The following is a 230686-nucleotide window of genomic DNA, read 5'->3' as shown; positions in this document are numbered from 1 at the left end:
CAGGTCGGCGAAGGTGCGAAAGTTCTGTACGCCACGGCGGATATCAAGCGCACGTGCCTGATGTTCAGGTCGCCCGGTATCGGCGACTTCGGCGGCGACGAATGCATCGAAGCGCTTTTCGATGCCGTCGGCGATCGCATGCAGTACCTTGGCGCGCTCCGTGGCAGAGGTGTTGCCCCAGGGGCCATGCATGGCGGCTCTGGCGGCGCTCACGGCGCGATCGACGAGACTGGCATCGGCTTCGCACACAGTGCCGATGACGGCGCCATTGACGGGCGACACATTAGGGAAACGGCGGGCGGATTCGACGAACTGGCCGTCCACGTAGTTCCGGTACAGAGTGGGACATGACGACACGACAGACTCCTATGGCGGGTTGGGAGTCAGTGTATTGAGATCGCCTATTCCTGAAAAATGAATAATTAGTCTTCCTGTATTCCGACGAAGAATACCTGCGCATGACGATGCAGGCATCCAGGGCCGGGGCTTGTGGGGTTGCCATCGATATGGAATCCTGCGTGATCCTTTCGCGCTGAAACACCTTACGCCCCATGTCCGTTCACAATCTCGCCGGTCCCACCTCACTTTGCCGAAAACTGCGCTTCGCGCAGATCGTCGTATTCGAGCAGGTCCTGCGCAGCGGCTCGATCGTGCGCGCCGCACGAGCGCTCAACATGACGCAGTCTGCTGTCACGAAAGTGATCCAGGAACTGGAAAGCAATATCGGCGGGGCGCTGCTCGTGCGCAGCAACCGTGGCGTAACCGCGACCGAGTTCGGGAAGCTCGTTGCGAGGCGCGCCAAGGCGCTGCTTGGCGAGATGCGACACCTGACCGACGAGATCAACGCCTTTCACAGCGGCACCTCCGGTCAGGTGCTGGTCGGCACGTTGATATCGGCTTCGGCGGTACTGCTGCCGCGCGCCATCCAGCTGCTGAAGGAAAAAGCGCCCGAAGTGATCGTGACCCTGCGCATCGCGCAGATGGATCAGCTGTTGCAGGCGCTGGTGGTCGGGGATCTCGATGTGGTGGTCGGCCGGGTTCCAGAAGATGGAAGCTGGCGCACGGCCGCTCCGCAACTTGAGACAGAAATCCTGCATCGGGAACAGCTTTGCATCGTCGCCGGGGTGCATCATCCGCTCGCATCATGCGCCTGCAGTACGTTGCCGGAATTGACCGCATTTCCGTGGATCCTCCCGACCCGCGATTCCTCACTGCGTCAGACGACGGATCGCCTGTTCTACGACGCAGGCCTGCCTGTACCGACGAATATTGTTGAATCGCTTTCCGTACTGACCAACGTCGCCCTGATGTTCGACCAGAAGACGATCGGGCTGATGCCGCGCTCGGCCGCCGAGCAGTTCGTCGGTCGAGGAAGTCTTGCCATCATTCCGCTCGACCCTATGCCGGCGTTCGGAGATGTGGGTGTCTTCACGGTCGCTGACGCATTGACGGTGCGAGCCGTTGAACTGTTCAAGGACTGTTTGCGCGCGGCAGTGTTGGAAATCTGACGTCGCGCGCTGCGTGTTTGGCTTTTGTGTGCTTCTCCAGTGCGGCGATGGCCGGACTTTCAAAGGCTGAGCCATCCGCGAGCGGGACACCTGACGGACGACGGACTCAGGGTGCTCGAGCGGGTGGGGCCAAGCGCTCACGCGGACAAGTTCCCGGGTCAGCTTTCGGGTGGCGTGCGGCCACTCATTTGGCTCAGGCCATGGCGCGACTCCAACGACGAGATTTTGCGGCGCCTTGGATACGTTTGGCATCGATCGCTGGCGTGCAACGGGTAATAAACGACATTATAAATGTAATGTCGTTTGTAAAAACAAAATAGTAAAATATCTACCGTTTTACGTAGTAAAATTGTCATCAACAAATCACGGATTTCCCCATGGACGCCGACCTTTCCCCTGATGCCGCCCTGGCTGCCGACATTGAGCGCGTAAAGCTCTCGCACCCGAAAACGCGCGAGTTATACCGCGAGGTGTGTGCGCTGCTGTTCTTCCGCTACGGCATCACGCCCACTGCGAACCGGCTGTACCAGCTGGTCCGGCGGGGCAGCATGGGCACGCCGACCCAGGTGCTCGGCGAGTTCTGGACGGAGTTGCGCGAAAAGAGCCGTGTGCGTATCGAACACCCGGACCTGCCGGCTGATCTCGGTGCGGCAGCAGGCGAACTGGTGGCGACCCTCTGGACGCGCGCGACTGCGTCGGCCGCGACCGCGCTGGACGCGCTGCGCGATGAAGTAGAGAGCGCGAGAGCGGACGCGCAGCTATCAGTGGCGGCAGCCCGCGATGAACTCGGCCGGGTCGAGACCGCGCTCGAGCAGCGCACCGCGGCGCTGCTCGCCGCCCAGGTCGAAGTACGGGAACTGGAGAAGGCGCAGGCCGAAGGCCACGCTCAACGTCAGGCGCTCGAGGCCGAACTGGAACGCAGCCGCGCGGCACTCACCGCACGCGATCGCGAACTGGTTGAGGTGAGGGAAGGTTTTTCGCGCGATCTCGACAAGCTGCGCGAAGCGGCGGAGCGTGCTGAGGAACGGTTGCGCGCATCGGAAAAGCGTGCGCTGCTGGAGATCGATCGTGAGCGCAGCGCTGCGGCGAAACTGCAGAAAGAACTCGATGAGACGACGCGTCGCGTGGAGCAGAAAGAGGCCGATCATCGTCGTGCGTCGGAAATCATGCAGACGCAACTGGGCGAAACACGTCACCAGGCAGGTGTACTGCAGGGGCGGCTCGATGCTGTTCAGGCAGAGAACACGCGGTTGCAGTCAGAGATCATCGCCCTGCGGGAAAAGCAGGCGAGTGCGCGCGAAATCAGTGAACGGGCGGCCCCTGCAGCGGACCGTCGAACGCCGCGTGCGACGCGTCCGGCGCGCAGTGTGCCGGCCAAACCGCTCACGCGTCGCAGAAAGACGATATAGGACGGGACGAACTGAGCTATGCGGATAGGCCCGACGCGGCAATCCGCAGACTTTGGAGATCGGCTCGACCCCAAAGGTATCGCCATGCTGATCGATGGAGGCCTTCCGGATTTCAGGGGACGGTCGAGCTCCGCCTGGGCGAAAAAACCACTCACGAGTTTCGGAGTCTCATTGGCAGCGGAGCTGCGCCTTAACCTCGCGCTCCGGTGCTTTAAGACATCGATCCTCTACCAAACCCCGGGCGGTTCGGGCTCACCGTACCCTCGAAGATCATCGAGGGCTACTCACGCGATATCAGCCACCATAGCTGCCTTCGACGCTCTTACGCAGCACGTTCGGCAAGTGAGCCACGCTTTAATCGCCGGCCCTATTCCGCCTGAACGCATCCGTGTCGTTCTCGAAGTCGAGCGCCAGCTCCTGCGCGACGATGCGCAAGCGTGGCGATAGATAGCGGTCGTCGCGATAGGCCGCGTGGGCCCAGCAGCGGCGTCTGCAACGTCCCCGCAACCGTCCCCTCGCGCGCGACATAGCGTGGCAGATGCGCGATGCCGATGTCTTCGATCGCCGCATTGAGCAGCGCGACGCTATCGTTCGAGCGCAGCACGCAGCTCACGCGCTTGGCGGCGCGGCGCACCGCTCAGCGCGAATCAATCGGTCAAGCACGAACTCGCCGATCTCATCCCCGAACTGTGGTTGCTGCGGAGTTTCGGATACCCGCTGGCCCTGCAACACGCGGGCGGCAAAGTCGGCAGCGGCGACGCGTCAATTCTGAAACTGCCCAGCACCGAGCTTGCCAGGCGCGCAGCAAATCTTTGCGCGCAGTTTCACGGTGCGCGCGGCTACCTGTCCGAATCCGAAGCCGAAGTAGCACGGTTCTATCGCGATGCCACCGCTGGTACCATCGCGGCCGGCGCGAGCGAACTCGTCCGCGAAATCATCTTCGATAGTGTCGACCCGGAAGCGCTGCTCGACCAGGCGCGCTGATCACGCTGTCTTTTGTTGCAATCCCTCAAAGCAATTTTTCTTTTCTTCCGCACGGAGCATGCAATGTGGTTGATTCAAGTGGCTGTCGTCATTCTGGTCTGCAACGGCTGTGGTGCGATTGCCGTGCGTCTGGGGCAATGCAAGGTCATCGGCGAGATTACCGGTGGTATTTTGCTCGGGCCGCTCGCGCTGGGTGTCGTTACGCCGTCGCTCTATAACGAACTTTTCTCGCCGGGCGCGACTTCGGCAATCGGCCAGTTCGGAGAGGTCGGCCTTGTTCTGTTGATGTTCGAAATCGGCCTCGATGTGCGTTTGCCGCAGCAACGCGCGTTGCTCGGCCCGGTACTGATTGCGTTGGCGGGTATGTTGCTGCCGTTCGGCGGCGGCGTCGCGATTGGCTGGTTTGCGCACGACACGCTCGCGCCGCAGCAGGCGTTCTGGCCGTTCGTGCTGTTTTGCGGCGTGGCGTTGTCGGTGTCGGCGGTGCCGGTGATGGCGCGCATCGTCGCCGATCTGAATCTCACGCGGCACCCGGCAGCCTCGTCGGCGCTTTCGGCGGCAATGGTCGGCGATCTGCTCGGCTGGTGTGTGCTTTCGCTGATTATCTGTTTCTCGCGCCACGACGCGGGATGGCGCACGCTGGGCGTGAACCTCGCGTCGCTCGCGGTGTATGTGGCGGTGCTCGTGATCGCGTCGAAGTGGTTCCTGCGACGCGCGGTCGAACGCTCGCTGGCGCAAGGCTGGTCGCGCGACACGGTGGTGATTCTGGCCGCCTTCGTGCTGATCTCGGGATGGCTCACGTCGCGCTTCGGCTTTCATAGCGCGTTCGGCGCACTGCTACCGGGCATGCTGCTGCGTCAGGTGCCCGGGTTGCGCGAGCATTTCAACCGTCTGCTGGGTGGCTTCCTGCATAGCATCCTGATGCCGATTTTCTTCGCGTATGCGGGGCTGAATCTGCAGATGTTCGATGTTACTGCGCATGCGCAGTGGTTCTGGCTGCTGGCGTTTATCGCTGTCGGATTTTCGGGGAAGTATGTGGGCGTGTTCGTTGGATCGCGCGCGGTTGGACACGCGCGAGGCGACGCGACGGTGATCGCCACGCTGATGAATGCACGCGGTTTGATGGAGCTGATTTTCCTGTCGATCGGATTGCAATTGCGGATATTGCCGCCGAACGTCTACACGATGCTCGTGATTTTCGCGTTGTTCACCACCGGGGTCACGGCGCCGCTGTTGCGCCGTTCTATGCGTCCGACGGCGGCGGTCGCGACGGAGTCGATCTAGTACGGAGCGATGGGCGGAACGTCTTGGCGTTTCGTCCATTTTTGTTTATGCGGATGCCAGGAATACGAGACAGTCGTCGGGCTAGACTCCAGCGAACGAGCGGATAGATACGGCAATGCCGTCTTCCATATAAGCCGTTCTTTCGCGACATGAATAATCATGTAATCACGGCGATGTTTTTCCGCGTTCGTTCGCGCGTCCATTTGCCATCTCCTCCGACGATATAGCCTCGAATTGCTGCCACGCGATGTCCCGCCGACGCGTCGATTGAGCGGCTTGCGCATCGATGCGCAAGCATTTACACTGCGGCCCAGACAAGCGGCTCACAGCTTCTTGCGTAAGCGTTAACGTGAACCAACGCACATCACTGCATCACCTGCAATGGGTTGGTGCGAGTGCGACTGGTTCATTGAATGAAATCGAACGCTGCTTCTTTCGCGTCTTCGCGACGTACCGCTTTCCTGTTCTCCGTTGGCATCGTTCTGATAGCGGCTAACCTTCGGGCGCCTATAACAAGTCTCGGCCCTGTACTCGGCGATGTGCAGCGCGAGCTCGGGTTGAATGACGCCGCCGGCGGCTTGTTGAGCGCACTTCCCCTTGCCGTCTTTGCGATCGTATCGCTCGTTGCGCCAGCTTCTGGCAGAAAGCTCGGAGCAGAGCGGGCACTGGGTGCCGCATTGGTCGCGATCCTGACGGGCACGTTGTTCCGGTCGCTTGCCATTCACTCTGCCGTTTGGGTCGGCACTCTGGTTATCAGCGCGGGTATTGCGGTAGCCAATGTCTTGTTACCGGGCCTGGTGAAACGCCGATCTCCGAAGCACGCTGCATCGCTCATCGGGATCTATGCGGCGGCAATGGCCTTATTTGCCGGACTAGGCGCCGGACTCGCGGTCCCGATTGCGCACATCCCCGGTTCAAGTTGGCGTGTGTCGCTTGGCGTGTGGTCCGTGTGCGCGGCGATCGCGCTGCTGGCGTGGCTTCCGCAGATGCGTAGCGGCCATCGTGAAGTTCGTTCCCCTGCGTCCGCCGCACTGGCGACGAACAGGTCGCCGTGGACGCAGGCGATCGGCTGGCAAGTATCCGCGTTTTTCGCATTTCAGTCGATCGTGTTCTATTCCATCGTGAGTTGGTATGCGACGATCGCCGCGTCGCGAGGAGTCTCCCCGGCATCGGCCGGTGTAGATCTGCTGCTTTTTCAGATTGTCGCGATAGCGACCAACCTGGGCGCCGCGCCGATCATCAAGCGAGCGAAAGACCAGCGGTTCATCGGCGCGGGATGCGGACTTCTTTACCTCGCGGGATCTGTCGGCATGATGCTGGATTTGCCGTTCTCGACTCTATGGTTGCTGGTGGCAGGTCTGGGTGCGGGCCTTTCGTTGACGACGAGTCTTTCGCTCTTCGCGCTCCGCTCTGCGAGCCACGAGCAGGCGGCCGAACTTTCGGGTATGGCGCAGTTCGTCGGATATGGCGGTGGTGCGCTAGGTCCGATTGTTTTTGGCGTGCTCCATGAGATGACCTCGAACTGGACCTATTCGCTCGCGATTCTGGTTGCAGCTAGCATGCTTGTTACGCTGTTTGCCTATCAGGCGGGTAGGGACCGGACGATGGTTTAAGCGTGAAGAGTGGTGGTTCAATCGCCTACGGCGCTTCCATGACAACGATCTCGAAGTCCGAGGCGAAGTGTGTCAAAGTAACCACTCATACTCGCGAGCGTCCCTAAATGACCACGTTACCAATTGCCCAGCGGTGGTTTGAACTCCAACGCGTCAGCGATGACATCACCCTGCTTTGGGAACCCCACGTCGTGCCGCTGATGCGCTGCAATATCTGGCATGTGCGCGGCCGCGACCGAGACCTGATGATCGACACGGGGATGGGTATCGGCAGCCTGCGCGATGCGGCCAGGCACCTGTTGCAGAAGGACGTCACCGCCGTTGCGACGCACACGCACTCGGATCACGTCGGCGGACATTACGAGTTCGAACACACACTGGTTCACGAGTTGGAGGCAGATAACCTGCGCTCGCCGCGCGAGCGTGGCACCCTCCTGGCATCGGTGTTGGGCGACAAGGCAATTCGCCGGTATCGCGAAGCAGGGTATTCGATCGACGGTGATCTGATTACGGCGCTTCCCGACGCTGATTACTCGATGTCTGACTATCGCGTGCGGGCCGCGACGGTGACGGAAATCGTCAAGGAAGGGAACGTCGTCGATCTCGGTAACCGGAGTTTTGAAGTCCTGCATCTGCCCGGCCATTCACCGGGCAGCATTGGCCTGTGGGAAGCGGCTTCCGGCACTCTGTTCTCCGGCGATGCGATCTACGATGGCCCGCTACTGGACGAGATAGGCGGCGCCGATATTCCGACTTATGTGCGAACGATGAAGCGCTTGCGTGAACTACCCGTGCAAGTGGTTCACGCTGGGCACGATGGGAGCTTCGGGCGCGAAAGACTGATCGAGTTGGTCGATGCCTATCTGGCCAAACGCACCTGATCGCTGGCTGGCTCGGCGGTTGGGTGATCTGGCTGTTGGAATCCGGTCACTCGACTTGGGACGGGTAAAACGGATAGTCAGTGTAACCGTTGGCAACCGTGCCATTCACACCGTATAAGGTGGCACGATCCGCGTCAGCAATGGGCCAGTCGTGCTTCATCCGCTCGACCAGATCCGGGTTCGAAATGAACGGCCGTCCGAACGCGATCAGGTCGAGTTCGCCGCGAGCGAGGGCCGCCTCGGCGGTGGCGCGGGTGAACCCACCTGCCGCCATCAACGTGCCCTGATACGCCTCGCGGAATCGGGCAGCGAAGCCATCAGGGATCGACTCCGCGCCGATGGTCAACTGATCGCTCAAATGGACATAGGAGAGACGCATTTCATTCAGCACATCAGCCGCGTACAGCCACGTTTGTGCTTCATCCTCGTAAGGCCGCATGTCGAACAGGCGGCCAAAGGGTGATAGCCGCACAGCAACCCGCGTATTGCCGATTTCATAGGCGAGCGCATCGAGCGTTTCCCGCATAAACCGCAGGCGGTTCTCGATAGACCCCCCGTAGATATCGGTACGCGTGTTCAGCGCCCCATTCAGAAACTGTTCGAACAGGTAGCCGTTTGCACCATGCAGTTCGACGCCATCGAAACCGGCATCAATTGCCCTGCGCGCGGCCTGTACAAAGTCGACGGTGATTCGCTTAACTTCCTTTTCGCTTAACGCTCTAGGATGACTTGCCTGAATGGGCCCAGCTTGACCAGGTGCGATCCACGCAAAAGCGTTCGACTTCTCGGCCAGTTGCGAAACCGAGGACACGGGTGCTAATCCGTCGGGCTGGATGGATACGTGCGACATACGTCCTACGTGCCACAATTGGGCGAAAATTTTCCCGCCTTTTGCGTGCACTGCATCTGTGACTTGACGCCAGGCGTCGGTCTGTTCATCCATATAAAGCCCCGGATTGAACAGATATCCGCAGCCTTCGCGCGAAATGGGCACACCCTCACTGACAATCAGGCCCGCAGTCGCCCTTTGCGAATAGTAGAGAACAGTGTGCTCATCGGGGATGTCATTGAGTGCTCGCGCGCGCGTCATGGGAGCCATGACTACGCGATTCGAAAGCGGCGTACCGGCCAGATCATAGGGTTCAAATAACATGTTCGTTGAAGTCTGAAAAAGAGTTGAAGAATGCGGGTGCGACCAGGGTACTTAACTGGGCAGGATCAGACCGTTTCCCGGGTCGCCGCCACCGCCGTTGGACTCCGGCCAGACGGCGTCGAGGCGGGTACGGCTGATAAGCCAATGATCGTCGACGAGTCGATATTCGTCGGCGTAAAGGCCAAGCAACAGAAACGGACTTTCTGATGCAGGCCGTGTCGTCACCAGGTCGATCAGGTAGCAACGTCCCTCAGCGCGATCCTCGTCAAGGAGTTCGATCCATTGGTTGGTGATCGCATGCAGAAATGGGTAGCGCCCACGGCTTTGAGTATCGAAAGCTGCGAAGGCTTGGGAGAGCCCCTCACGGATCGCATCCCGTCCACGCCACACGCCGCGATCGACTTCGCAGATCGCGTCCGTGGTGAATAGCTGGGCAAGCGCATCCATCCGGTTCGCATCCAGGTAGTGGCAATAGCGCTTGCGGACGTTCTTGATGGCTTCAATCGCGAGTAACTTCGAGATGTCGGTAGACACAGATTCCTCGGTCGGAAATAGGTGTTGCCAGCTTAACCCCGCGCATTTACTCGATAAATCCCTCAAAAATCCATTCACTTTATCCTGCCAGGATAAAGTAAAGCATTTCTCGGGATACTTATGGCTTATCAGCGATTCGATGGAATTACCGAATTCGTACTGGCGGCGCAGCTTCAAAGCTTTACGGCTGCGGCATTGCAACTCGGTGTCACCAGTTCCGCGGTCGGCAAGGGAGTGTCCCGGCTCGAGCGTCGTCTCGGTGTAAAGCTTCTTCATCGAACTACGCGCCGGCTCTCCTTGACCAGCGAAGGAGAGATCTATCTGACCAGTTGCTTACGTGTGATCGGGGATCTGGACGACACCGAGGATTGCCTCTCCACGGGACAACCTGAGCCGCGGGGGCAACTACGAATCGAATTGCCCGGCGCGTTCGGGCGCACGCATATCGCACCGGCGTTGATAGCGCTGGCGAGACAGTACCCGCAACTAGACCTGACGATTACTTTTGGTGACCGCACGGTCGACATGATTAGCGAAGGTATTGATCTTGCGGTACGTATCGGCGATCTGAAGGATGATCCAGAACTCGTTGCCCGACCGCTCGGTGAACAGCATCTGGTCATTTGCGCCTCGCCTGACTATTTGCGAAAGCGCGGTCAGGTGGCCGGCAAGGCGGCCCTGCTTGAGCATGACTGCATCATTGGATGGCGCAGGGGCATACGTGCTACCTGGTTACTCTCCGGCCCGGACGGCTCGGTCGACGAGCAGGAAATTCACGTTCGTCACGAACTGGGCGACGGAGAGATGATGGTGCGAGGTGTCCTTGAGGGCTGCGGCTTGTCCCAGTTGCCGACCTGGCTGGTGCATGAGCATTTGAAGTCGGGCGATCTGGTGACGGTTCTGGATGAGTTCTCGGGGGTGAGAATGCCCATCCACGTTATCTGGCCTCGAACTCGCTATGTCCAACCAAAGGTGCGTGTCGTCAGCGACGCTTTGCTGGCATTGGCGGAAGGGCGCCCAGAGGTTTTCGCGTGCGGTCCGGCCTGATTTTTTTTGCGCTCGGGCGGCTATGTGCCATTGACGGAAGTCGGATCCGCGTCGACCGGTCAATCGCCGCGACGACTGTTGTCCCCCGGCAAACGGCCATTCAATCAGCGAATGTGGGACGGCGGCTCACGATCAAAAACACACATCCGCCGATCCCACATCCGCCACCTCATTGACTCCGGTTTTGCGCGACGACCGGAGCTGCCCGTCTTGCCTCATCTTGCGTAGTAAACGCCCACGCAATATCAAAAGGCGCGACCTTACCCAATTGCGTGACGTGCCCAAGCGCGTGAACGGTATAACGCGTACCCGTGCGAAGCGGCTCATACGGCGTACAAACCGCGGTGTTGCGCGCAGTATCGGCAGCGGTGAGCGGCGCAATTCTGCACGGCACTTTTTTCCCACGCTGATTCCGCAATTCGACGCTTAACAATTCAATGTGCGCGCTGGGCCCGCCCGACAGGGTAATTGGATAGCCCAATGCCTGTCCTCGATAGCGACCGTCTGCACCCATTGGATCGGGTTGCTCGTTGTTCACCCATGTCGTGGGCACATCCCGTTGACCATCGTATGGCCAGGCGACCAATTCGGTATCCGTGAGCGCGGGCGCGATGTCTGCGAAGTCAACCACCGTTACGGAACTGAACCCGACAACCGACGCTTCGCCCGCGCGTGCCCAATCGAACAGGATTGCACCCCGGTGATACGGGGACGCAAAAATATCCTCAATAGGTCTGTCGACAGGACGTGGACCGCCGAACACGGCAAGCACCTCGCTCGCGCCATAGGCGGGCGCGTGGAGCCTGACGCGTGTGATGACATCGATGCCTGTAAAGCCCGGCTTTCCTTCGGTTTCTTCGTGGGTTCCGACGCGATTCAGATCCAGATACCGCGCGTGATCCGCCGCCGCAGCAGCAATGTCATCATCGGCCGCGATGAGTGGCAAGCCGGCTTCCTGACGACGAGCGTTCACATAGTCGAGTGCGGTTGCCGTGCCGACGACGATCGTAGGCGAAGGCCCCGGCGCGTGGTGCAAGCGCACGGGCGGTCCGTCGTAATGCAGGTCCGACTGTTGAACCACTGCGACTTTCGTTGCACATCCTGCGAGCAGACTGACCGCGACGATGCACGCACCAACTGTTGTTTTATCCGTCATGTATCGAGCGCCGCTCTTTACCAGGACAAAGGCTTGAGCAGCGCGGGTTCGCCAAACTCGACGAGTTGAGCGTTCGAACGGGAAAAATAGCCGTCCCAGAACTGCTTCAGATCCATCAGGGTCTTCGGATCGCGATAGCCGTTGCGCTGGGCAGCCGATCCATCGGCGGCAGCCTGCATCACACCGGCGCCGAGTACATAGACGCGCGCCGAGCCGAAGTCGCCGAAGAGATTGTTGTCGTGTGCCTTTTTCAGTTCGGCGGCGGGGTCGATATGACGGACGGCATTGCGCGCATAAAAACTCGTCACGCTGGAGTTCTCCAGTCCGTCCGTCACGACGAAAACCAGCTTGTGGGCGGCTTTATCCTGGGCGACAGCAGGCGCCACGGTCTTCAACGCCATCATGATGTCCGACTGATCGAGATTCGATGTTCCCGATTTCAGCACCTGCGCCGTGGTCGCAAGCGCGAGTTTCTGGCCGTAGACGAGCTGCTGCTGCATGCAGGTGCGAAAGTCCCGAAGCCGGCTCATGACGACGTTGCCTTCCTCGCTTGCAGGAATCGGGCGCTCGACGACACCCGTATGCAGGACATTCAGATAATGTCCCTGTGAAAACGCGGAGAACTCTGCGATGACGAACTTGGTACCGGGCATCATCATCGACTGGACGTTATCGAGGACAGACCTCTGCAATGTCGGATCGAGCGACACTGTCTGATCGATGAGCACGTAAATCAGTTGATCATAAGCAACAGGCGGCGCGTCGATGCGGTTCGCGGCGTAGCAACTGGGCACGTCGTTCGTGAGCCCCGCTTGTGCGGGAAGGGCCGCAGCCAGCGCAAGGCAGCTGCCGAATGCGAAATCACGCAATGCGCGCAATGCGCGAACAGGGCGGCGCATTAGAGATCTCCGAGAATGTCGTCTTCCATACGCGCCTGCTCGGCTGCCTGCTTGCGCCGCGCCTTCAGCGCCTGTACAGCAGTGAGAATCGAATTGCGTCGCTCGACCGAACCTTCCGCGGCAATTTCGAGAATCACCTTGCGGCGTTCCTGCTCGGGTTCGTCGACGATCCGTTCAGCAATACGCGCGTAGTCGTTGAAGAGGGGGAGCGTCTCCGCACTCTGCGCAAGATGTTCAGATGGCGGCGTATTGACCTGCCCGGCGCTGCGTGTGGAAGCCGGCGCTTGCTCGGTGATCACCGGCTGCCGCATTTCCTCCGCGAGCTTGCGATTGTAGTAATCCAGGCAGCTTATGTTCGAGACGTTTTCGCGGTATTTCGGCACTTCACGTCCGAGATGGGCGCGCAGTTCAGTTAGGCGCATGTTGCCGCGATCGAGCGCGGGCTTGATGTGTCGCGCGAAGTAGCTTTGAAAGCTCGTATGGCCGAGTGTCTGGCGATAGGCGTTTTTGCCGTCGCCGATAAAGGAACTGCCGAACGCCTGGAAAAACCCCAGTGCCTGGGTGATGACGTAAATAATCGCGAGAACGATTGCACCAGCGATGCCCTGACTGAACATTTCGCTATTCAGTTCATGATCGACATTCTGCTGTGCGGCGTGCGACGCATCGGCGACATCGGTAGGCATGGGCGTCGACGCGTCGAGTCCCGGCACTGCAGGGAATGGGTTGCTGCCACCGCCCGCCAGTTGTCCGTGGTCGGCAACATGGTTGGTCATCTCGATCTGCAGACCCTTGATCCGCATCCACGTAATACCGATCAGCAGAACCGCCAGCAGCGACACCGCGACGACCGGCACAACGAGGCTGCCGCGGTCATGCGCGCCTTCCAGCACACGGCTTCCGAAGCGCACCTTGGGCGATGCGTCCTTGTCTTGCTGCTGATCGTCGCCGCTACTGATCTTGTGACCTGTATAGCCCTCGACCGTGGCATTCACCGAGCCGAGCGCTTTACTGATCGCCGATCGTTTGTACATTGCAGCGCCTGCCGCGTGGGTCAGGCCGAGCAGACCGACGGCCATCACAGTCGCGATGACGTAGCCGATCCACACCATCTGGTTACCCGTGATTTCGCTTGCAACGAACGGTGCGATCAGCATCCCCGTTCCCGCAGCTTCTGCAATCGTGAGCAGAATGAGCGCGATGAACATGACGGGAGAGATCAGCGAGCGTCCGTTCTGGTGGGTGACCTTCAGATATTCGCTGGCGTTCGTGAATACATCGCGGTCGACCTTGGGCAACTTGTCGATGTACGTCGAGCACAGGGATTCTTCTGGTGGCGGCAGACCCGCTTCTTTCCACATGGACGGGTTCTCGATTCCGTGCGTCTGCTTTTTCCAGCGCCCCATCTTGCCGACTAGCGGAACGCAGACCCAGAAATCAGCCCACCAGAGGTCGTCGGTGTAACGCTTCCATACGAAGAAAAGCGTCAGGACAGCCGCAATCAGAAGCGGCAACGACCACACAATGGTGGCGACAAAGGCATGAATGAAATCGGTAAGCACGATTGACCCTCGGATTATTAATTAGATTAGTGGAGCGCGAAATCGCCGGATGCGGTGTAGTCGACCGAGCGGTTGGTGTAGTAGACGTTGCCTGTCGCACGAGGCGTGCTGGTCGGCACGACGAGGTCCATGCACTGCATCGGTCCGCCGACAAACACGCGATAAAGCGTGGCATCGCTTCCGCGATACACATTGACCGGCACGTGCGCGGAGTAGGACGGCTTCTGCTTTGCATTGCCCGCATAGTCCTTGTAGATCTTCAACTCGGGCTGCGGAACCGGGCTGCCTGCATCACTCGGCACGCGTACGTTGAGCAACGCGACGAGATTGCCGCCCAATCCCGCTGCCCACGGTGCGCCATAGAATCCCGGCAGATAGTCGCGTACGTTCAATGCCTGGTCGGTCGCGAGGTTGCGCACTGCCGACGCGTTGTGCGGGCGGTCGCCCAGGCACGAGTTGAGAGTCATGGGCGCGCCCGCGTTCGCGTTGCTGACCAGGCTGAACGACGATTTGGCCGGCGCAGAACCCAGCCGCACAGGAATGCCCGAGCCTGTCGTCGGCGTGCCGCCGAAGTTGTACCCGAAGCCAGGAGCGTTGGCTGTTGCGGTGGTCCGGGCCGGAGCGGACGCGTTCGGTCCGGCGCTCGCCGTGTTTGCGCCAGAGTCGCTCTTGCTGCCACTCGCGTTCGCGGTTTTGTCGGTGGTGTCCGTCGCCGGCGCCGGACGTGTCCTGGGCTTCGTCGCGTGTGCCGTCGGTGCTGCTGATGTATCTTTCGCTGCGACCTGGGCCGGGTCTTTGTTTATGTTCGAGTTAGCGCGATCGGCCGGAGTAGCGATTTCACTGGCAAACCGGTAGTTCGCCGGGTCGGCTCTGCGCTCCGACAGGAACCGTTGCAGATCCGCTTCCGTGGGAACGTCGACGATCTGGACTCGCTGGTTTTCCTCGCGGCCCTGAACCGTTGCATTGGATGCAATCGGCAAAGCGTCTCCCGCGCCCTGATAAAAAATATTCTGCACGGGAACGCCTTCATCGACGAATATCCTGGCTACGGCTTTTGCGCGCTGCTGCGAGAGCGTGGCAGGATCGGCACCGAGTGACGCGTCGCTTTCATCGGTGTGGCCGACGATCAAAACTTTACGTGCGCCCGCCTGCGCGCGCTGCTCTGCTGTAGCGTTCGACGGAAGACCAGCCAGCAGCGTTTTCGGCGCGTACTCGTTCGCGATCTGCGCCAGGTACTTGCGGGCCTGCGGTGTCAGTTCCGCCGTACCCGAAACAAACTCGTCCGATTTGTTCTCGAGTTGGACATCGAGTCCAACGGTCGTTTGTTTGTCCGCCGTGCTCGCCCCCGAAGGTTGCTCTTGCGTGATGGGCGCAGACTCCAGCTTCAATCCGTTAGCCTGTGCAATCCTGTAGAGATTGCAGCGACGCGAGTCCAGCACGTGACCGACCAGGAAGCCGCCACCCGCTCCCAGCACCGCACCGGCAGCAGCGCCTTTTGCGCCATGGGCCAAATAGCCAATTACCCCTCCGGCGACTACGCCAACGGCAATGCCGATATTGCGATCATTGTTAGAGCAGGGGTCGGCATTATTAAAAACGCTATTGAATTGGGTCTTAACAGGCGCGGCGATTTCGGGTTGACCGGTTTGGGGATTAATGGCGCAACCAGATACACAAAGTGCTACCCCCAGTACGATTGGGCTGCGAATCGTCATTCAAGTCCTTATTGGATTCGACGGCCAGCTTGTCTGCTTGACCGAACAACTTGCTGAATACCGGAGCGTCGGTTTGCAGCAGGCGAGATCGGGTTAACGGCAAGAATATGTGCGTCTTTAGTGAAATGGCGGCCTAAAGTAGTCGAGATTGTTTGATCTGAGTTGTGCTGGGGGTGATTCATGCGTTTCTGATATTCATCTTTGTCGATTTTCGATTGATGCATGTGGACGGACAGATTTGGCTAAAACTGCATTAGAGTGCATTGTGAAACGTTAAAATCATTCGTTTTATGGTGAAAGAGAACGAATAACGTAAAGTTCTCTTTCCCACGAAACGCCTGAGTGCCGGATGGGAGAGGCCCCTTCCAATTTAAGCGTGCAGGGTGATGAAGATGCTGACGATCGTTGCTCTGACGCCTGCAATCGGGGCGGCGTTCGATGATTGCTCGTTGAAAGAAAACGCCAGCACAATAGTCGATCACACCCGTTCGGGAGCGTATCCATGGCAGATAGCAAGTTTGTCTCCTCAAAGCCACTTCGCGCTGTGTATTCAACAATCGACGGAAGCGACCTCCGCGATTTCATCGCTTCGGCCTATCCGTTTGACTCACCGTTCGAATGTAGCTTGCTGAGAAGAGGATTCAACGATGTCTATCTTCTTCGCTTTTCCGATGGCAGCAGCAAGATAGCTCGCCTCAGTTCACGTCGAGCGAGAGGGGAGTCAAACGTCGCTTACGAAACCTCACTGCTTTGCCATTTGAAGGCAGCAGGTGGCGATGTGGCTGCACCGCTTGCTACCCACGCGGGCGCGCTGAGTATCGAAGCCGACGTAGCAGAAGGCAACCGTTCGCTCGTCGTATTTGAGTTCCTGGCTGGGGATCCTCCCGGTACGGACTTACAGGACACGAAGACGATGGCGGCCAGCCTTGCTACTCTGCATCGATTGGCGCGAAGTTATAGCGGGCCGGCGAGTCGTTACGTTCTGGATTTACAGCATCTTGTCCATCGACCGTTACAGCGGCTATTGAATCATGCATCGATGGACGAGGGTCTTTCGGAACGCCTGAAAGAAATAGCCTCGAATCTGATCGCAAAAATCGAAGCAACGACGCAACTGACAACGGTCTTTTGCCATGGCGACTGCCACGGTGGAAACACGTTCATGACGAGTTCTTCGGACGGTCGCCGCGTTGGTTCGTTTTTTGACTTCGATGACGGCGGCCCAGGCTATCTTGCATACGATCTCGCGGTCTACCTATGGGCAATCTTGTTGAGCAATACGGAACAGGATCTAAGCACCGGGCAGAGTGAACGATGGAAGTACTTCGTCGATGGCTATCGAGAGGTGTCGCCCCTCTCTACGAGTGATTATGCGGCGATAGCGCTATTCGTTTCCGCGCGACATTTCTGGTTTCTGGGCGAGTATGCGAGCCGTAGCGATGAATGGGGCTCCGCCGTGCTTCCGCGAATATGGCTGCAAAAACAGGCGGACAAGCTTGAGCAGTGGAGCGCACTTGAAACCCCTTCACTTTGAAAACTAAACTCGAACGCCACAGCGCCCGACGGCCGCTAAAGGGATTTTTGAAAGAACGTCCACGGGCCGACTTCGGCTGTCGCAATCCCTGAGTTTTCCGACAACAGACCAAGGACAACGCCGGGAGATCTCAGGCATTTGACTTCACCAGCAGCCGGATCTTTTCACTACAACGTTCGACGCCATTACACACTTTATTGAAAGCAATTGGAAAGGTCGATGACCCGTCCTGAGGTAACTGCGCACATAGCGTCACGCTCGACCTATGTCTGACTCTCTGCTCACCTCACTGCAATCTGGCACCCAACCCATCTAATTTATTTATCAGCACTCTCGCATCAAACCGCCGCGAAGACTGCTTCCCATCTGCTGAAGAAATAACTCGAAGTCGTCGCGGCCGGGGCTCCTCGCGAATTTCCAGCGCTCCAGATACATAGACGGAAAAGAGCGGAAGCACGATGTGATCTGCATAGCCTGTGGTTAACCCGATGTTCTTCACCGGGCCGCGCTTCGCTAACGTGCGTACCAGGCGGTGGCTCGACATATCTTCTTCTACGCAGTTTGTCCGGGCCATTTTCGCGCATACGGCAAGACGCCGGGTTCCAGCAGAAGCTCCGGTCGACGCGCATCAGACCGTTCGATGTGCAGGCATAAGCCATGCTGAATTTACCGGCTATCCCGCCACGTACTCGCCCACGCCATTCGCGCGATCAACGGCAAACTGCCCCAAAGCATCAAGCTGCACCTTCACCATATTCACCGTATTGAGAGGAAAAAAATGCGTCTGGGTTGGTACTCTGATCTCACGCCTGTCGAGCGGCGCACCTACTGGGCGTGTTTCGCCGGGCTTGGCCTCGATTCGATGGATGCCACCATCTTCTCGCTAGTGATTCCGGCCCTGATTGCGACGCTCGGACTGACTCATCCGCAAGTGGGTTATCTGGCGACGGCGGCGCTGCTGGGGGTGGCTATCGGAGGATGGGGCGCGGGCATTCTCGCCGACAGAATCGGACGCGTCCGCGTGTTGCAGTTCACGATCCTGTGGGTGGGCGTCTTCACGGTCGCCGCAGCTTTCGCCAATTCGTTTCCCGTGCTGTTCGGCATCCGCGTGATGCAAGGTCTGGGTTACGGTGGCGAAGCAGCCGTGGGCGGCGTGCTCATCAGCGAGGTTATCCGGCCTGCGCTGCGTGGCCGGGTCGCCGCATCTGTCCAGAGTGGCTATGCACTCGGCTATGCGCTGTCGGTTGCGCTACTGCCGGTCATTGCCTCGCTATTCCCCGAGCAGATCGGCTGGCGCGTATTTTTCGCGATCGGCATCTTGCCGGCGGGCCTGATTCTGTTTATCCGCCGACTGGTGCCGGAGTCGGGCGCCTACGCCGACGCGAAGGCGGCACGCGACAACGGCGTCACGCCGACGCCGTTCTGGGAGATCTTCGCGCGTGCTCACCTGCGTCGCACGTTGGCCGCAGTGATCATGGCGACGGGAATCTACGGCGGCGCGTATGTGATGATCACCTGGCTGCCGACCTATTTGCGCACCGCATTGCACCTGTCGGTTGCGACGAGCGCGGGCTATCTCGCGTTCAATATCGTCGGCTCTCTCGTCGGGCCGTTCTTCTACGGATGGATGTCGGACCGCGTGGGTCGGCGGCCGGCGTTCATGACTTTCCTGGTGCTGCAGGCGGCCAACGTCGCCGTCTATTTGCTCGCTCCGATCGGGGCCACCGTTACCATCGCGCTGAGTTTCTTTCTGGGCGCCTTTCAGGCTGCTTTGGCTTCGGGCATGTTGCCGACCTTCGCTGAGTTGTTCCCGACCAACATCCGGGCCAGCGGCCAGGGCTTTTGCCTCGGCGGTGGACGCGGCTTCGGCTCCGTCGTTCCGGCGACGGTGGGCCTCCTTGCCGCGTCTTTGCCACTCGGTACGGCGATGGGCGCGTGCGCGCTGTGCGCGTACGCGATTGCATTCTGTGCGGCTATTTTCCTGCCTGAAACCAGCGGGATGGACCTGCACAAGGCATCGACCGAATCCGTGGAGCAGGGCGAGGGCGATGCCGGGCGTCCGCGCGTGGAGAGTGTGCTGCGCACTTGATGTGCAGATGCGTGGCTCGGCGAGGGTCGTTTGTAACGGTCCTTCGCCGATATGACGCGTGTGTATCCGACGCTATCTTTGAGGGCGTCGGAAAAACGACAGGCGCGTGGATCAGCGCCACCGCTTCGAACTGTTCATCACAAGCCCGAACGTGCATCTCGAAGCAGACGTGCAACTACATGTCCAAAGCATCCGATAGCGCGTCGCGGTCACACCATCCCAAGCCAGATCGTTTTCAATTCGCCGGGCGGGATGCCGAAGAAGCCGATCCCGCCAACGTATCCGCCGGATTCGAATGACGCGAGCGCACTTGCGGCAAACGGGTGACCAGCCAAATTCCGCTGCATACCAGAACGAGCGCCACGAGGTTCTTCCACTCCATGATGTTCTCGTTCAGACAGATCGCCGACAGCGCCGTGCCAAACACGGGCACGAGGAAATTGAAAATGGTCACTTTGCCGACGGGGTTGTACTTCAGAAGCAAACTCCACAAAGTGAACGCGACGGCAGAGAGAATCGCCAGATATCCCAGCAATGCCGCCGATGCGGGCGTGAATTCGCGCAGCGTTCCGCCTGCAGCGTAACCGGCTGTCAACAGAACCAGGCCGCCGAATCCCAACTGGTAGCCGGTCATGACCATCACGTCCATCTGTTGCGAAACGCGCTTGCCGTAAATCGAAGCGGCGGAAAGGACAAACGCGGCAATCACGATGAAACCTTCTCCGCGCAACGTAAATGAAAAGTCGTATAAACCATCGCCGAAATTGACGACCATGACGCCCGCGAATCCCAACAGGCATCCGGCCGCTTTGCGAGGCGAAATCTTGTCGTTCCGGTAAATAAAATGGGCGAGTAATACGCTAAAGAAGGTCGTCGTCGAATTCAATATCGAACTGCGCACGCCCGTCGTGTAAGCGAGGCCGATATAGAAGAAAACATATTGAATGGCGGTCTGCGTGAAACCTAAAAGCATCAACTGTCCGGCATTTCTCCGCGTTAAATTGAGCAAGGGCTTTTTCGATAACGCGGCAAGTATCAGCAGCGCCAGTCCTGCTATTGCGAACCTGTAGCCGGCAAAAATCAGTTTCGATGGAATGTCATTCGGCGTAATGCCCAGCAGCGCATATCCAATCTTGATGGCGGGATACGAACTGCCCCACAGCGCGCAGCACAAGGTCGCCAGCGTGATCAGCAATTTGGGTTGCGAAAAGAATTGTGCGGAAACGCGTGGTTCCGTCGTTTTTATAGAAGTGCTCATGTCTCGAATGATGTTGTCGGCGCGCATGGGGTGGACTGGCCACTGCAGCAGGTCGCCGTTATTGCTTTGCCGTTGTACCGGTTGATGACGGGAAATCAGAACTTATCTGACTAATTTTTCTTGTACGTCATCATACAACATAGATTGAAAGGTTCGGTGGTTGCCGAACCGGTTTCAAGCTTTTGAATTGTCCAGGCGGATGAGGGGCAACGTTGCCCCCCGGAAGAGGCCCGGCCCCGCGCCCGAGTAGGCGCAAAGCCGGGTTAAGTGCGCAACCCCTCGCGGCGCGTTATGCAAGTTTCTTCACGATCGCGTGGCCGGCTTCGGTAGCGATCGCATTGCCGCCGGGATCGCCGGTATGCGGTCCTTCAATCACTGTTGTCCCGTCACCGAACCTCGCCGCCCGATTACGCGGACGCGTTGCGATTCGCTTCGATCACCGTCAGCGCCGCCATGTTGACGATCCGCCGCACCGTCGAACTCGACGTGAGGATGTTGACCGGCGCGTTGACGCCGAGCAGGAAAGGTCCGACCGCGACATTGCTGCCCGCTTCGGTCTTGAGCAGGTTGTAGGCAATGTTGCCCGCATCCACGTTCGGGCAGACGAGGAGATTGGCAGGCCCCTTAAGCGGCGAGTTAGGCAGAAGGCGCAACCGCAATGCTTCATCGAGCGCGCAGTCACCGTGCATCTCGCCGTCCGCCTCGATGTCGGGAGCCTGCTGCCGGACGATCTCCAGCGCGCGGCGCATCTTCACGCCCGAAGCCGCGCTGCCCGAACCGAAATTCGAACGCGACAGCAGGGCGGCCTTCGGCGTCAGGTTCAGCCACTCCATCTGACGAGCGGCGGCAATCGTGAATTCCGCAATCTGCTCCGCGTTGGGATCGTCGTTGATGTGCGTGTCCACCAGTGCCACCGTCCGCTGATCGAGCAACAGAATATTCATGGCCGCGTACGTGGATGCCCCCGGCTTCCTGCCGATCACCTGATCGACAAAGCGCAAATGATCGTGGTATGCGCCAACGGTCCCGCAAATCATGCCGTCCGCGTCGCCGAGCTTCACCATCATTGCGCCGATCAGCGTCAGGCGACGTCGCATCTCGACCCGCGCCATCTCCTTCGAAATGCCGTCGCGGCACATCAGTTCCCAATACGTCGTCCAGTATTGCGGGAAACGCTCGTCGTATTCCGGGTTTGTCACTTCGACATCCTGGCCGAGTCGAAGCCGCAAACCAAATCGCTCGATGCGTGCCAGCAGCACCTCGGGACGTCCGACCAGGATCGGCCGCGCGAGCTTCTCGTCGACGATCACCTGCACGGCGCGAAGCACGCGCTCGTCTTCGCCCTCGGTGAAGACGATCCGCGCATTGCCGCCGTCGCGCACGACCTGACGTGCGGTCGCGAACAGCGGCTTCATGAATGCGCCGGAGTGGTAGACGAATTGCTGCAGCTGTTCGACATACGCGTCCAGATCCGCCAGCGGACGCGTGGCGACGCCGCTTTCCATCGCCGCCTTCGCCACGGCCGGCGCAATACGGGCGATCAGACGCGGGTCGAACGGCGTGGGGATCAGATATTGCGGACCGAAGGCCACATCGGATGCGCCATAGGCTGCCGCGACGACTTCGTTTTGCTCCTCTTCCGCGAGACCTGCGATCGCGTGAACCGCGGCAATCTCCATTTCACGGGTGATCGTCGTTGCGCCGACATCCAGCGCGCCGCGGAAGATGTACGGGAAACAGAGGACGTTATTGACCTGGTTCGGATAGTCGGAGCGGCCCGTCGCGATAACGACATCGTCGCGCGTCGCATACGCGAGTTCCGGGAAGATTTCGGGCGTGGGGTTGGCAAGCGCGAGAATCAGCGGACGCGCGGCCATTTGCTTGAGCATCTCCGCGCTCAGGATTCCGCCAACCGAGAGACCCAGAAATACGTCCGCGCCGCCGATGACTTCGGCCAGCGTGCGGGCCTTCGTCTCCTGCGCGAAGCGCTCCTTGGCCGGGTCCATCAGCGTGGTACGGCCGCGATACACGACACCTTCGATATCCGTCGCCCAGATGTTTTCGAGCGGAAGCCCGAGTTCGACCAGCAGGTCCAGACAGGCCAGCGCTGCCGCACCGGCTCCCGACGTCACGACCTTCACTTCTGAAATCGACTTGCCGACGACCTTCAGCCCGTTGAGGAAAGCTGCGGACACGGTGATGGCGGTGCCATGCTGATCGTCGTGGAAGACCGGAATCTTCATGCGCTCGCGCAGTTTGCGCTCCACGGTGAAGCATTCCGGCGCCTTGATGTCCTCGAGATTGATGCCGCCGAACGTGGGTTCGAGACCCGCGATGATGTCGACCAGCTTGTCCGGATCGGTCTCGTTGATCTCGATGTCGAAGACGTCGATTCCCGCGAACTTCTTGAAGAGGACGGCCTTGCCCTCCATGACCGGCTTGGATGCCAGTGCGCCGATGTTGCCGAGGCCGAGCACGGCTGTGCCGTTCGTGATCACGCCCACCAGATTGCCGCGGCTCGTGAAACGGTGCGCCTTCAGCGGATCGGCGGCGATGGACTCGCACACGGCGGCCACGCCGGGCGTGTAGGCCAACGCGAGATCGCGCTGGGTCACGAGCGGTTTGCTGGCGACCACGGAGATCTTTCCGGGGGTCGGAAACTCGTGATAGTCGAACGCGGCCTGCTGTTGTGTCTCTGTCTGTTTCATGTTTTCGGTCTGAGCGCGTGCGCTGGGCCAGTCCCGGCGCGATCCGTTGAGACGATTCTAGAGATCTGCCATAAGGAGATGATTCTGTTTTAATATCGACCCATCATTTTTTCGTGATGGGTGGTCGGCTAGCCAATGACATTCGAGTCCAACGACGTAGTCCGGCGGCTTGGCGCGCGTCTGAAGATGCGGCACCTCGTGCTGTTGCTGCAAATCCAGCAGCACGGCTCGCTGACGCGTGTCGCGGAGCACATGGCCAGTAGCCAGCCCGCCGTGACAAACGCGCTGTCGGAACTGGAGAGCATGTTCGGCACGCCGCTGTTCGAGCGCTCGTCGCGCGGCATGCTGCCCACCGCGCTGGGGGCTGTCGTGCTCGAGCGGGCGCGGGCGATGGTCAACGATCTCGACCACCTCGCCCGCGAAATGGAGGCGGTCGCCGCCGGGCATGCGGCTCACCTGCATATTGGCGTGATCCCGTTTATCTCCGGGCAGATGCTGTCGGCGGCGCTCAAGCGGCTGCAATCGCGGATGAAGCAGCGCGTAACCGTGACGATCCACGAAGGAACCAGCGATCAGCTTCTGCTTCAACTCAACGATCACATCGTCGATATCGTGATCGGGCGAGCGTCGTCCGCGGTCGATCTGAACCACATTTCCTTTGAAGTGCTGTACCGGCAGCAGCCCCGGATGATCGCGAGCCGGCGTCTCGCGGCAAAACTGGCGCGCACGAAGCTGGACTGGAACAAGCTGGTTGCGCTGGACTGGATTCTCGGCGCACCGCATACGCCGATGCGGGAACAGGTGGCCGACCTGTTTCTCGCCGAGGGCATTTCGCCGCCCGTTCCGGTCATTGAAAGCTACTCGTCCAAGCTGATCGGGGAAATGATTGCGTCGAGCGACGAAGCGGTATCGATCGTGCCCGCCGATATCGCGGAGGAACTGGTGCGCATTGCCGGAGTGGCAATCGTGCCTTACTCATTTACATGGACGTTGCCGCCCATCGCATTGTTCACGCGTTCCGCAGGGGCGAACTCATCGGCGCGGAGTCTGTTCGCCGAGGCGCTGCACGAGATATGCAGCGAGACCTATGCCGAAGTGCCCCGGCAAGGGTTGACGGGGTAATGACGCCCTTGCGATAGGGCGGCCTGATTTCTAGCTGCATGGCCTGCAGATGAAACGCGCCGGCACGAACGTCCCGATACAGCCGCTCCAGTTCCGCGTGTCTCGCCAACGCACCCGCACCCGCACCGGCGATTTTCATCGCGCGGCTTTTCCTCCGGCTGAGAATCCAAAGATCGATTTGTTGGTTTGCCTTGTGCGCGCGCCTTTGTAAGCTGCGGAGTTCAAACGCTTGTCCAGACCGGACGATTGGCGCTGAAAGCGGGCGTCGACTCCGGGTGCTCCGGCAGCGCGGCACGCGACGCGTCATTGCATCTTTGCACTTTCGCGCAGCATCGGCGCAATCTGCATCGCCCTGATACGGCTAACGAGGAACCCCGACTGATGACACAGACTGTCCATCCCGATGACGAAGCCCGCCGCACGCTCGAACTGCTCGGACCCGCGCCCGAGAACTGGGTGCCGGACCGGCCGGGTATCGACCACAACGTGTTGATTGTCGGCGGCGGGCAGAGCGGTTGTGCGTTCGCTTTTGCGTTGCGTCGCGCGGGCATTGGGCGCGTCAGCGTGATCGATGCAGCCGACGATGCGTCGCAGGCCGGCGTCTGGCTCACCCGCGCGCGGATGAACCGGCTGCGCACGCCGAAGTCACTGGTAGGGCCCGAAGGCGGGCTACCCGGACTCGGTTTTCAGGCGTGGTACGAGGCGCGTTTTGGTGCGGCGGCGTATCGCGAGATCGAGCGGGCTCCGCGTGAACAATGGGCAGACTATCTCGCGTGGTATCGCGAATTTTTGCAGATCCCGATCCGTTACGGAACCCGGCTGCTCAAGATTGAGCCGCTCGGCACGCACTTTCGTTTGCATCTCGATGTGAACGGCGTCGCGCGGGTCGAATCGGCGCGCAAGGTGCTGCTGTGCAATGGCGTCGCGGGCAACGGCGGCGCTTTTGTGCCGCACGTCTTGCAGCAGTTGCCGCCGTCGCTTGTCGCGCATACGTCGCACGCCATCGATTTCGACGCATTGCGTGGCAAGTCGGTTGCCGTGCTCGGCGGCGCGGCTTCTGCATTCGATGCCGCGGCTACCGCGCTCGAAGCGGGCGCGGCGGAGGTCCATCTGTTTGCGCGGCGCGCGACGCTGGCGGCGGTGCCGGTCTCGCGTTCGCGTGGCTATCCCGGTGCTTACGACAACTACTTCGATCTGCCCGACGCGTTGCGCTGGTTCCAGGCGCTGCGCTTCCGGCGCTCTGGTTCGACCGCGCCGCTCGACGCAATCCAGCGCGCGACGCGATTCGCGAACTTCCATCTGCATCCAGGAACGGAGTGGGAAGCCGCGAGTGAATCGTCAGGGCGCATGACGGCGCAGGTTTCAGGCGAGACGTTTCAATTCGACTTCGCGATTGCGGGAACCGGCTATTTCATCGATCCGTCGGCGCGACCGGAACTCGCGGCGTTCGCATCGCAGATTCGCTTGTGGCGCGATCAGTACACGCCTCCCGCGAGCGATGCCGACGACGCGCTCGGCGCGCATCCGTATCTCGGCGCGGCGTTGGAGTACCTGGAAAAGTCCACTGGACAGGCGCCGTTCCTGAAGGATATTCACGTCTACAATCCGGCCGGATTCGTCAGCGCGGGCGTGCCAGTCGGTGACGTGCCGAGTATGAAGCGCGATATTCCTGCCGTAGTCCGGCGCATTAGCCGCGACCTTTTTCTCGCCGACCTTGACTCGCATGCGGTGCGACTTTCAGCAGACATCCCTGCTGATTTCGACGATTCGGCGTATGCGTCGAGTATCTGGCAACGCGAAGCCTCGAACGTCTGACTCAAAGGATAAGAGAGGTATCCACGGCCATTGACGGTCGTCGGATACCCGTCTCTTCGCCGCGCATGTCGCCGTTCTGCTGACATGCAAAACATAAATATTGAATAAATATAAACATATCGAAAGAGAATAATTCTCTCGCCGGTATTTCGTCGCTACGCTGTGCTGATTATTTCCGGCGAGGACCTATGACCGATTCCGCTCCAACGTCTTTTTTCACACGACGACAACTGTTGCGCACGCTGGCTGCTGTACCGCTTGCCGCAGCCGGACTGCGCGGCGCGAATGCCGCGACCGCTGCAACTACCGCAATCACGAACGCTACTGCAAGCACGAGCGGCGTCACGCTGGTACTAGGCGATCAGGCCGGCGGCACGCGCGCGCTCGTCGAAGCGGCGAAGGTGCTCGACGGTGTGCCTTACGCGTACCGCTGGGCCAACTTTCAGGGAGCGGCGCCGCTATTCGAAGCGCAACGCGCGGGCGCCGTCGATCTCGCTCCGGCGGGCGACCTGCCGGTTCTCGCCGCAGCAGTCGGCGATCCGTCTCTGAAAATCGTGGCGACGCGAGTGGGATCGGGCGCGCAACTCGGCATTCTTGTCGGCCCGCATTCGACCATTCGCAACGTCGCTGAACTGAAAGGGCGCACGGTGTTCGTTTCGTCGGCGCGCGGCAGCATTTCGCAGTTCCAGCTTTATGGCGCACTGGCCGAGGCCGGGTTGTCGAAAGAAGACGTGACTGTGCGTTTCATTCTGCCCGTCGATGCATTCGCGGCTTTCGCGTCCGGTTCGATCGAGGTATGGGCGACGTTCGACCCGTACTACGGCATCGCCGTGCAGCGCGGCGGTCGCATTTTGCGCGACGGCAGTGGCATTAACAGTGGACTCGGCTTTATCACCGCTTCGGGGGATTCGCTGAGCGATCCGCGCAAACGTGCGGCGATTGCGGATGTATTGGCGCGCTATCAACGCGCGGGCGATTGGGCCGTGGCGAACCCCGATGCTTATGCACAGATCTACGCGTCCCTCACGCGTTCGCCGCTCGACGCCGCCCGGCAGATCACGCAGCGCGCGTCGTTGAAGCAGCACTTTGTCAACGACACGGATATCGACGCGCTGCAAAAAGTCGCCGACCGCGCGAACCGGGACGCGATTCTGCCACGTCGTATCGATGTCCGTGCGATCTCGGAGACCCATCTTGCCGCCGCATGACCTCGCATTGACGGAGCGCGACATGTCCACACAAACGCAAACTCACACTCTAGATCTGGCCGATGTTCCGGCCAGGGACGCCACTACTTCGCGTGACGATCGCAAGCTGATCGTGGCGGGGTTCGCCGCACTCGCATGGTTTGCAGGTGCGGCTATCACGCAGTGGTGGCCCGCACTCGACGACTGGCCGTACACGCGCGAATTGCTCATCCTCAAGCTGGTCTTCGCGGTGTTATCGGTGGCGATCGGCGTAGCCGGATGGCACGTGAGTGCAGCGGCGAAAACGGGCAGCGCGCAGTCGAACCGCTTGCGCGTGCGAACCTGGCTCAACGCGACGCCCTGGCTGCTGGCGCTGGCCATCGCGCTGACGCTGTGGGAAATCGTCACCGCTCAACTCGAATGGCTGCCACGGCCATTCTTCGCGCCGCCGCAGGCATTGATCGGCGTCTTTGCAGACGATCTGCCGAGGCTCTCTGCGAGCGTCGGCCATTCGTTCGTGCTGCTCGCTTACGGCTATGTTTGCGGCGCGCTCGCGGGCTTCGTGATCGGCGTCAGTATTGGCTGGTCGAAAGCGGTCGGCTACTGGCTGCATCCGGTCTTGCGCCTGGTCGGCCCGCTGCCCGCCACCGCGTGGTTACCGCTGGCGTTTTTCTTCTTCCCGTCGAGCTTCAGCGCGAGCGTGTTTCTGATCGCGCTGGCAACGCTGTTCCCCGTCGCGGTGCTCACGTGGTCCGGTGTCGCGAGCGTCAGTTCGGCTTACTACGACGTCGCCCGCACGCTCGGCGCGCGGCCATCTTTCCTGATTCTTCGCGTCGCTATTCCCGCAGCGCTGCCTTCCGTTTTCGTCGGCCTTTTCATGGGGTTGGGTGCATCGTTCGCCGTGCTGATCGTCGCCGAGATGATGGGCGTGAAGGCAGGGCTCGGCTGGTATCTGCAATGGGCGCAGGGCTGGGCCGCGTATTCCAACATGTATGCCGCGCTGCTCGTGATGGCGCTGATGTGCTCCGGGCTCATCACGTTGCTGTTCCGTGTACGCGACCGTCTGCTCGCCTGGCAAAAAGGATTGCTCAAATGGTAGCCGTTGCTTCTTCCAATTCGTCGCCGCATGCCGCGACGACTGTACAAACTCGCCGGGGCACGCGCGTGGACGTGCGTGGCGTCAGCCACCGCTTCACGCTGCGCGGCGAAGCGCTGCCGGTGCTCGACGATATCAACCTGACGGTCGAGCCCGGCGAATTCGTCGCATTGCTGGGCGCGAGCGGCTGCGGGAAATCGACCTTGCTGCGGCTCGTCGCCGGTCTCGATGCACCCGCGCGCGGCGCGATTCACGCGGATGGCGAAGTGGTGGCGGGTCCCGATCCGTCGCGCGTGGTCGTCTTTCAGGACCCGACGCTGTTTCCGTGGCGCACCGTGCGCGATAACGTCGGACTCGGTCCTCAAGCTCAAGGCAAGACGCGTGGTGCTGCTGCGAAACGCGATGCCGCTGAACGTATCGATGCCGCGCTGGATCTCGTCGGCCTCGCGGCTTTCGCGAACGCCTTTCCGCATCAACTGTCGGGCGGTATGGCGCAGCGTGCTGCACTGGCGCGCGCGCTCGTCAACAATCCGCGGCTGCTGGTGCTCGATGAACCATTCGGCAAGCTCGATTCGCTGACGCGTATCCGCATGCAAGGCGAACTCGTGCGGCTGTGGCAGGCGCAGGGTTTTTCGGTACTGCTCGTCACGCATGACGTCGAAGAGGCGCTGTATGTCGCCAATCGCGTGATCGTGTTGAGCGAGCGTCCCGCGCGGATCGTCGCCGAGGTTCGCAACGACGCGCCGTATCCGCGCCATCGCGACGATCCCGCGCTGGTGTCGTTGCGGCGCGAAGTTCTCGGGCTACTGGGGCTCGACACGTAATTGCGTAATCGCGCGAAGACGCGATCACAGACCATCCACTCAAGTACAGGGAAGCACTGCAATGAACCATACGGACGACAATCAGCCCGTCAACGCCGCGCGCCGCCTGTGGTTGCGTAACACCGCGTGGGCGGCTGGAGCGGCGGCGCTGGGCGGCGCGGCATTCGGCCTGCCGGGCACGCGCGCAGCAGCCGACGAAGCACTCAAGCCGATCAAACTCTCGTGGAATGCCGGGGCGATCTGCACGGCGCCCGTCCCCGTGGCGGAGAAGCAGGGCTTCTTTCGCAAGCATGGCTTGCAGGTCGAGCTGATCAACTACTCGGGTTCCACCGACCAGCTGCTCGAAGCGATCGCCACCGGCAAATCGGACGCGGGCGTCGGCATGGCGCTGCGCTGGATCAAGCCGCTGGAGCAGGGCTTCGACGTCAAGCTGACGGCGGGCATCCACGGCGGCTGCATGCGGCTGCTGGCGACGAAGGCGTCGGGCATCGTCGATCTGCAAGGACTCAAGGGACGCACCGTGGGCGTGAGCGACATGGCGAGTCCCGCGAAAAATTTCTTCGCGATCACGTTGAAGAAGATCGGCGTCGATCCCGACAACGATGTGCGCTGGCGGCAATACCCAGCACCGCTGCTGGGCGAAGCGCTGAAAAAAGGCGAAGTACAGGCGATCGCAGATGGCGATCCGACCATCTGGACGATTCGCGAGGGCGATCATCTGCAGGAAGTGTCGAACAACCTGTGCGGCGAGTATGAGAACCGCGTGTGCTGCGTGCTGGGCGTGCGCGGCTCGCTGATCCGCAAGGACCGTGCGACCGCGCAGGCACTGACTCAGGCACTACTCGAAGCCACCGAGTGGACCGCGAACAATCCGGCTCAGGCTGCGGCGATTTTCGCGCCGAATGCGCCGGGCGCGAATGTCGAGCAATTGACCGCGATGCTCAAGAGCCATACGGATCATCATCATCCGATTGGCGATGCGTTCAAGAAAGAGATCTCGCTCTATGCGGATGATCTGAAGTCGGTTGGCGTGTTGAATGCCGGCACGAACTCGGATCGTTTCGCGACGCGAGTGTTTTCGGATGTGTTGGCTTGAGGAGGGGCGCGACGGGAGTTCGATTTTTTGAAATCGCTGGTGGGGATCGTGGATTGTGGGGAGCTTCGTCGACAGCGCGAAATGTTTGTTCGGTGAATCTGCTAGTTGCTTTTGCGCCGTCATCGATGAATAGCGGGTGGATTCGCATGGGTCGGCCATTTCGCGGACGCACTGTGAGCATTACCGGAACGGCTCTTTCAGTGGATGACACCGCAATGGGCTAAACATTAAATTTTATGCGATATGGTTGAGTGGAGGAGGTCGGACGGCCAGTTTCAGACGTTCGACCCCTGTGAGTAGATTGATAACTGTTCCGGGAGGCATTGAAGAAATCTTCTCAAGATTTTCTGAACATTGCCGTATAGACAGGTTGGATTTGCGCATCTTCTGGTGCGCTTATATTTGATCCATGCTTTGTCTCGGAACTTAAATAAAAAATGAAACGTAGCGGAATACCTATGTTGGTCGCGGGCGTGTTGTCGATTGCCGGTTGCGCAACGACTTATCAGGAACCGACGCAAAGCGACGCATCCACCCTTGTTTTTCGCAAAGCCGCTGATTTCACTGCGCAGGCCATGATCTATGGCGGTGCAGCGGAGTGCACGGAACGACATCTTCTGCCAGTGATGAACACAGACAAGGAACTGGCGCGCAAAGTGATTCCCGGCGCACCACTTTCCTTTTCAATGTTCTATACGAAGAATCTGTTGGTGGCAGGCAGGTTCTGCGTCGACACGTTGACATTCACGCCGGCTGCCGACCACACCTATGTTGCCACGCTGTCCGTGAACGACGGTCAATGCCATATCGATCTGAAAGACAGAGGCGCAGCGGCCGCGCCGCTTGCGACGCCAGAGCCGGTGATTAGTAAAGAGCACAACTGGAAACGCGCGATGACGGAACAAGGTCCATTTTGCGGGTCGTGATGGGATAAGGGATTATGGCTTTTGCACTGGATATAGTTGCAGGGGATGTGCGAAAGTCTGTATGCCGCGAATTTGGAGGGCGGATATTGGTGGCGCGGGGAAGGTTGCGAGACAAGTCTATTAATCTGGCATTGAATGGTGCGGTTTTACGGGTTCCGGCAATTAGCGGCGTTCGACATCGTAGACAAAATCGTCGACAATCGCTGCCGCCATTACCTTTTAGTCTCGCCCGGATTCATGCGCAACATTACCTATCTGATTCTTTCGATTGTGCTCGCCTCTCCGATCCCGGCAGTGGCATTCGGGCCCAACAATTCAGACTACGACCAGTGCATATTGCTTTCACTGAGAAACAGTGAAAGCAGGCAGGCCGCAACCTCAATTAGAGATGCATGCGACGCGCTTTATAGAAACGGCGAGTTGCTCTTGCCTCGCGAAAAGTCGTATCACGTCTGTGTGCTGCAGAATGTGCAGGGCGTGAGAGACGCATTTGCCGTTAATGAGATCTTGCACGCTTGCCGCCGTCAGAATCGGATGTGACTGTCCGCTGATGAATGCGGCCGCTGTTCTGTGTGGGCCGGGCGTGGAAGTTTGCAATTCGATGCGATTTGTCTGGGATCGGTTGGAGTGAAGTTCTGGGGTAGGCCAGCAGCAGACCTTCGTCTGACGTCGTTGCGTGACCGCTTGCAGAACTCGGACGGTCATCCAAAGCGTGCCACGTCGCCCGGGTGCAACTCGAGATCCAACTGCGTTCCGTGGAGTACAAGCAGTCGACAACGCTGCGAGGTAATATCGCGCTTTGCCTGTCGGGCCGGTTCGCTTAAGCAAATAAGGAAACTCGCTAACGCGGCTTAAGCCTCTCTTGTTTCTACCGATAAACCATTGGGCAGTAAAACGTGATCTGGGCCGAAGTCATCACAACGGCGTAGTGAACGGGCGAGCAATGTAAAAATCAAAAATTTGACAAATTTAATCTTATGGCCGATCTCCTTGTAAAGCATCTAAAATCGAGAGCCGAATCACATTCGGCCCTTCGTTCTTTGTATAGTCAATGGGACTTTGACGAGAAATTGATTCCCAAGGCGCTGCAAACCTTGGGCAGTTTGTTCCCTCATTACAGTCGCCACGATGAATCACACAGCAAACAGATACTGGTCAATATCGAGCGACTTCTGGGCAATAACATAAATCTGCTTACCGCAACTGATACTTGGATGCTGCTCGAATCGGCCTACTGGCACGACATAGGAATGGTCGTTCCATATGCCGATTTACAGGCTGCGATCGATGATCCACAGTTTCAAGAGTTCATCGATGCCATCTGCGCTCAGCCGCATCACGAACTGCACTCCTTTGCTTGCACGTTCAAACGCAACGCCGACCCGACGCTAATTTTTCAAGGCAGCGCCCCGTTGGAAACGTTGTCAAAATTTCGCGAATTTATGGCGGAATGGTTCCGACGAAAGCATCCAGCGCGAGCAGAGCAGATCGTGCGTTCACCAATGAGCACAGTGGGAATCAATTCCCCTAGGACAGAGCTTATTCCCGCCCGGCTTTTCCGGCTCCTCGGACGGATTTGCCAAATGCACGGCGCCCCTTTCGAAGACCTAGTCTCGGAGAATGGTTTGCCGTTTCGCGAGGCCGGATTGGCACAAGACGACTGTCACCCAAGGTTCGTTGCCTGCTTACTCCGCATGGGTGATTTACTCGACCTTGACGACAATAGGTTTTGCCCAGTGATGCAGCGTATCGCAGGCGAGGAAAGATCAAAACTCAGTAAGGCTCACGAAGACAAGCATGCTGGAATGCGCCACTTGCGCGTCGATCAAGAGAAAATCGAAGTCATTGCCGAATGCGACACGGTCGAGGGCTATCTCGAAGCATTTCGCTGGTTCGATTGGTTGAAGCTAGAAATTCAAAATCAAATGATGCATTGGCGCGAAATTGTCCCGAGCCGAGAGTTGGGTTTGCTGCCGATGCTCGGACCCATTTCCGTCCGCTTAGGCGGGAATCTGCAAATACTGAGAGACGGCGAGCGACCCGCTTTTACCGTTGACACCAATAAGACGATCGAGCTACTTCAAGGAAATAATCTATACGAGAGTAAATTTGCTTGTGTACGCGAGCTTCTACAGAACGCTGTGGACGCAACACTGCTCCGAATCTGGCTCACCAACAGGAAGCAAGCCAACGCAGACATCTGGGCCACTCCTGACAATCTGGAGATTAAAGCTCTTTTTGCCCATGCGTCGATCTCTGTAGAGCTAGTGGAGTCGAAGCTTGAGCAAGATGGAGCCGAAGAGAAGTCTATTTGGTCGCTTACGATTCGCGATTGTGGAACAGGAATTAGTCGAAACGACCTGGAATATATGCTTAGGATTGGTGGCTCCCAAAGCAATGCGGTTCGTCAACGAGAAATAAATCAGATGCCAGAGTGGATGAAGCCATCAGGCGCATTCGGCATCGGCCTTCAGAGCGTCTTCATGCTGTGTAATGAAGTCTCACTGCGAACGAAAAGTATCTTTTCGAACGAAATATTTGACGTAACCATGTACAGCCCAACTGGGCCCGAAGATGGCCTCGTAGTTCTACGAAAACTGGACGACGATATATCATTCTCTCATGGCACGACCATCACTCTCAAATTCGAACTTGATGCCTTCACAAAGTCGTGGTCGGTCTCGAACCACGAAAACGAATCGATCGCTTATAAGCTCGTCACTGCGCTCGACCCTGTTCTCGATGAAAGATTTCCGTACGAAGCAGCGCTCCTTGCTGATCAGGTCAAAACGTTTGGCAAACATTCCCTCATTCGCGTCCATGGGGAGCTTGCCACGGTCAATCGTCGTTTCGAGATAAATGGCGAAAATTTTGATTCGGACGAGGGGGCTGACGGTACCGGCTGGAAATTTATTAAAAGTGCTCAGTCTGAAGTTAAGTTCTTCTATCAACCATCTCTCGGGGCTCATCCCGCTCTCTCGCTGCTCACTCTATATCGAGGACAGAAGTTCGAGACCAAAAATCTTTTCGTTCCAAATGTGATCATCGGAATTGATCTGATGTCTGGTAAAGCGGGCAGCTGGCTCAACTTCAATCGTGACAAAATCTCTTCAAGAGCGCACGACTTGCTCGAGAAAACAGTGCTAGCGTCCCTCGAGCAGGTGGTCGAGAATGATCTAAGTGCGTCCGATGGTTGCTCGCTGCTGGTTGGCGAAAATCGCGCGGTCTATTCGTTCTTTCTTAAGGGAATGGCCCTCAGTTTCGGTGGGAAATGGACCGATCTCGCAAATCAGCTAAATGATGCATGGCTTGACATTGTCTTAACGCAAAAGGGACAGAGGCTTCGAAGTTTTTTCACCCGACAAGACTGGACCATTGGCGTCAAGCAGTCCGCGCACGAACCGCAGCTGACGGACTGTGATTTGCTCGTCGACTTCTCTCCGGCCGATCTGACGTTGAGGATCATATTGACTGAGTGGGCAAAGCTTCCCAGCAGAACAATCCAAGCTATTGGACCGCAACGAATATACGATCATTCATCGATATTCGTCGGCCCCGAAACGATGGTCGCGAAGCATCAACGGGCGCTAAACGAGCAAGCGCTGTTACGAAATCGCTACAGGCTAGGGAACGAACCTCAAGATTGTTACGATAACTGTGCCTTGGCAACAGCCCTTTGGCAAGCATACTCAACCGCGCATGGCAACCGACGGTATCTACTTCACGTCAACAATTCATTCGAGTGTCTGGCTCTCAGACCTGAAACCAAGCTCCCTGCATGGCAGCTTTTTCCATTTGTGCCTGCTGGCAAAAAATGCGTTCTACTGCCGTTTCTTTTCCTTGGTGCTGCAACGCCTAACGGAATTCAAATAGAAACGACGGCGGACCAAATCGATGCATTGAGCCGCTGGACCCAAAGCCGCCTGCGCGAAACGGCAGCGCTAGATGAGGTTCGTCGCTGGTATGGCGAACTGGCGAAATATATCGACTATGAGATTATGAAACCCACGATCTTCTGGCGCCGTTGGAAGCGCGCGCGTGGCCTAACCGATGAAAAAGCTTCGCGGTGAAGGGGGATCGCCGATAGCCAGTTAGTCAAAGCTCGGCAAAGGCGATCAGAGACTGGCGCGGCCTAGCTCGAACAATGGAAGTAACTAGGACGCATCTGTTCGTCCAGTTCTCCCCGTTCAGGAACGGGGAGACTCAACATTAACGGAAAATCGAGAAGCGTTGGTGTCCCACACACCCTAAAACGTGTGCTCGGCAGGCTTCAAGTAAAGCCCTAATCTGGTTGCTACGCCGCCCCTTAGGTGTCCCATTACTACTCCAGAGATGACGGCCACCATGTCGACAAGCCCGGTCATAATATCAAGGTGGCCATTTGATTCCTGTGTCAGTTTTCCTTTGCGGGCATTTTCCGGCACCAGTGACACCGCTCAACCTGTAGGCGTAGCCGTATCCGATGGCGAACGGGCTTGGTCTCGACTTTGTAACCCAACGTCCGGAGTCAAACGATCAAGAGCCATTCGATGCGAGTATGTCGGTCGTCTGAAACGGATCGCCTCCTGCCCTTCGGAGCAAGCAATGATCAGCCAGAAACCGGCGATCAACAACGCCATCCGGACATCCGCCTCACACCTTCGCTAGCGACTCGTAAGCTCTCTCCGGTATCTCAGCCAGCCTGGACGTATGCACCTGTCCGCTAAGCCCAAAGAACTTCTGGAAGCTCATAATCAACGGCGACCACTTATCCGGATCGATCCGATTGGCGTGACCTTCCATCAGCAGATCGGGATGGACGTGAACGCGCTGGATCCGCACCTCTATCAAACTGATAAAGCCGCGCAGTTGATCACTGTCTTCGCCGATGCCGTGAGTTGCCGCAACGACAGCTTCGAGCTGGATCGGACATTCGAGCGCGCGTGGCGCGCTGACGGTATCGGATGCCACTCTCGTCATTCCCGCGCGGCCGAATTTGTCGGGTTCATAGACGTAGCCCAACGCCTGCCTGAATTCAGAAACAGGATACGTACCCGTGGTTCGTGCAATGCGGTCGACAGCGCCCACCTCGTTGACTGACGGAAGGTTCAGCACACATTCTCCGGTGCGGAGCAGATTGCGTGTGGTCTGCGATGCTGACGCGATACCCAGCACGCCTCGCCAGCCCAGCCAGAACGCCGACGACATGGGTGCGAGATTGTGCGTCCCGTCTTCGTTGACGGTGCTAATCAGAACAACGGGCGTTCCAAGATACAGGATGTGGGGTTCGGCGACTACGTGAGGCGTATTCATGAGTTACTCGCTACGTGAGGGGAGGATTCCATGATGCGACCAGTTCACACTCGATACACCCCGATTCTTGCTTCGTTATTCGTCGCCGCGTTAGTCTCGCGATTGGGAGCCGGCTCAGGGCTGATTGAAGTCGACTACTTGCGTATCTGGTGAATATCAGGCGCCCCATGATTCTGATCGTGTCTGCATCCACGTAACTGCGCAAATGATTCCGGATCATCGATCTCATCAACAGAAACAAAAAGCCGCCCGCGCGGCATCACACCAGGCAGGCGGCATCGGGGCCACTTTGCAATAACTTCACCGACGCCTTCCAGCGCCAGAAATTCAAGCGGCCTTCTTAATGGCCCTAACGGCCTTAATGGTCGAGCGGCGGCCTGATGTCAGGATCGCTCTCGACCACTTCCTGCGTTGCAAGCCAGTACGGCTGACGGTCGTAATAGCTATGCATCGTCGTGCCCCATTTTGAATCGGCCATTGTCGGCCAGTGGTCCTTGTCGAAGCCAGGATCGTCCTTCAGACGCTGCGCGGTGATATCGACGTGAAAGCATTTTTCATCAGTGTCGAGCGTCAGCGCGCTCCACGGGATGGCGTGCAATGTCGCGCCCATGCCCAGGAAGCCGCCTTCGGACAGAACGGCATAGGCGATTCGTCCGCCGCGTACGTCCAGCATGATGTCGGAGATTTTGCCCACATGCTCGCCATCCGACGACATGACCTTGGTGCCGTCGAGCGTCGCCGACGCCATCACGTCCGGCCCCGGACCTTCGCCGATACCGCTGCCAATCACGTTGGCGCCGCCACGCGTATCACCTTGAGGATTGATTGAGCCCATTTGTGCCTCCTGAAAGAATGGTGCATCGAGTAAGCCGCAAGGGCCATACCTGACGTATCCACCGAGCGGTGGCCGTTTCTTCCAATGGTCTGCACAAAGCGGGATGCGTTTGAACGCTTGCCCTACGCGATAGCGGCGCATGCGCAACGTTTAATAAACCGCCTCATTCAGAGCGCAGCAAAGCCAGCAAATGCGGCGCGCCCCACATTACCCAGCACCGTGTCGTTTTGCGGCGTATGAATCCGCGCGCACAACACGTCGCGATAGTGACGCTCCAGCGGATTATTGCGGCTAAGTCCCGGATTGCTACTCGCCTCCAGCGCGAGTTCCACTGCTTCGATCGCCTGCCGGCTGACCAGATATTTGATCGACGGCGCCTCCGCTGCGCTCACCTGGCCAGCCGCGCCCGCATCCAGCAGGATGCGGTTATTGAACAGCAACGTATCGATGCGGCCCACTGTCTGCTGGAAACTGTCGAGACTCGACAGCGGCGCCTTCAGTCCAGACGGGATGCGCGAAGCGGCCCATTGCACGAACCAGTCACGCGCGGCGCGCGCGACACCGTCGTAGATTGAGGGGAGCAATACGTTCATCCAGATGCCCGTGATCGGGTCCATGCCGCTCGCCGATTCGGGAGCCTGAAGATCGACCGCATAGTCGAGCGGCACACGCACGTTCTCGAAGATGACCTCATGACTACCCGTCGCGCGCATGCCGAGATGGTTCCACGGTTCGCCGAACCGGATGCCCGGCGTATCGCGATGAACGAGCCAGGTCCCCACGCGCGGCGATGCTTCATCCGTGCGGCCCCAGACGGCGAACCAGGTGAGGCCAGGACTTCCCGTCGAATAAAGCTTGCGGCCGCTCAGTAGCCAATGATCGCCGTGACGTTGCCCAACCGTCGCAGGCAGGCCGCCACGGGACGGCGAGCCGAGTTCCGGTTCGACACGCAGCGAATTGATCAGCCCGCCGCGCTCGACCGCATCGCGCGCAATCCGCTCTTTCAATTCGACGGGCCAGTTCGGATTTGCCTGAAGGCGCAAATGATAGAGGCACTGCATGACGAAGATCAGCGCCGTCGAAGGCTCGCCGCGTGCGATTGCACGGACCACCTTCAGCGTTTGTGCCAGCGTCGCTTCGTGGCCGCCGAGCGCACGCGGCACGGTCAGCGATAGCAGGACCGCGCGCCGCAAACGCGCGAGGTTGTGATGCGGAAATTCGGGACCGCTGTCGAGCGCGGCTGCGCCTGCGGCGAATTCGCCGGTTAAGGCATTGAGCCATTCGTCTGCTTGCGGGCCGTCGAGGTCGGCGAGCGCGTGCAGTGCAACGGCGTCGCGCTCCACGTCGTCAAAGGAGGTAGCGGGGTGGCGGCTGGTCATAAGCGTGACTCGGAGAGACTGGAGCAGACGTGTGCCGACCTTATTGCCCGGCAAGCGGGAATTGCCGATCGAAACTCGGCGTCACGTCCAGATGCGTTTTGATGACATCCGCGCGTTCGTACAGATTGGCGGTCTTCTGCTGCTCGGCAATCAAACCGTCGTCGATGGCGACAGGATGTAGTTGCGCGCGCTGATACATGGTCTTCAACACGTCAGGCGGCAAGCCGGTGACCTTCGACTGCATCGCCGCCACTTCGTCGGGATGCGATAACGCCCAACGCTGTCCTGCCGCGACGCGCTTCAGGAAGTCGGCGATCTCGCTTTGCTTTGCCTTGATCGACGCTTCGGTGGCCGCCTGGAAGCTAAGGCCCGACGACAGGTTGACGCCGTTCGCAATGCTGCGGTCGTGATCGCGCTGCTCGGCCAGCGCGACATACGGGTCCCACGTGGACCATGCATCGACATTGCCCGACGCGAGCGCGGCTTTGGCGTCGGCGGGCTGCATGAAGCGCAGCGACACGTCCGACTGTTTGATGCCTGCGCGCTCCAGCGTTGCAATCGCCAGATAGTGACCAATCGAGCCGCGCGTCGTGGCGATGCGCTTGCCCTTCAGATCGGCGGCGGACCGGATCGGCGAGCCGTCGGGCACGATGATCGCGAGATCGACCGGAGCAGAGCGCGTCGCGGCCACCGCGCGCACTCTCGCGCCCGCCGCATAGGCGAAGATCAAAGGCGCGTCGCCAAGGCCGCCGACGTCGATTGCGCCTGCGTTGAGTGCTTCGCCAAGCGGCTGCGCAGCGGGGAAGTTGAACCACTCGATCTGGTAAGGCACATTCTTCAATTGCCCGGAGGCTTCCAGAACGCCGCGCGTCTGCAATTGCTGATCGCCTACCTTCAATGTCGTGCCGGCGAGCGCGGCCTGAGCCGCGCCAACGGTCAGCGCGGCGAACATCAGGCCGGAGAGAAGCCGGTGCGTGAAACGAAGGGCAGGATAGGTCATGAGATGTCGGTATGTAGAAAGCGCAGCAATGCAAAAGCACACAATACGTACGCGTCTTTTATAAGGCAAACGCATTGTTCTGCTTTCTTAAGATGCAAGTTAGAAAAGCACGGCGCGCTTGAACAGAAGCACGACAACACGCTAAGCTCGCGTCAGTGCCGTGTCGTCGCGGTCATTTCACACTCCACGCTCAACTCCACGCAAAAGCCAATCAATGAAACTCGATGACATCGAGGCCTTCGTCGCCGTCGTGCGCAGTCAGTCGCTCAGTCAGGCAGCCGACTCTCTTGCGCTGACCCAGCCGGCCGTCACGCGCCGCATCCAAAACTTCGAAGAAGCGCTCGGCGTCGAACTGCTCGACCGCAATACCAAGCCGCTGAAAACCACTGCAATGGGTCGCGCGGTCTACGATCAGTGTCGCGCGATCGTGCGTGAAGTGGACGCGCTCAGACACCTCGTTACCGACGATTCGCCGCTCGCAGGCGTGTTGCGGCTCGGCGTCGCGCAAACCGTCGCCGATGTCGCGATGCTCAAGGCACTGCACGCGCTGCGTGGCGCGCATCCTGAGTTGCAGGCGCGGGTCTCGACGGGGTGGGGCAATCCACTGCTGCAAAGAGTGGAAGACGGCGAACTGGATGCCGCGATTGTTCTACTGCCCGCCAATCGCGTATTGCCGGAAGCGCTGTCGGGCAAGATGCTGGGCGAGTTGAAAATGGCCGTGGTCGCGCGCAAGGGCACACTGAAAAAGCGTGCACATACGCTGGCCGAGTGCCAGTCGTACGGATGGGTGTTGAACCCGGACGGCTGCGGTTTTCGCGCGGGTTTGCAGCAGACGCTCGCAGCGCAGGGGCATACGCTGAAACTCAATCTGGAAACACTGGGCACGGAGTTGCAACTCGGTCTGGTGGCCGATGGTGTCGGCCTCGGGTTGGTGCCGCAGCCGCTGCTGCGCATCAGCACTCACGCCGCGCAACTCGATGTGATTCAGGTCAGCGATTTCAAGCCCGAAATCGCGGTGTGGATCGTGCGATCACGCGCACTCGGCAAGTTCGAGTCGGCGCTGCAGGTGCTTGCGGAAAGCGTCGAGCAGCGCTTCAAGGCGGCGCATCTGTCGCGAGCAGCCTGAGTGCTTGAAGCGCGAGCGGCTTCGGTGGACCGCTCGCGTTGCCCGCTGCGTCGTTAGATCACAAAGAACCCGTGCGTGCCGTCACGATCGAGTTGCGCGACGAGACCGTACTCCCACTCCAGATACGCGTTCATCGCTTCGCGTGCATTGTCGGTGCCTTCATACGGACGACGGTATCGATCGATGCGCGGCGATGCCAGGCGGTGATCGCCCGTTTCGGTGGGCAGGCCCGCTGCAATCCACGCGGTCGTGCCGCCGTCGAGCACATGCACCGGCTTGCCCGTCAACGCGGCGATTTCCGGCGCGACGTACGGTGCTAGCGCGTTGGTGCCGCACGTGACCACATAGCGCTTTGCATCGGGCAACGCGCGCAGGTCGTCGGCACCATTCGACAGGCGTGAGCGCACGAGCCAATACGCGCCGGGAACGTGCGCCTTCACATGATTCGCACTCGACGTGACGTCGATCACCAGCGTCCCGCTCGATGCGTCCGCGAGCAATACAGCGAGTTCGTCGGCACGTAGAGCCGGTGTCGCCGCTGTGGGTTCGGGCTTTAAGCCACGCCATGCGCCGCTATCGGTGAGGTCGTCAGCCGACGCTTCGTCGACGACATACACGTCGACGTTCATCTGCGCGATCCAGGATGCGGTCATATTCGCGCGCACGCCGTCGTCGTCGAACAGCACGACGCGTGCGCCGCGCACCGGCGCGAACATCTCCGTCTCCTGGACAAGCTGGCCACCTTGAGCGCCCTGAAAACCCGGCGCATGAGCGCGCTCGTATTCGGCAGGCGTGCGTACGTCGAAGCGATACGTGGTGCGTGCGGAATCCGCTGCCCATCGGGCCGCTTCGGCAAGCGTCGTGCGATGAACCCCGGCGCGGTCGGCCAGCGCCCGCGAAGCGGTGCGCGACGCGTCGAGATGAGTGTCGGCGAGACCGGCCTGCGGATCGAAACGACGCTGGCTACCGTGCTCGAGCGTTTGCCCCGCGAGCGTCCAGCCGATCGTGCCGTTGCGCAGCGCGGCGACCGGATTCGGCAAGCCCGCATTAACCAGCGACTGCGCGCCGATGATGCTGCGCGTGCGCCCCGCGCAATTGACGATCACACGCGTTGCCGGATCTGGCGCGAGCGCGCGCGCACGCAGCACCAGTTCCGCACCGGGCACGCTGACGCTGCCGGGAATGTTCATCGTCTGATATTCGTCGAAGCGACGCGCATCCAGCACCACCACGTCGTCGTCGTTCGCAAGCAGAGTGTTGACCGCCTCTGCCGACAACGACGGCGTATGCCGTTGCGCTTCGACGAATTCACCGAATGCCTTGCTCGGCACGTTCACATCGCGGAACACTTCGCCGCCCGCGCGAATCCAGCCGTCGAGTCCGCCTGCGAGTAACGCGACCTGCGTGTAGCCGAGCGACGTCAGCACGTCGGCGGCTCGCTGCGCGAAGCCTTCGCCGGCATCGAACAGAACGATCGGCACGTCGCGCCGGGGCAGTCGCGTGTACGCATCCAGTTCGATTTTCGAAAGCGGAAAATTGGCGGCGAACAGCGGATGACACTGCGCGTGTGGATCTTCTTCGCGCGTATCGAGCAGCGCGATTTCACGGCGCGCCAGCAGTGTTTGTCGCACGTCTTCGTAAGTGCGGGTCGGGTATGACGTCATGAACGGGGTTGTTCCTTGCTGAGGTCCCACAGGTTGGGGAGTGTCGGATTCGAGTAGCCGGAAATAAAGGGCTTGGGCACGCCCTCCGGTGAATAGGTCGCGCGGCGCACCGCGCCGATGTTCGCGCCATATACGTGGATGCTGATCGATGTGCGATCGTCGTAGGCATTGCGTACGCGATGGATATCGCCGATAACGGGCGACACCGCTTCGACATCGCCCGCGTCGAGACGCAGTTCGGCGCCGCTCTGCTGTAGCGAGCCGTCGGCATGACGCGTATACGGCGCGGCCAGTTCGGCGCCGCGCAGCACGCCGATGAGACCCCACACCGTATGGTCGTGAATCGGCGTCTGCTGGCCCGGTCCCCACACGAAACTCACCACGCTGAAACGCTGACGCGCATCGGCGTAAAGCAGGTATTGCTGATAGCGCTCGGGCGACGGTTGCGCGTATGCATGGGGAAGCCAGTCGTCGGTGCGGATCAACCCGTGCAACGAGGCCTTGCCGTGTTCGAGCAGCGCGCTTTCCCCGACATTCGAATCGACCAACTCCGCGATGTCGCCGATAAAGCTTCGCAGTTTATGAATGGACATCAGTCGAGAAAATCCCTTTCGGTTTCCAGCAAGCCTTCATACAGGCTGTCGAATGAATGCCGTGCGCCGTTGGCGCGGCCTATCTGCTGATGGGTCAGATCGGCCATCTCGTGCGGTATTGGCTGTGGCGTGCCTGCGGCTTCGGCAAGCAGTTGCGTGTGGCAGGCGTTCTCTAACGCGATGTACCACCACGCCGCCGCTTCCACCGACGGACCCGCCGTCAGGATGCCGTGGTTCTTCAGGATCACCGCCTTGCGTGAGCCGAGCGTGTCGGCAATCCGCGCACCCTCGCTGGTGTCGAGCACCACGCCGCGAAAATCGTCGAACAGTTCATGGTCTTCGTAGAACACGCACGAATCCTGAGTCAGCGGATCAAGCTTGCGGCCGAGCGTGGACCACGCCTTGCCGTAAAGCGAATGCGTATGCGCGGCCGCCACGATCCCGGGATGCGCTTCGTGAATCGCCGCATGAATCGCAAACGCCGCCTGATTCAGCGGACCATCGCCGATCACGATTTCACCGTGCTGATTGACGAGCAGAAGATCCGAAACCCGTATGCGGCCAAAATGCCGCCCCAGCGGATTGACCCAGAAATGATCGGTCCATTCGGGATCGCGCGCGGTAATGTGTCCAGCGAGACCTTGTGCAAAACCGTTGTGCGCAAACAGGCGAAATGCGCCTGCAAGTCGCTGCCGACGGTGAAGACGTTCCTGTTCGAGCGAACGTTGCGGCACGTTGTCGTCATCGAACCAGAACTTGCGTACGGGCGTTTCGCGAAACGTGAGGGAAGTGTGGTCGGCGGTCGGGGTGCTCATGGGGTTCTCTCGGGTCCGGTCATGCAGCGCGACGCACGCGAGAGGTCAACTCGCGGGTGGCGGGGATCAGTTCGCGGCCATAGTCGATTGCGTCGTCGAGCGGATCGAAGCCTCGAATCAGGAAAGTGGTGACGCCCAGTTCGTAGTATTCGCCGAGTGTCTGCGCGACCTGTTCGGGCGTGCCGACCAGCGCGGTCGAATTCGAGCGGCCGCCGATTTCCTTGGCCACTGCCGTCCACAGACGGTCATCCGCGCGCACGCCATCGCCCGACGCGGCGAGCAGACGCCGCGCGCCTTCGCTTTGCTGCGGAGCGCCTGTCGGCAAACCTTTCTTGGCGCGCAAACGGCGCGTCTCGTCGAGAATGTGTTCGGCGCGTTCCCAAGCGGCTTTTTCCGTCGACGCGAGGATCGGCCGGAACGACACCGAGAAGCGCACGGTGCGGCCGTGCTTGGCGGCTTCGGCGCGTACGCGGGTGACCTGCTCGAGCACCTGCTGTTTCGATTCGCCCCATAGCGCGTACACGTCGGCATGCTTGCCTGCGACTGCGAGCGCAGGTTCCGATGCACCGCCGAAATATATCGGCAGATAGGGCGTCTGTTTCGGCTTGACTTCGGAGAACGCGCGCTCGAAGCGATAGAAGCGACCCTCGTGATCGAACGGTTCTTCCTCTGTCCACACGCGACGCAGCACTTCAAGGTACTCGTCAGTGCGTGCATAGCGTTCGTCGTGACTCAGGAAGTCGCCGTCGCGCCGTTGATCCTCGTCGCTGCCTCCGGAAATAAAGTGCACCGCGAGCCGCCCGCCGGAGAAGTGATCGAGCGTGGCAAGCTGCCTGGCTGCGAGCGTCGGCGCGACAAAGCCCGGTCGATGCGCCAGCATGAAATGAACCCGTGACGTAACGCTCGCGGCATAGGCAATCGTGATCGTCGCGTCGGGGCTGGTCGAACTGTGCGGCACGAGAATGCGATCGAAGCCCGCATTCTCGTGTGCCTGGGCGAAGGCGCGCACGTAATCGGTGTCGATAGCGGGACCTTGCGGAAGATGCGTTTCCGACGTCACACGTTGCTGAATCATGCCGATGAATTCGACGCTCACGTTAGCTCCTTGCGGAAATCCGTTGGGGTGGATAGAAGAATGCTTTAGCAGATAAGCCGGAGAGTGGCCCATCAACCTGTCGCATTCAGGCTAACATCGCGTTATGCAAGGGCTAAATAGTATATTCAGCTAAAGATATCGAATGTGCATGTTAATGGAGGTGCAAGCTAGTAGCCGCGTTACACGTCCACGCGCCTGAGCTTGGTGCCTGCGCGTCACGCAACCCACACATATGACGTCGTTGGGTGCTGTCGTCGCGTTCGCTGTTTATGCATTGTCGAAGAGTCAGCGACCGCAAGCAGACGAAGCGAAGCGCAAATATACTTGCACGACCGTATCCGCGATGGAGATCAACCGATGTCCCGTCAGCTTCGCCTCGGCGCTTTCATGCGCCCCACCACGATTCACACCGGCGCATGGCGCTACCCCGGCGCCTATCCCGACGCCAACTTCAACTTCACGCACCTGAAGCGTTTCGCGCAGACGCTCGAACGTGGCCGCTTCGACGCGTTCTTCATGGCGGACCATCTCGCGGTACTCAACATGCCGCTCGACGCGCTCAGGCACAGCCACACGGTCACGTCGTTCGAGCCGCTGACCTTGCTGCCGGCACTGGCCGCAGTCACCGAACGGCTCGGGCTGGTCGCGACCGCATCGACCACGTTCGACGCGCCGTATCACGTGGCACGCCGCTTCGCGTCGCTCGATCACATTAGCGGCGGCCGGGCAGGGTGGAATCTGGTTACCACGTCGAACCCGGACGCCGCGCTCAATTTCGGCCTCGACGAGCATGTGGAACACGACGAACGTTATCGACGCGCGCGCGAGTTCTTCGACGTAGTCACCGGACTGTGGGATAGCTGGGCCGACGACGCTTTTATCCGCGACACCGCGAGTGGCGACTACTTTGATCCCGCGAAACTGCATGTGCTGAACTATAAAAGCGAGAACTTCTCGGTGCGTGGACCGTTGAATATCGCGCGGCCCGTGCAGGGCTGGCCGGTGATCGTGCAGGCAGGTTCATCGGAAGCAGGGCGGCAGATTGCGGCCGAAACTGCGGAAGTGGTGTTCACCGCCCAAAGTAATCTTGCCGACGGCCAACGCTTTTACGCCGATGTTAAAGGGCGAATGGAAAAACTCGGCCGACAGCGCGATCACATGAAGATCCTGCCGGCTGCATTCGTCGTAGTGGGCGACACGCTGGAACAGGCTCAGGAAACGCGAGCGCGGCTCGACACATATGTTCACTATGAAAGCGGCATTGCGTCGTTATCGATTGCATTGGGTCACGACGTCTCCCGTTTCGATCCGGATGGACCGTTGCCCGAGATTCCCGAAACCAACGCGAGTCGCACGGCGCGTCAACGGGTGCTCGAATGGGCGCAGCAAGACGGTCTGACGATTCGCCAGCTTGCGCAGCGCATTGGCGGTTACTCGGGGCTGGAAATGGTCGGCACGCCGGCATCGATCGCGGACCAGATGGAACAGTGGCTCGTGGGAGAAGGCTCGGATGGCTTTAACGTCATGTTCTCCCACCTTCCGGCCGGACTCGACGACTTTGTCGATAAGGTCGTGCCGGAGTTGCAGAGACGCGGCCTGTTCCGCCGCGAATATGAAGGGGCGACGCTGCGCGAGAACCTTGGCTTACCGCGGCCGGAGAACCGATTCTTTCGCCGGTAAAACACCATGACGCGGCCGTCGGAAAAAAGGTAGAGCGAAATCCCGGTCCATTGACGGACCGGGATCTTCTGCTTTAGAACAGATGCTTGATACCAGCCGATACCGCGACCTGTTTGCTGGTCGCAGACGGTGTGAGATAGCCAATCGCAGCCACGGCCGGACGTCCGAGCGAGTCGGTGCCGCTCGCATGCTGGAATGCACCGGTCACATACAGGTCCGTCGCTTTCGACAGCGAATACGCGGCGCCCAGGTTGACCTGCTCGTACTTCGCGCCTTCCTTGCCGCTCGTGCTGCCGCCTTCCGTATAGTCGAACGATGTGCCGAAGCGCAGGAACGGTGTGGCCTGATAACGCAGGCTTGCGCCCACCGTATTCAGACTCGTCGAACCGTGATATCCCAACGTATTCAACGCTGCGGTCGTCCCGAGACCACGGAACTGCGTATTCGAATAAGACACGCCGAAGATCGCGCCTCCTGCTGCATAGGTTGTCGCGACGGAAACCGTCTGCTGCGAATTGGCCGACGCAAAGCCCGCGATAGCCGGATTGGATTCGGCGGTCGTGGCCGAGCCTGCGGAGCCGAGGTTATTTCCCGTCGTGGTCGCATTCGGGTTGGTGCCGTATAGCGACACGTTCGGATTGCGCGCATTGAAGATCGACGCGCCGATCGCGAACGCTCCGCCCGTATAGTTCGCACCCAGCGACCAGTACTGGTTCTGCGTAGCATTGCCGGCCACACCGCCGAGGCTGTACAAGCCGCCGAAACGGAAGCCTCTATAAGTGTCCGACAGATACTTGAGCGTATTGTTGATACGGTGCGTGAAGTTAAGATTGTCATAGTCGGCGGGATGAATCGCGAGGTTACCCCAATACCATCCATAAATGAGCGGCGAAACGAATTCGACCGACGCGTCACCCTGGCGACCCAGCGTGAACGTACCGTATTGCGGAGCGGAGAGTCCCACATAAGCCTGCCGGCCGAATATCGCTCCGCCTTGCCCTAGCGCGCCATTGTTCACGCTGAAGCCACCCTCGATCTGGAAGATGGATTTCAGTCCACCACCCAGATCTTCAACGCCTTTCAGGCCCCAGCGGCTCGATGCCAGCCCGGACGAGCCGCTGTCGAATTGCGCAACCTGTGTGCCGCCTTTTGGCCGTCCCGAAGCGGAAGTCGCTGCAGTTTGCGCGTTGTTCACGTAAGTAACGTTGCCGGTCACGATACCGTATAGCGTGACGCTGCTTTGTGCGTTTGCAGTGCTGGCCAGCAGAGAAGAAATACTGAATGCGAAAAGTAGTTTTTTCATATTGTTTGAATCGATGTCGAGGGGCGCGTCGCGGAAGTGACTAAATGAAGAACATCTGACGATGCCGGGAGAACGATAAGCAAAAGCAATCGACGGAACAAACAATAAAAGTCGATATGGATATCGGTCATTTGTTTCCGGGAGGCGCTACAGCTTCAATAAATTGGCGATGGCATCGGACATCGACACTTATTAGTATTCCTTGGGTAATTCGCTGTCGGTTGATTGAACAGATTCGCGTGATACAGCGGCAGAAAATAGCTTTGGAAGAGGGTATGACGAAGAAGATTGGTAAGGAGAAAGCGTATGAAACTGGACGAATGTCGCGTGCTCACGACACTTTTTTGGGGGCGAGTGTTGTCAAAGAACGAGCAGGTTATCGAGAGCGTAAAAAAAAGCGACGTCGTTGCCGACACGAATATGCGGGCAACGACGTCGGCTATCTGGTGTTAGGTGACGCAATAGAGCGGCACGTATCGAGGAGTAGAAAAGCTGTTTAACGGGTAGCGCGTGTATTGCCCGCTTCATAACCCGGCGGCACGAGAAATCCGCCATAAACCTCTTCCAGCAGGGCCGCAAATGCAATCGGCGTGCGGTCTTCGAGCCACGGCCCCACGGCTTGCGCGCTGACCGGCAAGCCGTCATCGTCCAGACCGAGAGGGAAACTGGTGGCCGGCAATCCGGGCAGCACAGGCAACCCCGCCCAGTAGAAGAAGTCGAGGAAGCGCACTTCGCGCACGCCGTCTTCGAACGCTACAGGATAGGTGCGCGCGTCTTTCGGCTGCTGCTGGTTGTGGCGGAAGGCAGGTACCGGCGCGACCGGCGTCACGACTACATCGAACGATTCGAAAAGCCGTTCCCACTGATGACGCAATGCATGTCGTTGTTCATCGGCCCTGAGCCAGTCGCGATGGGCGAGCGTGGGGGCGCGCAGCCAGGCGGCGTCGGCGCTGTCGTCGTCGGGGGCGAGTGCGGCGAGGCGCTCGCGGGCCGCCTCGCTCAATGCGGGCGGCTCGGCCAGCGACGAACCCAGCAAGGTCCGGTACAGCGCATGACTGCGGGTGAGATCGGGCAACAGACCGCCGGGAAGATCGGCAGGGCGGCTCACCTGCACGCCCTGTGTGCGCAATCGCTCGACCACGCGTTCGGACACGAGGCGCTCCGATACACTTCTTTCGGTGCCAGGCCACGTATCGATCATCAGCACACGGAATCCGGCGAGGTGCGCATGACGCGCGGGCGGCAACGTTACATGCCACGCTCTATTCGTCAACGGATCGCGGTTGAGCAGCAGATCGAGTGCGAGTTCGAGGTCGCCTGCACTGCGCGCGAGCGGCCCGGCGACACTCAGATCGCGCGCGGAAAAGCGACCGCGCGGTGCACCTGCGCCGAGCAGGGATACGAGACCGTAGCTCGGTTTATGGCCATAAACGCCGGTGAAATGCGCGGGAATGCGGATCGAACCGCCGATATCGGAGCCGAGTTCCAGCGCGACATAACCCGCCGCGAGCGCCGCCGACGATCCGCCGGACGATCCACCGGGTGTGCGCTCATGATCCCAGGGATTGCGCGTCAATCCATAGACTTCGTTGTAGCTTTGCAGGTCGGAAAGCGCGAGCGGCACATTGGTTTTGCCGATGATCAACGCACCCGCGTCACGCAGAGCGCCAACCGAGAGCGAATCGCGCTCTGCGACGTTGTCAGCGAAAGCCGGATTGCCGACGCTGGTCACGAGTCCCGCCACATCGAATGATTCCTTTACCGTAATCGGCACGCCAAGTAATGGGCGTCGGTCGCCACGCGCCAATGCCGCGTCGGCATCACGGGCGGCAGCTCGCGCGGTGTCGAAATCACGCGCGACCACGGCGTTCAATTCGCCGTCGAAGCGTGTAATGCGGGCAATCGTATGTTCCAGTAATTCGACCGCTGACACGCGGCCTTCGGCCAATGCTGCGGCCTGCTCCCGCGCACTGGCAAAGGTCAGTGCATCGAGTACGGCGGACTTCGGGTCATCCAGTTCAGGTGCGCTCATGGTAGCTAGATCTCAGGTCGATGGTCAGGCTTTCGGTTCGATCCACGCGTCGGAGAAATCGCCCGCCGTCAGATCGATGCTGTTGTTCAGGTTGTGAACCCGCGAGTGATACACCTGCAACGCCGACGGCACCGTCACCAGCGGCAGCACCGGCAGGTCACGGCCGACGATCTGCTGAATCTGCCGGAACGCGGACGCGCGGCGGCCCTCGTCGGTTTCGACGGCGGCCGCTCGAAACAGGTCGTCGACTTGCTGGTTCTGATAGTGCGAAGCGTTGATCCAGATGAGCGGATGCCTGACACCGTCCGACCAGTAAATGCGCTGCACGCCAACCGTCGGATCGTAAAGACGGCCGAGGCCGTTCAGATTCAGATCGAACTCGCGAGCCGTATAGGCGCGACGCAAATAGGTCGGCAGATCGCCGTCGAGAATGCTCGCCTTGATATCGATGCGCGCGAGCGCAGCGCGCAGATAATCCGCCGCGCGCCGGAAATCCGATCCGCTGATGTAGTTGATCTTCAGCGCGAAACGCTGGCCGTCGGCCTGTTTCGGATAACCTGCCGCATCAAGCAAACGATTCGCTTCGTTCACGTCGAACGGATAGCGAAAGGTGCTGTCGTCGTAATAGCTCGACAACACGGCGGGCACTGGCGAATCGACCACGCTCGAACGTTGGTAGAAGACGTTGTCCTTGATGAAGTTGCGATCTATCGCGTGTGCAATAGCCTTGCGCACCTCGGGCTTTGCAAGCACTGGATTGTCCAGGTTGAATTCGAGGAAAGCCGCGTTGTTCAGATACGCATCGTAGCTGTCGTCGATTTTCAGATTCGGCAACTTTGCAAGACGGCTCAGATCGGCGAGGCCGACGTTGGTTGCGGCATCGACCTCACCGGTTTCGAGCGCGGCGGAAATGGACGCCTGATCGGGCACGATACGGTAGATCACATGGTCCAGATTCGGTGCGCCCGGCCGCCAGTAGTTCGGATTCCTGCGAAGGCTGACGTGACTGCCGCGCACCCATTGGTCGAAGACGAACGGGCCGGTGCCGATTGGCGCGGTGAGATTCGGGCTTGTCAGAGGATCGCTGTCGCCGTAGCGGTGTTGCGGCACGATGGGCAATTCCGCGGACGAAAGAGCCTTGATCAGATAGGGCGTCGGCTTGCCGAGCACCACGATGGCCGTCAACGGATCGGGCGTTTCGACCCGCTCGACATTGGCGAGCGTGATGCGTCCGCGCGGGCCGAGGCGTTTTTGCGTGAGGATCGAGTAGCTGACGTCGGCGGACGTGAAGCTCTCGCCATCGTGCCACTTCACGTTGGGCCGCAGTTTGAACGTGTATCGCAGACCGTCGTCACTGGTGCTCCAGGCAATGGCTAGGAGCGGTTGCGGTTTGAACTGCGCGTCGTAGCGCAACAGCCCTTCAGTAATTTTTGCGCTGATGTTACGGATCACCGTATTGGTGTCGAGCAGCGAAACCAGCGACGGCGGCTCCTGCTGGACCGCGTAGGTGAGCGTGCCGCCCTTCGCGGGCGTGGTCGCTTGCGTGCTGGCGGCTGCCGCAGTCGGGAGGTCAGCCCATGTGCCGAGTGCACCGGCGGAGAGAGCGGCCAGCGATGTCTGCATGAAACGCCGACGATCTACAGTCATGGTTAGCCTTTTAGCGCGTTTGCCGTTGTGTGTTCAGTTGCCCCGTGACGCGCAATCCGACCGAAGAACGGATGCCCCGGATCGTTGAAGCCAGGCGTTGACGGATGGCCGCTCGTCACCAGCGAATCGACGAATGCTTCGTCGTCGGCATTCAATTGATAGCGCAGCGCGGGCAGATAGTCCTGCCATTGCGCCTCGGTGCGCGGACCGGCAATCGTCGAACTGATATAGCGGCTGTTGAGCACCCACGCCAATGCGAATTGGCCCGCCGACAAACCGCGCGCCTCGGCATGTTCCCGCACGCGCCGCGCGAGTTCGATCGACTCGGGACGCCATTCGGTCTGCTGCAAGCGGCGGTCGCTACGGCCCGCGCGCGTATCGGCACCGGGTGTCGCGCCGGGTTCGTATTTGCCGGTCAGTACGCCGCGCGCGAGCGGGCTATACGAGATCACGCCGAGCCCATAGCGGTGCGCGGCAGTCAATTGCTCAGCCTCGGCCTGACGATTGGCGATGTTGTAAAGCGGCTGGCTTGCGATAGGCGCAGCGAGTCCAAGCGCCTGCGCCGTGTGGCTGAACTCCGCAATCTTCCACGCGCGATGATTCGACAGCCCGTAGTAACGCAGCTTGCCTGCGCGGATCAGATCGTCGAGTGCGCGCACCGTTTCTTCAACCGGCGTTTCGTGATCTTCGCGATGGATGTAGAGCAGGTCGATATAGTCGGTGCCGAGCCGTTTCAGGCTGGCATCGACGGCGCGCTCGATGTATTTGCGCGACGCACCTTGCGCGTTCACGTCGCCGCTTTGCAGCGGGTTCGCAAATTTTGTCGCCAGTACCCAGCGTTCGCGCTGTGCCGCGATTGCGCGGCCAACCACGCGTTCCGACTCGCCCTTGCCGTAGACGTCGGCGGTATCGATCGAATTCACGCCCTGTTCCTGCGCCTGATCGATGATGCGGGCTGCGGTCGCTTCGTCGGTGGGGCCGCCGAACATCATTGTGCCGAGCGTCAATGTCGAGACCTTGATGCCGCTGCGGCCGAGTTGTCTGTATTCCATGTCAGTCTGATTCCGTGAGATTACGAGTCGAAAAGAAAGGCTTTAGCGTTGCAACCACGTATCGGCGAAACTGCCCGATACGCCGTCGGGTCCCGTCGTATGGTCGTGTACCGCGCGCGAATAAACGGTGAGGTATTGCGGTGAAACGAGATTGATGTCGGGCAGGTCGCGCTCGATAATCCGTTGAATCTCCGAGAAGAGTTGCTTGCGTTTCGCCTCGTCGGTTTCTTCGGCGACTTGCGCGAACAGTTGATCGATCTGCGGATTGCTGTAATGCGAGCCGTTCGTGAAAGGCACGCCGCGCCGGAAATTATTGGTCGTATAAAGCCGCGCTACGCCGACCACCGGGTCGAACAGATTGCTCATGCCGTTGACCGAGAAATCGAAATCGCGGTCGGTGTAGATCCGCTTCAGATAAGCGGGCAGATCCTGGCTCCGAACAGTCACGGTAATGCCGAGCCGCGCGAGTGCCGACTTCACATAAGCAGCAGTGCGCGCCGGCAGATCACCAATCGGCAACGGGTCGAGCGTCAGCGCAAAGCGCGTGCCGTCGCTCTTACGCGGATATCCCGCTTCGTCGAGCAGCGCGTTGGCGCGCTCCACGTTGAAGGGATACGGCGTTGGCGCGGGATCGTAGTAAGGGCTTGACGGAATGATCGGGCTGGCAAGCGGCGTCGCGTAACCGTAGAAGATCACCTTGCGAATGACCTCACGGTCTAGCGCCGATGCAATCGCCTGACGCACCTTCAGATTCTTTAAAACCGGGTTGTCGAGATTGAATTCAATACGCGATACGCCGGCCTGAAATTCGTAACCGCGTGTGTCGAGTCCGAGCTTCGGATTGCCTTTCAGGCGAGCGAGGTCGGAGAGCGGTACTGGGGTGTCGCCGCTCAGATCGGCGGAGCCGTCTTCGAATGCAACGGTCCGCGCGGCCGGATCGGTGATCACCTTTACGACGATGCGGTCGAGTAGCGGCTTGCCTTTGTCCCAGTAGTCGTCGTTGCGCACATATTCGATGTAGCTGCCGCGTACCCATTTGACGAAGCGAAACGGACCGGTGCCGATCGGCGCATTGTTGGCGGGATTGGTGAGCGGGTCAGTGCCTTCGTAGATATGCTTCGGCAGAATAGGCGTTTCCGACGACGAGAACGCCTTGATCAGATACGGCGCGGGCTTCGACAGCGTGATAACGACGGTGTACGGGTCCGGGGTCGCGACCTCGGTGACGTTGGCAAAGGTCGTTTTGGCGCGCGGATGAACCTGCCTGAGCGTCTCGATCGAGTAAGCGACGTCGGCGGAAGTGAACGGCTGACCGTCCTGCCACTTCACGCCGTGGCGCAGATGAAAGACGTATTTTCGGCTGTCGTCGCTGACTTCGAACGAGGTGGCGAGCGAAGGCTTCGGCTGAAACTTGAAGTCGTATTCGAGTAGTCCTTCGACCACTTTCGGACTGACCTTCAGCACGTTGGTCGCGGTAGTCGCGAGATCGACCAGCGCGGTCGGTTCCGGCGTGACGATGAAATTGAGCGTTCCGCCGCGCGTTTGCGCCTGCGCATGCGATGCGCCGAGTGCGGCGACCAGCGAGAGCGACAAGACAAGCGCGCGATGAAAGACGCGCGCGCGGCGGCGCAGCGCCGCCTGCGTTGTGACATAAGCCATCGTAGGATTGTGTGTAAAGAAAGGGGAGATTTCAGCCGGTTCAGAGCGTGGCGGTTGCGGCGGCCTGCTGCCGTCTTGCGAGCGCGGCACGCAAGGGCGCGGGATCGACCCACGCGTCAACATCGAAATCGGAGGGAATGAAGCCCCATGTGAACAGAAAATGCTTGAAGTCAGCGAGCGCGGCGAGTGCTCGCGGATCGAGCCCGAGTGTCAATTGACGATGCAATCCGCCGGGATATGCGTGGCCTACCCAGTGCTCTGCGCTGCGTGTTTCGCGGGCAACGTAGTGCGCGACATCGCCCGGATGAGCTTGCGCCCAATCAGCGGCGTCCAGCGTGCGGGCCACGACCCGTTCAACCAGGTCGGGGCGCTCGCGCAGCAATTGCGCATCGACCGTGAGCGGACGCGGCGTGCCGTTATTTGCATGCAGCACGCGGTTGGGCTGCGCGCCGATTTCAACCAGAATCTTCGCATTGAGCAGATTCGCGATGTCGAGACCTGTCGCGCCTTTGACGAACACAACGTCGGCTTCGCCCCGCAGCAAAGCTTCTGCTTCGCGTGCGAATTCGTGCGAGCGTTGCGCGTCGAGCCAGTCCGCGAGTGATGCATCCACGGAAGGTTTGGCATCTTCCAGGCCGCGCGGTGTATGCGGCAAATCGACGAGATCGATGTCTTCGAGTTGAACGCCAATCGCGCCGAGCAGTGACGAGAAGCCCCGCAAGGCGGTCGCGCGATGAAAATCGACCACGCTTGCCCGGGTGTTCAGCGGGAAGCCGAAGCGCCGCCCCTGTAGCGCCTCTGGAGACGCATCCAGCTGACGGTCAAGGGTGATCAATGCCTGGAACTCATCGACCCAGCTCAGGCCGATCAGACGCGTTTCGCTGCCTTGGGCGCGCGCCCACAGCGCGGGGATATTGCCGCCCTGTCGAAACGACCACGGCTGCGTGTGCGTGAAATGCGAGCGGCGAATTTTCACGTCGTCGGCATCCTGCAGCGCTTTGACGTCGATGCCGTCGGCGGCGAATTCCTGTTGCAGCCAGCCCTTCTGCGCGGCAATGCCGAACGGAGTGGGAGCAGGGCAGCGCGTGTACCAGAGTCGGCTCATTGAATCACCTTGAAGTTGGAGGGTGTCGGACCCATACGGCGGCGGCTAGCGACGCCGCCATTTCGCGCATTGGCGAAACGCTCAGAAGCGCAGTCCGGCTTCGCGTAACAGCGGCAAAACGCGTTCGCCGAAGAATTCGAGGTCCGGTTGAAAATCGAAGAAGCTCAATTGCACACCGTCGATGCCCGCCTGATGCAGACGCACGATGTAATCGGCAACCTGCTGTGGCGAGCCAACTATCGAGATGTTGCCGCCCACCGCACGCGCGGCGGCCTGGTTGCGTTGCGGAGCGTTGCCGCGCCACGCATGCGCATCGCTCTCGAAGCGGTGGAAGCTACCTTCGTCACCATGCGCAACGATTGCATCGCGATAGGCGTGTGCTTCTGCTTCGGTCTCGCGGCACACCACCATCGGATTGATGAGCGTGCGGATCTGGCGCCCATGCTTCGCGGCAGCGGCTTTCACGCGTGCCGTGTGGGCGGGCAACGCGGCCAGCGCAGCTTCGATTTCGGAACCAGCGGGACTTGTGATGAACACAATGTCCGAATAACGTGCGGCGAAGTCGATACCGGCGTCCGAACCGGTTGCATTCACGAGCAGCGGACGGCCGTAATTCGGCTTCGGCGTAACGAAAGCCTTGTCGAGTTTCCAGCTTGAGAGCGGAGGTGCGAAGCTGAAGTTATCCGGCTGCGACCAGAGTTGCTGAACGGCGTCGAGAAACTCGGCCGCCAGTTCGTAGCGTCGATCGTGTTCGATGCGATGCCAGCCGAACATTTCATGCTCGACTGCACGATGACCGGTCACGACGTTGATACCCCAGCGTCCTTTCGAAATATGATCGAGCGTCGCGGTGAATTTGGCGAAGTGCAGCGGATGCCACGGTCCATAAAGCACATGACTGGTGGCGACCAGAATGATGCGCTCGGTGCGCGCCGTCATCGCAGCGAGCGACATGAATGAGTCGAGCGCCTCGCCGTTGAATACGCCGCCATAGCCGCCTTTTGGCAGCCACTGCGACAGCGCGAATACCAGATCGAAACCGAGTGCTTCCGCTTTTTGCACGAGCGCGAGGTTGTAGTCGAAGCTCCAGTCGGTGGAACGCGGCAGCGTCGAGGCGCTCCAGCCGCCCGCCTGAATCGGCAGGAACAGGCCGAGCAGAAGCGGTTGTTCGAATGCGCGCGACACGGGGCTGTCGGCGAACGTGGCAGGCGAACGAACCGGCACGAATGAAGATGCGGCCTGTGGTTGAGCGTCCAGAAGAGAGTGAGTCACAGTGAAAGTCCGTGCCGGTTAGAGTTGTCTCAGCAAGCCGACTCGACTCGCATCGACGCAGTAGATCATGTGAGTTCTGGAATGCAAACCAATCAATTCTGCTTTTCTTTTGATGCCTTCCAACACTGTATGGCCGCTGCTGTTGCAGCAACGATTTAGCGTCAATCGAAGCACTTCAGGTGTTCGATTTCCAGACGATGTCGCGCACATTCACCTTCTTCGGAATCAGGCCGAGTGCATACAGGCGGTCGGCGGTGTTCTGCTGTGCATCGAGTAGCGGCGTGCTTAGCGCGGTTACATCGAAGCTGGCGTTCTGGGTGACGAGAGCCATTACGTCGGCGGGTATGCCGGTAGCGGCGGAAAGCGCGCTGGTCACTTCGGCGGGATGCGACTTCGCCCACGCTGCGGCTTCTTTCGAGCCGTCGATATATTCACGGACCAGTTCAGGATACGCGGCAGCAAAGCCGCTATTCGCCAGCAGAAATCCCGAACTCGGCTTGATGTCTCCGGTGTAGGCGAGAACTCGCGAAGGCGTGCGCTTTTGCGCAATCGTAAAGTATGGGTCCCAGATAACCCATGCGTCGGTATCACCGCTGTCGTATGCAAAGGCAGCATCGGCCGCGCCTAGCGAAATGGAGTCAATATCGGCGAGCTTCACGCCGGCTTTTTCCAGAGCCGCCGCAATCAGATCATGCGAACTCGAGCCTTTTGCATAGCCGACTTTCTTGCCGCGCAAATCGGCGAGCGTGCGGATGCTGGAAGTGGCCTTCACCAGAATGCCTTCGCTCTTGGGCCCCGAAGGCTGCGCGGCGATGTAATCGATATGTCCGCCTGCCGCCTGTTGAAAAATGCAGCCCACGTTGCCGGAATTGCCGAACGAGATCTGACCGATGTCGAGTGCCTGCAACAGCGTGAGCCCGGATGGAAACTCCACCCAATTTACTTTTATCCCACGCGGCTCGAAGCGCTTTTCGAATACCTTGAGTTGTCTCGCCACGAGCGGAATGCCGGTTTTCTGAAAGCCGAAGCTGATCGTATCGGGCGTCGCGGCAAGAGCTTTAGATAGCGGCGCAATAAAAGTCGCGGCGGCGAGCGCGCTGCCTGCGGCGAGAAACTGACGACGTCCCGGCATGCGAGGATCTCCTGAAGAATGAGGTGAATACGTAAGCGGCGAGCGTGTAATGCAGCGCCGCTCTTAAGTTTGTCCGGTAGGCGAAGGGCGCACGCCGTTCAGATAGAAGTTGCCGACTGCCGCGTATTTCCAGCGGACCGGATCGTGCACGGTATGAACCCGTGCATTGCGCCAATGCCGGTCGAGATTGAATGAGGGATGCGTTGAGCGGGTACCCGCCAGTTCGAACAGTTTGCTGCTTGCGTCGATGGCGATTTCGGTGGTCAACGCTTTTGCTTCGGCCACCGCGATCGATGCCGCGGCAATCGTGTCCGGGCCGGGGTCGGCGAGACAATGGTCGATTTCGCGGCCTGCACGTTCCATCATCGCTTCGGACGCGTGTAGACGCGTGGTCAACTCGCCGAGTTGATGGATCACGTACGGGTCGGCTCCGATTGCCGGAATCGTGCTCGCAGACGAAGCCGCGTCGCGCTCGCGGATGAACGCGATCGTCGCGTCGAGCGCAGCCCGTGCAATGCCCGCGTCGATGCCGACGTGGCTGATCTGCGTGACCGCGTTTTGTGGCCAGTGTGCGTAGCTTTCGTGAATCGGCAGCACGTTCAAAGCGGGCACCCACACGTCATCGAAAATCACGGTGCCGCTGGCGGTGGTTTTCTGGCCGAAGCTTTGCCAATCGTCGACGATCTTCATGCCTGGATGGCCTGCGGGCACGATGGCGACCGTGCGGCGTCCCGCCTGATCCTGGCCGATGGTGGACACGTAGTCGGCGAATAGTGCGCCGGTCGAATACAGCTTGGTGCCGGACAGGCGGAAGCCTTCGCCGTCGGGTGTGATAGTCATCGCCGAGCCGCTGGGCTGTCGTCCGCCCACGTCGACATTCGCATTGCCAAAGCGGGCGCCGCGCAGAATTTCGCCGAGAAAGAAGGCTCGTTGCCGTTCGTCGCCGGTCTTCCAGATCCAGAAAACCGCGCTGTTGTGGTTTTGCTGAATTTGCGAAATGGAGGGGTCGGCCGCGGCGAGCAACGCGAATACCCGGCCGACCGTCGCGTACGACACCTGTGCGCCGCCGTATTCTTTCGGCACGGTCATCGCCCACAGTCCCGCGCTCGAACAGGCATTCAATTCGTCAAAGGGAAGAATGCGTTCGCTGTCGCGGCGCGCGGCGTCGGTGGCAAAGTTCTGCGCGAGATCACGCGCGATCCGCAACGCTTCATCGTCTGACGCAATGATGTGGGCTGGTGCATAGACCCGTGGTGTCGTTCGGGCGGTCGCCGCGAACGCGAGGTTTGAAACTTGGGCGGTCATCGACGGCTCCGGGGCAGTCCATTGAGGACCGGGGGATAAGCGGGACACTTCGTTCATCAGAAGTGGGAGACGGTGCTGATTTCGATTTCGGACGCAGCCGGAGCTGGCGTGTGCTTCGGCGCTGGCAAAGGCACGCCGAGCTCCGTGAGCAGCAAATGGCGCAACTCCTTCAGCTTCGGATGACCCGGCTCGCGAGGATGATCCAGATCGAGCGGAATATCGAGCGAAATACGACCCTTCGATAGCACGAGGACACGATCGGCGAGTAGCAGCGCTTCGTCCACATCGTGAGTGACAAGGAGGACAGCGGGGCGGCGGCGTTGCCACAGGTCGAGAACCAGTTGCTGCATTTTTAGCCGCGTCAACGCGTCCAGCGCGGCGAATGGTTCGTCGAGCAGCAGCAGTTGCGGGTCCTGTACCAGCGCGCGAGCCAGCGCCGCCCGTTGCGCCTCGCCACCGGAGAGCGTGAGCGGCCACGCATCGAGCCGGTGCGAAAGACCCACGTCGGCTAGCGCCGCCACTGCTTTATCGCGTGCATTAGCGCTACGCAAACCGAGTGTGATGTTATTGACGAGCCGCTTCCACAGCACGAGCCGGGGCTCCTGAAACACTACTGCCCGTTGAGTGGGGACCGTGACGGCTCCGTGTGACGCGGTATCGAGTCCCGCGAGAGTGCGCAACAAGGTGGATTTGCCCGATCCGCTATGGCCGAGCAGAGCCGTAAAACTGCCGCGTTCGATGTCAACGTTCAGTGAGTCGAGCACCACCTGTTGATCGAATGCGCGAGTAAGGCCGCGCAGACGAACCACGGGTTCTGACGCGGGTAAAGGCGGGGTCACTGTCACGGCGTGGCTCATTTTTTTTGCGCCGTTGGACGCCACACAAGCGCGGCGCTTTCAAGCTTTCTCACCAATGCATCGGCGGCAAGACCGAGCAGCGAGTAGACGATCAGGCCGACGAAAATGATGTCGGTTCGCACGAACTCGCGTGCGTTCATGACGAGATAGCCGACTCCGCTCGATGCATTCACCTGCTCGCCAACCACCAGGCTCAGCCACGCTACACCGATTGCGTATCGCAAGCCCACCAGTGCCGAAGGCAGCGCCCCGGGCAAGATGATGTGCCAGATCATTTCTGCGCGAGTCAGCCCGATCGTGGTCATTGCCTCGATAACTTTGGGATCGACATGGCGAATGCCCGCATACAGGTTCAGATAAATCGGGAAAGCAGAGCCCAATGCAACCAGCGCAATCTTCGGCGCTTCACCGATGCCGAACCACAGAATGAACAGCGGCACCAACGCAAGGTGGGGCATCGTGCGCAGCATTTGCATCGGCGGGTCGATCGCGTCTTCGCCTTTGGAAGAAAGCCCCGCAACGAGCGCAGCCACTACGCCAATCGTGGCGCCAATCGCTAGCCCGCTCGCGGATCGGCCGAGTGAAACGAGAAGATTGCGCGCGAGTTCGCCGGAGACGGTCATCGCCCAGAACGTCTGGGCGATCGTGACCGGCGCGGGAATGAAGCGCGTCGATACCCAGCCGTTCCAGCAGGCAATCTGCCAGGCGAACAATAATGCAATCGGTGATACCGCGCGACGCCATCGAATAGAGGGAAGACGGCGTTGCGTCGATTCGTTAAAGGCGTGTGGCGTCAGGAATTCGGTTTTTGCAGACATGTCCGTTGCTTTGACCAACAAAATTTACCGCGCAGCAGCGAGTCTCGCGTCAATGCGCCGGGCATGAGAAATCTATCGGAGAGAAGACGCCATGGACAACGAACAATAATTTCTATTCTTATCTGATTCGTTGCGCGAGAGCGTGGAGAAATGATCGATTGACTTAAGCAAAGCAGAATCGCTTGGTTCGTTCGAATGGAGCGGGTAGTTATTCTTCGATGCAAAGCCGAAGCATGCGGGCGCGTGTGCCTTTGCTATTCATCGCGTTTTTTTTATCGAACCTTCGAAATAGAACTATCGACTCATGACGACGCTCAACGAGTACCTTGTCCAGAAGCGCGCGGCGTGGCTCGCCAAACGTGAAGCGGCGCGCAACGATCCCAATATTGCAGCGAACCGACTGAAAGCCAACGTGCGTGCATTAGGCCGCAGTGGCGTGCGGGAAATCCGTATCCGCGATTTCCAGGTGATTAGCGATAGCCCGGCAGACTTCGCGGGATACAACCTCGGGCCCGCGTCGCCGGAATTGCAACTCGGCGTGCTGGGAAGCTGCATTACACACATCACGCTGATACAGGCCGCCGAGCGGCAGCTCAGGATCGATTCGATCGAGGTGGAAGTAACCGGTGAGCAGCATCCGCTTGCACAACAACCGGGCTTCGAAAATGTGCCGATCTATCCGCATAATATTCGCTATACGCTGGATATCGTGTCGCCTGAGTCACCCGAAGCGATTCGCGCGTTGCATGAAGCGGTGGAAGCGGTGTGCCCGATTTTCAATCTGCTGAAGAATCCGCAGATGATTGTCGGCGAATTGCGGCACGTGAGCGTGGCGGTTTAAGTCGCTGCTAGTTACCGCGCGAGTGGTTGCGGTGAGCTTCTCGCAGCGAGATTGCACGGGGCGCGATTTGCGGCTTCGCGCGCGTTGAACGCGCGAAGCGTATGCATCTCGCGTGGCGATTAGAGCGCGAGTCGTCCTTCGAACGCGATCTCGGCTAGCGGCTTGCGCTGGCTTTGCACTTCCCGGGCCTGCAGCGTTTCGGACAACGTGGCCTTGTCACCCGCGCGACCTATCGCAATACCCGCTTCAATCGAATAACCGTCGGGAACCGCGAGTTGCTGGCGAATCTTGTCGCGCTCGATGCCGGCGAGACCATGTGCATGCCAGCCGGACAGCGTGGCTTGCAACGCGAGGTAGGCCCACGCGGCGCCGGTATCGAACGAATGCGTCGGTGCAGGTACTTCCGCTGCCGCGCCGGGAGGCGTGAAGGTGTTCTTCGACAGCACGATCACGATAGCGGCCGCGTGCTTTGCCCAGCTCTGATTGAACTCATTGAGAAAGCCGACGAATTGCTCCCAATGCGGCGTGCCGCGCCGTGCATAAGCGAAACGCCACGGCTGCGAGTTATACGAGGACGGCGCCCAGCGAGCCGCTTCGAGGAGCGTCAACAGCGTAGCTTCGGGGATCGTGTCGGCACTGAAAGCGCGCGGCGACCAGCGGTCGAGAAATTGCCGGTCGATCGCGTGTTCGGCCGTACGTGAGTTCGATTCAGTTGTCATGGATTACTCCGGGGAAAAAGAGGTGAGTGCCCGAGTTCTGAAAGCAGATGGATCTGGGGCGACGCCGGCCATTTTATCTGCACGCATTGCGCGACTGAACTGAATTCTTCTCGCACACTTATCACTCGCGGAGTGGCTTACTTGTGATGAAAGCCAATTCGAATAAAGTTCTTTTCTTCCGTTTCAAGACAACAGGACTGGATGAAAAATCAGCGGCGCGACTCTGCGTGGCATACCGAGCCGGTAGTGACACAACGAGATAACCATCGAAGATTTGCTTGGTTTGGCGCAGCCCTGAATTCATTTATTGTGAAGGTCGCGTCACTTGGATCAACCATCCCCGGCGCAACCTGGATCCGGCAGCAACGGAGCGCCTTGGGCGCGCAACGCCTTCGCCGTGGTCCAGCCCAACAACCAGCAAGGAAGAAGCTTCATGGCGACAGGTACGGTCAAGTGGTTCAACGACGCGAAAGGTTTTGGCTTCATCACGCCGGATGACGGTGGCGATGATCTTTTTGCGCATTTCTCGGAAGTGCGCGCGGAAGGTTTCAAGTCGCTGCAGGAAAATCAGAAGGTGAGTTTCGACGTCAAGCAAGGGCCGAAAGGCAAGCAGGCCGCGGATATTCGTCCGCTGTAATTGCGAGCATTTTTAGCTCTTCGAGACGCGCATCGCGTTCGGCTGCGCAGAGAGACGACGCGCTGCCGCCCTATCTGGGCCGGTGGCGCGTTGTGCTTTTAGCTGTGTGCTGTCGTTCAAGGCTTGCAATGTTCTGACTCTCGTCAGGATCTGAACTTACGCTTACTCGATGACAGATAGTGTGCAATTCACTTCTGGCAGGGTCCGCTGCGACCATCAAAACGAAATCCTTCCCGCCTGCCTAAAAACCTCCTGCGAAAGGATGACTGGCCGATGAGGTTTCCCCGGTCTTTCGTTGTTAAAGCCAGCCACTTTCTCGTCCCCTGCCATTTAGAAGCGATACCAACCCGACGCGTAAAAATTACGGATCGCCATCCTGTAGCAGCGCTTTTCGTTCTTAATAAAATTGATCGCTGTTATCTCGCTCTATTCGAAGCTGAAACAGATTGTCCGATGCATAGCATTGCACTTTTCCGATCACATTCTGAAAAAGCGAACCGGACAATAATAAGTTTTCAAATCGATGTTAATTTCCGGCATTCCATTGACTAGACTAAGCTTATCAGCCGGATAGAGGATTGCTTATCGCGGCTGAATCCATAGTCTTCAGAGGTGAGCCATGATGAAATCGCTGATTTGCGTAGCTATAGCCGCGGCCTGTTCCGCCGCGCCGATCGTTGTTTTCGCCCAATCCAGCAGTTCAGTCACGCGAGAGCAGGTGCGAGCCGAGGTCATCGATCTTCAGAAAGTGGGATATAGCCCCGGTACGGCGAGCGATTACGATTTCCCCGGCAATATCCAGGCGGCCGAAGCACGCCTTGCCGCGCAACGGGCTGGTGCGCAAAAATCTTCGTCAGGTGGCTATGGACCGTCCATCGGCGGATCAGGGCAATCCGGCGCGCGGAGCGTGCGGGTAGTGCCATGACACGCGGCTTTCAATGTGAGTAAGTTCGCAGTCGAACCCTCGGTTCTGCCAGCGCGCATTGACCAGGCGCGCGCTGGCAGACCAGTCGCACCACACTGACTTCGCCAGAGAAGAGTCGCGAACTCGCGTTTATTCGCAAAAAGACAAACCAACGCGCCCAGGTCACGCGAAGTCTTTGCAGAAAATCGCACACGTCTTCGCATTCGATCCTCTCGTAGCATTAAGACTCGCGTTACGCTCACTCCCGCTTCAAACGCCGGTGAGCAAACGCATCGCTTCCATTCCTGTCGATCTGACCAGTACCCAGTTCCGCAGCAATCCCTATCCCGCATACGAACGCTGATCCAGGATTGATCCGAACCACCGCGCCCCGCGCCGGCAAGGCGTCGGGGCGCGTTATGCGGCAGCCGCATAGCGCAATGCCACACCCGCATCACCGATATTTTTTTCCCCCTTAGCATTTGCCGAACCTCCCGTGAGTCGCTGGGAGCCCGATCTGCAACCAGTCATATTCATCGACGCCCGCGCCGCTTACGAGCCGCGTGGGCGTCGAATCAACCCGAAGGGATCGATACATGAAAAACCGCCTCACGCTATATATCGCCGCCGGCATGGTGCTCGGCGTCATCGCAGGCTATGTGTGTCACGCCGGGGCGGCCGATGCGGCGACCACCAAGGCGATCGCCGGTTACTTTTCGATCATCACCGATATCTTCTTGCGGCTGATCAAGATGATCATCGCGCCGCTGGTGTTCGCGACGCTCGTGTCGGGGCTTGCCGGCATGGAGAGCGGCTCGGACGTGGGCCGCATCGGCTTGCGCACGGTCGGCTGGTTCGTGCTGGCGTCGCTGGTCTCGCTGGCGCTCGGGCTGGCGCTCGCCAACCTGCTGCAACCGGGCGCTGCGCTGCATCTGACGCCGCCCGCCGGTGAGGTCACCACCGGACTCGACACCGACGGCCTGAACGTCAAGAACATCCTGACGCACGCGTTCCCGACCAGTCTGCTCGACGCGATGGCGCGCAACGACATCCTGCAGATCCTCGTGTTCTCGCTGTTCTTCGGTATCGGCCTTGGCGCGCTCAAGCAAGATCCGCGCGTGAAGGTCGTGGTGGATGCCATCGACGGCATGGTGCCGGTGATGCTGCGGCTCACCAACTACGTGATGCGCGCCGCGCCGTTTGGCGTGTTCGGGGCGATTGCGTCGGCGGTCACGGTGCGCGGACTCGGTGTCCTCCTGACATACGGCAAGCTGATCGGCTCGTTCTATCTGGGGCTGGTGCTGCTGTGGGCGATTCTGATCGGCGTCGGTTATCTGTTCCTCGGCAAGCGCGTCGGCACTTTGCTCAAGCTGGTGCGTGAGCCGGCTCTGCTGGCGTTCTCGACGGCCAGCAGCGAAGCGGCTTATCCGCGTCTGACCGAAAAGCTCGAAGAGTTCGGCGTCGACAAGAAAGTGGTCGGCTTCACGCTGCCGCTCGGCTATGTGTTCAATCTCGACGGCTCGATGATGTATCAGTCGTTTGCCGCGATCTTCATCGCGCAGGCGTTCGGTATCGACATGCCGTTGTCGCAGCAGATCATCATGTTGCTGGTGTTGATGCTGAGCAGCAAGGGCATGGCGAGCGTGCCGCGCGGGTCGGTGGTGGTGGTCGCGGCGGTCGCGCCGATGTTCCATCTGCCCACCGCCGGTGTCGTGCTGGTGCTCGCAATCGACCAGATTCTCGACATGGGCCGCACGATGACCAACGTGATCGGCAATAGCATCGCGACCGCCGTGATCGCCAGGTGGGAAGCGCGACGCTCGGCGGCTCCGGCGCAGGCGCAGCACTTCGATCAACTGCAAGGCGAAATTCGATGATGGAACCGTTAGCCCGGCCCCGGCGGTCTCTCGGCATCATCGGCGGTCTTGGGCCGCTGGCGAGCGCCGATGTGTTCTACAAGCTGGTCAAGGCCACCCCGGCGAGCAACGATGCCGAGCATTTCGATCTGGTGTTCGAGCAGCATCCGTATCGCAATGCGGGGCGCTCGCGGGAGGCGACTGTCGAACGCATGCTGTATATCTTCGACACCATTCGCGAATTCGAGAAGCGCGGCATTGCCTCCGTGGTGTTGCCGTGCTTCCTGAGCCACACGTTTATTGACCAGTTGCAGGAGAATTCGCCGCTGCCTATCGTCGATATGCTCGAAGGGATTCGCGCTCATGTGCGGCGGCGTTTTCCTTCCGCGCGGCGCATCGGCGTGCTCACGTCGGACTATGTGCGTGATGCAGGGCTTTTCGAGCGTTACTTCACGCAGCCCGAGTTCGAAGTGATTCATCCGCGACCTTTCGAGGCGGACGGTCTCGATCCGGTGACGAGCGCCGTGTACGGAGAAAACGGCATAAAAAGCGGCACACTCAGCGGATTGCCGGTGGAGTTGCTGCGCGCGGCCTGCGAAGATCTGGCCGCGCAGCGCGTGGACGTGATCGTGCCGGGCCTCACCGAGATCGGCCTCGTTGCGGACCAGCTCGACCGTTCGTCCGTACCTTTGCTGGATTCGAACCTCGTGTATGCACAGTATGTCGTGAGTGGCGAGTACGGTCATCCAGGACGTGTTTTCAAGGTCGGCGTGGTAGGCGGCGTGGGACCTGCGGCGACGATCGATTTCATGCAGAAAGTCGTGCGCAACACACCGGCTTCGCGCGATCAGGATCACATCAAACTGCTGGTCGAGCAGAACCCGCAGATTCCCGACCGCACCGAGAATCTGATCGGCGACGGACCCGACCCCACGGTCTCGCTTTACGCGACGTGCAAGAAACTCGAAGCGGGTGACGCCGACATCATCGCGATTCCGTGTAACACCGCGCATGCGTACGTCGAACGGATTCAGCCTTATTTGAAGGTGCCGATCGTCAACATGCTGACTGTGACGGTCGCGTATCTGCGCGAGTCGTTTCCGGCGTTACGGGAGGTCGGTCTGCTTGCGACATCGGGCACGATTGTCAGCGGCGTTTATCAGAAGGCGCTGGAAGCGCACGGTCTCACGCAGGTCGTGCCGGGACCTGCGCTGCAGGCTCGCGTGATGAACGCTATCTACGGGCCGCGTGGCGTGAAGGCGGGCTATACCACCGGCGAATGCGTGGATGAAATCACGCAGGCAGTCGACGATCTGATCGGGCGCGGTATCGAAGTCATCATTCTTGGCTGCACCGAATTGCCGTTGCTGCTGCAGCAAGGCGAGATACGCGGGTCGAGCGGACGCATTGCAATGCTCGCCGATCCGACCGACATTCTCGCGCGGCGTTGCGTCGCGTATGCGCGCGGCGACATGCAGGCGGAAGTTGTCGGGTTAGCCTCGCTGAGTTCCGCTTAGGTATCTCGGCGAATCGTGGGACCGGACCGTCTATGCCGCCGGGCGGGATTGAAGGTAGTCCCAGAGATCGTTGATCAACGGCATGTCGTTGTTCCGGTCGCGATAGAGGCGCAGTTCGAGATCGAGTTGCCATGTCTTGTCGCCTGCCGGCACGAGCGAGCCATCATTGAGTTCCGATTCGATCAGACTCTTTGGCAGCCACGCGATACCTTCGCCATTGAGAACCAGACGTTTGAGTACATCCGCCATATCGGATTCGAAATGCGGATTAAGGATCGGTTTCTTACTCGCGCGATGCAGTAACAGGTCGAAGCATCGGCCGAAATAGGTCGTCGCGCTATAGGCGATAAGCGGAATAGGGCGCGCGAGCGTGCCAGGAAGTCTGAATGCGCGAGTCAGGCGCGGGTCTGACGAACACACCGGCAGGAATACATCGCGGCCGACAGTGAGATACGGATAGCGTGTCGAGTCGAGATGCAGCGGCAGTTCGGGATGCTCGTAGGCGAGCATCAGTTCACAGTTGGAGTTCACGAGCATCAGAATCGAGTCGTGAACATTGGTCGGTATGATCCGCACTCGCTGCACATTAAAGCGGCTCTGCAGCGATTGAAGCCAGTCCGGTACAAAGCCCACGGAGATTGCATGCCCAGCCGCTATTTGCAGCGCAGTGCCCGGCATGCGTTGCTCGCTGCGAATGATTGCACGCGTGTCGAGCAACTTGCCGATGACGTCTTCGGCGGCTTCGCGAAAAAGCCTGCCAGCGGCAGTAAGAGTAGGGGGGAAGCTGCTGCGGTCGATCAGTTCCGCGCCGATCCACTGTTCCAGAGCCTGAATGCGGCGACTCAGGCCCGACTGAGTCACATTTCTAAGTTCTGCCGCGCGCGAAAAACTTTGGTGCTGTGCGAGTGCGATGAAATCCTCAATCCATTTGACTTCCACTTTGACTCCTTGACGGCATCCAGACTTATCGGCCTTACGATTAATTGGCGCCTCATTCTAAACGCGCCAATTATGTGGCGCATTCAACGTATGAGGAATTGGGCATTGGCGATATGTTGGGGAAGGGCAGGCACGGCTCGGGAAAATCGTCACCAGAACAACCTGCCACGCGCTTCGATCTCCGTTCACATTCCCATTACGCATAGGTAGAAACTATGCAAAGCATCGTAAAACAGTGTTGGTCAACGAAATTTGGCGTCAGTAAATTCGGACGCATCGTGGGTTGGGGGACATTTCACTAATCGAAGTCCCAGCCCGGTTGATCAATTTTCGTCTCGTACGCGATACGACGGAGACACTGGAGAGACGTATGGCTCAAGACCGCATGACGGTTCCCCTGATCGAGAAACACACGATCGGTTACGTGCCGCAAAACGAGCGGCACGGCAAGGTTCGCGATCTCTTCACGCTCTGGTTTGGCGGCAATATCGCGCCGTTGCCGATCGTGACCGGCGCGCTCGGCGTGCAGATCTATCACCTCAATCTCTTTTGGGGCATCGTCGCGATCATAGTCGGGCAGGCGCTGGGCGGCATCCTGATGGCGCTGCATTCGGCGCAGGGCCCGCAGATGGGTATTCCGCAGATGATCCAGAGCCGCGCGCAGTTCGGCTCATGGGGCGCGCTACTCGTGACGGTGATCGCCGGCATCATGTATGTGGGCTTTTTCGCGTCGAACATCGTGCTGGCGGGTAAATCACTGCACGGCATCGAATCGTCGATTCCGGTGAGCGTCGGCATCGTGATCGGCGCAGTGGGTTCGGGGCTGATCGGCATCATCGGATACCGATTCATACACATGCTGAACCGGATCGGCACATGGGTGCTCGGAATCGGTATCGTGGTGGGATTCGGCTACATCGTGACGCACGTGCAGTCGGACGATTTCCTGACTCGCGGTGGTTTCAGCATCGCCGGCTGGCTCGCTACAGTGTCGCTGTCCGCGCTCTGGCAGATCGCTTTTGCGCCGTACGTGTCCGACTATTCACGCTATCTGCCCAAGGATGTGGGCGTCGCGTCGACGTTCTGGGCGACCTATCTCGGCTGCTCGCTGGGCTCGACGCTCGCGTTCGTATTCGGCGCCGTGGCCGTGCTCGCGGTGCCGGCCGGTGCCGACACGATGGACGCCGTCAGGACATCGACCGGCGCGATCGGCCCGATCATGCTGGTGCTGTTCCTGCTGAGCGTGATCAGCCACAACGCGCTGAATCTGTACGGCGCGGTACTGTCGGTCATTACGTCTCTGCAGACGTTCGCGTACCGGTGGATTCCGACGGCGCGAGCGCGTGCGGTGCTGTCCATCGTCATTCTCGTGGCGTGCTGTTTTGCTGCGGTCGGTGCGTCGAAGGACTTTATCGGTCACTTCGTCGATCTCGTGCTCGCGCTGCTGGTCGTGCTGGTACCGTGGACGGCGATCAACCTGATCGACTTCTACGTGATCCACAAAGGCCAGTACGAAATCGAATCGATCTTCCGCGTGGACGGCGGCATCTACGGACGCTTCAATCCGCAGGCGCTGATCGCTTACGCAATCGGTATCGTGGTGCAGATTCCGTTCATGAATACGCCGATCTACGTGGGTTCGTTCTCGTCGCATCTGGATGGCGCGGACCTGTCGTGGCTGGTGGGCATCGTCGTGACGACGCCGCTGTACCTGTGGCTCGCTACACGCGACACCGCGTATCGCCGTCGCCAGAATCAACCGGTGGCTTCGGCGCGATAATCAGTGCGGCGCGCCTTGCGCGTTGTGACATTCGTCTGATGTTCAAACAGAAAAGCCCGTCGGCAACCTGCGTTGCCGACGGGCTTTTTGCCATCCGCCTCGAACTTATCCCTGGCCGATGTGCAGGCGCCGGATATAGCTCTCACAGAAAGCTGAGAATCGCCTGACCACCTCGCGCGGCTTCATCGAATTCGACATGGCGATGCCGAGCGTCGTCGCGTTCACGCTCTCCTTGAACTGCTTGATCACGAAGCCTTCGCCGTCGACGGTGCGGTTCGACTTCAGCGGGAAGTTGAGAATGCTGTAACCGAGCCCGTTCGCGACCATGCCTCGCACCACTTCCGGCTGCGACGACCGGAACGCCGGCATGGGCCGGCCGCCCACCGCGTCGAACAGCGACGAGAAATACTCGCGGCTGTGCGGCAGATCGAGCATCACGTACGGCTCGGAAAGCAGATCCTGCAACGACACCTTGCGCGCACGCGCGAGGCGGTGCGTGCCCGGCAGGATCGCGTAAGGGGGCAGTGTCAGCAGCGGATTGAACGTGACGCCGTCGGCGAGATCGAGGCTGTAGGTCAGCGCGATATCCAGCGAGCCGTCCAGCAGACCGCTCAGCAACGTGTCCTGATGCGCCTCCGTGGTGCGGAACGTGATGCCCGGATGATCCTGAACGAAGCGGCTGATGATGCCCGGCAACAGCGGCGGCGCCAGCGACACCATGCAGCCGAGCGCGATGGACCCGGACATGCCGCCGTCCAGTTCCTGCGCGGTGAGTTGCAGTTCTTCGGCGTTTTTCAGCAGATTGCGCGCGTGGCCGAGCAGATCGCGGCCCGGCTGCGTGAGCGACAGTCCGCTCGCGTGATGGCGGATAAAGAGCTGCACGCCGAACAGTTCTTCGAGATCGGCGAGCGCCGTGGAAATGGACGGCTGCGAAATATGCAGACGCTTCGCAGCGGCAGTGAACGACAGTGTTTCTGCGGTCACGACGAAGTAGCGCAGTTGACGCAGCGAATAACGTACCGGATAGCCTTCCATCCAGATCTCCAGTGAAGACGTGCAGAGCGTCATTATCCGCCGTCGCGCGGCAGCTTGCATAGGTAAAAACAATGCATGGCATTTTTTGAATGTATTTTAGTTTGAGGTCCGTGCCGCGTAGAGTCTGTCGCTATGTCGTCGTCGGAAGAGGGTTGCGCAGCGCACCCCGACCATAACGGATCAAGTCGTTTTTCATAGGAGGCAGCCATGACGGCTGAAAAACTGTCCATCGACACCGTGATCGTAGGTGCCGGTCAGGCCGGCGTAGCAGCGAGCGAGCACCTGAGCAGGCAAGGTGTTCCGCACCTCGTGCTGGAGCGCGACCGGATCGCCGAACGGTGGCGCACGGGCCGCTGGGATTCGCTGGTCGCAAACGGTCCCGCCTGGCATGACCGGTTCCCCGGCATGGAGTTCGAAGCACTTGACCCGGACGCGTTCCCGGGCAAGGAGCAGGTCGCGGATTACTTCGTCGCCTACGCGAAAAAATTCAATGCGCCGGTACGTACCGGTGTCGACGTGAAGCGTGTCGAGCGTCAGCAGGGGCGTCCAGGCTTCATCGTCGAAACGAGTGAAGGCACGATCGAAGCGAAGCGTGTCGTGGTGGCGACCGGGCCGTTCCAGCGCCCCGTGATTCCGCCGATCGCGCCGCAGGACGCAAACCTCACGCAAATCCATTCGGCCGACTATCGTAACCCCGCGCAATTGCCCGCAGGGGCGGTGCTGGTGATCGGCGCGGGTTCCTCGGGCACGCAGATCGCCGACGAACTGAATCGCGCGGGCCGCGACGTGTACCTGTCGGTCGGCGCACACGACCGTCCGCCGCGCGCGTATCGCAATCGCGATTTCTGCTGGTGGCTCGGCGTGCTCGGCGAGTGGGACAAGGAAGAGGCCGGCCCCGGCCGCGAACACGTGACGATCGCCGTCAGCGGCGCGTACGGCGGTCAGACCATCGACTTCCGCCGCCTCGCGCATGAAGGCATCACGCTCGTCGGCCTGACGAAATCGTTCGACGACGGTGCCGTGCAATTCGAGCAGGATCTCGCCGACAACATCCGGCGCGGCGACGAGAATCTGTTCGCGTTGCTCGACGCCGCCGACGCCTATATCGAACGCAACGGTATCGATCTGCCCGCTGATCCGCTGGCGCGCGTGATTCCGTCCGACCCCGCATGCGTGACGAACCCGCTGCGCGAACTGGATCTCGCGAAGGCAGGCATCCGCACGATTATCTGGGCGACGGGTTATGCGACCGATTACAGCTGGCTGCACGTCGACGCCTTCGACGAGAACGGCAAGCCGAAACATCAGCGCGGTGTATCGAAGGAGCCAGGCGTGTACTTCCTCGGTTTGCCATGGCTGTCACGACGCGGCTCGTCATTCATCTGGGGCGTGTGGCACGACGCGAAGCATGTCGCCGATCACATCGCGACGCAGCGCAAATACGCCGAATATCGCGACGCGGACCAACGTCGAGCCGACACGGATCGCACAGCGAAAGCTGAATCCGCGCGGAACGACACGCAAACCACCAACACGACCGAACTGGGAGTCAACTGATGCCGACCCATACCCGCATCCGTATGTTCAACACGAAAGACACGTATCCGAATCAGACGCTCGACAACGACCTGTGCCAGGCCGTGCGCGCCGGCAACACGGTGTATGTGCGCGGCCAGATCGGCACCGATTTCGACGGCAACCTGGTCGGTCTGGGCGATCCGCGCGCACAGGCCGAACAGGCGATGAAGAACGTCAGGCAACTGCTCGAAGAAGCGGGCAGCGACATGTCGCACATCGTCAAGACGACGACGTACATCATCGATCCGCGTTACCGTGAGCCGGTTTATCAGGAAGTCGGCAAGTGGCTGAAGGGCGTTTTTCCGATCTCCACGGGTCTGTGCGTGAGCGCGCTCGGGCAGCCGCAATGGCTGATGGAAATCGACGTAATCGCCGTGATTCCCGATAACTGGACGCCGTCGCAAAGCTAAGGAGCAACGCATGACATTCTCGATCGTCGGACGTTGCCGTGAGACGGGTCAACTCGGCATCGCCATCAGTTCGTCGAGTATTTCGGTTGGCGCGCGCTGTCCGTGGGTGCGCGCGGGCGTCGGCGCAGTGGCGACGCAAAATGTCACGCTGCCCGCGCTCGGTCCGTTGATTCTCGATCTGATCGAGCGTGAGCAACTGAGCCCCGAGGCCGCACTCGAGCGGGCGTTGAGCGAGCAGGCGTGGAGCGAATATCGTCAGGTGACGGTGGTCGATTCGCAAGGCCGCACGGCGGTATTCACCGGCCAGCAAGCGCTCGGCGTGCATCATGCGGTGGCGGGCGAGCAGTGCGTCGCGGCGGGCAACATGCTGGCCGGCCCGCATGTGATCGACGCGATGACGACAGCGTTCGAAGCGGCGCAGGGCATGCTCGCCGACCGTCTGCTCGCGGCGTTGCACGCGGCGATGAAAGCAGGCGGGGAAGCAGGCCCGGTACATTCGGCCGCGTTGAAGATCGCCGATACGCAAGTGTGGCCGGTGGTCGATCTGCGGGTAGATTGGGCCGACCACGATCCGATCGGCCAACTCGATTCACTGTGGCAAGCGTATCGCCCGCAGATGAACGACTACGTGACGCGCGCACTCGATCCGACCACGGCGCCGAGCTATGGAGTGCCCGGCGATGAGTGAGCTATCGAGCCGCGCGGTGCTGGAGCGTCTTGTCAGTTTTGCGACTGTCAGCCGCGATCCGAATCTCGAACTGATCGCGTTCGTTCAGCAATATCTGGCCGATCACGGCGTCGAATCCGAGCTGTTTCATAACGACGAGCGCACCAAGGCGAATCTCTACGCGACGATCGGACCGCGCGACAAGGGCGGCATCGTGCTCTCCGGTCATACGGACGTGGTGCCGACCGACGGCCAGGCTTGGAGCGTCGATCCGTTCCGTGTCACCGAAAAGAACGGCCGTCTGCATGGACGCGGCACGGCGGACATGAAGGGCTATCTCGCGGCGGTGCTCGCCGCGGTGCCGATGCTGGTCGCGCGCAAGCTCGACATGCCGGTGCATCTGGCGTTCTCGTACGACGAGGAAGTAGGCTGTCTCGGGGTTCGCTCGATGCTCGCGGATATTCAGGAGCGTGCGCACAAGCCGCGTGTTTGCCTGATCGGCGAGCCGACCGGAATGAAGCCGGTGCTCGGTCACAAAGGCAAGCTCGCGATGCGCTGTCACGTGAAAGGCGCGGCGTGCCATTCGGCGTATGCACCCTATGGCGTCAACGCGATCCAGTACGCGGCGCGGCTCATCAACCGGCTCGAAGCAATCGGCGACGAACTCACGCAGTCGCAGTATTGCGACGAGCGTTTCGATCCGCCGTTTTCGACGGTGCAGACGGGTGTCATCAAAGGCGGACGCGCGCTGAACATTGTGCCCGCCGAATGCGCATTCGATTTCGAAGTGCGTTCGGTGCCGGGCTTCGACGCGAACACGGTCGCCGAGCGTCTTCAGGCCTATGCGCAAACCGAATTGCTACCGAAAATGCGCAAGGTGCAGGCCGATACCGATATCCGTCTGGAACCGCTCAATGCGTATCCTGGACTCGCCACATCGCCCGACAGCGACGCAGCGCGTCTGCTCGCCCATCTAAGCGGATCGGATGACTTCGGCACCGTGGCGTTCGGCACCGAGGGCGGGCTGTTCACGAACGCGGGTATTCCGACCGTGGTGTGCGGGCCGGGCAGCATGGACCAGGGCCACAAGCCGGACGAGTTCATCACGGTTGAGCAGTTGCAGCAATGCGATGCAATGCTTGCGCGGCTCGCGCAACACCTGAGCGAAGGCGCGAGTCGCTGAACGGAGAGAGCGAGTGAGGTAGCCGCACTTTCACTATCGAGTCTGTCGGCGGCAGACCTGAAAACCGGTAGCGCGGCCGCGCAGGCACGGTCACGATGCAGCGCTTATTTCTGTCGATTTTCCTCGTGGAATTCGACGTCCTCGATCACATCGCCGATATCCATACGCTGGCCCGCGCGCTCGCGTACTTCCTGTTCGTGCGTCTGCTTGGCGCGTATTGCCTGCTCACGAAGCTGTTTGCGCAGATCGCGCGTCTTCCACCAGATGATGCCGCCAATCACGATGGCAGCCCCAAGTAGCACTGCCAACATCACGAGCGAAACGGCGAACCCCACGACGAGCAATGCAGCGCCGATTACTACGGCCAGCACCTTCGTCAATAAGCCCGGCGGTCGAGAACGCAGGGTTGCACCGTTCTGTCCGAGCCTTTCCTGCTGCCTGTCGAATTGCATTACATCTCCAATCGCCGTTATCCCGACGCGGTTTCAAGGGTGAACGCAAAAGCGAGCTCAAATTTGATGGTTTGAGGTTGAATTGCTGATGCGAGGGTCGCCCCTTTAGAACAAAGATTTACGCGGTGGAACTTCGAGTGCTTTGTCCTGTGCGGATCCACGTTGCATACCGTGTGCATTATCATGCGCAAGCTCGGCGGGTCGCAAGCGGGTCGGCCGGAGGCCGCTGGGGCGGCATTGGGAAAGTAATCACGCGCGGTCAGTTGAGGGCGGCGCTGATTTTCTGCGGTGTTTGGCTAGCAAGATGGTCTTTTACATTCGGTTCAATTTGACATAACGTAAATTATCAACAGAAAATCTGTAGCGGCAATATGAGAATGTCATGTTTCAGCAAGATACAGATGTCGGGTTTTGCTGCTGGTGCGATGCTGGGTGCTTCCGGTCGGATTCCGGGAGGCTGGCATGCGTCAAGCCGAACTGGTGACACTGAACATGCGCGAACTCGACCGGTTGAAGATGGTCCAGCCGTATTCCGCCGAGCATCTTCCGCTCATTCATCCGCAAACCCAATCAGTGTATTTGTTCATCGCATGGATGCCGCGCCGTCACTTGACGAGAATATGACGTAATCGGCTCTGGTGCCTCCGTAGTAATTGCGGCGCCCAGCTCACCGTCCATTATTCAAATCAGGAGACACCATGGCAGAGCAGAACAGCCGGACCCGGGTCGACAAGGCCAGACAGGCGCGGCGCGCACTGATTTCCAGTTGCGTCGGGACATCGGTGGAATGGTATGAATACTTCATCTACGGCACCGCAGCCGCACTGTATTTCGGACCGCTGTTCTTCCCGAACAAAGATCCCGCGATCGCACGGCTGATCGCCTTCGCGTCGTTCGGTGTGGCCTTCCTCGCCCGTCCACTCGGCGCGTTCGTGTTTGGCCACCTCGGCGATCGCATCGGCCGCAAGTCGACGATGATCTTCACGCTCATGCTGATGGGCACGGCCACCGGCGCGATCGGAATACTCCCGACTTACCAGCAGATCGGCGTACTCGCCCCGGTTCTGCTGGTCACGCTGCGTCTGCTGCAAGGTCTCGCGGTTGGCGGAGAATGGGGCGGCGCCGTGCTGGTGGCAGTCGAAAATGCGCCACGGCACAAGGTTCGGCTCTACGGCGCGGCGCCGCAAATGGGCAGCGGCTTCGGGCTGTTCCTGTCGACGGGAGCCATGGCGCTCGTCGGCCTGTTGCCCCCTGACGCGCGCCTCGCATGGGGCTGGCGTGTGCCCTTCATTGCGGGCTTCGCGCTCGTGCTGATCGGCCTTTTCATCCGGCTCGGCGTCGCGGAATCCGAAGACTTCAAACGCATGAAGGCGGCCGGCCGTCGCGTGAAGCTGCCGATCGCGGACGTGCTGCGCCACGCGAAGCTGCCCACGCTGGTGGCCACCGCGATGTCCGCGTCGTTTGCGGTCGTGTTCTACATGGTAGCCACCTACTTCGTGTCGTACGCAACGTTCCATCTGAAGATGCCGCAGGCTACCACCTTCAGACTCGTGATGATTGCCTCGCTGATCGATCTGATCGCCTTTCCGATCATCTGCTCCTACGCGGACCGGATCGGCGCACATCGGGTATTTTTCTTCGGCACGCTGTTTGCCGTGCTGTGCAGTGTTCCCCTATTCCTGACGCTCAATACGGCCAGTCCGGTGCTGGTCGGTCTTGCACTCTCGTTGACGATGGTTTGCGGACAGGTCACCACCTATGGCGTGGTCGGCAGCATGAGCGCCGAACTGTTCCCCGCCGAGTACCGCTATACCGGCGTCGCGGTGTCGGGAGCGATCGCGTCGATTCTGTTCAGCGCCCCCACTCCGCTCCTCGCCGAATGGCTAATGCACAAGACGGGTTCGTGGGTGTATCTGGCGGGCATGGTGTCGGTCGCCGGGTTCATCGCGACGCTGGGCGGCATCGGCTACATGAAGCTGCGTCGTCAGGTGCATCCGGTGGGCTACGTGGGCGAGTCCAGCCACGCCGTCAGCGACGCCGCCAGTCCTGCTGCGACCGTAATCGGCAGTAGCCCTATGTGATGGGCTGACGCCTCTTCCTGCCGCGCTTCCAGATCACGCCACCGTTCAATCGCGGTGGCGTGATCGTTTGTTCAGTACGCTGGGGAAATCGAAATCGGAAGGCAACGCGATGTCATGCAGCCGAGCGACCGGCGTCCAGCGGCACCGCGCCGGCATCCGGAATCAACGACTCGAATTGCTGATGCAGATGCTCGCGAAAGCTCGTGATCGCCGCAGTCGGCAACGCCTTGCGCGTCACGATGCTGCCGTAAGACCGCGTGGCGTGAAAGTCCGTTAGTTCGAGCGTGGCGCGATTGCGCCGCGCATTCGACTCCGCGAGCGATCGTGGCATGAAGGTCAGAAAGCCTCCCGTGTCGATCATGCCGAGCAGCGTCGGCAACGTCGCCGCCGTCGTCGCATCGAACACAGCGCCGCGTTCGCCGAAGGCCATCGCCAGCCGCTGACGCAGGTCGCTGTAACGCGCCAGCAGAATCAGCCGATAAGGCAACAGCATGTCGATCGTCACCTCTTTCGCTTGCGTAATCGGATGAGCGGACGGCGCCATCAACACGACCGGCTCCTCCGCCAGCGGACGAAACAGCAGGTTGTCGTGGTCACCGTCGACCGCCGCGACGCCGAGATCGGCCGTGCCGTCGGCGATCGCCTTGAGCACGTTTTCATACGGCATGTCCTTGAGCTGGACACTCACGTCCGGAAAGCGCTCGCAATACGAATGAATGATCTGCGGCATGAAGGTTGCCGCGATCATCGGCGTCGCGGCAACGACGACACGATTGCGCGCGGCGTCGGAGCGGTCGCGGAACTGACGCAAAATGTCATACAGACCGCCGAGCGCGTCGATCGCCGCAGCTTGCAGCAAGCGGCCTTCTTCGGTGGGTTCGACGCGCCGGGTCGTGCGCACCAGAAGCTGCACCCGTAGTACGGATCCCAGCTTTTTGACCCGACTCGACGCGGTGGGCTGCGAGATGCAGAGACGCTCAGCCGCTTTGCTGAACTGCCCTTCTTCGAGGACTACCAGAAATGTTTCCAGCTCGGGCAGGTGAAAGCGAAACGAGGGATTGTCCATGAGGTCGGCAAGGATCGAGAAGTACGAACGCTCGAACGCGAGAGGTATACGGCATCGTTGATGTGCTGGCGATGGTAGCACGCAGCGTAAGCTGTAGATTGATGTCGCGGATGCGTGCTCGACCAGGGAAAACGCGTAGGTTTGCAACCAGCCGTGGCCGTTTCGCCTTCGCATGCGCGAGCGCCGGCATCCATCCCGGAGCCGGCGCATGTCGAGATGAATCAGCCAGCTTCGGCTTACGCTTCGGCGAGATCGTGGAGCAGACGGGTCAGGTATTTGCCGTCACGAAACGCAAGCGGCGGGCGGTCGCCGCGAAACACGTTCTCGACCAGGCCGAGAAACACCACGTGATCGCCGCCGGGGTACGTCGCCATCTTCCGGCACTCGAGGAACGCAGACGCGCCGCGAATGATCGGCAAACCGGCGACACCTTCGTCGATTTCGACGCCGTCGAACTTGTCGTCGCCGGACTTGGCGAAGCGATCCGACACGTGAATCTGATCGACGGCGAGGATGTTGACCACGAACCGTTCTGTGTCGCGGAAAGCAGGATGACTGCGTGACGTAGTCGACTGGCTCCAGAGAACGAGAGGTGGCGCGAGCGAGACGGAACTGAACGAATTGGCGGTGACGCCGTAACGCCGTCCGTCGGCGCCCAGCGTAGTGATGACCGTCACGCCTGTGGTGAATGCGCCAAGCGTGTTGCGCAAAATTTTGCTGTCGATGGCGTTCATGGTTTTTCCCCAAAAAATCAGGCTGTTTCTAACGCCGCGCAATACGCGGCCATTTGTTCAATCGATACGAGCACGATCCGATGCGCGACCGCAAAGCGCACCAGATCGGCTCGCCGCGCCATCGTTCCGTCTTCGTTGACCAGTTCGCAAAGCACACCGGCGTAGCCGCGCCCCGCCAGCCGCACAAGGTCGTAAGCGGCCTCGGTGTGACCGGGGCGCTCCACCACACCGCCCTCGCGGGCGCGCAGCGGAAACACGTGACCGGGACGCACGAAGTCGGCAGCCACCGATTTCGTCGACGCGAGCGCATTAATCGTTGCGGCGCGGTCGGCCGCCGAAATGCCCGTGGTGACGCCGTGGCGAAGATCCACGCTGACGGTGAACGCCGTGCGAAAGGACTCGTCGTTCTCCTGCACCATCGGCGGCAATTGAAGGCGATCGAGCACGCGGCCCGGCATCGAGATACAAATCAGACCGCTGGTGTGCCGCACCATGAACGCGAGAGCTTCGGGCGTCATCGCGTCGGCGGCGATGATCAGATCACCTTCGTCCTCGCGATCCTCGTCGTCGACCACGATGACGAACTCGCCACGCTCGATCGCCCGTATCGCGGCCGGCACACTGTCGAACGCGGCCGTCGGATCGGCACGGCGTCGAAGCGATGCAGCGCGCGTCAACGGGTCGGTCAATGGGCTACCCTGGCGGCTTCGTTCGTCGGCCGGCTCGATAAAAAAGCTGCTGCGCTTGCAGACCTCGCCTGCGTCGTACGATGCGTCGTCTGCGCGTGCATCGAGCGTGGAATTAGCGTCTTGCATATTGATTACCCTTGCGTCCATTTGCGTCAAACAGAAAGTCAGCGAGGCGCTCGTTACAGCGGCACTTCGATATCGAGCAAAGGCGCATGCTGCTGCGCGCCGTAAATGTCCGTGTCGCCGATCGCACCCGAGGCGACCCGGCGCGGCAGCGTCGCTTTCCACGCGAGCGCGGGCGGATACTCGGTGAATCTGACTTGCCCGACCTCGACCTGATAGAGCGCCGCAATTCGCTCCGCCGTGATGACGCCCGACTCGCGGACCTTCTCGAACAGCGAACGGTCGTCGAACATGATGTCGAGCGTGATATGGAACGGTCCCGCGTTCTTGCTCTTGCAGGCCTTCGCAATGTCTTTGAGACGGACCATCGTCACACCTCCTCGTAATCGATCGGGAACATTTCCAGCGGATCGTCGGGCAACACGACGTGCTGCAGAATGAATTCGTAGACTTCGCCGCGCTCGATATCCGACGGCGAGAATGGAAACGCCATGTTGCCTTCCCGGCACATCCGGCCGGCGAAGTCGGAATGCAGCAAGGTCACTCGCGCCAGCGACAGCGCCGCGTTGGCGATCTCCTGCGTTTTGCCCACGACCTCCGCAATGATCGCCATCTCGATCGGTACGACGCCCGTCGCCGGCTCCCAAGCGCCCATCACGCCGTTGCGGCCGTATGTGCGCAGCACAAGCTGATAATCGTCGGCGTTGATGCCGAGTGCGGACACTTTCGTGCGCGTCGATTCGCGCACGAAATCGAGAAACGGTTCGATTTGCGCGATCAGCCCGGGGTCCCGGGTCGCGGCAAACGTCACGGTACTGAAGCCGACGCTGCGCACACCCTCGAGCTTGATCGAGTAAGGCTGCGGCTGCCAGCGCATGCCCGACACGCGCACGACGCGATCGGTGACGGCGTCGATCCGGCAATCGGTGGTGTCCATGAGGCCACCAGGCTCATGACGGATCACCGGACTCGACGTCTCGTGCAATGCCTGCACGGCCACCGACAACGGCGTGCAGCGCAACTCGGGATTCATCGGTTCCGCTTCAACATAGTCTTCGCCGACCGTCACGAGCAGGCAGTCATGCTTCTTCGGAATAGCGGCGTTGCACGCGCACTCCAGCATTTTTCCCGCGTACCACGACGAGGCAGCCGGCATGCCGTGATGCATCGCGAGCGCGACCCACGGCGACGGATCAGTGCCGCGTCCGCCGAGAATCACCTGCGCGCCCGCTTCCAGTGCGGCGCGATAAGGCTCCGGACCCATCATGCCGACAATCCGTTTCGCGCCGTCCAGCACCTGCTCGTCGAGGTGCGGCGCGTCGTCGAGCGCTCTGATACGGCCTTCGCCAAGCCGCTGTTTGATATAGGCCGCCGGTTGCTCCGCGTGGATCAGCGCCATTCTGAAATGCAGATCATGCTCACGGGCGATTTCGCGCACGATCTCCGCGCAGACCTGAAGATGCGGCTCACCGCCTGCGCCACCCGCGGTGCCGACCATCATCGGCACGCCTGAGGCGATCGCCGCGCGCAGCAGCAGCGAAAGATCACGCTTCATCGCAAGCCGCGAGTTCAGCGTTTTGCCGGAGCCGAGGTAAAACGGACCGGGGTCTGAGCTGCCGCCGTCGACACCGAACATGTGCGGCTTGCGCTCCATCGCCGCTCGAATCGATGCCTCGGGAAAGCCATACCCGAGGATGCCGCTCGCCGACATCATGCGTACAGTCTTGCTGGTCATTGTGACGGGTTCTCCTGGCTAGATGCTCGACTCACGCTCACGACGGCTTGCGCCAGTCGCCCGCCAACGGTTTGCGCAGACCCAGATGACTGCGCAGCGTGTCGTCCTCGTATTCCTTGCGGAACACGCCGCGCTTCTGCAATTCGGGGATCACCAGACGCACGATGTCCTCGTAGGTCCCCGGCACATAGGTCGCCGACAACACAAAACCATCGCACGCCTTGTCGAACCATTCGATCATCTGCTCCGCGACCTGCGCGCCTGTGCCGACAAAGCACGGTCCGTCGCGCAGCGTGCCGCGACCGGACGCCTCGACGAAGTCCTTCACCGACGGATTCTTTTTGCCGCTGACCTGCACCACCTTGTCGCGCAGGCTTTGCCATGACACGGCGGCGAGTTCCTCGTCGGTGAACGGCTGATCGTAGGGGCGGCCCGCGAAGTCGATATTCAACGTTTCGCCGATCATCGTGAGACCGTCGATGGGCCGCGACAGCGCCGCGATCACATCGTGCTTCTCGCGCGCCTCGGCTTCCGTTGCGCCCACGATGATCTTCACTTCCGCGCAAATCCTGAGCGAGTCAGGATCGCGCCCTGCCGCTGCCGCGCCCGCCTTCAGCGCCTGGTACTGTTTGATGCCGTTCTCGAGCGTGGGATATTTGGCGAACACCACTTCGGCCCAGCGGGCGGCAAACGCAAGGCCGCGACCGCTCTGCCCCGCCTGCAGGATCACCGGATGCCCCTGCGATGAACGCGGTACGGTCAACGGTCCGCGTGAATTGAAGAAGCGCCCGTTGTGATCGAGGCGCGTCACCTTCGACGGATCGGCGAAATAGCTTTCCTGCTTGTCGGCCACGATCGCGCCTTCGCGCCACGTGTCCCAGTGGCCCATCACCACTTCCATGAATTCGTCGGCGCGGTCGTAGCGGGCGTCGTGTTCGAGATGTTCGTCGGCACCGAAGTTGGCGGCCTCCGAGTCGTTCATCGACGTCACCACGTTCCAGGCCACGCGCCCTTTCGTCATCAGATCGAGCGTGGCGAACAGACGCGCCACGTGATACGGCTCGTAGTAAGTCGTCGAATACGTCGCACCGAGACCGAGACGGGAGGTGACCATGCCCATCGCCATCAGCACCGAGGTCGGTTCGAGCTTGATCGCACGCACGCCGTAGCGGACCGTTTCGCGATGGCTATTGCCGTAGATATCGGGCATCGCAAGACGGTCATCGAAGAACGCCATGTCGAACTTGCCTTCTTCCAGGGTACGTGCCACGCGCTGGTAGTACTCGGGAGTCAGATAGTCCGTCATGCTCGACGGATGCCGCCACGAGCCCGCGTAGTTGCTGCAGTTCTGCGCCTGAAGGAAAGCGACCAGCGCCATTTGTCGAGGCTTGTTGGAACTCATGATGTGATTGTCCTTGTGATGGTTCTGGCAACGGTGTGCACGGAAGCAAAGGTATTCCCACGAGGCCACCTGGGACAATTTGCACAGTTCGATAGATCTATAGGCATATCGAATGAATCACGCTATTCGGGCCGCACATCGATCCGGTTATGCTTGTCGCCAGGCCTGAATCGCAATGCTTTCACGGCCTCGGACAAATGAATGCGAGCATCGGTCATGCATTCATCCGTTTGACGAATAGACCCGAAGAACCGCAATGGGCGTCGAACAGATTCATTGCGAGGTCCGGGCAATTTACCTGGAGGAGACGTTTCGTGAACCTGTCAACGCAGCCCACGCCGGGCGCCGTCCACAACAACCCGCCGCTTCTGCAAACCCATTCCCCAAGTGCCGCATGGCTCGGCAGCGCTCAGGAGCCCGCGCTGGACCCGCAGCGACGGATCATCGATCCGCATCATCACTTCTCGCATCACTGGGGAGGCTACGGACTCGACGACCTGCTGCGCGATACCGGCGCCGGTCACCGGATCGAAAGCACGGTCTACGTGCAATGCGGCTGGGAATACCGTCAGTCGGGCGACGAAATGATGAAACCCGTGGGCGAAACCGACGCCGTGGTGCGGCTCGCCGAAGCGGCCAAAGCGCGCGGCGCGAATACCGATGTTGCAGCCGGGATCGTCGGCTTCGCCGATCTGCTACTCGGGGATGCGGTCGAGCCGGTGCTGGGTGCACAGATCGACGCGGGCAAAGGACGTTTTCGCGGTATCCGCTTTGCCGCCTCGCGGCACGAATCGTTTCAGCATGGCGTGCTGCCGCGACCGCCCGTCGGGCTCTATGCGAATAATGCGTTTCGCGCGGGCGTCCGGCAGCTCGCCCGACTCGGACTGACGTTCGACGCCTGGGTGTATCACACGCAACTTCAGGATGTGATCGAGCTGGCGCGCAGCGTGCCGGAATCGACGATCGTGGTCGATCACATCGGCGGCCTGCTTGGGGTTGGACCTTACGCGGAGCGCCAGAAGGCAGCGTTCGACGAATGGTTGCCGCTGCTCGCGCCGCTCGCAGCCTGCCCCAATATCGTGATGAAGATCGGCGGCTATGGGACTACGGTGTTCGGCTACGACTTCATCAGTCAGCCGAACCCGCCATCGTCGGCCACGCTTGCCGATGCCTGGCGGCCCACGGTGACCGAGGTGATCGAAACCTTCGGTGCGAGCCGCTGCATGTTCGAGAGCAATTTCCCGGTCGACCGGGCGTCCGCGAGCTATGCCACGGTGTGGAACGCCTTCAAGAGACTCGCCGTTGACGCCAGCGAGTCGGAAAAACAAGACCTTTTCTATAACACCGCAGCGCGAACGTATCGGATCGGCGACGCCGGTCGCTAACGTTGACCGAGCTCGCGCTGACTATTGCGTCGCAACGCTTTCTGACCCTCGCACGCAAGTGCCGGGACCCTATTCCGCCATGCCTGATCCTGGAGACACCATGCATAGCACCTCCGTATTACGCCAGCCGTCAGGCAATCTCGCGCAATCCCTCGCGCGCTTCACGCTCGATCTGCAGCTCGCGGCCATTCCAGATACGGTCTGGAACAAGTCGGTCCATCACATCGTCGATGCGATCGGACTGGCGTTTGCGTCGCACAATTTCCCCTTCGCGAAGGCGGGTCTCGCGGGCATTCGTGCCGCGGGTGCCGCCGGCGACTCAACGGTGATCGGCGGCGGCGACAAGCTGTCGCCTCGCGACGCCGCGTTCGCCAATGGCTACCTGATGCACGGCCTCGATTTCGACGACACGCATCCGGCCAGCATCGTGCATCCGACCGTGGCTTGCCTGCCTGCGGCACTGGCCATCGCCGAAGCACGCGACATGAGTTGGGGCGAGCTCATCACCGCCTACGCGGCGGGAATGGAGACCGCCATCCGGCTGGGCCGGGCGGTCAAAGGCGGCTTCCATCATGTCGGCTTCCACGCAACCGGCATCGTCTCGCACTTTAGTGCGGCGATCGTCGCCGGTAAGCTGCTCGAGCTGAGCCTCGATCAACTCGTGTCCGCGCAGGGCATTGCCGGGAGCACGACGTCCGGCATCCAGGTGTTCCTGGAAAACGGCGCGTGGACCAAGCGCATGCATCCGGGCTGGGGCGCGCTGTCGGGTATCACGGCGGCGCACATGGCGCAAGCCGGATTCGCCGGACCGGATCGGCCGTACGAAGGTAAATTCGGACTCTTCGATACACACCTGCAAGCGCTTGCCGGTGAAGTCGACGCCGATTCCATCGCCGAAGGTCTGGGTCGACAGTGGACCCTGCTCGATACGTCGATCAAGCCATATCCGGTTTGCCATTTCATTCACGGATGCGCCGAAGCGGCATTGCAATTGCGCGAACAGACAGGTTCGATCGATCGCATAGCAGGTATCACCTGCGAGTTGCCCGCCGCCACCCTCGCGATCGTCGCGGAGCCTGCTGCCGCCAAACGCGTGCCGAAAAGCGATTACGAGGCCAAGTTCAGTGCGCAATTCGTCATCGCGGCCTGTCTGCTGCGCGGTCGCTTCACGTTGGCGGAACTCAGCGACGAGAGCTTGCGGGACCCCGACATCCTGATGCTCGCGGCGAAGGTCGACTGTGTCGCGGAAACGGAGTCGCAATTCCCGAAGTACTTCTCCGGTGCGGTATCGGTGCGGCTTGTCGACGGCGGCACACTGCGCGTCAAGGTGCCGATCAATCTCGGAAGCGGCGAGCGCGCGTTGAGTCTCACGGAGATCGTCGCCAAGTTTCGCGGCAACGCGAGCATCGGCTTGCCCGCCAGCCGGGTCGATGCCGCGCTCGATACCCTGCTGGGCGCTTCCCGGGACACCCCCGTGCGAAGCATCACGCGGGCGCTCGCCTGATCCGTGCCGCAGTGCCTGCTAGAATCGGCGCTCAGTAGCCACGACTGGCCGGGGCCGCCGCCCATCCGGGCGGCGCATCGCCGATCGGCCGGCATCGACTCCTTCCGCTGATTCTAAAAGGCTCCGTGCTATGGACATGAGGCACCTTCGCTCCTTCGTCGCAGTTGCTGAAGAACTGAGTTTCAGCCGGGCCGCGGAGCGGCTGCACATGTCCCAGCCTCCTCTCTCACAACACATCAAATCGCTCGAAGAGGAGATGGGGGTGACGCTGCTGGCGCGTACCCGTCGCGAGGTCCGGTTGACGGACGCGGGCGCGGTCTTTCTCCAGGAGAGCCGGGTTCTGCTCGGCCAGTTGCGCGTCGCTATCAATGCCACTGTCCGAACCGCACAATCCGATGCGGGTGTATTGCGGCTGGGGGTCGCCACGTCGGCATTGTTCGGCGTGATGCCGCGATTTCTGGACCTGATGCGCACGACTTTCCCGCACGTCGATGTGTCGGTCAGCGATATGCAGTCGAAAGATCAGGTCATTGCCGTCGCGCAGGGGACGCTCGACATCGGCATCGTTCACGTTCAGCCCGACCGGATGAAACTGCATCACATGCCGATCTTTAGCGAACCTCTTGCAGCCGTGCTCCCCGAAGGCCATCGACTGGCCGATTCCACCGACTTCTCTCTGTCCGACCTCGCGATTGAGCCGATGATCGCACTCTCGCGCGAACACGGGCCGGCGGTGTTCGATGCGGTCGTCGCGTCGTGCATCGATGCGGGTTTCAGTCCCGAGTTCAAGCACATGGCGCGCAATCCGCTGATCATCTTTCAGATGGTGCGGTTGGGTTTCGGGGTGTCCGTGGTGCCGCTCTCCTATGCGCACAGTGCTTTCCCGGGACTCTGTTTCCGCGAACTGCGACCAACCGAAGGTCGCGTACGAATGGAAGCCATCTGGAGCGACAAACGGGCGTCGGCGCTGACGCTGCAGGTGACGAAGCGAATCCTGCCGCAACTGACTGAGTCGTTGCAGCAGGCGGTGGCCCCGTAGCTCGCAGGCAAACATTGCGCCGACATGCGGCATGTAGACAGTCATCGCCCACGCGCAGTTCAGGCTTCCCCTTTCACCAGCTCCGGCGTCGCCCGAACAACAGGCCTCACCACCGACGACGCCACCACCACCGTCAACGCGATAAATATCGCCAATGCGAGCAGCCCGCTCGAAAACGTACCCGTCATCTGCTTGAGTACGCCCACCGCAAACGGCGCGAAAAATCCCGCTACATTACCGATCGAACTCAGCACGGCGAAGCCCGCAGGTGCTTCCGTTTCAGACAGCATCGCCGCGGGAATTGTCCAGAAAACCGAGATGCTGGCGAACGCGCCGAAGCCTGCTACCGTGAGTGCGCCGAGGCGGAGCACGGGTTGTTCGGTCAGCGCCGCCGCACTCAATGCGAGCACCGCGACGATACCGGGGATCATCAGATGCCAGCGCCGTTCACGCTTACGATCTGAACGCGCGCCCCACCAGATCAATCCCGCTGCGCCAGCCACGAACGGCAGCGCTGACATCAGTCCCACCTGGCTCACGCTCACGCCGAACGCCTGCACGATCTGCGGCAGAAAAAAGCTGACTCCATAATTTGCCGCGACGATGCCGCAATAGATGAAACCCAGCAGCCACACCCGCGAATTGCACAGCGCATGCCACGCGCCGTGTGAACTCGAGGGCGGCAACGCGCGGCGCTCGACGGCCAGTGTCTGCTCCAGCCACGCGCGCTCCTGCGGTTCGAGCCAACGCGCGTTGGCCGGAGAATCGGCCAGCACGCGCAGCACCACTATGCCAAGCACGAGCGAAGGCAGCGCTTCAAGCAGGAACAACCACTGCCAGCCATGCAGTCCCAGCGCACCATGCAGATTGAGAATCCATCCCGAGATCGGCGCGCCGAGCGCCGCAGACATCGGCAGCGCGACAGCGAACCACGCGACCATGCGCCCGCGATAAGCGGAGGGCAGCCAGTCCGTCAGAAACAGCATCACGCCTGGGAAGAAGCCGGCTTCGGCGGCACCGAGCAGGAATCGCAAACCAAGAAAACCGGCGGTGTTGTGAACGAACGCGAACAGCAGCGATATCACGCCCCACGACAGCATGATCCGCGCGAACCAGCGACGTGCGCCGAAGCGCCGCAACATCAGGTTGCTCGGTACCTCGAACAGCACGTAGCCGAGAAAGAAGATGCCGGCCCCCGCGCCGAATATCGCCGGCGACAGGCCGAGATCATGATTCATCGAGAGTGCGGCGAAACTCAGGTTGACGCGATCCAGATAGGCCGCGAAGTAACAGACCATCAGCAGCAGAACAATGTGCAGGCGAACCTTGCGGATAGTACTGGCTTCGATGCTTGTCATGGATTCGTCTCCTTTATTCGGCATCGGATGCAGTCACACGCGCTGTGCTGAAGATCAGCGATCTGTCCCGTGCCGTTTCGTTATTCGTCTGGCCTTTCAGAAAAACGGGACGACGATTACTTCGCCGTCCATCAACCGGCAGTCGTTCAATCGCTGGATGCGGTGATGCGCCCATCCACCATTTGCACAATGGCCGGGTGATAGTTCTGTCCAAAACCCGCATCGCGCGTCCGGCACATCAGGTCATAGGTGTATTGCGCAATGTGCGGCGCGAATTCGCCTTGCCTGGCGAGGTTGAGTGCCAACGCGGCATCCTTGATCGCATACACCAGCGGAAAAACCTTCTCCGGAAACTTGTCCAGCATCAGCGACTTCATGCCGTGATTGCGCAGCACGAAACTGTCGGCCGAGCCTTTCGACAGCAGGTTGAACAGCACCTCGCCGTCGAGCCCCGCGCGCCTGCCGATCGTTAGGACTTCAGACAACGCGTTGACGGTCATGAAAACCATCATGTTGTTCAGGATCTTCACCGTCTGACCGCTGCCGATATCACCGCAATGAAGCACGTCCGAACCCATGCATTCGAGCAAAGGCCGCAGCATGCTCACGTGCTTCTCAGTGCCGCCGACGGTGATGAACAACGTACCCTGTACCGCCGCTTCGCGCGTGCGGGCAACCGGTGCATCGACGAAATCGATGCCCTTCGCCGCGAGCGTGGCGGCCAGTTCACGCGTGCCGGCTACATCGCTAGTGCTCATATCCACGATCATCTTCGCCCGGCCGTGCGACGCCACCAGCGCCGCGCACACCTCTTTCACCTGCTCGATGGAAGGCAGCGAGAGAAACACAATATCTGCCTGCTGCGCAAGCGCTTCGATCGAATCCGCCGCCAACGCGCCGTGCTCGACCACCCGGGCGACGGCTTCTGCTGACATGTCGAACACATGCACCGGCAACGACGACTTGCGCACGAGGTTCGTGCTCATCGGTTCGCCCATTACGCCCAGCCCGACAAATCCGAGGCTCCATTCCTGATTCATGACTGCTCCACAAGATTAGAAAGTACGCACACTGGCTGGGTTGCTGTCATGTCCGGATCGCAAACGGATCGCGCACGGAATCCGAGAAATCGATCATGACGTTTTTAGTGGTGAGATATTCGCGCAGCCCAGCGTCGCCGCGCTCGCGACCGATACCCGATTCCTTGAAGCCGCCAAACGGCGCCTGAGCAGCCAACGCCCGGTAGGTGTTGACCCACACAGTGCCGCATTGCAACGCTTTGGAGACACGCATGACGTGGGAAATATCGCGCGACCAGATGCCGGCGGCGAGGCCGTATCGACTGTCGTTGGCCATTGCGATGGCTTCAGCTTCGGTGTCGAAGGGAATGATGGCGAGCACCGGTCCGAACACCTCCTCCTGTGCGAGTGCGCTGCGATTGTCGACGTCGCTAAAGATGGTCGGCTCGATGAAATAGCCCTGTTCGAGGCCCGGTCCCCGCGCGCGCCGTCCACCTGTGACCAGACGCGCGCCCGCGCTTTGCGCTTCGTCGATGATCGACAGGATGCGGCGATATTGCGGCTCATTGGCCACCGTGCCCATCTCCGTGCGCGGGTCGGTCGGATCACCCATGCGGATCGCCTGGGCTCGCTCGACGAGGCGATCCACCACCTCGTCATAGACGCCGCGTTGCACCAGCAGGCGCGAGCCCGCGACACAGGTTTGTCCGGTCGCACCGAAAATACCTGCGAGCGCACCGACGACCGCGTGATCGAGGCTCGCATCGTCGAAGATGATGTTGGGTGACTTGCCGCCGAGTTCGAGTTTGACCGGTACGAGACGCCGCCCCGCTGCAGCTGCAATGTGGCGGCCCACTTGCGGACTGCCCGTAAAGCTGATCAGTGCCACACCCGGATCTTCGACCAGCGCGCGGCCCGTCTCCGCGCCACCCGTGACCACGTTGAACACGCCCGGAGGAAAACCCGCCTCTTCGACCAGCGACGCGAACTCGAGTGTCGAAGCGGAAGCATGTTCCGACGGCTTCACGACGACGCAGTTACCAGCCGCGAGAGCAGGCGCGAGTTTGTTCGCTAGCAATGCCAATGGCGAGTTCCAGGCAGTGATCAGGCCGACCACTCCATATGGCTCCATCGACACATAGTCGAGCGTATCCGGCTGATCGATGGGGACATGCTGACCGAACAACTTGTCGGCGTAGCCCGCGAAATAACGCAGTTGCCGCCCGACCCACAACATTTGCGGACGGGTCTCGCGCACGAGCTTGCCGTTGTCGGCGGTTTCGATCAGCGACATGCGATCGGCAGCGCCTTCGATCAGTGTCGCCAGCCGATGCATCAGCGCGGCTCGCGACACGCCCGAACTGTTACGCCAGCCTTGTGTGAATGCGCGATTGGCGGCAGCGACTGCACTGGCGACATCGGCTGCGCTGGCATCGGGAATTTCGGCCCACACTTCTGCGGTGTAGGGATTGATGCTTTGCAACATACGGCGGTCCGTCGCATCCACGCGGCGGCCGTCGATATAAAGTTGATATTGGGTTATCACCGTCACTCCTCCTCGTAGTCTGTCCTCCTGGCAGCGAACTATACGAAGTACGGAGCAACGTCGTCCAATACGGAATTCGACGTTCAGTTATTTCAAAGCACAACGCTTCACTGAACGCCTTGGATTGCCAACCGGCTGGCTCGACGTTCCGCGGCTGGTCACGGATGTTCCCGAATCGGTCTCGGCTCTGCTCGATCCGCCATCGGGTCGGCTTGCATCCAGTCAGCAGGAACCGCTTGCAGCGATAACACCGGAGAAGGCGGTGGCAGGAAAGTCCGGAAACAGGAAGGCGACGACCACGAGCGATCGGCGCGCTCTATCGTCTGAGGCGAAGCAGGACAAAGTTACCACCGTGACGGAGCAAGTCGTGGAGCAGCAGAACCAAGCCCGCGCGGCTCGCTCTGATCTGGCAATCCCGCAACCTGCTGACAACGATGCGCCCACGCCCGCTTCTCAACCGCAGCCCGCACCAGCCTCTTTCACCGAGATCGTCGCGGAGCCGCGTCGTTCTGCGCCTGTCACCAGCCTGGACGATCTGGTCGGTATCGCGCCGATCGCAGAGGCGCTCATCAAGACGCTCGCGGGCAAAGCGCGGACTGGCCGTCTTGACGAAGTGAAAGCGCTGGCACTGTTACAGCAGATCGTCACGCTCTGACCTGAATCGGCTGTTGAACGGGATATCGCGACTCCTGGTTCGCGGGAATGGATGGTCCGTTCTGTAAAGACCATTCCGCGATCCAGCCGTGTCAGATCATCCAGCGCCGCGCAGCGCCGCAACCGGATGACCGCGCCCGCCCCCTTATTCCCCGTTCGGAATCCCTTCAATAGGACACTCCGGCGTGCCCGGTGTGGCACGCGTAAGCGCTTCGACGCGACGGCGCGTGCCCTCGGGGTCTTCAATCCAGTCACGATAGAATCCAAACGGACAGGCCGCCACGCCGTTCGCGCCGTCGCCCGAATTGATCGTGCCCGTGTACCCACGGTGCAGAAGTTTGTACAGATGGTTCTGTGACTGCATATTACGCCGCGCGTCGCGGATCATGCCCAGCGATAGCTCCGCGTACTGCACGCCCATCTCCTCCTCGCCGCACTCGCCGAGCGTGCGTCCGTCGAAGCCCACGATCGCCGAGTGGCCGAAGTACGAATACACGCCGTCCCAGCCCGTCGCATTCGCCACGGCGACATAGGTGTTGTTCATCCAAGCCATCGCCTTAGCCACCATCACCTGCTGCTCCTTCGCGGGATACATGTAGCCCTGGCAGCGCACGATCAGTTCGGCGCCGTTCATCGCGCAGTCGCGCCAGATCTCGGGATAGTTGCCGTCATCGCAGATGATCAGGCTGATCTTCATCCCCTTCGGCCCATCGGTCACGTAGGTACGATCGCCGGGATACCAGCCTTCAATCGGGGTCCACGGCATGATCTTGCGATATTTCTGCACGATCTCGCCGTGATTGTCGATCAGCACGAGCGTGTTGTACGGCACCTTGCGCGGATGCTCTTCGTGACGTTCTCCGGTGATCGAGAACACCCCCCAAACATTGGCCTGACGACATGCCGCCGAGAAAATTTCCGTTTCCTCGCCCGGCACCGTCGACGCCGTATCGAACATCTCCTGCCGGTCGTACATGATGCCGTGCGTCGAATACTCGGGAAATACCACGAGATCCATGCCGGGCAGTCCCTGCTTCATGCCGACCACCATACCGGCGATGCGGCGCGCGTTGTCGAGCACCTCCGCCTTCGTATGCAGACGCGGCATCTTGTAGTTGACCACCGCAACGCCCACGCAATCCTTACTGCTCGAAATATCGCCATGTCGCATGACAAATTCCTCCTTTAATACGCTTTGACCGCGGGCGGCATTCCGGCCGCCCGCGCCGCTTCAGCACCATCGCCCTAGTGGCTGATCATCCAGGGTCGTCCTGCCGGTCGTTTGAGTCCGTCCGAAGCCGTCCCGGCGAGCTTCGCGCCGCCACCCGAGCAGCAACTGCATCCCGCACGATGACGCAACGGCGGACCGTCACCGGACTGTCGCGGCGCATGCGACGCACGCTCGTTCGTCGCGTGTGCCGAGCGGCGCGCGTGCGTCATCAGAGCCAGCGAAGGCGCACTGATCACCCGGCCGCTCTCGCCTCCGCAATCGGGACATCGGCAGGGTTTTTCACGGTCCGCCATGCGCCGCATGACAGAAAACGGGCCACAACTCGCACATTCGAAGTCGTAGATCGGCATGACAAGTTCTCCTGGTCGCGTTGGCTCAGACGGTCGCCAGATCCGGCGAGCACGGCAAATCCACGCCGCCCTTGATGTGCTGGATCGGGCCATCGGCATTCGGGCGAATGTCGAAGTCGAATATTTGCGTCGGCAGCCACAAGGTCGCGCATGCGTTGGGAATATCGACCACGCCGCTGATATGCCCTTGCACCGGCGCGCAACCGAGCAACGAATACGCCTGCGCGCCCGAGTAACCGAACTTCTTCAGATATTCGATCGCATTCAGACACGCCTGCCGGTAAGCAACCGTCACGTCGAGATAATGCTGACCACCGTGCTCGTCGACAGAAATGCCTTCAAAAATGAGGTAATCGTTGTAATTCGGCGTGATGGGGCTCGGCTGGAAGACCGGATTGCGAATGCCGTATTTCGCCATGCCGCCTTTGATCAGGTTCACGCGCATGTGCACCCAGCCCGCCATTTCGATCGCGCCGCAAAACGTGATTTCGCCGTCGCCCTGGCTGAAGTGCAGATCGCCGACGGAGAGTCCCGCGCCATCGACATAGACAGGGAAAAACACTTTCGAGCCGCGCGACAGATCCTTGATGTCGCAATTGCCGCCGTGCTCGCGCGGCGGCACGGTGCGCGCCCCTTGCGCCGCCGCTTTGTCGCGCGCGTCGCCGGTGAGCTGCCCCATATGCGCGGTCGCCGCGAACGGCGGATTCGCCAGCGGCGGCACGCGCTCCGGCGCCGTCGCGATCAGGCCGGTTTCGCGTGCGTTCCATGTTTCGAGCAGCTTCGGATCGGGCAGGCAGCCGATCAGGCCCGGGTGAATCAGACCCGCGAAATTCACACCTGGAATGTGGCGCGAGTTGGTGTAGAGGCCGTGAAAATCCCAGATCGATTTCTGCGCGCTAGGGAATTGATCGGTGAGAAAACCGCCGCCATTCGACTTCGAGAAAAACCCGTTGAAGCCCCACTGGCTATCGGATTTGGCGCCGATATCCAGCAGGTCCACCACCAGCAGGTCACCCGGTTCCGCACCGTGTACGCCGACCGGGCCGGACAAAAAATGGACGATCGACAAGTCGATGTCGCGCACGTCGTCGGCGCTGTCGTCGTTCTTGATGAAGCCGCCGGTCCAGTCGTAGGTTTCGAGGACGAAGTCATCGCCTGGCTTGACCCAGCAAGCCATCGGAATATCCGGGTGCCAGCGGTTGTGCACCTGCGTGTTTTCGTAGGCCGACTGGTTCAGGTCTACCTTGATGAGAGTGTCGGGCATTGCGTTCGCTCCTTGGTTCGAGGGTCGGTAAATGCGGTGCGGTGAGCCGCACTCATACGGAGAGGTATTCGCGGATGCGGTCGGTGTCGCCCGCATCGCGTGTGCTTTGATGCACGAAGCGGCCGCCTTCGATCACGAAGAGCCGGTCGGCGACGTCGAGTGCAAAACTCAACACCTGCTCGGACACCACGATCGCGATGTTGCGGCTCGTGCGAATCTCGTTGAGCGCCTTCGCGATGTCCTTGATGACGGATGGCTGAATGCCCTCCGTGGGCTCGTCGAGCAACAGCACTTTCGGGTCGGTGGCGAGCGCGCGGGCAATCGCAAGCTGCTGTTGCTGACCGCCCGACAGGTTGCCGCCCTTGCGCCGACGCATGTCGAACAGCACGGGAAAGAGCGCGTAGAGATCGTCGGGAACGAGTGTCGTCGCGGCGTTTTCGAGACCTGTCTGGATGTTTTCCTCCACGGTCAACGACGCGAAGATCTGCCGGCCTTGCGGTACATAGCCGATGCCTTTCGCGACGCGCCGGTAGCTTTCGTCTTTCGATACGTCGGCGCCGCCCACGCGCACCGTGCCGCGATTGGCAGGCAGCATGCCGATCAGCGCCTTGAAAAGCGTCGTCTTGCCCATGCCGTTGCGGCCCATCACCGCGACGCTTTCGCCGTTCGCCACGGAAAATCCGATGCCGTGCAGCACTTCGCTCTGGCCGTAGCTGACCACGAGGTCGTCGACTTCCAGCATGATGTGTTCTCCGTATAGATTCAGTGGCCGAGATAGACGTCGATCACGCGCGGGTCGGACTGCACCTGCGCCATCGGCCCTTCCGCGAGGATCTTGCCCTGATGCATGACCGTGACCTTGTGTGCGATCCGCTCGACGAAGGCCATGTCGTGTTCGATCACGATCATCGAGCGATTGCGGCAGATGCGATCGAGCAGTTCCGCGGTGACTTCGCGCTCGCGCACGCTCATGCCCGCAATCGGTTCGTCCAGCATCAGAAGTTCGGGGTCCTGCATCAGCAACATGCCGATTTCGAGCCACTGTTTCTGACCGTGCGACAGCAGCCCGGCTTCGAGATCGAGTGAAGCGGCAAGACCGATCTCGTCGGCGACCGCACGCACCCGGTCGGCCACCTCGGCATCCTGGCGATAGGCGAGCGCGCCGAACACGCTGCGGCCGCGCGGAAACGACACTTCGAGGTTTTGCGCGACGCTCAGGTTTTCGTAGATCGACGGCGTCTGGAATTTGCGGCCGATGCCTTTGCGCACACGACGGAACTCGGCGAGATTGGTGATTTCCTCGTTGCGAAACTTGATGCTGCCGGCGGTTTCCTTCGTCTTGCCGCAAATCAGATCGAGCAGCGTCGTCTTGCCCGCGCCGTTCGGCCCGATCACGACGCGCAATTCACCGCGCTCCAGATAGAGATTCAGCGAATCAATCGCCTTGAAGCCGTCGAACGACACACTCAGGTCTTCGACCGCGAGCAGAAAGTCAGTGTTGCTCATGCGTCATGCTCCCTTGTTCGCTGCGCCGAGCCAGCGCCGGATACGCGGCCGGGCATGTTCTTCGTAGAGACCCGCGAGCCCGTTCGGGAACGCCATCACGACACCGATGAACATCGCTGCCATCAGGTAGAGCCAAAGATTCGGCAGGCTCTCCGAGAACCAGCTTTTGCCGAGGTTGACGAGAATCGCGCCGTACACCGCACCGACCAGCGACATACGCCCGCCGATCGCCGCATAGATCACCATCTCGATCGACGGCACGATGCCGACGAACGACGGCGACATGAAACCCACCTGCAACGTGAACATCGCGCCGCCGACAGCCGCCAGCATCCCCGCGAGACAGAACGCGACCACCTTGAACATCGCGACGTCGTAGCCGGAGAAGCGCACGCGGTCCTCCTTGTCGCGCATCGCGAGCAGCAGCGTGCCGAGCTTGCTGCGCTGGACCCAGCGACAGGCGAGCAGCGCGCCGATCAGCAGCACCGCGTTGACGAAGTAAAGAACCAGTTTCGCGTGATCGGTGCGGATGTCCCAGCCGAGCAGCGTACGCAGATCGGTAATGCCGTTCACGCCGCCCGTATAACCTTGCTGGCCGATGATCAGCACCGAGAGAATCAGCGCGACCGCCTGTGTGATGATCGCGAAATACACACCGCCCACGCGCCGCTTGAACATCGCATAGCCGATGACGAACGCGAGAGCCGTCGGTACGACGAGCACCGCAAGGATCGAAAACGGCAGGTAGTGAAACGGTCTCCACCATGTCGGCAACGCGGTGATCTGATTCCAGTCCATGAAATCGGGAATGCCGGGCGTGGTCTGCGTATGCGTGGCAACCGGATCGGACGCTTCGAGCTTGAGGAACATCGCCATCGCGTAACCTCCAAGGCCGAAAAACACACCTTGTCCGAGGCTGAGCACGCCGCCGTATCCCCACGCGATCACGAGACCTAGTGCCACGAAAGCGTAGGTCAGGTACTTGCCCATCAGGTTCAGGCGAAACGTATCCAGCGCGAGTGGAAATACGACCACGATCAGCACCGCGAGTATCGCGATGCCCACGTAACCCGACGCGTCGAGCCGCATCGCTAGCGCGCGCCAGCCTCCCGGCGCGCCGGGACCGGATCGCGGGGAAACACTCCCCGCTACGGGTTGGATGGGTTCCATGTCCATCTCCATACGAATGAATCAGTGAATGAGACGTGCACGGCGCGCGCACTCACACGCGCCGGACTTTCGACGCAAAGAGTCCCTGCGGACGCAGCATCAGGATCACGACGACCGTCAGCAGCGTCAGAACGCGCGCAATCGAACCGGACAGGAAAAACTCGCTGATCGACTGCATCTGCGCGATGCCGAACGCCGAGGCCACGGTGCCGAGCAGGCTCGCCGCGCCGCCGAAGGTGACGACCAGAAACGAATCGACGATATAAAGCGAGCCGCTGGTGGGACCGGTCGAGCCGATCGCCGTGAACGCCGCGCCCGCCACCCCCGCGATGCCGCAGCCGATCGCGAAGGTCATCCTGTCGGTGCGCCGTGTGTTGATGCCGGCCGCGTTCGCCATCGGCCGGTTGGCGACCGTGGCACGCACGCGCAGGCCCCAGCGCGAGCGGTAGAGCGCGAGCAGCAAGCCGCCTGTCATGACCAGCGCAAGTCCCATCACGAACATGCCGCTAACTGGAATATCGAGACCCGGCGCAGGCTCCCACGAACCCATCAGCCAGTCGGGCAGCGCCGGGCTTACTTCCTTCGGCCCGAACGTCGAGCGAAACACCTGCTGCATGCCGAGACTCAGCCCCCAGGTCGCGAGCAGCGTGTCGAGAGGACGCCGGTATAAATGACGGATCAATGCCCACTCGGCGAGCCAGCCCGCCGCGAACGCGAGACCGAACGCCGCGATGATCGCGAAGAAGAAGTACACCGGCGTAATCGCGTGCCAGACGTTCTGCGCAAACCACGAAAACATGTAGACGGTATAAGCACCGATCGTCATGAATTCACCGTGTGCCATGTTGATCACGCCCATCTGGCCGAAGATCACGGCGAGTCCCAGCCCCATCAGGAGCAGAACGCTGAACAGGCTCAGGCCGGCAAAGCCCTGCATCAGCGTGATGTTGAAAATATCGGTAGCGGACATCGAGCGCTCCTCGCGCGGTGGCGCATTGCACCACCGCGCAGTTGCAGTTGACGGATTACATGTAGCCCTTCGGGAACGGATTCGGCTGGATCGGCTGGTCGGACTGCGCGACGACCTTGAACTGACCGTCCGCCTGACCCTGCCCGATCAGCGAGCGGCTCCACAGGTGGTGATTCGCATCGACCTTCGCATAGCCCTGCGGCGCATTGGCGACATCGATGCCCGCCGACGATGCCACCACCTTGTCCACGTCGAAGCTGCCGGCGCGCTCGCAGGCGGCCTTCCAGATCCACGGGCCCAGATACGCGGCCTGAGTCACGTCGCCGATCACCGACTTCTGGCCGTAGCGCGCCTTGAATGCGGCGACGAACTTCTTGTTGTTCTCGTTATCGAGCGACTCGAAGTACTTCATCGACGAATAGAAGCCCGCGAAGTTGTCGCCGCCGATGCCGAGCACTTCGTCCTCGGTGACCGACAGTGTCAGCAGGAACTGCTTCTGCGGCGTGATGCCGGCTGCCTTGAGCTGCTTGTAGAACGCGACGTTCGAGCCGCCCACCACGCTTGCGAAAATGCAGTCAGGACGCGCGAGCTTGATCTTGTTCATCAGCGATGCGAACTCGGTCGTGCCGAGCGGGTAATACTCCTCGCCGACGACCTTCGCGTGCAGATGCTGCTCGATATGACGGCGCGCGATCTTGTTCGACGTACGCGGCCAGATGTAGTCCGAGCCGATCAGGAAAAACGTCTTGGCTTTCTTCGTGTTCGACGCCCAGTCGAGCGCCCAGAGAATCTGCTGGGTCGCTTCCTGGCCGGTGTAGAACACGTTCTTCGACTGTTCGAGGCCTTCGTAGAAGGTCGGGTAATAGAGCAGCCCGTTGTCCTTTTCGAACACCGGCAGCACGGCCTTGCGCGAGGCCGAGGTCCAGCAGCCGAACACGGCCGCGACATGGTCGTTCTCCAGCAGCTTCTTCGACTTCTCCGCGAAGGTCGGCCAGTCGGACGCGCCGTCTTCCTGAATGATCTGGATCTTGCGCCCGAGCACGCCGCCCATCGCGTTGATCTGCTCGATCGCGAGGCGTTCGGCCTGGATCGAACCGGTTTCGGAAATCGCCATCGTGCCGGTCGCCGAATGCAACTGGCCGACCGTCACGCTGGTATCCGTCACCGCGAGTCCGGTGGTGTTGACCTTGGCGGTAGGCGGCGTTTGCGCGAACGAAGTGCGCGGCAAGCCCAGCGCCATCAACGGCGCAGCGGCCAGGCCGCCAATCAGTTTCCGGCGCAACGGCGACGGTGTGCGTGCGTCATCTTCGATTCGATCGTCTGCGGACATCACATTCTCCTTATCGGTCGCCCCGGCTTTCTGCCAGGGCTGGTTCGAGTTGGATGCAATGTAGGAAGCCAAATTGGCGACCGGAATACGTCGATTGACGTATTCCCCGCAGTCGCACTGGAATGTAATTTGCATCAGACACCGTTCCGCTCGTTTCCGCACCAATCCAGATCACACTCATGCCCCAGAGTCACCCGTCAGTGGGCACGCCCAGTACCCAGCGCATCGTCAAGGTGCGGCGTGACTACAACGCGTGGGTCGGCGACGAAACGCTCGAGGACTACGCGTTGCGCTTCACGCCGCGTTCGTTTCGACGCTGGTCGGAACTGCGCGTGGCCAACACGGCAATCGGCGCGGTGTCTTTTCTGGTGCTCGAAGCAATCGGCGGCAGTCTTGTCGTCAACTACGGCTTCACGAATGCGGTCTGGGCGATCGCGGTCGTGTCGGTGCTCATCTGGCTCACCAGTCTGCCGATCAGCTATTACGCCGCGCGCCACGGCGTGGACATGGATCTGCTCACGCGCGGCGCGGGCTTCGGCTATATCGGCTCGACGCTCACGTCGCTGCTCTACGCGGTCTTCACGTTTATTTTCTTTGCGCTCGAAGCGGCCATCATGTCGCTCGCGCTGCAACTCTATTTCCATATCTCGCTAGCGATCGCCTATGTACTGAGTTCGCTAGTCGTAATTCCGATCGTGATGTTCGGCATCACGCTGATCAACCGGCTGCAAAGCTGGACCCAGCCGCTGTGGCTGATATTGTTCGCGCTGCCGTATGCGGCGGTGCTGTGGCGTCACCCCGGTCTGGTGCACGAATGGACGACCTTCGCCGGTTTCGCTCCGCAAGGCCGCGCGTTCAGCGTGATCGCGTTCGGGCAGGCCTCGACCGTGGTGTTTGCGTTGATCGTGCAGGTCGGCGAGCAGGTGGATTACCTTCGCTTCCTGCCGCCGCTGACTGCAAAGAATCACAAGCGCTGGTGGCTTGCGCTGCTGTCGGCGGGACCCGGCTGGATCGTGCCCGGCGCGCTCAAGATGTTGGGCGGAGCATTCCTCGCTTTCGTCGCGATCCAGTACGAAGTCAGTCCGACGGAAGCCACGCAGCCCACGCAGATGTACCTCGTCGCCTATCACCTGCTGCTCGATCCGTTTGGGCTCGCGAGCTGGGCGCTGCCCGCGATGACGCTGTTCGTGATCGTTTCGCAGTTGAAGATCAACGTGACGAATGCGTATGCGGGCTCGCTCGCGTGGTCGAATTTTTTTGCGCGTCTGACGCACAGTCATCCGGGTCGCGTAGTGTGGCTCGTGTTCAATGTGATGATCGCGCTGCTGCTCGTGGAAATGGGCGTATTCGAGGCGATCGGCAAGGTGCTGTCGCTCTATGCAAACATCGCCATCGCATGGATCGGCGCTCTGTTCGCCGATCTCGTCATCAACAAGCCGCTGGGGTTTAGCCCGCGCCATATCGAATTCAAACGCGCGCACCTGTACGACGTGAATCCTGTCGGCGTCGGTGCGATGCTGATCGCCGCCGCCGCCGCGATGCTCGCCCAGAGCGGCATGTTCGGCCTGCTGGCGCAAGCCATGTCGTCGTTCATCGCGTTCGGCATGGCGGTGGCCTGTGCACCCGTGCTCGCGATGCTCACGCGCGGGCGCTACTACATCGCGCGCGCCGCGCAGCCCACGGGCGACGCCACCTCGCTTCGCTGCGCGATCTGCGAGAACGCGTTCGAACCCGAAGACACCGCCTTCTGCCCCGCCTACGGCGGCACGATCTGCTCGTTGTGCTGTTCGCTCGACTCACGTTGCCACGATCGCTGCAAGCCGCATGCACGCTTCTCCTCGCAAGCCGATCGTGCGCTGCATCGCGTGTTTCCGCGCGCACGGCTCGGCCCCGCCGCGCTGCGTCTCATGCACTATGCGAGCCTCATGGGCGCGATGCTCGCCGTGCTCGCGAGCGTGCTTTATCTGATCTGGTCACAGAGCGTGACCTCGCTCGCCGCCGACGGATCGTCGATCGACAGCGCGATTGGCCACAGCTTTCTGAAGATATTTTTCGCGCTGTCTCTGGTCGGCTGCATAGCAGCGTGGTGGTTCGTGCTGGAGCGCGAAAGCCGCCGCGTCACGCAGGAAGAATCGCAACGGCAAAACGAATTGCTGATGCAGGAAATCGACGCGCATCAGAAAACCGACGCCGCGCTCAAACGCGCGACGGCTGCCGCCGAATCGGCGAATCAGGCAAAAAGTCGCTATGTGTCCGGTTTGAGCCATGAGTTGCGCACGCCGCTGAACAGCATTCTCGGCTACGCGCAGTTGCTATTGCAGGCGAAAGAAGAGTTTTCGCCTGCACGCTACAGCGCCGTGCGAACGATTCACCGCAGCGGCGAACATCTGCTTGCGCTCGTCGATGGACTGCTCGATGTCGCGCGAATCGAGGCGGGCAAGCTGGAACTGAACATTGCGCGCGTGTCACTCGCGGATTTCGTCGCACACGTCACCTCGATGCTGCGCCCGCAGGCGCTCGAAAAAGCGCTCGCTTTCGATGTGCAGACCGTAGGCCGCCTGCCCGCCACCGTGCGTACCGACCAGAAATGCATGGGGCAGATTCTGACCAATCTGATCGGCAATGCGATTCGCTTCACGTCCACAGGAACTGTGACGCTGCGCGTGAGCCACGTGCTCGACACCTTGAAGTTCGAAGTCGTCGACACCGGCCCCGGCATCCCTCCCGCCGAAATGGAACGCCTGTTCCTGCCGTTCGAGCGAGGCGAAGCGGCCGTTGCGCACGATCACGGCGCAGGACTGGGATTGACGATCTGCCGACTTCTCACGCAGGCGCTCGGCGGCAGTCTCGAAGTGGATAGCGAGGTCGGGCGCGGCACGCGCTTCATCGTGCGGCTGTTCGCGCCGGCGGTGAACAGCGCGGCCGATGCGCGCACTGAACTCGCGGCGATCCGCGGCTATACGGGGCCGCAACGCGCGATTCTGGTGGTCGACGATCTAGCGGACCAGCGCGGCATCGTCGTGCAACTGCTGACGCCGCTCGGCTTCGATGTCGCCGAGGCGGAGAGCGGCCCCGACGCGCTGCGCTGGCTGGCCACACACACCGTCGACGCGATCATTATGGACATCTCCATGCCGCTGATGGACGGCTACGAGGCCAGCCGGCTGATTCGCGAAAACCAGTTGTCGAGCGCCCCGATCGTCCTGCTTTCGGCTAACGCTTTTGCCGACGATCGGGAGCGTGCGAGCGCGACCGGCTGCGCGGGATATCTCGTGAAGCCGCTCCAGATCAACCTGTTGCTCGACAAGCTCGCGCAGTTGCTGGTGCTCGACTGGATTGCATCCGAGCCGTCCGCACCCGCACGCGCTGCGCCGCCCGTCAGGCACGCATCACTGGACGTCGAGTGGCCGAAAGCGCTGCTCGAACGGCTGCGCGCGCATCTCGACGTCGGCTACCTGCAAGGGGTGATCGAACAACTCGACTCGGCGCGTGCAACATGGCCCGCGCTACAGGAGCAGATCGACGTGTTGCGCGTTCTGGCAGAACGCTTTCAGCTAAGGGAGCTTGAGCATGAACTCGACCGACTGTCTCGCGCCGCGGGCGTCTGACGCGCGTGCGGTGAACGCCGCGGATGCATCGCCCGAGTGGCTGCGCGACCGCCCCGTGGTGTTGATTGTCGACGACACGCCGGACAACCTTGCTTTTCTCTCGGATACGCTTCAGGCGCATGGTTACGCCGTGCTGGTCGCGCTCTCGGGCGAAGACGCACTCAAACGCCTCGCACGCGTGACGCCCGACGTCGTGTTGCTCGACGCGATGATGCCGGGCATGGATGGCTTCGAGACTTGCAGCCATCTCAAGCAGGACGTGCGCCATGAACATCTGCCTGTGATCTTCATGACCGCATTGACGGAAAGCGAGCACGTGGTGCGCGCGTTCCGCGTCGGCGGCATCGACTATGTGACGAAACCCGTGCGGCCCGAGGAGGTGTGTGCGCGCATCGGCGCCCATGTGCAGCGCTCGCGTGCGCAACTCTATGCGCACGCGGCGCTGTCGCTCGAAGCGCATGCGGCGCTTGTCGTCGATGCCGACGGCGCGATTCGCTGGCAGAGTCCGCTGGCGGCACGGCAGATTTCCGCCTACCGGGCGAGCCACGCCGACGACACCGTCCAGGCGGTGGCGCGCCCCATGTTGCCGCCGCCGTTGCGCGACTGGTTTGCGGACTGGCTCGCGCGCGGGAGGCCCGCCGATGCCGTCCTCGAATTCACTGCGGGACATGTGCGACGTTCTGCGAGCGCGACTTCCGCTCCCGATCCCGGAGAGTGGATTCTCACCCTCAAGGAAACCGACGATACCGTGCACAGCAGCGCGCTGGCCGCGCGTTTCAACTTGACGGTCCGCGAGGCCGAAGTGCTGCTCTGGGTCTCTCGCGGCAAGACGAATCGTGATATCGGCGACATTCTCGGCATGGCGCCGCGCACCGTAAACAAGCACCTCGAACATCTGTTCCGCAAGCTGCACGTCGAAACGCGCGCGGCTGCCGCTGCGGTTGCGATCAAGGCGCTGGACCGGACCTGAAACTGGCGGGACTTGTTAATGCAACACCAGCGGTTTTTAGGAGTTTTCGCGTTGAATTCAGCTACCGCTACCGCACCCGCGTCGAAATAGTTGAGATAAACCGTGGGTCACGCGTGTAGCCCACGTTGTAGCGACGCCAGGCAATCGGCTTCGGGTTATCGATCGCGCTAGTCGCCATCCTTTGCAACCGATGCACCCTCAACGTGGTTTCGCGCGAGCGACGCAGCAACGAATCCAGACGCTCTCATCGTGTCGATAAAGTTCGCAAGACAGGCGGCGGCTATAGCGCCTCGCGACTTACGCACCCCCATCGCCTGCCGGATCACCATGAATCGTTGATCTAGCACACGCAGGCCACCGGCACTCGATGCCTGTTGCTCCAGCTGTGGCTTGATCCCGGCCAGGACATCGAGATGTTCGCTCAAGAAAGCCGGCATGACCGCCGACGACGGCGAAATCCGCACGATCTTCGCGTGTTGCAACGTACGCGACAAAAACAGGTCGTATGCACTACCTCTGCTGACAGCCACGGTGATATCCGGCCGGTCAACCTGCTCGTTGAGGGTAATCGGCGAATCGCTGCGGACGGCATACGCGCCTTCAATCAACACGTAGGGCGCTGTAAAACTGATCTCTCCACCACGCTTCGGATCGACAGCGAAAAACCCTATGTCGGCCTGATTGTTCTCGACATTCTCGACAGAGGCTTTTGCAGACTTGACGGGGACGAGCTGCAGGGGCACGCCAAGACGCCTGGCCAGTTCCGTAGCGAGATCGACGGACACGCCGACAGCTTTTGCGCCTTGAGTATCAAGCGTGGCAAGAACCGGATTACCCAGATTGATTGATGCACGCAGCGTTCCGTTCGGCGCCAATGCGTTGACGACCGATGCGTCGACAGGTCCGCTGACGCAAGTGGATGCATCTGAGGCTGACTGCGCGTGCACAGCCGTCACACCAAAGCCCATCAAACAGGCCACGCCGAACCAGGTGAAAAGTGCTCGCCGTCCGGCGGCATCAACGATTGCCATGTTTGCTCCATAGTTTTGTGATTCAGGACAAGGCCGCGCTGCGATCAGTGCTATTCGCGCAACCGCTATTGCGTCTGTGGCATTGCACGGTGAATCCGCTCATCGAAGGGGCCGCCCAGGAGTGGTTGCAAACCGGAACGCAGCGCCTTGACATAAGGCCGGGAGACAAAGTCGTCGTAGCCCGCGGCAGAAGAGAACTTCTCAAGCAATGTGAAGTGATTTTCCGCGCCCATCTGCTGCAGCACATCTATGCTGACCACCGCCGTATCATGCGCTGCCTGTTGTTCGAACGACTGCAACAGCGGCAGTGCGGTCTTAAGGTCCTTGGGTTCGATGTCTACATGCACGACCGCATAAATCGCAAGAGGGCTCGCGGACTTTGCCACTTCAGCCGCGGATGCCGCGCCAGACAACGCTACGCTTGCCACAATAGAGGCAGCCAGAAAAATCTTCATTCTTAAAGCATCCCGATCGATTGTAAAAAGAAAGTGCGGAAAGCGGCGCACCGCCCCCAACGTTCCGGTAAAGCTCGCGTCGCTACTGCAAAGTTGCGCCATTCGCCAGCTCGCGAAGCAGCACCTTGTGAAAGAGCGCAGGTTCCCGCATTTGAGGAGCATGTCCGGAATCAGTGAACTCAATCAGTTTCACATCCGGAATCACCGCTGCAGCAGCCCGGGCAAGTTCCGGATAATTGCCGAGTGAAGAACGGATCGCCATAGGCGCATATTCCTTACCAATGGCCGTGGTGTCCTTGTCCCCGATCATCAGCACGGTCGGTGTAGGGATCTGCGGCAACTCGTAGAACACCGGCTGCGTCAGAATCATGTCGCACAGCAATGCTGAATCGCAGGCTACGCGGGTACGCTCGCGCTCCGCGATACATGCCGGCCAGCATCTGCACCGAGGGTTCATACGAGTCGCGCCACTGACCGGCAAAGTCATAGACGTTACACTTCCCGCTCACGCAATCATCGCTTTCCGCGAAGCCCTGTCGACGGCCCCTATGAATTCGGACGACCTCGAACTTTTCTCTCGCGTCGCGAGAACACGCAGCATCTCGCGCGCAGCACTGGAAACCGGTATCAACCAGTCAACCGTCAGCCGGCGTATCACCATGCTGGAAACCGAGCTCGGCGTACGCCTGTTCCGACGAAGTGGCCGGGGCGTCACGCTGACCGAACGCGGCCAGGTGTTGCTCGCCTACGCCGCGACCATGGAGAAAACTCTCGAAGAAGCGACCCGAACCCTTCGCAACAGTTCCGAACTCGGACCGGCACAGATTTGTATCGCCGCCCAGCCGACCGTCGCGCGGATCATGTTCGGCGCGCTGCGACATGAACTGGGCGCTCGCTATCCGCAGACACGGGTCCGGTTTGTCGAAGGTCTTGCCAGCCAGCTTCTGGGCATGCTGCAGGACGGCAAGATAGACATCGGCATCATGTATGTGCCCGAGCAGCGCGGAGCATTGCAGTACGATCTGTTGTTCAGCGAACGCGTCTGCCTCATCACGCCACCCGACTATCCATTGCGCGGCGACTCGATCAACGTGAGCGAACTCGCCAACATCCCGTTGATCCTGCCTAGCACGCATCACGGCTTACGTTTGCTGGTCGAATCGCTCGCCGCACGTGAAGGCTTCACGCCTAAAATCGCGCTCGAATGCGACGGCTCGATCTCGATTACAAAGCGGCTGGTGCTCGCTAACTGCGGATGTTCAGTGTTACCTGCCGCTGCCGTCGTCGAAGAGGTCGCGGCTGGACGACTCAAAAGCTTCCGCCTCGACAACCCGGCAGTGGAACGCGATGTTGCCATCGTCTGGTCCCAGAACAGTTCGACATCCGGGGGCCTCTGGGATATCGCGCAGATCATCCGCGATACGGCAGCGACGCTGGTGCGCAACAACGAATGGCCCGGCACCGCAGCCAGCGTCGGCCGGCCAGATAGTCCGACGCTGGTCAAGCCCTGACCGGCCCACCGTCCCGAAGCCGCCTGCGGTTGAGCGGATTGCCGTTCTTCAGTGATTCGGGCAATTCGCGGAACGTGTCGAATGCCGCGTCCGCCAGCTCGCAGGCGGACGCGACGTCCGCTTCGGTGGCGGCGCCGAAGGCCGGCGTCAATTGCTCGCCGCTATGAGCCGCCCACGCAAACAGGTCGCCGCCTGCCCCTTGACAGTCCGGTGGCCCAGAATCATTTCGCCGACTATCTGCATGGCTTCAGAGCTCCACGAGACGGTTGGCAGGCGTGATCTGTCGCGGATCGGTGCGCAACTCGATCAGTGCGGCCACACCCGACTGCTGTGCGCGCGCAAACGCGGCAGGAAAGTCCTCGGTGCGCTCGACGCGTTCAGCATGGGCGCCAAACGACTTCGCGAACGCGATGAAGTCCGGGTTAGAGAGCCGCGTCGCCGAGACGCGCCCCGGATATTCGCGCTCCTGATGCATGCGGATCGTGCCGAGCATGCCGTTATTGACGACGATCACAACCAGCGGTGCGCCGAACTGCATCGCGGTTGCAAGCTCTTGCGGATACATCATGAAGCAGCCGTCGCCCGCGAAGCACACGACGTCGCGCTCGGGATACCGCAGCTTCGCGGCGATCGCGGCGGGAAAGCCATAGCCCATCGCTCCGTTGGTCGGCGCGAGTTCGGTTGCGCCCTGCCGGTATCGATAGAAGCGATGCACCCAGACCGTGTAGTTGCCTGCGCCGTTGGTGATGACCGCGTCGTCCGGCAAAACGTTGTTCAGATGAGTCACGACAGACGCCAGATCCACGCCCGCAAGCTCCGGCGCCGGAGCGGGCGGCTTCGAATGTGCGAGGTAGTCGGCGCGGGCGGCAGCGGTCCACGCGTGCCAGACCTGTGCGTCGTTGCGAGCGCTGTCGTCAGCCGTTGGCGATAGCGCGTCCAAAGCGTGGGCAAACGCGCGCATTCCGGAGTTGATCGGCAAATCTGCCTGATAGACGCGCCCCAGTTCCTGCGGGTCGGGGTGCACGTGGACCAGGGTCTGTCGCGGTCGAGGACTCTCGAACACCGTATAGCCGGAGGACGTCGTTTCACTCAGGCGCGAGCCGATCACGATCAGCAGATCGGCCTCGCGGGCACGGGCTGCCAGTTGCGGCGAGACACCCAGTCCCAGTTGGCCAACATAATGGGAATCCCGGTTGTCGAAGAGGTCCTGGCGACGGAACGACGCGGCGACCGGCAGATTATGCGCGACCACGAAACGCCTTAACGCGTCGCACGCTTCTCTGTCCCAGCCCGTCCCGCCAACCACGACCAGCGGTTGACGTGCCGTCTCGAGCAAACGCGCGAGTTCGGCCATCGCAGACGATTCCGGCGCGGCCTGCGCGACGCGCACTGCTGGTGCGTCGGCAGCGACCCCTGAATTGAACAGCACGTCCTCGGGCAAACCAATCACCACCGGCCCAGGGCGTCCCGACATCGCGATGCTAAAGGCCTTCGCCACGATCTCCGGAATCCGCTCAAGGCTGTCGATTTCCGTGACCCATTTCGCGAGCCCGCCGAACATCTGGCGATAGTCGACCTCCTGGAAAGCCTCACGTCCAATGAAGCCCCGCTCGACCTGGCCGATGAACAGGATCATCGGCGTCGAGTCTTCGCGGGCGGTGTGCACACCGTTCGATGCATGGGTGGCGCCCGGGCCTCGCGTCACGAAACAGATGCCGGGACGACCGGTCAATTTGCCGTGCGCGTCCGCCATATTGGACGCCGCGCCCTCGTGACGCGTGACGATGGTGCGAATACCGTGCGCGTCGTGCAGCGCGTCGAGGACCGGCAAATAGCTTTCGCCGGGTACGCAATACACGGTATCGACGGCATTGCGCGCCAACGCGTCAACGAGAATCTGACCGCCGTTGCGCGATGCAAGTGTTTCAGACATGGACTTCGAGCTCCTTATTACGGGTTTCGGGTATGACGATCGCAACGGCGAACACCAGCAGGTAGGCGAGCGCAGCCCATACGCCGATCGATTTTGCAAGACCCATCGATGTGCTGGTCAGGCCGACAGCGGCGGGCACGAGCGCGCCAATACCTCGGCCAAAGTTGTATGAAAAGCCTCCGGCCGTCCCTCTGATCTGCGCGGGGAAAAGTTCTGTAAAGCACGCGCCCATGCCGGACACGATGCCGGACTGAAAGAGTCCGAGCGGAAAACCAAGCAGTAGCAGCACGCTCATCGGCAGATGCAACTGCGTGTAGACCAGCACGGTAACCGTGGCACCGGCCGCCGACAGTGCGAACGTTTTACGGCGGCCAAGGCCGTCGCTGAGGTAGGCCATGCCGATATAGCCGCAAAACGAACCAAAGATGTTCACCGCGAGATAAACCGACGTCATGCCAACGGTCAGACTTTGTGTTTGCCGCAGATAGGTGACCAACCAGGTAAGGATCGTGTAGTTGCCGCCCAGCGCCCCTGCGGCCATCAGAGACGCGAGCGCGGTCAGGCGAAAGACGCCGGGTGAAAAAATCAGCGCGAAGGTACCAAACAGGCCGCTCTTCTTGCGATACTCCGCCGCTGCTTCGAAGGCGGACGATTCTTCAATGTTCCGGCGCATCCAAAGCACGAGCAGACCCGGCAGGATGCCGATCATGAACAATGCACGCCACGCCAGGTGCTCCGGCAACCCGCTGTAGAGCGCCCAATATGCGAGGGCGGCCAGTGCGTAGCCGACGGGCCAGCCACTTTGCACCGAGCCGACCGCGCGTCCACGAATGCGCTTATCGACCACCTCCCCTATAAGGACGGCGCCTGCGGCCCACTCTCCGCCAAAGCCCAGCCCCTGAAGACTACGGGTGACAAGCAACTGATGGAAATCGTTCGTCAATGCCGACAGCCCTGTGAACAGGGAAAACCACAGAATGGCGATTTTGAGGACACGCACCCGTCCGATACGGTCAGCGAGCAGACCGGCGACTACACCGCCGACTGCGGAAAAGATTAATGCCGATGTCCCGAGCACGCCGGCCTGAGCTTTGGTCATTCCCCAGATCGTCAACAAGGTAGGAATGACGAACGCGAAGATCTGCACGTCCATCGCGTCGAGAACCCAACCCAGGAAGCACGCCCAAAAAGTGCGGCGTTGGGAGGCCAACATACTGCTGTACCAGGACTGCATTGTCATCTCCGATATTGACGGCATCAGCCCTTTGAACACCAGCTGTGCGACGCCTTCTGTGATTGCACGGTCATGCGGGCCTCTCTGATAGCCCGTTGGCCTTGAGGGAAGTATGCAGATTCAAACCATTGCACTCATGACCTCTGCTGCATAACAGCTATGCAGCAGAGGCCCGGGCACCGGCACAGAGCACGTTGCGACAGAGGCCGCTGGGACGGTGTCCAACGGCTAGATGCTGTCCAGCGCTCTGCGGTTCACGCAGACGCTAGAGCGTGCTCTTCCCGATACCGAGGTGCTGGTTCAACTAAATGACGTCGATCTTCCGGACAACGCCGGTATGCAACAGCAAACTGCGATGCGTTTCTCGGGCGATGCATCGATAGGTAGAGTTAGAGCTTCAACGCTTGCTTCTATCAGCCTTGCCGAGCTACGGCTATCGACGGGTCTGGGGCCTGCTGCGAAGTGGGCGGGAATTGTGATGCGAGATTCCAGTGAACGCGAAACGTGTTTATTGCGTGATGCGCCAGTACGATTTGCTGCTTCACAGGAGGCCTGCGAGGCCGCGCATCGAGCGTCGGCATGAAGGTACGGTGGCGGTGCCCAGAAGCAATCAGCGATGGCGCTCTGACGGTTTCGAGTTTCATTGCGACAACGGCGAGCCGCTGCGCGTGACGTTCGCGCTCGATTGTTGCGACCGTGAAGCAATGAGCTGGGCAGCGACAACAGGCTGTCATAACGGCGACGTAGTGCGCGACGTTCATGCTGGCGGCTGTCGAACATCGTTTCGGGAACGTTCCCAAAGCGCCTGCGCAAATCGAATGGCTGAGCGACAACCGCTCGGGGTACATTGCCGAAAAGACCCGTGCGTTCGCTTCAGCTATTGGTCTCAAGCCGTTGACCACGTCCGTATGTAACCTTCAATGCAACGGCATGGAAGAAAGCTTCGTCAAGACGACGAAGCGCGATTACGTGGTGTTCATGCCGAAGCCGGACGCGACGACCACTGTGCGCAATCTGGTCGTCGCATTCGAACACCACAACGACAAAACACCCGCATAGCGCGCTGAAATACCGCTCGCCGCGCGAGTTCCGCCGTAAAACCGATTCATCAACCTTAGTGTGAGATGGTGTCCGGGACTACGGGGAAAATCCATCAATATCTTGGAATAGCTCTATTTCACGTACTGATCGGTCAACAACATGAGCTATTCAGCCTTCTTTTTCCACCTGTCACTTTGAGTGCCTACACTCAGCCTCGGCCTTTCGAGGGGCGCCTCTCTCAGGCAAACCCGGCTCCTCGAGTTTTCATCCTGCCGCCCTCCGGGGCGGCGGGTCTTTTTGCTTTAGCAGACTATCAGGGCCATTTCGCGATGTTGCAACGTGCGGAATACCGGCACTCGGGAAGCAACGTGTTATGTCCTTCCTTCACGCGGTTCCTCCCCAAACCATCGGCGCAACACGTCATTCGAATGCGGCTCTTGAGGAAGTCATGCAACTGCCAAACGTCAATAATTTTTTCAAGGATCAGCAATCCGGCATCACGTACAACGTTTGTGCCTATCGTGAGCTTTCCTGGGAAGAGAGAATGCGCGCCGTTCAGGTCTTCATTCAGCAACAGGGCTGTCACCCAACAAAGCAAAAAAGGGTTGTTAAAATTTTTTCCGTCATGGGACTCAGCGACCGGTGAAGGCACCCGCATCGCGTAACTCAACAAGTCGTGCGACAGACTTTCCAACCGGCCTGTCGATGTCTCACGCGCTAAATTTATTTAGAAAGAGAAAGCAGATCCGCAACGCTAACATTGGGAAATTTTTTTGTGAGTATGTCCCAGAAAATTATGTCATGCATTGCACTCGCTTCTTCGGCCGTATTCCATTTTTTGGCTCCAACTATAGCGTCGGCAGTCTCGTTTGCGGCATCAACGATTGTCTTGATTTCTTGTCTTTGCATGAATGGGTTATCGGCTGTGTTTCGGGAATATTTAGGCTCGCGCGCAATCGTTTGCATGTGGAACGAATAAAACGCTCGCATCCCTTCACAATCAATTTTTTTACCGGCTCTCTCCGTTGTACGTCTGTAGACTCGCGCCACATAATACTCGCGTCGTCTTACAGAAATGGCACCAGAAACACGATCTGGTACATCAACTCTACTCGAGGTGAGTGCGCCAAAAGCCTTACGGGTAAATATCTTGTCAGGCGGGAGCCTTTGCGGACATGGACGGACCAGGCTGCCAAAAAAGCGGCCATGCACAGGCATCGCAACTCTCAGGTTAAGGCATAAGTGCTGCGCAATGTAGAAGCTCGTCTAACGCCAAATCGTTGTCCTATTTTGGCACCAATTCAGTGCCTGAAGCCAATCCGCCGTCCTTTCCTGCCCTATTCAAGCGGCGCGATATAACGCTCTACCTCATTTCAGCGATTTTTTTCAATTATCCGAAAAAAAGCTCGTTAAACGCTTATTCTTGCGGCTTTCCCGCTGACCACCGCATAGCCGGAGCTGACAACGTATTGGTGAATTCCGCCATATAATATTGGCGAAGCATTATTTGCATAGAATTCGTCCGAAAAGATAAATAACAGGCCTTGAAAGAGGCTCACAGGCCACGAAAGATTACGGGGGAAAACAATGGAGCTGGTACATACTCCGCCGCTTGACTCACGTCGCCGCACGGTCGTACAGAGTCAGGCGAGCAGAACGATTCGCGTCGATATGGCGTTGTTCGACGGGTTTGCGCTGCCCAAAGTCGCGGCGCTGATCGAAATATTTCATAAGGCGAACGCGTTGTCGGTATCGCAAAGATCGGGCCGCATCCGCTATGACATATCGCTCCTTTCGGTAGCGGGAGGGCGTATCGCGAGTTCGTCCTCTGTTTTCGTCTGGACCGATAGCGTCGACACACACAGGGGAACGAACGACACACACGTGATGTTCATTGCCGGGGGCGCAGGCGTACAGCGGGCATGTCTCGATGAACGCCTCTGCCATTGGCTACGCCACCGGCACCAGTTTAGCGAGATAGTTCATCCCATCGCGGAAGGCCATCTGCTTCTCGCGGCCGCCGGACGTTCCAGTCGACCTGTTTCACGCCAGGATGAAACCCCCGGCGCAGGCCGCGCCTCGTTACGAAATATTGCACCCACCGCAGTGAGTACCGCTCTGCAGATCATCGAGCAAGATCTTGGCTCGGAGCTGGCGGCGTACGTCGCCCAGTCGGTTCTGCCAGTTCACAAGACGCCCTTCGGTTCTTCTGTCGCTCGAGGCGCAGCACCGCAGGTCAGCGACAAGATCATGGCATCGGCGCGTTGGCTGGATGCCAACGTCGATCGTCCCATTTCAATCGACTACGCGGCTCGCCTCGCTGCGATGAGCGAGCGCAACTTCTTACGGCGCTTCAAAAATGAAATAGGTATGACGCCGTCCGACTATCTTCTGCGTTCAAGATTGAATTTAAGCTGCCAAATGCTCGTCGAGTCGCGCTTGCCTATCGACAAGATCGCACGAAGATGTGGAATCGGCAGCGGTGGTCAATTAGCGAAACTGTTCAGAAAGTATCTTTCGACCACCCCCACCGCATATAGAACAAGCAACACGACTGATCAAAGCGGAATGTCCTGAAGCAACGAGGTGACTCGACGCCGAGACGAGTCCGCGCACGGCAGCCCTACCGATGAGCGGTTTCGCTCGCCGCTTGCACCGCCAACAACACAATTGAAAAGGCACTCGACCTTTTCTTCTCGATGAAACGTTCACCGACACTTTGGCTATCAAGGGTACTCGGGCCGTCTATTCACGCCTCGCACTCCTCACCTGATTAGCCGGTCGTCGGCGGACAGACGTTCTCTTCCCGCATCAGCTCTCTCTCTTCTTGTCGCATCTGCGCTTATCAGTCGTTTTTTCCCACTGGATGCCCCATCAAAAAATTATTGCCTTTCCCGATTAGGCAATAAGCGATCGATTTCCCAGCGAAGAATAGATCCACAGGCAATTTCCGGAACGCCGAACCTGAAGACGTCGGGGCGCGGCCAACCAAGCCGTTCCGTTACATATCTCCATATCGTCAAGATAACAAAGTTTACTTTGGGTCGCTCAAGAGCGTCATTGCAATTGCGTCGTTCTTCATGTCCCTCCTTGCAGGGTGCCATTTCGCCACCGGTCTTGAGCAATTCCGCCAACAACATGGTTGATTCGGACGACTCATTCTGATGAGAGCGCCACCGCACATATGATGCGCTGCAGAAAACCTGACTTCGCTAATAGTGCCGGGGGGCCAGCGGTATGGAATGTGCGGCGGATACTACAAAAAAGACGGTTCATCTCATGATGCGCGGGCGTATTGGACTAATCCGAGGCGGCAGGACAATTGTGATTCTATTGTTCGAGGGCTTCTCTCTGATTCATATGGGACGTCTTGCAGAGACATTCAGTCTTGCGAACCAACTTCGTCACTCGAGCGAAACACCGCGAAGTTATTACGAACTACGGCTCGTCTCAACCAGAGGAGGAGCCATTCGCTCGTCGTCGGGGGTACTGATCTGGACTGACGCATTGGAATCCCATTACGCGAAAAATGTCCACGCTCTGTTCGCACTCGGTGCCGCAGCTACACCGGCGGAGAAAGACGAGCGACTGCTTTCATGGTTACGCAACACCTACCCTCATGCCCAGATCGTCCACGGGGTTGGTGCTGGCCGCGACACGCTCCGCCTCGCCGGTCTCGAGCCGAAAGAATCGGCCGAGGACCAGCCAACGAGAACCCCTGTTGCGCCAGACGCTCCGCCCGGACACGATGCCACGGTTTCCGATGCGGAGGCGGGCATTGCACTAAGCAGCGCACTGACCGTTGTGACGCGGGACTGCGGTTTCGAGACCGCCAGTCAAGTTGCACAAGCCTTGCAACCCGTTACGCCAAAACAGTTCACTCGCGCAGTATTTGATTCCAGCGAGTCGCGTGCAAGCGACCTCATTCGCACCTCTGCACAACACCTGCGTGCCAATAGCGAGCGCCGAATTTCGATTGCAAAAACGGCGCAACTGGTCGCGATGAGTGAGCGCAATTTCCTGCGCCGCTTCAAGCAGGAAATCGGCGTCACTCCAACCGAGTTCGTTCTTCGGGTGCGCCTCGAGAAAGCTTGCCACATGCTGGTCGATACAGACCTGCCTGCCGACAAGATTGCCCGCCGCACCGGACTAGGCAGCGGCGACAGGCTCTCCAAACTGTTTCGTCAGCATTTGTCGATGTCACCGACCGAGTATCGGACCGCCGAGCGCAATCGTCTTGCCGATAACGGCGCGTCCGAACCCTCGACGCTCAGACGAGTGCGCCGCCCTGCCTCCTAACGAGCCACATTGCTGGACGGTCCGCCTCCAGACCCAAGGAGATCCCATGAAAAGAACTCTCTCGCGTGCTATCGATAGCGGGTGCCTGGCGCTCGCAGCAGTCATTGCAACCCTGATCGCTCCTGCACGAAGCCATGAAAACGGCGCACTGCAGTTACTGTTCGCGATCGTGATCCTGATGGCGTCTACCGCCATTTTGCCGGCATGTCGTGCGTACGCCGTTCCTCCTATGCGCTCGATACATCGCCTATGTACTCGAGTTTTGCCGGCCTGGTTAGGTTTGCAGTTCGGGGGGGGGCTGCTCCTGCTTTCGATTAACCGGCTGGACGCGGCCATCGCTTCCTGGATGGCATGGTGGACAGTAGTCGGCGTCGTCATGCTTGCCGCCTGGCGCCTGACCGGGCACACGACGGATCCGGCCTTGCGTGCGCGAAGACGTCCGGCCCGCCATGTGGCCGTCGTCGGACATGGGGACTATCTCAAGCAGATCGTCGCCAAGGTGGATGCCCGCGACCATCTGGATTTTCGGGTCGCCGATGTCGTCGAGCTGCACGCCTCCAACACGGGAACGGACGAAGAAGTCGTTGAATTTGTCGAAACGCGCTTCGCTCACCTGGTGGAGCAGGCGAAATCCGGCGGCATCCAGGAAGTATGGCTCGCGTTGCCGTTGTCGGCTCATGCAGTCACGGCCCGTTGTACTGACGCGCTCCGGAACACACTCGTTGAGATCCGGTTAATGCCGGATTTCATGCCGTTAGGACTGTATGCGGGTATTGCATCGGCCAACGCACTCGACATTCCGTCGATCAGTCTGTCGCCGTCGGCCATTTCCGACGAAGCGATGGCCGGCAAGGAGATTTTCGACCGGGCTTTTGCGCTGGCTGCATTGGCCGCGCTCTCACCGCTGTTCATCGCGATCGCCATCGCTATCAAGATTTCGTCGCCGGGTCCGGTCTTTTTCCGGCAACGCCGCAAAGGCCTGAAGGGCCGGCCGTTTTCAATCTACAAGTTTCGCTCGATGCGGGTCCACGCACAGGAGCACGGCGTGGTGCGTCAGGCAACCCGCAACGACAGTCGTATTACGCGTGTTGGCGGCTTCCTTCGTCGTACCAGTCTCGACGAGATTCCGCAGTTCATCAATGTGCTACGCGGCGACATGTCGATCGTCGGTCCCCGGCCTCACGCGCTCGAACACGACGACCTGTACGGCCCCCTCATTCTCGGCTATGTCGACCGTTATCGAATCAAGCCCGGCATTACAGGATGGGCCCAGATCAACGGCTACCGGGGTGAGACGGACGCACTGGAAAAGATGGCCGGTCGCGTGGAGTACGACCTTTACTACCTGCGCCATCGATCGTTCTGGATGGACATCAAAATCGTTTTACACACGGTGATTCGTGGTTTTTCCGGCAACCAGGCCTATTAAACATTATGTGGATCGGCAGTCCGGGAGAAGACGGTCTGCAAGCCCCACGAAAGGAATTGAAGTGAAGCATTCGAACCTGTGGTTCCCTGTGCTCGGGCGCAGCGGAGTCAAAGTATTTCCGATAACGCGGCTGGCAGGACTCGCAGCGCTGTCGTTCGCGCTCTCGGCGTGCTCGATTGCGCCCGGCATGAAGATGCAAAGCAACTCGTCGTTACCTGTCGGCGATGCGACGGCCCAAACGCCGGCCGAAAAATTGCCTGTGCCGACAACGGAAGTGACGTTGTCGTCGATCGATGACATCAGCAGCCAGGCGGATCACCGCGACGACGCCAATCTCGCCGCCCTGCTCGCCCGCGCGCAGAGCTACACGGTCGGCGCCGGCGATGTGCTCCAGATCACCGTCTGGGACCACCCGGAACTCGCTGCCGCGCTGGGGGCGCAGCCGCCCGCCGACTCGCGTGCCTACGATCCGCCGCCTGGATTCGTTATCGACGATAGCGGCTTCCTGCGGTTCCCGTACGTCGGCAGCGTTCGGGTTCAGGGTATGAAGATCGACGAGATCCAGCAGAAGATCGCCACGGAATTGGGCAAATCGTTTCACAACCCTCAGGTGACGGTGCGCGTGGCGTCGTTTCGCGCCAAGCAGGTGTACGTCGACGGAGAAGTTCGCACGCCGGGCGCGCAAGCCGTCAACGATATTCCCACCAGCCTGTATGACGCGATCAGTCATGCGGGAGGATTCAGTGCGGCGGCGGATCAGAGCCGCATCACGTTGACCCGTGACGGTCGATCGTACGACATCAACTTCACGAAAATGCTGCAACGTGGTGTGAATCCATCAAAGATCATGCTGCGCGCCGGCGACCTCGTTCGTGTCTCCGCCAGAGAAGAAAACGGTGTGTTCGTGCTCGGCGAAGTGACCAAGCCCGTGACCGCACTTCCGCTACGCAGCGGACAACTCACGTTGAGCGACGCGATTTCGCAAGCCGGAAGCATCAGTTCAACGACGGCCGATGCAGCACAACTCTATGTCATTCGCGGCGTGGGCAAGGACGCGCACGTGTATCACCTCGACGCCGGCTCACCCGTGTCGATGATTCTCGCCAACCGCTTCGAATTGCAGCCCAAGGACATCGTGTATGTCGACGGCAACGGCCTGGTGCGGTTCAGCCGTGTCTTGAGTCTGCTGCTTCCTGGCATTACCGCAGGTCTCTATGCTGGCCTGGTGACGAAATGATCATCGGCCAAGGCTATTTGCAATGTGGGTCTCGTACAGCGAGGTCGTCGTGAATCGACGCTCGATCATGGGTCTTTCCGCCGGTGTCGCCATGCTGGGTGCGACCGCCGCTTCACGTGGATGGAGTGAATCCGCCGTGGCTCCGTCGCAAAACGGATTTCTGTGGGTTACCGAATTTGCTGCCAAAGGCAATGGCTCAAGCGACGACACGGGCATGTTCCAGCGCGCGATCGACTACGTACGGAACATTGCACTGCGAGCGCGTGACACGTCGTGCCTGCCTGCATTGCTGATTCCCGCCGGCCGCTATGGTCTGTCCGGAACGATCGACACGGCGCCGTGGATCAAGCTGCGCTCGGTGGGCGGCGTACTGCTCGACTTTTCTCTCCTGCCAGCCGGGTGGGATGGCTTGACGTGCAGAAACGAAACGACGCTTCCCGCGACCGCGTTGCGTTTTCCCGGCGACCGTTCGCCGTTTCTCGACGGCTCGGGCGGCACGATCTCGATACTCGGTCCCGGTAGGGAGCGTTCAGAGGGATCGGGCATCGTCATGGGCAACCGGCAGGCCGGATTCTCCGGCGCTGTACGCGATGCCGGTGGCCACAACGTCGTGGTGACAGGTTGGCGGGGTGCCTTGCAGATCGATCCAATCAATACCTATCTGACCGCCTGGTTTTCGTCGCGCTTCGAACAGAATCGCGACAGCAGCATTTATGTCGCACCGGGCGTGGGTAGAAGCGTGAACAGCGGGGAGCGGATGACCTTCGTCGACTGCACGTTTGCGGGTTCGGAACGCGCCGTCGACATCAACTCCGACAGCATGGATTTCGTCTTCGACGCGTGTTCGTTCGATTTCAACGGCGACGTGGTGCATTTCGGCGCCCACGCGCGCTACGGTACGGTGGCCATGAGCCATTGTCATGTCGAAGGAATCGACGGCCTGCTGGTCAACGCGACCGCCGCGGGCGAGCGTCTTCGCGTCGTGTTACGCGACTCGATCGTCCTGCCGAGACACTGGAAGCGCAAAGACCTCATCAATGCACCGCGTCGCCTTGTTGCCGGAACTGCGAAATTCGCCGCTTCGGGCGTCGAATGGCGTTTCGAAGCGCCGGAACAGAACACATTGACGGCGCTGATAGGCGACGAAGTGCCGGTCGAGTCATTGCAGGCGATGAGCTTCCAGAAAACTCCTGCGTTGCCGTGGCGGGGCCGCCTGAGCAACCCCGATAGCGACTTCTCGTTCGATGGAGCCGGTACGCCCATGGACAAACTAAGCCATTGGAGCACGTCTAGCGCATCCGTCCACCTGGCGAGCGGCGAGTTGGTCGTCACGAATCCGCCACCCGTAGGCGACGCCGTGGTCAGATCAACGCAGACACTGCAAGTCTCGTTGCCGGAACAGAGCGACTCACCCTTCTCGTTGACCACGCGTCATGCTTTCCCGGTCGGGCCGGGCGAGACCGTATCGGCTGCCTGTATGGCAAATGCTACGGGTACGACGGGTCGCACGAACTTCTCGTTCCAGTTTTTCGCCGCAGCAGCCGTCCCCGTCGGCACAAGTGAAGTCAAAAGCACCACAAACCCGCTTCCGCTTGCACAAGCAACCGTCCCTGCCGGTGCCTCCGAGGCTCTCCTCACGGTGAGCTTCAGCGGTTGGACAGGGAAGCTCGAGATTAATGAACTGGCCATATGGCGTTCGTCGTGACGCCTGGCGCGCAAGCACCCCGTCGAGTCGACCACGTCTCAACACAAAGAAAGCAAAACCAGATGATTTCCAATGTTCTAACGGTGTGTCACGGAAACCTTTGCCGCAGCCCGATGGCTGCCGCCATGCTCAAGAGCCGCGACGAGACGCTTCAGGTACGTTCGGCCGGACTCGCTGCCGAGGTAGGACAGCCGGCAACGAGCGAAGCGGTCGCGGCATTGACAGAAATCGGCATCGACATACGCTCGCATCGCGCCACGCAGCTGACCCGCCAGCTGGCGAACGAGGCCGATCTGATTCTCACCATGACCTCCGCACAATCGCGCAGTCTGCAATCGCTTTATCCGACCATGCGGGGTCGGATTTTCACGTTGTGCGGCTTCGACGGTATCGATATCGACGACCCGTTCGGCTTACCACTCGCCGCATTCCGCACCTGTCGCGAAGCGTTGAGAAGCGGCGTCGACTATTGGGCGCATCGACTGAACGATCTGAATGAGCCGATCAGCGAGCGTGTGCATTCCGATGCAGTCTGCCGGCGCGGAGGTGTTCAATGAACCCGCCGTATGCTCCGCATGATGTGCGTACCGTCGAAAAGGAATTCAACCTGGCGGCCATGCTCGACGTGTTCTTGCTCTACCGACGCATGATGCTGTGGATTTTCGGAACCGTGTCGGTGTTGGGTATTGCAGCGGTATTCCTGTCGGACCCGCAATATCAGGTCAATATCATTACTCAAGTCGACGAAGGATCTGCCGCGACAACCGCTTCGTCGCTGCTGGGTCAGGACCTCTCGTCGATGCTCGACGTGAAGTCGTCTGCCGATACCGAAATGCAGGTGTTGCAATCACGCCTCGTCGTAGCCTCGGCGGTCGATAACCTGCGCCTCGATATCGAAGCATCGCCCGCGCGCTTTCCGTTGATCGGTCGTGCAATCGCACGATCGAATACGGGGCTAACCCGCCCGGGCTTGCTGGGAATCGGCGGTTACACGTGGGGTGGCGAGCGTGCAGTCGTCAAGCGCTTCGATGTCCCCACCGAACTGGAAGGAGAACCCTACCGCCTGATCGTGCTCGACGGCGGCCTGTACCGCCTCTCGGGAACTGGGCTGGCGCGCGACGTGATTGGGCGGGTCGGCACAAGCGAAACCTTCATCAGCGACAACGGGCCGATCACGCTGGAGATCAGCGATATCCATGCGGCGATCGGCGCCCGTTTCAAGCTCATCCGGCAATCGCGTCTCGAAGCGATCGATCAGTTGCAACGTAGTCTTTCCATCAGCGAGCTGGGCAAAGATTCGAACGTGCTACAGGTCAAGCTGCGCGGCAGCGATCCGGTATTGATCACCGCGATCCTGAACGATATCGCACAGCACTATGTCCACCAGAACGAAGACCGTAAGGCAGAACAGGCCGCGCGTTCCCTGACGTTTCTGCGTGGTCAGGTGCCTGATTTGCGGCAGAAACTCGACGCAGCCGAAAGCGCTTACTCGGTGGTGCGGACCAGGCTGGGATCGGTCGATCTCGATGGCGAAGCCCGTGCCGTACTCCAACAGTCGGCCGACAACGAAACCGCAATCAGCACGCTGCGACAAAAGCGTGCGGATGCGTTGACGCGTTTCGAACCGAACAATCCGACCGTGATCGCGCTCGATCACCAGATCGAGGTGTTGCAATCGCAATCGGCGGGATTCAATCAACGTATCGACCACCTGCCCGAGACACAGCGCCAGGTCGTGAAAGTCCAACGTGACGTCAAGATCGCCAACGATCTGTACGTCGGCTTGCTCAATAACATCGAACAGTTGCAGATTCTGGAGGTGGGACGAATCGGCAATGTACGCGTGCTGGATAGCGCACTGCTGCCCGATCAACCGATTCGTTTGTGGCGGCCCGTGCTGTGCGTGGTCGTGATCGTGCTGGCCTTCTTCGCAGCGGCGGGCACCGCGTTCGCGCGCGATCTGTTGTTCCGCGGAATTTCCGACCCGCACGAGATCGAGGAGCAGACCGATCTCAGCGTGTTCTCCGTCGTCCCGATGGCAAACCGCCGCGGGTTCCGCTGGACTGCGCGTGGACGCCGCAAAAACAGTCCGCATCGGCCGCTGGCATTCGTCGACCCAGCTGACCCGGCGATCGAGAGTTTGCGTAGCCTGCGTACCGCCCTGCAATTCTCGCTGGCCGATTCCGCCAACAATGTTGTGATGTTCACTGGGCCGGCGCCGAATATCGGAAAATCGTTTATCGCGTGGAACGTCGCGGCCGTCCTCTCACGTACCGGAAAACGGGTTCTACTGGTGGACGGAGACTTGCGGCGCAGCGGACTGAGCCGCGCTCATGGATGCTATTCGGCGGCCGGACTCTCGGATGTGATCATCGGGAACTGCACGCTCGACGCGGCGATCCGCAAGATCGAGCGCTCGACGCTCGACTTTCTGCCGAGCGGCTCGCTGCCGGCCAATGCCGCCGATCATTTGAGCAAGCCGGGTGTGGCGGACCTCTTCAAGACGTTCGCCGAACACTACGACATCGTGATCGTGGACACCGCTCCGCTTCTCGCGGTACCCGACGCCGCGATTCTCGCGCCCTATTCCAGCGGCAACGTCTTCCTGGTTGCGCGCGCCTCCATCACAAAACCCGCGGAACTGGAGGAGTGCGCCCGGCGTTTGCGTCAGGTCAACGTCGAAGTGAAGGGTGTCGTGCTCAACGGCATCGATCGCCACGCAGGCCGTTTCCGCTACGGCTCGAGCTACGGAAGCTACCACTACGCAAATTCACGGGGAGAAGACCCTCGTCCCGTGATCGACGAGGTGGTGCAATGACGCAGCGGCGCCGCGACGCCTGGGCGGCGTCTTTATTGTCGGTTAGCGCACTGGGATCGGCTGCGCTCGCGTTTGCGGTTCAGGCCGTGCTGGCGCGCGTGCTCTCCTCGTCGGCGTATGGGCAGTTCGCGGCCGCGCTGGCGGTCGTGACGATCATTGCGCCGGCGGTCGGCTTCGGTGTGCCGTCTTTCTGGCTGAAGGCTTACGGTACCGAAGGCTGGGCCGCTACACGCTGGATGGAGGTGTCGGTACGGTTCATCACCCGCAGCGCGCTCGCGTGCGTCGCCGCGGCCGTGTTGTGGGCGTGGCTCGGTACGGCCGATGCCCGCACCGGCCAACTGTTGCTGTCGATGCTCCCGGTCGTGCTGACGCAGGGCGCCATCGAAATGGCTTCCGCCAGGCTGCAGCTCGAAGAGAAATTCAGTCGTGTCGCGATGTGGCAGATCCTGCAGCACGCCGGGCGGCTCCTGCTGGTCGTGGCTTGCTGGCGCGCCGGCGCAAATAGCGAAGCGATGGCGCTCGGCTTCGGTTGCATTGGACTGGTCATCACGTTCGGTGCGTGGCGCTCGATCGCCGCGCTGCGGCGCGGTGCGGCGGAACTGGTCGGACACGGACCGAACTCCGCCGCGTCACGCCCGCAGACGATGCCGCCGTCACCGACGCTCACCGAACTCTGGCGTAACGTCATGCCGTTTGGCCTGTCCAGCCTGCTGTTTTATGCCTATGGACAAAGCGGCATGGTGATCGTGTCTCACCTCGGCACCGCGTCGGATGTCGGTATTTATAGCGTCGCCGTCACGATTCTGAGTGCGCTCTATCTGCTGCCGACGGTGCTGTTCCAGAAACTGCTGATGCCGCGTTTGCACCGCTGGGCCGCCTCCGGCGACGCACGCCTCGAACGGACGTACCGCGACGGCAACAAGTGGATGTTCGCGTCGGGAATCGTCCTGGCCGGTCTGGCAGCATGGCTCGCGCCGCTCGTCGTGCCCAGTGTGTTTGGGCGGCACTACGCGCAATCGGCCAGCGTCGTCGCGCTCATGACGATCAGCACGCCATTCAGGTTTCTCACCGTCAGCGCTTCGTCGGTGATGACCACTCGCGATCTGATTCGCGTGCGCAATCGCTGCGCGTTGATCGCCCTGCTCTTCAGCGTGGTGGCAACCATCTTCGGGGTGTCGCATGCGGGCATCATGGGTGCCGCCGTCGCATCGGTCGCGGGCGAAGTTGTGTGGGCTGTGTTGTCGGTGCTGTGCGCGCGTCACTTTCTCGCTCGCGCTCGCAGCAGGCAGAAAGCCGCTACGGGAACTCGCAGCGTCCCGGCCGGCTTGCCTCTCTCGCGCTCCCGCTCGATCCCGGTCAGCGTCATCATTCCGTGCTTCAACTGTGGCGAGACGATCGCGCGAGCGGTTCAGTCGGTATTTCTGCAAACGTCGCGACCGCACGAGTTGATTCTGGTCGACGACTGCAGCACGGACGGCACCCGCGCACTTCTCGCCGATCTGGTGACGCAGTACCCCGCCGACTGGATTCGCGTGATCCTCCAACCGCGCAATGCGGGCCCTGGCGCCGCGCGCAATGCCGCTTGGCGCGCGGCCACGATGCCTTACATCGCGTTCCTCGACTCGGATGACAGCTGGCATCCCGCGAAGATGGCAATCCAGTACGGCTGGATGTCGGCTCGCCCACATGCCGCTATCACCGGCCATCCGGTCGCGCAACTGGAACCGCACCAGCGCGCCGATGCGCAGCCGTGGCCACCCGTTACGGTGCCACGCCGGATGTCCCGGCAGCGGGTGCTGTTCTCGAACCGCTTCACGCCGTCCAGCATCCTCATGCGCGCGGATGTCGAAGCCCGCTTCGACGAAACGAAGCGGCATGCCGAAGACTATTTCATGTTGCTCGAAGTGGTTCTGGTGGATAAGGGCGAAGCCTTTCTGTTTCCGTTTCCGCTCTCCTACGTCTATAAGGCGCAGTTCGGCGCCAAGACCGGCCTGAGCGCGCAGCTCTGGAAAATCCAGCAAGGCGAACAGGACAACTACCTGCGATTTCGCCGGCGAGGATCGATCAGCCACGTGGAGTGGCTGTGCTTCTCGCTTCTCAGCGCCGCGAAGTACCTCCGGCGTTGCCTGCTGTCGCGGAAGTTGACATGAGCAATCGATCCGCACCCGACGCGCTGCACCGACATGCAAGGCAGGCGCCATGAGCTATTACCTCTTGCCGCTATTGATCTTCTACTTCGGCGTAGCGCTGTGTATCGCCTATGGCGGCACCAACCCCGTCGTCATACTCACCTGCTCGCTGCCGATCGTCGCGCTGGCCGTTCTGCGCGGTCACAGCGGCACCGATACCGCCGCGTATTACCAGGCTTTCACGGACCTCGGTCAAGGCAATGGATATGGCGCCGAGCCGCTATTCAATGCCTATGCACAATTGCTCTGGTCCGTCGATCCCGACCCCCGCTTCGTCGTCAACAGTATCTCGATGACAACCGCCCTGCTGCTGCTCTGGTCGGTTTCCCGCAGCCGCTATGGCATCTGGTTCGGCGGATTGGTCCTCGTACCGGGCATGTTCTACGAACTGACCATGAACGTGATGCGCTTCGGTCTCGCGTCGGCCATCTTCCTTGTCGCAACTCGCGTGGCGCCGCACCGAAGGCCGCTGCGATACCTCATCTTCGCGCTGATCGGCACCTGCGTGCACTTCTCATCCGCACTCCTGTTTCTGCTTTTCATTGCAACGACGCGGCGCGGACACACGCTCATGTTCGTCGGCGTCGCGGTGGCGGTCATCGGTATCTCGCTCGTGATGCCGGACTACTTCGCCGACAAGACCAGTCTTTACACCGGCATAGCGGCCCCCAATGCCTCGTCGGGTCTGCTGTTCCTGCTGATCCAGTTACTGATGCTGGCTGTGATGCTCATTTACAGACGGCAATTCGCGATTCCGCCCATTGGCTGGCTGATTTGCGCGTTACTGGCAATGGTGCTTTACGCCATGACGCAGGTCACTTACGCGGGCATCCGTTTCCAGCTGATTCTCGTGAACCTGATGCTGGTCGTGATGTGGCGTCAGTTCGCTCCGCCCAGCGGCCGAATGAAGGCGAACCTCGGAATGTGGCTATTCATCATTGGACTAGTCGCGCTCGCGGGACGAATCCACAACATGTCCGATGAGGAAGGTCAGGGTGAGTCTCCTTTCCTGCCTTATCAGGCGGCTCCAGCCATTCAGGAACTAGGGTGATCGACTATGCGACAGAAAATCGTACACGTAACAGAAGCACTGGGCGGAGGTGTGCTGCATTGCGTCGTTCTGCTCGCCAATCGCCAGGTCGCGGCAGGAGATGAGGTTGTAGTGCTGCACTCTGTCCGGCCGGATACGCCGACGGTCGGCAAGCTCGACAGTCTGTTCGATCCCAGAGTCCGACGTGAGATGGTGGACATGCGCACGCAGATCGGCGTCCATGATCTCGTGAGCATTGTGTTGCTTGTCGGCAGCCTGTTTCGCGAGCGCGCGGATATCGTCCATCTCCACTCGTCGAAGGCGGCGGCACTCGGGCGCGTCGCCGCGCGTCTGCTCGGTATCAGCTCGCGTACGATCTATTCTCCGCACGGGTTTGCCTTTCTCAAGAAGGACATCTCGCCACTCAAGAGCAAAGTCTATCTACTGGTCGAGCGGTGGCTTCACGCGATGGGCGGACATATCGTCGCGTGCTCCAAAAGCGAATTGCGTTATGCACGCATGCTTCTGCGACGGACGGAACGCACAAGCCTTGTAGAAAATGCGGTGAAACTCGACGGGTTTAATCCTGACCATTACAGGCAACCAGCCGAGCAGGTAGTCATTTGCACGTCTGCACGCGTAACCTATCAGAAGGCGCCGTGGCGATTCACGAATCTCGCGCAGCGGCTTGCCGGCCTACCGCGCACCCGCTTTGTCTGGTTCGGTGACGGCGAGGCCGACGCGATCGATCAATGGGTCGATCGCGAAGCGGTTCAGATCAGCGGCTGGATTACCGCGCTCGAACTCAGATTGCGACTTCTGGAGTGCGACATCTTCGTGTTGCCCTCGTTGTGGGAAGGCATGCCTATCGCACTGATTGAAGCTCAGGCAGCTGGATTGCCGGCTGTAGCCAGTCGGATAGTGGGCAATCGCGACGTGATCGTCCACGGCGTGACCGGGTTTCTTGCCAATAACGACGACGAGCTGGAGTACTACACCCGCCTGTTAATCGTCGACGCAGCGCTGCGCAAACAAATGGGTACGGCCGCGCGTGCCCATGCGCGCGACCGTTTCGGCGATCAGCAACTTTTCCGCGCTTATGTCGGCGTGTATCGACGTCTGCTGACGCCGGGGCATTCCCCACACTCGCGGCCCCGCGCACAAGCACTGTTAAATGAGGCCCTGAAATGAACACACCTGAAGTCGACGCCCCGCCCCGCGTCTCACCGGACCTGCGCCCCACTCAACGCCTTCATCGCGACCTGCAGGCAATCACGGCCGTCCGCGAAACACGCATCGCGTTCTTCGGATTCTACGGGCGTCATAACTTTGGCGACGATCTATTCGGCTATCTGCTGCAAGCAATTTCAGTCAGAACACCTGGTATCAAGCCGCTGATCGTGGGGGCGTCCCCTGCACAGGAATTGACGTATCTGTTCCACCTGCCTCTCGCTCGCAGATTGTGGACGCGTAGCGGCACACTAGGCGCCGCAGCACGGTCGCTCACCTATGTCGCGGCTATATGGCAAGCAAGAGCCGCCGTGTTCGGCGGAGGTTCGCTGTTTGGCGCCCACGCCTCGCTACCGTTTGCAAGGTTGATTATCAATATAGGACGCCGCCTCAATCGCCCGGTCGCGGCGCTCGGCGTGTCGGTCGGCCCCTTTAGCACGACTGAACGGCAACAGGCATTCGCGGATATCCTGAGGGCCGTGCCTCGAATTGCGGTTCGCGATGAAGCATCGGTGCAGGCAGTTAAGGATGCGACGGGCTCGAAGCCTGCCAACCTTCGGGATCTCGCGTTCTCGCTTCCAGCACTTTACACGCCGACGCTCAGTGGAAAGTCGCGGCGCACACTCGTGGTGTCGATTCACTTACGACAGTACATGGACGCAGCTCTTTCGATTCTCGCCGCGGTCGACAGACTAGGTCTCGTCGATCATGTGATATTCGCTTCTCTGGACGACGAGAGTGTCGCAGTCACGGGAGACATTGCGCGCCTGTTCTCGCCTTCAAATGTCTCGGTCGCCCGCTTTCAATATGGAGATTCGATTACCGGGGTCATTGATCTGCTCGCGGGAGCGGCCTGCGTCGTGACTTCGAAGTTGCATGGCGCGATCGTCAGTTTTGTGTACGACGTCCCTATCATGCTGTTTTGCTACCAGTCCAAATGCTCTGAGTTCTTGCGCGACAACGCATTACCCGGTCCGCAGGAACCCCAACCGACCAATGAGATCTGTGTCGCGCACGTGACGGACCTGTTGTTTCGCGGTCGCCAGACTCGTTATTCGAAAGCCGGATGGCATCTCGATCAGTTCACTCGCTTTGTCGCGGATATCGTGCGCGATGAAGCGAGCGAGCGGTCCGTCTGAATCACCTGCCGGGATGAGCGGGCGCCGAATCTGCAGAAGGCGTCCTTGCTTATCTCGCCACCCGCCCCCTGCGGAGTTCGGCAAACCCCGATCCTATTCGTATAGCTCGGTCATTCTCCCAGCAAGATAGTCACGGAAGTCTATTGAGACTTCGGGATGGCGAAGCGCGAATTCCACTGTCGCCTTCAGATAGCCCAGCTTGCTGCCGCAGCCGAAACGCGTGCCTTTGTACCGGTACGCGAGGACCTGCTCATCATTGAGCAGCGATTGAATTGCGTCGGTCAATTGCAACTCACCGCCGCTACCCGGCCGCAGTGCACGCAAATGCTCGAAAATTCGCGGCTTGAGCACGTAGCGGCCCACCACGCCGTATCGGGACGGCGCGTCGGCGGGCATCGGCTTCTCAACAATACCGGACAGCTTGAAAACATTGTCTTCCCATTGTTTGCCGTCGATCACGCCATAGGACCCGGACTCCTCGGGTGCGATCTCTTCGACACCCAAAACCGACGTATGGTAGTGATCGAAAACGTCAATCATCTGACGCAGTACCGGCGGCTTGCCATCCAGCAGATCGTCCGCCAGCACGACGGCAAACGGACTGTCGCCAACGAGCTTTTCCGCGCACAACACCGCGTGCCCCAAGCCCAGCGCCTCCGCCTGGCGAACATAGAAGCAATGAACATGACTCGGCTTGATACTGCGCACGAGGGAGAGCAGCTTTTCTTTGCCGCGTGCCTCCAGTTCCGCTTCGATCTCATACGACTTGTCGAAGTGATCCTCGATGGCTCGCTTGCTGCGCCCTGTCACGAAGATCATCTCTGTGATGCCCGCCGCGATTGCTTCCTCGACGGCGTATTGAATCAGCGGTTTATCGACGACCGGCAACATCTCTTTGGGACTTGCTTTGGTCGCGGGAAGAAAGCGTGTACCGAGACCGGCAACGGGGAATACAGCTTTCGTTACGTTAAGCATTGGCTTGAATCTCGCGTGTGAAATGGTCGGTGTTTATTTGGAAATACAGGCTCTCTAATAAAAAGAACCTGCCCGCGTGAATCGAAAAAGCCGGGCAGGTTGAACCGAGGCCATAGGATTCGCGGGGGCGAATCCAGTGCCAGTATCTCCCTCCCCCAGGTAAGTCAGGTTAAGACCTGTCGGATCACACTGATCGAATGACGGAACGCTACACAATTCGCCGCGAAAAGCTCAGAGTTCATTTCTCTCGAGTATCCATAGCGAGACTTGAATGGCGGATCGCATCAAGGTTTTGTCAGAAACCGGCCAACTGGCGCGGATAAACTGCGAAGGAGCGTATCGCCGGAGAGTCGACGGTGATGGGCACATCAACCTTCGTATAAGGCAACAATGTTGAACGATCTGGAAAGCCTGCGGGCAATTGCCGCCTTCAATCAATCGTACCTGCTGCTAGCTCAGCGCATGCTGGGCGACGATGCCGAGCACGCAAAGTCGGCACTCGGTCTGTCGGATTCAATGGCCACCCGAATCCGCTCGTTGACCCCCGCTGAGATTGAGATACTTGCTGACAGCGGCGAACTGATCTGTCAGTTTCGGGCCGACGCCACATCTCTGGGCTGACTTGTTATTGGGCGTTGCCGATCAACCGTTGAGCGTGATGGATTCATGATCCGTCTGCAGCAGACGGATCATGTCGTAGGTCGGAAAAATACGAAATCGATACCGCCGCGCGGCTGCGCGGACGGATGAATCATCATACATCGCACGCGACATCATCCTTTTCAAGCGATTAACACCTTCTGTTAATACACTATGACGATGTCGGGAGTCGATTAGGGAGCGTGGCGGGATGTGCACCATGAGCATTCGCGCGGGCGGCCGGTGTCGACAACAAAGGACATCGCGTAATGACCGAAACGCCACCACGCAAGCCCCGCCGGATCGCACTTCAAAGCACGATCACGGCGTTTGCAGCGTCCCGTCTTTCAATCTCGTCTGGGTCCACGTCGTGACGGTATTCTCACAGGGATATTTCGCCGCCTCGGCTTCGTCAATATCCACGCCGAGCCCTGGTTTGTCGTTGGCATAGACATAGCCGTCGCGAAACTCCGGAAGCCCCGGAAATACGTCGAGTAACGCGGCTCTCGGCCCTTTGAGCTCCTGAATCACGAAGTTCGGCGGCTCTGTGCCGGACCATTCCTGCACGCCGAAATTGCGCGACGCAAGGTCGATGTGGATGTTGGCCGCGTGCGCCAGCGGCGACATGTCACCGGGTCCGTGCCACGCCGTCCTCACGGCGAACTGCTCGGCGAAGATCTGCAGCTTGCGTCCCGCCGTAATGCCGCCGATCTGACTCAAATGCACGCGGATGTAATCCACCAGCCGTTCGGTGATCAGAAAGCGCCATTCATAAGGATTGTTGAACAGTTCCCCCTGAGCCAGCGGCGTGGTCGTTTTCGCGCGCAACTGGCGCATCCATTCGCCCTCCTCCAGCGGGATCGCGTCTTCGAGAAAGAACAGGTCGTACTGTTCCAGCTCGCACGCGAAACGGACCGCTTCGACCGGCTTCAACCGTTCGTGAACGTCGTGACACAGCGCGACGTCGAAGCCGATCTTGCTGCGAATGCCGTCGAACAGTTTGAGCGTCTCGCGCATGTATTTCCTGCTGTCGAGATATACGCCGTCCGCCGATCCAGCGGGTGCACCCGCCGGCGCGCGACCGTAGCCGCCCCCGCCATATCCGCCGCTCTGACAGCGGATATGCGTGATCCCCTGCTCCCGATACTTCTGGATGTTCTCGCATAGCTCGTTCAGATCGCGGCCGTCGGCATGCCGGTAAATCGGCACAGCTTCACGGCACTTGCCGCCGAATAGCTGATACAGCGGCATATTCGCCTGCTTGCCCTTGATATCCCACAACGCCATATCGACGCCGGAAATCGCGTTGTTCTCGATCGGCCCGTTACGCCAGTACGCGTTCTGATGCATCAGTTGCCATAGCTCTTCGATCGCTTCGGCATCGCGGCCGATCAGCAACGGCCGCAAATACTCCTCGATGAGACACTTCACCGCCACGTGCCGGTAAGCGAACGTCGCGCACCCAAGCCCGACCAGACCAGGCTGGTTCGTCTCCACCTTCACGACGATCAGATTGATGCCTTCCGGCGCGGTCAGGATGACCTTTACATCGGTAATCAGAGTTGCCATTTCAGCCTGCCAAAAACGAATCAAGGGGAACAGATGTGCTCAACCGGAGCCTTACGTGCGATGCAGCGAGAGCGGCGCTTTATCCTTCGCGCGCTGACCGGAATGCGCAGGCACGGTGATCATCAGAATCACGGAGAGCAGCAAGCCGGCCGCCATGAAGATGTACGACGCCGCGGGGCTGCCGGTCACACCGTTCAGGTAACCCACCACCCACGAACCCGCGAACGCACCGAGTGCGCCGCACGCATTGATCAGGCCGATCGCGCCACCCAGCACGTTGCTCGGAATCAATTCGGGGACCAGCGCGAAGAACGGGCCGTAAGGCGCATACATGGTGGCCCCCGCGACGACCAGCAGCGCGAACGAAATCCAGAAATGCGAGCCGCCGACCAGGTACGACGCGACGAACGCGATCGTGCCGACCAGAAGCAGCGGCCACACGAACAGCTTGCGGTTGCGCGTCTTGTCCGACAGCCACGACGCGAGCAACATCAGAATGATGGCAGCGAGATACGGCACGGCGGCCAGCCAGCCGACCGAGACGATATCGATCGTCGAGGCGGCCTTGAGAATCGACGGCAGCCACATGATGAAGCCGTACACGCCGATACTCCACAGCGCGTGAATCGCGCAGAACTTCATCACGATCGACGAGCGGAACGCCGCCTTGTAGTCGCGCACCGGTGCGATATCGGCCTGCTCCGCTTTCAGACGTGCCGCGAATTCGGTCTTTTCGGCGTCGCTCATCCAGGGCGCGTCGGCCGGACGATCCTTCACCGTGAACCACCACACCACTGCCCAGATCAGCGCCGGGGCGCCTTCGAAGACAAACATCTCGCGCCAGCCGAAACTGCGGACCAGATAACCCGACACCACCGACATCCACAGCACCGTCACCGGGTTGCCGAGAATCAGGAAGGTGTTGGCACGCGAGCGTTCGCTGCGTGTGAACCATCGGCTGATGTACATCAGCATCGACGGCATCACGGCGGCCTCCACCACGCCGAGGATGAATCGCAGCGCCATCAGCATCGGAATATTGCTGACCATGCCGGTGGCGGCCGCGCACACGCCCCACAGAATCAGGCTGAAGAAGATCAGCTTCTTGACGCTGTTGCGCTGCGCGTAGATCGCGCCTGGCACCTGAAATAGACAGTAGCCGAGAAAGAACAGCGAGCCGATCAGCGACGACGTGCCGTGCGTAATGCCAAGATCCCTGTCGATCCCGGCTGCGGCGGCGAAGCCGTAATTCGCGCGATCGAGATAGGCCAGGCTGTAGGTGATGAAGATGATGGGCATCAGATACCACCATCTTTGAGGTGCTACGGGTTTGACGCTTTCCATGATGTCTCCGGATCGGTACGGCGTATACAAAGGTTGAGCGCGCGCGAGTCGATTTATTTGTTCTGCTGGACTCGCGCGAGCCTGCATTCGAAGCAGCGTCAGAGCACGGCCAGCCAGCCGCCGTCGACGTAGATGATCTGGCCGTTCACATAGCTCGAAGCAGGCGAGGCCAGATACACCGCGGTGCCGACCAGTTCTTCCGGTTTGCCCCAGCGTTGCGAAGGATTGCTGCTCTTGACCCAGGCATCGAAGGCGGCGTTTTCGATGAGCGGTTTGTTCATGTCGGTCAGGATGTAGCCCGGACCGATCGCGTTCGCCTGGATGTTCGAGGCCGCCCACTCGGCGCTCATCGCGCGGGTCAGCATCTTGATGCCGCCCTTCGCCGCGGTATACGCGCCGACGGTCGCCCGCGCGCCCTCGCTGGTGAGCGAACCGATGTTGATGATCTTGCCACCCGTGCCGCGCGCGATCATGCGTCGTGCCGCCTGTTTCGCGACGATGAACGCGCTGGTCAGATTGGTGTCGATCACGCGCTGCCAGTCGCTCAGTTCGAGATCGACGAGCGGTTTGCGGAACTGGATGCCTGCGTTATTCACGACGATATCGATCTGCACGCCGTCCTTGTCCCACTGTGCGAAGGCCTCGGCGACAGCCGCTTCATCGGTGACGTCGAAAGCGCGTCCCAGTGCGTTGTGCCCTGCGCGGCTCAACTTGCCGACCGATTCGGCGACTGTATCCGCACGCGTGCCGTTGAGCACGACGCTCGCGCCGGCCGCCGCCAATCCTTCGGCCAGCGCGTAGCCGATGCCGCGCGCCGAGCCGGTGATGAGTGCCGTGCGGCCTTTCAGATCGAATAATTGGGTCATGCTGTGAGTCCTCTGTGTTCACAAAAAAGGCGCGAGTGCGCCCGTCGCGATCGCTTGGGTTGTCTGGATCGTCGCGTTTCAAATTGGGTTTAATGCGCTGCTGGCGAAACCTGCCTGCGTCAGGACGGTGTGCCGTTGGCGGTGTCGTTCAATGCGGCGCGGTCCTCGAAATCCTGCTCGGCGCGCTTGATCAGCGTCAGCACGGCCTCTTCCGCGGCCTGCGGATCGCCCTGCTCGATCGCCACGCACAGCGCCTCGTGCATCGGCAGAGAACGGGCCGGGCCGCCGGCAATTTCGGAACTGAGTTCGAAGCTCGTGCGCAAGATCGCCGACAGCGCGTTCTGCATCTGCTGAACGAACTGGTTGTGACAGGCGGCCAGAATGGCGCCGTGAAATGCGAGGTCGGCAGGCACGTAGTCGCCGTGGCCGGCCACCGCCCGCTCCATCGCCTTGAAGGCGCGGCGCACGGCGATGCGATCTTCCGGCGTCGCGCGCTTCGCGGCGAGCCTGGCCGCGTTCGGCTCGATGATCAGACGCAGTTCCATCAGATCTTCGATCAGGCCCGGCTCGATTGCGCCGGCGCGCGCGCGCCACGTGATCACGTCGGGATCGAACAGTTGCCATTGCGCGCGCGGCAGCACGATGGTGCCGTAGCGGCGGCGCACTTGCAGCATGCCCTTGGCCGACAGCGACTTCATCGTCTCGCGGATCGTGATGCGGCTCACCTGCATCTGTTCGGCGAGCACGGGCTCGGCCGGCAGGATGTCGCCCGGCATGAACTTGCCCGAACAGATCTGTTCGCCGAGCTGATTCAGGACCTGTCTGTGTAGCGTCGCCACCATTTTATCTCTATGTCATACGTATGATGTAGAAAGATAGGCGTGACGAAGGCTCCCTGCAACCAGGGATGACCCTCAAAGCATTTCCGTTGCTTCCCACCGATGCAATACGTCGCGGCGGCAAGCAAACATTATTCTGACCGGCTCCGGCTCTGTCGAACGTGCGCGCCGAATGCTGTTTGAAGCAAAGCAGATATGCGCTAGAGGCGATTGCCAGTCAGAACAGTCAGAACAATCTGGCAATCGCCGGCACGCTCAACACGGCGACGTAGTAGCCCATGAACTGCACCCCCGCGTTAAATGCGAACAGCCGCGACAGCAGGCCGCCGAACAGGCCCACGGTGAGAATGACGGCCAGCCCGAGCAACTGTCCTTCCCAGAAGCTGATCACGACGATCAGTCCCGAGAACGTCGCGATAATCGCTTCGTGACTCAAACGACGCGCGACGAACGACGCCGCCCGGTGCGCATAGTTCATTGCGAGCGGATACGCGATCAGCGCAGCGAGCAGGACCGACAACAGTCCATAACCCAGGAACTCGTGAACCGACATCAACGTATGCAGGTTGTTGATGTGCCCGGTTGCTGTGTCCACGGAGAAGCGCGGAGGCGCATTGAACAGCGGCGCGGCCGGCCCCGCCGCGACCGGACTCAGAGGCAAACCGAACGCAATGAGCGGAATCAGCGCTTCCGCGATATAGGTCGCTTCCGTCACGCCGTTGCGGGCCGCGATCACCGTGGTCAGCCGCTGATACGCATGCTTGACACGTGTGCCGACCAGTTCCCCCATCACCACGGTCATCGCCACCGGGCTGAACACGAAGGTCGCGCTCGACACGGCAGCCGTCGCCATCGTCCACGCCGTCTGCTGCCTGTCGAGCACGCGGAACGGATTGGGAAAGTAACCGCGCCACGCCTTCAGGTCCGGCGCAAGCGAGAAGGTCGATACATGCGGACGGCGCATCCGGTTCCGCTCGGCCGGAGAGAGAATCGAAAAGAGATCGGCGACGAGCGGGCCGATTGCGATTCCGAGGAAGTAGCTAACACTGAGCTTTACGCCGTATTTTCCGGTCAAACCCTGCAGGCCGACGATCAGCAGCACGAACGGCAACAACAGCAGCACCGACGCCCATCGTCCGGCGGAAAAGTACGCGATGACAACCGCCGCAACGAGGAACACCCAAGGGGCGGCTTTGGAGATTGCGCTACCGAACGGTGCCAGCAGCACGGCGAACAGAACCGCAAGCGGTACCGCCACAAAAGCCGCGATGATCCCGCCTGAGATCATCTTGCGTAACGCAATATGCGGCACGCCGAGCGCGCGCAACATTGTCGCCTGCTGCAGCAACGGTGCGGCCATCGTATCGCCGGGTATGCCGAGCAGCGCGGTCGGGATCGCATGGGTCATGTGTTTCGCGACCGCGCCCGACATGAAAAACGTGAATACGCCAGCAGGCGGCACACCCAGCAGCGCAACAAGAAGTGTCAGCGGAGCGATGGTGGTCGTCTCGTCCGTGCCGGAAATCAGGCCGATACCGGCGAATACGATCGCGCCGAGCAGTCCCATCGACAGCGCGATTACCAGCTGGTGAAGAAGCGGGTCCATCAGTGTGCTCCTTTGCTCATGGCCAGATCGGCCGGACGGTTGGCTTCGTCGATATGCCGCTCATGCGCGTGCTCGCGCTCGTAGGCAGCGAACAGATCAAGCAGACCGAGTTCGTCCATTTCGGCTCGCGCGGCCGGCGAGAGATCCGCCACCGTGCCGAGTCCGCCGGATTCCGCGGCAAGCTGATCGAGTACTCTCATGCGTTCGGCAGGATTGACCGCGTGCTCGACAACCTCGCGCTTCGGTTTGAACAGGAACGCGCAAACCATGCCCGCCACGAGGCAGCCGGCGAGGCCGACCAGCATCGCGTACGCGCGAGCAATCGCCGCGTCGGGCACGAATGCCGACAGCAGCCGTTGACCCGCGAAGAATGCGCCGATGCTGATGCCCGTCCCGAGAACGACCGACCATGCAAGATGTCGCAGATCGACTGTGTCGCCCCAGACTTCGACGAGTTCGAGTGACGACTCCGTTGCCGGATCGTCATGACGCTGAGTCGCGGTGGCCGGTGCCGCCGCGTGAGCGCGATAGGTTTCCATCTGTCTCCTCCGGATCGTTGTCGGAGTTGCAATTGACCGGCCGCGCGACTGGGCACGCTGTGCCGGCTCTTCGTCTATACGTTATTCGACATCGTGCGAGCGCGGCGCGCCGCCATCGCGCGGGCCACTCGCGACGACGTCACCCTGCCGAGCGCCGTCGAAATAAACTCACCTGCTTCGGCAAGCGCAGCGAGATCGATACCCGTGTGCAAGCCCAGTTCATCGCACAGGTAAACCACGTCTTCGGTCGCGACGTTACCCGTTGCGCCGGGAGAATACGGGCACCCGCCGATACCGGACACCGAACTATCGAAGCTCGCCATACCTGATTGCAGCGCGGCGTACACATTCGCGATGGCCATTCCCCAAGTGTCGTGGAAATGGCCGGCAAGGGCCGATAACGGCACATCTTTCGAGCACGCTTCGATCAGACGTCGGGTCTTCGCAGGCGTGCCCGTTCCGATCGTGTCGCCGAGGCTGATCTCATAGCAGCCCATCTGGTAGAGACGTGACGTCACGCGCGCGACCTGCAACGGATCGATCTCGCCCTCGAACGGGCATCCCAGCACGCAGGACACGTAACCCCGCACGCGCACGCCCTCCTGCCGCGCCCTCTCTACGACCGGCTCGAACCTGTCGATGCTCTCGTCGACCGAACAATTGATGTTCTTCTGCGAGAAGCTCTCCGATGCCGCTGCGAACACGGCAACCTCGTCACACCTCGCCTCCAGCGCCGCGTCGAAGCCTTTGAGATTCGGCACGAGCGCCGACAACACGACGCCTTCCCGACGCTCGATCTCGCGCAGCACCTGGGCGCCGTCGGCCATCTGCGGGACCCATTTCGGCGAAACGAACGCGGCGGCTTCGATCGCGATGACACCCGCCTTCATCAGTCTGCGGATCAGTTCGACCTTCGTCGCGGTCGGCACAAACGAAGGCTCGTTCTGCAAGCCGTCGCGCGGACCGACCTCGACGATTCTGACCTTGCCGGAAACGGGCAGGTCAACCATGGCGGGACCCCGCGAGCAGTTCCACCGCGTAGTCGGTGCGCACGTCCTTCGCCGCGACCATCTGCTTCACGACCCAGTCGACGTCGGCGCCGGTCGCGCCCGCCGCCATCGCGATGTTGCGTGCATGCAGCGCCATATGGCCGCGTTGAATCCCCTCGGTCGACAGCGCGCGCAACGCACCCATGTTCTGCGCGAGGCCCACTGCAACGGCGATTTCTCCCAACTCCTGCGCTGATTTCACGTCCATGATTTTCAGCGCAAGACGCGCGAGCGGATGCGTCTTCGTCGCGCCGCCGACCAGACCGACGGGCATCGGCATCTCGATCGTGCCGACCAGATCGCCGTTAGTCGCCTTCTCCCATGTCGTCAGCGACGTGTATCGACCGCCCCGGCTTGCATAGGCATGCGCGCCCGCTTCGACCGCGCGCCAGTCGTTGCCGGTCGCGACGATCACCGGATCGATCCCGTTCATGATCCCCTTGTTGTGCGTCGCGGCCCGGTAGGGATCGATCGCCGCGAACAGATAGGCATCGACCACACCGTCGATCACTTCTTCGCCCGAATACTCCTTCGTTCTGAGCGTGTCGGCCGAATAGCGGACCTGCGCGCGCGCGAGGCGCAGGTCCGCGAGATTCGACAGAATCCGCAGACGCACCTTGCCACCGGTGATTTCCTCAACCCGCCCTGCGACGGATTCGGCCATCGTGTTGACCGTGTTCGCACCCATCGCATCCCTCACATCGACGATCAGGTGCGCAACGATCATCGCGCCACGCGGCGTGTCGGGAAACACGTGCACTTCGATGTCCTTGCAGCCGCCGCCCAGACCGATCAGAACCTTGTCGCGGCTGTTCGCCAGTTCGATCAGTTCCTCCTTGTGTTTCAGCAACGACAGGCGGGCGCCGTACGGGTCGGACACGCCGAGAATCTGAACCTGCGCGCGCATCAGCGGGCCGGTGCTCGACGTACGGAAGCCGCCCGCTTCGCGAGCAAGCTTGGCCATGAACGATGCCGCCGCGACGATCGACGGCTCTTCAACCGCCATCGGCACGATCACGTCCTTACCGTTGATCTGGAAGTACCCGGCCACCGCCATCGGCAATTCGAAGGTGCCGATCACGTTTTCGATCATGCCGTCCGCAATTTCCACCGGCAGTGCCCCCGGCTTCGCGAGTTGCGCGTACTGCGCGTCGTCGAGGCCGACAGCCTTGGCGACATGCGTCCAGCGTTCGCTCGGAGAGAGTGCGCGGAAGTTCGGGAGGGCTGAATCGATCGTCATTTACGTCTCCATGTGTCATCAATGCCACGTCGTGCTGTCGGACTTGCGGCGGTCTGTAGATGCACGAATAATAAAGACCGTGTACCCATATAAAAGGTACAGTCTGAATCGACAGTTAATCATCTGTACCCGGTACAGTCCGCGTACCTTGCAGGGCAATAACCATGAATCGGCGTGAAAAGACGTCCCTGTCGGGATCGATGGCGGACAATCTGGCAAAACAGATCGAAGAAGGTCTGTTGCCGGCAGGATCGAAACTGCCGTCCATCAGGGAATACGCTGAGGCGTCGGGCTGCTCGAAGAACACGGTCATCAGCGCATTCGACATCCTGACCGCGAACGGGCTGATCGAACCGCGACGCGGTTCCGGCTTCTTCGTTGCGAGACGGGTTAAAGGGCACAGCGAAGTCGAGGAAGCGTCCACCCTCGACCGGGCAATGGACGTCGTCTGGCTGATGCGCGAACAGTTGCAGGTCAAACCCGACGTGCTAAACCTCGGCGAAGGATTCCCGCCGGTCGAATGGCTCGGCGAGACGCGCCTCGATCAGTACCATCAGCGCGTGGTGCGCACGGGCGTCGCGTCGCTTTTCCGTTACGGCAGCCGCTACGGATACCTGCCGCTGCGGCAGTCGCTTCAGCAGAAACTGGCCGCTTACGAGATCGAGGCGAACCCGTCTCAGATCGTCCTGACGCATGGTGCAAACCAGGCCATGGACATGGTGATCCGCTACTACGTGCGGCCCGGCGATACGGTTCTGGTCGACGATCCCGGGTATTACGCGCTGTTCGGCAAACTGAAGCTAAGCGGCGCGAACATCGTAGGCGTGCCCCGCGACGTGGATGGCCCGAACATTCCCACACTCGAAAAGCACCTCGGCACATACCGGCCCCGGCTGTTCTTCACGCAGTCTGTCGGACAGAATCCCACCGCGACGGATACGAGTGCCGCCAAGGCGCACCGCATCCTGCAGCTTGCCGAGATACACGATCTGACCATCGTCGAAAACGATGCGCTCGCCGATTTGCGGCCCCGCTCGCTCACGCGGATTTCGACGCTCGACCAGTTGCGTCGCACGATCTATATCGGCAGTTTTGCGAAGTCGGTGTCGGCTGCGCTGCGGGTCGGATTTCTCGCGTGCAACGCCGACCTTGCCAGCGATCTCGCCGACGTCAAGATGCTCACGCACGTGAGCAGCTCGGAATACTGCGAACGCACGCTTGACGCGATCATCAACGACGGTCACTTTCTTCGGCATACCAATCATTTGCAGGAGCGTTTGCAACGCGCGACGGCCACTGCCGTCGACGCACTCACCAGACTCAACGCCGATATCTACAAAGTGAGCGACCGGACCATGTATCTGTGGGCGTCGCTGCCCGGCCATGCCGATTCGATGAAACTGGCACAGGCGCTCCTTAACCATGGCGTGATTCTCGCCCCGGGCGCCGTCTTTTCTCCGTCGAGCGATCAGGTGTCCGCGTATTGCCGCTTCAATGTCGCCTATCTCGCCGACAAACGTTTTGCCGCAGCGTTAAGTGCGATTGCATGACGGGCACCGTTAAGGCTCACAGTCCAGGCGTGCCGTCGATCGCGACGGCCAGTGTGTCGACGGCGGGCACGATGCTCTCGGCCGATTCGCGCGAGGACAGTGGCCGCGTTAGATTCCAGGCAGGGCGTCAGCCCTCTCCGTCTGCTTACGGGCTGGCCACATAGCGTCGCTGTTCCCCGTTCAACCGGTCGAGTCGTTCGAGCAATGCTCTCGACTGTTTCTGGAGGCTGGCTGGCAGCAGCGGTATAGCGAGCACAGCTCCGATCCTTGAGCGCCAATAGTCGAGGCTGATCCCTCCGTTAGTCCCATCGGCCGATATCCGGTCATTCCTGTGCTCGAGATGAATCAACACGGCGCGGATGTGCGCCAGATCCTTTTCTGCAAGTGCGTGGCTCACGTCTGATTCCTCAACTTTTCCGCCGACTCCAGACATTCCGCGCCTTGTATGCGGTCCACAAGGGAGCGGCGTGCCCTGTTTTCGATGCGCTTGCGAAGCGTGTTACCGGTGCGGCCGCGTCCATCGACACCAGTCGTGGTGATCGAGATTCCGTAGAAGATCCGCGCGCCGCCGTTCCCGCCGGTAGTGAGCCGCTACGCCTGCTGCGGCGATGACCAGCACGATCGTGCCAACCGCGATTCCCATCCAGGTTTGCTCCACGTCTGCCTCCTTGCGTCACATGAGTTTCCGGCTTTGTCCAGGCCAGACCGGGACTGCGACTTCAGTCCGTGTGGACGACAGAACTTCTTCTGTTGACAGTCAACGCACTCCCGCGATGGCGCGCAAAATCGCCTGCCCCCTGACGGTTATGCGTGGCAGTGGCAGGCTGGTATCGGACGACGCGGTATCGACCAGCTCCAATGCGCGCAATGCGCCCAGTTCCGCATGGTCCGCTCCGATACGTTCGGGCGAATCCTTGATGATCAGCAAGGTAGCCAGCTCGTGAAGACTCAGCATGTTTTCCTATCCAGAATGTTCTGTGCGGAGACGACAGGCAGATCTACTTGCCGGTCGCGACACCGCAACGCGTGAAAGTGGATTCCGAAAAAATTCGTGGGACTGCCGGCGGGATGACCGGCTAGCGACGGCCTCGGGGAGGAGCCCGGCGCTTCGGCTCGGCCGGTGCAGGGTGCCGGGCGCGACTGGGATCGGCAGAAGCCGTATCCTGGGCGGCGGCGGATGATCGAACAGCGACGTCGCCGCCTGACGTGGATGGTGCCGGACTCACCGCGCTCAACATCGCGTCGACGCTCTGGGCGCTCTTCGCGATTCCGTCGAGCAAGGTACGCGCCTCGCGCGCGTCATTTTCGTCGCCTGCGTTCGCAGTCAGGTTCAGGTCGACCGTGGTGGTTGTCAGTACGTCAATCCAGCCTTGCGTGTAATCGGCGATCTGCGAAGCCAGCGTGGGCAATGTGTCGGCCTGGGCGCGGACCACCTGCTCCAGCGTCCGCGCTTGCAGCAGACACTCCCAGTGGCGCGCCGCGCTCGCGAGCACCAGTCCATATGTTCTGAAGTTCAGGCGCGCCAGTTCGACAGATCTGGAAAACAGATCGTCGGGTACACAGGCAACAGCAGTCGTACAGGTGTCGTATGTCGTCGGAAATGGCATCTTCTCTCGAGTGCTCATGATGTCTCTCAGGTTTTCGCTGACGGGGTGCTGCTACCTGCTGAGTCGGCAGACAGCTAGCTCTCCCAAATCAATCGCCCTCTGGGTCGCAACCAGGCCGATTTAGAGTGTTTATTCTATCTTTGTGAAAGCGACGTCAATATTACGAACTACCCCAGGATTTTCCCCACTATATGGGATTTACTTCTCTATGCTTGCTGCAGAGCACAACGAAAATTGAACCCGGGCATTCGGCTCTGCGCCCGCTCTTTTCAACCGGCTGGAATTGCCTTTGTCTATGACTTTGGCTGCAGAGTAGTCCCCCCGCGCTCCCTACTTTCATAGTCAATCAGCGTGGGGCAATTCCGATTTCTCGCGGACAGGATGGCTTAGCCATTGAGCCATCCAGTACCGAATGATGCTAAAATTGATGTATCTTGTCATCAATTTTGAGGCGAAAATGCGAACTACCGTATCGATCGACGACAACCTTTATGAGCGCGCCCTTGAACTTGCTGATCCCGACATGGACAAGTCCGACTTGTTCCGCGTAGCGATGCAGACCTTCGTGCGCGTACAGGCTGGAAAGCGACTCGCCGCTCTGGGCGGCACTGTTCCGGAGATGGCTGACATCTCGCGCCGGCAGTCGGAGCCAGCAACTCGATGAGCGTCCTCGTCGATACGTCTGTATGGGTTGATCACTTCCGTGGTTCCAACTCAAGACTGGCTCAACTTCTCTTTAGCGATCAGGTGCTAACGCATCCGGTCGTGCTCGTAGAACTTGCATGCGGTACTCCGCCCGCACCACGAGCGCGTACATTGCGCGATATCGGACTGCTGGAGCACGCGAAACACGCGACATGGGCAGAGGTAATGGCGTTGATCGAAGCAAGACAGCTTGACGGTCGAGGCTGCGGCAGTAGCGACATCACGCTTCTCGCATCGACCTTGATAACACCCGGCGCATTGCTCTGGACGCTAGACAAACGGCTTGCCCAACTTGCAGGAGAAGTTGGCGTCGCTTTTATGCACGACATTCATTAGCAGCGATTCATCTCACTCTGAATCCATTGCGCGAGGCGTCGTGCGCCGACAGGTAACTCCGTGTCGGTACGCATGCACAAGTAGTAATCGCGACCATCATCCAGTGTCGCTTCGGATAAACGAACCAGTTCGCCCGACGCGAGCTCGCGTTCAATCAGCGGCGCGCGCAGCAGCGCAATGCCTAGCCCTGCCTGCGTCGCGTTCAGCGTGAGTTGACCATCCTCGAAAAGTGGCCCAATTGCGTGATGCACGTTCGGCACGCCCTGCTGGCGCAGCCACGCGACCCATGTCGCTCGATCCTCGTCGTGAATGAGCGGCAGCGCGGCGATGTCGGCCGCGCTTCTGATCGGCCCATGCTGCTTCAGAAACGCGCGACTGCACACCGGCACGACCTGACCGGACAGCAACCTCGTGCGCGTATAACCCGTCCACTCGCCCGCGCCGAACCGGATCGAAATATCCGATGCGTCGCTGTGATAGTTGCGGTGATGCGCGTACGACACGTTCACGTCCACGTCTTCGTTATCGGCAAGAAACGCGCTCAGCCTCGGGATGAACCAGCCAATGCCGAAAAGCGGAATCAGGCTGATCGTTACCTGTCGTAGCGCAGTGCGGCTTCGCACCACGCCTGTCGCGCTCCGCAGTACGGAAAACGCGGCGCTGATCGAGCGATAGTAGTCGCGGCCTTCGTCGGTCAGCACGAGCGCGCGACCTTGTCTGCGAGTGAGTGGCGTTTGCACGAAGCTCTCGAGGAGCTGCAACTGGTGGCTGATCGCCGACGGCGTGATGTCGAGTTCCGCACTCGCCAGGGTGACCGAGCCAAAGCGCGCAAATGCCTCGAAAGCGCGCACCGCACGCAGCGGCGGGTCATCTTTCAATTGTTCGATAATTTTCATGTATTGAATTATAAGTCAGATATCGAAGACACGTCACAACTCGTCGCACCCCGTCCGCATCGCGTAAAAAGCCCGTTTTTAACGGGCTAATATCAAATTCGTCTGTCTATCTAATTATTTTTCATTTTGATCCAGACAATCGACAACGTAATATTTCTCAAATATAAAGTTACCCACGCCGGACCTTCATGACCAACACAGCAAGCACTCCGATCGCTGCCCCCGCAGACAGCGACGATCGCCTCGGCATTCTGGCGCGCCGCCGTATCGAAGCGGAAATCATCAAACCCATCTATCAGATCCTCAAGCGCGATCTCGGCACCGAAAAAGCGCAGGCCGTGATCGGCGAGGCAGTACGGGGAGCCGCAGTGGCCGCCGGAAAAACGTTCGCTGCGCAGGAAAAAAACGGCACCAGCATTGCTTCGTTCATCGCCCTGCAGGTGCTGTGGGAAAAAGACGACGCGTTGAACGTTTCGGTGCAGCGCGAAGACGCCGTGCATTACGACTACGACGTGCACCGCTGCCGCTACGCGGAGATGTATCACTCAATGGGACTCGGCGAGATCGGACATCTTCTGAGTTGCGCGCGCGACGCGCTTTTCATCGAGGGCTACGACCCTCGCATTGAACTCACGCGCACGACCACGCTAATGCAGGGCGGACCGCGTTGTGACTTCCGCTACCGGCTGAAAGACGCCGACGCGAGCGCGCGACTTTCTGTGGAGCACGGCGATGACTGACGCACTTGCCGTTTCCAGGCCGACGCTACTGCCCCGCGTCGACGGCGCGCGCCTCTGGGCTTCGCTCGACCGTATGGCGCAGATCGGCGCGACGCCGAAAGGCGGCGTGTGCCGTCTCGCGCTGAGCGAGCTGGACCGGGAATCGCGTGACCTGTTCGTCACGTGGGCGAAAGAAGCGGGCTGCCAGATTCGCGTCGACCGGATGGGCAACGTTTTTGCGCGGCGTGCCGGTCGGCAGGCAGATGCAGCGCCCGTCGTCACCGGATCGCACGCCGATTCGCAGCCCACCGGCGGCAAATACGACGGCATTTATGGCGTGCTCGGCGGGCTTGAGGTGATTCGTGCGCTGAACGATGCCGGCATCGAAACGGAACGACCCGTCGACGTCGTCATCTGGACCAATGAAGAAGGCTCGCGCTTCGCCCCGGCCATGATCGCCTCGGGTGTGTTCGCGAACGCTTTCTCGCTCGATTTCGCGTTATCGCGAAAGGACGCGGCGGGCACGACTCTGGGTGAGGCACTGCAGGCAATCGGCTATGCAGGCAGCGAGCCGGTCGGCGGATTTCCTGTTCACGCATTCTTCGAATTGCATATCGAACAGGGAGCGGTGCTGGAACGCGCAGGCAAAACGATCGGCGTGGTGACGGCTGGCCAGGGGCAGCGCTGGTACGAACTGACGTTTCGCGGCACCGACGCTCATGCGGGCACGACGCCGATGGACCTGCGCCGCGACGCGCTGGTCGGCGCCGCGCGCGTGATCGATTTCGTCGATCAGCTCGGCAGGCAGCACGCACCGAATGGCCGGGCAACCGTCGGGATGATCGAGGCGCGTCCGAATTCGCGCAACACGGTGCCGGGCGAGTGCTTCTTCACGATCGAATTCCGCCACCCCGAAAGCGCCGTGCTCGATGCAATGGACGCCAGCATGCGTGAGGCGGTGCAGCGGATCGCTTCCGCGCAGCTTCTCGACGCCGAGATCACGCAGATCTTCGACTATGCGCCAGTGCCGTTCGCGCCCGAATGCGTAGATGCCGTGCGGCACGCTGCGCGTACGCTCGATCTGCCCTTTCAGGACATCGTCTCGGGCGCAGGACATGACGCGTGTTACATGGCGCGCGTGGCGCCATCGGGGATGATCTTCATTCCTTGCGTAGGCGGCCTGAGCCACAACGAAGCCGAGGCTATTACGCCGGAATGGGCGACAGCGGGAGCCAACGTGTTGCTTCACGCCGTGGCTCAAGCGGCGGGCATCTGTTCCGTCGACATCTAGCCCGCGCATGAGCCGCGCACACCTTATTTCATCACAGCGTCGCTCGCGTGACGCTCACCAACAAGCTTCGATATGACTTCCCTACCTGCAGACCGCGTCGGTGCAGCGCCTTACGCATTTCCGCTGAACCGGGCGGTATCGGCTGCCACGACGGCCCTGATCGTGATCGACGTGCAAGGCGACTTTTGCGCGGAAGGCGGCTACATGGCCGGCTTCGGCTTCGATCTCACCGCGCTGCGCAAGCCTATCCCCAACATTCAGGCGCTGCTCGACGCGTGCCGCGCAAGCGGCATCACGGTCTGCCATACGCGCGAGACGTTCTCGGCGGATCTGTCCGATGTGCAGCCTCATCGTCTCTGGCGTGGCGCGGACGGCCGCGGCGTGGCCGTGGGCGATAGCGGTCCGAACGGCCGCTATCTGATCAAGGGCGAGCCATGCTGGGAGATCGTTCCAGAAGTTGCACCGCTCGCCAACGAAGCCGTGTTCAACAAACCCTCGTACGGCGCATTTTCGACGACGAATCTCGACACGTTCCTTCGTGAGAAAGGGATTCGGGATCTGATCTTCGCGGGCCTCACCACCGACTGCTGCATCCACACGACGGTGCGCGAAGCGCTCGATCGCGGCTACGACACGCTAACCGTTTCCGACGCCACGGCAGCCGGAACCGAAGACGTTCACGAAGCTGCACTGCGTCTGCTGATCAAGAAAAGCGGCGTATTCGGCGCGGTGGCGGACACCGCAGCCGTGCTGGAAGCGATTCGTCACGTCACACCCGCGCACTGAAGCGCCGCAGCATCGCACGCGCCATTCATCGAACTCAAGCCTCGCCGCTCATACAACGATATGTCAAACCACACCTCCAAACCCGCTACGCCCTTCTACAAGCTGCTGACGCTCGCGCTTTCAGCCGCCGTGCCGCTGCTCGCAGCCAACCCGGTTCAAGCCCAGGGGACGTCGCCTGATGCGAACGACACACGCACGATCCTGATCGGGATCGCCGGACCGCTGACCGGCCCCTCCGCCCGAATCGGCAAGGACCTGGAAAACGGTGCGCAACTTGCGATCGATGACGCCAACGCGAAACATCCCACGCTGAACGGCAAGCCTGTCAAGTTTGCCTTGACCTCCGTCGACGATGCCTCGGACCCGCGTACCGCTGTGACGGTTGCCCAGCAACTGGTCGATCAGCACGTGGTGGGCGTGGTCGGGCACTGGAACACCGGTTGCAGCATTCCGGCTTCGCGCGTCTACAACGCGGCACACATTCCGGAAATCGCGCCCGCCTCCACGGGCCATCAGTACACGCTGCAAGGGTATGACACGTCGTTTCGCATCATGGGTCACGATGACCTGAGCGGCGCGATCACCGGCGCCTATGCGGTCAAGACGCTGAAGGGCAAAAGCATCGGCGTGATCGACGACCGCACGGCGTTCGGATCGGGTCTTGCGACACAGTTCGTCAAGGGGGTCGAGGTGAATGGCGGCACGATCGCCGCTCACGAGTATGTGGACGACAAGACAATCGATTTCAGTGGCGTGCTGACTGCGCTCAAAGCCAAACACGTCGACGTGCTGTTCTTCGGTGGACTCGATACCGAAGAAGCCCAGGTGGTGCGTCGCATGAAGCAGTTGAACATCAAGGCTACGCTGCTCGGTGCGGGCGGTACGAGCCATACGTTCGTGCAACTGGCGGGCGCCGGCGCCAATGGCGTGATCGCGCTCGAACCGGGCCGGCCGCTCGAAGAAATGCCCGGCGGCAAGCAGTTCGATGCAGCGTATCGGGCTCGTTACCATCATCCGGTCGAGTTGCACGCGCCGTTCGCCTACGACGCCGCCGCCACGCTCGTCGAGGCCGTCGAAAAGACTCAGTCGACCGATCCCGCCAAGCTGACAGCAGCCGTCCATGCGATCAGCCGCCAGGGCGTGACCGGCACGATTGCGTTCGACGAGCAAGGCAACCTGCGCAATCCGGCTTTCACGATTTTCAAGGTAGTGGACGGCGAGTGGAAGATCGAAAAGCTGCTCGGCGGAGAGACCGCTTTGGCCTCGAAATAAGTTGCGTTTTTCGCGTGAGGACTCAGCACATGAGTCCTCACGCCGTGGGATTCGGCTTTGCACCCCGTCTCCCCGAAGCTGTGTAGAAGCCGCGGGTCCTTATCCATCGACGCCGCAACCCTCCCCAAACAGCGTCCGGCATGAACCGCGCAATCAGCAGCACCAGCGCGATCAGCGCGGGCACCCAGCGCAAATCCGTCGGCACCTGCTCGCGATGCGCGAGGCGCGCGTCGAGCATCGCATCGCCCAACGCAGTCGGCGCCCATAACCGCCGATAGCCAAGGCCAGTCTGGCCGGCTACGAACGCGAGATACTGACCGTGCAACGCAGACTGTTCCTCGTGCGATTCCGCCTGCGCATCGGCACCTGAAGCTGCGGGAACCTGGATCACATCATCGGCCTGCCAGTATCCGATCCGGTTGCCGTTGCTATCCGACTTCGGAATCGCCGCAGGCTGATCGCCACCTACGCCGATCAACCATCCATCGATCCGTGCCGGATTGATGTCCGGCATCAACGCACGCGACGACGGAAGCGGCGGCGCCTCCTGCCCATCGGTCGCGAATACGATCGCAATGCCATGACCCGCGTCCCTGGCGACGCGCACCGCCGAATACACTCCCCCCTCGGCGATCCGGCTCCAGTTGGTCCAGCGCATGCGGCCGTCGATGCCGTCGAGCGACATCAGCAGCGCGTCGTAGTTCGCGCACACCTCGAGCGGCGACAGCAGCAGCAAGGTCCGCTGCCCCGTGAAAATGCTCCACCCGACTTTCGAGCCGCACGGTAGCCGTCCGAGCGCGTCGCGCATCGCTGCCTTAGCGAATTTGAGGCGGCTCACCGGCGCGCCGTTCAGCACGACATCCTCGACATCCATGCTCTGCGTGATGTCGAACGTGACGATGTACTCGAACGTATTGCGCGGCAACGTCATGTCCGGCATCGCGACCGCCGCCACCAGCGCTCCGAGCGCGAGCGGCGTCAACCAGTGACGCAGGTTGCGAAAGCCGCGACCGGCGCGAGTCGCCGAACCTGTGCGTGTCCCGCTCATGGCAGATCCTGGCTTTGCGCGCCACGCAGCTTCACGTTGTGCTGCTCCTTGACGTCGGGCTTATCGAGCACGACGGGCGTTTCCGGCGCGAGCCACAACGCACGCTCGAGGTTGTAGCGCGCGTTCCAGTCATCGGGCGCGACGCGCAGCAGCAGCCGGTAACGCGTCTTCGCCTCGCCGATCATCGCGAGAGACCTGACGCCGTGCGCCGCGCCGTCGCCCCGGCCTTCGCGCAAATACATATTGCCGAGGTCGAACAGCGCGATGCGGCCGAGATCGTCGGGATAGTCGTGGATCAGGCTTTCGTAGATGCGCGCGGCCGAATCGTAATGGCCGGCTTTCGACAGCGCAGTCGCGCGCGCCAGAAGAACCTGCGGCGCTTCATCGGCGCTCGGGTTTTCGCGAGCGTCGGCTCCGGCCGCAGCAATCTCACGATTCACACGCACCGCATGCCGAAGCTGAATGCCGTCATAGAGCGCAAAGCCGGCGCACACCAGTGCGAGCGTCGCGAAGATCGCATGAATGAAGGTTCGCGTCATGCCCAGCTCCTGACCTGCAGCACACGCATCGCCATCAACAGCACGGCGCAAACCAGCGCGACGACGAAGCAATACGGGCTCCAGTCCTGACGCGGCAAATGCTCGATGAACGAAGTCGGCGCATTCTGCTGCCGGTTGATTTCAGCGATGGCCGCCATCATCCCTTTCGCGTCGCCCGCCTGAAAAAGCCGGTAAGGCGTGACGAGCGACAGAAAATAACGATGCAGTTCCGCCTCCGCCGACACCTCGCCCGCCGGTAGCGCCGCGTTCAGATCGGGGCTGTAGACACCGCTGCGCAGATAGATGAAGTACAGCGAGATCCGGTTGCGCAGCAGGCTCTCGCGGATGCGGCGCTGGACGGTCTCGTCGAGTCGCGCGCCGCCGTCGGACACCAGCACGATGGCGCGTCGGCCCGACGATGCGCGTCCTTCGAACTGATCGAGCGCGGCCAGCATGCCGCGGTCGAGTTCGGTGTCGGGCGTGCCTCGACCGATCGCAGTCGCGGCAATCGCTTCGTCGATCGCGCGATGGTTGTACGTGAACGGCATCGCCAGCACCGGGCTCGTGCCGAACATCATGAACGCAAGCCGGTCGTTCGGTCGCTGGCTCACGAACGTCTCCAGCGACGCCCGCGCAACCTTGTTCTTCGAATCGCCGCGCGGCGACTCGACGCCGGGGCTCGCCATCGGCTCGTCCATGCTCGCGCTGCGGTCCATCAGGATCAGGATCTGCGCGCCGCTGCCCGTGCGCAGCACCTGCTGCTGCGAGCGCCCCGGCCCGGCGAGCCCGACGACGATCGCCGCGATCGCCAGCATGCCGCACGCGCGCGCAAGCAACGTGGCCCAGCGTCCGGCGGGATCGGGCGGCAACCAGGCGACGCTCGAAAACGAAAGCGTGTCGCTGCGCCGCCGCAGCATCGGCAGCACGGCGAACGGCAGCAGGATCAGCATCCACGCAGAGGAAAAATCGAGTGTCGCGATCATCGCTGATGACGCCGTTCAGCCTGATACAGCGCGCGGCACAACGCTTCGAGCGGAAAATCGGCAGCGCCCGGCGTGGGCTTGAAAAAGCGCTCCGCCGACATCCGGTAGAAATGGTCGAGCTGCGCGCGCAGCGGTTGCAGATACGGCGCGCGCGCAATGAGACCGGCCAGCGAACCGGCGTGCACGACTTCGCCCGCGGTTTCGTTCAGCGCACGATGCATGCAGAACCAGGCATCCGGCGATGCCGCGCCTTGTGCGCCACCCGCGCCGCGGCCACCATTCGCGCGCTCGAACCGGCGCATCTGGCGCAACTGTCGCCACGCACGCGCAAACGGCAGGCGCTGTGCTTCGCGCCAGTTGCGCCAGCACCACCAACCCGCCCACGCTGCCAGCGTCGCGAACAGCAGACCGAGCGACCATCCAAGCCGCCGATACAAGCCATCGGTATCGACGGGCGGCGCCATGCGATCGGGCCGCATCGGTTGCAGATCGCCGTCGCCGAACACGTCGGCGGGTGTCAGCGGACCGACGCTTGCGGGCCATTCGGCGACCTGCAATTGGGTGCCGTTCGCCGCACCGAGCGTGAGCGCGGGCAGCGCGATGCGCGTGAGCGTCTGCGGCGCGTTGACGATCTGGTAGTCGATCACCATCCAGCGCCGACCGTTCGCATCCGTTTCAACAGACGCCGGCCGACGCTCGAGCCACAGCCCGGTGCGCCCGACCGACGGCGGGCTGACCGAACCGAGGTCGGCGCCGTTTGCCTGCAGCAGCACACGTTGGGTCAGCACGTCGCCCAATACATGGCCAAAAGCGCGCGGTTCGTCGACGGTTGCGATCACGGGTGCGGCTGCGGCCGTGACGGGCCCACCCGCATAGCCGACGCCCAGCAGCGCTACCATCGGCGCGCAACGAGTCGCCTGACACAGGCGTCCGCCGATCGCGTGAAGAAGTGCGCGAGGCCTCATGTGGCCGCCTCCAGGAAGTAACGCGACATCGCTTCCGGATCGAAACTGCCTTCGATATAAAACGGCGGCATGCCGCGTGACCCGAAGAGCCGCGCCAACGTCGCGCGCCGCTCGATGACGCCGCGCTGCCAGCGCTCGCGCACGCTCGCGCGCAGCCACACGCTGCGCTCCTCACCGGATTCCGCGTCGTTGACGGCCAGCAGCGGACCGCGCGCGGGCGGCGAAATTTCGGCTTCGTCCCACACGACGACCGGCACCACGCACGCATGAATCAGCAAATCGAGCACAGCGGGCATCGACGCAAGCGGCCAGTGAAAATCGGAGACGACGAACACGAGCGCCTGGCGGCCGGCCAGCCGCGTCGCGCAGCGGCGCAATCCTTCCGCGCCACTGCGTCCGGCCTCGCGCGCGGCGCACGCGCGCAGCATCGTCGCGAGCAGGTTGCCGGTGCCCCGGCCGTAGCGCTCGGGCATGAACAGATCGTCGCGCGGGGCCGAGTCGAAAGCCTGCATGCCGAGCCGGTCGCCGACGCGAAACGCGCTGAAACCGAGCGCCTCGACGAAGTCCGCCGCGATCTCCAGCTTGCTGAGCCGCGTGCCGAACTGCATCGACGCCGACACATCGACGATCACCACCACGGGAACCGCCACGCGCTGCAGATTGACCCGCACGAGCCATTCGGAGCGCGCCGCGCGCACGCTCGCGCGCAAATCGAGGCGACGCGGATCGGGATAGTCGAACAGGCGGCCGTGCATCGCGAACTGCTGGCCCGCGCCGAAGCTCGCGCCCGGATGCGAGCCTGGCCGCGCGCCGCTCGCACGCGTCGGCAGACGATAGTGAAATTCCGCGATCCCGTTCATGGCCGTGTGCGCATCAGGGAACCGCGACTTTCGCCATGATCTGCGCGATCAGCGCCTCGGCCAGTTCCTGACGACGCAACTCGTAGATCGGCGTAAAGAACACACGATGACCGAGCGCCGGCATCAGCACTTCGTGCAGGTCCTCCGGAATCAGATGCGAGCGCCCCGCGAGCCACGCGACCACACGCGCGGCTCGCAGCAGCGCGCTCATGCCGCGCGGGCTCGCGCCTGCGAGGATCAGCTGCGGCATGTCGACGCCTTCGAGTTCGATGCCGAAACGCTGCGGCGCTTCGGTCGCCTGCCAGATGTCCAGCGCGTAACGCTCGATCGTCGGGCTCGCCTCGACGTCGTGCTGAATCCATGCGCCGACGCTGTTCAGTTGCTCCCACGGCACGAGGCCGGGTGTCAGTTGCGCAAGCAGCGCATCCACGTCATGGAACGTTGTCTCGAAGATCAGCGAACGCCGGACGTCGGCATCGGCGGGAGTCGGCATGTTCAGCTCGAACAGAAAGCGGTCGCGCGCGGCGGAAGCCAGCTCGAAGGTTTCTTCTTTCTCGACCTTGTTGCGGTCGGCGAACACCGTCATGTGCGGAAAGCGGTATTCGCGGTCGAACGCCCACACTGAACGCTCGGCCATTGCACGCAACAGCAGCGACTGCACCTGCGGACGCGCGCGGTTGATCTCGTTGAAGAAGAACGTGGTCAACTGGTCGCCGTGGCGCAGCAGCGGACCGGGGTCGATGCGCGGCTTGCCGTCGGCGTCGACATAGGTGTGATAGACAAGGTCGCCCGGCATCAGGTCGATCGTGCCTTCCACCCGCTCGAATTCGCCGCCGACGACGCGCGCAAATGCGCGCAGCACGGTGGTCTTGCCGACGCCGACACCGCCTTCGAGCAGCACATGGCCCCGGGCGAACAGCGCGACGTTGATGAGCCGCAGCATCTGCTGCTGGCCGATGACGACTTTCGCGACTTCCTTCTCGATCTGAAGTGCGTGAAGACGCCAGTCCTGAAGCTGTTCGCCAGAACCCATCGATGCGATCTCCTCCGTGTGGCCTGCCCGAGCCTGGGTCGTTATCGTGGCTTGCGTGCCGTGTCGTATCGGCGCTGCCTCTCAACGCTTTGCGTGCCGGCATCCGTTCAAGCATGCTTTGTGCCGGTCTCGAAGAGGCGCGCGGCGGTCCGTGCGAACGTAGCCGGCTGATCAGGCTGTCACGGCGTTTGGGGACACACTGTGCCATTTGCGGCCGGCGTCATCGGGGCATGCTGTGCGGCGAAACATCCTGCGACGATTGATCGACCAGCAGGCCGACCAGCGCTGTTGCACCGCGCCGCCATGACAGATCGGTGTTGCCGCGAATGTCCACCGAGCGCTGGAACAGCATCCTGCCGCTCGCCACGTCTTCCACGCGCAGATTCAGATTGAGAATCAGGTTGCTGACTTTCTGCACCCAGCACACGCCGACCTGCCCGACCCCCAGTGCGCGGCCGACCTGTCTCGCGCAACCGTCGCACGTCGTCAGATCCTGCTCCGCTTCGAGCGTTGCGATCAGATCGGCGGCACGGCTCGCATCCGCGACGCGATAGCGCCCGCTCGCCTCCAGCTGCGCGCGCAGCGCATCGCTGATCATGCCGATGCGCGCGTGCTGGATGCGGTTGGTATCGGCGTCGTTGTAGGCGGCGTTGTCATCGATCAGCGTGCAGTTCATCACCGCGATCGAAACCGGCTCGGCCCATCCGCTCGATATCAGCAACGACGCGCCGACGCCTGACATCACCCGCACCAGCCAGCGCCGGCTCATTCGCCCGCTCCTGTGTCGGCTCGAAGGTGCGTCGCCGCGCCGACGAACGGCGCGTACTCATGCTCCAGATGCGTGGCCGTGTGATCGAGCAGAAACTGGCGAAACACCACGCTTGTCGGCGACAGCTGTTTCGTGCGCAGATGCACGATCTGCCACGTGCGCTCGATCGGCGTGCCGTTCACGTCGAGCAGTGCAATCTCGCCAGTGCGCAACTCCAGCAGCAGCGTATGCAGTGAAATCAGGCTCACGCCCATGCCGGCCATCACCGCCTGCTTGATCGTTTCGTTGCTGCCGAGCGTGACGATCTTCGCGGGCGTGAACAGATGCTGGCGGAACATCGCTTCGGCGGCCATCCGCGTGCCGGAGCCGGGCTCGCGCAACAGGAACGTATCGTCGCGCAATTCCTGCAGATCGAACCGGCGCGCCGCGCGCAAAGCATGCGTGAGCGGCGCGACCACCACCTGCGGGTGCCTCGCCAGCGGCTCGGTGGTCGTATCGAGTTCGGGCGGCGGACGGCCCATGATCGCAAGATCGATCGCGTTGTCCTGCAGCAGTCTCAGCAAGGCATCGCGATTGCCGACCGAAAAATGCACGTCGACTTTCGGATAAAGACGCGAATAAAGCGCGAGCAGTTTTGGCGCGAAGTAAGTCGCCGAACTGACGATCCCCATGTTGATCGAACCGCTGTCGGCGTGTCTGAGCGAGAGCATCGCGTCCTCGGCGTCCTTGATCTCGCCGAGGATGCGGCTCGCGTGATGCGTCAGCATCTCGCCCGCCTCCGTCAGCGTGAGCTTGCGCGCGACGCGTTCGAACAGGCGCAGGCCGATCGTCTCTTCGAGCTGATGAATCTGCATCGACACGGCCGGCTGCGTCAGATGCAGTTCCTCTGCCGCACGCGCAAAACTCGTGTAGCGGCTCGCGACGACGAAAATCTGCAACTGGCGCAGCGTCAGCGAGCGGATGAAGTTCAGCTTGATTGCGTTCGTCGCGAAGCGCGCGCTCTGCATGGGAAGCAGCCGCTCAGCGGCTGGCTCTCGGCGCATTCGACGACTTCGGCGGCGCGGTTGCCGGCGACGGCAATCTGCGCAGCACCGACTGGAAGCTCAGCGTCTCCGAATGCACAGGATGCGCGAAGTCGTTGTTCGCGCCGGGCACGTCGGTGCGAATCTGCAGCACCTGCCCCGGCACCGCATCGGCGATCAGGAAGGTATAGCGCTTGCCCGTCAGCTCCGCGAAGCGCGCCGCGTTCGGGTCGTTCAGATACGGCTGCACGACGACGCGATGCGCGCTGACAGATTTGCCGCCGGTTTCGCTCGTCACGTTCTCGATCTGCGGACCGGCCGCGAGCGCGAGGCGCAGCCGCTGCTGGAAGTAGCGCCGCTGTCCGCCCGTCAGCCCCTGCATCTCGGTGATGTCGCGTTCCAGAAAATAGATGATCACCGGATTGCACTGCAGACCGCCGCTCGGCAGCGGCACGCTGCCGGTATGGTCCGACACCTGAGCGTCACCCTTTGCGTTGTCCGGGCTCACCACCAGCACCTTGACCACGTCGGCACTGCGCGACGGCTGCTGCGAATCGATCATCGCGTAGTCGAGTTCGGTTTGAGCGGCGACGCCGTGCAGATGATCGGTCGTGAAGATCAGATGTTCGGCGGCCGTGATGTCGCTGCTGCCGGCCGGGTCTGCAGCGCGTGCGGCCGGCACGACGCACGCGCCGCTGAGCGATGCAGCGATGACGAACCGTGCCGCGACCGCACGCAGCCCGCTGCTGCGCGCAGCGGTCATGGCGAAGCGTCACCGGACTTCGGACCCGGCACGTCGACCGGCTTGAGCAACGGCACCTCGTAGCTCGTCAGGATGCTGTCGATCTTGTCGTGATTCGCGCCGATCCATTGATCCACCTTGTCTTTCCACGCTTTTTCGCCGTAGCGCACACCCATCGAGATCGTGTAGTCGAAGCGGATGCCGGGGCCCGGCGGAAAAGGCACCAGCCGCACAGAGTCGCCGGCGCGCCTGGCGAAATAGCCCGCTATCGGCCCCCAAAGGAACACCACATCGACATTGCCCTTCGCAAGATCCTGCTCGATCATCTGACCGGGATATTCCTGCGGATCACCGCTTTGCACCTGATACGAAACCGCCTGATCGATCAGACCATGGCCGAGCAGCCAGTCGACCGCCGGGGTCTGCGAGAAGATCCCGAAGCGCAGTTTGTGCAACTGATCGGGCGGCAGCTTGAGAAGATCGTCGGGCGTATGGATACTGGCGAACTCGGGCCGGTTCGGAAACACCATCGCATACGTCGAGCGCAGATACGGCTGCGTCGTCGACGTCATGTCATAACCCTTCGGCACGCCGATGATCAGGTCGCACCTGAAGCGGTCACCGCTCTCTTCCTTCTCGCGCAACGTGTGGCGCACGAAGCCCATGCGCTGCGGAAAATACGTGTATTCGAGCTTGTAGCCGAAGTCGCTCGCCATCTGACTCGCGATCCGGTTCTCGTAGCCTTCGCCCTTATTGTTCGACAGGGGCATGTTGTTCGGGTCCGCACAGACTCTGAGGACGCCGTCCGCGCCGTCGTTATTCGGCAACGCAGGGCCGTCTGCCTGCACGGCCGCGCTCGCGAGCACGGCGCAACACAAGGCGGCCGCGCTGAGCGCGGCATGCACGGACATGCTTCTGGTTTGACGCATGATGATGCCTCCGGAAGAGTGGCGGCGCCGGCTTTTATTTGGAATCGATGGCCTGCAGATCGCCCGGCTTGATCTGTCCGTCTGAGCGTCCTTTCAGGTACGCGTAGAGGTTCTCCCAGTTCTTCTGCATCATCTGGCTCGTGCTGAAGTCGGGCATGCCTTTGGCCACCCGTCCGCCGAACACCGTGCGATGGAATTCATCCTTGTCGAGCGTCTTGAACGCGTCGATCAGCGAGGGTCCAACCATGCCCTGCTGCTGCGCGCCATGGCAACGTTCGCACGCGAGCGCACGCCATGTCTTCCACCCCTGCAGTGTGTCGGTGTCGACCTTGCTGCCGTCGACCACCTTGTACGCGACCTGCGCGATCGACGGATTGGTTTGCGCGTACCCGACGGGCAGCAGGAGGAGTGCCGCGGGCAGTGTCACCAGCAACAGGAATGATCGGCCTTTCATGCACATGTCTCCTTCAAGATAAGCGGCGCCCCGCTGCGTTCGACCGACGCATCGGCACAGATTCGAATAGGGGCGCGCTCAGAATGATGCTTCGATTCGTATGGAAACCGAAGCGTCTGCCGGTGTGCTGCTTGCAACTCATGCACCGGCAGCCGTTCGGATCCCCCTGGTGGTTTGCGCGACTCGTTCAGCTCTTTTCGCTCGGAATCGCGAACACGAAGAGCGTGCCGCCGAGCGCGGTGTACTTCGCGAGTTCACGATAACCGCCGACCGCGCCCAGACCTTCAGTCGACTTTTCGAGTCCCGCTGCCATGCCGATGCCGGCCCAGCCGCCAATGCCCGAATACACGCCGACATACTGCTTGCCCTGATACTCGTACGTGAAGACGTTGCCGATGATTCCGGACGGCGTCTTGAAGCGCCACAGTTCCTTGCCGTCCCTGATGCGCACGGCCTTCAGATAGCCTTCGAGCGTGCCGTAGAACGCGACGCCGCCAGCCGTGGCAAGCACGCCCGACCACACCGAGAACTTCTCCGGCTTCGAGTAGACGATCTTGCCCTTGCTCGCATCCCACGCGATGAAGTTGCCCATCGCGTTGTTCTCGTTCGGGCCCGGATACATCGACAGCGTGGCGCCGACATACGGCTGTCCCGACACGTAGTCGACTTCGAAAGGCTCGTAGTCCATGCAGACATGGTTCGTCGGCACGAGGAACAGGTTCGAGTTCGGATCGAACGCAGCCGGCTGCTGGTCTTTCGAACCGAGCGCTGCCGGGCAGATGTTCTTCACGTTGTGATCCGAGCCTGCCGCCTGGGTCGAGTACGCCGCGTTGCGGATCGGCAAACCGCTCTTCAGATCGACGCGGTCGGCCCAGTTCACCGCCGGGTCGTACTTCTGCGCGACCAGCAGCTGTCCGGTTTCACGATTGAGCGTGTAGCCGAAACCGTTGCGATCGAAGTGGACGATCGAAGGCACCTTTTTGCCGTCGATGTTCAGATCGGAAAGGATCATTTCGTTGACGCCGTCATAATCCCATTCGTCGTGCGGCGTCATCTGGTAGACCCAGCGTGCCGTGCCGGTATTCAGGTCGCGCGCGAAGATCGACATCGACCATTTGTTGTCGCCCGGACGTTGCGACGGGTTCCATGTACCCGGATTGCCAGTACCGTAGTAGATCAGGTTGAGCTTCGGGTCCCACGCATACCAGCCCCACGTGGTGCCGCCGCCCAGCTTCCACTGATCCCCCTTCCACGACTTGAGCGACGAATCCGCGCCAACCGGCACCATCTGCCCGTCGACATACGTCATGGTCTTTTGCGGATCGATCAGCATTTCGTTGTCGGGACCGGTGCTGTAGGCAGTCCAGGCCGGCTTGCCGGTCTTGATGTCATAAGCGATCAAGCGCCCGCGCACGCCGAATTCGCCACCGGAAATCCCGGTCAGCACCTTGTCGCCGAAAACGTGCGGCGCATTGGTGTTGGTTTCGCCTGCCTTCGGATTACCGTTTTGCGCGGTCCATACCACGTCGCCCGTCTTCGCGTTCAGCGCGACGAGTTTGGTGTCGGCCTGTTGCAGGAAGATCTTGCCGTCGCCGTAAGCGAGGCCGCGATTCACGGTGTCGCAGCACATCACGGAGACGACCTGGTCATCCTGTTTGGGCAGGTATTGCCAGAGGAACGTCTGGTCCTTCAGGTTGATTGCAATGACCTTGTTGGGAAAGGGTGAATGGATATACATCGTGTCGCCGATCACGAGCGGCGCGCCTTCATGGCCGCGCAGCACACCGGTCGACATGGTCCATGCGACCTGCAGCTTGCCGACGTTGTTCTCGTTGATCTGCTTGAGCGGGCTGTAGCGGTGATTCGCATAATCGCCCGCCTGGGCCGCCCAGTTAGATGGATTTTTCATCAGGCTGTCGAGCTGCGGATCGGCCTGAGCGACGATAGAGCTAAAGGCTGCCGATGCGAGGATCGCGAGCCCAAGAACCATGTTGCGTAAGTTCATGTCTCCTCCAGAATTGTCCTGCTGTTCAACTCACGAATGACCCACGCTACCTCGCATGCATCGTGCGCGCCTTCTCGAGTGCAGGTAACGATCAACGCGCTGTCCCGATTCGATGTCGGGCTCCGCGGCGCATGAACGGCGAACGCATATTCCATGCCGATTGAAGTGCTCGCCACATGTCTCGCGGTTCGTCGCGTTCGCCGGGGACGCGCGCCGTATCGCCAGCGCGGCGCGAGCCGTGCGCGCGAGGCGCCGCTGCGTCGCACGCTGTGCCACGCGCGAGCCGATTGCGCCACCCGGCGCGACACATACTGTGTCATGCGGGTGAAACGAAGCGTGTCCTTTGCGAGGCACGAGTCGAAGCACCAGGCGACCCGCGAATCGATGCGCAACGCAAGGCAGGACGCAACGCGACTGGCTCGCCACTTGCATCGCGATGAAGTTCGGCGGCAACGCCCGCTTCCGAGGAGAACATCATGGCAAACACGGAACATGTCTATTCCGACGACGAGGTGCGCGCGCGCCTCACGGGTGCGCTGCAGCACTGGTATCTCGAAGACGGCTGGCTGCGGCGCAAGTACCGCACCGAGGGCTGGAAGGGAACGCTGATGGTGGTCAATACCGTGGGCCATCTCGCGGAGGCTGCCTGGCATCACCCGGATCTGACGGTGTCGTATGCGTTCGTCACCGTGAAGCTCAAGACGCATAGCGCAAAAGGCATCACGGACAAGGATTTTGCGCTCGCCGGGATGATGGAATCGGTGATCCAGTGGCAGCCCGGACGCGAGGACGGCCCGCTGGAAGGCACACCCTCCGACGATCAGCGCTTTCGCTATATCAAGTACGACGCAGCGAAATCCGCGCAGGGCGAATGAGCGGTGCTGCGCGGTGGTGCGGATCGACGGTGCTGTCCAGCAGCAGCCTGGCTGGGTCTCTGACGCCGGCGATGAAACAACGTGTGACACAGTGCGCCTCCCGCGTCACACAGCGTGTACGCATCCGCGGCAGAAAATCGCGACGCAAGCGGGCTTGCGCCTGGTATGGCTTCTGCTTGATCTCGCCCGGCGCGTTGCCGCAGCGGGCCGCGCCGCCGCCATAGGTGATGACATGCGTGATGACATGCGCAGGAACGCGCGCCGTGTCGGCATTTTTCCGGCCCAACCCAGTCCGGCCAAACCCTGTTCAGCGCACCCACAAGGACACTTGCGATGCCGCTTCAGTTTCGCCGCGTTCCGCCCCACACGGCCATCACGATCGACGCCCCCGCGCGCCTGCATCTGGGATTTCTCGATCCGAACGCATCGCTCGGACGCGCTTTCGGCAGCCTCGGCCTCGCGATCGACGCGCACGGCACTCGCGTCGAAGCACGCCTTGCCGAACATCAGCAGATCAACGGTGCAATCGGCGACGCCGAGCGCGAACGGATCGCACACTGTCTCGCGCAACTGCAGGCCGCCTACGGCCCGGCGACGCTCGCGATCGACGTGCGCCACGCGCCTCGCGCACACACCGGCCTCGGCTCCGGCACTCAACTGGCGCTGGCAGTCGGCACCGCGTTCACGCAACTCGTCGGCCAGCCGGCCAGCACGGTGGAGATCGCCTCGCTGCTTGGGCGCGGCGCGCGCTCGGGGATCGGCATTCTTGGCTTCGAGTCGGGCGGATTGCTGCTCGACGGCGGCCCGGCCAGCGGGCTGCATCGCGGCGTTCCGCCGTTGCTCGCGCGTCAGCCGTTTCCGGACGAGTGGCGCGTGCTGCTGGTCAGCGATCATTCGCGCGAAGGCTTGCACGGCGTCGAAGAGCGCCGCGCGCTCGCGTCGCTTGCGCCGTTTCCACAGAGCCTCGCCGCGCACCTGTGCCATCTGGTGCTAATGCAGATTCTGCCCGGCGTCGCCGAGCGCAACTTCGCGCCGTTCGCGCTCGCGCTGACCGGGATGCAGCAGACCATCGGTGAATACTTCGCCAGCGCGCAAGGCGGCGTGTTTGCGAGCCCCGAAGTCGAGTTGGTGTTGCGCGCGGTCGCGGCCGAGCGCATGGCCGGAATCGGCCAGACATCGTGGGGACCGACGGGTTTCGCAATTCTCGCGAGCACGCACGATGCCAATGGCGCACTTGCCACTGCCCGGCACATCGCGCGTGCGTTGCCGCATATCGAATGCACGGTCGTCGCCGGCAGAAACAGCGGCGCGGCGATACGCAACAGCGCTGCGCACACGCGACGGATCGACGCTGCATGAGGCACCGCGCGCAGGGAGACGAGGCCGCTGATGTCGCTGCTGCAATCAAGGCGGCGGAAAGCGCAGTTTGCGGCCCAACCGGGACGCCGGTCGCGCAGCCCGTCCCGGAGACGAGGTACAAGCGCCGACCCTACGCGCCCCGCCAGGCCGCCACCCCGGCCGCGACATTGTCACTGAAACCGAAACGAGCCTGAGCCCATGTCCGAAACCATTGAAAGACCGTACATCCTGCACATGTTCACGGCCACGCCGCAGATGAGTCCGTTCGACGTCAACATGGCCGCCGACGCGGGCTATCAGGTGATCGTGCCGTATTGCAACGTGCAGCCCGGCATGGTCGCGAATCTGACGCAGGACGCAATTTTCTCGCGCGGTCCGAAAGGCGTGTCACGCACCGGCATCTTCATCGGCGGGCGCGACGTGATGCAGGCCGCCGACATGCTCGACAGCGCGCGTCAGGCGATGGTGCCGCCGTTCGAGGTCTCCGTATTCGCCGATCCGAGCGGCTCGTACACGACGGCGGCGGCCGCCGTCGCGCTGGTCGAACGGCACCTGGGCAAACAGTTCGGCATGGAACTCGGCGGCAGACGCGTGCTGATTCTCGGCGGCACCGGCGCGGTCGGACGCGTGGCGGCGGCCATGGCCGCCTCGCGCGGCGCCGACGTGACGATCGCGAGCCATCACGATCAGGCGCGCGCGCTCGGTGTGTCGGCGGAGATCGACCAGCGCTTCGGGATCGTCACGAAAGGCATCGGCGTGACCACGCCCGAGGCGTTGCGCGGTGCACTGGCCGACGCCGAGATCGTGCTCGCGACCGCGATCGCGGGCGTTCAGGTGATGTCCTCCGCCGACCTCGGGTTCGCGAAACGCCTACTGATCGCCGCGGACGTCAACGCTGTTCCGCCGGAAGGCATTGCCGGCGTCAACGTGATGAACGACGGCAAGCCGATCGAAGGCCTGCCGGATGCGGGCGCGGTCGGCATCGGCGCGCTCGCGATCGGCAACGTCAAATACCAGGTCGAGCACCGGCTCTTCATGCGCATGCGCACCGGCGGCAAACCCGTCTACCTGGGCTTTCCACAGGCGTTCGACGAAGCCCGCACGGTCGCGGCCGGCCTCGGCTGAGCCGTGCAAACCTCCCTTCTCCAACCGTCCGCCCACGCGCCTTTTGTCGCGGTCGCCGGGCTGTCCGCGCGCCAGCTGGCGCAGTCGGCGGCGCGCGCCGGGCTGCGGGTTGCCGCGTTCGATCTGTTCGGCGATTGCGATACGCGTGAGGTCGTCGATGTATGGAGCCATATCGGCACGCTCGACGACAACCCGCTCGCCATCGATCCCGAGCGGCTCGCACTCGCACTGACTCGCGTCGCGCGGCTGCCGCGCTTCATTGGCTGGATCGGCGGCGGCGGACTCGAGCCGCTGCTCGCGCAACTGCACGCCACGCCGGGTTTGCCGCGCTTCATCGGCAACTGCGCCGAAGCGAGCGCAGCGGTGCGCGAGCCGGCGCGTTTTTTTGCGCTGCTCGACGAATTGCGCATTGCGCACCCGACGGTGTCGTTCGAGCGGCCGGCGTCGACGCAAGGCTGGCTGTACAAGCGCGCGGACGGCTGCGGCGGCACGCACATCCGCTGGCTGACGGCGCCCGGCGCGCAGAGCACGTCGGCTCACGGCTATTTTCAGCGGCTCGCGAGCGGCCGGTCGCTGTCGACGCTGTTCGTGAGCGCGCAAGGCCGCGCGCACCTGATTGGCTTTGCCGAGCAGTTGACGGTCACAATCGGCGAGCTGCCGTTCGTGCACGCCGGATCGATCGGTCCGATCGATCTGCCGGCGCCTGTCGTTGCGCGTGTGCAGGACGCGCTCGACGCGCTATGCGCGCGCACCGGACTGAGCGGGCTGAACAGCTGCGACTTTCTGCTCGACGGCGACGGCTTGGCCGTGCTCGAAATCAACCCCCGCCCTTCATCGACGATGGGGCTCTACGAAACCGTGTCGCCCGATGCGTGGCCGCGCGGGCTGCTCGCGTGCCACCTCGACGCCTGCCGCTTCGGCCGCCCGCCGCCGTTCGCCAGCGTCGCGCTCGGCCGCCATCCACGCTGGCGAGCCGGACAGCACGTGCTGTTCGCGACGCGGCCGTTCACCGTGTCGGACGCGTTCAGCCATGCCTGTCTGCGCGATCCGCGCTGTTGCGACATACCGATGCCCGGCACCCGCATCGAAGCGGGACAACCGGTCTGCACGCTGCTCGTGCGCGCGGCCACTGTCGACGCCGTGCGGCGAGCACTCGACGCGCAGCGCGCGCTGGTTCTGCAACGAATCGAAACCTGCGAAGAATTCCATCATGTCTGCCTCCGATCTCACGTCTGATCTCCCCGCATCCTCCGCCGCGCCCAGCGTCAACGCGCTCAGCGAGCGACTCGTCGATCGACTGACCGGGGACGCGGCGCGCCTCGGCGTCGCACTCACGACGACAGCAGCGGGCACCGTGATCGCCGACGCGGGTGTGGCCGCTCGCGGCAGCATCGACGCGGGCGTGCTAATCGCGCGCATCTGCATGGGCGGACTCGGCCACGTCGCGGTGCGTTCTAATCTGGACGCGACACCGCTGTGGCCGACGATGATCGATGTGCGTACGTCGTCGCCGGTGCTGGCCTGCCTCGGCAGTCAATACGCGGGCTGGAGCCTCGCCGCGACGAAGGAGCAGACAGGCGGCAAGAAGTTTTTTTCTCTCGGCTCCGGACCGGCGCGCGCGCTCGCGCTCAAGGAACCCCTGTTCGCCGAACTCGGCTATCGCGACCGTCACAAGCGCGGCGTGCTGGTGCTCGAAGTGGACCGCTTGCCGCCGCAGGTCGTCATCGACAAGGTGCTGCACGATTGCGGCCTCGCGCCCGACGGCCTCACGCTGATCGTCACGCCGACACAGTCTGTCGCGGGAACGGTACAGGTGGTGGCGCGTGTCGTTGAAGTTGCGCTGCACAAGACCCATGTGCTTGGCGTGCCGCTCGACGAAGTGGTCGAAGGTTCGGGGTCCGCGCCGCTGCCGCCGCCCGCTCCCGACGGCATTCAGGCGATGGGCCGCACCAACGACGCGATTCTGTACGGCGGGCGCGTTCACCTGAGCGTCAGGAGCGACGAAGTCGCACGACGCCTTGCCATCGAATTGCCGGCGTCGAATTCGCGCGACTACGGACGGCCGTTCGCCGATATCTTCACGGCGTTCAACTACGACTTCTACCAGATCGACCCGGCACTCTTCGCGCCCGCCGAAGTGTGGGTCAGCAGCCTCGAAAGCGGCGCGACCTATCACGGCGGCCAGCTCGACGGCGCGCTGTTGCAGGCTCAATGGGGCGGCCGGCCCATCGCGCCATGACACATACGCCGGCGGGCACGCGCATCGCGATCATGACCGACGAAACCGGCTGGCACACGGGCCGCCTGAAAAAAGCGTTTCGCGCACGCGGTGTCGACGCGCGCTGCGTCGATCTCGCGGATTGCCGCATCGATACGACATGGCAACCGCACGGACTCGTTGTGCCCGGCTTCGGACGCACGCTGCCGGATGCCGTGTTCGTGCGCGGCATCGCGGGCGGCACCTTCGAGCAGGTGACGCTGCGTCTGGGCATTCTGCATGCGCTGCGCGAATCCGGCGTGCCGGTCTACAACGACGCGCGTGCGATCGAGCGCAGCGTCGACAAATCGATGACGAGCTTCCTGCTGCACCGCGCGGGCGTGCCGACGCCGGCTACGTGGGCCGCCGAATCGACCGCGTTCGCACAACGCGTATTGATGCGCGAGGCGGCGGCCGGCCGTCAGGTCGTGCTCAAGCCGCTATTCGGCTCGCAGGGACAGGGGCTCAGACGACTCGGCGCGCGCCGTGGCGGACTCTCAGCGTTACCGGCGCTCACGCGTTATCAGCAGGTGGCTTATCTGCAGCGTTATGTGGCGGGCGGGCGACCGGGATTCGACTGGCGCGTGCTGGTGATCGGCGATCGCGCGGTCGCGGCGATGCGGCGCGTCGGCGGCAAAGGCTGGATTCATAACTTCGCGCAGGGCGCGGTGTGCGAGCCCGTTGCGCTCGACGGTCCCGACGAATTCGCGGCGCCTCTCGCGCAAATCGCCGTACGGGCAGCCGCCGCGCTCGGTCTCGACTACGCGGGTGTCGACCTGATTCCCAATCCCGACGACCCCGCCCGCCCGTTCGTGCTCGAAGTGAACGGCGTGGCCGCGTGGCGTGGCCTGCAATCGGTCACATCGCTGGATATCGCGGCGGCGCTCGTCGACGATCTGCTCGTGCGCAAACTCGCCTCCCGCGCCTCTTTTGACTCGCAACCCTGTCAGGCCTCCTGCCCTGCCGACGACACGGCGAGCGTCGGCACAGCGCCGCTCGCCGCCGTGAGTGCGCGTCGTGCGTGACAGCGCGGCACTTCCATCCGCTGTCGTTCGCGCGGCTTTCGTGGACGCCTGCACGCTCGACGTCGTCACGCCGAAACCGGGCAATGTCAGCATGCAAAGCCCCGGTCACGGGATGCGCGCGGAGCAGTTTCTCGCCAGCGCCGAGGCCTCGGCGGATGCGCTGTTCGTACCCGGAGCGCCGGTCGGACAACGCATTCTCGATGCGGTCAGCCGCACACGCGACACGGTCGGCTGCAATACGAATCTGGGCATCGTGCTGCTCGTCGCGCCGCTCGCCGCCGCGCTCGAACACTGCGTCGCCCCGCTGTCGGTGCCAACGTGGCGGGCGTCGGCGGAGCACGTACTCGCGGCCCTCGACCTCGACGATGCGCGGCTCGCGTATCGCGCGATCGCGCTCGCGAACCCCGGCGGCCTCGGCGACGCTCCCGAACAGCCGGTGCAGGCCGCGCCGAGCGTCGGTCTGCGCGACGCGATGCGGCTTGCGAGCGAGCGCGACAGCATCGCCCGTCAGTATGCAAACGGTTTCGCCGATATCTTCGAAACGGGACTCACGGCCTATCTCACGGAACGGGCGCGGCATGAACCCGATGTCCGTCACGCTGCCGAAGCCGCGATGCTCAGTGTTTTTCTCGCGGTACTCGCCCGCTGGCCCGACTCACACATTGTGCGCAAGCACGGCGAAGCGCTGGCGCAGAGTGTCACGCTTGCGGCACGCGAGCACGAAGCGCGCTGGCGCGACGCACCGCATCGGGCGGGAAGCGCGCTCGCAACGGCGCAGCTCGACGCGTGGGATGCCGATCTCAAGCGCCGCGCGATCAACCCCGGCACCAGCGCGGATCTCGCGGTAGCGACGCTGTTCGTCGCGGGCTGCATCGAGCGCGCCGGCAACGACGAATCGCATCGACGTGCATAACGCACTGGCACGGAACATGTTAGTTAGTACCGCCGTGCATCCGGTACGTCGCTGTGCAATGCAGGTTCGGGACACATGCACCGGCAGCCAATCAGCAGGTCCGTAACCACTCATCGGAGGAACAGAATGGCCAAGATCAACCGCGTCATGATCGGAGAGTCGCTTGTCGGCGACGGCAACGAGGTCGCGCACATCGACTTGCTGATCGGACCGCGAGGTTCTGCCGCGGAAACCGCGTTCTGCAATGCGCTCACGAACAACAAGGATGGCTTTACGTCGCTGCTCGCCGTGGTTGCGCCCAATCTGCTCACCAAGCCGAACACGATCCTGTTCAACAAGGTGACGATCAAGGGTGCGAAGCAGGCTGTGCAGATGTTCGGCCCCGCTCAGCACGCAGTGGCCCTCGCGGTCGCCGACAGCGTCGAGGACGGCACGATTCCGCAGGACGAAGCCGACGATCTGTTCCTGTGCGTCGGCGTGTTCATCCACTGGCAGGCGGATGACGACAAGAAGATCCAGCAGTTCAACTATCAGGCAACCCGTGAAGCGATAAAACGTGCGGTAAACGGCGAACCGAACGCCGCGGAAGTGGTCGCGAAGAAAGGCACGGTCGCGCACCCGTTCGCACCGAATTGACGACACGCAAGCGGAGGATGTGGCTTCGCTTGCGCGGCCGCGTCCTCTGTTTCCGGTAAACCGTTTTCGCTGTTTGTGCGCACCGTCACCGCAAAGTCAGCGCGCAACGTTCGTGACGCAGGTTCAATGCTCCAGCAGAGGCATGAGATGACCACCAGATGTCGCCCGCTGTTCGTAATCGCCTGCTTCGCGCTGGCAGCCCCGCTCGCATGGGCGGAAGGCGATGCGCCCAGCGCGCCCGCTCCGGCCGGCGGCTATAACTATCCTACCCAGGGCCGCGTGGAGTACGTGCTGACCTGCATGGACGACAACGGCCACGATTTCGCCAACGTCTACAAGTGCTCGTGCGTGATCGACAAGATGGCTGCGGCACTCCCCTACGACGATTTCGTCGCACAGTCGACCTTTTCCAAATACGCGACGCTCGGCGGCGAGGGCGGCAATGAATTCCGCGTCGATCATGCAAAGGCGCAGACGAAGAAATTCCGCGCGCTGCAAACTACCGCTTACCAGGCCTGCGGTCTCGGTCCGCAAAAAACGCCGACCGCTGCGAAGTAAGTAGTCGATACGTGCGGATGCAGATCGGATGGACTTCCTATGTACTTCCGAGCTATTTCCGAGTTACGTCAATACGTGCACGTGAAAATGCATGCCGCGACGCAACGCCGGAAATGTGTGCGGCGTCGCGTCGTGCTTCGTTCAGCGTCGTTCAGTTCGGCACCAGCCCTTTTCCTAACGACGCATAGCTGACAACACCGGTATGGCTCGCGCCAAGGTCGTCGCGACGCCGTTCGATCTGCACGCCAACGGCATCCACGTCGTCGAATTTTGCGGGCTTCGCGAGCGAAACGCGGACCCAGTGCGCACCGAAATCGTCGATCAGCAATCGCGCGACCGTTTCGGCGAGCGCTTCGAGCAACTGTACGCGGTGCGTTGCGAACAGCGCGAGCACGGCTTCCCGCACCGCAGCGTAATTGATCGTGTCGGCAATCTGGTCGGTCGTGCACGCACGGATCGACGGCACGCCGATCGCGAGATTCAGGCGAACCGGCTGCGGTACATCCAGTTCGCTCGCGTCGATACCGATGATGGTCTGGCCCGTGAAATTTTCGATGAAGACGATGTCCATGCACCCGGGCAGCGCGCCGGGGTCGGCGTGGCTGCGAGAAAAGGCCGCAAGGCGGACGGTATCGATACGATCCATGGTGTGGGTTCTCCGCCGCGCCGCGGCCCGGACTAAAAATGATTTAAGGGTTAATACTGTTTTTCCGAATTGACCGACTGCGATGAAACTGCGCACCTTTTCACGGCACACAGTGTGCCAATCCTGCAACAGGCTGGTTCAATCAGGTTCGCTAACGAAACAGCTCATTAGCAAAAGCAAATATCGGGCACAGTGGGTCGCGATAATGCGACTTCCTGTTGAACCAAACCGACATCGGGCGTAAAGTTTTAATGAAATTTTAAACAGCCGCCTGAGAGAGGCCGGTCGCGTGGGCGATGCGAACATACGAATTGCGAATATATTCGCAGCGCCTGGGGAATACAGGATTGATAAAGCAGCATGCGTGGCTTCCTGTAAGAAGCCCGAAATGCGGCAACGGAGACAAACCCCATGTCGTTGATCGCTGACAGCAATACGCATGTCCGAGAGGTGTTCAACGTGGTCAATCATCAATTGACCACGCGCCCGACGAGCGCACCCGTCGCCCAATCCTGGACGCGCTGTATTAACGAATTTCAGCTCGATCCATCCCGCTTCGTCGTTCCTCCTGTCCTCACGCAGTACGAACTAAACGCGCGACGCGAAGCGCTTGGCGACCTGATCGCCTGTTCGAAGCTGGAGATGACGACGCTCTACCAGCAACTGGCCGATCCCGAACTCGCGGTCGTGCTGGTCGATGCAGGCGGCGCGATCGTGCATCAGGTGTCGTCGGTGCCATTTGCCGAGGCCGTCGCCGACGACGGCTTTCGAGTAGGCGCAGTCTGGAGCGAACGCGAAGCCGGCACTAACGGCATGGGCACATGCCTCGCCGAGCGCGACTGCATTGCCGTCTGTCAGCACGAGCACTTCTATCCGCGCTATACGTCGCTTACCTGCTCCGCCGCGCCGATCTTCGACGACAGTGGCGAAATAGCCGGCGTGCTCGACGTCACCAGCCGCTCGAAGCTGCTGCAACAGCATTCGCTGGTACTCGTCGGCATGTCGCGGCAGATGATCGAGAACCGGCTGCTGGATGCGCGTTATCGCAACGCAAACATGATCCACTTCCACAGCCGCCCGGAATTCGTCGGCACGCTGCACGGTGGCAAGCTCGCGGTCGCCGACGACAGCACGGTGCTTGCCGCCAATCGCAGCGCGCTGTTTCAGTTGGGTTTCCGCTCGCTCAGCGAATTGCGCGGTCGCCGCATCGACGAAGCATTCAACGCGACGCTCGAGGACATGATCGCGCGCAGCATTCGCGGCTCGTTCCATCCGGTCACGGTGTATAGCGCCAACGCGACGAACCGCTTCTTTCTGGTCGCGCAGACGCCGCAGAACAGCAGCGGCCGCGTGATGCGCAGCAGCGCGCCCGAAAAACGTCCACCCGCGCCGAAGCTCGACGAGATCGCGCACCTCGAATTCGGCGATCCGCGTATGGCCTCGCAAATCCAGCTCGGCGCACGCGTGATCCAGCGCAAGATTCCAGTCGTGCTCCGGGGCCAGACCGGCACCGGCAAGGAAGTATTCGCGCAGGCGCTGCACAGCATCAGCCCGCATCGGGGCGGACCTTTCGTGCCGGTCAACTGCGCGTCACTGCCTGAGAATCTGATCGAGAGCGAACTGTTCGGCTATCGCGCCGGTGCTTTTACCGGCGCGCAACGCGAAGGCCGGCGCGGCAAGATCGTGCAGGCCAACGGCGGCACACTGTTTCTCGACGAAATCGGCGACATGCCGCTGGTTTTGCAGGCGCGTCTGTTGCGCGTGATCGAAGAACAGGAGGTCACGCCGCTCGGCGCCGAAACGACCGTCAAGGTCGACTTCCAGCTGATCAGCGCGAGCCATCGAAATCTGCTCGAACTGGTGCAGAGCGGGCAATTCCGCGAGGATCTGTATTACCGGCTCAAAGGGGTCGAACTGAACCTTCCTGCACTACGCGACCGGCTCGACAAGCTGCCGCTCATCCATCATCTGCTCGCGAACGAAACCGACGATCCGCCCGAACTGACACCGCAGGCGGAACATGCGTTGCTGACGTACGCGTGGCCGGGCAACATCCGGCAGCTACGGCACGTTCTGCAAATGGCGATCGCGTTGTCGGACGGTCAGCCGATCCGCTGCGAAGACCTGCCGCCCGAAATCACACAGCGCGCGTCGGCGCTCGACATGCCGACCGCGCTCGGCCTCGCCACCGCCGACATGGACGCGCATCTCGCCGACGACGCCGACATTTCGGCGCTCAATGCGATCCAGCTGAACGAGCGCGAAACGGTGCTGTCGCTGCTCGACGAGCATCGCTGGAATGTCAGCAATGTCGCGAAGGCGCTCGGCATTAGCCGCAATACGCTGTACAGGAAAATGCGCCGGCTGCATATCCGGCTATCGCACGAAGGCTCGCCGTCCGACGGAATGCCGCTCGATCTCGACGCATGAGCGCCCCGTCCAGCAACAAGTCCAGTGATGAACCGGCTTGCGAGAACGCACCCATGCCCACGCGCGATCTCTCTGATTTCAGGGAAGACGCGCGCTTTGCGTGGTGTGTGACCGGTTCCGGTCATCAGCTCGAAGAATCGATTGCGCTCGCGCTGCAATTGCCGCGCGTCGACCTGTTTCTGTCGGCGGCTGCCGAAGAGGTGTTGCCGCTGTACGGTTGGCCGATCGAGCGTCTGCGCGATAAATTCCGCGTACTGCGCGATAACAGCGCGAGCGGCGTGCCGGTCGGCATGCTCTATAACGGCATCTATCACACCGTCGTGATCGCGCCCGCGACCAGCAATACGGTCGCCAAATGCGCATTCGGCATCTCCGACACGCTGCCGACCAACATGTACGCGCAAGCCGGCAAGCAGTGCATTCCGGGCATCGTCTTTGCATGCGACACCGAGCCGACCGTGATCACGGCGAGCCCCAAAGAATGGGTCGAACTGCGTCCACGGTCGATCGAACTCGACAACGTAGAACGCCTGTCGCGCTTCGAATATACGACGCTCGTGCGCTCGCTCGACGAACTCAGGGCGGCGCTCGATCAACGTCTGTCGGCACTCGATCTTGCATGGACCACATCCTCTTCCTGACCGGGCGGCTCGCCGAACCGAGCCTCCTGCGCGTGCTCGACGGCATGGCGCCGACGCCATTCAGCTGGGAAGTTCGCGAAATCGGCCTGCAGGTAGCCGCGTTGATGACAGCCGAGATGATCCTGCGCCGCGTGCCGGCGCCGTTGAACGCGCAACGCGTGATCGTGCCGGGCCGTTGCCGCGGCGAACTCGAACAGCTTTCCGCGCACTACGGCGTGCCGTTCGAACGCGGTCCCGATGAGGTGAAGGATCTACCGCAATATTTCGGACGCAAGGCGAAGCCGTTCGATCTGAGCCGCTACGAGACGGAGATTTTCGCTGAGATTGTCGATGCGCCAAGGCTCGATCTCGACGGCATCGCGCAACGGGCGCGCGATTACGCCGCGCAGGGCGCCGATGTAATCGACCTCGGCTGTCTGCCGGAAACGCCGTTTCCGCATCTCGAAGACGCGGTGCGGCGGCTGAAGGCCGAAGGTTATCGGGTGAGCGTCGATTCGATGCGCAGCGACGAACTTGTGCGGGGCGGCCGCGCGGGCGCCGACTATCTGATGAGCCTGAGCCTCGACACGCTATGGATCGCGGACGAAGTGCCGTCCACGCCGATCGTCGTCGCACGCGAGCCGGCCGACCCCGCTTCGCTCGACACCGCGATCGAACAGCTCGCTGCGCGCGGCCGCACGTTTCTCGCCGATCCGATTCTCGATCCGATCCCATTCGGGCTGGCAGCGTCGATCGCGCGCTATGTGCGTTTGCGCGAGCGCTATCCCGATCTGGCGATCATGATGGGAATCGGCAACGTCACCGAGTTGACCGAGGCCGACACCAGCGGTATCAACGCGGTGCTGCTGGGCATGGCCGCCGAGTTGCGGATTGCAGCGGTGCTGACCACGTCGATGAGCCTGCATGCACGGCGCGCGCTGCGCGAGGCCGACGTCGCGCGTCGCGTGATGCATGCTGCGCGCGAAGCCCAGATGCTACCCAAAGGCATCAGCGACGATCTCGCAACGGTCCACGCGAAGCGCCCGTTTCCGTACAGTCCCGATGAAATCGACGAATTTGCGCGCGGCGTGCGCGATCCGAATTTCCGCGTGCAGATCAGCACGGACGGCATCCACGTCTACAACCGCGACGGTCACCGGCGCGCGGACGATCCGTTCGCGCTCTTTCCGCAACTCAATCTCGACGCCGACGGCGCGCACGCTTTTTATATGGGCGTGCAACTTGCGCGCGCGGAAATCGCGTGGCGGCTCGGCAAGCGCTTCGATCAGGATCAGCCGCTCGATTGGGGCTGCGCACTCGATCGGCCCGAAGAAAACCTGTCTGCCTGGTGCGCGCCCGGCGAGACGCTGAAAAAGCGCTGACGCGGGTCGACGGGCTCGCACGCGGCGCGTCGTCAGCCGAGCGCCGCGCCTTCGATTTCGACGACGGTGTCCAGTTCCGCGCGCAGCCTCGCGACCGCCTGCTTGCGATCGGCCGCGCCGAACACCGCCGAACCCGCGACGAATACATCGGCGCCCGCTTCGGCGATCCGCGCGATATTCGCCGCATTCACGCCTCCATCGACTTCGATCAGCAGCGTCCGGCCGGTGCGCTGCATCGTCGTATCGACCCGCCCGCGCAACAGTCGCAGCTTGTCCAGCGTTTGACCGATGAAGGCCTGACCGCCGAAGCCCGGATTGACCGACATCAGCACGACCAGGTCGAGCATCTCGATGACGTGATCGAGCACCGCGAGCGGCGTCGAAGGATTCAGTGCGAGCCCGGCGCGCAAACCGTGCGAGCGGATCAACTCGATCGTACGATGCACATGCAGCGACGCCTCAGGATGAAAGCTGACCGAATTCGCCCCGGCCTCGGCGAATGCTGCGACCAGCGGATCGACCGGCATCGTCATCAGATGCACGTCGAACGGCATCGTCGAATACGGCCGGATCGCCGAGCACACCAGCGGGCCGACCGTGAGGTTAGGCACGTAGTGGTGATCCATCACGTCGAAGTGCAGCCAGTCGGCGCCGGCCGCGCTCACGTCGCGGACTTCGTCGGCGAGACGGGCGAAATCCGCCGACAGCAGCGACGGCGCAATCAGAAATTCGCGCATCACGTTCTCCTTCGTGGCGGCTCAGTGGTAGCGGTGCGCCATCGCGTCGAGCGGCAGCGGCTTGATGCGGGCCGCCTGGCCCGCGCAGCCGAACGCCTCGAAACGCTCGACGCAGATCGTGCTCGCGGCGGCCGTCGCGGCTTTCAACGCAGCGCGCGGATCGAACTCGGAGCGCGCGTTCGCCAGCGACTTGCGCATCGCGCCGCTCATCGCGAGCCGGATGTCCGTGTCGATATTGACCTTGCGCACGCCGTGTGCAATACCTCGGCGGATTTCATCGACCGGCACGCCGTAGGTGGTCGGAATCTCGCCGCCGTATTCGCGGATCACCGCGAGCCATTCCTGCGGCACCGACGACGAACCGTGCATCACAAGATGCGCATTCGGCACCCGTCGATGGATATCGACGATGCGGTCGATTGCCAGAATGTCGCCGGTCGGCTCACGGCTGAACTTATACGCGCCGTGCGATGTGCCGATCGCGATGGCGAGTGCATCGACGCCGGTCGCATCGACGAAGCGCAGCGCTTCGTCAGGGTCCGTGAGCAGATCGTCGCGCGCGAGCTTGCCCTGCGCGCCGACACCGTCCTCGTCGCCGGCCGTGCCCGTTTCGAGCGAGCCCAGACAACCGAGTTCGCCCTCGACCGACACGCCCACCGCATGCGCGGCCTCGACCACGCGGCGGCTCACGTCGACGTTGTAGTCGTAGGCGGCAGGCGTTTTCTGATCCGGCAGCAATGACCCGTCCATCATCACGGACGTGAAACCCGACCGAATCGCCTGCTGACAGACGGCGGGACTCGCGCCGTGATCCTGATGCAGCACGAGCGGAATGTCGGGATGCGCTTCGAGCGCAGCCAGCACCAGATGACGCAGATACGGCTCACCCGCATACTTGCGCGCGCCCGCCGACGCCTGAAGGATCACGGGGCTGCCGGTCGCTTCGGCGGCCTGCATGATCGCGTGAATCTGCTCCATGTTGTTGACGTTGAACGCCGGCACGCCGTAGTCGTGTTCGGCTGCGTGGTCCAGCAACTGCCGCAGGGTGATGAAGGCCATGACTGACTCCTCGAAATGAAAATCTGTTTCGGCGTGCAGCGCCCGTCGATCCGGTCGCGGCCGTAGCGTTGATAGCGGCGTTGCAGGACCGCCCACGCGGCGTCCACTAACGCAAGCGTGTGCCGATCGACATGTCTGGAGGCGCGGCGTGTGCGTCGAACACGGCGCGCGTTGACAAGACATTTGCCGCGCTATCCGCGAATTACGCGCGCGAACGCCGGTCGATCAGTTGAAGAATCATCGGCGTGAAAATCAGCTGCATCGCGAGCCCCATCTTGCCGCCCGGCACGACGATCACATTCGGGCGCGACATGAACGAGTCGTGCAGCATCGTCAGCAGATACTGGAAGTCGATACCCTTCGGCCGTGCGAAACGGATCACGACGAAACTCTCGTCGGGCTGCGGAATCTCGCGGGCGGTGAACGGATTGGACGTGTCTACGGTCGGCACCCGCTGGAAATTCACGTGCGTGCGCGAGAACTGCGGGCAGATGTAGTTCACGTAGTCGGGCATGCGCCGCAGAATCGTGTCGACCACCGCTTCGTGCGAATAGCCGCGCATGTTCTGATCGCGGTGCAGCTTCTGAATCCATTCGAGATTGATGATCGGCACCACGCCGATCAGCAGATCCGCATGCTGCGCAATGTCCACCTTGTCGGTCACGGCCGCGCCATGCAGTCCTTCGTAGAACATCAGGTCGGTGCCGGGCGCGACCTCTTCCCACGGTGTGAAGGTGCCGCCGTCCTGCTTGTAGTGCTGCGACTCGGCGGCGTCGTGTACGTAGTGCCGCAATTGACCGGTGCCGCTTTCGGCGTAACGCGTGAACAGCGTTTCGAGTTCATCGAGCAGATTCGCCTCCGGTCCGAAGTGGCTGAAATTCGGCGCGCCTTCGCGTTCGTGCTCCTTCATCGCCGCGCGCATGCCGTTGCGGTCGTAGCGATGAAACGCATCGCCTTCGACGATCTGCGCGTTGATGTGCTCGCGCCTGAAAATATGCGTGAAGCTTTTCATCACGGTGGTGGTGCCCGCGCCGCTAGAGCCCGTCACCGCGATGATCGGATGTTTGACTGACATGCGCTGTCTCCCGGGTCGTGTCCGTCGTTATCTGCGTATTGGTTCACCCTTACGCGGCGAAATCCGGCAGGAACAGCGAGCGCGGGCTGAACAGCGGCGACGAGAACGGCTTGTCCTCGCCACGATCGTATTCGCCGTGATAGCGCGCGATGCGCTCGACTTCGTTCTTCGAGCCGAGAATCACCGGCACCCGCCCATGCAACGCATGCGGACGTACATCGAGAATGCGCTCGCGCCCGGTGATCGACAGGCCGCCCGCCTGTTCGACCAGAAAGCTCATCGGGTTCGCTTCGTACAGAAGGCGCAGGCGCCCTTCCATCGCCGGAGTTTTCGAATCGCGCGGATACATGAACACGCCGCCGCGCATCAGGATGCGATGCACTTCGGCGACCATCGACGCGATCCAGCGCATATTGAAGTCGCGCGCGCGACAACCGCTACGGCCGTCCTTGCATTCCTGAACGTAACGGCGCACGGGCGGCTCCCAGAAGCGTTCGTTCGACGCATTGATCGCGAACTCGACCGTGTCCTCGGGAATGCAGATGTTCGAATGCGTGAGCACGAAGTTGCCGATGTCGCGCTCCAGCGTGAAGCCATGCGTGCCGTTGCCGACCGACAGCACGAGCATCGTCGACGGTCCATACACCGCGTAGCCGGCCGCGACCTGCTCACTGCCCGGCCGCAGAAAATTCGCTTCCCGTACCTCAGCCGTCGTATCGCGGGCGGCGCCGCTTACGCGCATCACCGAGAAAATCGAACCCACCACGCCATTGATGTCGATATTCGACGAACCGTCGAGCGGGTCGAACGCGAGCAGATAGTCGCCGCGCGGATAGCCCGGCGGAATCGCGTACACGTCCGCCATTTCCTCGGACACCATCGCCGCGAGCAGGCCGTCCCACTCGCATTGCTGCACGAAGATTTCGTTGGTCGCGACGTCGAGCTTCTTCTGCTCCTCGCCATGCGTATTGACGGTTTGTGCCGACCCGTAATGGCCGCCCAGGGAGCCCTTAGTCAGCATCGCGGAAATCGACTTGATTGCGGCCGCTACGTCGATCAGTAACGCGGATAGCCCTGCTGTTTCCGCGCAACCCTCGGGCGACGGCTGACGGTCGAGTGTGTCGATCAGGAACTTCGAGAGTGTCGTGCGTCCGTCCTGCATGGCGTGTCTCCTCAAGGTGAATTGATTCAGATTGCGGGCGCCGCATGCAAGCACGATGCCGGGCCGCCGGGCGGTGGCTCGTCGAACACGCGGCTCGCACGCACGTCGGCGGCGTCGATCAGCGTGAGCGCGGCGGCATCGATCGGTGCGGCACCGCGCAACGCAGCCACGAACAAACGATTCGCCTGACGCAGCCGCGCTCGATCGAGCGCGTTGCGCACCGAGCGCGCATTGGCGAAATTCGGCTGACGGATACGCCGCGCCAGGTACTCGGCAAACGCATGCCGCGCAGTCGCGTCGAAGCGGTAGTGCAGCGTGCCGAGCATTTTCTCGGCGATGTCGAGCAGTTCCGTTTCAGCGTAGTCGGGAAAGGTGATGTGATGCGCGATGCGCGAACGAAAACCGGGATTGCTCTCGAAGAACACGTCCATTCGCGACGCGTAGCCGGCCAGAATCACCACCAGATCGTCGCGCTGGTTCTCCATGGTCTGCAGCAGGATTTCGATCGCTTCCTGCCCGTAATCGCGCTCGTTTTCCGGGCGATACAGGTAGTACGCTTCGTCGATGAATAGCACGCCGCCCATCGCACGCTTCAACACGTCGCGCGTTTTCGGCGCCGTATGACCGATGTATTGTCCGACCAGATCGTCGCGCGTCACCGACACGAGATGATTGCGGCGGATATAGCCAAGCCGGTGCAGCACCTCGGCCATGCGCAGCGCGACGGTCGTTTTGCCGGTGCCGGGGTTGCCCGAGAAGCACATGTGCAGCGTCGGCGCGCCGCCGGCGAGGCCCAGCGAATCGCGGGCGCGCTCGACAAGCAGATGGGCGGCCACTTCGCGAATGCGTGTCTTGACCGGCGCGAGTCCGATCAGGTCGCGATCGAGTTCGGCCAGCACGTCGCCGATGCCGGAATCGCGATAAAGCGCCGCGAGGTCGACCTGCGGCATCGGGGCCGCGGTCTTTGTCGCTTCATTTACCGCTGCATTCGTCATTGCACTCGTCGGTACGATCGGCTCCGCTACGACAGCGTCGTCTCTCATGATTCCTCCTCGCTGCGGTCTGCCGCGTTGCGCGTCAGCGCACCGGCTCGTAGCGCTCGCCCGCCGGGCGCTCGCTCGCATAACTCGACAGGCTGTAGCGCTGTACACGCCCTTGCGCGTCCTGTCGCGTGAGACGGAAGCCCGGCTCCGCATCTGGCCGGTTCACGATAAACGACAGCCGCATCGTCTCGAAGGTGCGCACCGAGTCGAATGCGTTGACCTTGATGTAGTGCTGCGGCCGCGCTGCGCGGCATGCCCGGACTTCCTGCAGGACGCCGGCCGCATCGTGCAGGTCGAACATCGGCAGGCCCCACATTTCCCAATACGTATTGCGCGGATGCGGGTCGTCGGTGAATTCGACCGAACACGCCCAGCCCTGGCGCAGCGCGTAATCGATCTGCAAGCCGATTTCCTCGTCGGTCAGGTCGGGCAGGAAAGAGAACGTTCCTTGTGTAATGCGCATGACTAACCTCGTTGAGTAATAGCGATCGGCGGTCTGCGATCCGTAACAGGTCGCTCAGGCCGCCGTCGGCGTGGCGGCGAAATCCGGCGTATCGGTCGATGCATAGTTGAAGGTCACGTCGCGCCACGTATCGAGCGCCTGCTTGAGCGGCGTGCACCAGCGCGACGCGGCTTCGAGCACGTCCGGGCCTTCGTGCAGAATGTCGCGGCCTTCGTTGCGCGCCTTCACCATCGCTTCGAGCGCGACGCGGTTGGCGACCGCGCCCGCCTGAATGCCGGCAGGATGGCCGATCGTGCCGCCGCCGAACTGCAGGATCGCGTCGTCGCCGAACAGATCGAGCAACTGATGCATCTGTCCCGCGTGGATGCCGCCCGAAGCGACCGGCATCACCTTGCGCAGGCTGGCCCACGGCTGGTCGAAGAACAGTCCGCGCGACAGGTCCACCGCGTTGTGCGCTTCGCGGCACACGTTGTAATAACCCTGCACCGTCATCGGATCGCCTTCGAGCTTGCCGACCGCCGTGCCCGCATGCGCGTGATCGACGCCGGCCATGCGCAGCCACTTCGCGATCACGCGAAACGAGATGCCGTGATTGCGTTGCCGCGTATAGGTGCCGTGTCCGGCGCGATGCAGGTGCAGGATCATGTCGTTCCTGCGCGCCCAGCGCGACATCGACTGGATCGCGGTCCAGCCGATCACGAGATCGATCATCACGATGCACGAGCCGAGTTCTTTCGCGAATTCGGCGCGCTCGTACATGTCTTCCATCGTGCCGGCCGTGACGTTCAGATAGTGCCCCTTGAGCTCGCCGGTTTCGGCCTGCGCGCGGTTCACCGCATCCATCGCGAACAGATAGCGGTCGCGCCAGTGCATGAACGGCTGCGAATTGATGTTCTCGTCGTCCTTCAGGAAATCGAGTCCGCCGCGCAAACCTTCGTAGACCACCCGCCCGTAGTTCTTGCCCGACAGGCCCAGCTTCGGCTTGACCGTCGCGCCGAGCAGCGGCCGCCCATACTTGTCGAGCCGCTCGCGCTCCACAACGATGCCGGTCGGCGGTCCCTGAAAGGTCTTCAGGTAAGCCACCGGTATGCGCATGTCTTCGAGACGCAGCGCCTTCAACGGCTTGAAACCGAACACGTTGCCAATGATCGACGCGGTCAGGTTCGCGACCGAGCCTTCCTCGAACAGATCGAGGTCGTAGGCAATGTAAGCGAAGAACTGCGGCTCGTCGGAACGCGAAGCCGGCACCGGGTCGACGCGATACGCTTTCGCTCGATACATGTCGCAGGCAGTCAGACGGTCGGTCCATACGACCGTCCACGTCGCCGTCGACGATTCGCCCGCCACGGCCGCCGCCGCTTCCTCGGGATCGACGCCAGGCTGCGGCGTGATGCGAAACAGCGCGATGATGTCGGTCTCCTTCGGTTCGTAATCCGGTTGCCAGTAACCCATCTCGCGATATTTCATGACACCTGCCGCGTACCGTTCGCGCGGCGTGCGCGGCGTGGGCACACTGCGGTCGGGCTCGATTACCGGTTGACTGAAATCGTTCATGACGTGTCCTCGAATGTGGCAAGCGCGTGGCCGGAAGAACGAAGCGCTTGAGTTGCACTGTAGGCACGCTCGTCGCTATTGAAAATTCACGATTTTATTTGGCAGACTTAACCGATCCATTATCGATTGCATATCGCGAAGCGGATTTTCAGCAGCGCACGGAAAACCGGCGCAGAATATCCGACGAGGCGATACGAACCTGGCGTGACAACGTTGCGGGCGTTCCGCAGCGCGATGGAACACTTTGCTTCGTTTTCGCCACACCGCGCGGCATGCCATGTTGAATGGCTCGCGCAGGTGTCGCGCTGGCGCAATTCGGCGGATGCTGTATTGATCGGCTGCAGTTGCGCTGGCTCACCCGTGCGTTGCAACCGACAGGCATGGAGCTTGCGTCATGCCGGTTGCCGTCAAGGCCGGGCCTGTCGTTCGGCTTGCGGCGCAACGCTGTTTCAACTCATGGAGGAAGCACGTATGCAATGGACCACTCCGAGCTATGTCGATGTGCGTCTCGGTTTTGAAATCGTGATGTATGTCGCTACGCGTTAAGCCCGCTAGAAGGGCCGCGCGTTGCGGCCCATTTCGCGGTTGGTTGATCTTTTCAGTACGTTAATCGGCCGGCCTGTCGGCGCTGTCAGGACACACGTTCCCATCCATGATCCACGAAACGATCGTCACCACGGCAGCGTGCGATGGCCGTCCTCATATCGCCCCCATGGGGGCGCGTTTCGAGGATGATCTCATCATCCTCGCACCGTTCCGTCCGTCCACGACGCTCGACAATATCGTCGCGTCGCGTGCGGCGGTCCTGAATTTCACCACCGACGTGCGCGTGTTCGCGGGTTGCGTGACGCACTGCGCGACCGACTGGCCCACGGTCGCCGCGAGCCACGTGACAAGCGTGCGTCTCGCGCAATCGCTCGCGCACGCCGAACTCGAACTCGATCAATTCCAGGACGACGCCGAACGTCCGGTGCTGCGCATGAAATGCGTCCATCGCGAAAATCACGCTCCGTTCGGCGGTTTCAACCGCGCGCAGGCTGCCGTGGTCGAAGGCGCGATTCTCGTCAGCCGGCTCTTCATGCTGCCGGCCGACAAGGTCGATCGCGAGATGGCCTATCTGCAGATCGCAATCGACAAAACCGCCGGCGAGCACGAACGCGTTGCATGGAACTGGCTCGTTGCCGCAGTCGCGCGGCATCGCGCGGAGCAGTCCTCATCCGATGGTCATGCCGCGACAGCCGCTGTCCATCACTAGCCTTTTCGGAGATCCCCGATGACCGCATTGCTTGCGAGCGTCCGCTCGGACGACGAGGCATTCGACGCCGCTCGCGCGGGCGCCGAACTGATCGACCTGAAAGAGCCGAACGAGGGCGCGCTCGGCGGCCTCGCGATCGGTGACATCGCGCACATCGCGCGGCAGTTGCGCGCGCGCTATCCGGTCAAGCCGATCAGCGCAACGATTGGCGACCTGCCCGCCGATGCATTCGACGAGATCGCGTCGCGTGTGATCGAAGTCAGCGACGCGGGTGTCGACTACGTGAAGGTCGGCGTGGCGCGCGGTCCGTCGGCGCGGCGTTGCATCGAGCAGCTGGCGAACCTGCCTGCCGCCGTCGTGCCGGTGCTGCTCTGCGACGGTGGCATGGACGACGAACTCGTCACGCATACCGCTGCGCTTGGCTTCATCGGCGTGATGTTCGATACGGCCGGCAAGGACGGCAGCACGCTGTTCGATCACGCCGACGTCGACACGCTGGCCCGCTGGCTGCGGCTGACCCGTGCGCGCGGCGCGATGGTCGGCATCGCCGGTGCGCTTGGCTGGGCACAACTGGAACAGATTCGCACGCTCGCGCCCGATATCGCCGGATTTCGCACCGCGTTGTGCGCCGACGGGCGCCGCTCGCGACTCGATCCGCAGCGCGTCGCGCAATGGGCAAGCGCGTTGCATGAGCCCAGCGTAGGATCGAGGACCGGTGGCAGCGCCATCCCGTTGCAGGACGGCGCGGACGCATTGCGCCGTCATTAGGCACACACGCGGCAAACACGCGGCAAAATACGACGCCGCGTCAATCCAATCCGGGCTGTGTTAACGCATCACGTGACCGGACTGTTGAGCAGCCGGTCGCGCATCAACGCGACACTGTTCTTGTCCAGCAGTTCGACCACGTAGTTGGCGTCTTTCACGTAATCGACAAAACGACAGTCGACCACCCCCGCAGCGGCCAGTGTTTCGAGCCGATCGTCGGCGGCGATCGGACAGGATTTCACGACGATCAGACGCTCCGCGTTGAGCATCGTCGAGAGCCACGCAGCGAGGCTGTCGGAGGTCGTGTCCCAGTTACTCATTGCGTCGGGCGTATCGCGCATCAGCGCAGTCGGTACCCACACCGCTACATGGCCGTCCCGCAACGTGCGGCGTATCTTCGCCTCGCTCGACGCGAGCACGAGCTCCGGCACGACGCCCTGCATCAGCAGCGCGTATTGGGTCATTGCCAGCAGACACATGTTGTGCGCGGCGAGGTCGTCGAAACGCCATTCGCTTTGATATTGCCGCACCTTGTCCGCGAAATCGCCGCCGCCCGGCACGATGACCACCCGCCCTCCTCCAACTTCACCCAGTTCGGTGAGCCAGTGGCGCAGCGTCGACTCGTGACTGAGACTGCCTCCGATCTTGACCACCCACATGACGGTTATCCTCGCTTCGAGTTGTATGCCGTGTGCCAGTGTGTTCCATTACCGCACGCGTCGGCGCGTCGCCCGGTCGTTGCGGCTGCGCCCGGTGATAACGCGTGGCGCGCGCCTGTCGATAAACGACCCGGCGCACCGCCGTTTTCAATCGCCGCGTCACCTCATGTGTCACCTCATGTGTCACCTCATGCCCCGCTCGACGCGATGCGCTGCGCGCCCAACGCAAGCAACCCCACCGCCACGCTCGGCGCGCAGGTCGCAGCCCACCCGGAACACTCGCCGGACGCGTCCGCCAGCGCGCCGAAGTCGAGATAGCCGCGTGCCTCGTCACGCGCGAGCGCGGCGGCCAGAAAGCGCCCACAGCCGGCGCCGATGAGCGGTGCGGCGGCCAGTTCCGGGCGGCCCGCGACGACCCGCGCGAGATTCATGCCGATCTCCCGCAATTGCAGCGCGCGCCAGCGCTGCGCAAAGCAGCGCCATTCGGTCGCGCTCGCTTCGTGCGCGTCGCGGCCGATCATCCGCGCGAGCCGCGCGCAACTGGCCGCTTCGGTTTTCGGCCCCTGATCGGCACTTGGATGCGCGTCGAAGAGAGGATCGAGTTCGCCGGTCAGGCGGTAAACATCCGCGCTGGTCGCGAACCATTCGTTCATCACGTTGACCGTGACACCGGCGAACTCGATCCGATGTGCAATGCCGCACAACGGCGTGCGCACGACGCCTTGATAGACGAGTTCGCCGTTCGCGAGACGGCCTGCGTCGGTCGCGGCTCGCGCGACCACGCGGTGGTCGACGATCGGAACGAGGTCGGTCGTCGTGCTGCCGATATCGACGAGCACCGCATTCGGCACGCGCGTGGCGACCCAGCGCGCGGTGGCGAGCCAGTTCGCGGAGGCGACCGAGCGCCAGTCGGCAGCGCAGGACTCGGCTGCCAGCCAGCCGGCGTCGCCCGCGTAAAACGCAAGACGGGCGTCGAGCCACGCGTCGGACTGCGCATCGAGACAGCCAGCCAGCGTCGCCACGATCGCGCGCACGCCTGCGGCGCGATCGGCGAACAGATCGACCATTTCGCCGGTCATCGTCACTGCGTGACGCGCGTGCGTATCGCGCGCCTGCGGCCAGCGTTCGATGACGCGCCCGATGGTGCGCTCGAGATGATCGAGCCCCTGCCACAGCGGACATGCCCATTGCGCGACATCGAGCACGGTGCCGCCCTGATCAACCATCGACACCTTCACATGCGCGCCGCCGACGTCCCAGCCGAACACGCGCGCGCCAGTTGCATGCGGCGCGCTCAAGACTGCGCTCCGAGCGTCGACTGAGGCGGTTTCACGAGCGTCATCCTCGCAGGCGGAGTGATCTGCACGCCATGCGCCGTCAGTAGCGCGCGCGCAAGCTGGCCGCCGCGTGCGGCCGCGAGGGCGGCGTACGCGACCGTCACGCGTGGATTCACCTCGATCACCACCGGGCCACGCTGCGGATGCCACACCACGTCGATACCGACAAAACCGCGCAACCCAGGCAACGCCAGCGCAATACGCAGCGCGAGCGCACTGAGCGTGCGCCCCTGGTCGCTAAAGCGGTCGATCTGATCGACCAGCACGCCGTCGAATTCGACGATGTGCGGCTCTTGCGACGTTTCATCTGCGCGACTCAAGCCGATCTGCTGACGATTGATGCTGATCACTTCGGCATGCCGTTCGCGGCACAGCAGCGACAGGCTCAGCGGCTCGCCGTCGACCCATGCCTGCAGCACCGGATTGCGCGCTGCGGCCGCGCGCGTTTCGTATTCGGCACATGCATCGGCGAGATGATCGAACACGAAGGTGTCGAGGCCGCCCGCGCCGTCGTCGGGCTTGACGACCCAGCGGCGGCCAGCGGTTTCGTCGGCCTGATCTGCCCCGCCAGGTTCCAGCGCGGGCGTCGTCGCAATGCCGCTCGCGGCAAGACACGCGGCCGTCGCGCTCTTGCTCGACGCGACGCGGATCGCTTCCTTGGCGCAACCGAGCCAGCGCGCCGCGCCAACCGCGTCGTACAGCCGCAGCAATAGCCCGTCGCATTCCGGCGCGATGATCCACGCGTAATCGTGGGCGCGCGCCTCGCGCGCGACGAAGGCCGTCATCGATTCGCCGGGCGTGGCCCTACAATGACGCTGCCCAAGCTCGGGCGTTTCGAAGCGCGATGTCGCGAACGTCACCTCTACGCCGTCCAGTTTGCGCAGATCGGCCAGCAGCGCATCGCGCATCACGCGGCCTTCGACGATCAGCGCGCTCAGGTCGGCAAGCTTGCCTTCGCCCGCGAGCGCAGGATCGATGCCGCCGCCGGTGAGATACTCGTAGACAAAGATCTTGGTCAAAGGAACGCGCCCCCATGCAGGTGATACCGGTTCTCGATCTGCTCGACGGCCACGTGGTGCGCGCGGTGCGCGGCGAGCGAACGGCCTATCGGCCCATCCAGTCGCGTCTCGCCGCGGGCAGCGAACCGCTTGTCATCGCTCGCGCGCTGCTCGCCGCCAGCGGCGCGCGCACGCTCTACATCGCCGACCTCGGCGCAATCCTGCAGCGCGGCGCACATGTGCACGCGCTCGCCGCGTTGCGTACCGCGCTGCCGGGCGTCGACATCTGGCTCGACGCCGGCTACACGGATTACGCGTCGATGCGCGCGCTGTTCGACCACATCGACACTCTCATCCCTGGCGACGCCCATCCCGCTCGTCCCTCGCTTGCGCGACTCGTGCCGGTCTTCGGCTCCGAATCGCTCCGTGATATTCACGCCCTTCAGATTGCACAAGCCGCCGGGCTCGCGCCGATCCTGTCGCTCGATCATCGCGGCGGCGCGCTGCTGGCCGCCACATCGCTCGACAACGGTTCGGCGTGGTGGCCCTCGCGCGTCATCGTGATGACGCTCGATCAGGTCGGCAGCTACGCAGGTCCCGATCTCGCCAGCGTCGGGCGCGTCCGCGACAGCGCACCTGCGCACACCACGGTGATCGGCGCGGGCGGTATCCGTCATCGTGCGGATCTCGATACTGCGGCCAACACCGGCGCGAGCGCGTGGCTCGTCGCGTCCGCGTTGCACGATGTGCAGATGGACATCACGCCCACCGCGTCGCGCTAGCACTGCCATACAATTTCCATGCCATTCGGCGCGCGTGCCGTATAGGCAAATGAAAGACAGGCGGGCCACATCCGCCGATGCCCGCGCGTGACACTCTGCTCCAGTCGCGAACACAACCTGTCCGACGTTTCAACACCGGCCGGGTCCTTGCAGCGCGCAGGAATCGTCACGCAGCAATCCCGATTCCGCTGAAAACAAAGCAGCACGACCGTTCAGGCGATGCCGCGTGGGCGCGGGATTTAAATCGGCATGGAGCTTGCTAAAAATGCGCCATGCCCCTTTTGTCCAACGATCCGTCCACGTCCCGCACCAGCGCATCGAGCGCATCGAGCGCACGCGCGCCGGTAGATAAGCGCGACTGGATCTGTCCGTTCTGCCCTCTGCTGTGCGATGACGTCGTCGTCGAATCGCGCGACGACGGCATGCTCGACGCTCCCGATACCGAATGCCCTCGTCTGTCGGCTGGACTCGCGCAGTACGGCGCGCATGACGCAAAGAGCGAAGCCTTCGTCGACGGCCAGGCAAGCGCGTTCGACACCGCGTTGACACACGCCGCGACACTGCTCGCGAACGCACGCCGTCCGCTTTTTGGCGGACTCGCCACCGATGTCGCCGGCACTCGTGCGCTATATCCGCTTGCGGCAGCGTGCGGCGCGATGCTCGATCATCTGCATGGCGACGCGCTGGGCGCGGCGACGCTCGCGCTGCAGGATCGCGGTGCGTTCTTCACCACGCTCTCCGAAATACGCTCGCGCGCGGACCTGCTGGTGTTCTTCGGATGCGAGCCGTCGCAGCGCTATCCGCGCTTTTTCACGCGGATATTGGCGGGCACGGAATTCGAGCGCGAACTGATCTTCGTCGGCAGTGGCGTCGATCCGGCAAGCGCGGGTTTTGCCCAGTGCCGCACGGGGTCGCTGCTGCCGCAAGCCGATCCATTCGACGTGCTCGCGATGTGGTCCGCCGTCGCCGAAGGCCGCACCGCCGATGCGCTGCATCGCGATGGCGACACCGTCGCCGGACAGATGGCCGCGACGCTTGAGACGCTGCACGCGCGCATTGCCGCCGCGCGCTACACAGTGCTCGTCTACGAACCCGCCGCGTTGCCCGGCCCGCACGAGGCGCTGCTGATCGAAGCGCTGAACCGGATTGTCAAGACGATCAATCGCACGACACGCGCAGCCTGTCTCGCACTCGGCGGCGACGATGGTGCGTCGACAGTCAATCAGGCGCTGACCTGGCTCTCCGGCATGCCGCTGCGCACGCGCGTGTCGAAGCCCACGAGACTCGCCGGCAGCGCGCCGCTCGATCACGATCCGTATCGCTATCGCACGCACAAGCTGCTGGCCGCCCGCGAAACCGACGCGTTGCTATGGATCGCCAGTTTCGCGCCGCAACCGTGGCCGGCGGCCCTCGACCCCGGACTCGCGCTGATCGTGCTCGGCCATCCGGCTCTCGCCGACGCCGCGCGAACGCGCGGCGCAAATACCGTGTTTGTGCCGGTGGCGACGCCGGGCATCGACAGCGGCGGTCATCTGTTTCGCGTCGACGGTACGGTGGTGATGCGGCTGGTTGCCGCGCGCGGCGAAGGACTGCACGAGACATTGCAAACCGTCGCGTCGATCGCCGCACGGCTGACCACGCTCGTCAACCAGCAAATCGCTGCCGTTTGCGCTGCGCAGGAATGCCCATGAGCGTCGTCCGGCTAAAAGGGGGCACTGTCTACGACCCGGCCAACAACGTGAACGGCGAGCGTCGCGACATCGCGTTTCGCGATGGACGTATCGTCGAGTTGCCTGCCCATGCGCCCGCCGATCGCGAATACGACGCCACCGGCATGATTGTGATGGCGGGCGGCATCGATATGCATTCGCACATCGGCGGCGGCAAGACCAACCTGTCGCGGCTGCTGCTGCCCGAGGATCATCGCGACGATACCGCGCGTGAGTCCGCCTCTGAATCCGCGCAGGACGCCGCAGGCCGTTACTTGCGCCTGCCGTCGTGCGGCGTCTGCACGCCGGGCACGCTCGCGACCGGCTACCGCTACGCCGAAATGGGCTACACGGCCGCGTTCGAACCGGCGATGATGCCGTCCAACGCACGCCACACGCATCTGGAAATGGGCGACACGCCGATCATCGATCACGGTGCCTACGTCATGCTAGGCAACGACGAACTGTTCCTGCAGATGCTCGCCGCGCGCGACGATTTCGCGCGGCTGCGCGACTACATCGGCTGGACGATTCATGCGAGCAAGGCGCTCGGCGTCAAAGTGGTGAATCCGGGCGGCATTTCGGCATTCAAGTTCAACCAGCGCTCGCTCGATGTCGACGAAGCCCATGCGCACTACGGCGTCACGCCGCGCGACGTGCTGCATACGCTCACGCGTGCGCTCACCGAATTGCGTGTGCCGCATCCGCTGCATGTGCATGCGAGCAATCTCGGCGTGCCCGGCAATATCGATTCGACGATTGCGACGATGGATGCCGCCGACGGCCTGCCGATCCATCTCACGCATATCCAGTTTCACAGCTACGGCGTCGAAGGTCCGCACAAGTTTTCGTCGGGCGCGCAGCGTATTGCCGAAGCGGTGAACGCGCGGCCGAACGTGTCGATCGATGTCGGCCAGATCATTTTCGGACAGACCGTCACCGCATCGGGTGACACGATGATGCAGTTCCGCAACACACCGCTCGCGCGGCCGCACAAATGGGTGCTGGGCGACATCGAATGCGATGCGGGCTGCGGCGTGGTGCCGTTCCGCTATCGCGAACAGAGCTATGTGAACGCGCTGCAATGGATCATCGGGCTGGAGATTTTCCTGCTCGTCGACGACCCGTGGCGCGTCGCGATGACCACCGATCATCCGAACGGCGGACCGTTCACGAGCTACCCGCATCTGATCCGCCTGCTGATGGACAAGACGTTTCGCGATGAGCAACTCGCGAAGCTCCATCCGGACGCGCCGGTGGCGAGCGCGCTGCCGGACCTCAAGCGCGAGTTCTCGCTATACGACATCGCGATCATCACGCGCGCGGGGCCGGCGCGGCTGCTCGGGCTGCGCGATCGCGGACACCTCGGCGCGGGCGCGGCGGCGGACATCGCCGTCTACCGCGACGACGCCGATCGCGAGCGGATGTTCACGTCGCCCGCTTATGTGTTCAAGGACGGCGAACTGGTCGCGCGCGATGGCACGCTGGTCGCCGCGCCGACGGGCGGCATTCATTTCGTCGCGCCCGAATTCGACCGCAGCATCGAAAAGACGCTGCGCGCGTACAGCGAGACGAAACTCGCCACGCGCTTCGACCACGCGGCGATCAGCGACGACGAAGTCTGCGATTGCTGTCGCGGCGGCCGTCTGTTGCCGGTCGCGTGTCTCGCCTGATCGCCGCCCCCGATGAACGCTCCGCCCACGCTCGAAATCAACGGCACCGCGATCGACGCCACCTTCGCCGAGGCTTTTCCGATGAAGGCGACGCGGCTCTTAATCACCGCGCACACGCAAAGCTGGGCGATGAACGCGGCAAACTCGCTGACGGGCTTCGCCACGTCGGTGATCGGCTGCGGCTGCGAGGCCGGCGTCGAGCGACTGCTGGGCGACGACGAAACGCCCGATGGCCGGCCGGGGGTCGCCGTGCTGCTATTCGCGGTGTCGTCGAAGGAACTGGCGAAGCAGATCGGACGGCGCGTCGGGCAATGTGTGCTGACGTGCCCGACGACCGCCGTGTTCGGCGGCATCGATCCGGCAACGAGCCGCGCGCCGCTGTCCGACCGCGCGCCGCTCGGCAGCGGGCTGCGTTTTTTCGGCGACGGCTGGCAGATCTCGAAGATGATCGGCCCGACGCGTTACTGGCGCGTGCCGGTAATGGACGGCGAGTTCGTCTGCGAGGACACGGCGGCGACCGTCAAGGCAGTCGGCGGCGGCAACCTGTTGTTTCTCGCGCGCGACACCGATGCCGCGCTCGCCGCCGCCGAAGCTGCCGTCGCCGCGATGCGCCGGCTGCCGAACGTGGTCATGCCGTTTCCAGGCGGCATCGTGCGGTCGGGTTCGAAGGTCGGCTCGCGTTATGCAGGAGCAAGCGCGTCGACGAACGACGCGTTCTGTCCCAGCCTGCTCGGCCTCGCGGCACGCAGCAAACTCTCCGCGGAAGTGGGCTGCGTGCTGGAGATTGTGATCGACGGACTGACCGACACCGACGTGGGCGCCGCGATGACCGCCGGCATCGAGGCCGCAACGGCGCTCGGCGGCACGCGCGGCGTGCTGCGGATTTCGGCGGGCAACTATGGCGGCAAGCTCGGACCCTATCACTTCCATCTGCACGAACTGGCGGCCGGTCTCGACAGGGGACGGGCATGAGCACGACGACATTGCGCGCAACAGGAGCACCCGGCTTTCGCGTCGACGCCGGTGCACTGCGGCCTTCGACGCTCGCGGGCATGAGCGTGGCCGACATCGAGCGTCTGGTGTTGCCGGGCGGCAACGAGCAATGCGCGATCGGCGACGTGTTTCACGTGACCCGTGCAGCGACAGACGGCCCCGACGGCGCCGCGCTCGTGATCGACGGCGCGGGGCCGTGGCTCGACCGGCTCGGCGCGCGGATGGACGGTGGCCGTCTCGACGTGAACGGCCCCGTGGGCGACCACTGTGGTTTCAGAATGACGGCCGGCGTGCTGACGATTCACGGCAACGCCGGCCACTTCACCGGCTGCGAAATGCGCGGCGGACGGCTGACGATCCGTGGCGACAGCGGCGATTTCGTCGCAGGCGCGTTGCCCGGCGACATGGAAGGGATGACGGGCGGCACGCTGACGATCTGCGGCAACGCGGGTGCGCGTCTCGCCGACCGCATGCGGCGCGGCCTCGTGCTGGTCGGCGGCGACGCGGGCGAATTTGCAGTATCGCGGCTCGTTGCCGGGACCGTCGGCGTGGCCGGTCGGCTAGGCCCGCATTATGCCTATGCAATGAGACGCGGCACGCTGCTGCTCGCGCAACGCCCCGCCGATCTACCGCCAACGTTCAGCGGCGGCGGCCAGGGATTCGACATATTCTGGTCATTGCTCGTGCGCAGTTTTGCCGATGAAATCGCACCGTTTTCACACTGGCGTACCGCACCATTGCCGCTGCGTTTGACAGGCGATCTCGCGGTGGACGGCCGCGGAGAAATCCTGATCGTGGCATGAGGTGACGGCGTCCGATGCGCGCGGCTTGCGCACCCGGCACCGTGCAGTAGAACCGGTCGACGCGTCCGAAGCTGCCGGAACCGGCGACGTACGCAAGATCGGCGCAGGCATCACAAAACACAGAAAGACAAAGAAGGAGACAGGCATGACGACAGTGCATACGTCGAATGCGACACCGGCTATGGGTGCCAGAGCGCGCCGCGAGCGTTATTCCGGCGTGCAGATCGCACTGCACTGGCTGATCGCGGCCGGCATCGTCGCGCTGCTCGCGCTCGGCTTCTACATGGTCGGATTGCCGAAAGGTTTGCCGGTCAAAGCGACACTGTTGAATCTGCACAAATCGCTTGGACTGACGGTTTTCCTGCTGGTGCTTGTGCGCATCGCGGCGCTCGCGGCCTTCAACCGGCCACCTCTTCCGCCGATGCGAGCGTGGCAACGCGCCGCCGCGCGCATTACGCAGGGTCTTTTATACGTCGCCATGATCGCGATGCCGCTCGCCGGTTATCTCGGCTCGTCGTTCAACCGTTTCGGCACGCGCTTCTGGGGCATCCCACTGCCGAAATGGGGCTGGGACGATCCGCACTTGCGCGAACTTTTTTTCGGTATTCACGAGGTGGCGGCGTATGTGCTGATCGCGTTGATCGTGCTGCATGTGGCGGGTGCGCTCAAGCATCAATGGATCGACCGGGACAATCTGCTCGCGAGGATGCTGCCATGACGAAGCGTCGCCGCGAACCGCTGTCCGAGCCACTGCTTGAACCGCAGACCCTGCGCACGCGCGACGGGCATCGCGTGTGGTACGCGCTCGCGGGTGCGGCCGACGGCGTGCCGGTCGCCGTGCTGCACGGCGGCCCCGGCAGCGGCAGTCAGAAAAGCGCGCTGCGGCTCTTCGATCTGAACCGCTTTCGCGTCGTGCTGATCGATCAGCGCGGCACCGGCGAGTCGACGCCGCATGGCAGCGTGCGCCATAACCGCACCGATTATCTGATCGCCGATCTCGAGGCGATTCGCGCGCGCCTCGGCTTCGAGCGCTGGAGCCTGCTCGGCGGTTCGTGGGGCGCGTCGCTCGCGCTCGCGTATGCCGGGCAATGTCCGCAGTCGATTGCGGGCATCGTTCTGCGCGGCCTTTTTCTCACGTCGACGCGCGAAATTCGCGGCCTCTTCGTCACTTCACGTCGACGCGCGCCGCGCGCATGGCGAAAGCTACGAGCAGCGGCGGCCTGTGATCAGTCATCCCAATTAAGCGCCGGCCGTTGCGCGGCGCTTCTCCGCAACGGCGCGAATGCGGCGCGGCAACGCGCGCTCGCGCTCGCGTGGCGCGGCTATGAGATCGACGTGCTGGCGAGCGCCGCGACAGGCGGTGCCGTTTCGCCGCGCACGCGAGTGTCGCCGCGATTCGCGCGCGCGCTGACCGGCAAATACCGGATTCAGAGCCACTACCTCGCCCATCGCTGCTGGCTCGGCGAAACGCGTCTGTTGCGGCTCGCGCGCCACGCCGCGGCGGCCGGTGTGCCGATCGCCGCCGTGCACGGTTCGCGCGATCCCGTCTGTCCGCCTGCGAATCTGCGGCGGCTCGCGCGCGCCGTGCCGTCTGCGCAGATCGAATGGGTGAAGGCGGGACATCTGGCGAGCGAGCCCGCGCTGCACGAACGCGTCGCGCAGGCCGTCGCCGCGATGTTCGTTTCCACTTCTCACGAGGGGCGCAATCTGCGCCGCGCCGCATGAAGATCAAGGTGCTCGGTTCGTCAGCGGGAGGCGGTTTTCCGCAATGGAACTGCAACTGCCGCAATTGCGACGGTGTGCGGCGCGGCACGCTGAAAGCGACGCGTCGCACGCAATCGTCGATTGCCGTGAGCGCGAACGGCGAGGACTGGCTACTCGTCAACGCGTCGCCCGATCTGCTCGCGCAGATTGCCGCGAACCCCGAGTTGCAACCCGCGCGTCGCGCTCGCGACAGCGGCATCGCCGCCGTACTGGTGATCGATGCCCAGATCGACCACGTCACCGGGCTGCTGATGCTGCGCGAGCGCGACACGCCGCTGCCGCTCTACGCAACCGACGCCGTCTGGCAGGACCTGCGCACGGGCTTCCCCGTCGCGCCGATCCTGTCGCATTACTGCGGTGTCGAACATCGTCGCATCGCGCTAGACGGCGCGCCGCTGGCCGTCGACGCGTTGCCGGGCGTGCGCATCGATGCGTTGCCGCTGTCGAGCAAGGCGCCGCCCTACTCGCCGCACCGCTATGCGCCCGAGCGCGGCGACAACATCGGGCTCATGCTGACGAATCTGCAATCGGGCAAGCGCGCGTTCTACGCGCCAGGACTCGGTGCAATCGAAGCCCATGTGCTCGACGCGATGCGCGAGGCCGATCTGCTGCTGGTCGACGGCACGCTGTGGACCGGCGACGAAATGATTCGCCTCGGCCTGTCGAAAAAGACCGCGGCCGACATGGGCCATCTGCCGCAGACGGGCGCGGGCGGCATGATCGAAACGCTTGACTCGCTGGATCGCACACGCGTCGGCAATCAGGACGCGGTGCGCAAGGTGCTGATTCACATCAACAACACGAATCCGATCCTCGTCGACGATGGCCCCGAGCGGCGCGTGCTCGCGGAACACGGGATCGAGGTCGCCCATGACGGAATGATGTTCGAACTTTGAGACCGCTGCGAGATGTGATGAAACGCAGGTGATGAAACGCAGGCGATGAAACGCGGTTGAGGACACACGGCTGGCAACGCGCGCGCAGTCGCGCGATAAAAAACGGAGACGGTATGAACGCGAAAGATACGTTTGGGACGAGGCCGGTGAACCACGTCAGCGCGGACGCGCCGCCGTGGAGCCGCGAAGAATTCGAGGCACAGTTGCGCGCGAAAGGCACCGCGTATCACATTCATCACCCGTTCAACGTGAAGATGAACAGCGGCGGCTGTTCGCGCGAACAGATTCGCGGCTGGGTCGCGAACCGCTTCTACTATCAGATCAATATTCCGCTGAAGGACGCGGCGGTTCTGTCGAACTGCCCCGATCGCGAAACGCGGCGCCGCTGGGTGCTGCGCATTCTCGATCACGACGGCTACGACGGCGCGGAAGGCGGCATCGAAACATGGGCGCGTCTTGGGGACGCGGTGGGTCTGTCGCGCGACGAACTCTGGTCGCTAGAACACGTCACGCCAGGCGTGCGCTTCGCCGTCGACGCCTACGTGAATTTCGCGCGCCGCGCGCCGTGGCAGGAATCGGTGTGCTCGTCGCTCACGGAAATGTTCGCGCCGCAGGTTCATCGCGACCGGCTCGCTAGCTGGCCCGAGCATTATCCGTGGATCGAAGCCAGCGGCCTCGCCTATTTCCGCTCGCGTATTTCGCTCGCGCAGCGCGACGTGCAGCACGGTCTCGAAGTCACGCTCGACTACTTCACGCGGCGCGATCAGCAGGAGCGGGCGCTCGAGATCCTGCAGTTCAAGCTCGACATTCTGTGGACCATGCTGGATTCGATCGAAAAGGCCTTCCCGCAATGAACCCGACCAACGAATCGACAAACGCTCCTACAAACGACGCGGCCCGCGGCCGTGACGCCACCGGCGCCGCACTGCCGCTGACGATTGCGAAGCCCTTCCGTCTGCAATGGGAGCCTGCGCAGAACGCGCATGTGCTGCTCTATCCCGAGGGTATGGTGAAGCTGAATCAAAGCGCGGGAGAGATTCTCAAACGCTGTGACGGCACCCGCGACATAGACGCTCTGATCGCCGATCTGGAGCAGGCCTTCAACACCACGGGAATCGGCGCAGACGTGCGCGCCTTCGTCGCCGACGCGCATGCGCGCCACTGGCTGGAGTAACACAATGACCGATCTGGCGCATCCGGTTCACGAACCCGCCGCGCGGCCTGTCGTCGGTGTGAATCCGGACGACCCCGCAGCCGTGCCGCCGCCGTTGTGGCTGCTAGCGGAGCTGACTTACCGCTGTCCGCTTCACTGCGCGTTCTGCTACAACCCGCTCGACTACATCGATCACCATCGCGAACTGAGCACCGCGCAATGGATCGACGTGCTGCGCGACGCGCGCGCGCTCGGTGCGGTGCAACTCGGCTTCTCAGGGGGTGAGCCGCTCGTGCGCGATGATGTCGAGGTGCTGGTCGACGAAGCGCACAAGCTCGGCTTCTACACGAATCTGATCACGTCGGGCGTCGGCCTGACCGACAAACGTCTCGACGATCTGAAGGCGGCCGGACTCGACCATATCCAGTTGTCATTCCAGGATTCGACGCGGCAACTGAACGACTTCCTGAGCAGCACGCGCACGTTCGACCTGAAGCAGCGCGTCGCCGCGTCGATCAAACGGCACGGCTTTCCGATGGTGCTCAACTGCGTACTGCATCGCTACAACCTGCCGCACGTCGACAAGATCATCGAGATGGCGCTCGCGATGGGCGCCGAGTACCTCGAACTCGCGAACACGCAGTACTACGGCTGGGCGCATCTGAACGAAGCGCAACTGCTGCCTACACGCGAGCAGCTCGAAGAAGCCGAAGCGGTCGTCGAACGCTACCGGCGCACGCTGGGTGAGCGCTGCAAGATTTTTTTCGTCGTGTCCGACTACTTCGAGACGCGCCCGAAGCGCTGCATGAACGGCTGGGGCGCGGTGTTTCTGGGCGTCGCACCCGACGGCGCAGCACTGCCCTGTCACGCGGCGCGCGGGCTCCCGGGGTTGACGCTGCCGAACGTAAAGGACACGCCGTTGCGCGAGATCTGGTACGACAGCGACGCATTCAACCGCTTTCGCGGGCTGCACTGGCTCAAGGAGCCGTGTCGCAGTTGCGACGAGAAAGATCGCGATCTGGGAGGTTGCCGCTGCCAGGCGTACATGCTGACCGGCGATGCGGCCAATACCGACCCCGTGTGCGACAAGTCGCCGTTTCACGAGACCGTGGTCAGGGTCGTGCAACGGGCGGCGGCGTCCGCGATGTCCGAATCCACGGCGTCCCCGCGCGAGCAGCCGATCCTGTTTCGCGACGACGCCAATTCGCGCAAGCTCGCATCGGCTGCCCGCGAGCGTCACATCCACGGAGACAACGGAGGCTGATCATGACTGCGGGAACCATCTCCGTGCTGCTCGTCGACGATCACGCGGTCGTGCGCGAGGGATACCGGCGTCTGCTCGAACTGAATGCTGACGTGCGGGTGTGCGGTGAAGCCGCCGACGCCGCGCAGGCGTATCAGCGCTTTTGTGCGCTACGTCCCGACGTGGTCGTGATGGACGTGTCGCTGCCGGGCGCGAGCGGGATTGAAGCGATGCGACGCATGCTCGCACGCGAACCGGACGCGCGCGTGCTGATCTTCAGCGTGCATGAAGAATCGATCTTCGTGCGCCGCGCCCTCGATGCCGGCGCACTCGGTTATGTGACGAAGGCGAGCGCGCCGGATGTGCTCGTCGAAGCAGTGCGCTCGATCGCGCGGCGTGCCGGCTATCTGAGCCCCGACATCTCGCAGGCGCTAGCGATGCGCACGGCCTTCAGCGAAGGGCCGCCTGGACGTCAGCTGTCGGCGCGTGAATTCGAGGTTCTGCGGCTGCTCGTGCAGGGCTACACGCTGCCAAGCATCGCCGAAAAACTGGGTTTGAGCCAGAAGACGGTGGCTAACCATCAGTCGGTGATCCGGCAAAAATTTGGCGCGGACAATGGTGTGCAGCTTGCGCAGATGGCAAGCCGCCTCGGACTTCAGTTCACCGGCTCGGCCAGTCCCGCCTGAGCGGGCACGCGCGCGCAGAACAGAAAACCGCGTTGCGGCTCGCTTGCCATATGAAATTCGCCGCCGAGCGCCTCGACGCGCTCACGCATGCCGATCAGCCCGAGCCCCGCGCGCGGCTGGGTCAGATCGGTGCCGGGACCGTCGTCGGCCATCGTCACGACGATTTCGTCCTGCGCCGTGCCGGCGGCAGCGCCATCGTGCGACTCGCGCGGCGCGCGCACCATGAACACTTCCACACGTGAGCTGCTCGCGAACTTCGACACGTTCGTCAAGCCCTCCTGCACGAGCCGATAGAGCGTGATGGTCAGCGCATCGCTCAGGCCGCTGTAATCCCCTTCGATCGCCAGCGAAAACGACGCGTCGGGCAGGCGCTCGCGCCAGCCGTCGACGCAATGCTCGAGCGCGCTCGGCAAACCGAATTCGTCGAGACCGATCGGCCGCAGACGTCGGGTCATGTTGCCGATCTGCCGATAGACGTGGCTCGCGCTCTGGATCAGACCGAGCGCGATGCGATGAATCTCAGGCTCGTGCGCCGACGTGCGTTGTTCGACGCCGCCCGATGTATCCGACAGATCGCGAATGCGCGCGGCGTCGAGCGAGATCGCATTCAGATACTGGCCGAGTTCGTCGTGCAGCTCGCGTGCGAGATGACGACGTTCGATCTCCTGAGCTTGCAACGCCTGGCTCGCGAGCCGCCGGTTATCGGCGAGCAGCCGTTCGGCCTCCTGCTCCAGCGCGCGGCGACGGATCACCTCGCGACTCGCTTCGCGATAGCGGCGCCACGCAAACCAGGCGAGTCCGATAGACAGCACGAACAGCGTGCCCGGCAATTCGTCGAGCTGAAAGCGCTCCATGCCGCGCGTGAAGCGATACGCGCGTTCGCTGAGATCGAACGCGGCGCCGCAGACCGCCGCGAGCGCGGTTACCGCGACGACGCACGTGAGGTCGCGCCAGATCGACGAAGCCATGGTCGGATTGCGCATGAGGATGAGCGGATCGCTTGACGTGACGTTTGCATTCTACTCAGCGCGATCACACACGGCGGACTTTTGCGGAAGATTTGGGAGACGCTCCCTGACAGATCGGGAAAAGCTCCCGCGCGTGCAGCGCCCTGCTTATGCGAAGCTTTTAACGCATACCGACAGAACGCGCGATCAGCGCGACAGGCGCACGACGCGCCCCGACGCGACAGGAGACACACGATGAACATGCGATCACAGGCTCGCCACAGACGTCGTATTCAACGCCGCGCCGGCATCACACTCTGTTTCGGCGGCGCGCTCGCGAGCCTGTCCACACTTGCATGGGCGCAGACTGATGCGCCGGTTGCAGCGTCGTCGGCGGGGCCGTCGGCCACAGCGGCGCCCGACGCAGCAACCGGAAGCGGCAATGCCACCAGAGCCGCCGTGACGACGCTTGCACCGATCGTCGTGGTCGGCACGACGCCGCTGCTCGGCATCGGCACGCCGCTCACACAGGTGCCGGCGAATGTGCAGACGGTCAACTCGGAAGATCTGCTTCAGCAACGGCGCAGCACGCTCACCGAGTACATGTCGCGCAATCTGCCGAGTGTCGACGTCGCCGACGCGCAAGGCAATCCGTATCAGATGAACCTCACGTATCGCGGCTTCACTGCGTCGCCGCTGCTCGGCACGCCACAAGGGCTGTCGGTGTTCGTCGACGGCGTGCGCGTGAACGAGCCCTTCGGCGACGTCGTGAACTGGGACCTGCTGCCGCAGCAGGCGATCGACACGATGCAGCTGATTCCAGGCTCGAATCCGACTTACGGCTTCAACACGCTGGGCGGTGCGTTGTCGATCACGACGAAGAACGGCAAGGACAATCCGGTCGGCGAGGCCGAAGTCGCGCTCGGTTCGTGGGGACGCAAGAGCGCGCAGATCGAACAGGGCGGCACGATCAATCAGAACCTCGATTACTACTTCACCGCCAATGCCGCGAATGACAATGGCTGGGCCGAGCAGAACGAAAGTCGCATCCGTCAGGCGTTCGGCAAGTTGCGCTATACCGACGCGGATACGACGCTGTCGCTGTCGGCCGGCGGCGCGGACAATGATCTGCACGGCACGCAGACCATCCCGCGTTCGTTCCTCAACAATTTCAAACAGCCGTACACGTTCCCGGACCAGAACGAAAACACCGTCGGCTACCTGACGCTGTCGGGCGACCACTATTTCAATGACCATGTCGAACTGAGCGGCAACGCTTACTACCGGCATTTCCGTAATACCAACATCAGCAGCAACGTGAACGACGATTACGGCACAATCGACGACGACGGCAACGTCAACACGTTGCAGGCGACCAACGAGAAGTCCGTCGTGTCGACCGACAGCTATGGCGCGAGCCTGCAACTCACGCTGCTCGGCAAACTCGGCAGCATGCAGAACCAGTTCATCGCGGGCATGGCGGTCGACGCCGCCAATTCGCGCTTTCAGCAATCGTCGCAAGATGCCGCCTTCACCGATTCGCGCGCGACGATCGGCATCGGCGACTTCGAGCAGCAAACTTACGCGAAGACGCACAACACGAACTACGGGCTTTATCTGTCGGACACGCTGTCGCTGACGCCGCACTGGTCGGTCACGGTGGCGGGCCGCTACAACTGGGCAGATGCGACGATCGGCGACGAGAGCGGTCTACAGCCGGAATTGGACGGTCATCACACGTTCTCACGCTTTAACCCGGCCATCGGCATCAACTGGAATCCGACGCCAGCGCTGACCGCGTACGCGAGCTACAACGAAGGCATGCGCTCGCCGACCGCAATCGAGCTGGCCTGCGCCGACCCGGCCGCGCCGTGCTCGCTGCCCAACGATTTCATCTCCGATCCGTCGCTCGAACCGGTGATCTCGAAGACCTTCGAAATCGGCGCGCGCGGCAAGATCGGTGCGTCGACGACATGGAGCGCGGCCGCCTATCACACGACGCTCGACAACGACATCGAGTTCATCAGCAGCAACGGCGCGGGCAGTTCGCAAGGCTTCTTCCAGAATGTCGGCCGTACGCTACGCCAGGGGCTCGAGCTGTCGGGGCATAGCAAGCTCGGCCCAGTCGGCGTGACGGCAAGCTATAGCTACGTCGACGCGACCTACCGCTCCACGTGGACCGAAAGCAGTCCGAGCAATTCCAGCGCCGACGCCAACGGCAACATTACCGTCAAGTCCGGCGATCACATTCCGGGCATTCCCGCGACCACCGTGAAGCTGCGTCTCGACTACGCCGCGACGTCGAAGTGGAACCTCGGCACCAACCTCACGTGGCGCGGCAGCGTCTACGCGCAAGGCGACGAAAACAACGAGGACGTGAACGGCAAGATCTCCGGCTACCTGCTGATCGATATGGACACCACCTACCAGGTGACGAAGCAGTTGCAGGTCTTCGCGTCGGTGACGAACCTGCTCGACAAACGCTACGCGAGTTTTGGCGCGCTCGGGACGAACTACTTCACCGGGCCGAACCATACGTTCGACGGCACGAATCCCGTTAACGAGCAGTTCGTCGGCCCGGGTGCGCCGCGCGGCTTCTGGATGGGACTGCGCTACGCGTGGAAATAGGCGGCGGGGCAAGCGGGCGGCGTGGCCGGTCACGCGGTCGGCCCGCGTGCAGCCATCGCCGCTCGCGAGGCGACCGCTGCCGGCTTCAATGCGACTCGATCGAGCCGTCGCTGTGCGGATACGTGACGATGCCCCACGCAAGCGGCAAGTCGCCGATCTGTTTGATCGGCTGATAGGTTTTGGCGTCGAGCACGTAGACCGCATCGGAGCGCCCGCATGCGACCAGCAGTTTCGAGCCGTCGGGCGTGAAACTGAAATGCCAGCAACGCTGGCCGACTGGCACGTCGGCGAGATGGTCGAAGCTGTGGCCGTCGAAAACCTGCACCGCCTTGTCACGCGACGCAGCCACGAAAAGGCGTTGGCCGTTCGGTCCGAACGCGACACCGTAAGGGCCCAGTTTGGTATCGACGGTCTTGACCACGTCGAACGTGTGCGCGTCGATCACGACAAACTTGCTGAGCGATTCGAGCGTGACGACGTAGTACTTGCCGTCCGGCGACAACCGGATGCCGCGCGGACGCCCGCCTGCCGCGAGCTTCACCGTTTTCACCGGCGCGCCCGTGCGCGCGTGGTAGACCGATACCGTATCGTCGCCTTCGTTGGTGACGAGCATCGTCTGGCCATCGCGCGAAAATTCGATGCCTTCTGTTTCGTGCCCGCTCGTCACTGAGCGCACCACGCGCCACGTCTTCATATCGACGATTGCGATCTCGGCGGGCAGCTTGTTGTCGTCGTCATCCGCGCCGGGCTTGCCGCCGGGCCTACCGTCCGTTTTCGCGCCCGCCTTCGCTGTGGGTGGACCGCCCTCCTCGCCCGGTTCGTACGTCACGTAGACGTAGCCGTTGTGAACGCGCACGTACTCCGGATTCTTGCCGATCTTCACGCGCTTCACGACCTGACCGGTCGCCGTGTCGATCACCGACAGATCGCCCGTGTTCTTGTTGGCGAGCAACAGACGCGAACCGTCCGCATTCAGGCTCAGTCCGCGTGGACCGTCTGCGCCCACCGCGATGGTTTTGGCAAGCGCCATCTGGTCGAGGTCGATCACGCCGACGCCGGCCTTTTCGCTCGTCACATACGCGAGCGGCGTGGCCGCGAGGGCGGTCACGGCAGCGCTCGCTGAGAGCATGCACGCGAGGGCCAGCGCCATGGAACGGCGGGATGGTCGGGGGAAAATCCGTGTCTCCAGCATCATGTTGCTCCGTGGTGAGATCGCTGCGCCGCGATTCGCTCGCGTCATCCGTTCAAGGTATCCCACCGGGCGTTTGTTTGACAACGCGCAACGGGCGGGAGAATTTCCCGAATTGACGCGCGGCGGCGGACGCCGGTTCTAAAAGCGCTGACGCGGGAGGACAATGAACCCGGAGATGGCGCGCCGCCGCGAACTGTTTTCGCGAACCGTGCGACGGATCTTCAACTGGTTGCGAACGATGCTGCAAGCTGTCATGGCGAACCCCGCAAGACATCCGATGCCCGCGCCGCGTTACCGCCGCGGCGTGATCGTGCTGGGCGCAGTGATCGGCGCGCATCTGCTGTTGCTGCTTCTGGCGACGTCGATGCACGACAACGTCATCGAACGGCCGGTCGAACCGGTGACGATTACCGCGATGTTGCTGAGTCCCGAACCGCAATCGACGGCGCCGGTTGCGGCGGTCGCGCCGGCGACGACGCCTGCGGCGCAGATTCCAGTGCCTGCACGCGCAGTGCCGAAAATGCCGGCGCACATGCCAACGCAGATGCCGGCACCTCCCCGCGCGCATGCATCTCGCAGTACAGCGATCGCTGCGGCCGCGGGGCGCTCCGCGCCGACGGACCATCCGCCTTCCACGACGGCTGCGGCAACCGATACGTCAGCGGCGGCGTCTGCGCCGACCACCGTCGCTTCCGCAAGCCCTTCCGTGCCCGCCGCAGCGCCGCCCTCGTCTGCCGCCGAACGGGCCGTCGCGACATCGTCGGCGCCGAGAAACGTCGCGCATATCGATTGCCGAATTCCCGCGCCCGATTATCCCGACCCGTCAAAACGGCGCCGCGAGAACGGCACCGCGATCGTGCGCTTCGTCGTGGGAACCAATGGCCGGATCGAGACCATGCAATTGCAGAAGAGCAGCGGCTATCCGCGACTCGACGACGCCGCGCTCGCTGCCGTTCATGAAGGCGTCTGCGAGCCGTACAGCGAAAACGGCGTGCCGGTTCGCGCCGCGTATTCACAGGCATTCGTGTTCGGACTGACCGACTGAATGACGATTGAACACGAGCGTCCGGGAGCGGCATGCAACACCGGAACACGACTGCACAACCGATCACCGCACAGAGGAAAACAGCCATGCAACATTACGGACTGGCAAACGTCTGGCAAACCGGCGACGTCGTCACGCGCTGCATTCTGGCCGTGCTGATGATCATGTCGGTGCTGTCGTGGACAGTGATCATCGTCAAGCTGTGGCAGGTGCTGCGGCTGCGGCGCGCGACGATGCGAAACGACGCGCGCTTCTGGAACGCCGAGCGTTTCGAAGACGGCCTGAATAGCCTCGGCAATCAAGAGCCGGACGCGAACGACAACCCACTGCTGTCGCTCGCGCTGGCGGGCCACGAAGCGGCGACGCATCACCGCCAGGCGCAGCCGCATCTGCAGGATCGCATTGACGTGTCCGACTGGATTACCCGGCGTTTGCAGGACACGCTGGACGACACCGTCGCGCGGCTGCAAAGCGGTCTGGCGGTTCTCGCGTCGATCGGCAGCACTGCGCCTTTCGTCGGCCTGTTCGGCACCGTGTGGGGCATTTATCACGCGCTGATCGTGATCGGCGAAACCGGGCAAACGTCGATCGAACACGTCGCGGGACCGGTCGGCGAATCGCTGATCATGACCGCGTTCGGCCTGTTCGTCGCGATTCCGGCCGTGCTCGGCTACAACGGACTGAACCGCGCGAATCGCGCCATCGTCACGCGGTTGAAGCGTTTCGCACACGGACTGCACGCGTATTTCGTGACCGGTTCGCAACTGCGTTCGAGCACGACGGGCACGCGCATGCACGCCGTGCAGCCCGGAACCGGCACGAATCGCGACGGAGATCTCAGATGGCAATAGCGCCTTTCTCCGACGATGACGACACTGGCCTGATGAGCGAAATCAACATGACGCCGCTCGTCGACGTCATGCTGGTGCTGCTGATCATTTTTCTCGTCACGATTCCGGCATTGCAGCATGCGGTCAGGATCGACCTGCCGCGTGCGGGCAGTCAGCCGGAAGGGGTCCGGGCGGCGCACGTGGATCTCGCGGTCGATGTGCATGGCGCAGTACTGTGGGATGGCCAGCGCGTGACTGACGACGGTTTGCGCGCACGCATCGCAGAAGCGGCGCGTGCGACGCCGCAACCGGAACTGCATCTGCGCGCCGATCGCACGGTGCCCTACGAGCGTGTCGCCGAAGTCATGTCGGCCGTGCAAGCGGGCGGATTGACGAAGATGGCCTTCGTCACGATGCCGAAACCGCGGCACTAGCGTGGCGCCGCGTTCAACTTAAACCCGTGCTTATCGACCGCGAAAGAATCTCTGAATTCAAACCCGCGCGAGGCTCCGCTATCGTGATGCGTGTCAGAACGGCAATCATCACGAGGAGTGGATCATGCAGGCCCTGATCTTCGACGTCGACGGCACGCTTGCCGATACCGAGACTGCTCATCGGGACGCGTTCAATGCGGCTTTTTCAGAGGCGCGGCTTGACTGGTTCTGGGACGAGCCGCTTTACGCGCGTCTGCTGAAAGTGGCAGGCGGCAAGGAGCGCCTGCTGCATTACTGGCACACCATCGAGCGAGAAGAAGCCGAAGGACCGAATGCACGCGAATGCGTCATGGCGCTTCACGCGCTGAAGACCGCGCATTACGCCGGGCGTGTGCGCGACGGCGGCTTACCGCTGCGTCCGGGCATCGCGCGTCTGATCGACGAGGCGCGAGCGCACGGAGTGCGGGTGGCCATCGCGACCACGACGACGCCGGCCAATCTCGACGCGCTGCTACAAAGCCATTTCGGCGCGGCCTGGCGCACACGCTTCGCGGCCATCGGCGACGGAGGCACCACCGCCACCAAAAAGCCTGCGCCCGACGTCTATTTCCATGTGCTTGACCAGCTCGAATTGCCGGCCTCAGCCTGTGTCGCCTTCGAAGATTCGGCCAACGGCCTGCTCGCGGCGCGCGCGGCCGGCATTCCGACTGTCGTCACGCCGACCCGCTATACCGCTGCCGATCCGTTCGACGGCGCGCTAGCCGTGCTGCCGCACCTGGGCGATCCGCACGTACCGATCGATCGAACCGTGCGGGGCGAAGCGTTAAGCTGGCTCGATCTGGCGACGCTGCGCCGTTGGCATCGCGACGTTGCGACGCCGGGAGGATCTCAGCCGTTCAGCGTGGGCAATCCGGTGCGCAGCCCGGCGCGTCCGTCATGGTGAGCGGGCGTCGTCGCGGGCTGCTGATCGATCTGGACGGCACGATGGTCGACACCGCGCCGGACATTGCCGCGGCCGCCAATCGCATGCTCGAAGAACTCGACGCCGCGCCGCTGCCACTCGATAGGGTGACCGGCTTCATCGGCAACGGCGTGACGAACCTGGTACGTCGTACGCTGTCGGCGTCGGGCTTGAGCGGACGCTGCGAAATTGGCGTAGCGCTGCCGGTGTTCGAACGGCACTACGCAAACACGAATGGGCAATTCGGCGAGGTATTTCCCGGAGTCATGAACGGCTTGCAACAACTCCGGCGGCTCGGCTACCGGAGCGCTTGCGTGACCAATAAACCGCAGGCACTCGCTGCCGCGCTTTTGACGCGCAAAGGTCTTGCCGATTACCTCGATGTTCTCGTCGCTGGCGATACGCTCGCCAGCATGAAGCCGTCGCCCGAACCGTTGTGGCACGCGTGCCGGCTGCTGGATATCGATGTGGCCCATTGCACGCTGATCGGCGATTCGCCTGTCGATGTTGCTGCTGCGCGTGCCGCTGGCATGCCGGTGTGCGTCGTCGCATATGGTTATGCGGGCGCGGGCGGCGCACAGGCGTTATGCGCGGACGCGTTGATCCAGACGTTCGAAAGACTGCCAGCGTTGCTCGCATGACTGGGCACTGCGGTTCAAGACGACGGCTTGATGCCTCGAGTAAGTTGGCACGTTCTCGCTGACGAGCCGTGCCAACCGCCAGTCAAGGAGGTTAAAAATAGCTGGTTTCGCAATGGGTTGGTGGTCTTAACGAGCGGTCGCGGCAGTCGACGTATAACGCAGCGCGGCCTCGGCATTCGCGAACCGGGGAGCCAGCGCACGACGCTCGGTTTCCCATTTCGCCCAGGCGTCGCCGTCGTGCAGCGTCGGGATAGTCACGAGTTCGCCCTGATCGAGGCCTGCGAGCGCGGCATCGACCAGATCGTCGGCAGTCATCGTGCTCGCGGCTTCCTTCTGCTTCGCATAGCCGGCGACGTCCCAGAACTCGGTTGCGGTCGCTGCGGGCAGTACGGTCTGCACACGCACGCCCTTGCCTGCGAGGTCGCGTTGAAGCGCATGGCCGAAGCTCAGCACGTACGATTTCGACGCGCTGTACACACCATTCAGCAATTCGACCGCAATGCCGACCACCGAACTGATGTTGATAATGGTGCCCGAGCCTCTGGCGACGAACGCAGGCGCCGCCGCATAGGTGAGGCGCGTTAGTGCCGTGATGTTCAGGGTGATCATCGATTCCATCGCGTCGACCTGGCCGTCGAGAACCGATGCAACCGAGCCGACGCCTGCGTTGTTCACCAGCATCGTGATGCGCGGGTCTTCGCGAAGCACGCTCTCGACTTTCGCGAGCGCCGCCTTGTCGTTGAGATCGACGGCAATCGTCTCGATCGTGCGGCCGGTCTCTTTCGCGAGGCGCTCTGCGAGCGCGCTCAGTCGGGACTGGTTACGTGCCACGAGAATGAGGTCGAAGCCCCGCTTCGCGAGACGGTCAGCGTAGATGGCGCCAATGCCAGCCGAAGCGCCGGTGATCAATGCGAAACCTTGCGTGGAGGAAGTCATTTTGAGTCCTTGGGTAGGTGGTTGAACCAACAGGGCGTCAGTTCATGAAGCGAATTTTGATCTCTACCGAGTCCGACCTCAATGTCATATATGCAATGATTTCTGCCATTCTTTCGCTCACGGCGATGTCTGTTATGTGCTACCTTCAACGAATCAAGCCATGATTCGCGAGGCATCCATGCATACCGTCGGACTCGTCGTCTATCCCAACTTCCAGTCGCTCGCGCTCGCCGTGGCGAGCGTCTTCGAGTACGCCAATCTCCTGCGCGGCGAAGCGGCTTACGAATTCAGCATCGTGTCCGAGCACGGTGGGCCGGTCGCATCGTCGCAAGGGTTTTCGGTTCATAGCGAACCACTTGCCGATGAGGGCTATGACACCCTCATCGTCGCAGGCGACAACGAATGCCGCCTTCCTTCGACTGCGCTGGTGGATTACCTTCGGGAAGCGCCGCGCCATTCGCGGCGAATTGCGTCGATCTGTACCGGCGCTTTTGTTCTCGCGGCGGCCGGTTTGCTGGAAGGAAAACGCGCCACGACACACTGGTTCCATGCGCGTGATTTCCAGAAACAGTATCCAGACGTACAAGTCGAAGAAGACCGCATCTTCGTCGTGGACGGGCAGATCTGGACGTCTGCGGGCATGAGCGCCGGCGTCGATCTTGCGCTTGCGATCGTCGAAAACGACTTTGGGCTGGACACCTCGCGTATGGTGGCGCGCAAGCTCGTGCTGTATCAGCGTCGCGGAGGCGGTCAGTCGCAGTTTTCGGCGCTGCTGGAGATGGGCGCCCGCTCGGACCGCGTTCAGATGGCACTCACCTACGCGAGCGAAAACCTGGCGAGCGATTTGTCGGTCGAGCGGCTGGCGGAAGCGGCTCGGCTCAGTCCGCGTCAGTTCAGCCGCGTATTTCGTGAGGAAACGGGGCAATCGCCCGCGAAGGCGGTCGAGCGGCTTCGCGTCGAAGCCGCGCGTCTGATGATGGAGACGACGCGTCACCCGATCGAGATCGTCGCGCGAGAGACAGGCTTTGGCGACCGCGAGCGGATGCGTCAAGCGTTCCTGCGTGCATTCGGTCAGCCGCCGCAAACCATCCAGCGGGCGTCCGGTATCTCGCCCCTTGCGTCGTAAGCGCAGTCCTTACTGCTCGCCCGGCGTCCATTCCGGGCTGTAGCCGCCGAGCGCCGGGTGATACATCTCATCGCCGGAATGCTGGGTAAATTCGACGTTGAGCCGGTCTTCACGCAGCCCAAGAATATCGATGCAGTGCGCGCACAACGCTTTGGCGACGTCCATGCGCAGTTCGGGCGCCCGGCCCTTTCTGATGTCGAGCATCATGACCGCGACCGGGATCGGCTCCGCACCGGCGTTGGGAATCCGCCAGACCCCGCCTTCCCCCAGTTCCCGAATCGCGACGCTGATACGCCTGATGTCGACCGACATCATCCGCGCGTAGGTTTCGCTCATCTTCAGCGCAAGGCGCCGCTTGTCTTCCACGGAATAGTGGTCGTTTACGTCCAGTTGCAGATAGGGCATGGTCGTCGCACTCCTTGAAAGCCCCATTTTTTCACCGGACGCGGCGCCTCGCCAATGTCGGATGCGCAAGGTTTCCGGACACGCGAGCGTTCGCGTTGACCCGCTGACGATCGCCTTGTCGAGACGCGGCGGGACCGTTCGGGGCGGCCATCATGCGCTTATTCTGCTATCCACCGACGGACATTGAGTTTGTCTGAACATCGCTTCGAAGTCCTCGATGGAGAGCGGGCGCGAGAAAAAGTAACCTTGATAGGCGTGGCAACCCGCCGCTGCGAGAAAGTCACGCTGCGCCTCCGTCTCGACCCCTTCCGCGATGACCCCCAGACCGAGACTGCGCGCAAGCGCCACGATAGCGCTGGCGATCACCGCGTCGTTGGGATCAACCAGAATATCGCGTACGAACGAGCGGTCGATCTTAAGCTGGTCCAGCGGCAGGCGCTTCAGATACGAAAGCGACGAATATCCGATACCGAAATCGTCCAGCGCGAACACAATGCCCTTCTCTTTCAGAGCCTCCATCTTGCGGATGATGTCCTGCACGTTGTCCACCAATACGCTTTCCGTCAGCTCCAGTTGCAACCTGTCAGGCCTCGCGCCGGTTCGATCGATGATGGTCAACACCTTTTCCACGAAATCGGATTCGCGGAACTGCTGGGCGCTGACGTTGACCGCAATCGTGAGGTGTTCCATGTCAGCGCGCGTTGCCCATTGCGCCAGCTGCGCGCACGCCGTTTCCAGAACCCAGTTTCCCAACGCGAAAATCAGCCCCGTCTCTTCGGCAAGGGGAATGAAGTCACTGGGCGAGATCAGCCCGCGCCGGGGATGCTGCCAGCTGACGAGTGCCTCCACACCGGTTATGTCGTTGTGGTTCACCTGCGCCTGATACTGGAGCAGCAACTGGTTGCCTTCGACCGCATCGCGCAATCCCGCTTCAAGCAAAGCCCGCTCTACCACGATGGTTTGCATCTCCGGGTCGAAGAAGCACATCGCGTTGCGTCCTCGCTCCTTCGATTTGTACATCGCCAGATCGGCCTGTTTCAGGAGTTCATCGATCAAGGTCCGATGTCCGTTGAACACGGTCGCGCCAATACTTGCGCCGCTGCGGTATTGAACGTCGCCAAGCTGGTATGGCGTGCCGAGCGTGGCGAGAAGTTTTTCGCACAGGGCTTCAGTCTGCGCCGCCGCTTCCCGCCGGTTTCGGTGCAAATTCCTCAGCACCACCACGAACTCGTCGCCTCCTACTCTGGCGACGGTGTCGCTATCTCGCACGCTTGCGGCCAGACGTTGTGCGACGTGCTTCAGCAGCAGGTCGCCTTTGTCGTGGCCCAGCGTGTCGTTCAACGTCTTGAAGCGATCCAGATCGATGAACAGCAGCGCGCCGCATTCTCCAGTCTGGGCGCTGCCGGCAATCGCCTGCTTCAGGCGGTCCAGCAGGAGTGTCCGGTTAGGCAATCGGGTGAGGGCATCGAAAAACGCTAACTCCCTGATGCGCTCTTCCGCGATCTTGCGTTGAGTAATGTCGTGATGTGTGCCGACATAGTGACTAACGACGCCGTCATCGCTCACCACGGCAGAGATCGTGAGCCACTTCGGGTATTCGTCGCCATTTTTGCGGCGCCCCCAGATCTCCCCTTGCCAGCCGCCGACACGACGAATCGTGTCCCACATCTCCTCGAAGAATGCGGCTGCATGACGGTTGGATCGAAGCGCCCGAGGTGTCTGGCCGACGATCTCCTCGGGTGCGTAGCCCGTGCATTCGGTGAACGCCGAGTTCACGCGAAGAATCGTGGCGCTGGCGTCGGTGATCATCATCGGCTCCATCGAATCGAACGCAACGGCGGCGATTCGAAGTTCGGCCTCCGCCTGCTTGCGTTCGGTAATGTCCCGCCCGCTCGTGCGAAAACCGATGAAACCGCCCGTGGAGTCGCTAATGGGAACCCACGACGCAGACAGCCACATCAGCGAGCCGTCCTTGCGGATGCAGCGAAATTCCAGGTCGTCGCCACGACCGCCTTTCAGCGCCTTTCTGAATTCCGGCGCCACGCGCGGAATATCCTCCGGGTAGATCACGGCTCCGGCGAAATCGCGCATGCTCATGCATTCGTCGACGGTATAGCCGATGTAGTCCTTGACCGCCGGATTGATCCAACGCGGCTTGCCGTCCCGTCCCCACCAGATTTCCCAGTTGACCGTGCAGTCGGCGATCGCGCGGAATTTCTCCTCGTTCTCCCGTAGCTCTTTCGTCATCGCCGACGCAAGCCGTAACGTTCGTCCGCGACTGGTCATCATCAGCCAGGTGAGCAGCGCGAGGAGCAGACTCAAGCCGGTGCCGGTAACGGCGATCGGAAGCATCGCGTTACGGCCGAAGCGGGCGTAAAAGTCATCCTGCGCGCTCATCGAGAGCGTCCAGTTGTGCCCGCCGACGACAAGGTATTCGCTGGCCGATATGTCCGACGGGCGGTGAAGGCCAGGGGCATCCGGCGTTCGATGAAACAGCGCGGCGGGCGAAGGCGTGACACCGTCATAAACAGCGATGCTGAGTCCGGGCGGCTGCTCTCCATACAGACTCGCAATGACGTCACGCATGCGGAACGACGCATATACCCAGCCGATCAGGTGGGCGCGACGCTGCTCGACGCTATTCTGCGGCTGGCCCGGCGCGTAGAGCGGCAGGTACATGATGAAGCCGGGGTGCGCATTGGTTCTGGCATCGACCGACAGATGAACCTTTCCAGAAACGGTTGCCATCCCGGAGTCGCGTGCCTGCTCCAGCGCACGCCGCCGTACCGGATCCGACCACGCGTCGAACCCCGGCGGAGCCCGATTGATGCCGACAAATGGCTCACGCTGGATGATCGGTGCGTAGTTGTCGTGCGAGCCTTGCGACTGGATCGCGTAGTCGAGCAGTCCCTGACGATGCATCGCGGCGACGTGGGCCGTCTTCTGGGCCGCCGGCACCCACGCGACGATCCCGATCGCCTGGATGCCGGAGAAGTTCGCATCGACATTGAGGGTGTCCACATAGGCTCGAAAGCGCTCGCGGTCTACGTCACCGCCAGCGACGACGAAACTCTGCACGCCACGCAGCAGAAGTTCATACGTGCCCATACGCTGTTCGATCCGGCTGACGGCGTCGCCGAGCGAGAAATTGAACTGGTTCTGGAGTTCGTGGCGGGAGGCTTGCCGTTCATGGTCCCATAGCATCCAGGTCACGCTGAGCGCAGCGGACAGGACCACGAGCGGCAACAGCACCAGGCGCGCCCAGTTCACTGGCGTGCCTGGAAGTTGACCATCGAGGTGGCGAGGTCGGGTTTGAAATACTTCTCGAAAATTCGCAGGACAGTCCCGTCCGCGCGCATTTGATTCACCAGAGCGCGCCATTTCTCGCGCTCGTCCGGCGACAGTGCTTTCTTCGACATGATGAGGCCGTGCGGCACGGCTGGGTCGTCGAACTCCACGATGGTGGTCACATCGCGGATCTTTTTGTCGTCGATCGCAGGGTAGTCGAAGGGCTCGATAATCATGCCCTGTATCTGCCGGAGGATCAGTGCCTGATACAACGGATCCAGACCGCCCGCCTGGCTCACCCGGTTTTCATTCGACAGCGAGTCGACGAGGCGGTTTGCCGATTCGCTATAGCGGAAGCTGCGAATTACGCCGAGTCGAAACTGGTCGTTGTGCTCGAAATCGGCAAGGCGCCGGATGCCTGCATCTTTACGGACGAGCAAATAGTATTTGTTGCTGAAATACCAGGCGAAGTCCGCGTACTGGTTGCGCTCGTCATTGGAAATGCCCGACAGACTGAAGTCGAGTGCGCCGGACTCGATCAGCTTCCAGATTCTGGCCCGCGACATGAGACTGACTCTGATCTGGCAGCCGCTGCGCCGGCTCAACTCGTCGGCGAAATCCTTGTCGATACCGGTATCCGTATCAACCGAATACAGCAGCCCGTGATCGTGCAACGCGAGCGTGAACGGGCGTGAGCAAACAGGGCTGGCCGCTATGGCAGTGCCCAGACTGCTCATCACCAGCAACATCCCAGCAAGGACATGTCGAATCACGGTAATTCCATCCTGTGAAACTTACTGAGTAGCGATCCCTCTGATCGGCGGTAACCTGACGCGCGCCGCAGACGTGTTGCCACGCTAACTGCGGGTAGTCAGATACCGTTTTTTGGGAAGCTGGCCGAAATACACCTGTCTTGCCGGGTCAACATAATAGTTGATCCGAAATCTTCCTGCTCGATCTAACGGCATCCTGCTGTAATTCTTTAGGTATCGGCCAGGACGCAGGAAGTTGTCTCCCAACGGCTGGCGCCATCGGAACAATTTGACCATTCACGCGACTGTGACGACCGGCTGAGACCGATTGAATCCGCGAGATCGGGTGGCGGAAAATCTGGCTAGGCAAAAGGCAGCGGCCCTTCGAACTGCCCGATATAACACAGATGAGAAACCGCTGGCCCACGCAGTTCTCCCCAGCGATGCAACATAAAAGCAGGCGGCTCAAGATAAGAAGCCGGCTCGGCATCCGCTTCGACGCGCAACGCGATCTGCGTAGTCGTGCTGGGACAGGTCAATACCGGCACAGGTCCGATGCGCGTTTGCATCGAGCGGTGAACGTGGCCTGCGACGATACGGTCGACGTTGTCGTATCGGGAGACGAGTTCGACGAAAGCGTCAGCGTCTCGCAGGCCGTACACGTCGAGATACGGTATGCCGGTAACGAACGGCGGATGATGCATCGCAACGACGACCGGTCTATGCACGTTTGCAGCAAGCTCCCGCTCAAGCCAGCTTAGCGAAGCGCGGCTAAGTTCACCGTGGTGGAGTCCCGGGACACTCGTGTCGAGCGCGAGAATCCGCACCGCGCCGACATCGATGCCAAAGTTAAGCTCGCCTTCAGCTGGTAGCCACAACTGATCGGCAAAGGCGGCGCGCAAATGGTCCCGATCATCGTGATTACCGGGCATTACAGCAAACGGATGTATTAACGGCGCGAGCAATTCACGCAGCGCCTCATATTCTGCGGGTGATCCCTCGTCTGTCAGATCACCTGTAATCAGGACGAGATTCGGAACGGGCTTCAACCGGTTGAGCGTTCCGATGGCGCGCGAGAACATCGCGTTGGAGTCGACGAGACCTTGATAGAGCAACCCTCGCGGCCGAACATGAATATCTGAAAGCTGCGCAATCACTGTCATGGGCACCCTGCACGCCGGTCGTGGACTATTCGGGACAATTCTTTGGTGCGAGGAGGCTAAACGACCAAAAAACTTTTGTGGAGGGTGCGCGACCGCGCCGAAGTCGGAGCCCTTCCCCGGATGAACCCCGGCATGTCGAACCCGTATCGGCCGCGCAAGTTTGACGCGACTTTACGCACCGCATCGAGCCATATCGTCAATCGTTGCACGCGGTTGCACATCATTCAAAGCGCCGATTTATCTATCTGCGCAACACTCCTCATTTATGTGACCGACGACAGTAGTCCGTTGATCATCGGATACGCGGATCAAGCACGTCGTGCTGCATCCAGTCGCCCTGATCCGCTTCAAAGGATGGCGATTACTGGCAATAGATTCCCAATCAATCGGCAAACCCAAAAGAAAAGCAATGCGAAGCAAATTCGCGTAACCGATCTACGCTCACTCACAAGTTTCAATAGCGAAACCATCACTAAGTAACGCGAAATGATCCAACGGATCGCCCTCCACCGCTCACGCGAATACCCCCGATTCTCCGCAATGGGAAGCGAGAAATGGCCACTAGCTTCAAACAATTAGTCATTTAGCTATTAAGCATTCACCGAACATAATCGACTTTTCAATCGCTATTGCGCCACACGGGATAACGCAGAAACATCGTTACCCGCGCAATCGCAGACACCTCCGACAAAGCACTGGAGAAACCGCTGTGCTCACCTCTTTCGTGATCATCATGACGACGGCGCGCAGGCGTTCGCCGATCGACAGGACCTGACATGCAGTCGATTTTCGAATATGCGCTACTCGGCCTGAGCACAGGCGGAGCGTATGCACTGGTCGCGCTGGGACTCGTCGCGGTCTATCGCGGCACGGGCGTCGTCAACTTCGCGCAGGGCGGCATCGGCATGGCCGCCACCTACGTGTTCTGGAAGCTCTATGCGCACGCGGGCGTGCCGCTGGGGATCGCGCTTGCAATCGGGCTGCTGTCCGGCATCGCAATCAGCATCGCGTTCTATGCATTCGTCGGCCGGCGGCTAGTCGGTGCATCGACGACGATGAAGACGCTGGTCACGCTAGGTCTTCTGTTAGCGCTGCAGGCCGCCGTCCGGATCGTCTGGACCAACCAGCAGGAGCGTGTGCCCAGCTTTCTGGTATCCGGCGGCGCGACGCTGTTCGGCGCGCGCATCCAGTACCTGTCGATCGTGCTCGTTGTAGTCGCAATGGCACTGACCATCCTGCTGACGCTGCTGTTCGAGCGCACGCGCTTCGGTCACGCGACGACCGCCTTGCAGGACAGCCCGCTCGGTGCGCAAGCGCTGGGATTTTCGCCGCATCCGTGGGGCGCGGCCGCGTGGGGCATCAGCGGACTGCTCGCCGCGCTGGCCGGGATACTGCTGTCGCCCGTCACGGCGCTGAGTCCGAACGCGCTCAGCAGCCTCGTGATTCCGTCGCTCGGCGCCGCGCTGATCGCAGGCTTCCGGCGCTTCTGGGTCGCGCTCGTCGTGGCGCTCGTCGCGGGCATTCTCGAATCGCTGGCGATCGGGCTCTCCATCGAGCCGGGTCTTGGAAAGTCGATCCCCTACATCGTCACGCTGATTGCGCTGATCGTCAGCGGCCGCAATCTGCCGGGCCGTGGCACGATCGACGCGCCGCGCCTGTTCCGGGTCGGCTCCGGCCGGCTCAGCTGGTTTGGTCTCGCAGCGGGCGTCGCCACGGTCGTCGTAGCAACCTTCGCCTTGCCGGATTACTGGTCGGACACGATCGCGCTGACCGGCATCTTTGCACTGGTCGGATTGTCGATGGTGGTCTCGACAGGCTACGCGGGCCAGGTCAGTCTGCTGCCACTGGGCCTGAGCGGCGCGACCATGCTGCTCGCCGGATGGCTCAACCAGAACGGTGCATCGTTGCTCGTCACGCTGTTGGGCTCAGCGCTCGCGGCGGGTGTCGCCGGCGCGATCATCGGCGTGCCCAGTGCGCGGCTGCGCGGGATCGGGCTGACCATTGCGACGCTGGCAGTCGCGGCGATCATCGAAACATGGGGCTTCACTACCGACCGCTTTCTGAACGGCGTGCAAGGCTGGACCACGAGTCACGTCGACCTGTTCGGCGTGTCGTTCGACAACGCGTTGCACCCGCAGCGCTTTGCATTGCTTGCATGGAGCGTGACCATTCTCGCGAGCCTCGCGGTCGCGAGCCTGCGCCGCAGCCGGGCAGGACGCCGCATCCTCGCCATGCGGTCGAACGAGCGCGCCGCCGCGGCATCAGGCATATCGGTGCCGCAGGCCAAAATTGCCGCATTCGTGTTCTCGACGATACTCGCGGGCCTGGCGGGTGCACTGCTTGCGCTGCAAAGCGGCACGGTCGGTGGTCAGCGTTTCGGCGATGGCTTTGCATACACGGACAGCCTCGCCGTGCTCAGCATGGCCGTGCTGTCGGGCGCGGGATTCATCATGGGCGGCGTGCTCGCAGCGAGCTTCGCGCCTGGCGGCGTGCTGCCGCAGATCCTGTCGTTCAGCGGACCGGTCAACGACTGGGTTGCGCTCGTGCTGTCGCTGAACCTCGTGTTCGTGCTGATCACCGAGCCCGACGGCGTCGTGGCCCAGATCCAGCGCGGCTGCGCACGGTTGCCTGTCGGCCTGCGACGAATCGGCAACCGCCTGATCCAGTGGCCGCAGCGCGCTCCCGGGACGGTTCGCGAAACCGCACCGGTCGAGCCAGGCCGCGCGCCGTCGCCGTCCACACTGCGCGGCGCAGGTGCAGGCGCGGGCGCCGCGCTGCAGGTCGACGGGTTGCGTGTTGCGTATGGTTCGGCGGTCGTCGTCGACGGCGTGAGTTTCAGCGTAGCGCCGGGCGAAGTGCTCGGCGTGTTGGGGGCGAACGGTGCGGGCAAAAGCAGTCTGATCGATGCGATCACCGGCTTTGTTCCGGCGCGTGCGGGGCGCGTCCTGATCGGCGGAGAGGACGTCAGCACCTTCACGCCGGAGCGCCGCGTCGCACGCGGTTTGACGCGTACCTTCCAGGACCATTTGCTGTTCGACGACCTCTCCGTGCGGGAAAATCTGCAGGCCGCCGCCGAGCGCAAGGATCGGCTCGCGTGGCTTCTCGCTCCGTTCGGTCTCGCGCCGCGCAGGCCGCTGCCTTCAGTGGATATAGCCGCCGCCGCAGCCGGCATCACCCATCACCTCGATGCAACCGTCGACACGCTGTCGCTGGGCTGGCAGGCGCGCGTCACGCTGGCGCGCGCGCTGGCCGCGAGTCCGCGCGTGCTATGTCTCGACGAGCCCGCCGCGGCGCTGAGCCCGGAGGCGCGGCAACACGCGATCGACGTGATCCGCCGCGCGGCGCGCGAACTCGGCATCGCCATTCTGCTGATCGAGCACAACATCGACGTGGTCCTTGCAACCTGCGACGCAGCCATCGTCATGGAGGCTGGACGCGTGATCGCTCGCGGCACGCCATCCGAGGTGCTGCGTCTGCCCGCCGTACGACGCGCTTATCTCGGCGAACCACTCGAAGCCGACGACGCATCGTCGAGCCCGCTTCTGGCGAGGGCCGTCGCATGACACAACCCGTACTCGAACTTCGCCGGCTGCGCGCCGGCTACGGCCACCGCCGGATTCTCAACGACATTTCACTCAGCGTCGAAGCCGGCGAGATCGTCGCGCTGCTCGGCCGCAACGGCGCGGGCAAATCGACGACGCTGCTGGCCATTGCCGGATTCATCGCCGATGTCGAAGGCGAGATCCTGCTCGACGGGCGGCCGCTCACGGGCCCCGCGCATCAGCGCGCGCGTGCCGGAACGGGTCTCGTCATCAAGGGGCGCAGTCTGTTCGGCTCGCTGAGCGTCGCCGACAACCTGCGCCTGTGCGATCTGGCGCCCGCCGCGCTGCTCGACATCTTTCCCGAACTGGAGCCGCGTCTTGGCGTGGCCGCCGGTCAACTGAGCGGCGGCGAACAGCAGATGGTCGCGGTCGCGCGTGCACTGCTGCGCAGGCCGCGCGTCGTGCTGCTCGACGAACTCACGTTCGGCCTGAGCCCGGCGATGGCGCGGCGCGTGGTCGATGCCGTCGTCAGCCAGTCGCGCAACGAAGGGATTGCGGTGCTCGCGGTCGAGCAGCACATCCACATCGCCGAGCGGATCGCGACGCATGCGGCCATCGTCGCCGATGGCGAGGTGAAACTGCATCTGCGCCGCGACGAACTGCTCGCGCGCGCGCACGAAGTCGAAGCCATCTATCTCGGTCACGCGCTCGATGTGTGAGCCGTCTTCCATGCCGCGTCGAGTGTCCTGCGCGCATTTTGCGTTGGACGCCGTGCGCTTGTTCATGACTTTTATCGTCCCCACCAGACTTCGCCCATGACTCTACGGTCTCTTTCGCTTGGCGGCGTGCTTGCCGCCACCACCCTCGCCTGCGCACTCAACGCATCGGCCGAAAGCCAGCCGCCGGTGCTGGTCGGCTTCATCATCGCCGCGAGCGGCTCGCCGTTCGCGGTGACCGACCCGGGCCGCGTTGCGCAGATTGCAGCGCGCGCGGTCAACGACGAGGGCGGCATCAACGGCCGCAAGCTGGTCGTTGAAATCTGCGATACCAAGGGGCAACCCGCCGCCAGCATCGCGTGCGCGCGCCGCCTCGCCGACGAAGGCGCGATCACGTTGATCGGCGGCAGCAGCGCGAACGGTGTCGACAAGATCCTGCGCGCGAAGAACATGGCCGCGTGGTTCCCGATGGGCAGCGATCCCTCCGACGTGCGCAACCCACTGTCGTTCATCACCGCGTTGAATGGCGCGGGCGCAGCGCAAGGCACCTATCTTGGCGCGAAACGTTTTGGCGCGAAGCGTGCCGTCTATGTGTCGATGCTGGGCAACAAGACCTATCAGGAAACCGCGCGCTTCGGCTACGAGCAGGCAGGCGTGACCGACGTTCAGATTGTGGAAGTGCCGCCTTCGACGACCGACTTCGCGCCGTACATCGCGAAGATCAAGGCACTGCACCCGGACGTCTGGGGCGGCATGCTTTATCCGCCTGAACAGCAGACGCTGCTGGTCGAAGCAGCCGCACAGCAGGGCATCAGGATTCCGTTCGTCAGCAGCAACAACGTGATCGAAGATGCGACCATCGCCGCCCTCAGCAAGGCGCCGTTTCCGAACTCGCTCGCGCTGGAAAAAGGCGAGGATGCAAAGCGTTTCCCGACGTGGTCCGAGTACGAGCGCCAACTGGCGAAGTACGACCCGAATCATGAAGTGAAAGGCCCGACCGACGGCACCACCACGACCGACTGGCTCGCCGTGTGGACCTTCGCGCAGATCGCCCGCAAGCTGCCGACAGTGACCGTGGACAGCTTCCGCGAGCACGTCGCGCACGAACGTAATTTCACGACCGACGTTCTCCATCCGATCGACTTCACCGCCGTCGCGCCGGTGCAGGGCATGCCACGCCAGGAGAACATCTGGGCGTTCGCCGGCCATGTCGAGGGCGGCCATGAAGTCGTCGACGATCCGGCGCCGTACAGCGCGTGGCAGAAGACGCCGGTCAAGCCGTGGTCGGCACAACAGATCGCGGAGGCGACCGGAAAATGAGCCAGCCTACTTCCAGCGCGGTACGTCCGCTGATCTACAACGCGTTCGCGCACGTCACGCCGAATCACCATAGTCACGGGCTGTGGCGTCATCCGCTCGGACAGCATCAACTCGACTTCCACAAGCTCGGACCCTGGATCGAGCTCGCGCAGACCGCCGAACGCGGTTTCTTCGACGTGGTGTTTCTCGCCGACGTCGCGGGTATTTACGAGACCTCCAGCGGACAGTGGCAACAGGCGGTGCGCACCGGCATGCAGTTTCCGTCGCACGACCCGGCGGCGCTCGTTTCGGCGCTCGCCGCTGCGACGAGCAATATCGGCTTCGCGGTCACCAGTTCGGTAATTCAGGAGCATCCGTTCAGTTTCGCCCGCAAATTCTCGACGCTCGATCATCTGAGCGAAGGACGTGTGGCGTGGAATATCGTCACCTCGTATCTCGACAACACGGCACGCAATTACGGACTCGACAAACTGCCTCCGCACGACGAGCGCTACCTGTGGGGCGAGGAATATGTGCAGGTGGTCTACAAGCTGTGGGAAGCCAGCTGGGAAGACGGCGCACTCGTGGCCGACCGCGAAAGCGGCGTGCTGGTGGACCCGTCGCGCCTGCACGCGATCAACCATCACGGCGAACGTTATCGGGTCGCCGGGCCGCATCTCGTGCAGACTTCGCCGCAGCGCACTCCCGTGCTGTTCCAGGCTGGCGCGTCGGAAGCCGGGCGCAACTTCGCCGCCCGCCATGCAGAGGTCACATTCCTGCCTTCGCGTACCCCTGAGTCCGCGGCGGCCGACATCGCCGATCTCAGACAGCGTGCGGTAGCCGCCGGTCGCCGTGCCGACGACATTCGCGCGATCGTGATGCTCTCGCCGGTAATCGGCAGCACAGAGGCAGAAGCGAAAGCGCGTCGCGCGGACATCCTCGAATCGTTCAGCCTCGAAGCACTCGCCGCGTTCTGGAGCGGCAGCATCGGCGTGGACCTGACGCACATCGACCCGGCCACGCCGCTGAGCGAACTGCGCCAGCAGAATGGCACGCGCGGCACCGTGCGCGCGTTCATCGACGCCGCGCCCGACGGCGTCGTGACCTTCGCTGACGCGCTGCGCAAGACGATCTCCGCGCAGTTCGCAGGCACGCCCGAGCAGATCGCCGACGAAGTGGAACGCTGGGCCGCAGCGGGCGTTGCCGGCTTCAACGTGGTGCCGGTCACCACGCTCGGCTGGTGGAGCGAATTCGTCGATCACGTCGTTCCCGTTCTGCAGCGGCGCGGACTGATGCAACGCGAGTACGCCCCCGGCACACTGCGCGAAAAGCTGTTCCGCGGCGCCGCTCACCTGCCCGACTCTCACCCGGCGCGACGCCTGCGCCCATGGGCTCATCCCGCCACACAACAGGACGCCACACTCTCATGACTCTCGATCGATCGGCTCCGCCCGCAGGCTTCGTTATCGGCGACGCGTGGGGCCATGGAATCACTCACGCTTTCCAGGCGGCGCTGCCCGCCCCGACTCTGGAGATATTGCGGCGGATTCGCAGCGGCAGTGTCGAGCGCGAACTCGAACGGCGGCTGCCCAACGAGGAAATCGGCTGGCTCCGCAACGCCGGACTCACCGCGTTGCGAGTACCGAAGGAATACGGCGGCCACGGGATCGGCCTCGCGGATTTCTTCGACTTCCTGATCAAGTTGTCGGAAGCGGATTCCAACCTCACTCAGGCATTGCGTGCCCACTTCGGCTACGTCGAGCACATTCTCACCAGCTCGCCCGAACGGCGCGACGTGTGGCTGCCGAGGCTCGCCGACGGCGCCATCGTCGGCGCGGCGTGGTCCGAGACCGGCGACGCGCGACAGGAACGCTTTTCGACCCGGCTGACTCGCGAAGCCGGCGGCTGGCGCCTGAATGGCGCGAAGTTCTACACCACCGGCTCGCTGTTCGCAGACTGGATTCACGTCGGCGCGAGCGGTACGCAAGGCGAGCCGGTCGCGGTGACAATCGATCGGCATGCACCCGGCGTCGAGGTCGTCGACGATTGGGACGGGATGGGCCAACGCCTCACCGCGAGCGGCACGAGCCGCTTCACGGATACGCCGGTCGACCCTGCTGAAATCGTCAGCGAAGCCGCGCCGTTCTCTTACTCCGAGGCGTATTACCAGTTGGTGCATCTCGCTACGCTCGCGGGCATCGGCCGCGCAGCGGCAACCGATGCAGCCGCCGCGGTCGCGGCGCGCAAGCGCAGCTATAGCCACGCGCCGGCCGCAAGACCTGCCGACGACCCTCAGGTGCTGCAGGTGATCGGCCGCCTGCGTGCCCACGCGTATTCGGCGGGAGCGATCGTCGCGCAAGCCGCGCGCGCGCTCGAACGGGCGGCCAACGCGGATTCTGGCGCGACCGGCAACGCCGTGGCGCTGACGATCGAAGCGGAACTGGAAATATGGCAGGCACAGACGGTCGTCTCGCAATTGATTCTCGACGCCACCGCCGAAGTTTTCGATGCGCTAGGCGCGTCGGCGACGTTGCGGTCCGCGGGACTCGACCGCTACTGGCGCAACGCGAGAACGATTACGTCGCACAACCCGCGCGTGTACAAGGACCGGATCGTCGGCAACTTTGCGGTGAACGGTGCGTTGCCGCCGGGGCAATGGCGGATCGGCGAAGCGTGAAGGCGGGGGGGGGATGTATCACACGGTCTGATTGTCGAAGGATCGCGATGCGCCGTCGAACAACCTCTTCTGTCCGGTCCGTGCTCTACCCTGATCGTCCATACCAAAGCCTGCTGTTAACTCGGTTCGTCGCCGGACCTGATTTGCGCTTGACATGATTCGACAGCGCACCGTCGCCGACACCCGCAACAGATGTGTCGAGCACACTACATCACGAGAAATCGCGCTGTTTGCGACTTTGATGCAGCCTGAACGTATTGAGCAAAAAAGAGCCCGCACATCGGCGGGCGTAATCCACGTCGAGGAGACATGGAGGAGACAGCTTGCTCAAAAAACCGTGCGACGGATCACGACAAACCCAGGCGGTGAAACTGCGGAAAACGATCAGTCGCGCTCGTTCGCCATAACGTGTGAAACGGGGTGTGCGCCTCGCGCGTCGCCACGCCGTTTTTTTGCTGATTGACGCACATCCGGGACTCTGCTGCCTATCCGCACGTCCCTCCCTTCAGAACTTCCACGCGAAACGTCCCGAGATAGCATTGTCGTGCGATCCTCCCCCGTACTGGCCGCTATAAGCAATCCCCAACGTGACGTTCTTCGCGATGTTCGCGTCGACGCCCAGTTCCAGCACGGCGGTATCGCGTGCGATCGGTACGCCGCTCACGTTGAACGACGATCCGCCTGTCATGAACGCGAGCGTCGACGATGGTTGCGTACTGCCGAACGCGTGCCGCCAGCCCGCCATCGCGTGGCCGGTGAAAGCGGCAAGCGGCAGTTCGCCGAGACGCGTCGAAACGCGCAGGCCTAAAGTCGAGAAGCCGATGTTGTCGGTCTCGCCGTTGCTGCGCAGCGCGCTGTCACCGCCAGTTTCGCTGAAGCCGCTGGTGTGCAGGTTCACGTACGCGAGGCCGGCAAACGGTTCGAGTGCGAAACGGTTGAACGGCACCGCATAACCGACTTCGCCGAACACCTGTGCGGCTTTCGCCGAGTAGTCGGAGCTATTGTGATCGGCGAAACCCGTGAAGGACGGGTAACGGTTCATGTCCACGTCGTTCCACGTATAGGCTGCGCCGAGTCTCACGCCGATCGGCCCGTACTGTGCACCGCCGTACATCGCAATGTGATAGCTGTCCACATCCGCCGACGAGGCCAGATCATTGTCGAGCGAGCTATGTCCGAAGCCGCCCGCGACGCCGATGCGCCACCTGTCGTTGAGCGCCATGTCTGCGCCCGCAATGAAGCCGGCCATGCTGCGATCGATCCCGGACGTGTTGCTGTCACCTCCGAGCTTGCTGTCGGAGCCGTATGCCTGCGCCCAGACCACCGGCTGATAGCGCCGTGGGTCGACACAGGCATCGCGCGAACCGCTGTGCGCAGTATCGGCCGGCATCGCGCCCTGTCCGATCCGGCCGTCGCACTGCGCGGAACCCGCCGACATCGACGCGAGCGGACCACTCGAAGGCGCTAGCCCTTCCCGCAGACGATCGGTCACGGCGTCCCGGACATAACGGCTGTCGAGCAGCAGCATGCTCTTCGTGCTCGCATGCAGTTCGCCGTCGAGCTGGTTGAACGCGACGCGCGCGGTGCGCACGTCGCTCGAAAACAGGGCCGGCACCAGCGTCGCGCTGCCGCTGCCCGCTGCGGCCGCCGACATTCCGGCGAGCGAGGCGCTCACTGCAGTCTCGTTCGGCGTCGTCGCGACCGACGTTAGCGCTGCGCCGTTCGGCGTCAACTGAAGATACGCGTGGTCCGGGTCGTAGGTGAGCGTGGGGGTCAGGAACGGCAGATTCGACGTGGCGCCCGCGAAGGTGCCGCTGACGCCCTGGCCCGCCGTGACGATCGGATAGACGGTCGATGGTGTGTAAACCCCTTGTCCCGCCGAGACCTGCACCGTTCCGCCCAGCAGCGTCGTGCTGCCGGTCGTGGTCAACGAGCCGCTTTGCTGCGGCGTCACGGAAATGGCCAGCGTCGAGCCCTGATCGAACTGCGCATTGCCGGCGACGTTCAAAGCCTGACCGGGTTGCCCGCCGACTGCCGTCGCGCCGCTCTGCACGATCAGACCGCCCACGGTGCCGGTACCGGACAGCGTCGCCCCGTTTTGCACGGTCACCGTCGAGCTGGCCGTCGAGCCGGTCACCGCGAGCGTGCCGGACGATACGGTCGTCGGTCCGTTGTAGGTGCTGGTGCCGCTCAGGGTTAGCGTGTCGCTGCCACTCTTGGTCACCGAGCCGGTGCCCGTCAAAGCGCCTGCGAAGGTGCCGCCACCGTTCACGCTCAGACTGGAGTCGCCCAGATCGATCGACGAACCCGGCGCGCCGTCGAGCGACGGCAGCGTCACTTGCAGCGGCGTGGCGGCTGCGGACGAGCCGAGGGTAAGCTGGCCGCCGTTCATCGTCAGACCGCCGGTGCCGAGCGCGCCGCCCGATGCGAGCGTCAGCGTGCCGCTGTCCACCACGGTGCCACCGGAGAACGTGTTGTTGCCGGCGAGCGTCAGGTTTGCCGCGCCGTCCTTGACGAGGCCGCCCAAGCCGGACACAACGCCGGACAGCGTGGTGTCGGCGCTGCCGCCGATCGTCGCCGTCGCGTCCAGATCGACCGGATTCGCGAGATTGACCGGCGCGCTCGCATCGAGCGTGGCTGGGGCAGCGACGCTCAACGCGCCGCTGCCAAGCGCAGCATCGTTGCCGACAATCAGCGCACCGCCCGCGAGCGTGGTGCCGCCGCTGTAGGTGCTGGCCGACGACAGCGTCTGGGAGCCGGCGCCGGTCTTGACAATTCCACCTGTGCCATTGATCGTGCCGCCGAACGTGCCGTCCGAACCGCCGCCGAATGTCAGCGTGTTCGCGCCGAGCGTCACGCTGGTGCCGCCGACGCCGGACAGCGAACCGACGGTCGGCGTACCGCTTGCGCCGCTCACGTCGAGCGCCGTGCCTGGATTGACGAGATTGACATTGGTTACGGCCGACAGCGTCCCAGCACCCGACAAAGCGAGCGTGCCCGAGTCGACCGTGGTCGCGCCCGTGTACGTGTTCGTGCCGCTGAGCATTTCGGTGCCGCTACCGGCCTTCGTCACGCCACCCGTACCGCCGATCGAACCGGCGAAGGTGCCGTCGTGGGCGTCGCCGAGCGTCAGCGTGTTCGCGCCGAGATTGACGGTGCCGCCGCCGGTCAGCGTGCCGACCGTGGGCGTGCCGCTGCCCGCCGACAGGTCGAGGGTCGCGCCATCGGCGATATTCGCGATGCCCGGCGCAAACAGGCTCGCGCTGGTGCCGAGTGCAAGCATGCCTTCGGTGATCTGCGTGCCGCCGGTGTAGGTGTTTGCGCCGTTCAACGTGAGTGTGGCCGCGCCGTCTTTCGTCAGACTGCCCGTGCCGGACAGCGCGCCGTTCAGTGTCAGGTCGTTGCTGCCCAGCACCGTCAGTCCTGAGTTCAGCAGCACGTTGTTGGCGAGCGTCGTGGCGGTGCTGCTGTCGAGGGTACTCGTACCGCTCACTGTCAGCGTGCCCGTGCCCAGCGCAGCGTTGTTGCCGACGACCAGGCCGCCGGCATTCAGCGTCGTGCCGCCGCTGTAGGTGTTCGCGCCGGTGAGCGTTTCAGTGCCGCTGCCCTGTTTGACGAGGCTGCCTGTTCCGTTCACGGTGCTGGCAAGTGTCTGGTCGGTCGAATCGCCGAATGTCAGCGAGTTCACACCCAGCGACACCGTGCTGCCTGCTACGCCGCTCAGTGCGCCGACGCTCTGACTTGCCGTTGCACCACCGATGTCGAACAACGAACCCGCTCCCACGATATTCACTGCGCCCGTCGATGCAAGGCTGCCGCCCGCGCCGAGTGCGAGGGTGCCAGCATCGATTGTCGTGCCGCCGGTGTACGTGTTCGCGCCGGTCAGCGTTTCGGTGCCGCTGCCTGCCTTGACGATGCCGCCCGTGCCCCCAATCGTGCCGCCGAAGGTCTGATCCGACGCGTCGCCGAACGTCAACGTGTTCGCGCCGAGCGTCACCGCACTGCCGCCGACACCAGACAGTGCGCCGATCGTCTGAGCCGCGCCCGACCCGCTGATGTCGAAGCCCGTACCGGCAGCACCGAGCATCACACTGCCTGTCGGTGCAAGCGTGCCGCCTGCGCCAAGCGCAAGCGTGCCTGCATCGATCGTCGTGCCGCCCGTGAAGGTGTTGGTGCCGGTCAGCGTCTCGGTGCCCGCGCCGACTTTGGTCAAACTGCCGGTGCCACCGATCGATCCACTGTAGGTGCCGTCGTTCGCGTCACCGAGCGTCAGCGCGTTGCTGCCGAGGTTGACTGTCCCGCCGCCGGTCAGCGTACCGAAGATCTGCTGGCCGTTGCCCGCCGACAGATCGAAGGTCGCGCCGTCGACGACATCCACGATGCCGCTCGCCGCCAGGCTCGCATTCGCGCCGAGCGAGAGCGTGCCTGCATTGATCGTTGTGCCACCCGTGTACGTATTCGCGCCGTTCAGCGTCAACGTGGCCGCGCCGTCCTTGGTCAGTCCGCCGGTGCCCGACAGCACGCCGTTCAGTGTCAGGTCGTTGGTGCCCAGCACCGTGAGCCCCGAATTGAGCAGCACGTTGTTGGCGAGCGTCGTCGCGGTACTGCTGTCGAGCGTGCCGGTTCCATTCACTGTCAACGTTCCCGTGCCCAGCGCCGAGTTGTTGCCGATCACCAGACCGCCCGCGTCGAGCGTCGTGCCGCCGCTGTAGGTGTTCGCAGCGCTCAACGTTTCTGTGCCGCTGCCTTGCTTGACGAGCCCACCCGTTCCGGTGACGGTGCTGGCGAGCGTCTGAGCGGTCGAATCGCCGAAGCTCAGCGAGTTGGCGCCCAGCGATACCGTGCTACCTGCCGTGCCGCCGAGTGCCCCTACGGTTTGCCCGGACGACGCACCGCTGATGTCCAACGTCGATCCCGCGCCGGTCAGATTCACTGCACTGTTCGATGCAAGGCTGCCGCTTCCCGACAACGCCAAGGTACCCGCATTGATCGTCGTTCCACCGGAATAGGTGTTCGGACCGCTCAGCGTTTCGGTACCGCTACCCTGCTTGACCAGGCCGCCGGTTCCTCCGATCGTGCCCGCAAACGTGCCGTTGTTCGTATCGCCGAGCGTCAGCGTGTTGGCGCCCAGCGCGACCGTCGTGCCGCTCACGCCGTTCAATGCGCCGATGGTCGGCGCGCCGCTCGAGCCGCTGACATCGAAGCCCGCGCCCGCGCTGGCCAGCGTCACATCGGTCGCCGACGACAGATTCCCCGCACCAGCCAGCGCGAGCGTACCTGCATCGATCGTCGTGCTGCCCGTATAGGTGTTCGCGCCGCCAAGCGTTTCAGTGCCGCTACCCAGCTTGACGATGCCACCCGTGCCGCCGATTGCACCCGCGAACGTCTGATCCGACGCATCGCCGAAGTTCAGCGTATTCGCGCCCAACGTGATCGCGCTACCCCCGACACCCGACAGCGCGCCGATCGTCTGGGCCGCGCCCGCGTTGCCGATGTCGAACACCGAATTCGCGCCGCTCAGCGTCACCGCACCGCTTGACGCGAGACTACCGCTCGCGCCGATCGCGAGCGTTCCGTCGGCGATCGTCGTGCCCCCGCTGTACGTGTTCGCACCGGTGAGCGTTTCAGTGCCGCTGCCTGCCTTAATGATGCCGCCCGTGCCGCCGATCGTGCTGCCGACGGTCTGATCCGATGCGTCGCCGAACGTCAGCGTGTTCGCGCCGAGCGTCACCGCACTGCCGCCGACACCAGACAATGCGCCGATCGTCTGATCCGCACTGGACGCGCTAATGTCGAAGCCCGAGCCGATCCCGTTGAGCGCCACGCTGCCGATGGCGGCAAGCGTGCCGCCCGCGCCGAGCGCGAGGGTGCCCGCGTCGATTGCCGTGCCGCCGATGTAGGTGTTGGTGCCAGTCATTGTTTCGGTACCCGAACCGACTTTGACGAGACTGCCGGTGCCGCCGATCGAGCCGCTGTACGTTCCGTCGGCGGCGCTGCCCACGGTCAGCACGTTCGAGCCGAGGTCGACCGTTCCGCCGCCAGTCAGCGTGCCGAAGACCTGCTGGCCGTTACCCGCCGACAGGTCGAAGGTCGCGCCGCTCACCACGTCCACGGCTCCGCTCGCGGCAAGGCTTGCATTCGCGCCGAGCGCAAGCGTGCCCGCGTTGATCTGCGTACCGCCTGTGTAGGTGTTCGCGCCGTTCAGCGTTAGCGTGGCCAAGCCGTCCTTGGTCAGTCCGCCGGTGCCCGACAGCGCGCCGTTGAGCGTCAGTTCGTTGGTGCCCAGCACCGTGAGCCCAGAATTAAGCAGCACGTTGTTAGCGAGCGTCGTCGCGGTACTGCTGTCGAGCGTGCTCGCGCCGTTCACTGTCAGCGTGCCTGCGCCGAGCGCCGAGTCGTTGCCGGTCACGAGACCACCTGCGTTCAGCGTCGTGCCGCCGCTGTAGGTGTTCGCAGCGCTCAACGTTTCTGTGCCGCTGCCTTGCTTGACGAGTCCGCCTGTACCCGTAACCGTGCTGGCGAGCGTCTGGTCGGTCGAATCGCCGAATGTCAACGAATTCGCACCGAGCGACACACTGCCGCCCGCCACGCCAGATAGCGCGCCGACCGTCTGGTTCGCCCCCGCATTGCCGATATCGAAGATCGAGGTTGCGCCGCCTAGCGTTATCGCGCCGCTGCCCGCGAGACTGCCGCCCGCGCCGAGTGCGACGGTGCCGTCGTCGATCGTCGTGCCGCCGCTGAAGGTGTTCGTGCCGCTTAGGGTTTCGACTCCCGAGCCTTGCTTGAGCAGCCCGCCGGTTCCGCCGATCGTGCCCGCAAACGCGCCGTTGCTGGCGTCGCCGAGCGTCAGCGACTTCGCGCCCAGCGCGACGCTGCTGCCGCTCACGCCGTTCAACGCGCCGATGACCGGCGCATTCGTCGCAGCGCTCACGTCGAGACTTGACCCTGCGTTCGCCAGATTCATATCGGACGAGCCCGACAGATTGCCCGCGCCAGCGAGTGCGAGCGTGCCCGCGTTGACCGTCACAGGACCGGTGAACGTATTCACACCGCCTAGCGTCAGTGTCGACGCACCGTTCTTCGTCAACGCTCCGCTGCCTGACAGCACGCCGCCCAGCGTGAGATTGTTCGAGCCGAGTACTGTGAGGCCCGCGTTCAGTCCGACGTTGTTGGCGAGCGTGAGCGCCGCGCTGTTATCGAGCGTCGCCGCGCCGTTCACCGACAACGCGCCCGTCCCCAACGCTGTGTTGTTGCCCAGCGTGAGGCCGCCTGCGTCGAGCGCCGTGCCGCCACCATACGTGTTCGCACCGCTCAGCGTTTCGACGCCGCTACCCTGCTTGACGATACCGCCCGTGCCGCCGATCACGCCGGCCAAGGTCTGGTTGGTCGCATCGCCGAACGTCAGCGTGTTACCGCCGAGCGTCACCGCCGTGCCGCCGACACCGGCCAGCGCGCCGATCGTCTGACTCGCGCCGGACGCGCCGATGTCGAAGCCCGCCCCCGCGCCTGCGAGCGTCACGCCGCCTGTCGCCGCGAGACTGCCGCCCGCGCCCAGCGCGAGCGTACCGGCATTGATCGTGGTGCCACCGGTGTAGGTATTCGCGCCGCTCAGCGTCTCAATGCCGTCGCCCTGCTTGACGATCCCACCCGTGCCGTCGATCGTGCCGCCGAACGCGCCATTCGCCGCGTTGCCGAAGGTCAGCGTATTCACGCCCAGCGACACGTGGCTACCCGCGGCGCCGTTCAACGTACCGATGGCCCCGGCGCCCGTCGCGCCGCTGATATCGAAATCGCTACCGGCGTTGGCCAGTGTCAAATTGCCCCCGGTAGCCAGCGCGCCCGCGCCGGACAGCGCCAGCGTGCCCGCGTTGACGGTCGTGCCGCCGGTGAACGTACTGGCCGCCGTCAGCGTCTCAGTGCCGTTGCCCTGTTTGACGATACCGCCCGTGCCGCCGATCACGCCGCCGAACGTCTGGTTCGTCGCATCGCCGAACGTCAGCGTGTTGCCGCCGAGCGTCACCATCGTGCCGCCGACACCGGCCAGCGCGCCGATCGCCTGACTCGCGCCGGACGCGCCGATATCGAAGCCCGCCCCCGCGCCTGCGAGCGTCACGCCGCCTGTCGCCGCGAGACTGCCGCCCGCGCCGAGTGCGAGTGTGCCCGCGCCGACTGTCGTCCCGCCTGTATAGGTATTGGCAGCCGTAAGCGTCTCCGTGCCACTGCCCTGCTTGACCACACCGCCCGTGCCCGCGATCGCGCTGCCAAGCGTACGACTGGTCATGCCGCCGAAGGTCAGCGTGTTGGCCCCGAGCGAGATCGTGCTGCCCGTCACGCCGCTCAGTCCGCCGATCGTTTGCGTCCCTGACGCGCCCGTGATGTCGAAGCCGCTGCCCGTGCCGGCCAGATTGACGAAACCGCCTGCCGCGAGAGAACCGCCTGCGCCGAGCGCAAGCGTGCCCGCATTGATCGTCGTGCCGCCGGTATAGGTGTTGGCGGCAGTGAGCGTTTCGCTGCCGCTGCCCTGTTTGACGACTCCGCCCGTCCCGTTGATCACGCCGCCGAACGCCAGGTTCGTCACGTCGCCGAACGTCAGCGTATTCGCGCCGAGCGTCACGCCTGAGCCCGTCACGCCGGACAGTGCGCCAATGGTCCTGGCGCCGCTCGCCGCGCCGATATCGAACTGCGCGCCCGCAC

Annotated in this window: 201 protein-coding genes, 3 pseudogenes and 1 other annotated feature (2 of these 205 only partly in view); of the genes and pseudogenes, 102 read left to right on the top strand and 102 right to left on the bottom strand. The window is 62.0% G+C overall.

The window, feature by feature from the left end; translation table 11 throughout:
- Positions 1 to 357: the 5' portion of a 2-hydroxymuconic semialdehyde dehydrogenase gene (locus BLS41_RS30650; RefSeq protein ID WP_074771464.1), read on the bottom strand. 1107 nt of this gene lie to the left of the window's left edge; 357 of the gene's 1464 nt are visible here — the first part of the coding sequence; its start codon is at positions 355 to 357; its stop codon lies beyond the left edge, outside the window.
- 194 nt (positions 358 to 551) lie between these two features.
- Between BLS41_RS30650 and BLS41_RS30645 the strand changes: the two genes are divergently transcribed.
- From BLS41_RS30645 to BLS41_RS30610, 7 genes and pseudogenes are all read left to right on the top strand, one after another.
- Positions 552 to 1508 (top strand): LysR family transcriptional regulator, encoded by a 957-nt coding sequence (locus tag BLS41_RS30645; protein ID WP_074771463.1) that lies wholly within the window; start codon positions 552 to 554, stop codon positions 1506 to 1508.
- Positions 1509 to 1604: 96 nt separating this feature from the next.
- A pseudogene (locus BLS41_RS39760) lies at positions 1605 to 1682 on the top strand (amino acid ABC transporter ATP-binding protein); the annotation flags it as partial.
- Positions 1683 to 1885: 203 nt separating this feature from the next.
- On the top strand, positions 1886 to 2917 hold the full coding sequence (locus BLS41_RS30640; protein WP_074771462.1) for a DNA-binding protein: 1032 nt from the start codon (positions 1886 to 1888) through the stop codon (positions 2915 to 2917).
- 34 nt (positions 2918 to 2951) lie between these two features.
- Positions 2952 to 3067, bottom strand: a sequence feature (AL1L pseudoknot).
- Between the two features lie 489 nt (positions 3068 to 3556).
- Positions 3557 to 3901: pseudogene (locus tag BLS41_RS30630) on the top strand (acyl-CoA dehydrogenase family protein); the annotation flags it as partial.
- 63 nt (positions 3902 to 3964) lie between these two features.
- On the top strand, positions 3965 to 5185 hold the full coding sequence (locus BLS41_RS30625; protein WP_074771460.1) for a cation:proton antiporter: 1221 nt from the start codon (positions 3965 to 3967) through the stop codon (positions 5183 to 5185).
- A 413-nt stretch (positions 5186 to 5598) separates the two neighbouring features.
- The gene (locus BLS41_RS30615; protein ID WP_074771458.1) at positions 5599 to 6798 is read left to right on the top strand and encodes a CynX/NimT family MFS transporter; all 1200 of its coding nucleotides are present in this window, start codon (positions 5599 to 5601) and stop codon (positions 6796 to 6798) included.
- Positions 6799 to 6905: 107 nt separating this feature from the next.
- Complete coding sequence (locus BLS41_RS30610; protein ID WP_074771457.1) at positions 6906 to 7679, top strand: MBL fold metallo-hydrolase; 774 nt, start codon at positions 6906 to 6908, stop codon at positions 7677 to 7679.
- Between the two features lie 46 nt (positions 7680 to 7725).
- Here the strand turns inward: BLS41_RS30610 and BLS41_RS30605 are convergent, their stop codons facing one another.
- Both BLS41_RS30605 and BLS41_RS39755 read right to left on the bottom strand, forming a co-directional pair.
- Positions 7726 to 8832: an alkene reductase gene (locus BLS41_RS30605; RefSeq protein WP_074771456.1), complete on the bottom strand. Its 1107-nt coding sequence runs from the start codon at positions 8830 to 8832 to the stop codon at positions 7726 to 7728.
- A gap of 51 nt (positions 8833 to 8883) precedes the next feature.
- A complete protein-coding gene (locus BLS41_RS39755) occupies positions 8884 to 9642 on the bottom strand; it encodes a nuclear transport factor 2 family protein (RefSeq protein ID WP_253189844.1) in 759 nt (252 codons plus the stop codon).
- Here BLS41_RS39755 and BLS41_RS30595 point away from each other — a divergent pair.
- Positions 9526 to 10413 carry a LysR family transcriptional regulator gene (locus BLS41_RS30595; protein ID WP_253189893.1) on the top strand — a complete coding sequence of 296 codons (888 nt, stop codon included), beginning with the start codon at positions 9526 to 9528 and terminating at the stop codon, positions 10411 to 10413. The genes BLS41_RS39755 and BLS41_RS30595 overlap by 117 nt on opposite strands.
- 169 nt (positions 10414 to 10582) lie before the next feature.
- On the opposite strand, the gene BLS41_RS30590 is transcribed toward BLS41_RS30595, so the two are convergent.
- The 4 genes from BLS41_RS30590 to BLS41_RS30575 form a co-directional block, all read right to left on the bottom strand.
- Positions 10583 to 11455: a CAP domain-containing protein gene (locus tag BLS41_RS30590; RefSeq protein ID WP_253189843.1), complete on the bottom strand. Its 873-nt coding sequence runs from the start codon at positions 11453 to 11455 to the stop codon at positions 10583 to 10585.
- A gap of 131 nt (positions 11456 to 11586) precedes the next feature.
- Positions 11587 to 12468 carry a hypothetical protein gene (locus tag BLS41_RS30585; protein WP_074771453.1) on the bottom strand — a complete coding sequence of 294 codons (882 nt, stop codon included), beginning with the start codon at positions 12466 to 12468 and terminating at the stop codon, positions 11587 to 11589.
- Entirely contained in the window at positions 12468 to 14030 is a 1563-nt protein-coding gene (locus tag BLS41_RS30580; protein WP_074771452.1) for a hypothetical protein, read from the bottom strand. The genes BLS41_RS30585 and BLS41_RS30580 overlap by 1 nt, the downstream gene beginning before the upstream one ends.
- Positions 14031 to 14056: 26 nt before the next feature.
- Entirely contained in the window at positions 14057 to 15541 is a 1485-nt protein-coding gene (locus BLS41_RS30575; RefSeq protein WP_253189842.1) for an OmpA family protein, read from the bottom strand.
- 706 nt (positions 15542 to 16247) lie between these two features.
- Between BLS41_RS30575 and BLS41_RS30570 the strand changes: the two genes are divergently transcribed.
- Together BLS41_RS30570 and BLS41_RS30565 are read left to right on the top strand one after the other, a co-directional pair.
- Positions 16248 to 17279: a phosphotransferase enzyme family protein gene (locus BLS41_RS30570; RefSeq protein ID WP_074771450.1), complete on the top strand. Its 1032-nt coding sequence runs from the start codon at positions 16248 to 16250 to the stop codon at positions 17277 to 17279.
- A gap of 778 nt (positions 17280 to 18057) precedes the next feature.
- A complete protein-coding gene (locus BLS41_RS30565; protein WP_074771449.1) occupies positions 18058 to 19368 on the top strand; it encodes an MFS transporter in 1311 nt (436 codons plus the stop codon).
- A gap of 235 nt (positions 19369 to 19603) precedes the next feature.
- On the opposite strand, the gene BLS41_RS30560 is transcribed toward BLS41_RS30565, so the two are convergent.
- Both BLS41_RS30560 and BLS41_RS30555 read right to left on the bottom strand, forming a co-directional pair.
- Positions 19604 to 20626, bottom strand: a complete 1023-nt coding sequence (locus BLS41_RS30560) for a DMT family transporter (RefSeq protein WP_074773133.1) — start codon at positions 20624 to 20626, stop codon at positions 19604 to 19606.
- Between the two features lie 407 nt (positions 20627 to 21033).
- Positions 21034 to 23334, bottom strand: a complete 2301-nt coding sequence (locus tag BLS41_RS30555; RefSeq protein WP_074771448.1) for an NADP-dependent malic enzyme — start codon at positions 23332 to 23334, stop codon at positions 21034 to 21036.
- Positions 23335 to 23469: 135 nt separating this feature from the next.
- Here BLS41_RS30555 and BLS41_RS30550 point away from each other — a divergent pair, with 135 nt between their 5' ends.
- The 9 genes from BLS41_RS30550 (at position 23470) to BLS41_RS30510 (ending at position 35470) form a co-directional block, all read left to right on the top strand.
- Positions 23470 to 24456, top strand: a complete 987-nt coding sequence (locus tag BLS41_RS30550; protein ID WP_074771447.1) for a LysR substrate-binding domain-containing protein — start codon at positions 23470 to 23472, stop codon at positions 24454 to 24456.
- Between the two features lie 381 nt (positions 24457 to 24837).
- On the top strand, positions 24838 to 26271 hold the full coding sequence (locus tag BLS41_RS30545) for an NAD(P)-binding domain-containing protein (protein WP_074773130.1): 1434 nt from the start codon (positions 24838 to 24840) through the stop codon (positions 26269 to 26271).
- A gap of 188 nt (positions 26272 to 26459) precedes the next feature.
- The gene (locus BLS41_RS30540) at positions 26460 to 27479 is read left to right on the top strand and encodes an ABC transporter substrate-binding protein (RefSeq protein WP_074771446.1); all 1020 of its coding nucleotides are present in this window, start codon (positions 26460 to 26462) and stop codon (positions 27477 to 27479) included.
- Positions 27480 to 27501: 22 nt separating this feature from the next.
- Positions 27502 to 28557 (top strand): ABC transporter permease, encoded by a 1056-nt coding sequence (locus BLS41_RS30535; protein ID WP_074773127.1) that lies wholly within the window; start codon positions 27502 to 27504, stop codon positions 28555 to 28557.
- Entirely contained in the window at positions 28551 to 29378 is an 828-nt protein-coding gene (locus BLS41_RS30530) for an ABC transporter ATP-binding protein (RefSeq protein ID WP_074771445.1), read from the top strand. Before BLS41_RS30535 ends, BLS41_RS30530 begins: the two co-directional genes overlap by 7 nt.
- Positions 29379 to 29439: 61 nt before the next feature.
- Positions 29440 to 30474, top strand: coding sequence for an ABC transporter substrate-binding protein (locus tag BLS41_RS30525; RefSeq protein WP_074771444.1), 1035 nt, complete (start codon positions 29440 to 29442; stop codon positions 30472 to 30474).
- A 437-nt stretch (positions 30475 to 30911) separates the two neighbouring features.
- Complete coding sequence (locus BLS41_RS30520; RefSeq protein WP_171910352.1) at positions 30912 to 31400, top strand: hypothetical protein; 489 nt, start codon at positions 30912 to 30914, stop codon at positions 31398 to 31400.
- Positions 31401 to 31637: 237 nt separating this feature from the next.
- Complete coding sequence (locus BLS41_RS40025) at positions 31638 to 31940, top strand: VF_A0006 family four-cysteine protein (RefSeq protein WP_074773124.1); 303 nt, start codon at positions 31638 to 31640, stop codon at positions 31938 to 31940.
- Positions 31941 to 32377: 437 nt separating this feature from the next.
- Entirely contained in the window at positions 32378 to 35470 is a 3093-nt protein-coding gene (locus BLS41_RS30510; protein ID WP_074771442.1) for an HD domain-containing protein, read from the top strand.
- 562 nt (positions 35471 to 36032) lie between these two features.
- Here BLS41_RS30510 and BLS41_RS30505 read toward each other — a convergent pair.
- From BLS41_RS30505 to BLS41_RS30490, 4 genes are all read right to left on the bottom strand, one after another.
- On the bottom strand, positions 36033 to 36692 hold the full coding sequence (locus BLS41_RS30505; RefSeq protein ID WP_074771441.1) for a flavin reductase family protein: 660 nt from the start codon (positions 36690 to 36692) through the stop codon (positions 36033 to 36035).
- Positions 36693 to 37050: 358 nt separating this feature from the next.
- Positions 37051 to 37527, bottom strand: coding sequence for a PRC-barrel domain-containing protein (locus BLS41_RS30500; protein ID WP_074771440.1), 477 nt, complete (start codon positions 37525 to 37527; stop codon positions 37051 to 37053).
- 167 nt (positions 37528 to 37694) lie between these two features.
- Entirely contained in the window at positions 37695 to 38906 is a 1212-nt protein-coding gene (locus tag BLS41_RS30495; RefSeq protein ID WP_074771439.1) for an acyl-CoA dehydrogenase family protein, read from the bottom strand.
- Between the two features lie 40 nt (positions 38907 to 38946).
- Positions 38947 to 39858: an ABC transporter substrate-binding protein gene (locus BLS41_RS30490; protein ID WP_253189892.1), complete on the bottom strand. Its 912-nt coding sequence runs from the start codon at positions 39856 to 39858 to the stop codon at positions 38947 to 38949.
- A 262-nt stretch (positions 39859 to 40120) separates the two neighbouring features.
- On the opposite strand from BLS41_RS30490, the gene BLS41_RS30485 reads away from it, so the two are divergent.
- A complete protein-coding gene (locus BLS41_RS30485) occupies positions 40121 to 41032 on the top strand; it encodes a LysR family transcriptional regulator (protein WP_074771437.1) in 912 nt (303 codons plus the stop codon).
- Positions 41033 to 41085: 53 nt separating this feature from the next.
- Here the strand turns inward: BLS41_RS30485 and BLS41_RS30480 are convergent, their stop codons facing one another.
- From BLS41_RS30480 to BLS41_RS30465, 4 genes are read right to left on the bottom strand one after another with little or no spacing between them, the layout of a single operon-like run.
- A complete protein-coding gene (locus BLS41_RS30480; protein WP_074771436.1) occupies positions 41086 to 42696 on the bottom strand; it encodes a rhodanese-related sulfurtransferase in 1611 nt (536 codons plus the stop codon).
- Complete coding sequence (locus BLS41_RS30475; protein WP_074771435.1) at positions 42693 to 43289, bottom strand: cysteine dioxygenase family protein; 597 nt, start codon at positions 43287 to 43289, stop codon at positions 42693 to 42695. Before BLS41_RS30475 ends, BLS41_RS30480 begins: the two co-directional genes overlap by 4 nt.
- The gene (locus BLS41_RS30470) at positions 43289 to 44104 is read right to left on the bottom strand and encodes a class II aldolase/adducin family protein (protein WP_074771434.1); all 816 of its coding nucleotides are present in this window, start codon (positions 44102 to 44104) and stop codon (positions 43289 to 43291) included. Before BLS41_RS30470 ends, BLS41_RS30475 begins: the two co-directional genes overlap by 1 nt.
- A 19-nt stretch (positions 44105 to 44123) precedes the next feature.
- Positions 44124 to 45200 (bottom strand): LLM class flavin-dependent oxidoreductase, encoded by a 1077-nt coding sequence (locus BLS41_RS30465; RefSeq protein ID WP_074771433.1) that lies wholly within the window; start codon positions 45198 to 45200, stop codon positions 44124 to 44126.
- Between the two features lie 357 nt (positions 45201 to 45557).
- Here BLS41_RS30465 and BLS41_RS30460 point away from each other — a divergent pair, with 357 nt between their 5' ends.
- Positions 45558 to 46880, top strand: coding sequence for an LLM class flavin-dependent oxidoreductase (locus BLS41_RS30460; protein ID WP_074771432.1), 1323 nt, complete (start codon positions 45558 to 45560; stop codon positions 46878 to 46880).
- Positions 46881 to 46953: 73 nt separating this feature from the next.
- Here the strand turns inward: BLS41_RS30460 and BLS41_RS30455 are convergent, their stop codons facing one another.
- Positions 46954 to 48183: a porin gene (locus tag BLS41_RS30455; protein WP_074771431.1), complete on the bottom strand. Its 1230-nt coding sequence runs from the start codon at positions 48181 to 48183 to the stop codon at positions 46954 to 46956.
- Between the two features lie 306 nt (positions 48184 to 48489).
- Here BLS41_RS30455 and BLS41_RS39225 point away from each other — a divergent pair, with 306 nt between their 5' ends.
- Positions 48490 to 48636 (top strand): hypothetical protein, encoded by a 147-nt coding sequence (locus BLS41_RS39225; RefSeq protein WP_171910351.1) that lies wholly within the window; start codon positions 48490 to 48492, stop codon positions 48634 to 48636.
- A gap of 43 nt (positions 48637 to 48679) precedes the next feature.
- On the opposite strand, the gene BLS41_RS30450 is transcribed toward BLS41_RS39225, so the two are convergent.
- From BLS41_RS30450 to BLS41_RS30405, 10 genes are all read right to left on the bottom strand, one after another.
- Positions 48680 to 50215, bottom strand: coding sequence for an amidase (locus tag BLS41_RS30450; protein ID WP_074771430.1), 1536 nt, complete (start codon positions 50213 to 50215; stop codon positions 48680 to 48682).
- Positions 50216 to 50239: 24 nt separating this feature from the next.
- Positions 50240 to 51862, bottom strand: coding sequence for an ABC transporter substrate-binding protein (locus BLS41_RS30445; protein WP_074771429.1), 1623 nt, complete (start codon positions 51860 to 51862; stop codon positions 50240 to 50242).
- A gap of 2 nt (positions 51863 to 51864) precedes the next feature.
- Entirely contained in the window at positions 51865 to 52914 is a 1050-nt protein-coding gene (locus tag BLS41_RS30440) for an aldo/keto reductase (protein WP_074771428.1), read from the bottom strand.
- 42 nt (positions 52915 to 52956) lie between these two features.
- Entirely contained in the window at positions 52957 to 54573 is a 1617-nt protein-coding gene (locus BLS41_RS30435) for an ABC transporter substrate-binding protein (RefSeq protein ID WP_074771427.1), read from the bottom strand.
- A gap of 40 nt (positions 54574 to 54613) precedes the next feature.
- On the bottom strand, positions 54614 to 55678 hold the full coding sequence (locus BLS41_RS30430) for an ABC transporter substrate-binding protein (protein WP_074771426.1): 1065 nt from the start codon (positions 55676 to 55678) through the stop codon (positions 54614 to 54616).
- Positions 55679 to 55759: 81 nt separating this feature from the next.
- Positions 55760 to 56950, bottom strand: coding sequence for an LLM class flavin-dependent oxidoreductase (locus tag BLS41_RS30425; protein WP_074771425.1), 1191 nt, complete (start codon positions 56948 to 56950; stop codon positions 55760 to 55762).
- 175 nt (positions 56951 to 57125) lie between these two features.
- On the bottom strand, positions 57126 to 58082 hold the full coding sequence (locus BLS41_RS30420) for an aliphatic sulfonate ABC transporter substrate-binding protein (RefSeq protein ID WP_074771424.1): 957 nt from the start codon (positions 58080 to 58082) through the stop codon (positions 57126 to 57128).
- Positions 58083 to 58145: 63 nt separating this feature from the next.
- Entirely contained in the window at positions 58146 to 59387 is a 1242-nt protein-coding gene (locus tag BLS41_RS30415; protein ID WP_074771423.1) for an SfnB family sulfur acquisition oxidoreductase, read from the bottom strand.
- A 56-nt stretch (positions 59388 to 59443) separates the two neighbouring features.
- Entirely contained in the window at positions 59444 to 60232 is a 789-nt protein-coding gene (locus BLS41_RS30410; protein WP_253189841.1) for an ABC transporter ATP-binding protein, read from the bottom strand.
- A gap of 8 nt (positions 60233 to 60240) precedes the next feature.
- Positions 60241 to 61062, bottom strand: a complete 822-nt coding sequence (locus tag BLS41_RS30405) for an ABC transporter permease (RefSeq protein WP_074773119.1) — start codon at positions 61060 to 61062, stop codon at positions 60241 to 60243.
- A gap of 304 nt (positions 61063 to 61366) precedes the next feature.
- Between BLS41_RS30405 and BLS41_RS30400 the strand changes: the two genes are divergently transcribed.
- The gene (locus BLS41_RS30400) at positions 61367 to 61903 is read left to right on the top strand and encodes an OsmC family protein (protein ID WP_074771421.1); all 537 of its coding nucleotides are present in this window, start codon (positions 61367 to 61369) and stop codon (positions 61901 to 61903) included.
- 119 nt (positions 61904 to 62022) lie between these two features.
- Here BLS41_RS30400 and BLS41_RS30395 read toward each other — a convergent pair whose 3' ends face one another.
- The gene (locus tag BLS41_RS30395; RefSeq protein WP_074771420.1) at positions 62023 to 62622 is read right to left on the bottom strand and encodes a nitroreductase family protein; all 600 of its coding nucleotides are present in this window, start codon (positions 62620 to 62622) and stop codon (positions 62023 to 62025) included.
- A 433-nt stretch (positions 62623 to 63055) separates the two neighbouring features.
- On the opposite strand from BLS41_RS30395, the gene BLS41_RS30390 reads away from it, so the two are divergent.
- From BLS41_RS30390 to BLS41_RS30375, 4 genes are all read left to right on the top strand, one after another.
- Complete coding sequence (locus BLS41_RS30390; protein ID WP_074771419.1) at positions 63056 to 63259, top strand: cold-shock protein; 204 nt, start codon at positions 63056 to 63058, stop codon at positions 63257 to 63259.
- A gap of 622 nt (positions 63260 to 63881) precedes the next feature.
- Positions 63882 to 64184: a DUF4148 domain-containing protein gene (locus BLS41_RS30385; protein ID WP_074771418.1), complete on the top strand. Its 303-nt coding sequence runs from the start codon at positions 63882 to 63884 to the stop codon at positions 64182 to 64184.
- A gap of 575 nt (positions 64185 to 64759) precedes the next feature.
- Complete coding sequence (locus BLS41_RS30380; RefSeq protein ID WP_074771417.1) at positions 64760 to 66040, top strand: dicarboxylate/amino acid:cation symporter; 1281 nt, start codon at positions 64760 to 64762, stop codon at positions 66038 to 66040.
- Positions 66037 to 67536 (top strand): cysteate racemase, encoded by a 1500-nt coding sequence (locus tag BLS41_RS30375; protein WP_074771416.1) that lies wholly within the window; start codon positions 66037 to 66039, stop codon positions 67534 to 67536. The genes BLS41_RS30380 and BLS41_RS30375 overlap by 4 nt, the downstream gene beginning before the upstream one ends.
- Positions 67537 to 67566: 30 nt before the next feature.
- Here the strand turns inward: BLS41_RS30375 and BLS41_RS30370 are convergent, their stop codons facing one another.
- On the bottom strand, positions 67567 to 68475 hold the full coding sequence (locus BLS41_RS30370; protein ID WP_074771415.1) for a LysR substrate-binding domain-containing protein: 909 nt from the start codon (positions 68473 to 68475) through the stop codon (positions 67567 to 67569).
- 370 nt (positions 68476 to 68845) lie between these two features.
- Here BLS41_RS30370 and BLS41_RS30365 point away from each other — a divergent pair, with 370 nt between their 5' ends.
- Positions 68846 to 70255, top strand: coding sequence for a purine-cytosine permease family protein (locus BLS41_RS30365; protein ID WP_074771414.1), 1410 nt, complete (start codon positions 68846 to 68848; stop codon positions 70253 to 70255).
- Positions 70256 to 70360: 105 nt separating this feature from the next.
- Here BLS41_RS30365 and BLS41_RS30360 read toward each other — a convergent pair whose 3' ends face one another.
- Positions 70361 to 71290 (bottom strand): LysR family transcriptional regulator, encoded by a 930-nt coding sequence (locus BLS41_RS30360; protein ID WP_074771413.1) that lies wholly within the window; start codon positions 71288 to 71290, stop codon positions 70361 to 70363.
- Between the two features lie 207 nt (positions 71291 to 71497).
- Between BLS41_RS30360 and BLS41_RS30355 the strand changes: the two genes are divergently transcribed.
- Genes BLS41_RS30355 through argE form a run of 4 tightly spaced genes read left to right on the top strand, consistent with a single transcriptional unit; the run spans position 71498 to position 75128 of the window.
- Positions 71498 to 72847 carry a flavin-containing monooxygenase gene (locus BLS41_RS30355; RefSeq protein ID WP_074771412.1) on the top strand — a complete coding sequence of 450 codons (1350 nt, stop codon included), beginning with the start codon at positions 71498 to 71500 and terminating at the stop codon, positions 72845 to 72847.
- The gene (locus BLS41_RS30350; protein WP_074771411.1) at positions 72847 to 73278 is read left to right on the top strand and encodes a RidA family protein; all 432 of its coding nucleotides are present in this window, start codon (positions 72847 to 72849) and stop codon (positions 73276 to 73278) included. Before BLS41_RS30355 ends, BLS41_RS30350 begins: the two co-directional genes overlap by 1 nt.
- Positions 73279 to 73288: 10 nt before the next feature.
- Positions 73289 to 73966: a DUF1028 domain-containing protein gene (locus tag BLS41_RS30345; RefSeq protein ID WP_074771410.1), complete on the top strand. Its 678-nt coding sequence runs from the start codon at positions 73289 to 73291 to the stop codon at positions 73964 to 73966.
- Positions 73959 to 75128, top strand: a complete 1170-nt coding sequence (argE, locus tag BLS41_RS30340; protein WP_074771409.1) for an acetylornithine deacetylase — start codon at positions 73959 to 73961, stop codon at positions 75126 to 75128. Before BLS41_RS30345 ends, argE begins: the two co-directional genes overlap by 8 nt.
- A gap of 104 nt (positions 75129 to 75232) precedes the next feature.
- Here the strand turns inward: argE and BLS41_RS30335 are convergent, their stop codons facing one another.
- Positions 75233 to 75580, bottom strand: a complete 348-nt coding sequence (locus BLS41_RS30335) for a hypothetical protein (protein ID WP_074771408.1) — start codon at positions 75578 to 75580, stop codon at positions 75233 to 75235.
- Positions 75581 to 76042: 462 nt separating this feature from the next.
- Here BLS41_RS30335 and BLS41_RS39220 point away from each other — a divergent pair, with 462 nt between their 5' ends.
- Positions 76043 to 76204 carry a hypothetical protein gene (locus BLS41_RS39220; protein WP_171910350.1) on the top strand — a complete coding sequence of 54 codons (162 nt, stop codon included), beginning with the start codon at positions 76043 to 76045 and terminating at the stop codon, positions 76202 to 76204.
- A gap of 74 nt (positions 76205 to 76278) precedes the next feature.
- The gene (locus tag BLS41_RS30330) at positions 76279 to 77661 is read left to right on the top strand and encodes an MFS transporter (RefSeq protein WP_074771407.1); all 1383 of its coding nucleotides are present in this window, start codon (positions 76279 to 76281) and stop codon (positions 77659 to 77661) included.
- 112 nt (positions 77662 to 77773) lie between these two features.
- Here BLS41_RS30330 and BLS41_RS30325 read toward each other — a convergent pair whose 3' ends face one another.
- The 6 genes from BLS41_RS30325 to BLS41_RS30300 all read right to left on the bottom strand — a co-directional run bounded on the left by BLS41_RS30325 (position 77774) and on the right by BLS41_RS30300 (position 83410).
- Positions 77774 to 78727: a LysR family transcriptional regulator gene (locus tag BLS41_RS30325; protein WP_074771406.1), complete on the bottom strand. Its 954-nt coding sequence runs from the start codon at positions 78725 to 78727 to the stop codon at positions 77774 to 77776.
- A 236-nt stretch (positions 78728 to 78963) separates the two neighbouring features.
- Complete coding sequence (locus BLS41_RS30320; RefSeq protein WP_074771405.1) at positions 78964 to 79461, bottom strand: flavin reductase family protein; 498 nt, start codon at positions 79459 to 79461, stop codon at positions 78964 to 78966.
- Between the two features lie 17 nt (positions 79462 to 79478).
- On the bottom strand, positions 79479 to 80276 hold the full coding sequence (gene ribB, locus BLS41_RS30315; protein WP_083380161.1) for a 3,4-dihydroxy-2-butanone-4-phosphate synthase: 798 nt from the start codon (positions 80274 to 80276) through the stop codon (positions 79479 to 79481).
- 53 nt (positions 80277 to 80329) lie between these two features.
- Positions 80330 to 80641 (bottom strand): DUF4387 domain-containing protein, encoded by a 312-nt coding sequence (locus BLS41_RS30310; RefSeq protein ID WP_074771404.1) that lies wholly within the window; start codon positions 80639 to 80641, stop codon positions 80330 to 80332.
- A gap of 2 nt (positions 80642 to 80643) precedes the next feature.
- On the bottom strand, positions 80644 to 82008 hold the full coding sequence (locus BLS41_RS30305; RefSeq protein WP_253189840.1) for an acyclic terpene utilization AtuA family protein: 1365 nt from the start codon (positions 82006 to 82008) through the stop codon (positions 80644 to 80646).
- A gap of 37 nt (positions 82009 to 82045) precedes the next feature.
- Positions 82046 to 83410 carry an LLM class flavin-dependent oxidoreductase gene (locus BLS41_RS30300; RefSeq protein WP_083380160.1) on the bottom strand — a complete coding sequence of 455 codons (1365 nt, stop codon included), beginning with the start codon at positions 83408 to 83410 and terminating at the stop codon, positions 82046 to 82048.
- Positions 83411 to 83724: 314 nt separating this feature from the next.
- On the opposite strand from BLS41_RS30300, the gene BLS41_RS30295 reads away from it, so the two are divergent.
- The 3 genes from BLS41_RS30295 to BLS41_RS30285 all read left to right on the top strand — a co-directional run bounded on the left by BLS41_RS30295 (position 83725) and on the right by BLS41_RS30285 (position 87338).
- On the top strand, positions 83725 to 84795 hold the full coding sequence (locus tag BLS41_RS30295; RefSeq protein ID WP_253189839.1) for an amidohydrolase family protein: 1071 nt from the start codon (positions 83725 to 83727) through the stop codon (positions 84793 to 84795).
- A gap of 100 nt (positions 84796 to 84895) precedes the next feature.
- A complete protein-coding gene (locus BLS41_RS30290; protein WP_074771402.1) occupies positions 84896 to 86299 on the top strand; it encodes an MmgE/PrpD family protein in 1404 nt (467 codons plus the stop codon).
- Positions 86300 to 86429: 130 nt separating this feature from the next.
- Positions 86430 to 87338, top strand: coding sequence for a LysR family transcriptional regulator (locus BLS41_RS30285; RefSeq protein WP_074771401.1), 909 nt, complete (start codon positions 86430 to 86432; stop codon positions 87336 to 87338).
- A gap of 59 nt (positions 87339 to 87397) precedes the next feature.
- Here BLS41_RS30285 and BLS41_RS30280 read toward each other — a convergent pair whose 3' ends face one another.
- From BLS41_RS30280 to BLS41_RS30270, 3 genes are all read right to left on the bottom strand, one after another.
- Complete coding sequence (locus tag BLS41_RS30280) at positions 87398 to 88696, bottom strand: MFS transporter (RefSeq protein ID WP_074771400.1); 1299 nt, start codon at positions 88694 to 88696, stop codon at positions 87398 to 87400.
- A gap of 146 nt (positions 88697 to 88842) precedes the next feature.
- Positions 88843 to 89736: an NAD(P)-dependent oxidoreductase gene (locus tag BLS41_RS30275; RefSeq protein WP_074771399.1), complete on the bottom strand. Its 894-nt coding sequence runs from the start codon at positions 89734 to 89736 to the stop codon at positions 88843 to 88845.
- Positions 89737 to 89782: 46 nt separating this feature from the next.
- Positions 89783 to 91258 carry an aldehyde dehydrogenase gene (locus tag BLS41_RS30270; protein WP_074773103.1) on the bottom strand — a complete coding sequence of 492 codons (1476 nt, stop codon included), beginning with the start codon at positions 91256 to 91258 and terminating at the stop codon, positions 89783 to 89785.
- 127 nt (positions 91259 to 91385) lie between these two features.
- Between BLS41_RS30270 and BLS41_RS30265 the strand changes: the two genes are divergently transcribed.
- A complete protein-coding gene (locus BLS41_RS30265) occupies positions 91386 to 91916 on the top strand; it encodes a hypothetical protein (RefSeq protein ID WP_074771398.1) in 531 nt (176 codons plus the stop codon).
- A gap of 144 nt (positions 91917 to 92060) precedes the next feature.
- On the opposite strand, the gene BLS41_RS30260 is transcribed toward BLS41_RS30265, so the two are convergent.
- The 8 genes from BLS41_RS30260 to urtA form a co-directional block, all read right to left on the bottom strand.
- Positions 92061 to 93086 carry an aliphatic amidase gene (locus tag BLS41_RS30260; protein WP_074771397.1) on the bottom strand — a complete coding sequence of 342 codons (1026 nt, stop codon included), beginning with the start codon at positions 93084 to 93086 and terminating at the stop codon, positions 92061 to 92063.
- 74 nt (positions 93087 to 93160) lie between these two features.
- Entirely contained in the window at positions 93161 to 93496 is a 336-nt protein-coding gene (locus BLS41_RS30255; protein ID WP_074771396.1) for an FmdB family zinc ribbon protein, read from the bottom strand.
- Between the two features lie 25 nt (positions 93497 to 93521).
- Entirely contained in the window at positions 93522 to 94760 is a 1239-nt protein-coding gene (gene fmdA / locus BLS41_RS30250; protein WP_074771395.1) for a formamidase, read from the bottom strand.
- Between the two features lie 52 nt (positions 94761 to 94812).
- A complete protein-coding gene (gene urtE / locus BLS41_RS30245; RefSeq protein ID WP_074771394.1) occupies positions 94813 to 95502 on the bottom strand; it encodes an urea ABC transporter ATP-binding subunit UrtE in 690 nt (229 codons plus the stop codon).
- 20 nt (positions 95503 to 95522) lie between these two features.
- Positions 95523 to 96266 carry an urea ABC transporter ATP-binding protein UrtD gene (gene urtD, locus BLS41_RS30240; RefSeq protein WP_074771393.1) on the bottom strand — a complete coding sequence of 248 codons (744 nt, stop codon included), beginning with the start codon at positions 96264 to 96266 and terminating at the stop codon, positions 95523 to 95525.
- Between the two features lie 3 nt (positions 96267 to 96269).
- Positions 96270 to 97436: an urea ABC transporter permease subunit UrtC gene (gene urtC, locus BLS41_RS30235; RefSeq protein WP_074771392.1), complete on the bottom strand. Its 1167-nt coding sequence runs from the start codon at positions 97434 to 97436 to the stop codon at positions 96270 to 96272.
- 52 nt (positions 97437 to 97488) lie between these two features.
- Positions 97489 to 98406, bottom strand: a complete 918-nt coding sequence (gene urtB / locus BLS41_RS30230) for an urea ABC transporter permease subunit UrtB (protein WP_074771391.1) — start codon at positions 98404 to 98406, stop codon at positions 97489 to 97491.
- 55 nt (positions 98407 to 98461) lie between these two features.
- Complete coding sequence (gene urtA / locus BLS41_RS30225; protein ID WP_074771390.1) at positions 98462 to 99736, bottom strand: urea ABC transporter substrate-binding protein; 1275 nt, start codon at positions 99734 to 99736, stop codon at positions 98462 to 98464.
- 179 nt (positions 99737 to 99915) lie between these two features.
- Between urtA and BLS41_RS30220 the strand changes: the two genes are divergently transcribed.
- Both BLS41_RS30220 and BLS41_RS30215 read left to right on the top strand, forming a co-directional pair.
- On the top strand, positions 99916 to 103344 hold the full coding sequence (locus BLS41_RS30220) for a hybrid sensor histidine kinase/response regulator (protein WP_074771389.1): 3429 nt from the start codon (positions 99916 to 99918) through the stop codon (positions 103342 to 103344).
- A gap of 55 nt (positions 103345 to 103399) precedes the next feature.
- Entirely contained in the window at positions 103400 to 104314 is a 915-nt protein-coding gene (locus tag BLS41_RS30215; protein WP_083380251.1) for a response regulator, read from the top strand.
- Positions 104315 to 104481: 167 nt separating this feature from the next.
- On the opposite strand, the gene BLS41_RS30210 is transcribed toward BLS41_RS30215, so the two are convergent.
- From BLS41_RS30210 to BLS41_RS30200, 3 genes are all read right to left on the bottom strand, one after another.
- Positions 104482 to 105345 carry a transporter substrate-binding domain-containing protein gene (locus BLS41_RS30210; RefSeq protein WP_253189838.1) on the bottom strand — a complete coding sequence of 288 codons (864 nt, stop codon included), beginning with the start codon at positions 105343 to 105345 and terminating at the stop codon, positions 104482 to 104484.
- A gap of 65 nt (positions 105346 to 105410) precedes the next feature.
- On the bottom strand, positions 105411 to 105902 hold the full coding sequence (locus tag BLS41_RS30205; protein WP_074771387.1) for a putative quinol monooxygenase: 492 nt from the start codon (positions 105900 to 105902) through the stop codon (positions 105411 to 105413).
- The gene (locus BLS41_RS30200) at positions 105883 to 106170 is read right to left on the bottom strand and encodes an alpha/beta fold hydrolase (RefSeq protein WP_143026424.1); all 288 of its coding nucleotides are present in this window, start codon (positions 106168 to 106170) and stop codon (positions 105883 to 105885) included. The genes BLS41_RS30205 and BLS41_RS30200 overlap by 20 nt, the downstream gene beginning before the upstream one ends.
- A 178-nt stretch (positions 106171 to 106348) precedes the next feature.
- On the opposite strand from BLS41_RS30200, the gene BLS41_RS30195 reads away from it, so the two are divergent.
- Positions 106349 to 107311: a LysR family transcriptional regulator gene (locus tag BLS41_RS30195; protein WP_074771385.1), complete on the top strand. Its 963-nt coding sequence runs from the start codon at positions 106349 to 106351 to the stop codon at positions 107309 to 107311.
- Here BLS41_RS30195 and BLS41_RS39215 read toward each other — a convergent pair.
- From BLS41_RS39215 to BLS41_RS30185, 3 genes are all read right to left on the bottom strand, one after another.
- The gene (locus BLS41_RS39215; RefSeq protein WP_171910349.1) at positions 107301 to 107462 is read right to left on the bottom strand and encodes a hypothetical protein; all 162 of its coding nucleotides are present in this window, start codon (positions 107460 to 107462) and stop codon (positions 107301 to 107303) included. The genes BLS41_RS30195 and BLS41_RS39215 overlap by 11 nt on opposite strands.
- A 96-nt stretch (positions 107463 to 107558) precedes the next feature.
- Positions 107559 to 109244: a thiamine pyrophosphate-binding protein gene (locus BLS41_RS30190; RefSeq protein ID WP_074771384.1), complete on the bottom strand. Its 1686-nt coding sequence runs from the start codon at positions 109242 to 109244 to the stop codon at positions 107559 to 107561.
- On the bottom strand, positions 109237 to 110478 hold the full coding sequence (locus BLS41_RS30185; protein ID WP_074771383.1) for an MFS transporter: 1242 nt from the start codon (positions 110476 to 110478) through the stop codon (positions 109237 to 109239). Before BLS41_RS30185 ends, BLS41_RS30190 begins: the two co-directional genes overlap by 8 nt.
- 416 nt (positions 110479 to 110894) lie before the next feature.
- Between BLS41_RS30185 and BLS41_RS30180 the strand changes: the two are divergent.
- Positions 110895 to 111601 (top strand): annotated as a pseudogene (locus BLS41_RS30180) (DDE-type integrase/transposase/recombinase); the annotation flags it as partial.
- 291 nt (positions 111602 to 111892) lie between these two features.
- Positions 111893 to 112165, top strand: coding sequence for a hypothetical protein (locus tag BLS41_RS30175; RefSeq protein WP_253189837.1), 273 nt, complete (start codon positions 111893 to 111895; stop codon positions 112163 to 112165).
- A 77-nt stretch (positions 112166 to 112242) separates the two neighbouring features.
- Here the strand turns inward: BLS41_RS30175 and BLS41_RS39750 are convergent, their stop codons facing one another.
- Positions 112243 to 112737, bottom strand: coding sequence for a hypothetical protein (locus BLS41_RS39750; protein WP_253189836.1), 495 nt, complete (start codon positions 112735 to 112737; stop codon positions 112243 to 112245).
- Positions 112738 to 113106: 369 nt separating this feature from the next.
- Between BLS41_RS39750 and BLS41_RS30165 the strand changes: the two genes are divergently transcribed.
- The 11 genes from BLS41_RS30165 (at position 113107) to BLS41_RS30115 (ending at position 128595) form a co-directional block, all read left to right on the top strand.
- Positions 113107 to 114096: a GlxA family transcriptional regulator gene (locus BLS41_RS30165; RefSeq protein ID WP_074771382.1), complete on the top strand. Its 990-nt coding sequence runs from the start codon at positions 113107 to 113109 to the stop codon at positions 114094 to 114096.
- A gap of 930 nt (positions 114097 to 115026) precedes the next feature.
- The gene (locus tag BLS41_RS30160; RefSeq protein ID WP_253189835.1) at positions 115027 to 115818 is read left to right on the top strand and encodes a helix-turn-helix domain-containing protein; all 792 of its coding nucleotides are present in this window, start codon (positions 115027 to 115029) and stop codon (positions 115816 to 115818) included.
- Positions 115819 to 115864: 46 nt separating this feature from the next.
- Positions 115865 to 117247 (top strand): undecaprenyl-phosphate glucose phosphotransferase, encoded by a 1383-nt coding sequence (locus tag BLS41_RS30155; RefSeq protein WP_074771381.1) that lies wholly within the window; start codon positions 115865 to 115867, stop codon positions 117245 to 117247.
- Between the two features lie 55 nt (positions 117248 to 117302).
- A complete protein-coding gene (locus BLS41_RS30150) occupies positions 117303 to 118484 on the top strand; it encodes a polysaccharide biosynthesis/export family protein (RefSeq protein ID WP_436972074.1) in 1182 nt (393 codons plus the stop codon).
- A gap of 22 nt (positions 118485 to 118506) precedes the next feature.
- A complete protein-coding gene (locus tag BLS41_RS30145; RefSeq protein WP_074771380.1) occupies positions 118507 to 120189 on the top strand; it encodes a glycoside hydrolase family protein in 1683 nt (560 codons plus the stop codon).
- A complete protein-coding gene (locus BLS41_RS30140; protein ID WP_083380157.1) occupies positions 120174 to 120746 on the top strand; it encodes a low molecular weight protein arginine phosphatase in 573 nt (190 codons plus the stop codon). The genes BLS41_RS30145 and BLS41_RS30140 overlap by 16 nt, the downstream gene beginning before the upstream one ends.
- Positions 120743 to 123007, top strand: a complete 2265-nt coding sequence (locus BLS41_RS30135) for a polysaccharide biosynthesis tyrosine autokinase (protein WP_074771378.1) — start codon at positions 120743 to 120745, stop codon at positions 123005 to 123007. Before BLS41_RS30140 ends, BLS41_RS30135 begins: the two co-directional genes overlap by 4 nt.
- Positions 123004 to 125157 carry a glycosyltransferase gene (locus tag BLS41_RS30130; RefSeq protein WP_074771377.1) on the top strand — a complete coding sequence of 718 codons (2154 nt, stop codon included), beginning with the start codon at positions 123004 to 123006 and terminating at the stop codon, positions 125155 to 125157. Before BLS41_RS30135 ends, BLS41_RS30130 begins: the two co-directional genes overlap by 4 nt.
- 49 nt (positions 125158 to 125206) lie before the next feature.
- Positions 125207 to 126247: an EpsG family protein gene (locus tag BLS41_RS30125; protein ID WP_074771376.1), complete on the top strand. Its 1041-nt coding sequence runs from the start codon at positions 125207 to 125209 to the stop codon at positions 126245 to 126247.
- A gap of 6 nt (positions 126248 to 126253) precedes the next feature.
- Positions 126254 to 127417 carry a glycosyltransferase gene (locus tag BLS41_RS30120; RefSeq protein ID WP_083380156.1) on the top strand — a complete coding sequence of 388 codons (1164 nt, stop codon included), beginning with the start codon at positions 126254 to 126256 and terminating at the stop codon, positions 127415 to 127417.
- Positions 127414 to 128595, top strand: a complete 1182-nt coding sequence (locus BLS41_RS30115; protein ID WP_074771374.1) for a polysaccharide pyruvyl transferase family protein — start codon at positions 127414 to 127416, stop codon at positions 128593 to 128595. Before BLS41_RS30120 ends, BLS41_RS30115 begins: the two co-directional genes overlap by 4 nt.
- Positions 128596 to 128688: 93 nt before the next feature.
- Here BLS41_RS30115 and galU read toward each other — a convergent pair whose 3' ends face one another.
- Positions 128689 to 129570 (bottom strand): UTP--glucose-1-phosphate uridylyltransferase GalU, encoded by an 882-nt coding sequence (gene galU, locus BLS41_RS30110; RefSeq protein ID WP_074771373.1) that lies wholly within the window; start codon positions 129568 to 129570, stop codon positions 128689 to 128691.
- Between the two features lie 390 nt (positions 129571 to 129960).
- On the opposite strand from galU, the gene BLS41_RS30105 reads away from it, so the two are divergent.
- Positions 129961 to 130191: a flagellar transcriptional regulator FlhD gene (locus BLS41_RS30105; protein WP_074771372.1), complete on the top strand. Its 231-nt coding sequence runs from the start codon at positions 129961 to 129963 to the stop codon at positions 130189 to 130191.
- A gap of 339 nt (positions 130192 to 130530) precedes the next feature.
- On the opposite strand, the gene BLS41_RS30100 is transcribed toward BLS41_RS30105, so the two are convergent.
- The 8 genes from BLS41_RS30100 to BLS41_RS30065 form a co-directional block, all read right to left on the bottom strand.
- Positions 130531 to 131778: an enolase C-terminal domain-like protein gene (locus tag BLS41_RS30100; protein WP_074771371.1), complete on the bottom strand. Its 1248-nt coding sequence runs from the start codon at positions 131776 to 131778 to the stop codon at positions 130531 to 130533.
- Positions 131779 to 131829: 51 nt separating this feature from the next.
- Positions 131830 to 133122 carry an MFS transporter gene (locus tag BLS41_RS30095; RefSeq protein ID WP_074771370.1) on the bottom strand — a complete coding sequence of 431 codons (1293 nt, stop codon included), beginning with the start codon at positions 133120 to 133122 and terminating at the stop codon, positions 131830 to 131832.
- A 98-nt stretch (positions 133123 to 133220) separates the two neighbouring features.
- Positions 133221 to 133988 (bottom strand): SDR family oxidoreductase, encoded by a 768-nt coding sequence (locus tag BLS41_RS30090; protein WP_074771369.1) that lies wholly within the window; start codon positions 133986 to 133988, stop codon positions 133221 to 133223.
- Between the two features lie 119 nt (positions 133989 to 134107).
- Positions 134108 to 134830, bottom strand: coding sequence for a FadR/GntR family transcriptional regulator (locus tag BLS41_RS30085; protein ID WP_253189833.1), 723 nt, complete (start codon positions 134828 to 134830; stop codon positions 134108 to 134110).
- A 223-nt stretch (positions 134831 to 135053) separates the two neighbouring features.
- Positions 135054 to 136433, bottom strand: a complete 1380-nt coding sequence (locus BLS41_RS30080) for a tripartite tricarboxylate transporter permease (protein ID WP_074771368.1) — start codon at positions 136431 to 136433, stop codon at positions 135054 to 135056.
- Positions 136433 to 136972 (bottom strand): hypothetical protein, encoded by a 540-nt coding sequence (locus BLS41_RS30075; RefSeq protein ID WP_253189832.1) that lies wholly within the window; start codon positions 136970 to 136972, stop codon positions 136433 to 136435. The genes BLS41_RS30080 and BLS41_RS30075 overlap by 1 nt, the downstream gene beginning before the upstream one ends.
- 74 nt (positions 136973 to 137046) lie before the next feature.
- The gene (locus BLS41_RS30070) at positions 137047 to 137973 is read right to left on the bottom strand and encodes a hydroxymethylglutaryl-CoA lyase (RefSeq protein ID WP_436972073.1); all 927 of its coding nucleotides are present in this window, start codon (positions 137971 to 137973) and stop codon (positions 137047 to 137049) included.
- Position 137974: 1 nt separating this feature from the next.
- Positions 137975 to 139261, bottom strand: a complete 1287-nt coding sequence (locus BLS41_RS30065) for a hydroxymethylglutaryl-CoA reductase, degradative (protein WP_074771366.1) — start codon at positions 139259 to 139261, stop codon at positions 137975 to 137977.
- A gap of 164 nt (positions 139262 to 139425) precedes the next feature.
- Here BLS41_RS30065 and BLS41_RS30060 point away from each other — a divergent pair, with 164 nt between their 5' ends.
- Positions 139426 to 140811 carry an aminotransferase-like domain-containing protein gene (locus BLS41_RS30060; RefSeq protein WP_074771365.1) on the top strand — a complete coding sequence of 462 codons (1386 nt, stop codon included), beginning with the start codon at positions 139426 to 139428 and terminating at the stop codon, positions 140809 to 140811.
- A gap of 145 nt (positions 140812 to 140956) precedes the next feature.
- Here the strand turns inward: BLS41_RS30060 and BLS41_RS30055 are convergent, their stop codons facing one another.
- From BLS41_RS30055 to BLS41_RS30045, 4 genes are all read right to left on the bottom strand, one after another.
- Entirely contained in the window at positions 140957 to 141208 is a 252-nt protein-coding gene (locus BLS41_RS30055) for a hypothetical protein (protein WP_143026423.1), read from the bottom strand.
- Between the two features lie 102 nt (positions 141209 to 141310).
- Positions 141311 to 141469: a hypothetical protein gene (locus tag BLS41_RS39210; RefSeq protein WP_171910347.1), complete on the bottom strand. Its 159-nt coding sequence runs from the start codon at positions 141467 to 141469 to the stop codon at positions 141311 to 141313.
- 99 nt (positions 141470 to 141568) lie between these two features.
- Positions 141569 to 141766: a hypothetical protein gene (locus tag BLS41_RS30050; RefSeq protein WP_074771363.1), complete on the bottom strand. Its 198-nt coding sequence runs from the start codon at positions 141764 to 141766 to the stop codon at positions 141569 to 141571.
- Positions 141767 to 141887: 121 nt separating this feature from the next.
- Positions 141888 to 142436 (bottom strand): hypothetical protein, encoded by a 549-nt coding sequence (locus BLS41_RS30045; RefSeq protein WP_143026422.1) that lies wholly within the window; start codon positions 142434 to 142436, stop codon positions 141888 to 141890.
- Positions 142437 to 142875: 439 nt separating this feature from the next.
- Between BLS41_RS30045 and BLS41_RS30040 the strand changes: the two genes are divergently transcribed.
- Both BLS41_RS30040 and BLS41_RS30035 read left to right on the top strand, forming a co-directional pair.
- Entirely contained in the window at positions 142876 to 143082 is a 207-nt protein-coding gene (locus tag BLS41_RS30040) for a type II toxin-antitoxin system VapB family antitoxin (RefSeq protein WP_074773080.1), read from the top strand.
- Positions 143079 to 143459: a type II toxin-antitoxin system VapC family toxin gene (locus BLS41_RS30035; protein WP_074771361.1), complete on the top strand. Its 381-nt coding sequence runs from the start codon at positions 143079 to 143081 to the stop codon at positions 143457 to 143459. The genes BLS41_RS30040 and BLS41_RS30035 overlap by 4 nt, the downstream gene beginning before the upstream one ends.
- Here the strand turns inward: BLS41_RS30035 and BLS41_RS30030 are convergent.
- A complete protein-coding gene (locus BLS41_RS30030; protein WP_074771360.1) occupies positions 143456 to 144355 on the bottom strand; it encodes a LysR substrate-binding domain-containing protein in 900 nt (299 codons plus the stop codon). The genes BLS41_RS30035 and BLS41_RS30030 overlap by 4 nt on opposite strands.
- A gap of 188 nt (positions 144356 to 144543) precedes the next feature.
- Between BLS41_RS30030 and BLS41_RS30025 the strand changes: the two genes are divergently transcribed.
- The 4 genes from BLS41_RS30025 (at position 144544) to BLS41_RS30010 (ending at position 148423) form a co-directional block, all read left to right on the top strand.
- Positions 144544 to 145095 carry an L-2-amino-thiazoline-4-carboxylic acid hydrolase gene (locus BLS41_RS30025; RefSeq protein ID WP_074771359.1) on the top strand — a complete coding sequence of 184 codons (552 nt, stop codon included), beginning with the start codon at positions 144544 to 144546 and terminating at the stop codon, positions 145093 to 145095.
- Positions 145088 to 146365, top strand: a complete 1278-nt coding sequence (locus BLS41_RS30020; RefSeq protein WP_074771358.1) for a Zn-dependent hydrolase — start codon at positions 145088 to 145090, stop codon at positions 146363 to 146365. Before BLS41_RS30025 ends, BLS41_RS30020 begins: the two co-directional genes overlap by 8 nt.
- Positions 146366 to 146437: 72 nt before the next feature.
- Positions 146438 to 147151, top strand: coding sequence for a cysteine hydrolase family protein (locus tag BLS41_RS30015; RefSeq protein WP_074771357.1), 714 nt, complete (start codon positions 146438 to 146440; stop codon positions 147149 to 147151).
- A gap of 60 nt (positions 147152 to 147211) precedes the next feature.
- Complete coding sequence (locus tag BLS41_RS30010; protein WP_074771356.1) at positions 147212 to 148423, top strand: branched-chain amino acid ABC transporter substrate-binding protein; 1212 nt, start codon at positions 147212 to 147214, stop codon at positions 148421 to 148423.
- 37 nt (positions 148424 to 148460) lie between these two features.
- On the opposite strand, the gene BLS41_RS30005 is transcribed toward BLS41_RS30010, so the two are convergent.
- The 12 genes from BLS41_RS30005 to BLS41_RS29950 form a co-directional block, all read right to left on the bottom strand.
- The gene (locus BLS41_RS30005) at positions 148461 to 149471 is read right to left on the bottom strand and encodes an MxaL protein (protein ID WP_074771355.1); all 1011 of its coding nucleotides are present in this window, start codon (positions 149469 to 149471) and stop codon (positions 148461 to 148463) included.
- Positions 149468 to 150010, bottom strand: a complete 543-nt coding sequence (locus tag BLS41_RS30000) for a tetratricopeptide repeat protein (RefSeq protein WP_074771354.1) — start codon at positions 150008 to 150010, stop codon at positions 149468 to 149470. The genes BLS41_RS30005 and BLS41_RS30000 overlap by 4 nt, the downstream gene beginning before the upstream one ends.
- A complete protein-coding gene (locus tag BLS41_RS29995; protein WP_074771353.1) occupies positions 150007 to 150993 on the bottom strand; it encodes a vWA domain-containing protein in 987 nt (328 codons plus the stop codon). The genes BLS41_RS30000 and BLS41_RS29995 overlap by 4 nt, the downstream gene beginning before the upstream one ends.
- The gene (locus tag BLS41_RS39745) at positions 150990 to 151958 is read right to left on the bottom strand and encodes a calcium incorporation protein MxaA (RefSeq protein ID WP_074771352.1); all 969 of its coding nucleotides are present in this window, start codon (positions 151956 to 151958) and stop codon (positions 150990 to 150992) included. Before BLS41_RS39745 ends, BLS41_RS29995 begins: the two co-directional genes overlap by 4 nt.
- Positions 151955 to 152818 (bottom strand): DUF58 domain-containing protein, encoded by an 864-nt coding sequence (locus tag BLS41_RS29985; RefSeq protein WP_074771351.1) that lies wholly within the window; start codon positions 152816 to 152818, stop codon positions 151955 to 151957. The genes BLS41_RS39745 and BLS41_RS29985 overlap by 4 nt, the downstream gene beginning before the upstream one ends.
- A 13-nt stretch (positions 152819 to 152831) precedes the next feature.
- On the bottom strand, positions 152832 to 153851 hold the full coding sequence (locus BLS41_RS29980) for an AAA family ATPase (RefSeq protein WP_074771350.1): 1020 nt from the start codon (positions 153849 to 153851) through the stop codon (positions 152832 to 152834).
- A 220-nt stretch (positions 153852 to 154071) separates the two neighbouring features.
- Positions 154072 to 154620: a DUF3280 domain-containing protein gene (locus BLS41_RS29975; protein ID WP_074771349.1), complete on the bottom strand. Its 549-nt coding sequence runs from the start codon at positions 154618 to 154620 to the stop codon at positions 154072 to 154074.
- Positions 154617 to 155627 (bottom strand): LysR family transcriptional regulator, encoded by a 1011-nt coding sequence (locus BLS41_RS29970; protein ID WP_074771348.1) that lies wholly within the window; start codon positions 155625 to 155627, stop codon positions 154617 to 154619. Before BLS41_RS29970 ends, BLS41_RS29975 begins: the two co-directional genes overlap by 4 nt.
- Before the next feature lie 13 nt (positions 155628 to 155640).
- On the bottom strand, positions 155641 to 156405 hold the full coding sequence (locus BLS41_RS29965; RefSeq protein ID WP_074771347.1) for a hypothetical protein: 765 nt from the start codon (positions 156403 to 156405) through the stop codon (positions 155641 to 155643).
- The gene (locus BLS41_RS29960; RefSeq protein WP_074771346.1) at positions 156402 to 157313 is read right to left on the bottom strand and encodes a substrate-binding domain-containing protein; all 912 of its coding nucleotides are present in this window, start codon (positions 157311 to 157313) and stop codon (positions 156402 to 156404) included. The genes BLS41_RS29965 and BLS41_RS29960 overlap by 4 nt, the downstream gene beginning before the upstream one ends.
- A 34-nt stretch (positions 157314 to 157347) precedes the next feature.
- Positions 157348 to 157767, bottom strand: coding sequence for a c-type cytochrome (locus BLS41_RS29955; RefSeq protein ID WP_074771345.1), 420 nt, complete (start codon positions 157765 to 157767; stop codon positions 157348 to 157350).
- A gap of 187 nt (positions 157768 to 157954) precedes the next feature.
- Positions 157955 to 159757: a methanol/ethanol family PQQ-dependent dehydrogenase gene (locus BLS41_RS29950; protein WP_253189888.1), complete on the bottom strand. Its 1803-nt coding sequence runs from the start codon at positions 159755 to 159757 to the stop codon at positions 157955 to 157957.
- 491 nt (positions 159758 to 160248) lie between these two features.
- On the opposite strand from BLS41_RS29950, the gene BLS41_RS29945 reads away from it, so the two are divergent.
- A complete protein-coding gene (locus BLS41_RS29945) occupies positions 160249 to 160647 on the top strand; it encodes a 4a-hydroxytetrahydrobiopterin dehydratase (RefSeq protein WP_074771343.1) in 399 nt (132 codons plus the stop codon).
- On the opposite strand, the gene BLS41_RS29940 is transcribed toward BLS41_RS29945, so the two are convergent.
- Positions 160610 to 160933, bottom strand: a complete 324-nt coding sequence (locus BLS41_RS29940; RefSeq protein ID WP_074771342.1) for a hypothetical protein — start codon at positions 160931 to 160933, stop codon at positions 160610 to 160612. The genes BLS41_RS29945 and BLS41_RS29940 overlap by 38 nt on opposite strands.
- A gap of 47 nt (positions 160934 to 160980) precedes the next feature.
- Between BLS41_RS29940 and BLS41_RS29935 the strand changes: the two genes are divergently transcribed.
- The 8 genes from BLS41_RS29935 to BLS41_RS29900 all read left to right on the top strand — a co-directional run bounded on the left by BLS41_RS29935 (position 160981) and on the right by BLS41_RS29900 (position 168520).
- Positions 160981 to 162006: a beta-ribofuranosylaminobenzene 5'-phosphate synthase family protein gene (locus BLS41_RS29935; RefSeq protein ID WP_074771341.1), complete on the top strand. Its 1026-nt coding sequence runs from the start codon at positions 160981 to 160983 to the stop codon at positions 162004 to 162006.
- Between the two features lie 198 nt (positions 162007 to 162204).
- A complete protein-coding gene (locus BLS41_RS29930) occupies positions 162205 to 163131 on the top strand; it encodes an NAD(P)-dependent methylenetetrahydromethanopterin dehydrogenase (RefSeq protein ID WP_074771340.1) in 927 nt (308 codons plus the stop codon).
- 3 nt (positions 163132 to 163134) lie between these two features.
- Positions 163135 to 164367, top strand: a complete 1233-nt coding sequence (locus BLS41_RS29925) for an ATP-grasp domain-containing protein (RefSeq protein WP_074771339.1) — start codon at positions 163135 to 163137, stop codon at positions 164365 to 164367.
- Positions 164342 to 165370 (top strand): methenyltetrahydromethanopterin cyclohydrolase, encoded by a 1029-nt coding sequence (gene mch / locus BLS41_RS29920; RefSeq protein WP_074771338.1) that lies wholly within the window; start codon positions 164342 to 164344, stop codon positions 165368 to 165370. Before BLS41_RS29925 ends, mch begins: the two co-directional genes overlap by 26 nt.
- On the top strand, positions 165367 to 166413 hold the full coding sequence (locus tag BLS41_RS29915) for an ATP-grasp domain-containing protein (RefSeq protein WP_083380155.1): 1047 nt from the start codon (positions 165367 to 165369) through the stop codon (positions 166411 to 166413). Before mch ends, BLS41_RS29915 begins: the two co-directional genes overlap by 4 nt.
- The gene (locus BLS41_RS29910) at positions 166406 to 167326 is read left to right on the top strand and encodes a triphosphoribosyl-dephospho-CoA synthase (protein ID WP_074773077.1); all 921 of its coding nucleotides are present in this window, start codon (positions 166406 to 166408) and stop codon (positions 167324 to 167326) included. The genes BLS41_RS29915 and BLS41_RS29910 overlap by 8 nt, the downstream gene beginning before the upstream one ends.
- A gap of 126 nt (positions 167327 to 167452) precedes the next feature.
- Positions 167453 to 167962 carry a formaldehyde-activating enzyme gene (fae, locus tag BLS41_RS29905; protein WP_074771337.1) on the top strand — a complete coding sequence of 170 codons (510 nt, stop codon included), beginning with the start codon at positions 167453 to 167455 and terminating at the stop codon, positions 167960 to 167962.
- A 147-nt stretch (positions 167963 to 168109) separates the two neighbouring features.
- On the top strand, positions 168110 to 168520 hold the full coding sequence (locus tag BLS41_RS29900; RefSeq protein ID WP_074771336.1) for a hypothetical protein: 411 nt from the start codon (positions 168110 to 168112) through the stop codon (positions 168518 to 168520).
- Positions 168521 to 168671: 151 nt separating this feature from the next.
- Here the strand turns inward: BLS41_RS29900 and BLS41_RS29895 are convergent, their stop codons facing one another.
- Positions 168672 to 169166, bottom strand: a complete 495-nt coding sequence (locus tag BLS41_RS29895; protein ID WP_074771335.1) for a dihydroneopterin aldolase — start codon at positions 169164 to 169166, stop codon at positions 168672 to 168674.
- A gap of 411 nt (positions 169167 to 169577) precedes the next feature.
- On the opposite strand from BLS41_RS29895, the gene BLS41_RS29890 reads away from it, so the two are divergent.
- From BLS41_RS29890 to BLS41_RS29880, 3 genes are read left to right on the top strand one after another with little or no spacing between them, the layout of a single operon-like run.
- Positions 169578 to 171596 (top strand): sigma-54-dependent Fis family transcriptional regulator, encoded by a 2019-nt coding sequence (locus BLS41_RS29890; RefSeq protein ID WP_074771334.1) that lies wholly within the window; start codon positions 169578 to 169580, stop codon positions 171594 to 171596.
- 53 nt (positions 171597 to 171649) lie between these two features.
- Positions 171650 to 172237, top strand: a complete 588-nt coding sequence (locus tag BLS41_RS29885) for a flavoprotein (RefSeq protein ID WP_171910387.1) — start codon at positions 171650 to 171652, stop codon at positions 172235 to 172237.
- Positions 172216 to 173598 (top strand): DUF6513 domain-containing protein, encoded by a 1383-nt coding sequence (locus BLS41_RS29880; protein WP_074771332.1) that lies wholly within the window; start codon positions 172216 to 172218, stop codon positions 173596 to 173598. The genes BLS41_RS29885 and BLS41_RS29880 overlap by 22 nt, the downstream gene beginning before the upstream one ends.
- A 32-nt stretch (positions 173599 to 173630) precedes the next feature.
- On the opposite strand, the gene rpe is transcribed toward BLS41_RS29880, so the two are convergent.
- The 7 genes from rpe to BLS41_RS29845 form a co-directional block, all read right to left on the bottom strand.
- Positions 173631 to 174335 carry a ribulose-phosphate 3-epimerase gene (gene rpe / locus BLS41_RS29875; RefSeq protein WP_074771331.1) on the bottom strand — a complete coding sequence of 235 codons (705 nt, stop codon included), beginning with the start codon at positions 174333 to 174335 and terminating at the stop codon, positions 173631 to 173633.
- A 21-nt stretch (positions 174336 to 174356) separates the two neighbouring features.
- On the bottom strand, positions 174357 to 175394 hold the full coding sequence (gene fba / locus BLS41_RS29870; RefSeq protein ID WP_074771330.1) for a class II fructose-bisphosphate aldolase: 1038 nt from the start codon (positions 175392 to 175394) through the stop codon (positions 174357 to 174359).
- A gap of 202 nt (positions 175395 to 175596) precedes the next feature.
- Positions 175597 to 176469 (bottom strand): phosphoribulokinase, encoded by an 873-nt coding sequence (locus tag BLS41_RS29865; RefSeq protein ID WP_074771329.1) that lies wholly within the window; start codon positions 176467 to 176469, stop codon positions 175597 to 175599.
- 49 nt (positions 176470 to 176518) lie between these two features.
- Positions 176519 to 177631 carry a class 1 fructose-bisphosphatase gene (locus tag BLS41_RS29860; RefSeq protein ID WP_074771328.1) on the bottom strand — a complete coding sequence of 371 codons (1113 nt, stop codon included), beginning with the start codon at positions 177629 to 177631 and terminating at the stop codon, positions 176519 to 176521.
- A 26-nt stretch (positions 177632 to 177657) separates the two neighbouring features.
- On the bottom strand, positions 177658 to 178626 hold the full coding sequence (gene cbbX, locus BLS41_RS29855) for a CbbX protein (RefSeq protein ID WP_074771327.1): 969 nt from the start codon (positions 178624 to 178626) through the stop codon (positions 177658 to 177660).
- An 82-nt stretch (positions 178627 to 178708) separates the two neighbouring features.
- Positions 178709 to 179137 (bottom strand): ribulose bisphosphate carboxylase small subunit, encoded by a 429-nt coding sequence (locus BLS41_RS29850; RefSeq protein ID WP_074771326.1) that lies wholly within the window; start codon positions 179135 to 179137, stop codon positions 178709 to 178711.
- A gap of 54 nt (positions 179138 to 179191) precedes the next feature.
- Positions 179192 to 180691, bottom strand: a complete 1500-nt coding sequence (locus BLS41_RS29845) for a form I ribulose bisphosphate carboxylase large subunit (RefSeq protein WP_074771325.1) — start codon at positions 180689 to 180691, stop codon at positions 179192 to 179194.
- Between the two features lie 234 nt (positions 180692 to 180925).
- Between BLS41_RS29845 and pqqA the strand changes: the two genes are divergently transcribed.
- From pqqA to BLS41_RS29830, 3 genes are all read left to right on the top strand, one after another.
- Positions 180926 to 181237 carry a pyrroloquinoline quinone precursor peptide PqqA gene (gene pqqA / locus BLS41_RS40170; RefSeq protein ID WP_366487155.1) on the top strand — a complete coding sequence of 104 codons (312 nt, stop codon included), beginning with the start codon at positions 180926 to 180928 and terminating at the stop codon, positions 181235 to 181237.
- 106 nt (positions 181238 to 181343) lie between these two features.
- Complete coding sequence (locus BLS41_RS29835; protein WP_074771323.1) at positions 181344 to 181946, top strand: DUF447 domain-containing protein; 603 nt, start codon at positions 181344 to 181346, stop codon at positions 181944 to 181946.
- Between the two features lie 18 nt (positions 181947 to 181964).
- Positions 181965 to 182714 carry a (5-formylfuran-3-yl)methyl phosphate synthase gene (locus BLS41_RS29830; RefSeq protein WP_074771322.1) on the top strand — a complete coding sequence of 250 codons (750 nt, stop codon included), beginning with the start codon at positions 181965 to 181967 and terminating at the stop codon, positions 182712 to 182714.
- Between the two features lie 68 nt (positions 182715 to 182782).
- Here the strand turns inward: BLS41_RS29830 and BLS41_RS29825 are convergent, their stop codons facing one another.
- From BLS41_RS29825 to BLS41_RS29815, 3 genes are all read right to left on the bottom strand, one after another.
- Positions 182783 to 183373, bottom strand: coding sequence for an amino acid kinase family protein (locus tag BLS41_RS29825; RefSeq protein WP_074771321.1), 591 nt, complete (start codon positions 183371 to 183373; stop codon positions 182783 to 182785).
- A 188-nt stretch (positions 183374 to 183561) separates the two neighbouring features.
- A complete protein-coding gene (locus BLS41_RS29820) occupies positions 183562 to 184671 on the bottom strand; it encodes a hydantoinase/oxoprolinase family protein (protein WP_074771320.1) in 1110 nt (369 codons plus the stop codon).
- A complete protein-coding gene (locus BLS41_RS29815; RefSeq protein WP_074771319.1) occupies positions 184668 to 185729 on the bottom strand; it encodes an ATP-grasp domain-containing protein in 1062 nt (353 codons plus the stop codon). Before BLS41_RS29815 ends, BLS41_RS29820 begins: the two co-directional genes overlap by 4 nt.
- Positions 185730 to 185743: 14 nt before the next feature.
- On the opposite strand from BLS41_RS29815, the gene BLS41_RS29810 reads away from it, so the two are divergent.
- The 12 genes from BLS41_RS29810 to BLS41_RS29755 all read left to right on the top strand — a co-directional run bounded on the left by BLS41_RS29810 (position 185744) and on the right by BLS41_RS29755 (position 197410).
- Positions 185744 to 186490, top strand: coding sequence for a HisA/HisF-related TIM barrel protein (locus BLS41_RS29810; RefSeq protein ID WP_074771318.1), 747 nt, complete (start codon positions 185744 to 185746; stop codon positions 186488 to 186490).
- A 272-nt stretch (positions 186491 to 186762) separates the two neighbouring features.
- Positions 186763 to 188181 carry a molybdopterin-binding domain-containing protein gene (locus tag BLS41_RS29805; protein ID WP_074771317.1) on the top strand — a complete coding sequence of 473 codons (1419 nt, stop codon included), beginning with the start codon at positions 186763 to 186765 and terminating at the stop codon, positions 188179 to 188181.
- Positions 188178 to 189872, top strand: coding sequence for a formylmethanofuran dehydrogenase subunit A (locus tag BLS41_RS29800; protein ID WP_074771316.1), 1695 nt, complete (start codon positions 188178 to 188180; stop codon positions 189870 to 189872). The genes BLS41_RS29805 and BLS41_RS29800 overlap by 4 nt, the downstream gene beginning before the upstream one ends.
- 12 nt (positions 189873 to 189884) lie before the next feature.
- On the top strand, positions 189885 to 190844 hold the full coding sequence (gene fhcD / locus BLS41_RS29795) for a formylmethanofuran--tetrahydromethanopterin N-formyltransferase (protein WP_074771315.1): 960 nt from the start codon (positions 189885 to 189887) through the stop codon (positions 190842 to 190844).
- Positions 190841 to 191668 carry a formylmethanofuran dehydrogenase subunit C gene (locus tag BLS41_RS29790; protein ID WP_074771314.1) on the top strand — a complete coding sequence of 276 codons (828 nt, stop codon included), beginning with the start codon at positions 190841 to 190843 and terminating at the stop codon, positions 191666 to 191668. The genes fhcD and BLS41_RS29790 overlap by 4 nt, the downstream gene beginning before the upstream one ends.
- Positions 191669 to 191813: 145 nt before the next feature.
- Positions 191814 to 192386 carry a cytochrome b gene (locus BLS41_RS29785; protein ID WP_074773074.1) on the top strand — a complete coding sequence of 191 codons (573 nt, stop codon included), beginning with the start codon at positions 191814 to 191816 and terminating at the stop codon, positions 192384 to 192386.
- On the top strand, positions 192383 to 193393 hold the full coding sequence (locus tag BLS41_RS29780; protein ID WP_074771313.1) for an alpha/beta fold hydrolase: 1011 nt from the start codon (positions 192383 to 192385) through the stop codon (positions 193391 to 193393). The genes BLS41_RS29785 and BLS41_RS29780 overlap by 4 nt, the downstream gene beginning before the upstream one ends.
- Entirely contained in the window at positions 193390 to 194328 is a 939-nt protein-coding gene (gene pqqB, locus BLS41_RS29775; RefSeq protein WP_074771312.1) for a pyrroloquinoline quinone biosynthesis protein PqqB, read from the top strand. Before BLS41_RS29780 ends, pqqB begins: the two co-directional genes overlap by 4 nt.
- Before the next feature lie 113 nt (positions 194329 to 194441).
- The gene (pqqC, locus tag BLS41_RS29770) at positions 194442 to 195182 is read left to right on the top strand and encodes a pyrroloquinoline-quinone synthase PqqC (RefSeq protein WP_074771311.1); all 741 of its coding nucleotides are present in this window, start codon (positions 194442 to 194444) and stop codon (positions 195180 to 195182) included.
- The gene (gene pqqD / locus BLS41_RS29765; RefSeq protein ID WP_074771310.1) at positions 195179 to 195502 is read left to right on the top strand and encodes a pyrroloquinoline quinone biosynthesis peptide chaperone PqqD; all 324 of its coding nucleotides are present in this window, start codon (positions 195179 to 195181) and stop codon (positions 195500 to 195502) included. Before pqqC ends, pqqD begins: the two co-directional genes overlap by 4 nt.
- Positions 195503 to 195506: 4 nt before the next feature.
- Complete coding sequence (pqqE, locus tag BLS41_RS29760; RefSeq protein WP_074771309.1) at positions 195507 to 196745, top strand: pyrroloquinoline quinone biosynthesis protein PqqE; 1239 nt, start codon at positions 195507 to 195509, stop codon at positions 196743 to 196745.
- Between the two features lie 2 nt (positions 196746 to 196747).
- Positions 196748 to 197410 (top strand): response regulator, encoded by a 663-nt coding sequence (locus BLS41_RS29755; protein ID WP_074771308.1) that lies wholly within the window; start codon positions 196748 to 196750, stop codon positions 197408 to 197410.
- Here BLS41_RS29755 and BLS41_RS29750 read toward each other — a convergent pair.
- Positions 197380 to 198378, bottom strand: coding sequence for an ATP-binding protein (locus BLS41_RS29750; RefSeq protein WP_253189831.1), 999 nt, complete (start codon positions 198376 to 198378; stop codon positions 197380 to 197382). The genes BLS41_RS29755 and BLS41_RS29750 overlap by 31 nt on opposite strands.
- A gap of 234 nt (positions 198379 to 198612) precedes the next feature.
- On the opposite strand from BLS41_RS29750, the gene BLS41_RS29745 reads away from it, so the two are divergent.
- Positions 198613 to 200985: a TonB-dependent receptor gene (locus BLS41_RS29745; protein ID WP_074771306.1), complete on the top strand. Its 2373-nt coding sequence runs from the start codon at positions 198613 to 198615 to the stop codon at positions 200983 to 200985.
- 85 nt (positions 200986 to 201070) lie between these two features.
- Here BLS41_RS29745 and BLS41_RS29740 read toward each other — a convergent pair whose 3' ends face one another.
- Positions 201071 to 202177 carry a YVTN family beta-propeller repeat protein gene (locus BLS41_RS29740; protein ID WP_074771305.1) on the bottom strand — a complete coding sequence of 369 codons (1107 nt, stop codon included), beginning with the start codon at positions 202175 to 202177 and terminating at the stop codon, positions 201071 to 201073.
- 163 nt (positions 202178 to 202340) lie between these two features.
- Between BLS41_RS29740 and BLS41_RS29735 the strand changes: the two genes are divergently transcribed.
- The 5 genes from BLS41_RS29735 to gph all read left to right on the top strand — a co-directional run bounded on the left by BLS41_RS29735 (position 202341) and on the right by gph (position 206088).
- Positions 202341 to 203222, top strand: a complete 882-nt coding sequence (locus BLS41_RS29735) for an energy transducer TonB (protein ID WP_253189830.1) — start codon at positions 202341 to 202343, stop codon at positions 203220 to 203222.
- Positions 203223 to 203308: 86 nt separating this feature from the next.
- The gene (locus BLS41_RS29730; protein WP_074771304.1) at positions 203309 to 204073 is read left to right on the top strand and encodes a MotA/TolQ/ExbB proton channel family protein; all 765 of its coding nucleotides are present in this window, start codon (positions 203309 to 203311) and stop codon (positions 204071 to 204073) included.
- Complete coding sequence (locus BLS41_RS29725) at positions 204064 to 204486, top strand: ExbD/TolR family protein (protein ID WP_074771303.1); 423 nt, start codon at positions 204064 to 204066, stop codon at positions 204484 to 204486. The genes BLS41_RS29730 and BLS41_RS29725 overlap by 10 nt, the downstream gene beginning before the upstream one ends.
- Positions 204487 to 204610: 124 nt before the next feature.
- Positions 204611 to 205429 (top strand): HAD family hydrolase, encoded by an 819-nt coding sequence (locus BLS41_RS29720; RefSeq protein ID WP_083380154.1) that lies wholly within the window; start codon positions 204611 to 204613, stop codon positions 205427 to 205429.
- The gene (gene gph, locus BLS41_RS29715) at positions 205423 to 206088 is read left to right on the top strand and encodes a phosphoglycolate phosphatase (protein WP_074771302.1); all 666 of its coding nucleotides are present in this window, start codon (positions 205423 to 205425) and stop codon (positions 206086 to 206088) included. Before BLS41_RS29720 ends, gph begins: the two co-directional genes overlap by 7 nt.
- A gap of 126 nt (positions 206089 to 206214) precedes the next feature.
- Here gph and BLS41_RS29710 read toward each other — a convergent pair whose 3' ends face one another.
- A complete protein-coding gene (locus BLS41_RS29710; protein WP_074771301.1) occupies positions 206215 to 207024 on the bottom strand; it encodes an SDR family NAD(P)-dependent oxidoreductase in 810 nt (269 codons plus the stop codon).
- Positions 207025 to 207202: 178 nt separating this feature from the next.
- Between BLS41_RS29710 and BLS41_RS29705 the strand changes: the two genes are divergently transcribed.
- Positions 207203 to 208150: a GlxA family transcriptional regulator gene (locus BLS41_RS29705; RefSeq protein ID WP_074773068.1), complete on the top strand. Its 948-nt coding sequence runs from the start codon at positions 207203 to 207205 to the stop codon at positions 208148 to 208150.
- A 9-nt stretch (positions 208151 to 208159) separates the two neighbouring features.
- Here BLS41_RS29705 and BLS41_RS29700 read toward each other — a convergent pair whose 3' ends face one another.
- The 4 genes from BLS41_RS29700 to BLS41_RS29685 all read right to left on the bottom strand — a co-directional run bounded on the left by BLS41_RS29700 (position 208160) and on the right by BLS41_RS29685 (position 213758).
- A complete protein-coding gene (locus BLS41_RS29700) occupies positions 208160 to 208555 on the bottom strand; it encodes a tautomerase family protein (RefSeq protein ID WP_074771300.1) in 396 nt (131 codons plus the stop codon).
- A 150-nt stretch (positions 208556 to 208705) separates the two neighbouring features.
- Entirely contained in the window at positions 208706 to 211825 is a 3120-nt protein-coding gene (locus tag BLS41_RS29695) for a bifunctional diguanylate cyclase/phosphodiesterase (RefSeq protein ID WP_074771299.1), read from the bottom strand.
- Positions 211822 to 212616, bottom strand: a complete 795-nt coding sequence (locus BLS41_RS29690; protein ID WP_074771298.1) for a substrate-binding periplasmic protein — start codon at positions 212614 to 212616, stop codon at positions 211822 to 211824. The genes BLS41_RS29695 and BLS41_RS29690 overlap by 4 nt, the downstream gene beginning before the upstream one ends.
- A 341-nt stretch (positions 212617 to 212957) precedes the next feature.
- Positions 212958 to 213758, bottom strand: a complete 801-nt coding sequence (locus BLS41_RS29685) for a phosphodiesterase (protein ID WP_074771297.1) — start codon at positions 213756 to 213758, stop codon at positions 212958 to 212960.
- Between the two features lie 120 nt (positions 213759 to 213878).
- On the opposite strand from BLS41_RS29685, the gene BLS41_RS38670 reads away from it, so the two are divergent.
- The 6 genes from BLS41_RS38670 to BLS41_RS29660 all read left to right on the top strand — a co-directional run bounded on the left by BLS41_RS38670 (position 213879) and on the right by BLS41_RS29660 (position 221992).
- Positions 213879 to 214238, top strand: coding sequence for a hypothetical protein (locus tag BLS41_RS38670; protein WP_143026421.1), 360 nt, complete (start codon positions 213879 to 213881; stop codon positions 214236 to 214238).
- A 296-nt stretch (positions 214239 to 214534) separates the two neighbouring features.
- Positions 214535 to 217321, top strand: coding sequence for an ABC transporter permease subunit (locus BLS41_RS29680; RefSeq protein ID WP_074771296.1), 2787 nt, complete (start codon positions 214535 to 214537; stop codon positions 217319 to 217321).
- The gene (locus tag BLS41_RS29675; protein ID WP_074771295.1) at positions 217318 to 218019 is read left to right on the top strand and encodes an ABC transporter ATP-binding protein; all 702 of its coding nucleotides are present in this window, start codon (positions 217318 to 217320) and stop codon (positions 218017 to 218019) included. Before BLS41_RS29680 ends, BLS41_RS29675 begins: the two co-directional genes overlap by 4 nt.
- A 96-nt stretch (positions 218020 to 218115) precedes the next feature.
- Positions 218116 to 219336: an ABC transporter substrate-binding protein gene (locus BLS41_RS29670; RefSeq protein ID WP_074771294.1), complete on the top strand. Its 1221-nt coding sequence runs from the start codon at positions 218116 to 218118 to the stop codon at positions 219334 to 219336.
- Positions 219333 to 220745 (top strand): LLM class flavin-dependent oxidoreductase, encoded by a 1413-nt coding sequence (locus BLS41_RS29665; protein ID WP_074771293.1) that lies wholly within the window; start codon positions 219333 to 219335, stop codon positions 220743 to 220745. The genes BLS41_RS29670 and BLS41_RS29665 overlap by 4 nt, the downstream gene beginning before the upstream one ends.
- Positions 220742 to 221992, top strand: a complete 1251-nt coding sequence (locus BLS41_RS29660; RefSeq protein WP_074771292.1) for an acyl-CoA dehydrogenase family protein — start codon at positions 220742 to 220744, stop codon at positions 221990 to 221992. The genes BLS41_RS29665 and BLS41_RS29660 overlap by 4 nt, the downstream gene beginning before the upstream one ends.
- 505 nt (positions 221993 to 222497) lie before the next feature.
- Here the strand turns inward: BLS41_RS29660 and BLS41_RS29655 are convergent.
- Positions 222498 to 230686, bottom strand: partial view of an autotransporter-associated beta strand repeat-containing protein gene (locus BLS41_RS29655; protein ID WP_171910346.1) — the 3' portion only. 1888 nt of this gene lie beyond the right edge of the window; the window shows 8189 of its 10077 coding nt (coding positions 1889-10077); its start codon lies off the right edge, out of view; it ends in the stop codon at positions 222498 to 222500.

It is taken from the genome of Paraburkholderia fungorum, assembly GCF_900099835.1.
Classification (GTDB): domain Bacteria; phylum Pseudomonadota; class Gammaproteobacteria; order Burkholderiales; family Burkholderiaceae; genus Paraburkholderia; species Paraburkholderia fungorum_A.
The sequence above is the reverse complement of the archived record's forward strand: the minus strand, read 5'-3'. Positions and strand labels throughout refer to the sequence as shown.

Excerpts from the sequence above, each read along its gene's own strand:
- BLS41_RS29825 (WP_074771321.1), bottom strand. The coding sequence starts at position 183,373 with ATGTGGGTGGTCAAGATCGGAGGCAGTCTCAGTCACGAGTCGACGCTG.
- ribB (WP_083380161.1), bottom strand. The coding sequence starts at position 80,276 with ATGCAAGACGCTAATTCCACGCTCGATGCACGCGCAGACGACGCATCG.
- BLS41_RS30470 (WP_074771434.1), bottom strand. The coding sequence starts at position 44,104 with ATGAGCACCCCGACCGCCGACCACACTTCCCTCACGTTTCGCGAAACG.
- BLS41_RS30385 (WP_074771418.1), top strand. The coding sequence starts at position 63,882 with ATGAAATCGCTGATTTGCGTAGCTATAGCCGCGGCCTGTTCCGCCGCG.
- BLS41_RS30360 (WP_074771413.1), bottom strand. The coding sequence starts at position 71,290 with ATGGAAGGCTATCCGGTACGTTATTCGCTGCGTCAACTGCGCTACTTC.
- BLS41_RS30120 (WP_083380156.1), top strand. The coding sequence starts at position 126,254 with ATGCGACAGAAAATCGTACACGTAACAGAAGCACTGGGCGGAGGTGTG.
- fmdA (WP_074771395.1), bottom strand. The coding sequence starts at position 94,760 with ATGCCCGACACTCTCATCAAGGTAGACCTGAACCAGTCGGCCTACGAA.
- BLS41_RS29805 (WP_074771317.1), top strand. The coding sequence starts at position 186,763 with ATGCCCCTTTTGTCCAACGATCCGTCCACGTCCCGCACCAGCGCATCG.
- BLS41_RS29835 (WP_074771323.1), top strand. The coding sequence starts at position 181,344 with ATGATCCACGAAACGATCGTCACCACGGCAGCGTGCGATGGCCGTCCT.
- BLS41_RS30015 (WP_074771357.1), top strand. The coding sequence starts at position 146,438 with ATGACTTCCCTACCTGCAGACCGCGTCGGTGCAGCGCCTTACGCATTT.
- pqqA (WP_366487155.1), top strand. The coding sequence starts at position 180,926 with ATGGAACACTTTGCTTCGTTTTCGCCACACCGCGCGGCATGCCATGTT.
- BLS41_RS30520 (WP_171910352.1), top strand. The coding sequence starts at position 30,912 with ATGAAACGTAGCGGAATACCTATGTTGGTCGCGGGCGTGTTGTCGATT.
- BLS41_RS29720 (WP_083380154.1), top strand. The coding sequence starts at position 204,611 with ATGCAGGCCCTGATCTTCGACGTCGACGGCACGCTTGCCGATACCGAG.
- BLS41_RS29960 (WP_074771346.1), bottom strand. The coding sequence starts at position 157,313 with ATGCGTCAAACCAGAAGCATGTCCGTGCATGCCGCGCTCAGCGCGGCC.
- BLS41_RS30400 (WP_074771421.1), top strand. The coding sequence starts at position 61,367 with ATGACGACGCTCAACGAGTACCTTGTCCAGAAGCGCGCGGCGTGGCTC.
- BLS41_RS30310 (WP_074771404.1), bottom strand. The coding sequence starts at position 80,641 with ATGGTCCGTCTCAAAGACATTGCGAAGGCCTGCAAGAGCAAGAACGCG.
- galU (WP_074771373.1), bottom strand. The coding sequence starts at position 129,570 with ATGCTTAACGTAACGAAAGCTGTATTCCCCGTTGCCGGTCTCGGTACA.
- BLS41_RS30185 (WP_074771383.1), bottom strand. The coding sequence starts at position 110,478 with ATGCAGTCCTGGTACAGCAGTATGTTGGCCTCCCAACGCCGCACTTTT.
- BLS41_RS30485 (WP_074771437.1), top strand. The coding sequence starts at position 40,121 with ATGAAACTCGATGACATCGAGGCCTTCGTCGCCGTCGTGCGCAGTCAG.
- BLS41_RS30395 (WP_074771420.1), bottom strand. The coding sequence starts at position 62,622 with ATGACAACTGAATCGAACTCACGTACGGCCGAACACGCGATCGACCGG.
- BLS41_RS30320 (WP_074771405.1), bottom strand. The coding sequence starts at position 79,461 with ATGAACGCCATCGACAGCAAAATTTTGCGCAACACGCTTGGCGCATTC.
- urtA (WP_074771390.1), bottom strand. The coding sequence starts at position 99,736 with ATGTCCGCAGACGATCGAATCGAAGATGACGCACGCACACCGTCGCCG.
- BLS41_RS29750 (WP_253189831.1), bottom strand. The coding sequence starts at position 198,378 with ATGGCTTCGTCGATCTGGCGCGACCTCACGTGCGTCGTCGCGGTAACC.
- BLS41_RS29980 (WP_074771350.1), bottom strand. The coding sequence starts at position 153,851 with ATGGGTTCTGGCGAACAGCTTCAGGACTGGCGTCTTCACGCACTTCAG.
- BLS41_RS30125 (WP_074771376.1), top strand. The coding sequence starts at position 125,207 with ATGAGCTATTACCTCTTGCCGCTATTGATCTTCTACTTCGGCGTAGCG.
- BLS41_RS30350 (WP_074771411.1), top strand. The coding sequence starts at position 72,847 with ATGCCGACCCATACCCGCATCCGTATGTTCAACACGAAAGACACGTAT.
- BLS41_RS30430 (WP_074771426.1), bottom strand. The coding sequence starts at position 55,678 with ATGAGCCGACTCTGGTACACGCGCTGCCCTGCTCCCACTCCGTTCGGC.
- urtD (WP_074771393.1), bottom strand. The coding sequence starts at position 96,266 with ATGAGCAACACTGACTTTCTGCTCGCGGTCGAAGACCTGAGTGTGTCG.
- BLS41_RS30140 (WP_083380157.1), top strand. The coding sequence starts at position 120,174 with ATGGCGTTCGTCGTGACGCCTGGCGCGCAAGCACCCCGTCGAGTCGAC.
- BLS41_RS29710 (WP_074771301.1), bottom strand. The coding sequence starts at position 207,024 with ATGACTTCCTCCACGCAAGGTTTCGCATTGATCACCGGCGCTTCGGCT.
- BLS41_RS30325 (WP_074771406.1), bottom strand. The coding sequence starts at position 78,727 with ATGGACAATCCCTCGTTTCGCTTTCACCTGCCCGAGCTGGAAACATTT.
- BLS41_RS30625 (WP_074771460.1), top strand. The coding sequence starts at position 3,965 with ATGTGGTTGATTCAAGTGGCTGTCGTCATTCTGGTCTGCAACGGCTGT.
- argE (WP_074771409.1), top strand. The coding sequence starts at position 73,959 with ATGAGTGAGCTATCGAGCCGCGCGGTGCTGGAGCGTCTTGTCAGTTTT.
- BLS41_RS39755 (WP_253189844.1), bottom strand. The coding sequence starts at position 9,642 with ATGAAGAAGCTTTACACCGAGACGACGCTCGAGCCGGGACACTCCCTT.
- BLS41_RS30020 (WP_074771358.1), top strand. The coding sequence starts at position 145,088 with ATGACTGACGCACTTGCCGTTTCCAGGCCGACGCTACTGCCCCGCGTC.
- BLS41_RS40025 (WP_074773124.1), top strand. The coding sequence starts at position 31,638 with ATGCGCAACATTACCTATCTGATTCTTTCGATTGTGCTCGCCTCTCCG.
- BLS41_RS30420 (WP_074771424.1), bottom strand. The coding sequence starts at position 58,082 with ATGCCGGGACGTCGTCAGTTTCTCGCCGCAGGCAGCGCGCTCGCCGCC.
- BLS41_RS30005 (WP_074771355.1), bottom strand. The coding sequence starts at position 149,471 with ATGAGCGGGACACGCACAGGTTCGGCGACTCGCGCCGGTCGCGGCTTT.
- fhcD (WP_074771315.1), top strand. The coding sequence starts at position 189,885 with ATGAACGCTCCGCCCACGCTCGAAATCAACGGCACCGCGATCGACGCC.
- BLS41_RS29865 (WP_074771329.1), bottom strand. The coding sequence starts at position 176,469 with ATGTCAGTCAAACATCCGATCATCGCGGTGACGGGCTCTAGCGGCGCG.
- BLS41_RS30065 (WP_074771366.1), bottom strand. The coding sequence starts at position 139,261 with ATGACGATCGATTCAGCCCTCCCGAACTTCCGCGCACTCTCTCCGAGC.
- BLS41_RS30390 (WP_074771419.1), top strand. The coding sequence starts at position 63,056 with ATGGCGACAGGTACGGTCAAGTGGTTCAACGACGCGAAAGGTTTTGGC.
- BLS41_RS30415 (WP_074771423.1), bottom strand. The coding sequence starts at position 59,387 with ATGACCGCCCAAGTTTCAAACCTCGCGTTCGCGGCGACCGCCCGAACG.
- BLS41_RS29725 (WP_074771303.1), top strand. The coding sequence starts at position 204,064 with ATGGCAATAGCGCCTTTCTCCGACGATGACGACACTGGCCTGATGAGC.
- mch (WP_074771338.1), top strand. The coding sequence starts at position 164,342 with ATGTCTGCCTCCGATCTCACGTCTGATCTCCCCGCATCCTCCGCCGCG.
- BLS41_RS29790 (WP_074771314.1), top strand. The coding sequence starts at position 190,841 with ATGAGCACGACGACATTGCGCGCAACAGGAGCACCCGGCTTTCGCGTC.
- urtB (WP_074771391.1), bottom strand. The coding sequence starts at position 98,406 with ATGTCCGCTACCGATATTTTCAACATCACGCTGATGCAGGGCTTTGCC.
- cbbX (WP_074771327.1), bottom strand. The coding sequence starts at position 178,626 with ATGACGAATGCAGCGGTAAATGAAGCGACAAAGACCGCGGCCCCGATG.
- BLS41_RS30285 (WP_074771401.1), top strand. The coding sequence starts at position 86,430 with ATGGACATGAGGCACCTTCGCTCCTTCGTCGCAGTTGCTGAAGAACTG.
- BLS41_RS30010 (WP_074771356.1), top strand. The coding sequence starts at position 147,212 with ATGTCAAACCACACCTCCAAACCCGCTACGCCCTTCTACAAGCTGCTG.
- BLS41_RS29935 (WP_074771341.1), top strand. The coding sequence starts at position 160,981 with ATGCCGCTTCAGTTTCGCCGCGTTCCGCCCCACACGGCCATCACGATC.
- pqqC (WP_074771311.1), top strand. The coding sequence starts at position 194,442 with ATGAACGCGAAAGATACGTTTGGGACGAGGCCGGTGAACCACGTCAGC.
- BLS41_RS30505 (WP_074771441.1), bottom strand. The coding sequence starts at position 36,692 with ATGAATACGCCTCACGTAGTCGCCGAACCCCACATCCTGTATCTTGGA.
- BLS41_RS29680 (WP_074771296.1), top strand. The coding sequence starts at position 214,535 with ATGCAGTCGATTTTCGAATATGCGCTACTCGGCCTGAGCACAGGCGGA.
- BLS41_RS30030 (WP_074771360.1), bottom strand. The coding sequence starts at position 144,355 with ATGAAAATTATCGAACAATTGAAAGATGACCCGCCGCTGCGTGCGGTG.
- BLS41_RS30530 (WP_074771445.1), top strand. The coding sequence starts at position 28,551 with ATGGTAGCCGTTGCTTCTTCCAATTCGTCGCCGCATGCCGCGACGACT.
- BLS41_RS29955 (WP_074771345.1), bottom strand. The coding sequence starts at position 157,767 with ATGAAAGGCCGATCATTCCTGTTGCTGGTGACACTGCCCGCGGCACTC.
- BLS41_RS29830 (WP_074771322.1), top strand. The coding sequence starts at position 181,965 with ATGACCGCATTGCTTGCGAGCGTCCGCTCGGACGACGAGGCATTCGAC.
- BLS41_RS30440 (WP_074771428.1), bottom strand. The coding sequence starts at position 52,914 with ATGGAATACAGACAACTCGGCCGCAGCGGCATCAAGGTCTCGACATTG.
- BLS41_RS30500 (WP_074771440.1), bottom strand. The coding sequence starts at position 37,527 with ATGGGCTCAATCAATCCTCAAGGTGATACGCGTGGCGGCGCCAACGTG.
- BLS41_RS39745 (WP_074771352.1), bottom strand. The coding sequence starts at position 151,958 with ATGAGGCCTCGCGCACTTCTTCACGCGATCGGCGGACGCCTGTGTCAG.
- BLS41_RS29740 (WP_074771305.1), bottom strand. The coding sequence starts at position 202,177 with ATGCTGGAGACACGGATTTTCCCCCGACCATCCCGCCGTTCCATGGCG.
- BLS41_RS30495 (WP_074771439.1), bottom strand. The coding sequence starts at position 38,906 with ATGACCAGCCGCCACCCCGCTACCTCCTTTGACGACGTGGAGCGCGAC.
- BLS41_RS30540 (WP_074771446.1), top strand. The coding sequence starts at position 26,460 with ATGACCGATTCCGCTCCAACGTCTTTTTTCACACGACGACAACTGTTG.
- BLS41_RS29915 (WP_083380155.1), top strand. The coding sequence starts at position 165,367 with ATGACACATACGCCGGCGGGCACGCGCATCGCGATCATGACCGACGAA.
- BLS41_RS30565 (WP_074771449.1), top strand. The coding sequence starts at position 18,058 with ATGCGTCTGGGTTGGTACTCTGATCTCACGCCTGTCGAGCGGCGCACC.
- BLS41_RS30090 (WP_074771369.1), bottom strand. The coding sequence starts at position 133,988 with ATGACCCAATTATTCGATCTGAAAGGCCGCACGGCACTCATCACCGGC.
- BLS41_RS30640 (WP_074771462.1), top strand. The coding sequence starts at position 1,886 with ATGGACGCCGACCTTTCCCCTGATGCCGCCCTGGCTGCCGACATTGAG.
- BLS41_RS30570 (WP_074771450.1), top strand. The coding sequence starts at position 16,248 with ATGGCAGATAGCAAGTTTGTCTCCTCAAAGCCACTTCGCGCTGTGTAT.
- BLS41_RS30380 (WP_074771417.1), top strand. The coding sequence starts at position 64,760 with ATGAAAAACCGCCTCACGCTATATATCGCCGCCGGCATGGTGCTCGGC.
- BLS41_RS30130 (WP_074771377.1), top strand. The coding sequence starts at position 123,004 with ATGACGCAGCGGCGCCGCGACGCCTGGGCGGCGTCTTTATTGTCGGTT.
- BLS41_RS30045 (WP_143026422.1), bottom strand. The coding sequence starts at position 142,436 with ATGAGCACTCGAGAGAAGATGCCATTTCCGACGACATACGACACCTGT.
- BLS41_RS30355 (WP_074771412.1), top strand. The coding sequence starts at position 71,498 with ATGACGGCTGAAAAACTGTCCATCGACACCGTGATCGTAGGTGCCGGT.
- BLS41_RS30025 (WP_074771359.1), top strand. The coding sequence starts at position 144,544 with ATGACCAACACAGCAAGCACTCCGATCGCTGCCCCCGCAGACAGCGAC.
- BLS41_RS30525 (WP_074771444.1), top strand. The coding sequence starts at position 29,440 with ATGAACCATACGGACGACAATCAGCCCGTCAACGCCGCGCGCCGCCTG.
- BLS41_RS30205 (WP_074771387.1), bottom strand. The coding sequence starts at position 105,902 with ATGGCGCAACTTTGCAGTAGCGACGCGAGCTTTACCGGAACGTTGGGG.
- BLS41_RS30435 (WP_074771427.1), bottom strand. The coding sequence starts at position 54,573 with ATGGCTTATGTCACAACGCAGGCGGCGCTGCGCCGCCGCGCGCGCGTC.
- BLS41_RS30195 (WP_074771385.1), top strand. The coding sequence starts at position 106,349 with ATGAATTCGGACGACCTCGAACTTTTCTCTCGCGTCGCGAGAACACGC.
- BLS41_RS30585 (WP_074771453.1), bottom strand. The coding sequence starts at position 12,468 with ATGCGCCGCCCTGTTCGCGCATTGCGCGCATTGCGTGATTTCGCATTC.
- BLS41_RS29665 (WP_074771293.1), top strand. The coding sequence starts at position 219,333 with ATGAGCCAGCCTACTTCCAGCGCGGTACGTCCGCTGATCTACAACGCG.
- BLS41_RS29975 (WP_074771349.1), bottom strand. The coding sequence starts at position 154,620 with ATGAGCCGGCGCTGGCTGGTGCGGGTGATGTCAGGCGTCGGCGCGTCG.
- rpe (WP_074771331.1), bottom strand. The coding sequence starts at position 174,335 with ATGCGCGAATTTCTGATTGCGCCGTCGCTGCTGTCGGCGGATTTCGCC.
- BLS41_RS30550 (WP_074771447.1), top strand. The coding sequence starts at position 23,470 with ATGACATTCGAGTCCAACGACGTAGTCCGGCGGCTTGGCGCGCGTCTG.
- BLS41_RS29685 (WP_074771297.1), bottom strand. The coding sequence starts at position 213,758 with ATGACAGTGATTGCGCAGCTTTCAGATATTCATGTTCGGCCGCGAGGG.
- BLS41_RS29675 (WP_074771295.1), top strand. The coding sequence starts at position 217,318 with ATGACACAACCCGTACTCGAACTTCGCCGGCTGCGCGCCGGCTACGGC.
- BLS41_RS30165 (WP_074771382.1), top strand. The coding sequence starts at position 113,107 with ATGGAGCTGGTACATACTCCGCCGCTTGACTCACGTCGCCGCACGGTC.
- BLS41_RS29735 (WP_253189830.1), top strand. The coding sequence starts at position 202,341 with ATGAACCCGGAGATGGCGCGCCGCCGCGAACTGTTTTCGCGAACCGTG.
- BLS41_RS30455 (WP_074771431.1), bottom strand. The coding sequence starts at position 48,183 with ATGAAAAAACTACTTTTCGCATTCAGTATTTCTTCTCTGCTGGCCAGC.
- BLS41_RS30290 (WP_074771402.1), top strand. The coding sequence starts at position 84,896 with ATGCATAGCACCTCCGTATTACGCCAGCCGTCAGGCAATCTCGCGCAA.
- BLS41_RS30605 (WP_074771456.1), bottom strand. The coding sequence starts at position 8,832 with ATGTTATTTGAACCCTATGATCTGGCCGGTACGCCGCTTTCGAATCGC.
- BLS41_RS30475 (WP_074771435.1), bottom strand. The coding sequence starts at position 43,289 with ATGTCCATTCATAAACTGCGAAGCTTTATCGGCGACATCGCGGAGTTG.
- gph (WP_074771302.1), top strand. The coding sequence starts at position 205,423 with ATGGTGAGCGGGCGTCGTCGCGGGCTGCTGATCGATCTGGACGGCACG.
- BLS41_RS30535 (WP_074773127.1), top strand. The coding sequence starts at position 27,502 with ATGTCCACACAAACGCAAACTCACACTCTAGATCTGGCCGATGTTCCG.
- BLS41_RS29700 (WP_074771300.1), bottom strand. The coding sequence starts at position 208,555 with ATGCCCTATCTGCAACTGGACGTAAACGACCACTATTCCGTGGAAGAC.
- BLS41_RS30050 (WP_074771363.1), bottom strand. The coding sequence starts at position 141,766 with ATGCTGAGTCTTCACGAGCTGGCTACCTTGCTGATCATCAAGGATTCG.
- BLS41_RS30330 (WP_074771407.1), top strand. The coding sequence starts at position 76,279 with ATGGCAGAGCAGAACAGCCGGACCCGGGTCGACAAGGCCAGACAGGCG.
- BLS41_RS30275 (WP_074771399.1), bottom strand. The coding sequence starts at position 89,736 with ATGAATCAGGAATGGAGCCTCGGATTTGTCGGGCTGGGCGTAATGGGC.
- BLS41_RS30060 (WP_074771365.1), top strand. The coding sequence starts at position 139,426 with ATGAATCGGCGTGAAAAGACGTCCCTGTCGGGATCGATGGCGGACAAT.
- BLS41_RS29970 (WP_074771348.1), bottom strand. The coding sequence starts at position 155,627 with ATGCAGAGCGCGCGCTTCGCGACGAACGCAATCAAGCTGAACTTCATC.
- BLS41_RS30510 (WP_074771442.1), top strand. The coding sequence starts at position 32,378 with ATGGCCGATCTCCTTGTAAAGCATCTAAAATCGAGAGCCGAATCACAT.
- BLS41_RS30260 (WP_074771397.1), bottom strand. The coding sequence starts at position 93,086 with ATGCGACATGGCGATATTTCGAGCAGTAAGGATTGCGTGGGCGTTGCG.
- BLS41_RS30445 (WP_074771429.1), bottom strand. The coding sequence starts at position 51,862 with ATGACTGTAGATCGTCGGCGTTTCATGCAGACATCGCTGGCCGCTCTC.
- BLS41_RS29995 (WP_074771353.1), bottom strand. The coding sequence starts at position 150,993 with ATGATCGCGACACTCGATTTTTCCTCTGCGTGGATGCTGATCCTGCTG.
- BLS41_RS30560 (WP_074773133.1), bottom strand. The coding sequence starts at position 20,626 with ATGAGCACTTCTATAAAAACGACGGAACCACGCGTTTCCGCACAATTC.
- BLS41_RS30075 (WP_253189832.1), bottom strand. The coding sequence starts at position 136,972 with ATGGAAACCTATCGCGCTCACGCGGCGGCACCGGCCACCGCGACTCAG.
- BLS41_RS29800 (WP_074771316.1), top strand. The coding sequence starts at position 188,178 with ATGAGCGTCGTCCGGCTAAAAGGGGGCACTGTCTACGACCCGGCCAAC.
- BLS41_RS29785 (WP_074773074.1), top strand. The coding sequence starts at position 191,814 with ATGACGACAGTGCATACGTCGAATGCGACACCGGCTATGGGTGCCAGA.
- BLS41_RS30105 (WP_074771372.1), top strand. The coding sequence starts at position 129,961 with ATGTTGAACGATCTGGAAAGCCTGCGGGCAATTGCCGCCTTCAATCAA.
- BLS41_RS30450 (WP_074771430.1), bottom strand. The coding sequence starts at position 50,215 with ATGAGCGCACCTGAACTGGATGACCCGAAGTCCGCCGTACTCGATGCA.
- BLS41_RS30115 (WP_074771374.1), top strand. The coding sequence starts at position 127,414 with ATGAACACACCTGAAGTCGACGCCCCGCCCCGCGTCTCACCGGACCTG.
- BLS41_RS29890 (WP_074771334.1), top strand. The coding sequence starts at position 169,578 with ATGTCGTTGATCGCTGACAGCAATACGCATGTCCGAGAGGTGTTCAAC.
- BLS41_RS30610 (WP_074771457.1), top strand. The coding sequence starts at position 6,906 with ATGACCACGTTACCAATTGCCCAGCGGTGGTTTGAACTCCAACGCGTC.
- pqqE (WP_074771309.1), top strand. The coding sequence starts at position 195,507 with ATGACCGATCTGGCGCATCCGGTTCACGAACCCGCCGCGCGGCCTGTC.
- BLS41_RS29730 (WP_074771304.1), top strand. The coding sequence starts at position 203,309 with ATGCAACATTACGGACTGGCAAACGTCTGGCAAACCGGCGACGTCGTC.
- BLS41_RS29895 (WP_074771335.1), bottom strand. The coding sequence starts at position 169,166 with ATGGATCGTATCGATACCGTCCGCCTTGCGGCCTTTTCTCGCAGCCAC.
- BLS41_RS30405 (WP_074773119.1), bottom strand. The coding sequence starts at position 61,062 with ATGTCTGCAAAAACCGAATTCCTGACGCCACACGCCTTTAACGAATCG.
- BLS41_RS30300 (WP_083380160.1), bottom strand. The coding sequence starts at position 83,410 with ATGAGTTCCAACAAGCCTCGACAAATGGCGCTGGTCGCTTTCCTTCAG.
- BLS41_RS30085 (WP_253189833.1), bottom strand. The coding sequence starts at position 134,830 with ATGGTGGCGACGCTACACAGACAGGTCCTGAATCAGCTCGGCGAACAG.
- BLS41_RS30375 (WP_074771416.1), top strand. The coding sequence starts at position 66,037 with ATGATGGAACCGTTAGCCCGGCCCCGGCGGTCTCTCGGCATCATCGGC.
- BLS41_RS29880 (WP_074771332.1), top strand. The coding sequence starts at position 172,216 with ATGGACCACATCCTCTTCCTGACCGGGCGGCTCGCCGAACCGAGCCTC.
- BLS41_RS29705 (WP_074773068.1), top strand. The coding sequence starts at position 207,203 with ATGCATACCGTCGGACTCGTCGTCTATCCCAACTTCCAGTCGCTCGCG.
- BLS41_RS39220 (WP_171910350.1), top strand. The coding sequence starts at position 76,043 with ATGCGTCAAGCCGAACTGGTGACACTGAACATGCGCGAACTCGACCGG.
- BLS41_RS30200 (WP_143026424.1), bottom strand. The coding sequence starts at position 106,170 with ATGATTCTGACGCAGCCGGTGTTCTACGAGTTGCCGCAGATCCCTACA.
- BLS41_RS29745 (WP_074771306.1), top strand. The coding sequence starts at position 198,613 with ATGAACATGCGATCACAGGCTCGCCACAGACGTCGTATTCAACGCCGC.
- BLS41_RS30100 (WP_074771371.1), bottom strand. The coding sequence starts at position 131,778 with ATGGCAACTCTGATTACCGATGTAAAGGTCATCCTGACCGCGCCGGAA.
- BLS41_RS30145 (WP_074771380.1), top strand. The coding sequence starts at position 118,507 with ATGTGGGTCTCGTACAGCGAGGTCGTCGTGAATCGACGCTCGATCATG.
- BLS41_RS30490 (WP_253189892.1), bottom strand. The coding sequence starts at position 39,858 with ATGTTCGCCGCGCTGACCGTTGGCGCGGCTCAGGCCGCGCTCGCCGGC.
- BLS41_RS29930 (WP_074771340.1), top strand. The coding sequence starts at position 162,205 with ATGTCCGAAACCATTGAAAGACCGTACATCCTGCACATGTTCACGGCC.
- BLS41_RS30035 (WP_074771361.1), top strand. The coding sequence starts at position 143,079 with ATGAGCGTCCTCGTCGATACGTCTGTATGGGTTGATCACTTCCGTGGT.
- BLS41_RS29945 (WP_074771343.1), top strand. The coding sequence starts at position 160,249 with ATGGCAAACACGGAACATGTCTATTCCGACGACGAGGTGCGCGCGCGC.
- BLS41_RS30345 (WP_074771410.1), top strand. The coding sequence starts at position 73,289 with ATGACATTCTCGATCGTCGGACGTTGCCGTGAGACGGGTCAACTCGGC.
- BLS41_RS30210 (WP_253189838.1), bottom strand. The coding sequence starts at position 105,345 with ATGGCAATCGTTGATGCCGCCGGACGGCGAGCACTTTTCACCTGGTTC.
- BLS41_RS30040 (WP_074773080.1), top strand. The coding sequence starts at position 142,876 with ATGCGAACTACCGTATCGATCGACGACAACCTTTATGAGCGCGCCCTT.
- BLS41_RS38670 (WP_143026421.1), top strand. The coding sequence starts at position 213,879 with ATGAACCCCGGCATGTCGAACCCGTATCGGCCGCGCAAGTTTGACGCG.
- BLS41_RS29950 (WP_253189888.1), bottom strand. The coding sequence starts at position 159,757 with ATGGTTCTTGGGCTCGCGATCCTCGCATCGGCAGCCTTTAGCTCTATC.
- BLS41_RS29985 (WP_074771351.1), bottom strand. The coding sequence starts at position 152,818 with ATGAACGGGATCGCGGAATTTCACTATCGTCTGCCGACGCGTGCGAGC.
- BLS41_RS30460 (WP_074771432.1), top strand. The coding sequence starts at position 45,558 with ATGTCCCGTCAGCTTCGCCTCGGCGCTTTCATGCGCCCCACCACGATT.
- BLS41_RS29850 (WP_074771326.1), bottom strand. The coding sequence starts at position 179,137 with ATGCGCATTACACAAGGAACGTTCTCTTTCCTGCCCGACCTGACCGAC.
- BLS41_RS29885 (WP_171910387.1), top strand. The coding sequence starts at position 171,650 with ATGCCCACGCGCGATCTCTCTGATTTCAGGGAAGACGCGCGCTTTGCG.
- BLS41_RS30135 (WP_074771378.1), top strand. The coding sequence starts at position 120,743 with ATGAACCCGCCGTATGCTCCGCATGATGTGCGTACCGTCGAAAAGGAA.
- BLS41_RS29660 (WP_074771292.1), top strand. The coding sequence starts at position 220,742 with ATGACTCTCGATCGATCGGCTCCGCCCGCAGGCTTCGTTATCGGCGAC.
- BLS41_RS30280 (WP_074771400.1), bottom strand. The coding sequence starts at position 88,696 with ATGACAAGCATCGAAGCCAGTACTATCCGCAAGGTTCGCCTGCACATT.
- BLS41_RS30305 (WP_253189840.1), bottom strand. The coding sequence starts at position 82,008 with ATGACCAGCAAGACTGTACGCATGATGTCGGCGAGCGGCATCCTCGGG.
- pqqB (WP_074771312.1), top strand. The coding sequence starts at position 193,390 with ATGAAGATCAAGGTGCTCGGTTCGTCAGCGGGAGGCGGTTTTCCGCAA.
- BLS41_RS30255 (WP_074771396.1), bottom strand. The coding sequence starts at position 93,496 with ATGCCGATCTACGACTTCGAATGTGCGAGTTGTGGCCCGTTTTCTGTC.
- BLS41_RS30645 (WP_074771463.1), top strand. The coding sequence starts at position 552 with ATGTCCGTTCACAATCTCGCCGGTCCCACCTCACTTTGCCGAAAACTG.
- BLS41_RS29860 (WP_074771328.1), bottom strand. The coding sequence starts at position 177,631 with ATGCAGGACGGACGCACGACACTCTCGAAGTTCCTGATCGACACACTC.
- BLS41_RS29900 (WP_074771336.1), top strand. The coding sequence starts at position 168,110 with ATGACCACCAGATGTCGCCCGCTGTTCGTAATCGCCTGCTTCGCGCTG.
- BLS41_RS30000 (WP_074771354.1), bottom strand. The coding sequence starts at position 150,010 with ATGACGCGAACCTTCATTCATGCGATCTTCGCGACGCTCGCACTGGTG.
- BLS41_RS30480 (WP_074771436.1), bottom strand. The coding sequence starts at position 42,696 with ATGACGTCATACCCGACCCGCACTTACGAAGACGTGCGACAAACACTG.
- BLS41_RS29780 (WP_074771313.1), top strand. The coding sequence starts at position 192,383 with ATGACGAAGCGTCGCCGCGAACCGCTGTCCGAGCCACTGCTTGAACCG.
- BLS41_RS30080 (WP_074771368.1), bottom strand. The coding sequence starts at position 136,433 with ATGGACCCGCTTCTTCACCAGCTGGTAATCGCGCTGTCGATGGGACTG.
- BLS41_RS29845 (WP_074771325.1), bottom strand. The coding sequence starts at position 180,691 with ATGAACGATTTCAGTCAACCGGTAATCGAGCCCGACCGCAGTGTGCCC.
- BLS41_RS39225 (WP_171910351.1), top strand. The coding sequence starts at position 48,490 with ATGAAACTGGACGAATGTCGCGTGCTCACGACACTTTTTTGGGGGCGA.
- urtC (WP_074771392.1), bottom strand. The coding sequence starts at position 97,436 with ATGGAACCCATCCAACCCGTAGCGGGGAGTGTTTCCCCGCGATCCGGT.
- BLS41_RS30545 (WP_074773130.1), top strand. The coding sequence starts at position 24,838 with ATGACACAGACTGTCCATCCCGATGACGAAGCCCGCCGCACGCTCGAA.
- urtE (WP_074771394.1), bottom strand. The coding sequence starts at position 95,502 with ATGCTGGAAGTCGACGACCTCGTGGTCAGCTACGGCCAGAGCGAAGTG.
- BLS41_RS30220 (WP_074771389.1), top strand. The coding sequence starts at position 99,916 with ATGCCCCAGAGTCACCCGTCAGTGGGCACGCCCAGTACCCAGCGCATC.
- fae (WP_074771337.1), top strand. The coding sequence starts at position 167,453 with ATGGCCAAGATCAACCGCGTCATGATCGGAGAGTCGCTTGTCGGCGAC.
- BLS41_RS39750 (WP_253189836.1), bottom strand. The coding sequence starts at position 112,737 with ATGCCTGTGCATGGCCGCTTTTTTGGCAGCCTGGTCCGTCCATGTCCG.
- BLS41_RS30335 (WP_074771408.1), bottom strand. The coding sequence starts at position 75,580 with ATGCAATTCGACAGGCAGCAGGAAAGGCTCGGACAGAACGGTGCAACC.
- BLS41_RS29965 (WP_074771347.1), bottom strand. The coding sequence starts at position 156,405 with ATGACCGCTGCGCGCAGCAGCGGGCTGCGTGCGGTCGCGGCACGGTTC.
- BLS41_RS30615 (WP_074771458.1), top strand. The coding sequence starts at position 5,599 with ATGAAATCGAACGCTGCTTCTTTCGCGTCTTCGCGACGTACCGCTTTC.
- BLS41_RS30155 (WP_074771381.1), top strand. The coding sequence starts at position 115,865 with ATGAAAAGAACTCTCTCGCGTGCTATCGATAGCGGGTGCCTGGCGCTC.
- BLS41_RS30175 (WP_253189837.1), top strand. The coding sequence starts at position 111,893 with ATGTCCTTCCTTCACGCGGTTCCTCCCCAAACCATCGGCGCAACACGT.
- BLS41_RS29755 (WP_074771308.1), top strand. The coding sequence starts at position 196,748 with ATGACTGCGGGAACCATCTCCGTGCTGCTCGTCGACGATCACGCGGTC.
- BLS41_RS30365 (WP_074771414.1), top strand. The coding sequence starts at position 68,846 with ATGGCTCAAGACCGCATGACGGTTCCCCTGATCGAGAAACACACGATC.
- BLS41_RS30555 (WP_074771448.1), bottom strand. The coding sequence starts at position 23,334 with ATGAAACAGACAGAGACACAACAGCAGGCCGCGTTCGACTATCACGAG.
- BLS41_RS29810 (WP_074771318.1), top strand. The coding sequence starts at position 185,744 with ATGCAGGTGATACCGGTTCTCGATCTGCTCGACGGCCACGTGGTGCGC.
- BLS41_RS30190 (WP_074771384.1), bottom strand. The coding sequence starts at position 109,244 with ATGTCTGAAACACTTGCATCGCGCAACGGCGGTCAGATTCTCGTTGAC.
- BLS41_RS29670 (WP_074771294.1), top strand. The coding sequence starts at position 218,116 with ATGACTCTACGGTCTCTTTCGCTTGGCGGCGTGCTTGCCGCCACCACC.
- fba (WP_074771330.1), bottom strand. The coding sequence starts at position 175,394 with ATGGCCTTCATCACCCTGCGGCAGTTGCTGGACCACGCAGCCGAACAC.
- pqqD (WP_074771310.1), top strand. The coding sequence starts at position 195,179 with ATGAACCCGACCAACGAATCGACAAACGCTCCTACAAACGACGCGGCC.
- BLS41_RS30095 (WP_074771370.1), bottom strand. The coding sequence starts at position 133,122 with ATGGAAAGCGTCAAACCCGTAGCACCTCAAAGATGGTGGTATCTGATG.